Raw genomic sequence first — 225,682 nt, forward strand, 5'->3', positions numbered from 1 at the left:
GTGGTCGAGGTCCCGCACTTCGCCGAAATCGTCCTCTATGACGAGGCTGACGGTGCCAGTCGCCTCGTCGCGTTCGACGAGCCGGCTGTTGGCGCTCTTCCTCAGGATTTCGGTGCGCCATGGCGTCGCGGATTCAGGTTCCTCGAATGTCCATTCCGCGACATTGCCCGACGAATTGCGCAGCGGAAGAGAGAGTTCCCCGCCATGGACGGTCAATGTCACGGTTTCAGGCGAAGGCCAGACGAGCGGCCAGTAGGACGACGAGATTGCGACACGCAGGCGATGTCCGGGCGGTATGCGATAGGCGATGTCGTCTAGCTGGAGAGTGACGTCCATCTGTTCGCCAGGTACGATCGCCTTGGGATGTTCGTGCCCGTCCGGGTGGGTCAGGTTGAGGACGCCATAGGTGATGCGGGTGGACGCTCCATCCGGTCCTACGTCGCATAGCCTGACCGCGACCATGGCGGCCGGTCTGTCGGCTGCCATTTTGAGCGTGACAACCGGTGCGCCGACGATCTCCATCGCCGTGTCGACCTGCATGTCGAAGCATAGCGATTTTGCGTCATCGTCACGCTGGTTGCCGGGCATCTCGGGGCCGAGCCAGATGGCGCAGTATTCGCCGCTCGCCATACCGGTATCCTGGGGCGACGAGACAGTGGCGGGAAGCGCTTCCTGCGAGGTCAATGCATCGCCGAACGGCAAGCGCTGATGCGGGATCGCGGAAGGCCATTGCTTTTCGGCGATCCATCGGCCGGGGCGCTCGGCATACCAGTCGCGTGGAGGCACCGAATCCATCACATAAAGACGCATTGCCGGATCGTTCTCGACCCCTGTGTCTATGCCCTTGAGCCACCTGTCCCACCAGCGCAGCGCTTCCTGCAGGAAACCGATCGCGGGGTGAGGGACGGCAAAGTGCGGATATTTGTGGATCCAGGGACCGACGATGCCCTTGGCCGGAGCATTGGTGATGCCGGCGACGATGCGCGAGACGGTGTTCTTGTAGGCGTCGCCCCAACCGCCGACTGCCAGCGTCGCGGCTTCGATCGCCGAAAAATCCTCGCACACCGAGCCCCGCTTCCAGTAGGCGTCTCTCGTCTGATGCTCCAGCCACGTTGCCGGCAGGAAGGGCTCGTTCTCAAGCCTTTGAAGCCACATCTCGCGCCACTTGTCGCCGACCAGCGCCGGGTCTGGCGGGCGCGACGAATAGGACAGCATGGTGGCGCCCCAACCCATGTTCTCGTTGAGCAGCAGGCCACCCTTGTAGTGGATGTCGTCGGCATAGCGGTCGTCGGTCGAGCACAGCGTGATGATCGCCTTGAGCGCCGGCGGCCGCATCGCCGCCACCTGCAATGAATTGAAGCCGCCCCACGAGATGCCCATCATGCCGACATTGCCGTTGCACCAGGGCTGCGATGCCGCCCAGGCGATGACATCGCAAGCGTCCTGCCATTCCTGCTGGCTGTATTCGTCCTCCATCAGCCCTTCGGAATCGCCGTTGCCGCGCATGTCGACGCGGATGCAGGCATAGCCGTGCCCTGCGAAATATGGGTGCGTGAGGCTGTCGCGCGCCGTGGTGCCGTCGCGTTTCCTGTAAGGCAGATGCTCGAGGATCACCGGGACGGGGTCGTTCTCGGCATCAGTCGGCATCCACACGCGTGCAGACAGTCGGCAACCGTCCGGCATGACGATGCCGAAGTCGGGGATTTCGGTTATGGGGCGAGGGAAGTCGGTGATGGTTTTCATGCATGTCTCCAATCCTCACAGTGAGGCATGGAGCGCATGTCGGTTGCAAGTCGCGGCAGCCGGTGCCGTCGCTTCAATTCAGCGGGATGTCGTTTTCCGCCTTCGAGGCCTGGTAGGTTTCAGAGAGGCGATCATAGTGCGCAGCGATCACCTCGATTCTTGCTTCGAGAGTTTCACGCGCATCGGCGGGCTGTGCCCGCGCAAGGCGACGTAGCCCGTAGCTCTTCCAATACGCGTTTTCCGCGTTGTATCCGCCGGGTTCGAGCGTGAACACCTCTTTCAATATCTTGAGATCGTGCGGAATGGCGAAGCTGTCACGCGAATCCTCGTGGCTGAAGAGATAGTAGAAATTGTCGAATCCGGTCCATGTGATCGCCGACAGGCACAACGAGCACGGCTCGTGGGTGGACAGGAAGATGCACTCGGCCGTCTCGGGGCGATCCGCCTTCGGTAGTTCGTAGAATCGCTTCAGTGCATGCATTTCGCCGTGCCAGAGCGGGTTTTCCATCTCGTTGTTGGTCTCGGCGACGACGACCGAGAGATCGTCCTTCCGCAGGATCGCGGCGCCAAAGAGCTTGTTGCCCTTCGCCACTCCAGCGGCGGTCTTCGGCTCGATCTCGCGTTCGATGACATCGAACAGGCGGTGGAGGAATTGTTCGTCGTGCGTCGTCATTCCGGCAGCCTGATCTCCCATGGCGTTTCGAAGTGGTGCTCTTCGAGATTGTTGCCATCGCCGCCCCTGTCCACCACGAGAAAATCCTGTGGAGAGCCGATCGGTGTCAAGACGCCATGCCATAGGTTGCGGGGATAGCTGACGCCTTGCCCCGGCGCGGTGACGAAGACGTGCGGCTCAGCGGGTCCTTCCGGGCCGTCATGGCAGACGATGACCAGAAACGGCGCCGGCGACAATGGCATGAACGCCTGGCTTCCGAACGGGTGGCGCTCGACCATCGTCAGCTTCAGCGGAAATTCGTAAGGCGTCGCCTTGAAGAGTGAAAGCAGCACCCGGGCATTCGGCCCCTCCGCCTCGACCTTGGCCAGATCATGAAATCGCTCGCACTTGCCACCATTAATGGGGAAATGCGCGTCCATATCGGTGTCGAGCACATCGCCGAACTCGGCGAAGGCCTCACGGGTCAGCGGGCGGGCTGTGAGGATGCGGCTCATCGGAATGCCAGCTTCGCGTGGCGGTTGACGTCCTTGTAGAGCAGGTAGCGGAACTTGCCTGGGCCTCCGGCGTAGCAGGCCTGCGGGCAGAAGGCGCGCAGCCACATATAGTCTCCCGCTTCGACCTCGACCCAGTCCTGGTTGAGGCGATAGACGGCTTTTCCTTCGAGAACGTAGAGGCCGTGTTCCATGACATGCGTCTCCTCGAAAGGAATCACGCCGCCCGGCTCAAACGTCACGATGGTCACGTGCATGTCGTACCGCATGTCGGTCGGATCGACGAAACGCGTCGTCGCCCAGACGCCGTCGGTATCCGGCATCGGATGCGGCGCGACGTCGGCTTCATTGACGAAGAAGGCATCTGGCACGTCGATGCCGTCGACGAAGTCATAGGCCTTCCTGAACCAGTGAAAGCGTACCGGTGTGGCGCCGTCGTTTCTGGTAGTCCACCCGCTGGCCGGCGGCAGGAAGGCAAAGCCGCCCGGCTGCATCACCTGCGACTGCCCGTCGAGGGTGACCGTCAACGCACCCTCGAGTACGAACAGCACGGCTTCGACGTCGGCCTCCGGCTCCGGCCGGTCACTGCCGCCTCCGGGCGCCACTTCCAAGATGTATTGCGAGAATGTCTCGGCAAAACCCGACAAGGGACGCGACAGGATCCAGGCGCGTGCGCCTTCCCAGAATGGCAATGCGCTGGTGACGATGTCGCTCATCACGCCTTTTGGAATCACCGCGTAGGCGTCGGTAAAGACGGCGCGGCCAGTATGAAGCCTGGTCTGGGGCGGTAGTCCGCCCTGCGGCGCGAAATAGGTGCGGCCGGTCATCTGGCAATTCCTCAGGAGGGCAGGATGTCTTTGAGACGCAAGAGGGCAATCCGTTCGACCTGCGTGCAGGCGGTGCCGAATTCCGTTGCGCGGTCGTTGTTGAGACGGGTGCGGAAGGCGTCGAGTATTTCGGTCTTGGTGCGTCCCTTGACCGCGATGATGAAGGGGAAGCCGAAGGTCTGCACGTAGCTGGCATTCAGCCGAGTAAAGGTCTCGCGCTCTGCGTCGGTAAGCGCATCGAGACCCGCCGACGCCTGTTCCGCCGACGACTCGGCCGTCAGGCGCTTTGCCTGCGCGAGCTTGCCGGCAAGGTCTGGATGCGCGGTGAGCACGCCCAGTCGTTCGGTCTCGCTCGCAGAGCGGAAGATGCGCGCAAGGGCGTTGTGCAAGCCGCCGGCACTGTCGTGCGCGGGCCCGAGTTCGAGATCGAAGGCGCGCTCGGCGACCCAAGGCGAATGCTCGAAGATGCCGCCGAAACGGGCGACAAAGTCTTCACGGCTCATGCGGCTGGGCCGCAACGCCCGTGGAGCGTAGGGATGCTGCTCGCGCCAATGATCGGCGATCTGCTGGCGGGTCGCCAGCCAGACATTGTCATGGCTCCTCACGTAGTCGATGAAGCGCTGCAGCGAGGCGGCTCGGCCTGGCCGCCCTATCAGGCGGCAGTGCAGGCCGATATTCATCATTGCCGGCCGGCCAGCCTTGCCTTCGGCATAGAGCGTGTCGAACGCGTCCTTGAGATAGGCAAAGAACTGGTCGCCGGAATTGAAGCCCTGCGGCGTGGCAAAGCGCATGTCGTTGGCGTCGAGCGTATAGGGGATCACGAGCTGTGGATTGATCGGATTGCCGTGGCCGTCATGGTCGAGCCAATAAGGCAAGTCGTCGTCATAGGTGTCGGATATCCAGTCGAAACCGCCCTCGGCGGCTGTCAGCCGGACAGACCAGACCGACGTTCGTCCGAGATACATGCCTGTCGGGCGCTCACCGACGACTTCGGCGTGAAGTCGGATCGCTTCGAGCAGATCGGCCCGTTCCGTTTCCTCGTCGTGATCGCGGTAGTCGATCCAGCGCAGGCCGTGGCTGGCGATGTCCCATCCGGCCTCCTTCATCGCCGCGACCTGGTCAGGCGAGCGCGCAAGAGCGGTGGCCACGCCGTATACCGTCGCGGGAACGTTCGATGCGGTGAACATGCGGTGAAGCCGCCAGAAGCCGGCGCGGGCGCCATATTCGTAGATCGACTCCATGTTCCAGTGGCGCTTGCCGGGCCAGGCCGCGGCGCCGACGATCTCCGACAGAAAGGCCTCGGAGGCGGCATCACCGTGGAGGACGTTGTTTTCGCCACCCTCCTCGTAGTTGATCACGAATTGCACGGCCACATGCGCGCCGCCCGGCCATCTCGCATCCGGCGGGTTCGGCCCGTAGCCGCGCATGTCTCTGGGATATCGCATTTCGCCTCCACTATCGGTCTGCGACAGGATAGTTGAAAAGCCAAGCGGAATTCCCCCCTGAAAGTTTGAAAGAGTTTTTGGCGGGCTCCGGCTCTGCCTGTATGCTCGCATCCTCTAGGCTGCCCTATTTGAAGAACGACAATGGCCGGTGAACGGCACACAGGAGACGGAATGGCGCAGGCAGCGGGCGGCAAGCTCACCACCCACGTGCTCGACACGGCCCTGGGAAAGCCGGCGGCGGGAATGGATATCGCGGTCTATCGGCTGGACGGACAGGACCGGGTCGAGATCAGGCGCGTGACGACGAACACCGATGGCCGTTGCGATGCGCCGCTGCTTGAAGGCGCGGAATTCGAGACCGGGCAATACGAGATCGTCTTTTTCGCCGGCGATTATCTGCGAGCCGGCGAAGGAAAGTTGCCAGATCCGCTGTTTCTCGACCAGATTCCGATCCGCTTCGGAATGGCGGAACAGACGCACTACCATGTGCCGCTGCTGGTCTCGCCCTACGGCTATTCGACCTACAGGGGAAGCTGATGGTCGAAATCCGCGCTGAAATCCGCTTTCTTCTCAACGGCGAGCCCGTTGCGCTCGCCGACGTCCGTCCAGACGAGACGCTGCTCGACTATCTGCGGCTGCGACGATCGTTACGAGGCACCAAGGAAGGCTGCGCCGAAGGTGATTGCGGCGCCTGCACGGTCCTTGTCGGCCGCCTTTCGCAAGGGGGACTCGTCTACGAGGGCGTAAACGCGTGCATTCGCTTCCTCGGGTCACTCGACGGGTGCCACGTCGTCACCGTCGAGCATCTGAAAAGTGCCGACGGCACGTTGCATCCGGTGCAGCAGGCCATGGTCGACTTCCACGGCTCCCAATGCGGCTTCTGCACGCCGGGTTTCGTGATGTCGCTTTACGGGTTGTGGATGCGCTCGCCCGATCCGGGCGTTCCGGAAATCGAAAAGGCACTTCAGGGCAATCTTTGCCGTTGCACCGGCTACGAGGCGATCGTGCGGGCAGCCCAAGCTGTCTCGTCATACGGAGAGGCGGGAACGGACATTCTCGCCGCCGAGCGAGCCGATGTGACGGCGCGGCTTGTTGCCATGCGCGATGGCCGTCGCGTGGAAATCGGAACCGGCGCGCAACGCCTGGTGATTCCCGCGACAGTGGGAGACCTCGCCGCGGTGCTGGATGCCAATCCTGACGCCACGGTCGTGGCCGGGTCGACCGATGTTGGTCTTTGGGTGACGAAACACATGCGTGATATCGCGCCTGTCGTGTTCATCGGCGGGTTGGCCGAATTGCAGACGATCAGCGAGACCGGTGGCGTCATGAGCATCGGCGCGGGCGTCAACTACACCGAAGCACGCCGGGCGCTTGCAGGCCATATTCCGGCGCTTTCGGTGCTGATCGACCGGATCGGCGGCGACCAGGTGCGCAACATGGGGACGATCGGCGGCAATATCGCCAACGGATCGCCGATCGGCGACATGCCGCCGCCGCTCATCGCGCTCGGCGCCACGTTGACGCTGCACAAGGCCGGTGTGCGGCGCTCGATGCCGTTGGAGGATTTTTTCGTCGACTACGGCAAGCAGGACCGCGCCATCGGCGAGTTCGTCGAGTGCGTGCATGTGCCGGTGCCGAGGCGCGGTTCGCATTTCGCGGCCTACAAGATCTCCAAGCGACGCGACGAGGACATCACCGCCGTGCTTGGGGCGTTTCACATGACCATCGCGGATGGGTTGGTCTCGTCGGCACGTATCGCTTATGGCGGGATGGCGGCAACACCGAAGCGCGCAAAGGCGGTCGAAGCGGCCCTGGTGGGCAAGCCATGGACGATGGAGACCGTCGAAGAGGCGGTGGATGCCTATCCGGCCGACTTCAAGCCGCTGAGCGACATGCGTGCTTCGGCGGAATACCGGATGCTGGCGGCCCGCAATCTGCTGAAGCGGTTCTTCCTGGAAACGACCGAGGCGGGCAAGCCGTTCACGGTAGAGCGTTATGAGGAGGCGTGAACAATGAACAGGCACGCAGCTCCCGACATCAAGGCGCAGAAGATCTCCGGCGGCGTCGCTACCGATCGCAAGCATGATTCGGCGCACAAGCATGTCGCGGGCGAGGCGATCTATATCGACGACATGCCCGAACCGGCTGGCACGCTGCATGGCTGTCTCGGGCTCTCGACGGTCGCCCATGCGACGATCCGTTCTATGGACCTTTCGGCGGTCGCCGCTGCACCGGGCGTCGTCGCGGTGCTTACGGGCCATGATGTGCCCGGCGAGAACGACATCTCGCCAACCGGCAGGCATGACGAGCCCGTTCTCGCCACCGACAAGGTCCAGTTCCACGGCCAGCCCGTATTCGCCGTCATCGCGCGGACACGCGAAGAGGCGCGCCGCGCCTGCAAGCTGGCCCGGATCGACTATGAGGAACTGCCGGGCGTGTTCGACATCGGCGATGTCGATCCGCTGTCCGGCAAGACTGTCACGCCCGGCCTGACGCTGACACGTGGCGACGCGCCCGAAGCCATCGCGGCGGCACCGCGACGCATCAAGGGGCAGATGCGGGTTGGTGGACAGGACCACTTCTACCTCGAAGGCCATATCGCGATGGCGATACCCGGCGAGGACATGGACGTCACCGTCTACTCCTCGACACAGCACCCAAGCGAAGTCCAGCACATGGTTGCCCACGCGCTCGGCGTGCCGAGCCACGCGGTGGCGGTGGAAATCCGGCGCATGGGCGGCGGGTTCGGCGGCAAGGAAACGCAATCGAACCAGTTCGCCGCCATCGCCGCCGTCGCGGCCAAGAAACTTGGCCGCGCGGTGAAAATCCGGCCTGACCGCGACGATGACATGATCGCGACGGGAAAGCGCCACGACTTCATCGTCGACTATGAAGTCGGCTTCGACGACGACGGCAACATCCTTGCGGTCGACTATGTCTATGCCGCGCGCTGCGGGTTCTCCTCCGACCTGTCCGGCCCCGTGACCGACAGGGCGCTGTTTCATTGCGACAACGCCTACTTCTATCCGGCGGTGAAGGCAGTTTCGGCACCTCTGTACACCAACACCGTTTCCAACACGGCCTTTCGTGGTTTCGGCGGCCCTCAGGGCATGTTGGGCGCCGAGCGCGTGATCGACGAGGTGGCCTTCGCCACGGGCAAGGATCCGCTCGAAGTCCGCAAGCGCAACTTCTACGGTGATACCGAACGCAACGTGACGCCCTATCACCAGACGGTGGAGGACAACATCGTCCAACGGATCGTCGAGGAACTCGAGGCGACGGCGAACTATGCACGTCGCCGTCGTGAGATCGCGGCCTTCAATGCCAACAGCCGGATCGTCAAGCGTGGACTGGCGCTCACACCGGTCAAGTTCGGGATCTCATTCACCGCCACCCACTTCAACCAGGCCGGCGCGCTGGTGCATGTCTATACAGACGGCTCGGTTCACCTGAACCATGGCGGCACCGAAATGGGGCAGGGGCTCTACATCAAGGTCGCGCAGGTGGTGGCCGAGGAGTTCCAGATCGACATCGAACAGGTGAAGATCACAGCGACCACGACCGGCAAGGTGCCCAATACCTCAGCGACCGCGGCTTCGTCAGGCTCGGATCTCAACGGCATGGCGGCACAGAATGCCGCCCGGCAGATCAAGGAGCGGCTGATCGATTTCGCTGCCGAAAAATACGAGGTGCCGGTGGAGCAGGTTGTGTTCCTGCCCAATCGCGTGCGTGTGGGCAATCAGGAGATGCCGTTCGCCGACCTCGTCAACCAGGCCTATATCGGCCGCATTCAGCTTTCCGCTGCCGGCTACTACAAGACGCCAAAGATCCACTGGGACCGTGACAAGGGCGAGGGGCGGCCGTTCTACTACTTCGCCTACGGGGCGGCGTGCTCCGAAGTCGCGGTCGACACACTGACGGGAGAGTATATCGTCGAGCGCACCGACATCCTCCACGAGACAGGCCGGTCGCTGAACCGCGCCATCGATCTCGGACAGGTCGAAGGCGCCTTCATCCAGGGCATGGGCTGGTTGACCACCGAGGAACTCGTCTGGGACGACAAGGGCCGCCTGCGCACCCACGCGCCATCGACCTATAAGATCCCGCTGGCATCTGACCGCCCGAAGATTTTCAACGTCGCGCTTGCCGATTGGTCGGAGGCCTTCGAGCCGACCATCCATCGCTCGAAGGCAGTAGGCGAACCACCCTTCATGCTCGGGATGTCCGTGCTGCACGCGCTTTCAGATGCGGTGGCAAGTGTCGCGGACCACGCCGTCTGCCCGCGTCTCGACGCGCCGGCCACGCCCGAGCGCGTGTTGATGGCCATCGAGCGGCTCAAGGCAGTCGGATAGACGACGATTCTGCGGCTGAGGGTGATGGCGATGCAGGTTATGGTAGAGCTCGACGTTGCCCCCCTCTGTCCTCCCGGACATCTCCCCCAACAGGTGGGAGATCAGCGGTTTCGGCGGCGGCGCGTGTCTTGTAACGCCTACGATTGGCGAAATCCTGCGAAACAGCCAATCTCCCCCCTCGTGGGGCAGATGTCCGGCAGGACAGAGGGGGGCGTGCGGGAACGCCCGCGCTTCGAGATATGACATCTGCCACGCTTCGTCTCCGCTCTTTCCTCGACGTATCGCCATCCGTGGCAGTCGTGGACGTGCAGGAAGCGCTCGGCTCCACGCCGCGCGAGATCGGCGCCTGGATGTTGGTCTCGCCTGATGCCATTTTCGGGACCATCGGGGGTGGCCAGCTCGAATTCATGGCGATCGCGCGCGCCCGCGAGATGATGCGTGAAGCGGTGGGGAGTGATGTCCTTGATGTCCCGCTGGGCCCGGAGATCGGGCAGTGTTGCGGCGGCCGGGTGAAGATCGCCATCGCGGTCGTCGACCAGAACCTGCGCGCAACGCTACCCAAGCGGATCGACCGGGAAGAGGCTTCGCAACCCCATGTCTACCTCTTCGGTGCTGGCCATGTAGGCCACGCGCTTGCCGAAGCCTTCGCGCTCCTGCCGGTTTCGGTCACTGTCGTCGAGACACGCGCGGAAGCGCTGGACGGGATGCCGGACAGTGTCGACACCGTTCTGACGCCAGTGCCCGAGGAGACGGTGCGCGGCGCGCCTGCGGGCTCGGGCTTCATCGTGCTGACTCACGATCACGCACTGGATTTCCTCATCGTCGCCGAAGCGCTGAGGCGAAGCGACGCGCTCTATGTCGGGATGATTGGCTCGCGGACCAAAATGGCAACGTTCAAGAGCTGGTATCTCAGGGAGGCAGCAGGCAACGAGGCGGATGCCGCCCGCCTCGTCTGCCCGATCGGGGGTGCCGGTCTCAAGGACAAGCGGCCCGCGGTCATCGCCGCGCTGGCCGCGGCCGAAGTGCTCCGCGCGCTGCTGCCGGCAGGATAGGCGCTATTCCTTTTCCTGCACGTGCGCTTCCAGAAACCACAAATTCTTGTCGAGATCACGCGACAGTGCCGTGAATATGTCGGCCGTGTCCGCGTCGCCGGCCTCGTCCGCTTCGTCGATCGCCGCACGCGCCGCATTGGCTGCAGCCCCGTAGCGATCGATGAGCGCCGCGAGATGATCCTTGGTCTTCGAAATGTCGGTTGGATATGGCTTGAGCGTCGTCTTCTCGGCAACCACCTGGGAGGTGCCGGAGGCCATGCCGCCAAGCTGCACGGCGCGTTCGGCGATGGTATCGACATGGCCGTCCAGCGCTGTGCGGAAACCGTCGAGCATCTCGTGGATGGCGATGAACTGCGGGCCTTTAAGATTCCAGTGCGCCTGCTTGGTCAGCAATGCGAGATCTATCGCATCGGCGAGCCGCGCATTGAGCAGTTCGATGGAAACCTTCTTGGTATTGGATTTGAGATCGTTGAGGGTGGAATGCAAAGCCATGGCCGAACTCCTGAAAAGCGTTGTCGTGAAATATTGCGTCATTACAACGTAGGAAATGGTTGCCTGGTTTCCTCCCCCTTTGCGCTGTCTTGTCGCGTCAGCAAGGCGACGCTCGGAACCGATTCGGGACTCCGGAAGTTTCTACCCCGGATGAACAATAGGAGAGTTGCCATGAACAGCATTATCTACATCGTCGGTCTCGTCGTCATCGTTGTCGCGATTCTTTCGTTTCTCGGGCTGGGCTGAGCCGAGAGCGCCTAGCGCCCGGCCATGATGTCGCGGATCATCCGCTGGCATCGTTCGGCCATGAAGTCGAGCAGCAGACGCACCTTGGGGTCCTGAAACTTCCTGTGGGGATACACGGCAGCAAGTTTCACCGGAGCCGGGGGGTTGTCCGGCAAAATCACCTTCAAACGACCATCGCGCAGGAAGGGCTCTATGTCGAAGCGTGGCTTGTTGATTATGCCGCGCCCGGCGAGAGCCCATCCTGTCACGACGTCGCCATCGTCTGAATCATAGGGTCCGGAAACCTCGAATTTCTGCGGGCCCTCATCCGTCTTCAGCAGCCAACTGTGCTCCTTGTTTCCGGGAAAGCGCAGCATCAGGCAGTCATGCCTCTCGCTGATGAGTTCCTGTGGCGCTTTCGGCTCGCCGCGCCGCGCCAGATAGACGGGCGAAGCGGCCAGCACACGCTCGCAATCCATGATGCCACGCATCCGCAGGCTTGAATCCTCCAGCAGGCCAAGCCGGAAGGCGACGTCTATGCCTTCCTTCATGATATCGACGTTGTGGTCGGACAGGCGCAGCCGTACCTCGATGTCGGGGTAGCGATCCCGGAATTCGGGGATGCCGGAGGCGATCAGACGGCGTCCGAGGCCGAGTGGCGCCGTCACGCGGATCGTTCCGCGTGGCTGCCCGGACAAGGCGCTGACGGCGGCCTCGGCCTCGACAATCGATTCCAGGACCTTCTTGGCGCCGTCATAAAAGACGCGGCCATGTTCGGTCGGCATCAACTGGCGGGTGGTGCGATTGAACAACCGCACCCCCAGATGCTTTTCCAACTCCTTGATGCGGTTGGAGGTAACGGCCGGTGATATGCGCATGTCGCGCCCGGCCGCAGACAGGTTGCCGAGTTCCACGACGCGGACGAAGACAGCGATGTTATCGAGATAGGCCATGGCACCTCAGGGGCAATGTGGCATTATTTTCCAGTTTTTTTTGAAAGTCATCGTGCATCTACCCCCTTCCTGTTCGAAGCGGAAGCCGTAGACTTCGCGGAGAGCATACGAGGGGTCTGATGCACGACTTTGCGATCTTCTGGGAATGGCTTTCATTCGGCGTGCGTTGGCTTCACGTCGTCACCGCCATCGCTTGGATCGGATCTTCGTTCTATTTCATCACGCTCGACCTCGGCCTGGTGAAGCGCGAGGGGATGCCCGCCGGCGCGACGGGCGAGGAATGGCAGGTCCACGGCGGCGGCTTCTACCACATCCAGAAATACATGGTGGCGCCAGAGCGGATGCCGGAGCACCTGACGTGGTTCAAGTGGGAATCCTATGCCACGTGGATGTCGGGCTTTTTCCTGCTGGCGGTGGTCTATTATGCCGGGGCGGATCTCTACCTGATCGATCCGAACGTGCTCGACGTCTCGGCGCCGATCGCCATCTTCATCTCGATGGCATCGCTGGCGCTTGGCTGGCTGATCTACGACCAGCTCTGCAAGTCGCCGCTGGCCAACAATGACACGCTGCTGATGCTGGTTCTGTTTCCGATCCTGGTGGCGATCGCCTGGGGTTATACCCAGCTCTTCACTGGGCGCGCCGCTTTCCTGCACCTGGGGGCGTTCACCGCCACCATCATGTCTGCCAACGTGTTTCTGACGATCATCCCCAACCAGAAGATAGTCGTGGCCGACCTCATCGCGGGCCGTAGGCCCGACCCGAAATACGGCAAGATCGCCAAGACCCGCTCGCTTCACAACAACTACCTGACGCTGCCGGTCATCTTCCTGATGATCTCGAACCACTATCCGCTGGCATTCGCGACGGAGTTCAACTGGATCATCGCGTCGCTGATATTCCTGATCGGCGTGCTGATCCGGCACTATTTCAACAGCATGCATGCGCGAAAGGGCAAGCCGCACTGGACATGGGCGCTCGCCGCGGTGCTCTTCATTTTCATCATGTGGCTGTCGACCGTCCCCCGGGTACTCACCGGGGAGGAGCAGGTCTCCGCGACCGGCGAGATCTACATGGCGTCCGAACATTTTCCCGCTGTGCGAAACGCCGTGCTGGGTCGCTGCTCGATGTGCCACGCAGCCGCGCCGGCATGGGACGGCATCGCGTTTGCGCCTAAGGGCGTGGCGCTGGAAACCGAAGCGCAGATCGCCGAGCATGCACGCGAGATCTACCTGCAGGCGGGGCGCAGCCACGCGATGCCGCCCGGAAACGTGTCCGGCATTACGCCCGAGGAGCGCGCGCTGCTGGTTGCATGGTTCGAGGGAGCGCGCAGGTGACTACGCTTCTGCTGCGTGGACGTGTGCTGTCGTTTCGCACCCGGCCGGAAGGCCTCGACGATCGCGCGTCCTATATGTTCGAGGACGATGGGGGTGTCCTGATCCGTGACGACAAGATCTCTGCCATTGGCGATTTCGCGACTGTCGCACGGGACGCAGGCAATGACGTGAAAGTCGTCGATCACCGCCCGAACCTGATCCTCCCCGGCTTCATCGACGCCCACGTCCATATGCCCCAGATGCAGGTCATCGCCAGCTACGGGGCTGAACTGCTCGAATGGCTCAACAGCTACACTTTCCCCGAAGAAACGAAATTCGCCGACGCGCAGCACGGGCGGCGCATCGCGCGCCTTTTCTGCGACGAGATGGTACGCCATGGGACAACCACCGTCGCCGCCTACTGCTCGGTGCATCGCCAAAGCGTTGATGCGTTCTTCGAGGAAGCGCTGTCGCGAGACATGCTGGTGATCGCCGGCAAGGTGATGATGGACCGCAACGCACCGGAGGCGCTGCGCGACACGCCGCAGACCGGATATGACGACACCAGCGCGCTGATCGCCGAATGGCACGCCAAGGGCAGGCTGCATTATGCCGTCACGCCGCGCTTCGCGATTACCTCAAGCCCCGAGCAGATGGAGATGGCGGGCGCGCTGATGCGCGAGAATCCCGGCCTGCACATGCAGACGCATCTTTCGGAGAACCACGCCGAGATCGCGTTCACGCAGGAGCTCTACCCGTGGTCGAAGGACTATACCGACATCTACGAGCATTACGGGCTGCTTGGCCCGAAGGCGCTGTTCGGACACTGCATTCATCTGTCCGAGCGCGAGGCGGATGCGTTGTCGGATTCTGGTTCCGTTGCGGTATTCTGCCCGACCTCGAACCTGTTCCTTGGGTCAGGGCTCTTTGATTGGCAACGCTACTCGAAGCGCTCGAAACCTCTGCGGATCGCTGCCGCAACCGACGTGGGTGGGGGTACGAACTATTCCATGCTGCGCACGATGGACGAAGGCTACAAGGTGATCGCGCTGCAGGGAGAGAAGATCAATCCGTTCGCCTCCTTCTGGCAGATCACGCTGGGCAACGCCAAGGCGTTGTCGATCGACGAGCGGGTCGGCACGCTCGATCCAGGCACCGATGCAGACATTGTCGTCCTGGACGCCAGGGGGACGCCAGGCATGGCACTGCGTATGGAAAACGTGGAGACACTGGCGGAAGAACTGTTCCTGCTTCAGACGCTGGGCGACGACCGCGCCGTGCGCGAGGTCTATGTGGCGGGCAGGCCGGCGAAGTCCGTGCTAGTCTGACGCGATGATCGACACGCGCGCATTGTTCACCGCCCTGTTTGAAGCCGCCACGTCCGCCGCCGATCCCGCGCGCGTCATCGGTGAATTCCTGCCCGAGCGACCAAAGGGGCGCACGGTCGTGATCGGCGCCGGCAAGGGGTCGGCACAGATGGCTGCTGCCTTCGAGCAGGCATGGCACGAGCCGCTGCAAGGAGTTGCCGTGACGCGCTACGGCTATGGAGCGGCCTGCCGGCATATCGAGGTCGTGGAGGCGGCGCATCCGGTTCCCGACGAGGCCGGACTGAAGGCGCGCGAGAGACTTTTCGAGTCAGTTGCCGGACTGACTTCCGACGACCTCGTGGTCGCGTTGATTTCCGGCGGAGGCTCGGCCCTTTTGCCAGCGCCGCCCGATGGCATGAGCCTTGCCGACGAGATCGCCGTGAACGAAGCGCTGCTCGCCAGCGGTGCGCCGATCTCGGCCATGAACACGGTGCGCAAGCACCTTTCCACGATCAAGGGCGGGCGGCTTGCGCTGGCGGCGCATCCGGCGAAAGTCGTTTCGCTCGTCGTCTCGGACATTCCCGGCGACAATCCCGCCTTCGTTGCATCGGGGCCAACGGTGCCGGATCCGGCATCACGTCAGGATGCCCTTGCTATCATCGACGCCTATCGGCTTGACTTGCCCGAGGCCGCACTGCGGCATCTGGGTACGTCGGCAGCCGACGCGCCCCGGCCTGACGACTTGGCGTTTGCCGCCAACGAGGTGCACGTCATTGCATCCGCGGCGCGCTCGCTCGAGGCCGCCGCCGATGCAGCGGTCGCACGCGGCGTCGAGGCCGTCATCCTTTCGGATGCGATGGAGGGTGAAGCGCGCGAGGTTGCGGGAGTGCATGCAGCGATCGCGCGCGAGATCGCCTTTCGCGATCGGCCGTTCCGCAAGCCGATCCTGCTACTTTCGGGCGGAGAGACAACCGTGACCGTGCGCGCCAAAGGCGGCAAGGGGGGGCGCAACACCGAATTCCTGCTCGCGTTGGCGCTCGGCATCGATGGTGTCGAAGGAATCCACGCCTTCGCCGCGGATACGGACGGTATCGACGGATCGGAAGACAATGCTGGCGCCTTCGCGGATTTCACCACGGCACGCCGCATGCGAGCCGCCGGCGTCGATCCGAAGGCGGCGTTGAACCGCAACGATGCATGGAGCGCCTTCAATGCCGTTGGCGACCTGTTCGTGCCCGGACCGACGGGCACCAACGTGAACGACCTTAGAGCTATCTTTATTCGATAGAAAAATTCAGGAAATCAGCGTCTTCACCTTGCGCATGTCGTCGAGGAAACGGCTTCTTTCGGCTTGAGCGTCCGCCGCCTCGCGGATGCGCAGGATGAAGGACGGGTGGATGGTGATGAACACTGTCATGCCGTCCTCGCGTGTCACGGTTTCGCCGCGCATGCGCGTGATTGGAATCGCCTTTCCAAGCAGTGATTGCGCCGCTGTTGCACCCATGGCCACGACCAGATCGGGTTTGACGAACTGCAATTCCCGGTCGAGCCACCAGCGGCATGCGCTGACCTCGCCGGCATTGGGTTTCTGGTGGATGCGTCGCTTGCCGCGCGGCTCGAACTTGAAGTGCTTAACGGCATTGGTGACGTAGAGCTTCTCGCGCTCTATGCCGGCCTGTTCGATCACCTCGTCAAAGATGCGGCCTGCCGGGCCGACGAACGGCCTGCCGGCGATATCCTCCTGGTCGCCGGGCTGTTCACCGACAAAGACGGCGCGGGCATTTTCCGGACCCTCGCCGAACACGGTCTGCGTCGCGTCGCGCCAGAGCGGGCAGCGGCGGCAGCCTTCGGCCTGTCTGCGAAGTTCTACCAGCGATGCGGCTTCGTCCGGCAACTCCTTTTCAGGCGTGCTCCAGTGGCGCTCCTGTACCTTCGCGTGATGTGGCGCCGGCATGGTCGGCATCCTTTCCAGCATGTCCCGGGCAGCGGCATCCGCGCCCCTGATCATCTCAGGAATGAGCGAAGCCTCCGGCAGGTTCCGCCAGTACTTCTTCGGCATCTCCGCCTGCATCGCCTTCACCTTCAGCCGGGCTGGATTGAAGATGTTTGCGAAATAGGTGCGCCAAAGTTCGTCGGATGCGTCATCGCGCGGCGCATCAGATTTGACGGCACCTGGACCGATCACCAGCGATTCTCCGTCCCAGTCGGCCGACGCATGAGGTGTCAGGATCGTCCAGCGCATGCCTGCGAAACGCCGCACGAAGAAGGGCGCATTGCGCTCGACAATGTAATGGTCCGGCTCGAACCAGGCGACGAAATGCTCCCCGTCACCCTCGCCGACGCGCACGAAGCGAACGAACGCGCGCATCTTGTGTATGTCGCGCCGCACTGACTTCTCATAATCGCGAAGCCGGATGACGTCGGGATCGGAGGCAAGTTTCAGCAGGTGCGGCTCATTGCGAAGCCGGACAAGCAGACGATAGAGCAGGTCGAAGCGGGCCGGGTCGGAATGGCAGATGACTGCTTCCGCCTTGTCGATGAATTCGCGCGGCACGTTGAGCGATGCGGCCATTGGTGGCTCCGGAAGCGGGCGAGCTTCGGCGAAAAGGTCGTTGGCCGTGTCCGTCTGCCAGGTAATCGCGTGCGGAGCAATTCCGCTCAACGCCAGACGCCGCGCAGCGTCACGCCAACCGGGAAAATCGGTCTCGCCGGCAAGCCGCACGGAATACCGTGACATCAAAACAGGCTCAATTGTTTGGGTGGTGGAGCCAGTCGCGCGCGCAGGTCATGGCTGTCGATCAGGCCATGGGGCGACCAGCCGTCGGCGATGATGAAGGGGCGTACCTTGGCGACGGAAACGCAAAGCCGAGCAACATCCTCGATGCCGAGGCGCTTGTACCGGCGCACGCCGAGCATACGATCGACCACCTTGGCGCCGATGCCGGGAATGCGCAGCAGCATCTCGCGCGGCGCCCTGTTGACGTCGACGGGAAACGCGTAGCGATTGGTCAGCGCCCAGGCGAGCTTGGGGTCGATCTCCAGGTCGAGCATGCCATCGGGTCGACCTGCGGTTATCTCCTGCCGGTCGAAGCCGTAGAAGCGCATCAGCCAATCTGCTTGATAGAGCCGATGTTCGCGCATCAGTGGCGGCCGTGCCAAAGGCAGAGCGGAAGACGAATCTGGAATGGGGCTGAAGGCCGAGTAATAGACGCGGCGCAGGTGATATCCGGAATACAGCCGCGCGGAGGTCGAGAGAATGTCGTCGTCGGTTGTCGCGTCCGCGCCGACGATCATCTGGGTCGATTGGCCGCCGGGCGCGAAGCGGGGACGCTTCCTGGTGCGCATGGTCGGTTCCGACCGCTCCTCGATCTTCGAGCGCAGCCGTGCCATCGACACCCGTATCGTTTCCGGTTTCTTCTGAGGGGCAAGCTGCCTGACGCCGTCATCGGTCGGCAGCTCTACGTTGATCGAAAGACGATCCGCATAGAGGCCGGCCTGCTCGATAAGTTCATCCCGCGCCTCCGGTATTGTCTTGAGATGAATATAGCCCTGATAGGCATGATCGATCCGAAGCCTGCGCGCGCTCTCGACCATTTCCGCCATCGTCTCGTCAGGCGAACGGATCACGCCGGACGACAGGAACAATCCTTCGATGTAGTTGCGCTTGTAAAAATCGAGAGTCAGCGTCACCACCTCGTCGATCGTGAAGCGGGCGCGCCTGACGTTCGATGAGGATCGGTTGATGCAATAAGCGCAGTCGTAGATGCAGAAATTTGTCAGAAGGATTTTGAGCAGCGAGATGCATCGACCGTCAGGTGCATAGGAATGGCAGATGCCGCTGCCTTCCGTGGAGCCGATGCCCTTCGTTTTCAGCGAATTTCTGCCGGCAGCACCCGACGACGCACACGATGCGTCGTACTTGGCGGCGTCGGCGAGGATTGCCAGTTTCTGGCGCAGCGAGAGAGCGGACATACGTTCATGATATGTTCCGCAGTCGACCGCGTCCATTCACTTTGACATAGGTGACGAAATAGGGAGTGGAATGCGCCTTAGCCCGCAACGTCGATGACGCCGCAATCGCCGGCTTCCGTGCCGAACGCGATTCGGCGTCCTTCGTCGTCCCAGGCGAGAGCCGATATCGCGCTCTTTCCGGGGCGGCGCAGCAGAACTTCCTTCTGGTCGGCGATGCGGGCCACCATCACCATCCCGTCAGCATAGCCGATGGCAACGATGTCGTCGGTGGTATGGCAGGCAACACTTGTCACCATCGCGTCGCCACGCGTGCCGAGTTCGACCGGCGCCTTGCCGATCGGCCCGTCCTTGGTGAGGAAGGGCCAGACGATGGCGGCGGGCGCGCCGGAACTCGCCAGCCAGCGCCCCTTGGGGCTCCACGACAGCGATTTCACCTTTGCGGGGTAGCCGGCCATGCGCATGTGCTTGCCGTCCGCAAGCTTCCATCCGTGGAGGGCGTTTTCCTGCATCGCCGTGACGAGAAAATTGCCGTCCGGCGAGAAGGTTGCGGCGGTATGGGCGCCTGCCCACTCGAGTTCGACGGGCTTCCCGGACGCGGCTGGAAAATGCAGCGTCGCGCCGTTGTAGCGAGCGACGGCGATGCGCATCCCTTTTGGCGCGAAGGCCACGCCTTCGACAGACCGCGGATGCTGGAACTCCTTGGTGGTTCCGTCGGGCAGCAGCACATGGGCAACGCGGCCGCTGGCGTAGGCGACGGCACCACGCGGACCCGTCGCGACCGCGGTAATCCATTTGCGCCCGATGGAAGCCAGTTCCCGAGCGTTTCCGTCGGACGACATCGAACACACCCGTCCATCCTCGCCGCCGGTGACCAGCGAATGTCCGTCCAGCGATCGCGCCACCGCGAGCAGGCCGTCATTCACCTGCGTCGTCTTGTGCCCGCCGTCGAGCCGATGGACAACGCCATCGGCCATCGCGAACACGGGAATGCCGTCGAGCCAGGTCGTGGCTATGCAATGGCCGTCGAGATCGAGTGGCGCAACCGTCGGCATCAGGCCTGGCACGCCTCGAAGGTGCGCTTCAAGCGCTCGGCATCGAGTTCGCGGCCGATGAACACCAGGCGGCTCTCGTGGGCCTCACCGTCCTTCCATGCACGCTGATGGTCGCCTTCAAGGATCATGTGGACCCCCTGCACCACATAGCGCTCTGGGTCGTCCTTGAGCGCGATGATGCCCTTCAGCCGAAGAATGTTCGGGCCGTCCATCTGCGTGGTCTTTTCCAGCCACGGGAAGAAGCGCTTCGGATCCATCTCGCCGCCGCGCAGAGAAATCGACGTCACGCCGACATCGTGGATCGGCGAGACGCCGTGATGGTGGTGATGGCCGTGGTCGTGATGATGGTGGTGATCATGGTCGCAGTCTGGTCCGCATTCATGATCGTGATCATGAGCGTCGAGGAAATGCGGGTCGTTGTCGAGCGCACGGGACAGGTCGAACGCTCCGCGATCAAGCACTTCCGACAAGGCGACGCCGGAGCGTTCCGTCTTGTGGATCTTCGCGGCCGGGTTGATGGCGCGTATCGCGGCCTCGACGTCGCGCAGCTCGTCGGGCGTCACGAGATCGGTCTTGTTGAGCACGACGACATCCGCGAACGCGATCTGGTCTTCCGCCTCCTTCGAATCCTTGAGGCGCAGCGGCAGGTGCTTGGCATCGACGAGCGCCACGACTGCATCGAGCCGGGTCTTCGAGCGAACATCGTCGTCCATGAAGAAGGTCTGGGCAACGGGAGCGGGGTCAGCCAGACCCGTCGTCTCGACGAGAATCGCATCGAAACGGCCCGGGCGACGCATCAACCCCTCGACCGTGCGAATCAGATCGCCACGAACGGTGCAGCAGATGCAGCCATTGTTCATCTCGTAGATTTCCTCGTCGGACTCCACGATCAAGTCGTTGTCGATGCCGATTTCGCCGAACTCGTTGACGATGACCGCATAGCGCTTGCCATGATCTTCGGAAAGGATGCGGTTGAGAAGCGTGGTCTTGCCGGAGCCGAGATAGCCGGTGAGCACCGTCACCGGAATTTGGGTCTGCGCCTGTGCCATGGATGACCTCGTTGGCGATGGATGGATTGTCGTGGGGTCCATATAGGATGCCGCGGCCGAGATTGCACCGGGGATTATTACCACCATGAACCGCTTACCGCAGCACTGAGACGTCGAACCGTGCAACGTCGTCCAGCAGCGCCACGAATCCTTTAGTGGCATGCCCGAGAATTTCTTCGCCCGCCTCGGCGCTGGCGGCGGCGGCGTCTCCGGTCACGCCATCCGGCGACAGGTCACTCATCTTCCAACCGAATGCGTGTGGTCCGTAAGCGCGCAAATGCGTGAATTCGGTCTCGAAACGCTCCTGGGCGGAGGGAAAGTCCCTGGACTTCGCCATGTCCACGAGGTCGGGCCGCAGGGCGAGCATCACGGATGTCTCGATGAAGCCGCCATGGATGCCGAGCGCCTTTTCCTTTGGCGACACGAGGTGCGCGGGATAGCCGAACCGCGTCCAACTGGTGGCGACGGCGAGCATCCCGTGCCGTACGCGCAGCTCCGTCGCCACGATGGTCATCAGCGGTGCGTTGCCGCCATGGGCATTGAGCATGACGAAGCGGCGCATGCCTTGCGCCAGCGCGGCCTCGCCGATGTCGATCCAACGCGCGACAGCCTCATCGAAGGCCAGCGTCCTGGTGCCGCGAACATCCAGGTGCTCGATCGAATAGCCGACCGGCTCGACGGGCAGGAACTCGACGTCGAGACCGGGCGGCAGCAGCGCTGCCGCGCGCTTGGCCACTGCTTCGGCGATGATCGTGTCCGTCTCGAACGGCAGATGCGGCCCATGCTGCTCGGTGGCTCCCAGCGGCAGAACGGCAATCGTTTCCGTTGGGCTATTGGTTCTTTCGTTGGCTGTCATCTATCTGTTATGTGGCTCTGCCATGGGTTCGTCCGTACTCCCGGGCAAGCTATCTTGTCTTGCTGCCGGCAGGCAATCCACGTCGCAAGGGGACGCTTCGATGGCAAAGGTGGACAAGGCGACGACGATGAGCCGGCTGGGTTCGGCGGCGCGCCTTTCGCGGACGGCCCTGGCTGCGCGCTTGCTTGCACACGGCTTCTATGCGGGCCAGGACCAGATCATGATCGCGCTCGATCGCCTTGACGGGCAGACGCCCGGACAGCTCGCTGCCAAGCTGGGCGTTCGTCCGCCGACGGTGACCAAGACGATCAACAGGCTGCAGAGCCAGGGCTACGTCGACAAACGCGCATCGGAGACCGATGCCCGGCAGGCCAACATTTTCCTGACTGATGACGGTCGCGCCGCCATCAAGGCGATCGAAAAGGCGGTCAAGAAGACCGAGAAGCAGGCGTTGAAGGGCCTCGACAAGAAAGATCAGAAAGCTCTTGCCAAGCTTCTGTCGCGCATCGAGGGAAATCTCTCACTCAATGGCAGCCCGATTGCCGAAGACGAAGACGAGAGCCTCGTCGAGAGCGAAGAGTAGAGGGCTCCTGGCGGGCACTTTCTGCTTGCACCCCATCCACGCTTGGACGAAGAAGCGGGATACGCACTCTCCTTTCCCGGCCTCTTGACGTGAATTCCAGAAACAGCACCCCCGAAGCCGCGACGCCTAGCGCAGCCATTCTGCTCGTCGTCGTCGCCTGTTTCGGGTTCTCATTCCTGGACGCCAGCGCCAAATATCTGGTGCAGAGCGGCATGGCAGCGCCGTTCGTCGCCTGGATGCGGTTTGTCGTCCATCTCGCCGTGGTGCTCGTGCTTTTCCGGGGTTGGTCCAACCGGGCGATGTTCAGGACCGGCCGGCTGCCTGCGCAGATCGTGCGCGGGGTGTTCCTGTTCGGGTCCACCATGTTCAATTTCCTGGCGCTGCAGACGCTGCAACTGGCCGAGACCATTTCGATCTATTTCTTCGCCCCCATGGTGATCACGGCGCTGGCCGGTCCCATTCTCGGAGAGTGGGCGGGCTGGCGTCGCTGGCTGGCGGTACTGGTCGGATTCGTTGGCGTGCTTGTCATCACCCGACCTGGTTTCGGCACCTTCGGCGTCGGCCACCTCTTTGCGCTGGCCTCGATGCTGAGTTACTGCGGCTACGTCATCATGACGCGGCAGATGGGTGCGACCGAGAGTTCGGAGAGCCTGATCTTCTATTCGGCGCTGGCCCCGGCGATCCTCATGTTCCCGGTGGTGCCCATCTACGGTTCGATGCCGCAAGAGACTATCCAATGGGTACTTCTCGTCGCGCTCGGGCTGATCGGCGCGTTTGGGCACTACCTTCTCATCCGCGCCTACAAGCTGGCAACGACCTCGGCCTTGGCGCCGTATCCGTACTCACAGATGTTGTGGATGATAGCGCTCGGCTGGCTGATCTTTTCCGATCTGCCCGACCTCTGGACGCTCGCAGGGGCGTCCATCATCGTTGCCAGCGGGCTCTACATCGTTCACCGCGAACACAGGCTCAGGCTGCAGAACCGAACGGCTCCCAATACGGAAACTGGCGAGCTGGCAAAAAAGCTTTGAAAACCCTCTTCGCGATGGCATAAGGCTTTAAACAGTTTAAAGCCACGAGCCGGCGTATCCAGGAGGAGGGGTTCCCTGGCCCAGAAGATCAAGCTTTCAACCATCGCCGAGGCGCTCGGCGTATCGACCGCGACCGTGTCGCTGGCGTTGCGCGACAGTCCGCTGGTTGCCGACACCACGCGCGATCGTATCAAGGAGCACGCGCGCACGATCGGTTATATCTACAATCGCAGGGCGGCGAGCCTGCGCACGTCGCGTTCCGGGATCGTCGGCGTGGTCGTTCATGACATCATGAATCCGTTCTTCGCCGAAATACTGCGCTCGATCGAGAGCGAACTCGATCGCAGTCGGCAAACATTTCTCCTGTCCAACCACTACGATCAACTCGAGAAGCAGCGAACATTTATCGACACGCTGCTTCAACTGGGCGCCGACGGGGTAATCATGTCGCCGGCGATCGGAACGCCGTGTGAAGACATTGCGCTGGCTGAAGGCAACGGTTTGCCGGCGGTTCTTATCGCCCGGTCGGTCGAGGGCGCCGACGTGCCGGTGTTCCGTGGCGACGATGCTTATGGGATCGGGCTTGCGACCAACCACCTCATCTCACTTGGCCATAGCCGCATCGCGATGATCGGCGGCACCGATCAGACGTCAACCGGGCGCGACCGGTATCGGGGCTACGTGATGGCCATGGAACATGCGGGATTGGAGGTCGTGGACGGACTGCGCCTTCCCGGTCCACGGACGAAGCAGGCAGGCTTCGAGGCGGCGCAGAGCTTCCTGGCCATGAAGGAAAAGCCGACGGCGGCCGTGTGCTGGAACGATCTCGTCGCGATCGGCCTCATGAACGGCATTTTCCGGGCAGGGCTGACACCTGGTGTCGACATATCCGTGACGGGCTATGACGATCTCGAGGAAGCGGCAATCGCTACCCCGGCACTAACTACCGTCTGGAACGGTCAGCGCGAGGTCGGCAGGCGCGCGGCCCGGGCATTGCTCGACCGTCTCAACGGCATCGATGTCCACGGTGGGCAGGAATTGATAAAGCCGGAACTTCACGTTCGGCAATCGACCGGCAAAGCATCTGCCAGATAGAAAAGAGGCGGCGGGTATCACCCACCGCCTCGATCCGGTCCTACATCTCGCAAGATGCGAGTGTGGAGTGATTAGTCTGTCGACGCGTTAAACTGCTCGCAGAGTTCGGCCATGTTCTGGGGCATGCCTTCGGAATCCGTGGTCTCAGTGGACGTGGCGCCACCCGCGGCAGTCGTTACCGAGCACGTGTCACGGAGCTGCTGGCGCTCGCCAGCGGAAAGGCCATCCCAGCTAGCACGGATTTCGTCGGTCGAACGGAGTTCCGTCATGGTGTCGTCAGTATAGAATGCGCCCATCATCTCGGAAGGATTGCGAGCTTCTTCACCCGAGCTTGCCGTTGCGCTCACCTGAGCCAGGGCCGCACCCGTAAGTGCAAAAGTCAGGGCTGCTGCTGTCAAAATCTTTTTCATGATCGTTTCCTCTATTTTAGTTCTGGTCGGTAATTCCGTTATCCGCTGTCTCAGCGGGGACAGTGAAAGAACGAGGCGGCGGGCCAGGAGTTCCTTTGCCGATTGATTGGTCGGACGCACGATAAGTTGAGCGGTGGAGAGCGTCTTACCCCATTGTCATCATTGGGTTACGCTCTACGCGCGCCGCGCGCGCGGTCGTTAGAGAGGTGTCGTTTGCGATCGTGGTGTCCTAGTGTGCGGGCACGAGCAGCGGTTGAACAGGAGCGATCACGTGAGCAAGGCAGCAATTCTGATTCCCGGTCGTCTTCATCCGCATGCGGAAAGCCGAATCAGAGAAGCGTTTGAGGTCGTTTCCATCGCTCGTCCTGACGCAATGCTGCTCGACGAACCCGACAGGGAACGCATCCGGGGCATCGCAGTAGCAAGCGGCATCAGGGCACAATCGGTGGATGGCGAATTTCTCGGAGCATTTCCAAAGCTAGAGATCGTCGCAAGTTTCGGCGTTGGCTACGATCACCTCGACGCCGCCCGGGCTGCCAGTCTCGGCATTATGGTCAGCAACACGCCTGATGTGCTGAGCGAGGAGGTTGCCGACACCGCGGTGGCGCTGCTCATCAACACAGTGCGTGAACTGCCGATGGCGGAAGCCTGGCTCAGACAGGGCAAGTGGCACTCCGTCGGCTCCTATCCGCTTACGAAAGGGACGCTGCGCGGCCGATCCGTTGGCATATTCGGCATGGGGCGGATCGGTCTTGCGATCGCAAAAAGGCTGGAAGCGTTCGGATTGCCGATCAGCTACCACAATCGCCGCAAGGTCGATGGCGTGGACTATGGCTACCATGAGAGCCTGGTGGAACTCGCGCGCGCCGTCGATACGCTGATCTCGATCGCGCCCGGCGGCACCTCGACCGAAAAGGCGGTGAACGCGGAGGTGTTGCGTGCGCTTGGCCCGAGCGGGGTCTTGATCAATGTCGGGCGCGGAACGACGGTCGACGAGGATGCGCTCATCGCGGCGCTGGCCGATGGCACCATCATGTCGGCCGGCCTCGACGTTTTTGCCAACGAGCCGGATGTGCCGGAAGCCCTGATCGAAGCTCGCAATGCCAGCCTGCTGCCGCATGTCGCATCCGCGTCGATGCATACCCGCACGGCAATGGCGGATCTCGTCGCCGACAATCTGCTGGCATGGTTCCGTACCGGTCGCGCGCTCACGCCGGTCCGTGAGACCGCTCACATCACTGGCCCATGAGCATTGGCGTCTTCGCCACATCTCTGCCTTAGGGCAACGTTAACCATAGCAGCTGATTCTGGGGGACCAACCGCGAAGGGACAACATATGCGCGGCGCACTTCCGATGGCTGCAGTCGCACTTGCGCTGGCAGCGTACTGGGCTGGTGACTTCACCGACCCGCAGCCCGACACGATCAACGTCTCGTCGACGCACGGCGACAACGATCACTATCAACTGCGATCCAGCGAGCAGGACGGCGCGTGCACCCTATCGCTCGGGGTTATCAAGGGCGCGCGGCAAGCCCTGTCTCCCGATGCAGCGTGTACCGGCGTGAACGCGGATGTCTCGACCGCCCGTTGGTGGCAGGAACGGCCTGACGGTTCCGTCGCGTTGCTGCGCTCCGATGGTGGACTGGTCGCCGAATTCGCCGTCGCCGACGGAGCAGCGTTCGAATCCTATAATCCGGTGTCGCCGATCCTGGTTCTCCTTTCGGAGAAATGACGACGCCTATTCGGCGGCGAGACGCGCACCATGTGCCGAGGCGTGCTGGCGTGCCGCATCGCCGAAGGCTCTAAAGATGCGCGCCGACGCATCGTCGGTTCGCGACCAGTATTCCGGATGCCACTGCACGCCGACAGCGAACGCAGGCGCACCGATCACGGAAACCGCCTCCACCGTTCCATCCTCCGCCGCGCCTTCCACCATCAGTCGCTCACCCAGCCTGCCGACTGCCTGCCGGTGGACGGAATTGACCATGATCTCGCCGGCGCCGAACACGTCCGCCAGGCAGGATCCAGGCTTGATCGAAACTGGCTGGCGGATTGCGAAACGCTCATCCTGGTCGTCGGAGACCGGGGCACGGTGGTCCCAGATGCCTTCCTGCTCCTGGATCTCCGTCGCGAGCGTGCCGCCGAGTGCGACGTTCAGTTCCTGGATACCCCGGCAAATCGCAAGCAGCGGGACACCCTTCTCGATTGCAGCCCTGATGAGCGGCAGGGTGGTGGCGTCGCGCGCCGGATCGTACGGGCCGTTTGCCTCGGTCGCCTGTTCTCCATAGAGCGAGGGATGCACATTCGAGCGCGACCCGGTGACAAGCACGCCGTTCACGCCAGCGAGCAGGGAATCCAGGTCGAGACGATCGCCGAAGGACGGCACCAGCAGGGGCAGTACGCCGGCAGCGTCAAGGGCCGCTTCGAGATATTGCTGCGGGGCTGCGTGCCAGGTGTAGTTGTCGAACTGGCGAACGTCGGTCGACACGGCGACGAGGGGCTGGCGCATTGGTCGGTTCCATTTCCAGGGAGGCCATGACCTCCCTTCAATCAGCAGTCGCCAACATCTAATCCGGTTTCGGATCATTTCCAAGGGCAGCGGACGCGCTTGCAAGGCAAGGTCACCAATGCCTCGAAACATGCTGAAACCATGTCCGCACAAGGCCAAAGCAATCAACGCATATTGCCCGCCGCTGGCTGGACTTGGCATCTTTCGCGTGTATTTATACCCGCCGGCTTCGGGGGGAGTAGGTGCTGCTACAGCGCAGTTCATCCCGAGTTCTGTATCAAGAACTGTTGAAATTCCATATCTGGGAGGTTTACTCGATGGATCGTCGTTCATTTTTCAAGAAGGCTGGCGTCGCCGGCGCAGGCGCGGTTGCCGCATCGTCGCTCGCCGCACCCGCAATCGCGCAGGACAACCAGACCTGGCGCATGGTCACCACTTGGCCGAAGAATTTTCCTGGTCTCGGTGTCGGCGCTCAGCGTCTTGCTGACCGTATCACTGCTGCTTCGGGTGGCCGCCTGACCATCCAGGTCTATGCAGCCGGCGAAATGGTGCCAGGTCTTCAGGCGCTCGACGCCGTCATCGAAGGTTCGGCGGAGATGAGCCACGGTGCTGCCTATTACTGGCAGAACAAGAGCACCGCACTCTCCTTCTTCACCGGCGTGCCGTTCGGCATGACCTCGCGCGAACTCACCGGCTGGGTCCGCTATCTCGGCGGCCAGGAAATCTGGGACGAGATTTACGACCAGTTCGGCGTGCAGGGTTTCCTGTCGGGCGATACCGGTACGCAGGCAGGCGGTTGGTTCCGTAACGAACTTACCGGCGTTGCTGACGTTCAGGGCCTTCGCTTCCGCACGCCGGGCCTTGGCGGCCAGGTTTGGGAGAAGCTTGGTGCATCCGTGACGAATCTCGCGGCCGGTGAAATCTTCCAGGCTCTGCAGTCCGGTACGCTCGACGCGGCCGAGTTCGTCGGACCTTACAACGATCTCGCGCTCGGGTTCTACCAGATCGCGAAGAACTACTACTTCCCATCGTTCATCGAACCGGGCCTCGCAACCGAACTCGTCGTCGACAAGGCCAAGTATCAGGCGTTGCCGGCCGACCTTCAGGCGATCGTCAAGGATTGCTGCCAGGCGGAATACGACGCCGTTGCCGCCGACTTCGCGGCCAACGATCCGCGCGCGCTGCAGACGCTCATCAATGATCACGGCGTTCAGGTTCATCAGTTCCCCGACGAGATCCTGGAAGCCGGCGCTGCTGCTGCGAAGGAAATTCTCGAAGGGCTGCTGGAGTCGAGCGATGCGCTGACGAAGAAGACTGCGGAAAGCTTCGTATCGGCGCTGAATATCGTGCGCCAGAAGACCGAAGGCACCGACAGCCTCTTCATCCAGGCTCGCGAGAAGTACTTCCAGATCTGATCGATCGGCAGTCGCAAACAGAAAGGCCCGGGATCGCTCCCGGGCCTTTTTCGTTGCAACATGGATGGTGGCGCTAGCTGTAAATCCAGCGCGGAAGCCATGTTGCGATGCTCGGGAAGGCGAACATGATCGCAAGGGCCACCATTTGCAGGCCGACGAATGGAATGACGCCGCGGTAGATCATGCCCGTGCTGACATTGTTCGGCGCGACGCCGCGCAGATAGAAGAGCGCGAAGCCAAAGGGCGGCGTGAGGAAGCTGGTCTGCAGGTTCACGCCGACCATGACACCCAGCCATACCGGATCGATGCCGAGGTCGAGCAGGATCGGCGCGGTGATCGGGATGACGATGAAGATGATCTCGAAGGTGTCGAGAATGAAACCGAGCAGGAACATGATCGCCATGACGACGATCACGGCGCCGGTGACGCCGCCGGGCAGGCCCGACAGGAACTCGTGAACCAGATTGTCGCCGCCCATGAGGCGGAAGACGATCGAGAAAACAGATGCGCCAAACAGGATGATGAAGACCATCGAAGTGATGGCGGCGGTGGAGATCGCCGCTTCGCGCAGGATGGAGAATGACAGACGCCAGCGCAGCGCGGCGAGCACCATCGCGCCGATCGCCCCGACCGAAGCAGCTTCGGTGGGCGTCGCGATGCCGCCGAGGATCGATCCGAGCACGGCCGCAATCAGAAGCAGCGGCGGCACGAGCGCCACGAACACCTCCCGGGCAAGGTCCTTCTTCTCGTCTTCAGGAACCGGCGTCGCCGGGCACGACTTGGGATCGGTAATTGCCTTGAAGACCATCCACAGCAGATAGAGGCCGACGAGCAGCATGCCCGGCAGGATGGCGCCGGCAAACAGGTCTCCGACCGAGACCGGAACCGGTGCGAAGTTGCCCTTGGCCATCTGCACCTGTGCATTGATGCCCGACAGCATGTCGCCCATGAAGATCAGTACGGTGGATGGCGGGATGATCTGGCCGAGCGTGCCCGAGGCGCAGATAACGCCAGTGGCAAGCTTCGGATCGTAGCCGGCCCGCAACATCGCAGGCAGGGAGATCAGTCCCATGGTCACCACGGTCGCGCCAACCACGCCGGTAGATGCAGCAAGCAGTGCACCAACGATGATGACCGACATGCCGAGGCCGCCGCGCATGTTGCCGAAGAGCTTGCCCATCGTCAGAAGCAACTGCTCGGCGATCTTCGAGCGTTCGAGCATCACGCCCATGAAGATGAACAGGGGCACCGCCACCAGAACCTCATTGGTCATGAAGCCGATGTAGCGGTTTGCCAGTGCGCCGAAATTCGAAGGATCGAAAACGCCGAACCAGAGGCCGACGGCGCCAAACATGAGCGACACGCCGGCCAGCGTGAATGCGACCGGAAAGCCCAGCATGAGGAAGCCGATGATCCCGAAGAACATCAGGCCAGAGAATATCTCGCCGAGAAGAACGGGATCCATCAATGGGACTCCTGCTGGTATTCGTATCGATAGTCCACGGGAACAAGGTCTTCCCTGTCGGCCAGCACCAGGATGGAGCGCGCCAGCATCGAGATACCCTGTATGACGATGACGAAAACGAAGACCAGGATGAAACTCTTGAGAATGAACAGTCCAGGCATGCCGCCGATATTCGCCGACCCTTCGTAGAGCCGCCACGAACGCGCCACGAAGCTCCAGCCGTAGGTCGTGACCACCCAGGCGAACGGCATCAGGAAGGCGACCACGCCGATAAGGTCGATTACCGCCTTGGTCCTGATCGATGCCGGCCTGTAGAAGATGTCGACGCGCACGTGGTCGTTGCGCAGCAAGGCAAAGCCGGCGACGGCCGTGAACATCGCGCCGTTCAGCCAGACGTAGAGGTCCTGCATCCAGAGGCGGGTCGTGGACAAGGCATAGCGCTGCACCACCACGGCGAAGCAGACGATCACGATGGCGAGCGAAAGCCACGAGAAGACGTTGCCGACGAGTCGATTTATCGCGTTGATCACGCGAATGATTATGCCAAGAAAGCTCATAATGGTTGGTTCTCGGTTGCCTTTCCGATCGAGAAAGCAGTCAGCGAATGAAAGGCCCATTCGCCCGGCGGCAATCCCTACTCCTCCACAGTGGCACGAGTGGGCCACTTCCCTTATGCCCCGAGCCGGCGTCAGTTTGTTCTGACCTGTCACGACCGAGTCGCAAGGCCGATAGCAGCTTGCACGAGGATTGGAAAGAAAGACTACGGGGTTTTCCCCTTGCCGCACAGTCATGACGGCGTCTTTCCGGCAATAATGTTTCGGCTGTGCTCGCGATAGCGACATTTTTAGCCGCGCGATGCGTCGTTTAAATGCAGTGGGAGGATTTTGTTTGACGCGGCCCGCCGGCATCACAACACTGCACTCCCAGGCAAGCCACGGTGGGCATCCCCGTCATGGCTACCCGCGAGGAGAATGGCGATGACGCTGCACGAGGTCGCGCTCGGCGACAAGTTCGATCTTTCAAGGGAGCGCATCTTCGTTTCCGGTGCCCAGGCCGTCGTGCGCATGCTGATGATGCAGCGCGAACGCGACCGCCGGGCGGGGTTGTCCACTGCCGGCTTCATTTCAGGATATCGCGGCTCTCCCCTCGGCGGGCTTGACCAGCAACTCTGGAAGGCACGGCGAGAACTGGAGGACGCGAACATCGTCTTCCAGCCGGGCCTGAACGAGGAACTCGCAGCCACGGCATGCTGGGGCACACAGCAAGCTGAACTGATGGGCGAGGGGAAGCACGACGGCGTGTTCTCCGTCTGGTACGGCAAGGGGCCCGGTGTCGACCGCACCGGCGACGTCTTTCGCCACGCCAATCTCGCGGGTACGTCGAAGCATGGCGGCGTCCTCGCGCTGATGGGTGACGACCACACCGCGGAATCGTCGACCAACGCACATGCCACCGAGTTCGCCTTCGTCGACGCGATGGTGCCGATCTTCAACCCGGCCGGTGTACAGGAACTGATCGACCACGGCCTCTACGGTTTTGCATTGTCGCGTTTCGCGGGAACGTGGTCCGCGATCAAATGCGTGAAGGACAACATCGAATCGACGGCCTCGGTCGATGCGTCGCTCGAACGTCTCGACATCGTTCTTCCGGAATTCGACATGCCCCCCGGCGGGCTGAACATACGGCACGAACTCGACCAGTTCGGCCAGGAACAGCGGCTTCACGACTACAAGCGCGCCGCCGCCGCCGCGTTCATCCGCGCCAACGGGCTCAACCGTATCGTCTATTCCGGCGGTGCGCGCCCGAAGCTGGGGATCGTCACGATCGGCAAGAGCTACCTCGATGTCCGCCAGGCGCTGGAGGACATCGGGATAGGCGAGGCGGAGGCCGATCGCATCGGCATACGGCTTTTCAAGATCGCCTGTCCCTGGCCGCTGGACTATGAACATATCGCCGCGTTCGCTCAGGGCCTGGAGACGATCATCGTCGTGGAGGAGAAGCGCTCGCTGATCGAGACGCAGTTTCGCGAGCATCTCTATGGCCGGGCCAACCAGCCAGTCATCGTCGGCAAGAAGGACGAGAGGGGAGCGGCGCTTTTCCAGGCCGCCGGTGCTCTGGACCCGAACGAGATCGCCATCGCGCTCGGCGAGCGGATTCTCGCCACGATCGGCCATTCCGAAGAGATCGCAGCGCGGGTCTCGCGCCTGCGGCAGTTCCAGGCGATGCTGGCGGATACGCGGGATGTCGCATCGCGCACGCCCTATTTCTGTTCCGGATGCCCGCACAATTCTTCCACAAAAGTTCCGGAGGGGTCGATCGCGGCAGCCGGTATCGGCTGTCATTTCATGGCCCTCTGGATGGATCGCTCAACCGTCGGCTTCACCGCGATGGGCGGCGAAGGCGCCCAGTGGATCGGCCAGGCGCCGTTCACAAAGCGGGATCACATCTTCCAGAATCTCGGCGACGGCACCTACAATCATTCAGGGTCGCTTGCGATCCGCTTCGCGCTCGCGAGCAAGGCCAACATCACCTACAAGATCCTCTACAACGACGCCGTGGCGATGACCGGCGGCCAGCCGCACGAAGGCAGCCTCACCGTCGACATGATCGCCGCACAGGTGAGGGCCGAAGGTGTCGACAGGATCGCCATCGTCACCGACGAGCCGGAAAAGTATGCCGGCAAGGTTGCGTTTCCCGCGGGCGCCAGCATCGATCATCGCGACGACCTGGACGCCGTACAGCGCGAGTTGCGGCAGGTGAAGGGCGTTTCCGTCCTGCTCTATGACCAGACATGCGCCGCCGAAAAGCGCCGCCGGCGCAAGCGCGGCACGTTTCCTGATCCCGACCGACGGGTGATCATCAACGAACTGGTCTGCGAAGGCTGTGGCGATTGCGGCGTCGCCTCGAACTGCGTCTCCGTCCAGCCTGTCGAGACCGAATTCGGCCGCAAGCGACGGATCGACCAGTCTTCTTGCAACAAGGATTTCTCCTGCCTCAACGGCTTCTGCCCGTCCTTCGTCACCGTCCATGGCGCCAAGTTGCGCAAGGCGGAGGGCGCTGCCGGCGCCGTCGACCCCCTGGAGGGCGTGCCGCAACCTGAGCCATACTCGCTTGATGAGGCCGGATGGTCGGCGATCATCGACGGCATCGGTGGCACGGGCGTCGTGACGATCGGGGCTATTCTCGGCATGGCGGCCCATGTCGAAGGCAAGGGCTGCGGCATGATCGACATGGCCGGCCTGGCCCAGAAGGGCGGTGCGGTGTTCAGCCACGTGCGCATCGCGCCAGCGCCGGAAGATATCCATGCCATCCGCATTTCCGCCGGCAAGGCAGACCTTATCCTCGGCTGCGACCTCGTGGTCTCTGGCAACAAGAAAGTCCTGTCGGCCGTTCGCGAGGGAGAGACCGTGTTCGTCGTCAATACGGCAGAGGTCATGCCGGGCGACTTTGCGCGCTCGGCGGACTTCTCGCTGCCCACCGAGCGCCTCAAGAAGGCGATCCGGAGCGCTGCCGGTGAGGACAAGGCACATTTCGTCGATGCAACGCAGGCAGCGGCTACCTTGTTCGGCAATTCACTGGGCGCCAACATGTTCATGCTCGGCTTTGCCTATCAGCATGGCGGGCTGCCGCTTTCGGCGGACGCTGTGGAGAAGGCGATCGAATTGAACGGCCAGGCCGTGGCGATGAACATCGCCGCGCTCCGTTGGGGGCGCCGCGCGGCACATGATCCGCAGTTCGTTACCAGTCTGGTCGATAGCGCCCGCACGTTGCCGCCCGCTCCCTCGCAGACGTTGGACGATATCATCGAACGCCGGGCGGAGTTTCTCACCGCCTACCAGAATGAAGCTTACGCTGCGCGATACCTGAAGCGCGTCGCCTCGATCCGCGATGCGGAGCAAAGTGCGGTGCCTGGCTCGACGGCAGTGAGCGAGGCAGTGGCGCGCAACCTGTTCAAGCTGATGGCGATCAAGGACGAATACGAGGTGGCCCGTTTGTACACCGACGGGTCGTTCAGCAGGCAGCTCGCAGCCCAGTTCCAGGGCTGGGACAGCCTGGAATTCCACCTCGCGCCGCCGATCCTTGGGCGCAAGGGGCCGGATGGCAAGGCGCGCAAGTCGAAATTCGGACCGTGGATGCTGAAGGCGTTTTCGGTTCTGGCGGCGCTGCGAGGAGTTCGCGGCACGCCGTTCGACGTCTTCGGCTACACTGCCGAGCGCCGCATGGAGAGGCGGCTGCTCGACGTGTACGAGGCGGACCTCGACAGGATAGCAATCGCGCTGGCGCCCGGACGCATCGACGCGGCGGCCGCGCTTGCGTCGGTGCCGTCGCTGATCCGTGGTTTCGGGCACGTCAAGCACGCCAATGCGGCGAAGGCGGCGCAGGAGCGCGCCCGGCTGCTGGCGCGTCTCGACGAGCCTGTCGCCGACAACACGCTGAAGGCTGCGGAGTAGTATGTGAAGATGCCCCTAACAGGCTGTTTTGGCCTCCATAAGTGTTTCTTAATGGAGGTCTGGCATCCCTAGGGACCGCAAACGGTTCATCGGTATGCCGACCAGAAAGAACAACGAGCTCCCGCTCGACATCTACATACCGTTCGTCCAGACACTGTTCCGCGACAGCACCACGCTCGCGGTAGGCTTTGTCGCGCAAATTCTTCTGATCGTCCTCGTCTATCTGAACACGCGAGATTCAATCTATCTCGCTCTCGCACTCTCCATGGCCGTCGTTGCCCTGGTGCGCTTGCGCAGCGTGAGGAAGTGGGCGAGGGCGCCGTCGCCCGCAAATCGCCGGGAAGCCGAAGAGCGCGAACGGATCTACCTGACCTACGGGGCTCTTCACGGGTTTATGCTGGGCCTGTTCTGTTTCCTGACGATCTACTGGTCGCACGATTATTTCGGAGAGATCGCCGCCATTTGCGTGACGCTTGCATCGGCGACGTCCATTGCTGGGCGAAACTACGGTTCGCCGCGCATGGTGATGGTGTTCATCATGACGATGACCTGGCCGATCTCCGTGGGTCTCATCATGCGTGGAGACATGTTCCACGTCATCCTCGGCCTGCTGTCGATCCCGTTCTTCTTCGCCATCCGGAAGTTTGCCGACAATGTGCGCGAGGTCCTGTTCGCCGCGCTTTGGGAGGAGAAGAAGGCCAATCGCCTCGCCCAGCGCTTCGATCGCGCGCTCAACACGATGCGCTCGGGACTGATCATGCTGAGCCCGGAGGGCAAGGTCGTCGTGGCGAATGCGGAAGCGGCGGCGCTGATGCAGGTGCGCAAGCCGGAACGGCTGCTGGGTCGCACCCTGCGCGGTCTGCTGATGCGCGGTGTCGCTGGCGGGCTGCTCAGCCTCAAGGACTCGCGCTACGCCGAAGCGCAGCTTACGCGCGCACTGCGGGAAGGCCGGGATCGCAAGGTTCTGCTGCAACTTGGCAACGGGCGTTATTTCGAGTTTTCCGCGCGCGAAGGACACGACGAACTTGGCGTCATCACCTTCGACGAGGTGACGGCACGCATCGAGGCGGAAGAACGCATCCGCTTCATGGCGCGCTATGACAGCCTCACCGGCCTTCCCAACCGGGCCTATTTTCACGAGCTGGTTTCCGAGCATGTGTCGGGCGGCGACAAGACGCGTCATGTCGCGCTGGCGATCTTCGATCTCGACGACTTCAAGAGCGTCAACGACACGCTCGGCCATCCCGTCGGGGACGGCCTGATCTATGCGGTGGCCGAAAGGCTCAATCGTTTCGGCCATGAGGATGTCAAGATAAGCCGCTTCGGCGGCGATGAGTTCATGATATTCTTCAACGACGTGCGCGAGCCTGATTGCTTCGCTGGCGTGCTCGACGGCATTTTCCGGGAACTGAACGGCGACGTCGACGTCGCCGGACACGCGCTTCGTATCCAGGCAAGCGCTGGTGCGGTGCTGACTACCGCCGGCAGCGCGGATGTGGACGCGATGATCGTGCGGGCCGACCTCGCGCTCTACAAGGCCAAGGAAGACGGCAAGAACGGCTGGAAGCTGTTCGAGGCGGTGATGGACCAGGCCTTCCGCAACCGGCAGGTCATGAAAGCTGACCTGCGCCAGGCCGTCGAGTCACGTGCGCTTAGGGTCGTCTACCAGCCGATCGTCTCGATGGAGACGATGAGGATATCCAGTTGCGAGGCGCTGTGCCGTTGGGACCATCCGGAGATCGGTCCGATTTCGCCGGCGGTCTTCATTCCGCTGGCCGAAGAGATGGGGATCATCTCCGAGATCACCACGTTCATGCTCGATGCCGCGACGCTCGAATGCGCCAAGTGGCCGGAGCCGATCGGGGTCTCGGTCAACCTGTCGGCCAAGGATTTTCGCAATGACGACATCATGGGGAAAATCCGCACTGCGCTCGAGCGCTCCGAACTCGCACCCGGCCGGCTCGAGATCGAGGTGACCGAGACCGCGCTGCTCGACGACAAGTCGCAGACGCGCGAATATATCGAGAAGATCAAGTCACAGGGCGTGCGCATCGCGCTTGATGACTTCGGGACCGGCTATTCCAGCCTCAGCTATCTCCACACGCTGCCGCTCGACAAGGTCAAGATCGACCGTTCCTTCCTGAATGACGTGACCCGCAGCCCGCGCTCGCTCGAGCTGCTGCGCGGCATCGTCAACCTGTCGCGCCCGCTTGGCCTGGCGGTGACCATCGAAGGGGTCGAGACCTTCGAGCAACTCAAGATCCTGGCGCTCGACGTCAAGCCCGACCTCGTCCAGGGGTTCCTGTTCGGATCGGCCCTCACGGCCTCCGGCATAGAAACCATGTCCAACATGACATGGCCCTTCGCGCAGCAGATCAGCGCTTCCACGACCCGTTCAAACGCCTGATTTCGCACGGCTTCAGCGCCTTCCAGCGCCGCGTCGCGTACTTAACCATTTGTTAAGGTTAACTTTGGGTTAATGGGGGGCTTTGCATTTTCGCCTTTACTCCTTCGGTCTCTGCGTTAACCTGTTCTCGGCGGAGTAGTACAGGTACGAGGAGCGCGTTATGTCAGGCAAGGTATCCTCGCTGCTCGGGGCGGCGGGTTTGAGTCGCAGCGATTCCGAACAAGAAAATTCGACAACCACTCAATCTTCCTTCGTCAATAACATCTTCTCGATATTGGAGCGGACCGAGTATAGGCGCTGCGAGAGCGGTGAAGACATCGAGAATATCTATCGGCTTCGATACAAATCCTATCGGCGTACGGATATGGTGCCGGAAAATTTTTCCCGCACGGTGCACGACGATCTCGACGACCTGTCCAACTGCTACCGCTTCGGTGTCTATATCGATGGTGTTCTCGTCAGCACCTTGCGCATGCACCACGTGTCGGCTGATCTGCCGACTTCTCCATCGTTCAACGTCTATCCCGACGTTCTCATGCCGAGGCTGGCTGCTGGCGAATCCTTCATCGATCCAAGCAGGTTCGCCGCCGATCCCGAATGGTCGAAGGTTTATCCGCAGATCCCGTACATCACGCTGCGTCTGGCCGGCATGGCATGCTTCCACTTCGGTGCGCCGTATTGCCTGTCGACCATCAGGCCGGACCATGCGGGCTTCTACAAGCGCATCTACTACTCGGAGCAGATCGGCGAGTTGCGCGATTATCCCGGCCTCAACTATCAGGTCCAGCTCTATCAGGCCGATGTCCAGGCCATCAAACTGCGCTCCTTCGTTCGCTTTCCCTTCTTCCGGTCGACGCCGATGGAGCGGCGGATGATGTTCGGCCAGACAGGCAAGGGCGAACCGGCCCCGCTGACGATCCTGCCGACTGCGCGATACATGCTGCACGCCGCCTGACGCTGCCCCGCGGCGTTCTTGTCTTTCGCCCGAGGCGCGTTCATAAGCCTTACGAAGGCGGCGCCGGGGAAGGAGCGACCGCGACGAGGTTCGATGGTCACACGAGAAGACATTGCCCGCACAGCCATCTGGGCGGAGGAACTGACCGAAGACGAATTGGAGAGGGCCAGTCGTGGCCTTGTCGAGCGGCCATTCGCGAAGGGGGCTTATGTCTGCCACCGCGGCGACCGGCTCGATCATTGGACCGGGGTGGTTACCGGGCTCGTCAAGATCAGCGCTATCTCGCGTGACGGCAAGGCAATGACCTTTGCAGGTGCAACCGACGGTGGCTGGTTCGGTGAGGGGTCGGTCCTCAAGGACGAGCCGCGCCGCTACGATCTTGTGGCACTGCGCGATTCGCGGCTGGCGATGATGTCCCGCCCGACATTCATGTGGCTTTACGAGAACAGCCGCGGCTTCAATCGCTACCTGGTGCGCGCGCTCAACGAGCGCATGGGGCAATTCATCGCCACCATCGAATATGACCGTATTCTCGCGCCGCGGGCCCGCGTGGCACGAAACCTGTCTTGGTTCTTCAACAAGGTCCTGTATCCGAAGGCGGGACCATCGATCGAGATCACCCAGGAAGAACTGGCGCTCCTGGCTGGCGTGTCGCGGCAGGTGGTCAATCGTAGCCTTCAGGAACTCGAGGAAGAGGGACTGCTCAAGGTGGAGCACGCCCGCATCACGCCGCTCGATATTCCGGCGCTCGTGGCCTACGACGCCTGAGCCTGCATAACCTCATTCTCGCCAATGGCATGGGCGCGATCAATCGCGCGTCGCAAGTCGTGAAATATTGGGGAAATCAGTGCGTACACCGATGCCCATTGAAAAGACAATCTGGCGGCGTGTCTGTCAAGCGGCGTGTTGCTTGCCGCTGCGAATTGATGGAAACTTGCCCGACTTATAGGAATTCCGGCGGGGCAGGAGGTGCCTGGCCGGAAACAAGGGCGAAAAACGCCTGATGGGAGGAACGGGTTTTGGCGCAAGCTGCGACCTCGCTCGACACGTTTCCGAAATATCTGCTGCTCAATGCGCAGCGCTTTCGCGATCGCCCCGCCATGCGCCACAAGGACCATGGCATATGGCAAAGCTGGAGCTGGGCGGAACAGCTCGATGAAATCCGCGCATTCGCCGTCGGGCTCGAGGAGCTCGGCTTTGCGCGTGGCGACAAGGTTGCCGTGGTCGGCGCAAACCGGCCGCGCCTGTACTGGACCTTCGCGGCGGTACAGTCGCTGGGGGGCGTGCCGGTGCCCGTCTATGCGGATGCGGTTGCCGAGGAGATGGCCTATGTGCTCGACCACGCCGGCGTCCGCTTCGCAATCGTTCAGGACCAGGAGCAGGTCGACAAATTGCGTACCTTCAAGGATACAATTCCGGCGCTGACGGAGTTGATCTACGACGAGCCGCGTGGGCTTATCGACTATCCGAAAGAGGGGCTGCGGGCGTTCACCGAGGTGCAGGAAGCCGGTCGCGCCGCCATGTCGGCAGATCCGGACCGAACCACGCGCTGGGAAAACGCCATCGGCGAGGGCAGCGGCGACGACGTGTCGATCATGCTCTACACGTCCGGCACCACCGGCCGCTCCAAGGGTGTGATGATCACCGGTAAGGCTGCGGTCTCGGCGGCCGTCGACACAGTCCAGTTCGACAGTCTCACCGAAAAGGACAGCGTTCTCGCCTATCTGCCGCTCGCGTGGGTCGGCGACCATTACCTCAATTATGCGCAAGGCTACATTTCCGGCTTCTGCATGAACTGCCCGGAAAGCCAGCAGACGGTGCCGCAGGACCTGCGCGAGATCGGGCCGACTTTCTATTTCGCGCCGCCCCGCGTCTTCGAGGGTCTGCTGACCAGCGTCACGATTCGCATGGAGGATGCGGGCCGGCTCAAGAAGTGGATCTTCCGGCACTTCATTGAGGTCGCGCGCAAGCACGGCCAGGCGATCCTGGAAAAACGCCCCGTGCCGTTTACCGGGCGGCTTGCCTATGCCATCGGGGAAATTCTGCTCTATGGGCCTTTGAAGAACGTGCTCGGCATGTCGAACATACGCGTCGCCTATACCGCCGGTGAGGCCATCGGCTCCGACCTGTTCTCGTTCTTCCGGTCGCTCGGCATCAATCTCAAGCAGCTCTACGGCCAGACTGAGGCCTTTCTGTACGTGACGGTGCAAAAGGACGGCCACGTGCGGTCCGACACGGTCGGCCCCGCGGCGCCCAATGTCGACATCAGGATCGCCGACAATGGAGAGGTCCAGTTCCGATCGCCAGGCATGTTCACCGGCTACTACAAGGAAGAGGAGAAGACGGCTGAGGCGCTGACCGAGGACGGCTATGTGATGACCGGCGACGCCGGCTTCTTCGACAGCGACGGCCAGCTCAAGATCATCGATCGCGCCAAGGATGTCGGGAAACTCACCGACGGCTCGCTGTTCGCGCCGAAATACATCGAGAACATGCTGAAGTTCTTCCCGAACATAAAGGAGGCCGTGGCCTTCGGTCACGGAAGGGACTTCGCCGCCGCATTTCTCAACATCGACCTGACGGCAGTCGGCAATTGGGCGGAGCGCAACAACATCTCCTATGCCTCCTACCAAGAACTGGCGGGCCATCGGCAGGTCTACGAGATGATCGCCAGGAACGTCGACGAGACCAACCGCCGGCTCGCCAAGGAGCCGATGATGGCCGGTGCCCAGATCAAGCGGTTCCTGATCCTTCACAAGGAACTCGATGCCGACGATGGCGAACTGACCAGAACCCAGAAGGTGCGCCGGTCGTTCGTCGCAGAACGCTACGCGGACCTCATCGAGGCGCTTTACGACGGCTCCACCGAAAGGTTCGTTTCCACGGAGGTGACGTTCGAGGACGGCCGCAAGGGCAAGATCAGCGCCACGGTCAGGATCGTTGACGCCCAGGTGCACGGCGCGGGCGGTGGCTTGCTGCGAGAGGCGGCCGAATGACCCAGCATATGGCTCCCGACCGGTTTGCGACGGATGACGGTATCGCCAGTGGCGACGTGCTTCTCAAGGTCGACAACGTCTCGCTGGCCTTTGGCGGCGTCAAGGCGATCACCGACATCTCCTTCGATATCCGCAAGGGTGAGATTCGTGCGATCATCGGCCCCAACGGCGCCGGCAAGACGTCGATGCTGAACGTCATCAACGGCTTCTACACGCCGCAGCAGGGCATCATCACGTTCCGTGGCAAGCGACGCCGTGCGATGAAGCCGCACCATGCGGTCAAGCAGGGCATCGCCCGCACGTTCCAGAACGTCGCTCTCTTCAAGGGAATGACGACCCTGGAGAACATCATGGCGGGCCGCTCGGTGCACATGCACCGGAACATTCTCTGGCAGATGCTTTGGCACGGCCCGGCGCTGCGCGAGGAGATCGAGCATCGCGAGAAGGTGGAGGAAATCATCGATTTCCTGGAGATCGAGCACATCCGGCGCACGCCGGTGGGCAAGCTTCCCTACGGACTGCAGAAGCGCGTCGAACTCGGCCGGGCGTTGGCGATGGAGCCGTCCCTGCTGCTCCTCGATGAGCCGATGGCCGGCATGAACCTCGAAGAAAAAGAGGACATGAGCCGCTTCATCATCGACGTGAACCAGCAGCGGGGCACGACCATCGCACTCATCGAACATGACATGGGCGTGGTGATGGACCTTTCGGATCGCGTCGTCGTTCTCGACTACGGCAAAAAGATTGCCGACGGAGAGCCGGATCAGGTGAAGAGCGACAAAGCCGTTATCGATGCCTATCTTGGCGTGCCTCACTGATGGAAAGGAATCATCATGGAATTCGTACCGCTTACACCACTGATCTCGCTGATCGCCGGCGTGCTCATTCTCATCGTACCGCGCCTGCTCAACTACATCGTGGCGATCTACCTGATCATCATCGGTCTCGTCGGGCTGTTCCCGCAACTGGCCGGCTGATCGCCGGATCGGCTCAAGCATAGGGGGACGCCGGAGCATGGACTTTCTGCATTCGATCCTGATCAAGCCCTTCGTGGACATGGCCGCTGCGCCGGACTTCCTGCTTCAGGTGCTTTGGGAGGGAGCAGTGTCCGGCGTCCTCTATTCGCTGATCGCGCTCGGCTTCGTGCTTATCTTCAAATCCTCGCGCATCTTCAATTTCGCGCAAGGCATCATGGTGGTCTTCGCCGCCCTCACGCTGATCGGCTTTCACGCCAGTGGGGTACCTGCGCTGCTGGCCGTGCCGCTTACCCTCGTCGTGATGTATGTGCTGGCGATGAGTATCGAGAGGCTCGTGCTCCGGCCGTTGGTGAACCAGCCGGACATCATCCTGTTCATGGCGACGATCGGCATCACACTGTTCCTCGTGGGCCTTGGCGAGATCATCTTCGGCGGCGAGAACAAGCGGATGATCACCGAGGAACTCGGCATCCCCACCGGCAGCTTCGCCTTCGAGCCGTTCGGCGGGTTCCTGCTGCTTGAGCAGAAGGACGTCACGGCAGTGGTCGGTGCGGTCGTCCTGGTCGTCGCGCTGCTGGTCTTCCTCAACAAATCGAAGATGGGGCGTGCCATCCGCGCGCTCGGCGACGACCATCAGGCGGCCCTTTCGGTCGGCATTTCGCTGTCCACCATCTGGGTGCTGGTCTGGTTCATCGCCGGCGTGGTCGCGTTGATGACGGGCATCGCCTGGGGCGCGCGCGCCGGTGTGTCGTTCGCACTGGAAGTCATCGCCTACAAGGCCCTGCCGGTGTTGATGCTCGGCGGGCTGGAATCCGTGTCCGGGGCGATCATCGGCGGACTTGCGATCGGCATCCTGGAGAAGCTGTTCGAGATCTACTGGGGCCAGCCGCTGCTCGGTGGCAATACCGAGAGCTGGTTCGCCTACGTCTTCGCGCTGATGGTGCTGCTGTTCCGGCCGCAGGGCCTTTTCGGCGAAAAGATCATCGAGCGCGTGTGAGGAACGGTCCATGCTTTATCGTGTCGCCGGCCAGTTCAAGACCAGCTACCAAGCCGACTTCGCCCTCTTTCCCGTCAGGCAGGATGCGTGGCTGCTGGGCTTCATCCTGGTGCTCGCCTTCGTCGTGTTTCCGCTGACCGCGAACGAGTTCGTGTTCCGCGCCTTGCTGATCCCGGTGCTGATCTATTCGCTGGCGGCGCTCGGCCTCAACATATTGACCGGCTATGCGGGCCAGCTCTCGCTTGGCACCGGCGCGTTCATGGGCGTCGGCGCCTATGCGTGCTACAAGCTGATGACGATCTTTCCCGAACTCAACCTGTTCGTCGCGATCCTGATGTCCGGCTTCGTCTCGGCATCGGTGGGCGTGATGTTCGGACTGCCGTCGCTTCGGATCAAGGGGTTCTACCTCGCCATCGCGACGCTCGCGGCGCAGTTCTTCCTTGTCTGGCTCTTCCAGAAGTGGGGGTGGCTCTACAATTACTCTGCGTCCGGCGCGATCCAGGTGCCCAATATCAGCATTCTCGGCATCGATTTCGCCGGCCCGACCGCGCCGGCCATCAACCAGTATTTCTTCGTCCTCGTCATGGTGACGCTGATCACGATCGCGGCGATCAATCTGACGCGGGGGCGCATCGGCCGCCAGTGGAAGGCCGTTCGCGACATGGACATCGCGGCCGAACTGGTCGGGATCAACCTCATGAAGGCGAAGCTGCTGGCGTTCTTCGTCTCGTCCTACATCGTCGGCGTGGCCGGCGCGCTGTTCGTCTTCCTCTGGCGCGGTGCGGCGGAAGCGAATCTTTTCGACATTCCGCTGTCCTTCCGCGTGCTTTTCATCGCCATCATCGGCGGCCTCGGGTCGATCCTCGGCAACTATCTTGGCGCGATCCTGATCGTGGCGCTGCCGGTGATCATCAGCGGCGTTCCGGCGGCACTCGGGCTGCCGCTGACGCCGGCGACCGTCGATCACCTCAACATCATGAGCATCGGTGCTCTCATCATACTGTTCCTGATCCTCGAGCCGCATGGCCTGGCACGGTTCTGGGCGGTGGCGCGGGAGAAGCTGATCATCTGGCCATTCCCGCACTGAACGGGATGCAATGGAGGAAGGTCTGGGCAACCAGGCCCAATGGAGGAGAGAATGAAAAAACTGATTGCCAATGCACTGCTTTCGGCGACCATCCTGGCAGGGCTGTGCCTGCCCGCCGCAGCGCAGGACACGCTCAACCTGCCGAACATGTCCTATCGCACGGGGCCGTTCGCCGCGACGGGCACGCCGCACCAGAACGGGCAGCTCGACTACATGACGATGCTTAACGAGCGCGACGGCGGCATCAACGGTGTCCGCATCGCGTTCGACGAATGCGAAACCGCCTACAATACCGAGAAGGGCGTCGAGTGTTACGAACGGCTCAAAGCGGACGGAGCGCTCGTCACCCAACCATGGTCGACCGGCATCACACTGCAGGTTCTGCCACGCACAAACGTCGATGAAATTCCGCTCTACGGCCCGAGCTACGGCTTCTCGGCCATGCAGGACGGCAAGACGTTCAAATGGGCCTTCAATGCGCCGACCTCCTACTGGGATGGCGCCTCGATGATCATGAACGCGCTTTCCGAAGGCGATCTCGACAGCATGAACGGCAAGAAGATCGCGTTCCTGCATCTCGATCACCCCTATGGCAAGGAGCCGATTCCGCTCTTCGAAAAGCTCTCGGAACAGCACGGCTTCGCCTTCCTGCCGATCCCGGTCGGCCTGACGGAGATGCAGAACCAGTCCGCACAGTGGCTGCAGATCCGCCGCGAGCGTCCCGACTATGTCATCATGTGGGGCTGGGGTGCGATGAATGCCGGCGCGATCACAGAGGCGGTCAAGACGCGCTATCCCATGGAGCAGTTCGTCAGCGTCTGGTGGGGCGCGCACAATCCCGACCTGAAGCTCGTGGGAGCTGACGGCAAGGGCTACCGCGCGCTGAGCTGGAACTTCACCGATTCGAACGCGCCAGTCATGCAGGACATCAAGAAGCATGTCGTTGACGCCGGAAAATCGCAAATCGACCAGGCAAGTGGCGAATTCGACAGCATGGCCTACCAGCGCGGCGTGCTCATGTCGGTGATCCTGGCGGAGGCCGTTCGCGCGGCACAGGACCATGCCGGCACGCCGACCATCGACCAGGAACAGCTTCGCTGGGGTCTGGAAAACGTCAACATGGATGAGGCGCGTCTCAAGGAGCTCGGCGTCGAAGGCATGATGGGGCCGCTCAAGACCACTTGCGCCAACCATACCGGCAATGCCGGCGCGTGGATGGTGGAGTGGAACGGTGAGGAGTTCGTCAAGGTCTCCGACCTGCTGAGCGCCGACCGTGAGCTGATCGATCCGCTGGTCGAGGAAGAGGCGGCGAAATACGCCGCGGCCAATGCTCCCTGGCCGATGAACGACGAATGCAGCATGTGAAGCTGGGCGTCTATTACCCCTTCCCGGAAACGGGGAGGGGCCTTGCCCCGCCGGAGATATGATGAGCGATCCAGCCCCCAAGCCTGACGCCGCCGACAACATCCTTTCGGTCAACAGCATCGAAGTGATCTACGATCACGTCATACTGGTGCTCAAGGGCGTGTCGCTGTCTGTGCCGCGCGGCGGAATCACTGCGCTGCTGGGTGCCAATGGTGCCGGCAAGACGACGACGCTCAAGGCGATCTCCAACCTGCTGCACGCCGAGCGCGGAGAGGTGACGAAGGGCACGATCGTCTTCGAGGGCGACCAGGTCCAGTCCCTGTCGCCCAACGAGCTGGTGCGTCGCGGCTGCATCCAGGTGATGGAAGGGCGGCATTGCTTCGGCCATCTCTCGGTCGAGGACAATCTGATGACCGGCGCCTATACGCGTCGCGACGGCAATGCCGCGATCCGCGCAGACCTCGACCTGGTCTACGAGTACTTCCCCCGCCTCAAGGTGCGGCGGAGCAGTCAGGCCGGCTACACGTCGGGCGGCGAACAGCAGATGACGGCCATCGGTCGGGCACTGATGAGCCGTCCTAAGATGATCCTGCTCGACGAGCCTTCCATGGGACTTGCGCCGCAACTGGTGGAGGAAATCTTTGAGATAGTGAGGAAGCTCAACGAGGAGCAGGGCGTCTCTTTCCTGCTTGCGGAGCAGAACACCAATATCGCCCTGCGTTATGCCAAGTATGGCTATATCCTGGAATCCGGGCGCATCGTGCTCGACGGTGAAGCGAGCGCATTGCGCGAGAACGAAGACGTCAAGGAATTTTACCTCGGCGTTGGCGGCGAAGGGCGACGCTCCTTCAAGGAGGTCAAGCACTACAAGCGTCGCAAGCGCTGGCTGGCCTGAGCATTACCAATTGTAGCTGTAGGTCGCGCGAAGATATCCCTTGCGCGCTTTTGAACGCGGCTTCTCCAGCGTCGCCGAAAGCTCGATGCCGTCGAGTAGCGGTTGTTTGACGGCGATTGTCGTCACCCATTTCTGCCGGTCCCTGCGCGTGGCGGTGGCATGGAACTCGGTACGCGCGCGCGGCAGGGCAAAGTGAATGCTTTGCAGTTCCTGCACATGCGGCTGCCGGTCGCCCTGGGGCTGATAGTCGATCGCCAGTTCCTGGCGCAGCTCTGCGTCGAATGATGACAGGCTGAACGTGAAGCTGTTGGTCAATGCAAGACGGCGATTGCCTTCGGCTCCTTCGACAGATGCATCCAGGCTCGTCGTGCGAATGTCACCGGGCTTGCTTCGCTCGGCCAGTTGGAGCGACCCCCACAGCGCTATGGGATCGTCGAAACTGCGTGGATCGGGGCCACGAAGATGGAACTCCGCCCCAATGCGTGATTCGATCGGTGTGGGAAGCCTGCTGCCGAGCCGCGCCGCGTAGGACGAATCGGACACCTTCGCCAATTCCCAGATCAGCGGGCGCTCGTCGGCGCGCGCTGCGGACAGGCAAATAGCCGTCAACGCGGCTGTGGCGGCAAGGAGCCGTTGAATACGCATCGGTCGCTTCCGGACGACATGGACGGTGGTCACCGATCATCTCAATCGGTTGCATTGCGTTATCAGCCAGCGCGCGCGCTGCCCAATCACGTTTTTTGACGGAAGCGATGGCCCGTTTTGTGATCGGCTTCCATATGCCGCGACAATACTGCCATTGCCCTCGCGGCTCGATTTCGCTATCAGCGCAGCAGAGTTTTCCGGAGGGGATTCCGACGATGGCTGACAATACTCCGACCGGTCCGGTCGAACTGGGCGCCGAAATGGACTATCAGGAGCACGAGAAGACGTATTCGCTCTTCATCGGGCTCAGCAAATACGTCACGCTCTCGACAGTCGCGCTACTGATCGCGATGGCTTTCGGCTTTTTCACAAGCGCCGGCTTTTTCTCCGCGTTCATCCTCTTCGTGCTGATCAACCTGGTCGGCGCTTACCTGCTTCGCTGACGTTTCACGTTCGCGTCGAGCACTGATCATCCAGGGCCCGCATTGCGGGCTTTCGGTGTGTCGGGAGTGAGGTTCCATACGAAAGGATTTTGCCGTTGGGACAGACGATATTCGTGCCGAAGGAGATTGACGCAGCGGAACCGCGCGTCGCGGCTTCTCCTGATACGGTGAAACGGCTCGCGGGTCTGGGTTTCACGGTAGTGGTCGAAAAGGATGCGGGCGCTGCCTCGCGGATTCTCGATGCCGACTTCGCAGCCGCCGGCGCCACCATCGGCAAGGCGGCGGATGCCGCCAAGGCCGACGTGATCCTGAAGGTGCGTCGTCCCAGCGATGCGGAACTGAAGGGCTACAAAACCGGCGCCCTGGTGCTGGCTACCATGGACCCCTACGGCAACGATGCCGCGGTGGCCGCAATGGCCAAGGCCGGCGTCTCCGCCTTCGCCATGGAATTCATGCCACGCATCACGCGCGCGCAGTCGATGGACATCCTGTCCTCTCAAGCCAACCTTGCCGGATACCAGGCAGTCATCGACGCCGCGGCCGAATATGACCGCGCGCTGCCAATGATGATGACGGCGGCCGGCACCGTGCCGGCGGCAAAGGTGTTCGTCATGGGGGCGGGCGTTGCCGGTCTCCAGGCCATCGCGACGGCGCGTCGTCTCGGTGCGGTTGTGACCGCGACCGACGTCCGTCCCGCCGCCAAGGAACAGGTCGCTTCGCTAGGTGCCAAGTTCGTTGCCGTGGAAGACGAGGAGTTCAAGGCAGCCGAAACCGCCGGCGGTTACGCCAAGGAGATGTCGAAGGAATATCAGGCGAAGCAGGCGGCGTTGACGGCTGATCATATCGCCAAGCAGGACATCGTCATCACCACGGCGCTGATCCCGGGCAGGCCGGCGCCAAAGCTGATCTCGGCCGCCATGGTCGCAGCGATGAAGGCGGGTTCGGTGATAATCGACCTTGCCGTCGAACGCGGCGGCAATGTCGAGGGCGCCGTCCCCGGCAGCGTGATCACGACCGCCAACGGCGTCAAGATCGTCGGTCACCTCAATGTGCAGGGGCGGGTGGCTGCCTCCGCGTCCCTGCTCTACGCCAGGAACCTGTTCGCATTCCTCGAGACGATGGTCGACAAGGAGACCAAGACGGTTTCCGTCAATCCGGACGAGGAACTGGTCAAGGCGACGCTGCTCACCCATGGCGGCAAGGTCATTCACCCTGCCTTCGCCAATGCACAGCAAGATGCCGCCGTGCAGCAGGAGCCGGCGGTGGCCCAGAAACCCGCAGCGCCTGCAAAGGCGAAGCAGCCAAGAAAGCCGGCTGCCCGGAAATCTACGGCTGCAAAGCCCAAGGGAGGGGCATGATGGAAGAGAAAACCGCGCTCGCGCAAGCGATCGAGCAACTCGAGCAGGCAGCCGCGGCCGTACGTCTCGCCTTCCAGGAAGAGCAGGTCGAAGCGGTCGCCGACGCGGTTGCCGCCGGCGCCGGTGCTGCAAGCGGCGTCGACCCCTTCGTTTTCCGGTTTGCGATCTTCGTGCTGGCGATCTTCGTCGGCTATTACGTGGTCTGGTCGGTGACGCCTGCGTTGCATACGCCGCTCATGGCCGTGACCAACGCGATCTCGTCGGTGATCGTCGTCGGCGCGCTGCTGGCGGTCGGCATCTCGGCATCGGGAGCCGCCACGGGTTTCGGCTTCGTCGCTCTGGTGCTGGCTTCGGTCAACATCTTCGGCGGCTTTCTGGTCACCCAGCGCATGCTGGCGATGTACAAGAAAAAAGAGAAGTGAGGCCTGACTTATGAGCGAGAACTTCGCCTCCTTCCTCTATCTGGTATCCGGCGTGCTGTTCATCATGGCGCTGCGTGGCCTGTCGCATCCCACGACGAGCCGGCAGGGCAATGTCTACGGCATGATCGGCATGACGATCGCCATCGTCACGACGCTGGCGCTGGCGGTGCCGTCGTTCGGTGGGCTGGTGCTCATCATCGCCGGTCTCGCAGTTGGCGGCGGTGCCGGTGCGGTTATCGCGCGGCGCATTGCCATGACGTCGATGCCGCAGCTTGTTGCAGCCTTCCACTCTCTGGTCGGTCTTGCAGCAGTCCTCGTGGCCGCCGCCGCCGTCTACGCGCCTGAAAGCTTCGGCATCGGCATGGTCGGCCATATTCACACCCAGGCGATCATCGAGATGAGCCTTGGCGTTGCCATCGGCGCGGTGACCTTCACCGGTTCGATCATCGCCTTCCTCAAGCTCGACGGCCGCATGTCTGGCAAGCCGATCCTGCTGCCCGCGCGCCACATCCTCAATGCCGGCGTCGCGATCGCGCTCGTCGTGCTCGTCGTCATGATGGTGTCGACCCAGTCGACCACCATCTTCTGGCTGATCGTGGCGCTATCGCTCCTGCTCGGCGTGCTGCTGATCATTCCGATCGGCGGCGCCGACATGCCGGTCGTGGTATCGATGCTCAACTCTTATTCGGGTTGGGCGGCTGCGGCACTCGGCTTCACGCTCGGCAATCTGGCGCTGATCATCACCGGCGCGCTGGTGGGCTCGTCGGGTGCAATCCTCAGCTACATCATGTGCAAGGGCATGAACCGCTCCTTCATCTCGGTGATCCTCGGCGGGTTCGGCGGCGAGACCGCCGCCGTGGCCGATGACGGCATCGAGCGTACCGTCAAGCAGGGTTCTGCGGACGATGCGGCCTACCTGATGATGAATGCCCAGAAGGTCATCATCGTGCCCGGCTACGGGATGGCGGTGGCGCAGGCGCAGCATGCGCTTCGCGAAATGGCCGACAAGCTCAAGGCGGCGGGCGTCGAGGTGAAATACGCGATCCATCCTGTCGCTGGCCGCATGCCCGGCCACATGAACGTGCTGCTGGCCGAGGCCAACGTGCCATATGACGAGGTCTTCGAGCTCGAGGACATCAACTCCGAGTTCGCACAAGCCGATGTGGCCTATGTCATCGGCGCAAATGACGTGACCAATCCGTCGGCGCGCGACGACAAATCATCGCCGATCTACGGGATGCCGATCCTCGACGTCGACAAGGCGCGCACCTGCCTGTTCGTCAAGCGTTCGCTCGGTTCCGGCTATGCCGGCATCGACAACACGTTGTTCTACAAGGACGGGACGATGATGCTTCTGGGCGACGCCAAGAAGATGACCGAGGAGATCGTCAAGGCGATGGACCACTAAAGTCACGTCTTGCCGAAGACCAAGGCCCCGAAATTCGATCGCGGCGTTGAGCGACCGACTTTCGGGGCCTCTTTTTTTCGGGATGGTCCAATTCGGCCCAGCCTCTTCGCCGCAACCAGCAGAGTTGCAAGAAATCCAGTTCTGTTATTTCCGGTTCTGGCTTCTGGCCGCATCCGCGGCGGCGAAGTGCGCCATCTGATCGGCGTGGGCCTTCTTGAAGGCGGGGCGTTGTGTGACCCGCGCCACATAGGCTTCCGCCGCCTTGCGATCACCGAACGACCGAACTTTCGCCACGCGGAGAACGTCGGCCATCAGCAGGTCTGCGACTGTAAACCTGTCAGCGGCAAGCCATTGCCGTTCGCTCAAGACGCGCTCCATGTGGTCGAGGCGGCTTTCCAGCCAGCCGGTCAGATTGTTCTTCTCGGCGCCGGTCACTTCCAAAAGCCACCAGGGTACTGAAACCATCTCAATCGAATTGAGCGCAGCGATCGTCCACTGCAGCGTCTCGGCTTCTCCGACAGGATCGCGTGGCATCAGCTTTTCGCTTTTTCGGGCGAGATGCAGCAGCCCCGCTCCGCTCTCAAACATCTCGAGCTCGCCATCGCTCAGGAACGGGACCTGGCCGAATGGCTGGCGCGCAAGATGGTCGGGGCCCCGATCGTCGAAAGGCACAGTGCGGACGGAGTATTCGAATCCGGCTTCCTCGCACGCCCATCTCAGTCGCATGTCGCGCACGAAACCCCGGGGCCCCTCCGGCACCCAGTCGTAGGTCCAGATCGTCACCTGTTCGGGCATCTCGGCATCTCCACTCAGGGTCGTTCCGCCAAATCAGAAATGAATCGCTTCTGCAGTGACCTGAACGGCGTATTGTCATCCAGATGTATCACAGCGAAAATAAACGCGGGTCATAGGCAATCAACCGGGAGACGTTCAAATGACGATACAAAGACGCACGCTGCTCAAAGGCGCCGCCGCTACGGCCGGCATGTCGCTTGCCGCACCCTTCATATCGCGCGGCTACGCGCAGGGCTCCTCAGGCGAAGTCAACATCTTTGCCTGGGCCGGCTACATCAATGACGACATCCTCGCCGCCTTCGAAGCCGCGACCGGGATCAAGCCGAACTACACTCCCTACGGCACCAATGACGAACTCCTGAACCAGCTTCGCGCCAACAACGGTGCCGGTTTCGACATCATCTGGCCGAGCGTCGACCGCGTGCCGAACTATGTCGAGTTCGGCCTCGTGCAGGAGATCGACGAATCGAAGGTCGAAGTCGCCAAGTGCCTGCCAAGCGCATGGGAAAACTCCGCCAAGTTCGGCGCGGTCGTTGACGGCAAGCGCTACCAGGTGCCGACCGACTGGGGCACGGAAGCGATCGCCTACGACAAGGACCAGGCGCCGCTTGAATACGGCACCGCGTCTTATGGCGACATCTGGAAGGAAGACATGGCGGGCAAGGGTACTGTTCGCGCCCATTCCAGCCTTGTCGGCCTTGGCCTCTGGCTCGAGGCGGAGGGCAAGCTGCCCCGCCCGTTGCTCGACGCCTTCACCAGCCCCGAGGCACAGATCGAAATCTTCGACGTGATCGTCGCCGAGGCGGTCGCTCGCAAGGGCAACATCATCCAGTTCTGGAACAACGAGAACGAAGCGCAGGGCGCATTCCGCGTCAACGGCGCCGCAATCGGCCAGACATGGGACTCGACCGCCGCCGCACTTGGCAAGGAAGGCCTGCCGGTAGGCTTCATTGCGCCGAAGGAAGGCGCGCTGGCGTGGATGGAAGGCGTGTCGATCCCTACTGGCGCTGCCAATGTCGACCAGGCCTACGCCTTCATCAACTGGTTCCTGACGCCGGAAGCCGGTGCGATGTATTCCAACGCGACGTCGATCAACTCGACGGCGGTTGGCGCGGCGGATCTCCTGTCGGACGAAGCCAAGGCATTCTTCGCCGCTGCCTATCCCGGCGACGCGCTCGAAAAGCTGTGGTGGTGGCCGATCCAGGAGAGCTGGTACGTCACCAAGCGCAACGAGTACCAGGATCGCTTCCTGTCGGCCTGATGGCTTTCCGGGAAGAGGGGATAGTTGCCCCTCTTCCCGGGCTACACAATGAATGACGCACGGCCGCGAAGCGGACGGCGAGGGGACCCATGTCGCATTCCGTCGAACTCAATGAAGTCGGCATGACCTTTGGCAGGACGCGCGCCGTGGGCGACGTATCGTTCAATGTCGAGGGTGGCGAGTTCTTCTCGATCCTGGGCCCTTCCGGCTGCGGCAAGACGACGATCCTGCGCATGATCGCGGGCTTTCTGCAGCCCACCGAAGGCCGCATCAGTATCGGCGGCAGGGACATGGCGGGCCTGGGACCGAACCAGCGGCCCACCGCCATGATCTTCCAGTCGCTCGCACTGTTTCCGCTGATGCCCGTGTGGGAGAACATCGCCTTCGGGCTAGAGGCGCGCGGTGCATCCAAGGCCGAGCGGCGAAGGCGTGCCGACGAACTTCTCAAGCTGATCGCGCTCGAAGGCTATGGCGACCGAATGCCTGGCGAACTCTCTGGCGGCCAGAGGCAGCGTGTCGCCATCGCCCGCGCGCTCGCCGTCGAGCCGCAGGTGCTGCTGCTCGACGAGCCGCTGTCCGCGCTGGACCTCAAGCTTCGTCAGCATATGCGCGCGGAACTGCGTGCATTGCAGAAACGGACGGGTGTCACCTTCATCTATATCACCCACGACCAGTCGGAGGCTTTAGCCATGTCCGACCGTATCGCGGTGATGAGCGCGGGTGTCCTTCAACAGGTCGGGACGCCGAGGGACCTGTACGACAATCCGGCGACGCCATTCGTCGCCACCTTCGTGGGCGAGACCAATGTCATTGCCGGCAAGGTGACGGCGATCGATATGTCGGTCGCCACCGTCGAAACCGGCCTCGGCGTCATGCGGGGTAGGGCAGGAGATGGCTTGGCCGTGGGGCAGGCGGCGCGGCTCTATGTACGGCCCGAAGCGCTGGTGTCGGGAACGGACGTGCCCAACGCAATCACCGCCTCGGTCCAGCGTATCGACTTCGAGGGAGCCTTCGCGCTGGCACATGGAACGCTCGACGACGGCTCCGCGCTTGTCGCGTCGATCCCGTCCACTGCGCTTCACGCCGCGCCGGCGATTGGCAGCCGCGCCACGTTCGGTTTCGATCCCGCTCATGCCGTGGTGCTACCCCATGGCTGATCTTTACAAGCGGTTCGGTGGCGGGCTGTCGACCATCTTCGTCGCGTTGGTGCTCCTGTGGATGGCGGGGATGATCCTCGCGCCGAACATCATGATGATCGACTACGCGTTGCGGCCGAACCTGCCGCCGGCGCAGATCGGCGGGCCGAACGACGTCTATTCGCTCGACAACATGCTGTACCTCGCCAATGAGGGCGTGCACCGGACGATCTTCTTCAAGACGATATGGGCCAGCGCCTTCGTCGCTTTCGCAACCTTCGTCGTGTGCTACCCGCTGGCTTTCTGGCTGGCACAGCATGCAACGCCGAACCAGGCGGCAATCGCGATCCTTGCGCTCACGATTCCGTTCTGGATCAACGAGGTGCTGCGCACGCTTTCCTGGTACATCCTGCTCGCGTTTCGCGGGCCGCTCAACGCGCTGCTTCTGAATCTCGGGATCATCGACGAGCCGGCGCGCTGGTACGGCAATGGCGGGGTCATGGCGGGGATGATCTACGCCTATATCCTGTTCATGCTTTTTCCGATCTACAACGCCATCGAAAGCCTCGAAAAGGCGCAGATCGAGGCTGCGCGGGACCTCGGGGCGTCGACATGGCGCATTCACTGGCGGGTGGTGATGCCACATGCCAAGGCGGGTATCGCCACCGGTTGCGTGTTCACCTTCATGCTGGCGGCGGGCTCCTATGTCGCGCCGGCGCTTCTCGGGGCGCCCGGCAGCCGCTGGTTCACCGAGATCATCTACAACTGGTTCTTCGAGGGTGGCGATTGGAACCGCGGGGCTGCCTACGCCCTCGTACTGCTCGTGCTCTGCCTCGTGGTGGTTCTGGCGACGCTGAAGCTGACCCGGGTCAACCTGACGGACGTTGCGAAATGAGCGGCGCCGACCGCATCCCGCGTCTTCTCTTCGCCTTCTACATGGTGGCGTTCTTTGTCTATCTGTTCGCTCCGCTGGCGATCATGGGCGCGGCGACATTCAATACGAGCCGCTTCCCGACCGTGACGCCATGGCAGGGAACGACGCTGCAGTGGTTCGTCGAATTGTGGAACGATGGCGCGATGTGGCAGGCGCTTGGGACGTCGATTCTGGTCGCCGTCTTCGTGGTTGCGATATCTCTGCCGATCGGAACGGCGGCTGCCTTGATCCTGACCAGCCTACACGCTCGGGCCCGTGGCTTCGTCTATGCGGTGATGGTCTCGCCACTGCTGACGCCGGGAGTGGTCATCGGCATCTCGACCCTGGTGCTGTGGCGTCAACTGGGCGTCGGCGGGGGCGTGTTCCTCATCGTCGTCGCGCAGGCGAGCTTCATCATCTGCTACGTGATGCTGATGGTAGCCGCGCGCCTGCAACGTTTCGACCGCACGCAGGAAGAAGCGGCGCTGGGGCTCGGCGCGTCGAAGGTCATGGTGTTCCGGCGCATCCTGTTGCCGTTCCTGAAACCGGCGCTGATCGCGGCCGCGTTCCTGGCCGTGCTGCAGTCGATCGAGAACTACAACACCACGCTGTTCGTGCGCGGCTTCGACACGCCGCTGACGGTCTTCATTGCCACTAAGGTGCGCACCGGGCTGACGCCGGCGGTAAACGCGCTGGCGCTGATCATGATCGCAGTGACCATTTTCGGGGCCGTTGCCTACGAAATCTCGCGTCGGCAGCAGGCAAGGCGCGCCCAAGAAGCTTGAGGATCAGTCCACTCGGGCCGTCGCCTCGTTGAGGCCAATGCGCACCTTGTCGAGGCGGCCTCGAAGTTCCTGAAGTTCTTCAAGAGCCTCGCCCGACGCCGCGTTCATGGCCATTGCCGCCTCGCATCCCGTCACGCGTAGGGCCAGCCCTGCATCTGTTGGCACGACATCGAGCAATCGCTCGTCCTCGCGATTGCGCGAGCGCGCGACGAGGCCCTGCGTCTCCAACTTCTTGATCAACGGGGTCAGCGTGCTTGAATCGAGCAGAAGGCGCTCGCTTATGGCCCGCATCGTGGTGCCGCCGGTTTCCCAAAGCACCATCATGACGAGGTATTGTGGATAGGTCAGCCCTGTCTCGGCGAGGATGCGGCGATAGAAGCGCGTGACGGCGTTGGCGGCTGAATAAATTGCAAAGCAAGGCATCACGTCGAGGGTGACCTGCTCCATCAGTTCGGGATTGTCACGGAAGTCAATTTTCATGGCGTCTCCTTGCGGAACTGTGCCCGCTTCCAGAGCAGGAAATAGATCGCACGCGATCAGATCGCAAGGCAATAAACCTTTTGTGATATCGTTGTCGATTAAATCGTGTACGATTAAATAGGGCGTACGAAGTCAACCCGCCGCCATGGAGTTCCGCAATGGACCACACTGATCCGACCACAGATACGCAAACGTCTCGCCTGACCAGGACTGCCGTTCTCATCCACGGAGCATGGATGACACCTGCCTCCTGGGACAATTTTCGCATCCGGCTGGAATCCGCCGGCTACGCGGTGCACGCACCGACCTGGCCACTCCTGGACAGGGGCACGCCCGCGCAACTGCGTGCCAACCCTCCCGAGGCGCTCGGGCGCCTGACGGCTGGAGCGATCACGGATCACTATGCCCGCTTCATCGACACGCTGCCCGAAAAGCCGCTGATCATCGGCCATTCGATGGGGGGTCTTGTGACGCAGTTGCTGCTCGATCGCGGATATGGCGTCGCTGGTGTCGCGCTCGATCCCGGCCCCATCGCCGGCATCATTCCCGATACATTGTCCTTGGGCGCGGCCTTCCCCATTCTTGCACGCTGGAACGCGTGGAACCGTACCTACACTTTGAGCAAGGCACAGTTCGACACACGATTTGCCAACACCGCACCAGCCAGAATGCGTGATGAGGCCTATGAGAAGTACATGGTGCCGACGTCTGGCCGTCTGTTCGCTCAGGCCGCCACGGGCATCGGCCTCGCAGTGAGCCCCGGCAAGCGCACCCAGCCCCTGCTGATCACGGCCGCCGAGAAGGACAGGACCGTGGCGCCGGCGCTGTCACGCGCCATCTATCGCAAGCAGAAGAAATCGCCCGCGCGTACCGATTTCGTGGAATTTCCGGGGCTGTCCCATTTCCTGGCGAGCGAGCCAGGCTATGAGAAGGTCGCCGACTATGTCATCGACTGGGCGAAGAGCCTCTGAGCAGCCGAGGTCTGGCCGCGGCCGGCGAGGCGGTCATGCGCCGCCGGTGCGTGCGACTCCATCCTTGGCAGCCTGAAGGTTAGGATTGAGCCGCAGCGCTTCGCCGAAAGATTTGGACGCGCGGCTTCTGTCGCCACGGCGCTCGAGTATCAGCGCCTGATAGGCCCATGCCTCGGCATTGTTGCGGTCGAGCTGGATCGCCGTATTGAAATCGGCCAGCGCGTTGTCTTCGTCATTGCGCGCCAGATAGGAAAGGCCGCGACCGTTGTAGGGTTCGGCTGAATTGGGCGCGAGCGAGATCGCCGTGGCGAAATCCTCGATGGCGAAATCGTGCTGGCCGCGCGCCTGATAGAGCAGCCCGCGATTATGGTAGGCGCGCGGGTCGGTTGTATCGAGCTGGATCGCGCGCTCGAAATCCTGGAATGCCTCCGTGCCGCGGCCGGCAAGGCGATAGAGATTGCCCCGTCCGATATAGGCGACGTCGTAGTTGGGATTGATCTGAAGCGCGCGGCTGTAGTCCTGCACTGCCTGCTGCTGATTTCCGGTCAGCCGGTGGATCAACGCGCGGTTGGCGTAGGCCTGATAGAAGTTCGGGTTGAGTTGGAGGGCGGTGTCGAAGTCCCTTAGCGCCTCATCGTAGCGTCCGCCGCGACCATAGGCCGTGCCGCGCACATTGTATCCTTCGGGATCGTTGGGAGTACGCTCGATGACCGCTGTCAGCGAGGCGATATTCTCGCTCGACCCCTGCGCGACATCCATCGGCTTCACACCGCTCAAGGCGCTGTCGGAGGTTTGGCACCCGGCGACAAACAGAGCGCCTGCAAGCGTCAGCGCGCTCGCACAGCGGGTGAACCTGGAGCCGTTAGCGGCAATCGCGAATGTGTTCATCGATGTCCCCTTCTGTGCGCGCGGCTGAACCGGCTTTGACCGCGGTGCGTCGTTGGCGCGTGAGAATTCGGCAAAAACGAAAAGGTGGCCGCGATTCGCATCGCGCCACCTTAGCCGGTATCGCCGGAAAAGGACGAAAAGGAGGCGTCAGCGAGCAGCCGCGGCGGGTGCGACGCGACCGCCAGCCACAAGACCTTCGCGCTGGGCGCGCTTGCGCGCCAGCTTGCGGGCGCGGCGCACGGCCTCTGCCTTTTCGCGCGCACGCTTCTCGGAGGGCTTCTCGTAATGTCCGCGCATCTTCATTTCGCGGAAAATGCCTTCGCGCTGCATCTTCTTCTTGAGAGCGCGGAGAGCCTGGTCAACATTATTGTCGCGGACGAGTACCTGCACGTGCGTTCCTGTCTTAGGGTTGATGTGCGTTTCAACAATCAAGGGCACGACAAGCGCCCCCGCGGCGGACTAACGCCACGAATTGCGGCGGCTCATAGCAGAAGCAGCAGAGCTTGTCCACAACGCAAGCGCAGCATTCGTACGGTGTTGCGCGCTTTTTGGCGTTTGGCCCAATACGCCATTCACCGTCGCAAACAGTGCAAGAGTGACAGCCGGTTTTGGCTAGTGGTACACGTCGAGTGTCGCGACCAAGCCGACGAGACAAAGATTCAGCCCGGAGCCTGAAGAATGCGCAAGTTTTCCGCCTTCGCCATCGCCCGCGAAGCGCTTCGCGGACACAAGGGCTGGGAGGAGCAGTGGTCCTCGCCGGAGCCGAAGGCCGAGTACGACGCCGTCATCGTGGGAGCGGGCGGCCACGGCCTTGCGACGGCCTATTACCTGGCCAAGGAACACGGCATCACCAATGTCGCCGTCGTCGAGAAGGGCTGGCTGGGCGGCGGCAATACGGGGCGCAATACCACCATCATCCGCTCCAATTATCTGTACGACGAGAGCGCGGGCATCTACGACCATGCGGTCAAACTGTGGGACGGGCTCTCGCTCGACCTCAACTACAACGTCATGTACTCGCCGCGCGGCGTGATGATGCTTGCCCACAATGTCCACGACGTGCAGGTCTTCAAGCGTCACATTCACGCCAACCGGCTGAACGGCGTCGACAACGAATGGCTGACGCCGGAAGAGGCGAAGGCATTCTGCCCGCCGCTGAACATTTCGAAGAATGCGCGTTATCCCGTCATGGGCGCGGCGTTGCAGCGCCGCGGCGGTACCGCCCGGCACGACGCGGTCGCCTGGGGGTATGCACGCGCCGCATCGGCGCGCGGCGTCGACATCATCCAGAACTGCGAGGTCACCGGCATACGGCGTGCGCCGCAGGGGCATGTGCTCGGCGTCGAGACGTCGAAAGGCTTCATCGGGGCAAAGAAGGTCGGCGTGGTGGCCGCCGGTCATTCGTCGGTTCTGATGCAGATGGCCGACGTTCGCATGCCGCTGGAAAGCTATCCGCTGCAGGCGCTGGTGTCCGAGCCGGTGAAGCCGGTCTTCCCCTGCGTCGTCATGTCGAACACCGTGCACGCCTACATCTCCCAGTCGGACAAGGGCGAACTGGTCATCGGGGCGGGCACCGACCAATATACTTCCTATTCGCAGACCGGCGGGCTGCACATCATCAATCATACGCTCGACGCCATCTGCGAGATGTTCCCGATGTTCACGCGCATGAAGATGCTGCGCTCGTGGGGCGGCATCGTCGACGTGACGCCGGACCGATCCCCGATCCTCGCGAAGACCCCGGTGAAAGGGCTCTACGTAAATTGCGGCTGGGGAACCGGCGGCTTCAAGGCGACGCCTGGCTCCGGCCACGTCTTCGCCCACACGATCGCCCGCGACGAGCCGCATCCGATCAATGCGCCGTTCACGCTGGAGCGTTTCCGTACCGGACGGCTGATCGACGAGGCGGCTGCGGCCGCCGTGGCGCACTGATGAGCGGACTGGCCGCCGCCCTGGCAGTCTCGGCGCCGATGATGTTGGCGAATGAGCAGGGCATGTTTCATTTTCCAACGACCGAGGATGCCTGGCGCCTCCAGCGCATCCAGCGCACCGACAATGAACGGGAATGGCCGTTCGCCGCCGGTGCCGGCTACCTTATGTGCGTGTGGATATTGGGGGAACGCGTGGTCTATTTCGCCGAGCCGCCACAGGACGCGGACGCAAAGGAATTCAACCGCGTCGTGGTGGTGTCCACCAATCCACTCGACCTCATGATGGTCAATCTCGGCAAGAACGACGTGTTCGCGCCTTTCGAAGGCGTCGAACAATTGGTGCTGCGCCTCGGGCCTTTCGTAGACCTCGGCCGGCGACTTTGCAGCCAGCCGCGCGGCTCCGAGATCGGCCCCGGCGAATTGTAGATACAGGAAGAACCATGCTTCTCATCCGCTGTCCCTATTGCGAAGAGGAAAGGCCGGAACTCGAATTCCGCCACGCCGGCGAAGCGCATCTCGTACGGCCGTCGTCCATCACGAAGATGAGCGACGAGGATTTCGAGGGCTACTTCTTCATCCGTCAGAACCCGAAAGGGCTGGTCTATGAGCGCTGGCGGCATCTCCATGGCTGTGCCCGCTTCTTCAATGCGGTGCGAGACACGGTGACCGACAAGTTCGTGATGACGTACAAGGCCGGCGAAAAGAAGCCCAGGCTCAAGGGAGCGGCACAATGACAGCGCCATTCCGCATCGAGGGCAAGGGCAGGCTGACGCCCGCCAGGATCGCCCGGTTTACCTTCGACGGCGAGTCTTATACCGGGCTCGAGGGTGACACGCTCGCGTCGGCGCTGCTGGCGAACGGCGTGCATCTGGTGGGCCGCTCGTTCAAGTATCATCGCCCGCGCGGCTTTCTTTCGGCCGGTGCCGAAGAACCGAATGCGCTCGTCGGCATCCATCGCGACGCCTCGCGCAAGACGCCCAACGTGCGGGCCACGGTCCAGGAAATCTATGACGGCCTGCAGGCGGTGTCGCAGAACCGCTGGCCGTCGCTGAAGATGGACATCGGCGCGGTCAACGATCTTGCCTCGCCGTTCTTCTCGGCCGGCTTCTACTACAAGACCTTCATGTGGCCCAAGGCCGCGTGGAAGCATGTCTACGAGCCCAAGATCCGTGAAGCGGCCGGTCTTGGCGTAGCACCCGACCAGCCGGATCCGGATCATTATTCGGCCCGCTACGCGCATTGCGACGTGCTGGTGCTTGGTGGCGGCGCGGCAGGACTTGCGGCCGCCCTCGCGGCTGCCGAAACGGGCGCCAACGTCATCATCGCGGACGAGCAGCCGGATCTGGGCGGAAGCCTGCGCTTCGAAAGCGGCGCCGTCATCGAGGATCAGGATGGCTGGTCGTGGGCAATGGCGACGGCCGCACGTCTACGCGAGATGGAAAACGTGCGCGTGCTGACCCGTACGACGGCGTTCGGCTACTACGCGCAGAATTTCGTCGGGCTGGCGGAGCGCGTGAGCGAACATCTCGCTGCTCCCCTGCCGGAGATGCCGCGCGAACGGATGTGGCAGGTCCGTGCGAAACGCGTGATCCTGGCAACCGGCACGATCGAGCGGCACATGGTGTTTGCCGACAATGATCGGCCCGGCATCATGCTCGCCTCGGCGGCGCGGACATATCTCAACCACTATGGCGTGGCGGTCGGGCGCAACGTTGGCATCTACACGGCCAACGATTCTGCCTACTACGCGGCCATGGACCTCAAGAATGCCGGCATCGACATCGCCGCGATCGTCGACCTGCGCGATAATCCACAAGGGCCTGCCGTGGAAGCGGCGCGGGCCATGGGCATCGAGATCAATCCCGGCCGCGCGGTGATCGGGGTAGGCGGTAAGCTGCGCGTCAGTTCGATGACGGTGCAGTCGAAGAATGGCGGCCCGTCGCGCACCATCGCCATCGATGCGCTGCTGACTTCTGCCGGCTGGACGCCCTCCGTGCATCTGTTCTCGCAGTCGCGCGGCAAGGTGACCTATGACGAGGAGACCAAGCGCTTCCTGCCGGGAACATACGCGCAGGACTGCGTGTCGGTCGGCGCCTGCAACGGCACGGAAAGTGTCTCCGACGTGCTTGCCGAAGCCGCAAGCGCCGGCCACGCCGCCGCGAAGGAGATCGGCATCAAGGCGGGCCGTGCCATCCGGATCAAGGCGACCGGCTCGGAAAACTGGAGCCGGGGCATGGCAGGCGCAGCGCCGGGCGCGGGACCGGATGCGAAGGTCAAGGCGTTCGTGGACTTCCAGAACGACGTGACCGCCAAGGACATCCGCCAGGCCGTTCGGGAAGGCATGCGTTCGATCGAACACGTCAAGCGCTTCACCACAAACGGCATGGCGACCGATCAGGGCAAGACGTCCAATCTTCATGGCCTGGCGATCGCAGCCGAGGTCCTCGACAAGCCGATACCGGAGGTGGGACTCACCACCTTCCGCGCGCCCTATACGCCGGTGACGTTCGGAACCATCGTGAACCATGCGCGCGGGGCGCTTTTCGACCCGACGCGCCGCACCCCGATGCATGGCTGGGCGGAAACGCATGGCGCTGTGTTCGAGGATGTCGGGCAATGGAAGCGCGCCTGGTATTTTCCGCAGCAGGGCGAGGACATGCACGCGGCGGTAGACCGCGAGTGCCGCACGGTGCGCGAAACCGGTGGAATCTTCGACGCCTCTACACTCGGAAAGATCGAGGTGGTTGGGCCCGACGCCGCCGCCTTCATGGAACTTCTCTACACCAATCCCTGGCAGAAGCTCGAGCCGGGGCGATGCCGCTACGGGGTCATGCTGCGCGAGGATGGTTTCATCTACGATGACGGTGTTGTCGGCAGGCTGGCCGAAGATCGCTTCCACGTGACGACGACGACCGGCGGCGCGGCACGCGTGATGAACCACATGGAGGATTATCTCCAGACGGAGTTCCCGAACCTGAATGTCTATCTCACCTCGATCTCCGAGCAGTGGGCGGTCATCGCGGTGCAGGGACCCAATTCGCGCGCCATCATCGAGCCGCTGGTGGAGGGGATCGACCTTTCTGATGCGGCGTTGCCGCATATGTCGGTGCGCGAAGGCCGTATCTGCGGCGTGCCGACGCGGTTGTTCCGCATGTCGTTCACGGGCGAACGCGGCTTCGAGATCAATGTGCCGGCCGATTATGGCCACGCAGTGTGGGAGGCCGTGTGGGCCGAGGCTGAGAAGCATGGCGCCTGCGCCTACGGCACCGAGGCAATGCACGTGCTGCGCGCCGAAAAGGGCTACATCATCGTCGGCCAGGAGACCGACGGAACGGTGACGCCCGGCGATGCCGGGCTGGACTGGGCCGTGGGCAAGAAGAAGACCGACTTCGTCGGCATCCGCGGTTTGATGCGGCCCGATCTCGCGGGCGCGGGACGCAAGCAGCTCGTCGGCCTGCGCACCAAGGACCCGAAGCTGGTTCTGGAAGAGGGCGCGCAGATCGTCGCCGATCCAAACCAGCCTGTGCCGATGACGATGATCGGTCATGTCACGTCGAGCTACTGGTCCGGCAATTGCGGTCATTCGATCGCGCTGGCGCTGGTGCTCGATGGACGCGAGCGCATGGGACAGACGTTGTACGTGCCGATGCCGGATCGAACGATAGAGGTCGAAGTGACGGGCACCGTCTTCTTCGACGAGAAGGGAGAACGCCTCCATGGCTAACCCAACCGAGATGGTACGCCGGCCCCCACTCGAAGACCGTTCGGTCGTTCATCCATGGGTCAGCGTCACCGCTGCCGAGCCTGCATCCCGGCTCTCGCTGCGTGCACCGGAAGACAGTGTCGCGGCCGTGTCCAAGGCGCTCGGCCTAGCCTTGCCGCAGCAGCCGAAGACGTCGGCGCGAAAGGGCAAGCGGGTGGCGCTCTGGCTCGGCCCTGACGAATGGATGATCATCGATCCGACCGGGGCAGGGCTGACCGCTCCGCTGGCAAAGGTGACGGCGTTTCATTCTGGCGTCGACATATCTCACCGCAACACGGCGATCCTCGTCTCGGGAGAGGGAGCGCAGGCGACGCTTTCGTCCGGCTGCCCGCAGGATCTCTCGCTGGCCGCCTTTCCTGTGGGCGCCTGCTCGCGCACCGTCCTGGCGAAGATCGAAATCGTGCTGCTTCGGACGGGTGAGAACGAGTTCAGGGTTGAATGCTGGCGCTCCTTTTCGGACTACGCCTTTGCTTTCCTCGAAGATGCCGCGCGAGATTCGGCGTTCTGAGGCCTGTTCAGGACGCCTTGCGCCAACGCCTTGACTGGACGAACTCGACAAGATCGCTGGAACTGAGCGGACGCGCGAACGCATAGCCCTGTAGCGCGTTGCAGCCGAGCTGGCGGAGCAGGCGCGCATGCTCCATGGTCTCGACGCCTTCCGCGAGCACCTCGATCCCGAGCGATTTCCCGATCTCGATGATCGAGCCGACGAGCTGGCGCTGGCCGGGCGAGTTGACGATCGGCTGGATGAACTGGCGATCGATCTTCAGCCGGCGGGGCTTCAGCTTCATCAGGCTGACGATCGAGGCGTAGCCGGTTCCGAAATCGTCGATCTCGATGTCGATGCCGAGTTCCTTGATCTGGTCGACGTTCCAGGTCAGCAATTCGTCGTTCTCGTCGAGGAAAATGGATTCCACCAGTTCGAAGGCTATGCTGCCTGGCCGGATGTTCATCTGGCGCAGATGCCCGATCAGTTCCTCGTCGTGGAGCCGGCGTGCGGACACATTGACCGAGACCTTGGGTATGTGCAGGCCGCTTGATTCCCAGATGTTGAAATCGAGCAGCGCCTGCTCGAGGATCATGCGGTCGATGGTCGCGACGACGTTCAGCTCCTCGGCGATCTTCATGAAGGCGGCCGGCGCCAGCAGCCCTTCGGTCGGGTGCCGCCAGCGCGCCAGTGCCTCCACGCCGATGACTTCCAGCGTCTCCGCATCGAACTGGGGTTGGTAGTGGGCAACGAACTGGTTCTGTTCCAATCCGCTCAGAATGTCGTCGGCGACCCGTTTGGTGTTGATGATCTCCGCCTGCAGCGCGTCGTTGAAGAACTGATGGCGGTTGCGGCCGCGCGACTTGGCGCGATAAAGCGCGATATCGGCGTTGACCAGCAAGCGGCGGGGGTCCGCCACCGAATCCATGTCGGTCGCGATGCCGATCGAGACACCGACCCGGCATTCGTGGCCCTGGTAGTTCATCGGTGACTGCATCCGGTCAATGATGTTCTCGGCGAGGCAGGTCAGGCTCGACAGCGACGAGCCGGGCTTTTCCGTCGGCCAACGCCGCACGACCACGAACTCGTCACCGCCGATTCGCGCGACGAAATCGTCCGGGTTGACGGTCGTCTTGAGTATCGCGGCCGCATGAACCAGCATCGCATCGCCGGCGATATGGCCCAGCGTATCGTTGATCTGCTTGAAGCGGTCGAGGTCGATCTGCAACAATGCCGCCGCTTCCTCGCCGCGCTCGAAACGGGAGGCGTGGTTCGCTAGCACTTCGTCGAGATGCCTGCGGTTGGGCAGTCCGGTTAACGAGTCGTGCAACGCATTGTGCTCGATGCGGGCCTTGGCGCTTTCCAGTTCGATGTTGCGGGCCTCGGTGAGCGCGTTGACGCGCTTGAGCTCCTCGTTGAGGCTAACATCCGCCGTGACGTCCCAGTTGACACCCACCATCTTTGGTTGCGCGCCCGGCACGTCGTAGATCGTTCCGATCGCGCGGACATGGCGAATGCGGCCATTATCCAGCACGATCCGGTAGCGGGAGGTGTAGCTGCCTCGGTTTTCGAGTGCTTCACCGAACTCCCGCTGCGCGCGGGCAAGGTCGTCCGGGTGGACGCGCTTTTCCCAATAGGTGTGGTCGCGTGGTGCCCCGTCGGCCGGATAGCCGTAGAGCTCGTTCATGCGATCGTCCCAATATTCGTGAGCATCGCCGAGAGTCATTTCCCAGACCGCCACCTTCGAGGTGTCGAGGGCCAGCCGCAGCCTGTGCGAGAGCCTTTCGAGCTGTCTCTCGCGACGGCGCAATTCGCCGATGTTGCGCTGCCGTTCATGCATCAGGCGACCGGTAAGGACGGTGGGAACCATGATCAGCGCCCCGGCGAACAGCATCAGTGCACGAATGTACCAGATGCCCGGCGGATTTGCCGACCAGCCGCCCCGTGGACGGGCCGCGATCTGCCAGGAGCCGGAGGGCAATACCACCTCCGTGACAACCGGCCGGTCTTCGAGGATGTCGGCAGGTCCGAGGAAACGTGCGCCGCGTCCTCCCGTCGCGTTGCGGCCCGTCAGCGTGATCTCGATGGGCAGGTTGGCATCGAGAAGGCCGCTATCGACGTAGAGCTGGTCGACGTCGATGATCGCAGAGACGATGCCCCAGAAACTGTCGATACCTCCTTCCGGATCAGAAAAGACAGGAAAGCGGGCGATGAAGCCTCGGCCTCCCTGGACGAGGTCCATTGGCCCTGCAAGGATCATCTCGCCGGTGTCGCGCGCGCGCAGGGCAGCTCCGCGCTGGGCTTCGCTGCGCCGGTAGTTCAGCCCCAGCGCGTTCTCGTTGCCCACAAGAGGATAGATCAGTGACACGATCAGGTCCGGCGCGGCCGCGACGTGGCGTATCTGCGATTTCTGTCGCAAGAGGTTCGAGGCCAACTGCCCGAAACGTTCCTGGCTCATCTGCGGTTCTGTGGCCAGCGTCGCCACCAGACCCCGCACGAGCTGGATGTTGCTGTTGATGTTGCCCTCCAGCTTGGCGCGGAGGACGCTGACGTGACCAAGCACCTCAGCCCGCTGGTTCTGCTCGAAGGTTTGGTGCTGTTGCCGGTCGGCAAGCAAGCCCGCGGTCAGGATGACCACAAGCGCCAGGATCGCCGGAATGTTGGTCTTCCGGAAGAGCCTGCCGAACGCCCGACGACGCCTGAGGAGCGAAAGGTTCACCTGTCCTGCCTGTCGTGTGGTTGACTGTGTCGACCGTCTTTTGTCAGTGACCATTGCATGAACTGCTTAAATTTGGCTTTAGCAGTACACGCAATGTCATCAATTACAGCAGCAGCGAGATGCGGTGATGAGCAACGGGCTGACGACAATCGGATTCGATGCAGACGACACACTCTGGCAGAACGAGCAGTTCTTCCGTCTTACCGAGGCGCGCTTTACCGAACTCCTTGCGGATCACGCTGAGGCGGATCATCTGAGCGGGAGATTGCTGGAGGCCGAGAAACGGAATCTTGGCCATTACGGGTTCGGTATCAAGGGATTTACGCTCTCGATGATCGAGACGGCGATCGAGGTGACCGACGGAAATGTGCCGGCGAGCGTCATCGGCGAAATCCTGGCGGCTGGGCGGGAGATGTTGCGGCATCCGGTCGAGACGCTGCCGCATGTGCACGACACGCTGGAGCAACTTTCAAGAAATTACCGGCTTGTGCTGATCACCAAGGGCGATCTGTTCGACCAGGAGCGCAAGCTGGCTCAGTCGGGTCTGGGCGATTTCTTCGATGCGGTCGAGATCGTCAGCGACAAGACGAGCGGCACCTATGCGCGAATCTTCGAGCGCCATGGCGACGGAGCCCAACGGTCGATGATGGTCGGAAACTCGCTGAAATCGGATGTCGCGCCGGCGATCGAGGCAGGGAGCTGGGGCGTCTACGTGCCGCACCACCTTACCTGGGTGCTGGAGCGCATCGACCCGCCGACGGATCATCCGCGCTATCGGCAGATCGACCATCTTGGCGAACTGCAGCCGCTGATCAAGATGCTGGGATAGAAGCGTTCAGACCGCCGTGATGCCGCCATCGGCGGCGAGCGTCTGTCCGGTCATGAAGGAATTGCCCGGCTCGGCGGCAAACAGGATCACGGTAACGACCTCGTCGACTTCGGCAAGCCGCTTCATCGGAACGCCACGGGTCAGTTCTGTCTCAGCCACGCCATCTTCAGCCATCGACATGCCGAGCGTGTCGGTAACCATCGGCGTGCGCGCAAATGACGGGCAGACGGCGTTCACACGCACGCCCTTGGTGGCGTATTCGGCGGCTGCGGATCGCGTCAGCCCGACGACACCGTGCTTGGCGGCCGAATAGACTGAAAGCCGCGGCGCCCCGGCGATGCCGGCGACGGAGGCGACATTGACGATTGCGCTGCGTACTCCCTTTTCGCGGTGCTGCTTCTCCATCACCGGAAGCTGGTGCTTCATGGCGTAGAATACGCCCATCAGGTCGATGTCGATGATCCGGCGGGCTTCGTCGGAGGGCAGCAGGGGGAAGCGTACGAAGCTCTGGGCGATGCCGGCATTGTTCAATGCGACGTGGAGGCTGCCGAAGCGCGATAGCGCCAGAGCCACGAGATCTTCCGAGAGCTTTTCATCGGAGATGTCCCCGGCAAGAACCGCCGTTTCTGTGTCCAGCGTCCCTGCAATCTGCTCCAGCTTGCCGACGTCGATGTCCGATAGGACGAGACGAGCCCCTTCCGCGGCGAAACGCTCCGCTGACCGGCGGCCAAATCCGCCGGCCGCTCCCGTGATCAGGACCGTCAGCCCCTGAAAGCGACCCATCGCCTATTTCTCCTTGTTGATGGCCTGTCTTGCAAGCCCGGCAAGCAGATGCACCGCCTGGCCGTAAGTCTTGGCCTTCTCGGGGTTGGAGGCGTTCCCGTCAAGTGCCCGCTTGTAGACACCTTGGCAAATCGCTGCGAGGCGGAAGAAAGAAAAGGCGAGGTAGAAGACCCAGTTGTCGATGCCCGATATGCCTCGCCTTTCGCAATAGTTCGCCACGTAGTCTTTCTCGCTCGGGAGGCCCAGCGCTGCGCGGTCGACACCGCCCAGCCCACGAAAGCCTGATTCGTACGGCAGACGCCATTGCATGCACTGATAGGCGATGTCGGCATAAGGATGGCCGAGCGTCGACAGTTCCCAGTCGAGGACGGCGATCACGTCGGGTCGTTCGGGCGCGAAGATCATGTTGTCGAGGCGGTAGTCGCCATGAACCAGCGAGATGACGCCGTCGTCTGGCATCAGGTTCTTTTCGAGCCAGTCGATGAGGAACTCCATGTCCTCAACCTTCTCTGTCTCCGAGGCGCGATACTGGCTGCCCCAGCGCGAGAGCTGGCGTTCGAAATAGTTGCCCGGCTTGCCATAGTCCGACAGTCCGACCGCGGCGGGGTCAACGTCGTGCAGGGCCGCGAGGACACGGTTCATCGCATCGCTCGCAGCCGCGCGCTCGTCGTTCGAGCCGAGCTCGGGCAACGCCGGGTCCCAGAATATTCGGCCGTCGACATGGTCCATGACATAGAACATGCGGCCGATCGGCGAGTCTTCCGGCGAAAGGTGCAACACGTCAGGCACGGGAACGGCCGTGCCCTTCAGAGCCTTCATCACTCTATATTCGCGGTCGACCTGGTGGGCCGATTTAAGGAGTTCGCCCTGCGGCTTGGCCCGCAGCACATAGCGGCCGCTGGCGGCTTCCAGGAGATAGGTGGGATTGGACTGGCCGGCATTGAACTTCCGGACCGCGCGAAGGTCGCGGAAGCCGTCGACGTTCTGCTCGAGATATGGTGCGAGCGCCTGTTCATCGAGCGCGTGGGGGTCGTTCATTTGGCTTCCCCGTCCGGCTCCATTACGGCGAGCGTCAGCCAGCGTGCCGTCAGCGCAGGCTTGGGCGAACCCTCGATTTCGACCGTGACGTCATAGTTGACATGCACCCAGCCCGAAGGCCGTGCCGTCATCTCGGCCAGGGTGAATCGCGTCCGGATGCGCGCTCCGGATTTGACCGGAGCGACAAACCGCACCTTGTCGAAGCCGTAATTGACGCCCATGCCCGCGCCCGCCAGCGGCCGGACGGTGTCGTAGGCCATCGTTGAAAGCAGCGACAGCGACAGGAATCCATGCGCGATCGTGCCGCCAAAGGGGGTCTCGGCTGCGGCCCGGACGGGATCGACGTGAATGAACTGATGATCGTCGGTGGCGTCGGCAAACTTGTCGATCATTTCCTGGGTGACGACCCGCCAGGGCGAGACGCCGATCTCCTGCCCGACTGAGTGCAGTGCCTCCTCGAGAGGAAGCGGTTCCAAATGCCCATTGCTCATGTCAGGTCCGCATCATTCCTTGAAAAGCGTCATGCCGTGCTGGACCGATTGACCACCGTCCAGCGGCAGGATCGCACCGGTTACATAGCTTCCTGCCCTCGAGCACAGATACAGAGTAGCGCCGGCAATGTCATCCGGCGCGCCGATCCGGCCGATCGGGACACGGCTGCCAACCTTGTCGGCCTGCTCGTCGGTCGCCGTCGCGAATGCGGTCATGCGGCTCTGGAAGGGGCCGGGGGCGAAGGCGTTCACGGTGATGCGCCTGGCCGCCAGCTCGTTTGCAAGGGTGCGCGTGAGATGGTGAACGGCTGCCTTGGAGGCGGTGTAGGAATAGGCGCCATCGGCCATCGGCTGGGTACCCATCACCGAGCCAAGATTGATTATGCGGGCCGGATCCTCGTGGCTCGCAGCTTTCTCGAGCAACGGCGTCAACTCGCGCGTCAGGTGAAAGAGCCCCGTGACATTGACATTCAACACCTTGGCCCAGGCGCTGTAAGGGAACTTCTCGTATTCTGCACCCCAGGTGAGGCCGGCATTGTTGATCAGGATGTTCAGCGTGTCGGTGCGGTTCTTCACCTCCGCGACGAGGGCGGCCACACCTTCCTCGGTCGAGACGTCGCCCGAAAAGCCTTCGGCCCTGCCACCGCCGAGCGCGTTCAGTTCTTCGGCCACCTGAGCGCACTGCTCTCCCTTGCGCGAGGCAATGAGCACGTTGGCGCCACCCATCACGAGGCCGGTCGCCGCCATTCGGCCGATTCCTGTTGCAGCCCCGGTAACGAGCGCCGTCTTGCCGGCAACCGAGAACAATTCGTCGAGATAGGCCATGCATTCCTCCCCTTGCCGCGGAACATCCTTCGAAAACTTGCGTGCCGCGTTGACAACATACCGGGTAGTATGTTCATCATTTCCAGACCCGTAAAGGCCTGATCGCGCCGCATGAAGGTGACGATCGAAAAAAGGCGGCGGTGAGGGAGGAATGGGTTCGATGGCGCTGGGCGTCCGTGAACAGGTTCTGGATCATGCGCGCGCCGACATCCTGGAGGCCGCCGCCACCTGTTTCATGGAACGCGGCTATACCGAGACATCGATCGACGACGTGGCGCGCAGTCTAGGCGCCACCAAAGGCCGCATCTACCATCATTTCCGCTCCAAGGCCGATCTCTTCGCTGAGGTCTTCCGCATGGGCATGGAAATGAACTACGCCGCCCTCGAACCGCTTCGCCTGACGCGCGGCCGGGCATCGGCGCGGTGGCGGCGGATGGCGCAGGCGCATGTAATGCAGATGATCACCACCAAGGCGTTTCAGCGCGCCGTATGGATGGGTGTCGACATGCATCTTCGCGGCGCGACGACGCCGGAGCAGCGCACCACGTTCGGGGCGCTCCTGCAGCATCGCAGCGAGTACGGCAACATGTTTCGGGAAGTCATCGTCCAGGCCCGCGACGAAGGCGACTTCGACTTCACCAATCTCAGCATCACCAACCAGCTCATGTTCATGACGTTGAACTCGCCGATATTCTGGTATTCGCCACGCACCGGCGAAACACGGGCGGACATCGAGGAACTTGCACAGCAGGTGGTCACATGTGCGTGGCGCGGGCTGGGCGGCAAAGAGGAACAGGCCAAGCGATGACGATCAATCCCGACATGAATCTCGGCATGACGGAGCGGCTGAAGCCGATCCACGAAAAAGTCGCCAAGATGGTCCGTGAAGAGATCATGCCGCTCGACGAGGAATATCTCGCCGAGGTGGGCAAGGATGGCGACCGCTGGCGGCATACCGCCCGTCAGCTCGAGATTATAGACGGGCTGAAGGCCAAGGCGCGCGAACGCGGGCTGTGGAATTTCTGGCTGACGGATTCCACGCGCGGCTACGGCCTGACGACGGTGGAATATGCCTATCTCGCCGAGGAGATGGGCAAGGCGCATCTGGGTGCCGAGACGTTCAACTGCTCCGCGCCGGATACCGGGAACATGGAGGTTCTCGAACGCTATTGCGCCGAAGAGCACAAGCAAAGGTGGCTGGCGCCGTTGCTGGAAGGCAAGATCCGCTCGGCCTATCTGATGACGGAGCCGGACGTCGCGTCCTCCGATGCAACCAACATCGCCATGCGATGCGAGCGCGACGGCGACCATTATGTACTGAACGGCGAGAAATGGTGGTCGTCGGGAGCCGGCGACCCGCGCTGCGGCCTCTACATCACCATGGTTCACACGCCGGACGAAAACCGGGGCAAGCACGAGCAGCACTCGATGATCCTGGTATCGCCGGACACGCCCGGCATCACCAAACTGCGGGCGATGGAAATCTATGGCCATGACGATGCGCCGCATGGGCATTTGCATCTGAGATTCGAAGACGTGCGGGTTCCCGCCGAAAATCTCATCCTCGGGGAAGGCAGGGGGTTCGAGATCGCGCAGGGCCGTCTCGGGCCGGGTCGCATCCATCACTGCATGCGCGCCATCGGCCAGGCCGAGATGGCGCTCGAGATGATGTGCCAGCGCTCGTTGCGTCGCGAGGCGTTTGGCAAGCCGCTGGCGCAGCTCGGGGCCAATTTCGACATCATCGCGGAATGCCGGATGGAGATCGAGATGGCGCGGCTCTTGTGCCTGAAGGCGGCCTGGATGATGGACCAGGGCGACAAGAAGGCTGCTGCCCCCTGGATCAGCCAGATCAAGGTGGTGGCGCCGCGCGTCGCGCTCAAGGTGACCGACGAGGCGGTGCAGATGTTCGGCGCGCAGGGCATAAGCCAGGATACGCCGCTGGCGCGATCCTGGACGAACCTGCGCACGCTGCGTTTCGCCGATGGGCCCGACGCGGTGCACCGCCGGCAGGTGGCGCGCGACGAACTCAAGAAATACACGCAGCAGAAGGTTTGAGATGAAAGCGATCGTCGCAAGAGATTTCGGGCCGATCGACCAGCTCGACTATGCCGACTGGCCCGAGCCAGTAGCGCAGGGGCGCACTGTCGTCATTGAGGCCGATGCCATCGGGGTGAATTTTCCTGATGGCCTGCTCGTGCAGGGGCTTTACCAGATGAAGCCGCCGACCCCTTTCGTGCCCGGCATGGAGGTTGCAGGAAAGGTCGTCGCGGTGGGCGATGCCGTCACCGGCTTCAAGGTGGGCGACCGCCTTGCCTCCGTTTCCTCGCTGGGCGCCTATGCGGAGAAGGTCGGAGCCGACCAGTCCTCGGTGATGAAGCTTCCCGACGAAATCTCCAGCGAAGATGCATGCGCGCTGATGTGCGCCTACGGCACCTCCCATTATGCGCTCAAGCAACGGGGGCAGTTGCAGACCGGCGAGACGCTGTGCGTGCTGGGAGCATCGGGTGCGACCGGTGTCGCCGCAGTGCAGATCGGCAAGGCGATGGGCGCAACTGTCATCGGCGTGGCCTCGACCGAGGAGAAACGCGCCATCGCGAAATCGGCCGGTGCAGATGTCGTGCTCGGCTATGAGGGCCTCAAGGATGCGCTGAAGGAGGCTACCGGCGGCAAGGGCGTGGATGTGGCGTTCGATCCCGTCGGCGGCGACGGATTCGACGTCCTGTCTCGCTCGATGGGCTGGGGCGGGCGCCTTTTGGTCATCGGCTTTGCGTCGGGTACAATCCCGAAACTGCCGGTCAACCTGACCCTGGTGAAGAGCTACAGCGTGGTCGGTGTCTTCTGGGGTGCTTTCACGCAGAAGGAGCCGTCCGCCTACGCCGAGAACATGAAGGAGTTGATCGGCTGGTATCTTGCAGGCAAGGTCAAGCCGGTGATCGAAGGCGTCTATCCGCTCAAGGATGCCGCCTCGGTGCTGCAGCGTGTGCTTGGCCGCGGCGCGAGCGGCAAGATCATCCTGAAACCGCAGGGAGGCGTGACATGACTCTGCCTGTGACCATGAATGCGCTCCTGCTGAAGCATGACGGTTATGCGGAGCGTCCCTCCGGCACCGTGCTGGAGGCGTTGGAACCCTATGTCGAAGCCGGCACGATCGACGTCCCGCGCCCGCAGGCGAGCCAGGTCCTGGTCAAGGTCAGGCTCGCATCCATCAACCCCTCCGACGTCATGTTCATCAAGGGCATGTACGGCCAGCCACGCAAGCAGGGCCAGCCGGCCGGTTTCGAGGGCGTTGGAGAGGTGGTCGCTGCAGGCAGCGACACCGAAGCGCAGGCCCTGATCGGCAAGCGCATCGCCTTTGCCACCGGCCTGAGCACCTGGGGAAGCTGGGCCAATTATGCAGTCGCGGAAGCGGGCGCGTGCATACCGCTGCTCGATACGGTGCGCGATGAGGACGCAGCGGCGATGATCGTCAACCCGCTGACAGCGCTGGCAATGTTCGGCATCGTGCGTGACGAGGGCGAAAAGGCGTTCGTCGTAACGGCTGGCGCGAGTCAGCTCTGCAAGCTTATGATCGGCGTGGCGAAGGAAGAGGGTTTTCGTCCCATCGCCATCGTGCGGCGGGACGACCAGATACCCCTGCTCGAAGGGATCGGTGCGGCGCATGTGCTCAATGCGGAGGCGCCCGATTTCGCCGCCAGGCTCGCAGCCGTCCTACGCGAGGAAAAACCACGCATATTTCTCGATGCCGTGACCGGACCGCTGGCCGGCCAGATATTCGCCGCCATGGGCAAGAGATCACGCTGGATCATCTATGGGCGCATGGATGGAGAAACGACAATCATCCCGGAGCCGGGCCAGATGATCTTCATGCACAAGAAGATCGAGGGCTTCTGGCTGACCGAATGGATGCGCAGCGCCGGACCGGAGCGCCGGATGAAGGCTGTCATCGAGGCGCAGAAGCGTTTCTCGGACGGGCGCTGGTCGACCGATGTCACCGCCGTCGTGCCGCTTGAGGAAGCGGTCGAGCGGGTGGCGGACGAACTTTCGAAGCCTAACGGAAAGGTATTCATCGCGCCCTGAGCGCGATTGGACGGCGAGGCCAGGGAGGAGACCGGCCTCGAAGAAAGGAACATCACGTCGGGCGCGGCAGCACAGATTGCCGGTCCGCGAGGAGGAGAACCACTTTGGACGTCTTGCAACTGATCGTCAGCGGGCTCGCGAATGGCTGCGTCTACGGACTGGTCGCGATGGGCTTCGTGCTGATCTACAAGGCTACCGAGGCCGTGAATTTCGCCCAGGGCGATTTCATGATGCTTGGCGCCTTCATTTGCCTCGGTCTCACCAATCCGCAATTCATGGGCCTGCCGTTCTGGATCTCGGTGCCCGTGGCGATCGCCATCATGGGCGCATTCGGCTATGCGCTCGATCTGGTGATCCTGCGGCGCATGTTCGGGCAGAGCCAGGTCGCCGTCATCATTCTCACCATCGCGCTGGGCTTCGTGCTTCGCTTCATCGCTGGCCTGATCTGGGGGCACGAGCCGATCTCGCTCGACTCGCCCATCGCCGGGCGTGATGTGCGCTTCGGTGGGATCGTGCTCGGCCTCGACGAGATCATGGTGATAGGCGTCACGGTGCTGCTGACAATCGTGCTCTATTTCTACTTCAATCGCACGAAGCTGGGTGTCGCGATGCAGGCATCGTCGCAGAACCAGCTCGCGGCCTACTATATGGGCATACCCGTCAAGCGCATCCAATCGCTGATCTGGGCGCTTGCGGGAATGGTCGCCGCGGTGGCGGGCATCCTCTTCGCCTCCAAGGGTTCGATCGACCCGTCGATCGGCCTGCTGGGCATCAAGGCGTTCGCCGCTGCCGTCATCGGCGGCTTCGGATCGCTGCCAGGCGCGCTTCTCGGCGGGGTGATCGTTGGCCTGATCGAGCCGTTCGCCTCACGCTACATCGCTGCCGGCTACTCGCAGATCATGCCGTACCTGCTCTTGTTCGTGATCCTCGTGTTCAGGCCCCACGGCATTCTCGCCCAGGTCCATCGGAAGAAGGTTTGAGCGGCCATGAGAACGGTATTCAAGACGTCCTACGACGCCGACATCAATCTCTTCCGGCACGCTGCGCAGCGCAACTGGTACATCGTTCTTCTCGCCGCCGTGCTGATCCTGCCGTTCGTGCTGAGCGATTATGCCATCGGCGAGATGACTAACCTGCTGATCTGGTCGATCGCCTGCATGGGGCTGATGATCCTCGTCGGGCAAACCGGCCAGGCAAGCCTGGGCCATGCGGCCTTTCTCGCTGTCGGCTGCTACGCCAACGTGCTGCTGCAGGAGCGGCTGGGCCTGCCTTTCATCCTGTCGTTCCCGCTGGGCGGCCTGATCGCCGGGATCGCCGGAGCGCTGATAGCCATGCCGATGACCAAGCTTCACGGCGTCTATCTCGCCATCGGCACCATCGCGATGGCGATCCTGACCGATGACCTGATCGTTCTCGCGACGCCGCTCACCAACGGCGTGACGGGCCTGTTCGCGCCCGACATCGAGATTTTCGGATACAACTTCAACCGCTACGGCAACCCGAACGGGCTGTATTTTCTGATCCTCGGAATTACGCTGCTCGTCGTGCTTCTCTATCGCAACCTCCAGCGTTCGCCCCTGGGGCGATCCTTCGCCGCAATTCGCGACTCGGAGATATCGGCGCAGGCGATGGGGGTGAACGTGGCGCGCACCAAGGCCGTCGCGTTCGGCATCTCGGCCGGCGTTACCGGGCTTGCCGGGGCGCTGATCGGACATTTCGCCGGTATCTTCAACAATGAGACGTTCAACATCATCCTGTCGATCCAGCTCCTGCTGGCGATCGTCATCGGCGGGCTGGGCACCATCCACGGCGCCTTCTTTGGAGCAGCGGTGATCGCGCTCCTGCCGCAGACGATCGCGATGGGACGTGATGCGCTCAATCAGATGATCGGCAGTGGCTCTATCGCCATTCCGGGCCTCGAAGCAGCGATCTTCGGAGGGATCCTCATCGCCTTTATCCTCTTTGAACCTCAGGGCATCTACGGTCGCTGGTTCAAGATCAGGACATGGTTCGAACTGTTTCCGTTCTATCGCCGCGACATGTTCCGCCGCCAGAAATCCTATCTGAAGACGGAGAGAATGCGATGAGCCTTCTCGAGATCGATAATGTCACCCTGCGTTTTGGCGGTGTCACCGCCGTCAACCAGGTTTCCTTCAATGTCGAGGAGGGCGAGGTGTTCGCCCTGGTCGGCCCCAACGGCGCCGGCAAATCGACAATCTTCAACCTGATCTCGCGCATTTACGATCCGGCCGAGGGAGACATCCGTTTTGACGGGAAGTCGATCCTCAACAAGGCGCCGCACGAGATCGCACGGCTTGGTATCGCGCGCACCTTCCAGAACATCGAGCTGTTCGAGCAGGCGACGGTGCTGCAGAACCTGCTGGTCGGCCGGCATCGCCACCGGAAAAGCAACATGTTGACCGAGCTCGGTTTCACGCCGTTCGTGCGGCGCGAGGAGCGTCGTCATCGCGAGGCGATCGAGAAGGTTATCGATTTCCTCGACCTGCAGCCCTACCGCGAAAAATATATCGCCGGGCTCCCCTACGGCGTGCGCAAGGTGGTTGAAATGGGCCGCGCTCTCGCTATCGAGCCGCGGCTGCTGTTGCTGGACGAGCCGGCTTCCGGGCTATCGGTGGAGGAGACGCAGGACGTCGCCTTTTGGGTAGAGGACATCAAGAAGCAGATGGGCGTCACCGTGCTGATGGTCGAGCACGACATGCATCTCGTTTCATCGGTGTCCGACCGCGTCCTGGCGCTTGCCGACGGCAAGATGCTGTCGCTGGGCAAGCCGCATGAGGTCCAGAACGATCCAAAGGTAATCGAAGCCTATATCGGCGTCGCCGACGAGACCGAGGAGGCGGCGGCATGAGCATGGTTGAGGCGACAAAGGCTCCCGTGGAGGCGACCGATCCCGAAGTCGTGCTCTCGATCCGCAATATCGAGAGCTATTACGGGCCGATCATGGCCATCCGCGGCGTCAGCCTGGAAGTGCCTCAGGGGCGGATCGTCACGGTGCTCGGCGCCAACGGCGCTGGAAAGACGACGTTGATGAAGACCATCTCCGGCGTCATGGATCCCGAGAAGGGACAGATCGTCTATGAGGGCCGGAACATTGCCGGCTACAGTCCGGACCGGGTCGTGCGCGCGGGCATCGTGCACGTGCCGGAAGGACGCGAAGTGTTCCCGCTTCTCACGGTCGAGGAAAACCTCAGGATGGGCGCTTACACGCGCTCGGACACTGACGGCATCCGCCGCGACCAGGAGATGGTGTTCTCCTATTTTCCCATTCTTGCCGAGCGGCGGTCCCAGGTAGCGGGCACGCTTTCAGGCGGCCAGCAGCAGATGCTCGCGATCGGCCGGGGCCTGATGGCAAAACCGAAGCTGATGCTCCTCGACGAGCCCTCGCTCGGCCTGTCGCCGCTGCTTGTGAAGGAGATCTTCCAGATCATCCGCCGGCTCAATCGCGAGCAGGGCGTGACCATGATGCTGGTCGAGCAGAATGCCAAGGTTGCTCTGGAACTGGCTGACTACGGCTATGTGATGGAACTCGGCCGCATAGTGATGGCCGACACCGCACAACGGCTGCTTCAGTCCAAGGACGTCCAGGAATTCTACCTCGGCGTGCAGACGGAAGAGACCCAGCGCGGCCAGAAGCGCTGGAAGCAGAAAAAGACATGGCGCTGAAGCGTGCTTTCGGGAGGAAAGTGACATGACGATCGCCAAGAACTTGCCGCCGCAGCAGACGCTGGGTGGCCACAGCTTCAACAAGGACCTGACGAAGGGGCCGTACTTCTTCGACGGCTGCGATACGCTGGCCAAGCTGTTCTTGCAAAGATGCCGGGAACTCGGGCCGAAGGTGGCGCATCGCGAGAAGGACTACGGCATATGGCTGTCCTACACGTGGACTGATTTCCACGAGCACGCGCGTCTCATCGGCCTGGGGCTCCTGGCGATGGGGCTCAAGCGCGGCGAGGTCGTTTCCATCCTGTCCGAGGACAACAAGGAGTGGATATACACCGACCTCGGAGTCCAATGCGTCGGGGGCATCGCTTCGGGTGTCTACACCACCGATTCCGCCGCGCAGCTCAAATACCTCGTCAACGATTCAGACAGCCGGTTCCTGTTTCTCGAAAACGACGAGCAGCTCGACAAGTACCTGTCTGTGAAAGACGAGATGCCGGGTCTCGCCAAGGCCATCGTCTACGATCGCGAGGGCCTGCACGACTTTTCCGACGACAAGGTCATCTTCCTTGACGATCTCTATGCGGCGGGACGCGCCTTCCTCAAGGAGAACCCCGATCGCTTCGAGGAGGAGGTGGCGCGTTCGAAGCCCGACGAGACGGCACTGCTCGTCTACACGTCCGGCACGACCGGCCCGCCGAAGGGCGCGATGATCTCGCACCAGAACATCATTGCTTCGATCATCGGCTCGGTGCTCACGCTGCCGGTGAAGCCCAGCGATGAGCAGGTGTGCTTCCTGCCGCTGTGTCATATTCTCGAAAGGCTGATCACGGTGTTTACGCCGATCGGGCTGAAATCGACCGTGAATTTTGCCGAGAGCCCGGAGACGGTGTTCGACAATGTCCGCGAGGTCTCGCCGCACGTCTTCACTGCGGTGCCGCGCGTCTGGGAGAAGATCTACAGCCGCGTGACGATCATGGCGAGCGAGTCCGGCATGGTCGGCAAGTGGTCGTTTGCACAGGCGGTCAAGGCAGGCAAGGCCCGCGCCGAGGCGCTCGACGAAGGCGTGCCGATCCCGTTCGTCACCCGGCTGTCATATGCGTTCTGGGACTTCGTGCTCTTGGGCAACGTGCGCAGGATGCTCGGGTTCGACCGGCTTCGGCGCGGCACGACGGGTGCGGCGCCCATCTCGCCGGATCTGCTGCGCTGGTTCCGCGCCATCGGCGTGACGGTCCTGGAAGGCTACGGCATGACGGAGAGTTCCGGGGTCATCTCGGTCAACCTGATCGAGCGCCAGAAGACCGGCAGCGTCGGGCCCGCCGTGCCCGGCGGCGAAGTTCGCATCGCCGATGACGGCGAGATCCAGTACCGTGGCCCCAACGTCTTCAAGGGCTACTGGAACAAGCCAGAGAAGACGGCGGAGACCATCTCGCAGGATGGCTGGCTCAAGACCGGCGATGTCGGACGGCTCGACAATCAGGGCTTCGTCACCATCACCGGCCGGGTCAAGGACATCATTATCACCGCAGGCGGCAAGAACATCACGCCTGCCGAGATCGAGAACCGGCTGAAGTTCTCGCCCTACATCTCAGACGCCGTGGTGATCGGCGACCAGCGCAAATATCTGACGTGCCTCGTGATGATCGATCAGGAAAATGTCGAGAAGTTCGCGCAGGACCGCAAGGTTCCGTTCAACAATTTCAAATCGCTCTGCGCAGCGCAGGAGGTCCGGGACCTGATTGCAGGAATTATCGAAGACACCAACAGGGAGTTTGCCCGCGTAGAACAGATCAAGGATTTTCGCTTGATAGACGTGCTTCTCACGGCCGAAGATGAGGAGTTGACGGCGACAATGAAGCTGAAGCGCAGCTTCGTCGAAAAGAAGCACGCAAATCTGATCAATGAAATGTACGGCCGGGAGTGAGCGATGGCCGTGCGGGAAGATACGCAAAAGCAACCAGGAGGAGTGAAATGAAGAGCTTTATCGCCAGTTCGATACTCGCCACCGGCCTCGCGCTCGGCATGGCTTCGGCCGCGTCGGCCACGCAGGGCGTCACCGATACGGAGATCGTCATCGGTTCCAACGGCGACCTGTCCGGCGTTTTCGCCGCGTTCAACGTCGGTGCCATCAAGGCGGCACAGCAGATGTTCGACGAGGTCAATGCCAGTGGCGGCATCCATGGCCGGACGATCCGCTTCGTGGTGGAGGACCACGGATACCAGGTGCCGCGCGCGGTGCAGAACTTCAACAAGCTGATCAACTCGGATCAGGTCTTCGCCATGATCCTCAATCTGGGGACGCCGCACAACATTGCCGGCTTTCCTCTGATGGAATCCAAGCAGGTGGCCAACATCTCGCCGCTGACAGCGGCGCGTCAGATGCTCGAAGGCGACATCGCGCTGAAATATGCGGGCTTTTCCTCCTACTACGACCAGGTTCGGGCGGGCATTAAGCATCTCGTCGAGGAGCGCGACGCGACAAAGCTGTGCTCGATGTACATTCCTTCCGATTTCGGCCTCGAAGTGTTCGAGGCGACGCGTGACGAGGCAGAAGCGTTGGGCATTGAATATGTCGACGAGACAACCCATCGCCCCGACGAGCAGGAATTCGTGGGCTCGATCCAGAAACTGAGGGACTCGGGTTGTGAGATCGTCTCGCTCGGCATCGCCGTGCGCCCGATCATCATTGCCGTCGGCACCGCGAAGCGCCTCGGGTGGGACGATGTTGCCTTCATCGGCTCGTCGGCGGGCTTCAATACTGCGATTGCCAAGGTGCCCGAAGGCGTGACCGAGGGTTACTATGCGGCGGCGGGCTGGGTCGACTTCGAGGATCGTCTCGACGTGCCCGAAGTCGCCGAATGGGCCAAGGCATATCAGGATGCTCACGGGGAGCCAGCCGGCACCGCGGCGCAGCTAGGCTATGGCGCAGCGAAAACCCTTGTCATGGCGCTGGAGGCGGCAGGTCCCGAACTGACCGCGGAAAGCTTCCGCGCCGCGATGGAGAGCGTCAAGTACAACGATGTCATCAATGACGCCGAGGTCGACTACGGTGAAGACCATCTCGGCTCAAGCCTCGTTGTGATCTCGAAGATCGAGGGCGGAAAGTGGGTCGAGGTCGGCCGGCTGGATGCCGCCGCGCCGCAGGAGTAGCCTCTACTGCCAATTCGAAGGAAAGCGCCGCGCGGATGTCCGCGCGGCGCTTTTCATTCGTGGTTGAAGCGGGCCTTCGCCTTTATTCCGCCGGCTGGACCTTGGGGGTGCTCGCCTGTTCGAGCTCACGGCTGAGGCGCTGTTCCTCTTCCATCTTCGGCGTGATGAACCGTCCCAGAAGCAGGTAGGCAACCGGTGTCAGGAACAGCGTCGCGATCGTCGACAGGCCGAGGCCGCCCACAATCACCCAGCCAAGCGCAATGCGCGCTTCTGCGCCGGCGCCGCTGGCAAGAACCAGCGGAAGCCCGCCCACGATGGTGCAGATCATCGTCATCACCACCGGGCGCAGGCGAATGTTGGAGGCTTGCTCGATCGCCTCTCGGACGCCAAGTCCCTTGTCGCGAAGCTGGTTTGCGAACTCCACGATCAGAATGCCGTTCTTGGCCATGATGCCGACAAGCATGACCAACCCGATCTGGCTGTAGACGTTGAGACTTGTACCCGTAAGGATGAGCGCAAAGATGGCGCAGGCGAGACCCAACGGAACGGTCGCCATGATGATGATGGCGCTGACGAAGCTCTCGAACTGGGCGGCGAGCACAAGCAGGATGATCACGATGGCAAAGCCGAATATCGTTGCCATGCCACCGGACGTTTCGTCGAGGGTTGCGGCTTCCGCCAGCGGGATGACGTAACTGCCAGGCGTGAGGTGGTCGTCGGCAATGTCGAGCACCGTCTCATATGCGTCGCCGAGCGTGAAGTCGTCCGCCAGCGCCGTCGTGATTGCGACTGAGCGCATCTGTTGCTCGCGATCGAGTGACGGCGCGACGGCCTGCTCCGTCAAGGTCGCGATGGTGGACATGGGGACGAAGCGGCCGTCGTCGGCCTTCATGAAGATGTTCTCGAGATCGGTTGGGTCGTTGATGGGGTTGGTCGTGGAAACGAGCTTCACCGGGAACGACCTGTCCTCGATGAACACCGAGGCGATCTCGCGACCGTCGAGCATTGCCTGCATGGCCTGTGCCAGGCCCGTGATATCCACCCCGAGATCCGCGGCACGCCGCCGGTCGATTTCCACCGAGAGCTGCGGCTGGGTGGTTTCGGCGGACAGGCGCGGCTGCCGGAAGCGTGGATCCTGCTCCAGTTCGCCGACGATCGCTGCGGCAGAAGCGTTGAGATCGGCATAGCTGTTGCCGAGCAGCGCGACCTGCAGGCCGCTGCCTGCACCGCGGATGCCAAGGCTGTTGGGCTGGAAGGCGAATGCGCGCACACCCGGGACGGCGGTCAACCTGCCAGTCATGTCGTTCAGTATTTCCTGCTGCGACCGTTCGCGCTGGTCCCAGGGGGCGAGCGACATGACCATGAAACCGCTGTTGGATTCGCCCCCCGATCCCGCGATCGCAAAGATGCTCTCGACTTCACCGCTGTCGCGCAAAGGCTGGATCAGCATCTCGATCTCGCGCATGCGCTGCGCCAGGTAGTCGAGGCTGACGCCCTGGGGGGCGGAGATTCGCACGAACGCGGAAGAGCGGTCCTCGGATGGCGTCAGTTCAGAACGGATCGAGCCGAACATCGAAAGCGCGAGACCCCCAAACAGCAGCGCAACGATGACCACGACCATCGGCGCGTTGAGCGCCATACCCAGAAGCCGGCGGTACAAGCCCGCGAGCGCCCCACCGACGCTGCGACGCCCTTGATGCTCCCCTTCATCTGCATGAAGGCCCGCACGCAGCATGCGCGAAGCCAGCATCGGACACAGCACCAGCGCGACGATCGACGACAGAAACACTGCCAGCGCCAGCACGAAACCGAATTCGCGGAACAGCCCGCCAGTCTGTCCAGGCAGGAACGACAGTGGCACGAACACGGCAACGAGCGTCGCCGTCGTGGCGATGACGGCGAAGAACACTTCCTGGGTGCCGAGTACGGCTGCGGCGCGCGGGCCCATGCCTTCGTTGCGCCGTCGAACAATGTTCTCGAGCACGACGATTGCGTCGTCGACGACAAGGCCAGTGGCAAGCACCAGAGCGAGGAGCGTCAGAATATTGAGCGAGAAACCCGCGAGATAGATCGCCGCCAGTGTACCGATCAGTGCGACCGGCATCGCCAGCCCCGGGATGATGGTGGCGCGAACGTCGCGCAGGAACAGGTAGATGATGAGGAGGACGACGGACACCGAGATCGCCAGCGCAATCTCCACCTCGTGGATGGCGCCGTTGATGAATACGGCGTCGTCGCTGGTGATGAATATGTTCATCCCATCCGGCAAAGTGGGGCCAATTTCCTCGACCGCCGCCCGCACGCCTTCGGAAATCTCGAGCGTGTTCGACTGTGCCTGGCGCACGATCCCGAGCCCGATGCCAGTTTCGCCATTGGCACGCAGTTGCGACGTTCCGATGTCGGGTCCGAGCGTAACCGTTGCCACGTCGCCGAGACGGACGTTTTCCGCGAGCGAGATCGCCTCGAACTGTTCGGGCGTGTTGACGGGTGCAGTCGCGCGGACAATCAGGCTTTGCGTGTTGCTCGTGAGCGCGCCAGCAGGGGTGTTGTAGGCCACGGATGCGAGGGCGTTGCCGATATCGCCCAGTGTCAGGCCCATGCTCGCGACGCGCGCCTGATCGATGTCGATGCGGAATATCTTCTCGCGATCGCCATAGATCTGGACGTCAGCCACGCCGGGGATCGAAGCGAGCGAATCGACAATCTGGTCCTCGACAAGGACCGACATGTCCTCGACGCTCATCGTCGACGACGTGACGGCGAGACGCAGCACGGCCTGGGCGTTTGCGTCGGCCTTGATGATCTGCGGCGCGTCGATATCGTCTGGCAGGTTGCGCTGTACACGGCCGACCGCGTCACGCATGTCGGAGGCAGCGGTATCCAGGTCGACATCGTCGCCGAACTCGACGGTGACGCGGCTGTCGCCGAACTCCGAACTCGATGACATCGACTTGACGCCAGGCACCCGCGCAACCGCGCCTTCGATGATCGCGGTGACCTCCCTGTCGATCGACTCCGCGGAAGCGCCGGAGTAATCCGTACGCACGGTGATGACCGGCCGGTCAACGTCTGGAAGCTCGCGGATCTCGATGCCGAATAGAGCTGCCAGCCCGGCGACTGTGATCAACGTGTTGAGGACGAAGGCGAGGACGGGTCTGCGCACGAACAGCGCGGTGATGCCGGTGTCGGTCGAGGAAGTGGGGGACTGGCTCACGATCGTTCTCCCTCGAGAATGGCTTGTGGACGCATCAGGAGCCGGCGGCCGGCGTCGGCGTCGCCTCTGGCCCGGCACTGCCGAGCAGGCGCACATCGGCGCCCTCGCGTACGGAATGAACACCTTCTGTGACGACGGTGAGCGACACGTCCAGTTCGCCGGAAACCAGCACGCTGTCGGTGTTCCGCTGGACGATCGTCACGGGAACCTGACGGCTCTTGCCGTCATCGACCACCCAGACGAATGCTCCGCCGGAGCCCCACTGGATGGCGAGGGGGTCGACCGCCGGAAAGGTATCGCCCGGAAACGCCATCTCGACCTGGAAGGACATGCCGGCGCGCAGGCGATCGCCTTCGTTTTCGATGCTGGCTTGCACCCGAAGCGTGCGGCTTGCCGCGTCGACACGATTGTCGATCGCCGTAACCCTCCCGTCAAAGGTCTCGTCGGGGCGTGCGACCGAGGCCGCGCGCACCGGCTGGTCGATTTCGATCATGGTGGCGAACCGCTCCGGCACCCAGAAGTCGACCACGATGCGCGAGCGGTCGTCTATCGTGGCGATCTCGCTTTGCGTCGTGACATAGTTGCCGGCCGAGACGGGCAGGATACCGACAACGCCGTTGATCGGCGCGAGGATCGAGCGGCGCTCCAGCGTCAGTTCGGCATCGCGCACGGCAAGCCTGGCATTGCTGACGGCCAGTTCGGCCTCCGTGAGCTGGACCGTGGTCGCCGTGTTCGAGGTGGTCAGGGCGCGGATGCGTTCCATTCTTGCCTCTGCGTCCTCCAGCGCGATCCGGGCACGGTCGAGTTCGATCTCCTCGGCGTCGGAATCCAGCATTGCGATGCGGTCCCCGGCCGAGACGCGCGAACCGGACTCCACCAGCACCTCCGTCAGGCGTCCGGAGGCAAACGGCGTCACCTGCACGGAACTGAGTGCCCGGCCGGTGCCGATGGCCGAAAGCCGATCATTGATCGTCTCGGTGCGTATGGGCGAGGTGACCACCATGGCGCTCTGCTGCGCGGCTGGGTTGCCGGGCCCGCGCGCATCCGCGTCGCCTGTTTCCGGAACCGCCGCCGCCGCCCAGTCGATGCCCCAGCGCTCAAGGGTCTGCGGCGCGCCCGGGACCAGGAAGAGCCAGGCCGCCGCCGCCGCGACGAGCACGACCAGAGAAAGTGTCAGTTGCTTCCAGAACGACATGCACGGTTTCCGATCTTAGGCGGGGTACCCTGGAACGGGCCTGGCAACCACCGGACAACAAAAACAGGAACGCTGCCGCAACCGTCATGACGCTGCGGCACATCCCTCCTGCAGCATTTATGCCAACTCTGCGCAGGCAATGCACCAGCTAGATCATTAAATATCGGTAATTTGACCAAGCGGAATCAAGGTTCCCGCAGGCTCTCCAGGGCGCTGATGCGCCGTGCGGCGTCGCTATCGGGCTTTCGGGTCAACTCGCTCATCAGCGCCTCGGCGACGACCAGCAGCGATACCACGGAATCCCACGCAGACGGCACTGCAGTGCGCCCCGCGACGACATGACGGGCGTAGCGGGCGATCGGCGATAGCCACTGATCGGTGAACAGAATGATCTGCGCGCCGCGCTTGTGCGCCGCCTCGGCAAGGTGAAGCAGACTGTCCTGGTAGCGCCTGATGTCGAAGATCACGATGACGTCATTGCGGCCCATGTCGATCAATCGGTCGCGCCTGTTGCTGTCCTGCCCCGACAGATGCAGCACCCCGGGCCGTATGATCGCCAGATGCGCGGCCATGTAGGCGGCCACGGGATCGGTGAAGCGCCCGCCGGCGAGATAGACATGACCGCGCCTGTTCGACAGGGTTGCAACGATTGCCGAGAGTTGCCGGTCGGTCAGATGGCGAAAGGTCTCGCGGACATTGTCGACCGCAGCGGCCACGAAAGGCGTGGCGTCCGTTTCGGCGCCATCGGTCGCTCGCGACAGCGGCGACTGGAGTTGCGCGGCGAGTTCATTTTGCAGCCTGGCCTGAAAATCGGCGTAGTTCTGGAAGCCGAGCCGCGACACGAAGCGCAGGATTGTGGGCGGCGACACGCCGGCCTGGGCGGAGAACTCGGCGACGGTACGCAGGCCGGTAATCGGATAGTTCGCCATCAGCGCCTGCGCCGCGCGCCGTTCCCCGGCGGGCATCGCATCTGTCTTCTCCGCAATCAGTTCCGCAACGCTGCTGGCCATGCCGTGATCAGGTTTGACAAAGGGATGCGAACTGTATGAAATCATCCACAAGCGCGCAATCCAATCAATCCCGTATCATTCATTACAGCAACGGGCACCCGGCAGCGGAGCAGGCGATGGCAGGCATGATTTCCTTCGATCAGTTGAAGAAGCTCGTATCGGCGAACGATATCGACACCGTCCTCGCATGCGCTGTCGATATGCAGGGGCGACTGATCGGGAAGCGCTTCCTGGCGAGGTTCTTCGTCGAATCCGCCTACGACGAGACTCACGGATGCAACTATCTGCTGGCCAACGACATCGATATGGAGCCGGTGCCGGGCTACAAGGCGGCAAGCTGGACCAAAGGTTACGGCGATTTCGTCATGAAGCCGGACCTGTCCACCATCCGGATCGTTCCATGGCTGGAAAAGACCGCGCTGCTGTTGTGCGACCTGCAGGATCATCACACGCATGAGGACCTCCCGCATTCGCCGCGCGGCATCCTCAAGAAGCAGGTGGCGAGACTGAAGGAGCGCGGCTACCTCGCCTATTTTGCATCCGAGCTGGAATTCTACCTTTTCGACGAGACCTATGACGGCGCACGCGCCAAGCACTGGAAGAATCTCGGCACTGCCTCGCCGTATATCGAGGACTACCTGATCGGCCTCACCTCCAAGGAAGAGGGCGTGATGCGCAGGCTGCGCAACGAGATGGAGGCGGCGGGAATCCCTATAGAGAACTCCAAGGGAGAATGGGGTCCGGGTCAGGAGGAGATCAATGTGCGTTATGCCGAGGTGCTCGACATGGCGGACCGGCACGTGATCCTCAAGAACGGCGCCAAGGAGATCGCGCATTCGGAGGGCAAAGCCATCAGTTTCATGGCCAAGTACAATTATGAACTGGCGGGCAATTCGAGCCATATCCACAATTCGCTGTGGAGCGCGGATGGCAAATCGCCGCTGTTCTTCGACAAGAACGCCGAGTTCTCGATGACGCCGCTGATGCGCTCATGGGTGGCGGGCCAGCTCAGATATGCACCGGACTACACCTGGTTCCTGTGCCCCTACATCAATTCCTACAAGCGCTTCCAGGCGGGGACGTTCGCGCCGACCAAGTCGGTCTGGAGCCGCGACAACCGCACCGCCGGCTTCCGGCTCTGCGGCGAAGGCTCCAAGGGCATTCGCATCGAGTGCCGCGTGGGCGGCGCCGACCTCAATCCCTATCTCGCTTTCGCGGCGCTGATTGCGGCGGGTCTCAAGGGCATCGACGAGAAGCTTGATCTGCCGGCGCCCTTCGAAGGCGACGCGTATGGCGGCGAGGAACTGCCGGAGATCCCGAAGACGCTTCGCGAGGCCATTGCCACGATGGAGGGGTCCGCCATGCTCAAGGAAGCCTTCGGCGAAGAAGTCGTCGAGCACTACCTTCACACGGCGCGGTGGGAGCAGATGGAATACGATCGCCGCGTCACCGACTGGGAACTGCATCGCGGCTTCGAGCGGTACTGACGCACGATGTTGAAAACACCGGAGAGTTCCAAGTGGAAACAGTAAAGCTGACATCCCCCATCGACGGCTCGGTCTATGCCGAGCGTGCCACAGCTACCGACGCCGAGATCGACGCGACGGTGGCGCGCGCCCGCGCCGCGCAGGCCGAATGGGCGGGAACCTCCATCGAGGAGCGGGCGACGTATCTCCTGGCTTTCCTCGAAGCCCTGCTTGCGATGAACGACGACATCGTGCCGGAGATCGCATGGCAGATGGGGCGGCCGGTACGCTATGGCGGAGAAAAGGGCGGCGTCGAAGAGCGCACCCGTTATATGGTCGCTCTCGCGGAAAAGGCGCTCGCGCCTTTCATCCCGGAGGACAGGCCCGGCTTTCGCCGCTACCTGAAACGCGCGCCGCTGGGCGTTGTCATGACGATCGCGCCTTGGAACTATCCCTACCTCACGACGGTCAATTCGGTTGTGCCTGCTCTCATGGCAGGCAATGCCATGATCCTCAAACATGCCGCGCAGACGCTGCTGGTCGGCGAGCGTTTCCAGGCCGCGTTCGACAAGGCCGGCCTCCCCAAGGGCGTTTTCCAGAACATCGTTCTCGGCCATGCGCAGACCGAGAAGCTGCTCGGCTCCGGCAAGATCGACCACTGCAATTTCACCGGCTCCGTCGCTGGCGGGCGTGCCATCGAGAAGGCGGCGGCCGGTACGTTCATGACGCTCGGCCTCGAACTCGGCGGCAAGGACCCGGCCTATGTCCTGCCCGATGCGAAGCTCGACCACGCCATCGCCAACCTGGTCGACGGGGCATTCTACAACAGCGGCCAGTGCTGCTGCGGCATCGAGCGCGTCTATGTGCACGAAAAGGTCTATGACGACTTCGTCGAAGGCTTCATCGCCGAAACGAGGAACTACGTCGTCGGCAACCCGCTCGACCAGGCGACGACAATGGGTCCGATGGCTCAGGCGCGCTTCGCCGATTTCATCCGCGAGCAGAAGGCCGAGGCGCTGCGCAAGGGCGCCGTGGCGCATATCGGCATGACGGTCGAAGGCGACCGGGAAGGTTCGCCTTACCTGGCTCCGGAGGTGCTTACCGGCGTCAACCACCAGATGAGCGTCATGCGCGAGGAGAGCTTTGGTCCGATCGTCGGCATCATGAAGGTGCGCGACGACGAGGAAGCGATCCAGTTGATGAACGACAGCCCCTATGGGCTCACCGCCTCGGTCTGGACGACCGACACCGACCATGCCGCCACGCTGGGCGACCGCATCGAGACCGGCACCGTTTTCATGAACCGCTGCGACTATGTCGATCCGGGTCTCGTGTGGACCGGTGTCAAGGATACCGGCAAGGGCGGCGCGATGGGCCTCGTCGGCTACGACAATCTGACCCGGCCGAAAAGCTATCACCTGCGCGAAGCGATCTGATCTCCGAAAGACAGACAATGACCAATCTCGTGTCGAAATGGAACTACCCCACCACCATCCGGTTCGGCGCCGGGCGGATCGCGGAACTGCCGGAGGTGCTGAAGGATACCGGCATCGCCAACCCGCTTTTCGTCACCGACCCCGGCCTTGCGAAGCTTCCCGTCGTCGCGTCGACGCTGAAGCTGCTCGAGGACGCAGGCGTCGCCCACGGGGTGTTTTCGGATGTGAAGCCCAACCCCGTCGAATCGAACCTTTACGCCGGGGTCGAGGTGTTCAAGGCCGGTCGCCATGACGGCGTCATCGCCTTTGGCGGCGGTTCGGCGCTCGACCTGGGCAAGCTGATCGCGTTCCAGGCCCACCAGACGCGGCCGGTGTGGGATTTCGAGGACATCGGTGACTGGTGGACGCGCGCCGACGGATCGAGGATTGCGCCGATCATCGCCGTGCCGACGACGGCGGGAACCGGCTCCGAGGTCGGGCGCGCCGGCGTGCTGACCCATGAGGCCAGCCACACCAAGAAGGTGATCTTCCATCCCAAGATGATGCCGGCGCTGGTCATCGCTGACCCTGAGCTGACCGTCGGCATGCCGCCCTTCATCACGGCTGGCACCGGCATGGACGCGCTTGCCCATTGCCTCGAGGCCTATTGCGCGCCGGGCTACCATCCCATGGCCGACGGGGTCGCGCTGGAGGGCATGCGGCTGGTGTTCGAGAACCTGTCGACCGCCTTTGCCGACGGGTCCAACCTGACCGCACGCGCCCACATGATGTCCGCCGCTGCGATGGGCGCCACGGCCTTCCAGAAGGGGCTCGGGGCGATCCACTCGCTCTCGCATCCGATCGGCGCCCTTTACGACACCCATCACGGCATGACCAATGCGGTCTTCATGCCCTATGTGCTGGCCTTCAACCGTTCTGCGGTCGAGGAGCGGCTGGCGCGGGCGGCTGCATATTGCGGCATTTCAGGTGGATTCGAGGGCTTTGCCCAAGCTGTGCTGGACCTGCGCATGGAATTGAAAGTGCCGAGCACGCTGCCGGAATTCATCAAGGATTTCGCACCCGACGACGCCCGCAAGAGCCTCATCGCCGACATGGCAATCGTCGACCCGACAGCGGGCGGCAATCCCATCGAGCTCACCAAGCAAGCCGCGCTGAAACTGCTGGACGACGCCATCACCGGCAGCCTCTGAGCGCAAAGGCAAACAGGGGTTTCCAGGGGGCCGGGAAACCGGCCCTTTTCGCGTGCAGCGGCGTTGTGCGCATATGCCGTCTGCAAGCAGCCGCGTCGCTCATGTTCTTGTCATCAAAGGGAAATTCGGATGGTGGGCGTGACAGGGATTGAACCTGTGACCCCTACGATGTCAACGTAGTGCTCTCCCGCTGAGCTACACGCCCATCCGATGCCCGCGCATACACCACAGGCCGGCGCTGGCGTCAATAGCCGAAAAACGATCTCGCGTTCCGGTTCTCGACGGGCACGCCATGCCGGCGGCGAAGCCGCCTCAGGCGGCCTGAAGCATCTTCTCGACCTCGTTGACGAGGTCGCGCAGATGAAACGGCTTTGAGAGGACCTTGGCGTCCTTGGGAGCCTTGGAATCCGGGTTGAGGGCGACGGCCGCGAAGCCGGTGATGAACATCACCTTGAGGTCCGGGTCTATCTCCGTGGCGCGGCGCGCCAGTTCGATCCCATCCATCTCGGGCATCACGATGTCGGTCAGAAGCAGCGAGAAGGGTTCCTCGCGCAATCTTTCATAGGCGCTTGCGCCATTGTCGAAATCGCTAACGTCGTAGCCCGCCCGCTCAAGCGCCTTCACCAGAAAGCGCCGCATGTCGTGGTCGTCTTCCGCCAGAAGTATTCGTGCCATGTTTTCCCGTCCGAATCAGTCGTCGACGCAACCGCGCGCGGCGATGCATCGCCCACCCCGCGTATATGCGTGCACTCGAGTAAAGATCAAGTGAATGCTGGGGTCCAGCAGGCCGGCCGGCGCCGTTGCGACGTTGCGGAAGCTGGACAGCGCAGCTTGCAGATGGCAATTTCGGGAAGGTGGGCGCGCCGCTTCCACCACCGCAAGTGTCAGGCAGCCGGAAGTACCATGACCGCATCGGGAGACTTTGCGTCGACGCCGCCTTTCGTTGTGCGCAGCCCCGCGCAGCAGCGCGTGCCTTTCGTATTCAACTCTCCCCATAGTGGCCGCTTCTATCCAGCGCGCTTCCTCGGCATGAGCAAGCTCGACGCGATGGCCATCCGCCGATCCGAAGACTGCTACGTCGACGAACTTTTCGCGGGAGCCATCGCACTCGGCGCTCCTCTTCTGGCGGCGAATTTTCCGCGCGCCTATCTCGACGTGAATCGCGAGCCTTGGGAACTCGATTCGCGCATGTTCATCGAAGCGCTGCCCGCGCATGCCAACACCCGGTCGGCGCGCGTCGCGGGTGGACTGGGGACCGTGCCGCGGCTGGTCGGGGAAGGGCAGGAGATCTACCCGACCCGGCTGCCGTTGGCGGAGGCCGTCGCGCGTATCGAGACGGTCTACAAACCCTATCATGCGCAGCTCAAGCGCCTGTTGACGCATACGCATGCGCAATTCGGCTTCGCCGCCCTGATCGACTGCCACTCGATGCCCGCGAGCATCCGGCTGGGCGATGGCGGCATGCGACCGGATTTCATCATCGGCGACCGTTTTGGCGTTGCCTGCGCGCCCGAGCTGTCGGAGACGGCACAAACGATCCTATCCGGGCTCGGCTACAAGGTGGTGCTCAACAAGCCATATGCGGGGGGCTTCATCACCGAACATTACGGCCGGCCGGCGAGGGGCCTCCACGCATTGCAGATCGAGGTCAATCGCGGCCTCTACCTCAATGAGAGGACATTCGAGCGCACCGCCGGCTTTTCGGCGCTCGCGAATGACATGACGCGGTTCGCAGCGGATATGATGGCCATTCCCGACCATTGGCTCACCGGCCTGCCGCTTGCTGCCGAATAGAAAGCTGCCCGGCACGCGCCAATCTCCCGATTTCGCACAAAAAAAGACCGCACCGTTTGCACGACGCGGTCGAAGTCTAGGGAGGAAACGCCCAAGGAGGGCATAGACAGGTCGCCCTGTCCGACTAAGAGTTTATTGTGCGATGCACAAATGTCAAGCGGTGTATTGATGTGCCGCAATTTTCAGCAAAGGCCGGAGAAGGGGCTCTTTCCAATGATTGTGAACGGCGATTTCATGATGCGGTTGGCTGACGCGGCGGCAGAACAGACGCTGCCGCGATTCCGACAGGCCGGGCTCGTCGACAACAAGCTGACGACCGGGTTCGATCCCGTCACCGAAGCCGATCGGGAAGCCGAGTTGGCCATTCGTGCGCTGATCCGCGAAGCGTTTCCCGACCACGGCATTCTGGGCGAGGAGTTCGGCAGCGAGAATTCCGATGCGCGCCATGTCTGGGTGATCGATCCGATCGACGGGACACGCGCCTTCATCTCGGGGATGCCGTTGTGGGGCACGCTGGTGGGGCTAACGGACAATGGCGACGCGGTCGAAGGGATGATGTCGCAGCCCTTCATCGGTGAGCTGTTCTGGACGGAAGGCGATCGTTCCCTTTACCAAGGGCCAAGGGGAAATCGGACGCTGTCGACCAAGACGACCACGGACCTTGCCGATGCCTTGATGTGCACGACCACGCCGACGCTGTTCGTCGATGCCAAGCGCGTTTCTTACGACAATCTGGAAAGCAAGGTCCGGCTCGCCCGCTACGGCACGGACTGCTACGCCTACGCCATGCTCGCAGCCGGGCATATCGACCTCGTCGTGGAAACGGGCCTTCAACCCTACGACATCGTCGCGCTGGTCCCGATTATCGAGAAGGCTGGCGGGGTGGTCACCACGTGGGACGGGGGGCCGGCGGAGAAGGCCGGCGATATCGTCGCGGCAGCCACGCCCGAACTCCACGAAGCCGCGCTGGCGATGCTGCGCGGCTAGGTATCGCTGCCGGGAATGAAGGCGTCGAACGCCGCCAGCACCTGTTCGCGGAAGATGTTGCGCTCCTGCAGCAGTTCATGGCGCGCGCCGTCGATGGTCAACAATGAGGCTGTGCGTGCATTTCGCGCGTAGGCCTCGATCGCCCTGGTATCGACGACCTTGTCGAGACCTGCCGCCACCAACAGCATGGGCACTTTCAGACGCCGCATGAACTCGGGGTCGCACACGGCTTCGATCGCGAGGCCCGCGCCGCGCACCCAGGATGCCGTCGCGCCGCCCGAGCCGAGTTCGGGGTGGTGGCGATAGATGGATTCGTTGCGCATGAAGCGTTCGGCATCCTGGGTCAGCACGTTGCCCGCGAAGGGTACGGGCTCGTCACTGCCGCTCATCACCATATGCCCGAGCCCGACGGCATGCAGGAGGCCGGCGATGCGGCTGATGCTGCGCATCGACAGGGTCGGATGAGCCATCCCCAGCAGCGGCGCGATCAGCATCATGCGCGCTACCCGGTTGGTCAGGTGTTCCGCCGCCATGAGGGCGATGAGCGATCCGGTCGAGTGGGCCAGCACGAAATACGGGCCACGACAGTCCGGCAGCACGACCTGCTGGAAAAGCGGCTCGATGTCGGCGGCGTAGTCAGCGAAGTCGCCGACATAGCCACGGCGTGGGTTCTGCAGCAGGCGGTCGGATCCGCCCTGGCCGCGCAGGTCCAGCACGACACTGCCGAAGCCGCGCTTCGACAGGTCCTCGACCGTCTCGAAATATTTCTCGATGCACTCGTTGCGGCCGGGGATGATGACCACCGTTCCCTGCAGCGGCCTTCCGTCAGCGGAAAAGCGCGCATAGCGCAGCCGTCTTCCGTCCGTCGTCGTCAGATAGCCTGCGACGGCGTGATCCGGCATCGGATTGCCCGGTGTTTCGAAAAGCTGCGCTTTCATGGCTGGCAGGTCCGTGGTCGGGCGGCGGGGAAGTCGAGCGACCCCTGATAGGAAGCGTGCCCGGCAATTGCAAAGGATTTTGCGAAGTCTCGTCAAGACAAGCAAAGGCCGGGAGAGCCCATCAGGACCACTCCCGGCCTTCTGTCGATCCGGGAGGAAGGGACGTTACACCCGGCTCAACAACGATGACGGCGCAGGCCGTCTGTTCGCATTTGTTGTCCGGAGAATAGAATCGCCCGGCTGAACGGCGCCCGAAGGCGTGGTTCATCTTGCGTTCATCAAACTGCCCCGTGCCGCCTCTTGAAACGGCCATCCAGCGCACCCAAATCGTGGTTGCGGTCGCCGATAACGGGGCCGCTGGCTGCAGGGAAACGCCTTAACGGGTTTCACAATGCCGCCATACGCAAACACATGTTGCTCAACTGGAGAACAGACCCATGCGTCACGTTGATTTTTCGCCGCTCTACCGTTCGACCGTCGGTTTCGACCGTCTCTTCACGATGCTCGATTCGCTCGCGCAGCCCGAAAACGGCCAGACCTATCCGCCCTACAACATCGAACGCACTGCCGAAGATGCGTATCGCATCTCGATGGCGGTCGCCGGCTTCTCCGAGACCGAAATCTCGATCGAAGCCCACCGCAACGTTCTGACGGTGAAGGGAGAGAAGGCCGAAGAGCAGTCCGATGACCGGCAGTTCCTGCATCGGGGCATTGCGTCGCGCGCCTTCGAGCGCCGCTTCCAGCTCGCCGATCATGTCGAGGTCGTCGGCGCGGAGCTTAAGAATGGCCTGCTGCATATCGACCTGAAGCGCAACATCCCCGAGGAGATGAAGCCACGCCGGATCGAGATCAGTGCGTCGCCGTCATCGGCAAAGCAGATCGAAGCCCAGTCGGTCAACTGAGACTGGCAACTCAGGTAGAACGGGCGGCGCCTTCCGGCGCCGCCTTTTTCATGTCGCGACGGCGAGCCACCGAGTCAGGCGAGGAGTTCGCCGAACCTGTCCACCTCCGCCCCGGTCGTGGCGAAGCTGGTCACGAAGCGGGTCATCGTTTCGTCACTGCCGATCTCGGCGGCGGACCCGTGGGGCGGATGCCAGGGATAGAAGGCCGCACCCGCGCCCTTCAACTCATCCACCTTCGACAGTTTGATGATCGGAAATACCTCGTTGGCCTGCGGTGCCCAGGCAAGACGCGCGTTGGCGGAGGCCTCGACGTGGCGCGCAAGCCGTGCGGCCATCGCGTTCGAGTGCCGCGCGGTCTCAAGCCACAGGCCATCCTTAAGATAGGCGTCGAATTGTGCTGCGATGAAGCGCGACTTGGAGAAGAGCTGCGCGGCCCGCTTGCGGATGAAGGGAAAGTCCCGAGCCTTGTCCGGATCCATGAACACGACCGCCTCGGCACACCAGCAGCCGTTCTTCGTGCCGCCGAAGGAGACGATGTCCACGCCGCTTTTCCATGTCATTTCAGCCGCCGAAACGTCGAGCGACGCCAGGCCATTGGCGAAGCGTGCACCATCCATGTGTAGCGGCAGGCCATGCCGCCGCGCGATTTCCGAAATGGCCCTGATGCTGTCCAGGTCGTAGACGGTGCCGATCTCGGTCGTCTGGGTGATCGAAACGGCGGCGGGCTGGCCGGAGTGGATGAACTGGGGCGGATAATGGCTGATCGCGGCTTCCAGCGCCTCCGGCTCCAACTTTCCCAGCGGCCCGTCCACGGGGCAGAGCCTGCCGTGGGTGAAATATTCGGGTGCGCCGGCCTCGTCGGCGATCATGTGTGCTTCGCGATGGCAGAAGGCGACGCCGGCGGGTCTGGCGACGGCGCTCATCGACAGCGAGTTGGCGGCCGTGCCGGTGCCGACGAAGAAGACCGCGACCTCACGCTCGAAGATTTCGTTGAATGCGCGCTCGACCTGCTTGTCGAGGTCGCTCGATCCGTAGGCGGAGGCGAAGCCGGCAGCATGTCGGGTAAGGCTTTCGGCAATCTTGGGATGGGCGCCTGCCCAGTTGTCGGAGGCAAAGATCATGAAAAAATATCCAGAATTGTTGTCGGCGCGCACTTTGGACGAGGCTTCCGGTAGCAGGCAAGGCCAAACCGCGAAACATGAAGCCGAACAACGCTGGCGAACGGAACAGGTAGATATAGGCCTGTTTCGTGAAATAAAATTACGCAGCCTGCCGGATTTTTTTGCACATCCGTCTTGTGTGCGTGTAACCTTTGTGGCATATCGAATATAGGACAGCATTGCTGTCTTATTTAGCGTGCCTTGATGGCCGGATTGGGCGTATGATATTCGCCAATCCGGTTTTCGATGCGCGCGGACTCGGGCGGGTTGGTGGTAGGTGCAAGCACCGGCGATCTCGTCCGCGAAGGAACCCGGAGCCCGGCGGCACGACGTTCCCCGCGCGGCCTTTCGAAAGATATGCCGACAGAATGCCGGAAGTGCGCTCTCGACGTGCCTGCCGGTTTGAAGCGACCGCCCACGATGGGCCATTTGGAGGATAAGGCGATGACGGACCTGACGCCATCTGAAACGACCGGACATTTCCCGGCCGCCCAGACCAAAGCGGCCGCCGTCAAAACCAATGCCGTGACATTCGGCCTGCCGGCTGCGCAGGGTCTGTATGACCCGCGCAACGAACACGATGCGTGCGGCGTCGGTTTCATCGCGCACATGAAGGGTGAGAAGTCGCACCAGATCGTCAAGGACGGGCTGTTCATGCTCGAGAACCTGACGCATCGCGGCGCGGTGGGCGCAGATCCGCTGATGGGCGACGGCGCGGGCGTGCTGGTGCAGATACCAGACCGGTTCTTCCGCGAGGAAATGGCCGCGCAGGGCGTGGAATTGCCCGAGCCGGGCCACTACGCCATCGGCCACATCTTCATGCCAAGCGACGACGCCTTGCGCGCGCGCGCGGAGGAGATCATCGCCGAGGTGGTTCAGCAGGAAGGCCAGACGCTGCTCGGCTTCCGCGACGTTCCGGTCGACAATTCCTCGTTGTCGAAGGCGCCCGAGATCGCCGCGTCCGAACCCGTGCACCGCCAGGTGTTCATCGGCCGCAGCGCGGCGATCGACAGCGAAGAAGAATTCGAGAGGCGCCTGTTCATTCTGCGCAAGGTCATATCCGGACGCATCTACGCGGAGACCGGCGGCCGCTCGACCAGCGCCTACACGGTGTCGCTGTCGTCGCGCACCATCGTCTACAAGGGCATGTTCCTCGCCTATCAGGTAGGCGTCTACTACAAGGACCTGTCGGACCCGCGCTTTGAATCGGCGCTGATCCTCGTGCACCAGCGCTTCTCCACCAATACGTTCCCGTCCTGGCAGCTCGCGCATCCGTATCGCATGGTGGCACACAATGGCGAGATCAACACGCTGCGCGGCAACGTCAACTGGATGGCGGCGCGGCAGGCGTCGATCGATTCGGAACTGTTCGGCAACGACATCGCCAAGCTCTGGCCAATTTCCTACGAGGGCCAGTCGGACACGGCGTGTTTCGACAACGCGCTCGAGTTCCTGTTCCAGGGCGGCTATTCGCTCGCTCACGCGATGATGATGCTTATCCCGGAAGCGTGGGCCGGCAACAAGCTGATGGATGGCGAGCGCAAGGCATTCTACGAATACCATGCGGCGCTGATGGAGCCATGGGACGGTCCAGCCGCGGTGGCCTTCACTGACGGCCGCCAGATCGGCGCGACGCTCGACCGCAACGGCCTGCGGCCGGCGCGCTACGTCGTCACCAATGACGACCGTGTCATCATGGCGTCCGAAGCAGGTGCGCTGCCGGTGCCGGAAGAAATCGTGGTGCGCAAGTGGCGGCTGCAGCCGGGCCGCATGCTGCTGATCGACCTCGAGGAAGGGCGCATCGTCTCCGACGAGGAGATCAAGTCGCAGATCGCGACCAAGCACCCGTACCGCAAGTGGCTCGACAACACCCAGCTCATCCTTGAAGAGTTGAAGCCGGTCGAACCGCGAGCGCTTCGCAAGGATGTGTCGCTGCTCGATCGCCAGCAGGCCTTCGGCTACACGCAGGAAGACACCAAGATCCTGATGTCGCCGATGGCGACTACCGGCCAGGAGGCAGTCGGCTCGATGGGCACCGACACGCCGATCTCGGCGATGTCCGACAAGTCCAAGCTGCTCTACACCTATTTCAAGCAGAACTTCGCCCAGGTCACCAACCCGCCGATCGATCCGATCCGCGAAGAACTGGTGATGAGCCTCGTCTCCTTCATCGGTCCGCGGCCCAATATCTTCGATCTCGTGGGCTCGTCGCGCAAGAAGCGGCTCGAGGTGCGCCAGCCGATCCTCACCAATGGCGACCTGGAAAAAATCCGCTCGATCGGCCACACCGAGGATCGCTTCGACACCAAGACGCTCGACGTCACCTATTCGGTGATGGAGGGCGCGGCTGGCATGCTGGGCGCCGTAGAGCGCCTGTGCGAGCGTGCCGAGGCGGCCGTTGCCGGCGGCTATAACATCATCATCCTCTCGGATCGCCAGCTCGGGCCAGATCGCATCGCGATCCCGGCACTGTTGGCGACGGCATCCGTGCATCATCATCTGATCCGCAAAGGGCTGCGTACCTCAGTAGGACTGGTGGTCGAGTCGGGGGAACCGCGCGAGGTGCATCATTTCTGCTGCCTCGCGGGCTTCGGCGCCGAAGCGATCAACCCGTATCTCGCCTTCGACACGCTGCTCGACATGCATCGCAAGGGCGAGTTTCCGCCTGAGGTCGATGCCTACGAGGTGGTGTCCCGCTACATCAAGTCGATCGGCAAGGGCATCCTCAAGGTGATGTCGAAGATGGGCATATCGACGTACCAGTCCTATTGCGGCGCGCAGATTTTCGACGCGATCGGGCTGTCGAGCGAATTTGTCGAGAAGTACTTCACCGGCACCGCCACCACCATCGAGGGCGTCGGCCTGCCGGAAGTCGCTGAGGAGACGGTGCAGCGTCACGAACTGGCGTTCAGCGACGACCCCGTCCTGCGCAATGCGCTCGAAGTGGGCGGCGAGTACATGTTCCGCATGCGCGGCGAGGCGCATATGTGGTCTCCGGACGCCGTGGCGACGCTGCAGCACGCGGTGCGCAAGGGCTCCTGGGAAACCTACAAGGACTTTTCCGCGCAGGTGGACAGCGCCTCGGCGCGGGCCAAGAACATACGTGGCCTGTTCCGCATCAAGGACGCCGAGAATACCGGCCGCACGCCCGTGCCGCTGGAAGAGGTCGAACCCGCCGCCGACATCGTGAAGCGGTTCTCGACCGGTGCGATGTCGTTCGGGTCGATCTCGCGCGAGGCGCACACCACGCTTGCCATCGCCATGAACCGCATCGGCGGCAAGTCGAATACGGGGGAGGGCGGCGAAGAACCCGACCGCTACATGAAGATGCCGGACGGCTCGCAGAATCCCGAGCGCTCGGCCATCAAGCAGGTGGCTTCCGGACGTTTCGGCGTGACGACGGAATATCTGGTCAACTCCGACATGATGCAGATCAAGGTCGCGCAGGGCGCCAAGCCCGGTGAGGGCGGCCAGTTGCCCGGCCACAAGGTCGACGCGACAATCGCAAAGACGCGGCATTCGACGCCGGGCGTCGGGCTGATCTCGCCACCGCCGCATCACGACATCTATTCGATCGAGGATCTGGCGCAGCTCATCTACGACCTCAAGAACGTCAACCCGACGGCGGACGTTTCGGTCAAGCTGGTCTCGGAGGTGGGTGTCGGCACCGTGGCCGCCGGCGTCGCCAAGGCGCGCGCCGACCACATCACGATTTCCGGCTACGATGGCGGCACCGGCGCGTCGCCGCTGACCTCGCTCAAGCATGCCGGCAGCCCATGGGAAATGGGTCTTGCCGAAACGCACCAGACGCTGGTCCTCAATGGCCTGCGGAGCCGCGTGGCGCTGCAGGTCGATGGCGGGTTGAAGACCGGCCGCGATGTCATCATCGGCGCGCTGCTGGGCGCAGACGAGTTCGGTTTCTCGACCGCGCCGCTGATCGCGGCGGGCTGCATCATGATGCGCAAGTGCCATCTCAACACCTGCCCCGTGGGCGTGGCGACACAGGACCCCGTCCTGCGCAAGCGTTTCAAGGGCGCGCCAGAGCACGTCATCAACTACTTCTTCTACGTTGCAGAGGAAGTGCGGGAGATCCTCGCGCGGATGGGCTATCGCACGCTGAACAAGATCATCGGCGACACCGACCTGATCGAAAAGCAGCCGGTGGTGGAACACTGGAAGGCCAAGGGACTGGACTTCACCCGCATCTTCCACAAGCCGGACGCGCCGAAGGAAGAAAGCTACTGGACGCGTCGCCAGGAGCACCCGATCGACGATGTGCTCGACCGCAGGCTCATCGAGCAGGCGATGCCGGCCCTTGAAACGAAGCAGCCTGTGAAGATCGAGATGCCGATCCGCAATGTCGACCGCTCGGCCGGCGCGATGCTGTCGGGCGAAGTCGCCAAGCGCTTCGGCCACAAGGGGCTCAAGGAAGACACCATCGCGGTGCGGCTCACCGGCACCGCGGGGCAGTCGTTCGGCGCCTTCCTGGCGCGCGGCGTCTCGTTCGAACTCATCGGCGACGGCAACGACTATGTCGGCAAGGGCCTGTCTGGCGGACGCATCGTGATCCGCCCCGACGACAAGGCGCAGATCATTCCCGAAGAGTCGATCATCGTCGGCAACACGGTGCTCTACGGTGCGGTCGAGGGCGAATGCTACTTCCGTGGCGTCGCCGGCGAACGCTTCGCCGTGCGGAATTCGGGCGCGGTGACCGTCGTCGAGGGCGTCGGCGACCATGGCTGCGAATACATGACCGGCGGTGTCGTCGTCGTCATCGGCCAGACGGGTCGCAACTTTGCTGCCGGCATGTCGGGTGGCGTCGCCTATGTTCTTGACGAGGCGGGCGATTTCGCTGAACGCTGCAACATGGCAATGGTCGAACTCGAGCCGGTGCCCGAGGAAGACGACATGCTTGAGAAGTTGCATCACCATGGTGGCGATATCGCCCACAAGGGCCGAGTCGACGTTTCAGGCGACATGACGAGGCATGACGAGGAGCGGCTAGTCCAGCTGATCTCCAACCACATGCACTATACGGGCTCCACCCGTGCCAAGGCGATCCTCGACAACTGGGCGGACTTCCGGCCGAAATTCCGGAAAGTCATGCCGGTCGAGTATCGACGCGCGCTCCAGGAAATGGAACGCCTGCGCATGAATGTTGCCGCAGAATAGTCGTGAACGTCATTGCTGTGCCCGGAGGCCGGCCGCGCAGGCCGCCTCCCGAGGCTGGAGGTTAGAATGGGTAAGGTAACAGGTTTTCTCGAGATCGACCGGCAGGTCCAAAAGTACCAGCCTGCATCCGATCGTATCCGGCATTTCAGGGAATTCACCCTGCCGATGTCGGATCACGAAGTGCAGAAGCAGGCGGCACGCTGCATGGATTGCGGCATCCCCTACTGCCATGGGCCGACGGGCTGCCCGGTGCATAACCAGATTCCGGACTGGAACGACCTCGTCTACAATGGCGATTGGGACAACGCGATCCGCAATCTCCATTCAACCAACAACTTCCCTGAATGGACCGGCCGCATCTGCCCCGCCCCTTGCGAGGAAGCATGCACGCTGAACCTCGAGGACATTCCCGTCGCGATCAAGACGGTGGAGCAGGCAATCGCCGACAAGGCGTACGAGACCGGCTATGTCCGGCCGATGCCCGCGGCCGTCACCACCGACAAGAAGATCGCCGTGATCGGTTCCGGCCCTGCCGGCATGGCTGCCGCACAGCAGCTCGGCCGCGCCGGCCACCAGGTCCATGTCTACGAGCGCGAATCCAAGCCTGGCGGGCTGATGCGCTACGGCATACCCGACTTCAAGATCGAGAAGCACTACATCGACGCGCGCGTGAAGCAGATGGAAGGCGAGGGCGTCACTTTCTTCTGCGGCGTCAATGTCGGTGTCGACAAGCCCGTCGCCGAGTTGCTTGGGGAGTATGACGCGGTTCTTTATTGCGGCGGCTCCGAGACGCCGCGCCCGGCGGGTATTCCGGGCGTCGAGTTTGCGGGCGTGCACGACGCCATGCCCTATCTGGTCCAGCAGAACCGCCGCGTCGGTGGCGAGGACATCCAGTCCGTCGCATGGGCTTCCGAAGCGATCCTGGCCGGTGGCAAGCATGTCGTGGTCGTCGGCGGCGGCGACACGGCGTCTGACTGCGTGGGAACGGCATTCAGGCAGGGCGCGGTGCGCGTGACGCAGCTCGACATCCGCCCGCAGCCGCCGGAAAAGGAAGACAAGCTGACGGTATGGCCCTATTGGGCAACGAAGATGCGTACCTCGTCGTCGCAGGCGGAAGGCGCGGAGCGCGAATTCCAGGTCGCCACGCTGGAATTCATCGGTGAGGATGGAGTCCTGACCGGCGTCAAGTGTTGCGAGGTCGACGATAGGCGCAAGCCCATCGCCGGCACCGAATTCATCATCCGCGCGGATCTCGCCTTCATCGCCATTGGCTTTGCCGGGCCGATCTCCGATGGCGTCACCAAGGAGCTCGACGGCAAGCTGCAGCTCAACGTGGATTCCCGCCGTTCGACCAACGTCGTCGCCGACGATCGCGACTACAAGACGAACATGGACAAGCTGTTCGCCGCCGGCGACGTGCGGCGCGGCCAGTCGCTGGTCGTCTGGGCGATCCGCGAAGGCCGCCAGGCCGCTCATGCGATCGACAAGTTCCTGATGGGATCGACGGTACTGCCGCGCTGAACGAACCGGTTGGACTTTGGCCGTGCGCTACGGCGTCACGGCCGTCGTCGTTTCTGGGCTCGGCTGCGGTGGACGTCCGACCACGAAGTCGTCGGCCCGACCTGGCCGGGCTTCGGGTGCGATGCCGTCATGTGTAAGCCGTTCCGCGGCGGTCTTCGCCTTGCCGCTCGTCGGCGTGGTGACCGCACCGAGCAGCCCGGATGATCCGCCGCCGAGGTCCTCTATGGCGATCGGGAGCGTACGGTCGATCTCGACCGGCTCGCCGTCCAATGGGACAATGCCGTTGAGCATGTCAGGCCCGATGCCAATCGCGCCGGGTTCCTGCGGGTCGATGTCGAGCAGGCGATCGAGCGGCTTTTCGACATAGAATGCGATCTTTCGCCGGCCCTGCCGCGTGACATTGATGCCGTCGCTGGCGCGTAATTGTGCCGGCTGACCGTTCATGTCCGGTCCATTGGCCACGAAGGCCCCGGTCTCGTCGACGAAGCCTTCCCAGACGTCGACATATTCACCCCCCGCATCGGTCACGATACGGCGGTACACATCGTTGAAGGCGATCATGTCCGAGGACATGGCGCCGGGACGGAAGGGCAGGTTTCCGACCCAGATCAGCGGCAGGGACTTGTCGCGGATGACCTTTGCAAGTGCGGTCGCGCGGCGCTCGTATTCCTTGAGCCACGCTTCGGAAAGCGGCTGTTCGCGATTGCCGTCAACCAGCATCTGCTGGCGATCGTTGGAGCCGATCATCACGACGACGATGTCGGGGCTCTCGGATTCGAGCACGGACCCGATGTTGCCGGGCCAGTCATAGTGGTCGTCACGCACGAGCCCCGACGATCCGTTGGCGCTGTCCACCACGATCACGTCCTGCTCCTCGGCAAAGGCTTCGGCCAGTCCATCTGCCAATCCGCTGGCCATGAAGTCGCCCACAACGAGCACGCGCTTGGCGTCTTCCGCCTTTTCCACCTTGGGTGCCGGGGGTGGGCTCGGCGTCGTCGATTGCGACCGTCGCACGGGTGCGGGTTCACGGCGCGGCGTTGCCTGCGGCGCGACGCGGTCCTGCCGGTCCCGGCGCTGGAACAGGAAGCGCAAAATCCCGCCTCCAGAGCGCTCGCCGGCCTGCTGAGCATGGGCAATGCCGACAAAGCCGCCGCCAGCGGGCGCCGCCATCGCCAGGGCAAGGGCGATGAACAGGAACCGCAGAATGCGGCTGGATGCGGGAATAAATGCGCTCATGCGACGTCCAGTTCGTGCCATGACGCCGCGGCGAGGGCGACGTCTACCGGTCTCTCAGGCGCGACAGCAACTCCTTGCTCGGATGCCCGTCCTGAGACATTCCCATCTGGCTTTGTATCGCCTTGATGGCGTCGCGTGAAGCGGGGCCGATGCGACCGTCGATCTCGCCGCTGTAGTAACCATTGGCGCTCAGATGCTTCTGGAGCTCCTGGGTTTCCGAGAAGGAAAGCCGGGTGAACGGCCGGTTCCAGTCACGGCTAAGCGGTCCATAGCCCGCGATCTGGTCGGCAAGAAGGCCGACGGCGAGCGCGTAGCGGTCCGAGTTGTTGTAGCGCTTCAGGACATTGTAGTTGTGCAGGACCAGGAAAGCTGGCCCCTCACGGCCTTCGAGCACTTTCAGCTCGGCCTGGTCGCCGGGACGCGGATAGGCCTGTCCATTCGCCCGCACGACGCCGATTGCCTGCCATTGCGCGAGAGACAGGCGTCCGGCAGGGAATTTCCGCCCCTGAGGCAGCACCACTTCGTAGCCCCATGCATGGCCCGGCCTCCAGCCATTGTCGCGCAGCAGGTTTGCCGCCGAGCCGAGCGCGTCGGGAATCGAGTTCCAGACATCGCGCTTGCCGTTGCCGTCGAGGTCGACCGCCCAGGCCTGGTAGCTGGTCGGAATGAACTGAGTGTGGCCCATGGCGCCGGCCCACGAACCGGTGAGATGACTGGCGTCTATGTCGCCGGTCTGCAGGATCTTGAGCGCGGCGATCAGTTGCTGGCGCCCAAACTTCTGGCGGCGCCTGTCCGCATAGGCGAGCGTCGACAAGGAGCGCACGATGCTGCGCATTATCCGGTCGTTCTTCAGAGCTTCGCCATAACGCGATTCGACGGACCAGATCGCCAGCACGATATTCCGATCGACGCCGAAGCGTTGCTCGACCGCGTCGAGCGTGCGTCCATGCTGCCGCGCCATCGCGCGGCCATTGGACACGGATTCGTCGGTGATCTGATTGTCGAAATACTGCCAGACGGGCGCATTGAATTCCGGCTGGTTGCTCGCCAGCTTCAACACTTCCGGATCGGGTGCGGTTATCCCCGCGAAGGCGGTGTCGAATGTCGATCGGCTGATGCCGCTATTTGCCGCCACACCCCTGAATTCACTGATCCAACGCTGGAACTGCGCGTCGGCGAAAGCCGGGCCAGCGGGCGTGGCGAGCGCGGCGGCAACCAGGGTGGCCTTCAGATACGCGGTCAAACGTCTTGATGATGCCCGAGCGGTCATGGATGCCTCCTTTTTGCTATCGCTTGAGGGAACCAATCATCGGCCACGGAAGTTAGGAAATGGTTTACCATATCACCCCTGACGATGCCTTCGGCTTGCTTGCAAAACTCCGAAATGTAACTGATTTGATATGATGTTCATCAAAGGCGGCATACATATGTCGCGTACGCCATTTCACGCCTTCGAGAAACGGGACCATAGCACACGATGAGAAAAGTGAGAAAGGCGGTGTTTCCTGTCGCTGGACTTGGAACACGCTTCCTGCCGGCAACCAAGGCCATTCCCAAGGAAATGCTGACCGTCGTCGACCGACCCGTCATCCAGTATGTGGTGGACGAGGCGCGCGAGGCAGGCATCGAGCACTTCATCTTCGTCACCGGGCGCAACAAGGCCGTGATCGAGGACCATTTCGACATCCAGTTCGAGCTCTACGACACGCTGGAGCAGCGCGGAAAGACCGACCAGCTAGAGATGCTGCGCACCATGCAGCCAGCGCCCGGCCAGACCAGCTTCACCCGCCAGCAGGAGCCGCTCGGGCTCGGACATGCGGTGTGGTGCGCGCGCGACCTCGTCGGCAACGAGCCGTTCGCGCTTCTCCTGCCGGACATGATCATGCAGTCGGAAGAGAGCTGCATGAAAGGCATGGTGGAACTGTATCGCCGCACCGGCAACAATGTCATCGGCGTACAGGAATGCGACCCCGATGAGGCCCACAAATACGGCATCGTCGCCAAGGGTGCGGAACTGCATACCGGCTTCGAGATCACCGGAATGGTCGAGAAGCCCGCCAAGGGTACGGCACCGACGAACCTCTACATCAATGGCCGATACATCCTGCAGCCGGAGATTTTCCAGCTTCTGGAGAACCAGGAACGGGGGGCGGGCGGCGAAATCCAGCTCACCGACGCGATGCTGCGGCTGGGCAAGGAGCAGACCCTTTTCGGCTATCACTACCGTGGCAACACCTACGACTGCGGGTCACCGGAAGGGTTCATCGAAGCCAACCTTGCCTTCGCGCTGCAGAAGCCCGAACTGCGCGAAGTGGTGGAGGGATTGATCGGGAAGGCGCTGGGCAGGCCGCGCGACTAGGCCGCGGCCGGAGATCATCGCTGTAGCGTCATGCCGAGATAGATGCTGGTCGCGTCGTAGTCGCGATCAGCGAGTGAACTGCGCTGGATTTCGTGTCTTGCACGCGCGGTGACGCCGGCATAACGGTTCAGCCACCACGTCAGGCTGGCCTCGCCGCGCAGGATCATCTCGTTCTCGCTGGAGCCCGCATAGTCGCGCCAGTCGAGGCCGATCAGCGCGCGCCCCGTCAGGTTGGCGCGCATCTCCCGTGTCACTGCCAGGCTTCCCGCGTAGAGCAGCGATCCGCTGGAGTCGGACTGCGAGGTGCTTTCGACCGTCGTCGTGCCGTTCAGTTCGACGACCGTGCCGCGCAGCGGCGACCACGTCACGTTGGCAGCGATCGTCGGCGCGGAAATGGCATCGAGCCGCTCGTCGTCCGGCCGCTCGGTGAGCCAGCCGGCGGAAAACTCGCCGGTCAGTTTTTCTCCCAGGTCGAGTTCCAATCCGGCGCGCAACGCATAGCGATCCGCCGAGCGGGCATAGCCCAGCGCGTCCACCTCCTCGTCGTAGAGGCGCCGGCCGATCTCGCCTTCGACGAAGGGACGCAGCGCCGGCGATATCTCGTAGCCGGCACGCAATGCAACCGTGGCCAAGGTGGTGTTGCGACCGTCCTGAGACAGGATGCTGCCATCGGAAAGTTCGGCGTCGCCGTAAAGGTCGCGCTCGACGTCTCCCGTCACGCCAAGGCGCAGCCGACCGATATCGCGTGCGATGCCGGCGGAGCCGGTCAATGTCTGGCGCAGCGGGCGTGACGCCACGCCTTCGATCGTAACTGGCGAGGAGGCCGACTCCGGACGGGCGCGATACCCAAGTCCGGCCTGTGCCTCGAACCCGGCGCCGAGATCGAGCAGCAGATCGGCGTTTGCGCCGCCCTCCAGTTCCTCGATTTCCTCGCCGGAGATCGTCTTGCGGAAGGTGCCATCCGCCTGGATCGAAAGACTGTGCCGCGACCAGTCCGAAATCGCGTTGAGCCGCAATCCGGTCTCCGAAAGCAGCGCCTCGCTGCCGCCGGGCGCCGCCGACGCGTTGGACGTCCAGGTCATGCCTTGCTCGAGCGTCGGCGTCAGCAGGAAACTGCCGGCGCGGATGCCGAGCGGAGCATAGGGATTCTCCTCCCGCTGGCGGCCGAGTCCCTCGATGGCGCCGGTGCGCACATTGTCGCGCCGGGCGCGGGTGTTGCGATCCTCGTCAAGGGAATCAAGCGTCGAAGCGGGTTCGTTGGCAGCCTCGGTGACGTCCACCTCTTCTGCGTCTTCGATGGAGGGGGAGGCCGGCTCTTCCGTATCGCTTTCGACGGTTGAGCCTATCGGCTCGTCCGGTTCATCCAGTTCGGAGACCGGCTCGGCTTGCACCGTGGGCTCCGGGCGATAGCGGACACGTTCGCCGGAACGATCATCAATGTCATCTTCTTCCGCGACCGGGCCACGCAGTTCGCCAATCTGCTGGGCGCCGGCGATACCGCCGACCAGCAGCAGGCATGCCGCCGAGCAGGCGAGCAGCCTTGCGCGTCGTGTGGACAGTCGGTGATGCGGCAGGATTGATGCCATCGTGGCCCGGAATGGTGAGGCGCGGAATGCGCGAAACTTTACCGAACCGTAAATCGCCTTGGTTAATGGAAGGTTGATCGCTATCCGCTATTCGGCAAAGCTGAAACAGCGTTGGACAGTGCGCATGGGAAGCGCTATCGGCATGCCATGCTGAGAAAGACCCTTACAGGCCCCGTCGACAGGGGTACGGCCACCGCCTCCGCGCTGCGAACGGTCGCCACCGAGTTGAACGGGCTGGCCGCGCTTTCCGCGGTACTCGAGAACGGGCTGGCGGAGCCGTTCGCCAAGGCGGTGGACCTGATCGGTGCGATATCCGGCCGGGTGATCGTCACGGGCGTCGGCAAGAGCGGCCATATCGGCTCGAAGATCGCGGCCACCCTGGCATCGACGGGTACGCCTGCGTTTTTCGTCCATCCGGCTGAGGCCAATCACGGCGACCTGGGCATGATCGCGCAGGACGATGCCATCATCGCGCTGTCATGGTCGGGCGAGACGGCGGAGTTGAAAGGCATCGTCGCCTATGCGCGCCGGTTCGCCATTCCGCTTATCGCGGTCACCGCCGGTCTGGATTCGGCGCTTGCGCGCGAGGCAAGCGTCGTGATCGCCCTGCCCAGGGTCGCTGAAGCGTGCCCGCACGGCCTCGCGCCGACAACGTCTGCATTGCTCCAGCTCGTCGTCGGCGATGCGCTGGCGGTGGCGCTGCTGGAGGCGCGGGGCTTTACGCCGGACCATTTTCGCACCTTCCATCCCGGTGGCAAGCTCGGCGCGAGCTTGGTCAAGGTGGGCGAGATCATGCACACCGGCGACGAGATGCCTGTCGTGGGCAGTGGCACCCGGATGCGCGACGCGATCCTGGAGATTTCACGCAAGGGGTTCGGTTGCGTGGCGGTGCTGTCCGCCGACGGTCTGCTCGAGGGCATCATCACCGATGGTGATCTGCGTCGCCACATGGATGGCGATCTCATGTCGCTGAGCGTCGACGACGTCATGACGCGGCAGCCGAAATGCGTTGAGCCGGATGAACTCGCCGGCGCCGTTCTGCAGATGGTCAACGCGTCGTCCATCACCACCGTGATGGTGGTCGAAGAGGGGCGTCCGGTCGGGCTCGTCCATCTGCACGACCTTCTGCGCATCGGCACGGCCTGACTATTCGGCAGCCACCTTCAGGTCGCCGCCCGCCGCATCGATGACGCGGACTCGCGCGCCTGCGGGAAGGTCAGGACCCGTCACCCGCCACAAGGTGTCGCCCAGCCGGATGCGGCCCTGGCCCTCCAGGATCGGCTCCTCCAGGACCGCCGTACGCCCCACCAATTGACGGGTGCGCTGGTTCAAAAGCGGCGTGTCGGTATCGTCCGAGGTGTTGTTCGGGAAAAAGCGCCGCCCGACAAGTGCCGAGCCGACCGACAGCACCAGGAAGACCACGACCTGCGTCTGCCAGATCCAGAAACTCGTCTCCCAAAGCTGGAACGATAGCGTGCCGGTGAGAATCGCGGCGACGCCGAACCACAGGAAGAAGACGCCGGGCGCCAGTATCTCCAGTACCAAGAGCACCGCGCCGAGAACCATCCAGCTCCACGGGCCAAGGTCTGACAGCCATTGCGAAAACATGGTGGCCTCCCTCTCGGCTCGAGCCCTATCGTGCCTGATCGTCCGGCCCGACAACCGGAGGACGAGACGCCGGACGCGGGGATGCGGCGCGGTTCCTGGTGGCCTCTTCGCCGAAAACTTCCTTGACGATCGCGCCGATGCCGCCGAGCGAACCGATCAGCGACGACGCCTCGAGCGGCATCAGCACGATCTTGCTGTTGGGTGCAGAACCGATCGCGGCCATCGCCTCGGTGTATTTCTGCGCGACGAAATAGTTCAGCGCCTGCAGGTCTCCCTGCGAGATCGCTTCCGACACCATCTGGGTGGCGCGTGCTTCCGCTTCCGCCGCGCGTTCGCGTGCCTCTGCGTCCCGGAACGCCGCCTCCTTGCGGCCTTCAGCTTCAAGGATCTGGGCCTGCTTGCGGCCTTCGGCCTCAAGAATTTCGGCACGCCGGTTGCGCTCGGCCATCATCTGCCGGGCCATCGAATCGACCAGGTTCGTCGGCGGGTTGATATCCTTGATCTCGACGCGCGTCATCTTGATGCCCCACGGCTGCGCCGCCTGGTCGACGATCCGCATGAGTCGGTCGTTGATGGCGTCGCGATTCGACAGCAGTTCGTCGAGGTCCATCGAGCCCATGACGGAGCGGATGTTGGTCATCGTCAGGTTGAGGATGGCGTTTTCGAGCCCCGATACCTGATAGGCCGCCTCTGAGGCGCTCAGAACCTGGTAGAACGCGACACCGTCCACGGACACGAGGGCATTGTCCTTGGTGATGACTTCTTGGGTCGGGACGTCCAGCACCTGCTCCATCATGTTCATCTTCGCGCCGATCCGGTCGATGAATGGCACGATGATGTTGAGGCCGGGGGACAAGGTGCGCGTGTATCGCCCGAAACGTTCCACGGTGTAGTTGTGGCCCTGGGGGACGGTCTTGATACCTGCGAAGACGAGAAGCAGGACGAGTATGACGAGAACGGGTAGGAAAATGTCGAAGCCGGTAAACGGCATCATGCCCTCCAATGCGTTTGTGATCCGAAGGCAAGATGGCCTGCCCGCTGGTCGCGACGCGCGCCCCACCCAGACTTAAGCGGGTTTGTGCCGCGTTACAATCACCGCGCTGCGGTTCCGCCCGGCTGTTGCCACGATCGTGGGCGATTGAACCATGCGAATCAAGCATGGGGCACCAATGTGAAACGAACCGGAACCTTCGCGGCGGCAATCGTCGTTGCTTTCGCCGCGCTGTCTCTTGTCGCCTGCCAAACCGGAGGAGGGTCCGGCGGCGCTGGCGCGTCCGGATCCGGTTACGCTTATCTCAGCCAGATCCGCGCTTCGGCGGATCTCGGGCCGCTTTCGCCGGACCCCAAGCTGGAGAACGCGGCGATACGCCAGGCGGAGTACATGGCGAGCGCCGGCAAGATGGACCATACGACTGGATGGCGGCGCGATTTCGCCACGCGCATGAAGGCGGAAGGGGTTGCCGCGCCTGCCGCCGAAAACCTCGCGCACGGTCATATGAGCACGGAGCGCGTCTTCGAAATGTGGATGGCCTCGACCGGGCATCGCCGGAACATGCTCGACACCCGCTTCGCCCATTACGGGCTTGCCTACGCGCCCGCGGCCGACGGTCGCCGCTATTGGGCGCTGGTGCTGGGGAAGTAGCCTAGGAGAGGCGGTCGCGAACGTAATCCCGCAAGGTCGCGGTGAAGCTGGACAGGTTCTCCTTAAGGGTCGCGAAGCCTCCGGTGCGGTCGAGCGTCCCGTGGTCCATGTACAGGCCCCGGTTGATCTCGATCTGGATGACATGACGCTGCTCGGCCGGCCGGCCGTAGCGCTCGACGATGTAGGCACCCTTGTAGGGATCATTGACGGCGACCGTGTAACCAAGGTCCCGCAGGGTCTTTGCCACATAACTCGTAAAGGCGGGATCGCAGGCCGCTCCATCGAGATCGCCCAGGACGAAATCCGCGCGCTTCTTGCCGGGGTCGGGCGCAAGCGCGTTGCCGACGGCTTGCATGGAATGCCAATCGACATGGAAAACCGCGCCGAATCGGTCATGAAGCCGCGCGGTCTCCTGTTCGAGAGCGTCGTGATATGGACGCCAGTAGTAGTCGATCCGCCGGCGAATCTCTTGCGAGGTCAGGGTGCGATCGTAGATCGGGACGGCATCGCCGATCATGCGGAAGATCAATCCCACCCCGCGTTCCGAATTGATCGAGGGCGCGATCTCGTCGGTCCAGTCTTCCGGCAGTAGATGCGGATCGAGATCGACCGCTTCCCTGTTCACGTCGACATAGGTGCGGGCGAAGAGCGCGGTTACCAGCGTGGCACCGTAACTTGGCGCATCGACCACCAGATCGTCGACGAACCTATCCTCGCCACCGACCAGCAGTCTTTCCTGGACAGCCGCGCCGAAATCTTCGGGATAGATGCGTCCGCTGTGTGGCGAATCATAAAGCAGGGGCAGGGCTTCTCCACGCGGCCTCCTGACCGACACGGCCTCGGGCAAGCTCTTGTCGTCATCCTCAGACATCGGCATCCTCGAACACGCCTGCCGGATTGGTGCGGGTCGCCATGCGCCTGATGTGCGGCAGCAGCCGGCTGCCAAACACCCCTTGCAGCCGTTTGAGTTCGCCGACTGGATCATCGTGGTCGTCGACGCGGATGTCCCAAAGCGGATATTCCTCCGCAGCCACGATGAACACGGTTGCCGAGCGCTCCTCCTTGCGGTCGCCTCCCAGCGACATGCCGGTTGCGAGCGCCTTGACCAACCGATCGACCAGCGGCAGGTCTGCCGTCTCCAGGAACGCCTTGACCGAGGCCTCGATCACCTGCGGACCGACAAGGCGATTGCCGAGCACACACAAATCCTGGCGGGTTTCGCCTCCGGCCCACCCCTTGCAGTTCTCGCCGGTCCAGATCGAGGCCCCGCCGTTGCGGTCGACGACACCAAGTTGGCGCCGGTCCATGCGCGGGTCCGTCTGCTTCAGCGCCTCTATGGTGTCGTGGGCAGACATGCCGTTCTGCAGCAAGCGGACGCCGTCGATGCCGAGATAGGGATTGAGACGTGCCTGGGTCGCGACCGCACCTGCGCCTGGGGCGGCGTGAGTGAGGAACGTGCCGACAGCTGGCAGTGCGGTGATGGCGGATATGCCGAACTCGCCGCTTCGCGGGCATCGGGCCACGATGGAAAAGGTCATTCTGCTCCTCGAGATGCGTTCATCGTGGTCGGAAACGAGGCGTCCGGCGCATGGTTCCTGTTGCGCGCCCGGAGATGGACTGTTTACCGGATTCCACTTTGTGCATCCGCAGGGACCGCCTATCTGTGTCGGAACCCCAAGGAGCCAGAACATGGAACTCGGTCTCTATACTTTCGCCGATGTCGGCATCGATCCCGCGAGCGGTGTGCGTGTCAGCCCTGCCGAACGGTTGCGCAACCTCGTCGAAGAGATCGAACTGGCCGATCAGCTCGGGCTCGAATTCTTCGGTCTTGGCGAGCATCACCGGCCCGACTATGCGGTCTCGTCTCCGGCCGTCGCGCTTGCGGCGGCTGCCACGCGCACAAAGAACATCAGGCTCTCGAGCGCCGTCTCGGTGCTGTCGTCGGACGATCCGATCCGTGTTTTCCAGCAGTTCTCGACGCTCGACAACCTGACGGGCGGGCGTGCGGAGATCATGGCTGGTCGCGGCTCGTTCATCGAATCCTATCCGCTCTTCGGCTATGCGCTGGAAGACTACGACACCCTGTTTGCCGAAAAGCTCGAACTGCTGATCAAGCTTACCGAGGGCGAGAAGATCGATTGGCCCGGCGGCCAGCACACGCCCAAGATCGAGGGGCGCGGCGTCTATCCACGACCGGTACAGGAGAAGCTGCCGATATGGATCGCCGTTGGCGGCACACCGCAGTCGGTGGCGCGTGCGGCAATGCTCGGCCTGCCGCTGGCGCTTGCCATCATCGGCGGCGAGCCCCATCGCTTCGCACCCCTGTTCAACCTCTATCGCGACGCCGCCCGCAAGTTCGATCGGGACCCCTCCACGCTGAAGACGTCGATCAACGTCCACGGCTTCGTCGGGGAGACGACACAGGAGGCGATCGACACGGCGTTTCCGGCGCACACCGACGTGATGAACCGCATAGGTCGCGAGCGCGGCTGGGGGCCGACGAGCAAGGAGCAGTTTGCCGCTTCGGCAGGCCCGCGCGGCGCCAACTTTGCTGGCAGTCCAGCGGAAGTGACCGACAAGATCCTCGCCAACCATGAAATTTTCGGCTTTGACCGCTTCGTCCTGCAGATGGCGATCGGCGTGATGGACCACAAGAAACTCATGAAGGCGATCGAGCTCTACGGCACCAAGGTTGCACCCGAGGTCAGAAAAGCCGTCGCTTCGAAGCAGCCTGCGCTGGCGCAGGCCTGACTTGGTGAAAGGCGAGCGGTATCCTATATCCGTGGGATGATACCGCTCTCCGTTCTCGACCTTTCTCCGGTGCCAGAAGGCAGCGACGTTTCACGGTCGCTCGCCAACACGCTCGATCTCGCCCGCCACGCCGAAAGGCTCGGCTACCGGCGCTTCTGGCTCGCCGAGCACCACAACATGCCTGGAATTGCAAGCGCCGCCACCGCTGTCGTCATCGGCCACGTCGCTGCCGGCACCTCCACTATTCGTGTAGGAGCCGGCGGCATAATGCTTCCCAATCACGCGCCGCTTATGGTGGCCGAAGCCTTTGGCACGCTTGCGGCATTGCATCCGGGACGCATCGATCTCGGGCTCGGCCGAGCTCCAGGCACGGACCAGATCACCGCCCACGCGCTGCGCCGCAATCTGAGCGGAGGCGCGGACACGTTCCCCAACGACGTCGTCGAATTGCTGCACTACTTCAAGCCGGAAGAGCCGGGACAGCGCGTGCGCGCGGTGCCGGGGGCGGGCCTGGAGGTGCCAGTCTGGATTCTAGGCTCCAGCCTATACGGCGCGCAGCTCGCGGCGATGCTTGGACTGCCTTACGCCTTCGCGTCGCATTTCGCGCCGGCGCAGATGGACGAGGCGCTGGATGTCTATCGGTCGCGGTTCGAGCCGTCAGAATATCTCGACAGGCCTTACGTCATGCTGGGGCTGAACGTCTCGGCGGCGGAGACCGACGAGGAAGCGCAATTTCACTTCACGTCTCTGCAACAGGCATTCGTCAACCTGCGCACCGGCAGGCCGGGCAAGCTGCCGCCGCCGCGAGCGGGGTTCGCGAAAGAAATCGAGCCCGCCGCCAAGGCGATGCTCGACCATGCCCTGTCGTGCGCGGTCGTCGGATCACCAGACACTGTCAGGCGGGAACTAGACGCGTTCCTGGCGCGCACGGAAGCCGACGAACTCATGGTCACGGCACAGATTCACGATCACGCCGCGCGCGTCCGGTCGTACGAGATCCTGTCCGAGGTTGCGAAGCAGCCGGTCGAAGCCGGCGCCTGACGCTATTTGCCTTTGCGGGCCTTGCGGGCCGCGTATTTGGCGTCACGCTTTGCCTTGCGATCGGCTTCGTCTGCCAGCAAGCGCGAAACCATGCTGCGTTCGGCTTCTTCCTTCGCATTGGCTTCGGCCTCGGCTGCAGCCTTGGCGGCAGCTTCGCGTTCCTCGCGCTCGCGTATTTCGGCTTCAGCCTTCTCACGCTTCTGACGCTCGCGTTCGGCCTGTCGTTGCGCCTTGGCCTCTGCAGCCGCCTTGCGTTCTTCCTGCTTTGCGATGACTTCGGGATCATTGGGGTCAGGCAGCTTCGCCATTGCCCTCTCCAGAAGCGCCTTCCTCGCTTCAACCGCGGACTGCCGGCGTTCGGCAAAGCCCTTTTCCTTGAATATCGCCAATTTGTACCTTCTGCGTCGCTTGAACTTCGTTGAGCGGTCTTAATGATGGCTCGCCCCGCGCAATTCAAGACGAAAAGGCGGATTTATACGATCAAGACGCAAAAGATTGAACGCGCGCACAGGCGAGCACGCGTTCATCGGGTGCAGTCTGGTCGCCTCAGGGTCGGGTATTGGCCCCGCATTCGCCGGGACGAATCATGCGATAGCCTTCGGCCGCCGCCGAGCATTCGTTGCCGAATGTCCGTACGTCGCTGTCGCGCTGCGCGCAGACAGGGCGGTAATCCTGAGTGCACGCCACTTGCGGGCGGGGCCTTTCTCTTTCAACCGGCGGACGCGGGCGCTCGCCCCGGATCGGAGGACGCGGCCTATCATTGCCGAACTCGGGGCGAGGGCGCGGGCGCTCATTGCCGCGTGGCGGACGGGGGCGCTCGCCACGGCACTCGCCACGGCTGACGATGCTGTAGCCCTCGGACCGGGCAACGCAGGCATTGCCGAAGGTCTGGAAGCGTCCGCGATACTCGCCGCAGACCGGGGCGTATTCGCGCGTGCAGATGCCGCCGCCGCGTCCTGGCGGTGGAGGCGGCCGCATTCCAGGGCTTTCCTCGACGACCACGCACGCCGCCAGAATTGTCCCGGTGATCGCAAGACCGGCGGCAATCTTCGCCACTGAAAGGAACTGCATGTGTTTCTCCTCCTGAGCCGTCCGCCTTGGACCAAACCGTCTGATGTCCAAACGATCCAGAAAACGTGACACTTTGCAAGCGATCCTTCACAGTAACGGGAACGGACGGCTAGATCGCGCATTCATGAAGATCGCGATTGGGGGAAAATCAGCATGAAGAGGAGAGCCGCGGACGATGCCGAGCCGAGCCTTCCCGAATCCATCGTCGTTCAGCCACCGCCGGCGCGCGGTGGGTTTGCCGTGACTGGCATCTTCATCATCCTGACCATCTACGCGCTCTTTTTTGGGCGCGAGTTTTTCATGCCCGTCATCCTGGCCTTTCTGTTCGCGCTGACGCTGACGCCCATCGTGCGTTTCGGTCGGCGTCGTGGAATTCCTGCACCGCTTTCGGCGACGGCGCTGGTGATCGGCTCCGCCGGCATCATCGGTCTTGGTGGCTATCTCCTGAGCGGGCCCCTGATGAACCTGATCGATGACGCGCCTCAGATCGGCTATACGCTGACGGAGCGGATTCAGCGCCTGCGAGGTCCATATGACCTGCTGATGGAGTTCACCGGTCAAATCGACGAGGTCACCGAAACCGTCGACGATCCCGGCGTCATGCGGGTCTCCGTGCAGCAGCCAGGGATACTGTCTCAGGCGGCCGGCAACATGCTCAGCATCGGAACCAACATCGCGATCGTCTTCGTGCTCTCGCTATTCCTGCTTGGCTCCGGGACGCTCTTCTACGAAAAGATCGTCCAGTCGTTCACGACGATGAGCGACAAGAAGCGCGCGCTGCGGGTCGTCTACGACGTCGAGCGCGAAGTTTCCCGCTATCTCTTCACCGTCGCTCTTATCAACGCCGCGCTCGGCACGGTCATCGGGCTTGGGCTCTGGGTGTTGGGTATGCCGACGCCGATGCTTTGGGGCGTGATGGCGGCCCTCCTGAATTTCCTGCCCTATATTGGTGCGCTGGCAACGATCGCGATCGTTGCCGTCATTTCGATCATATCGTTCGACAATATCGGCTACGCGATGCTCGTTCCGACCTTCGTGCTATTCTGCAACATCATCGAGGGACAGATCGTCACGCCCGTGATCGTGGGCCGTCGGCTCGAACTCAACGCCGTGGCCATCTTCATCGCCGTCGCCTTCTGGTCTTGGTTGTGGGGCTTTATCGGCGCGCTGATCGCCGTTCCGATCCTCGTCGTCATCAAGGTTTTCTGCGACCATTTCGAACGGCTTCAGCCGGTCGGCAATTTCCTGGCCGCGCACCAGACTTTCGACGACAGCGAGCGGCAGGCGGTCGCGACCGGGACAGGACCCGTGGCAACCAAAAGCATCGCCCAGAACGGGAAATAGAGCTCTATCTCAGCGCGCCGATCAACGACGCATCGGGAAAGCACGACGGCGGCAGGCCGTTCTTCGCCTGCCATTCGCCGATCGAACGCCGGGTCCGGAAACCGGGCAGTCCGTCGGCGCCGCCAACATCGTAGCCGAGTTGCTCGAGGCCGCGCTGCATGGCAGCGATGTCGGAGCGCAGCATCCTGGGCATGCGCTGCCATGAGCCGACGAAGGCCCGGTCGCCATACATGATCCTGTCGCCGGCGTGTCCCACGAACAGGGCGTAAAGGTCGCTCTCGTTGTAGTCCTTCAGCACGTAGAAGTTCGGCGTCACGATGAAGGCCGGGCCGGAGCGCCCGGCAGGCATGAGCAGATAGCCTTCCTGGCGTGCCTCGTGCTCGGGAAATGCGCGTCCACCAACGCGGCTCACGCCCATGGCGGCCCAGTCGGAGATGCGACGGCCCCGGTCCGGGCCCTCCAGCGCGCATGAGACGTTTTGGGGCACCGTCACCTCGAAACCCCAATCGCGGCCTTTCACCCAGCCATGGTTGGCCAGGTAGTTGGCGATCGACGCCAGCGTATCGGTCTGCGAGTTCCAGATGTCGGCGCGGCCGTCGCCGTCGGCATCGTAGGCGTGCTTCAGATAGGAGGTCGGCAGGAATTGCGGCTGGCCGAGTGCGCCCGCCCATGAGGATTTCATCATCGCTGGCGTTGCAAGGCCGCGCTGCACCATTTCGAGCGCGGCCAGCACTTCGTCGCGGAACATGTCCTTGCGGCGCGCCATGAACGCCTTGGTGCCCAACACCTCGAAGGCATTGTGCGGGATGTTGGCATTGCCGAAGCCGGATTCGCGTCCCCATACGGCGAGCAGGATGCCGCGCGGCACGCCGAAACGCTGCTCGATGGCATCGAGGGCAGATTTCAGCCGGGCCGCACGGCTGCGTCCGCCTGCAGTGACACCACCGACGATGTTCTCGGCGAAATAGTTGGCCGGCGCACCGAACTCCGCCTGATGCTGAACACGCGGCGTATCGGCCGTCTGGCCCGGCATTACCAGATCGGGAAGGTCGAGGTTGGGTCTGACCCCGCCAAGCGCTTCATTAAACGTTTCGGCAGAGATGCCGCGAGCGCGCGCAGAAGGCCACAGATCGTCCTGTAGCCATGACCGGAACTGTGCCGTTATATCCTGCGCCGCTGCTGGCAGGGGAGTGAGCGCCGCGGCGATGGCGATGCAGAGGGCATGGGCGAAACGTCGCATATCCGTCCTCTTCTAGTGGCGTTCAGTGTCAGAAGGCGGTTCGCGACCTTAGCGCGGCGGCGAGCGTGCCTTCATCGAGGTAGTCCAGTTCACCGCCAACCGGAACGCCGTGGGCAAGCCGGGTGACCTTCACGTCCATTCCCTCGAGCTGGTCGGTGATGTAGTGCGCCGTCGTCTGGCCCTCCACGGTTGCGTTCACCGCGAGGATGATCTCGCTGACGCCGCCCTCCGCGACGCGGGATACCAGCGACGCGATGTTGAGGTCTTCGGGCCGGATGCCGTCCAACGGCGAAAGCGTTCCGCCAAGCACATGGTACTTCGCATTGATCGCCGAGGCGCGCTCCAGCGCCCACAGGTCGGCGACGTCCTCCACCACGATGATCGTCGCGCCGTCGCGTCGCGGATCGGTGCATATGGTGCAGGGGTCGGACGTGTCGACATTGCCGCAGGTTGAGCAGACCCTCACCTTGTCGACTGCCTCGCCCATCGCGGCAGCCAGTGGCACAAGAAGCTGCTCCTTCTTCTTGATCATGTGCAGCGCGGCGCGGCGCGCCGAGCGGGGCCCGAGCCCCGGCACCTTGGCAAGGAGCTGCACCAGACGTTCGATTTCGGGACCGGCGATTCGCTTGGACATGGCCCGGTTTACCCGGGAACGGCAAAATTGGGTAGCGGCGGCGTCGTGGTGCGCTATCGTCTCGGTAGAGAATTGGTGATGCGGGCTCGACGCACGAAACCATGGAGCCACCGAATGCCCAGGACCGATGTGATGATCCGTGTTGCCACACCTGGTGATCTCGATCCGCTGGAGCGGCTGATCGCGGCGTCCTATGCCATGTTGGACGATGGTTCCTACGATCCTCAGGTGCTCGGCAAGGCCATGCCGGCGATCGCCCGGGCCAATCCGGCGCTGCTTGCCAGCGGCAGCTATTTCGTCGCGGAGATCGACGGCGAGGCGGCCGGGTGCGGCGGTTGGACGAGACAGAAGCCCGGCTCGGGCGACATCATCGACGGCGTCGCCCATATCCGCCACTTTGCCACGCATCCCGCGCATCTGCGCAAAGGCGTAGCGCGGGCGCTGCTCGACCATTGCCTCAACGAGGCAGCAGCGGCGGGCATCATGTTGATGAAAAGCCAGTCCACGCTTCCCGCCGAACCATTCTACGCGTCGGCGGGTTTCCGCCGCATTCGCCCCATCGAGGTCGAGACAGCGAAGGGCGTCTTCATTCCCGCGGTCGAAATGGAGCGGGTGCTTGCCTAGTCCGTGATCTTCGGCCGTTCCTGGCTCGCCAGCAGGGCGCCGATCGCATCGGCGGCATTGGGATCGATCTCGTCATAGGCCAAAGCCGGCGTCTTCGGCTGCTGGCTTTGCGTCGCCGGTGGCGTGGCCTTCGCGGTCTGCACGGCGCGTCGGCTGCGTTTCTCGTAGAAGGCGTTGCCGCCAGCTTCGAGCACGTAGTGCATGTTCTTGTACGGGAATGTCAGGCCTGCCTGGTGGAAGAACTTGGCGTTCTTCACTTCAGGGTGGCGCTCGCCCTTGAGGACTGAATCCGCAGCCGCCATGACGTCGGGCAGGGCCTTGGAGTTCATTGGGCGGCTCAGCACGCCTGGCGCGAACTGGTTCTTCTGACCGACGACGCCGCAGATCGTTTCCGGATATTGTCCGGATTCAACGCGGTTCATCACCACGCTTCCCACAGCCACCAGCCCGTCGCGGCTGGAACGGTTCGATTCGAAGAACATCGCCCGGGCCAGGCACTCGCGCTCTTTGGGCGTATGGCTATGGCTCGTCGTCGCACTTGTCGAGGATGTGGTGATGCCGTCGAGCAAATCCGCACTCTGGGTGCAAGCGGTCAAGGCAAACGAGACAGCGATGACGCACAGCGGCGCACGCCGCAGCATCCGGGAATTCTGGTACACTAGACTAAACCCTCTCCGAAAGGTCCCCGCCACATCGGATGCCTAACAGGAAAGGGATTTTTGAGGCAAAAGCATGGCCGTCAGACGGCCAGACCACGGCAAGGTCGATTTCCGCTGCTCAGAACGGCAGTTTCATGCCGGGCGGGATTGGCAGACCGGCGGTCAGTTCGCGCGACTTTTCCTGCATCGCGGCCTCGACCTTGGCCTTGGCGTCGTTGTGGGCGGCGAGGATGAGATCTTCCAGCACCTCAACGTCGTCTTCCTTGAAGAGCGACGGATCGATCTTCAGCGAACGCATTTCCGACTTGCCGGAAAGGGTCACCTTCACTAGGCCGCCACCCGACTGGCCGGTCTCTTCCAGCAAGGCGATCTCTTCCTGAAGGGCCTGCAGCTTCGACTGCATTTCCTTCGCCTTGCTCATCATGCCGAGGAGGTCTTTCATGGTCGTCTCCGAAACTGGTTAGATGTCTTCTTCATCGTCATTATCGATGCCGGGGTCAGGGAGCTGGTTGGCCGGCTCATCCAGTTCGTCCACCTCAGGCGCGTCGGGAATGCGGACGTCGATGATCTTCGCGCCCGGAAAACGCGACAGGATGGCCGCCACCGCCGGATCGCTGCGCGCGTCGAGAAATGCGGTTTCGCGCTTCGCCGCTTCGACCTCGGCCAGGGTCGATCCGCCTTGTTCGCGTGACAGGGAGACTACCCAGCGCCGGCCGGTCCAGTCCTGGAGCCTGTTCGAAAGGTCGTTGAGCAGCGTCTTGGGCGCGTCGCCGGTCAGCGCCACTTCGAGCTTGCCGTCCTCGATGCGCACCGGCCGCACATATTGCTTGAGCATCACCTTCAGCCGCATGTCGCGGTTGGCATCAGCCAGCGCGATGATATCGGCAATCGCATTGATGCGCGCCTTTGCCTCGGGCTCCGGCATGGAGGGCGCGGGCTCGATTTCAGGCCGTGCTTCCGCTGCAGGCTGCGAGGCTACCAGCCGCATCGTCTGCCCGCCTCCTCCATTGGACGAGGGCATGAAGGCGCTGCCAACGGCGGACGCGGCAGGACCCGGAGCCGTGCCTCCGCCATTGCCGCGCGGCGCAACGCCGCCCGAGGCCGGCGCGCCGCTGTCCAGCATCTTCAATGCTTCGTCGAGGGTCGGCAAGGAAGCGGCGTGGGCCAGCCTGATCAGTACCATCTCGGCGGCGTTGACCGGGCGGTTGGCGGTCTGGACCTCCGAGATGCCTTTCAGGAGCATCTGCCAGGTGCGCGACAGAACGCGGACCGACAGTGCGCCGGACATCTCCAGCCCGCGCGTGCGTTCGTCCTGCGACAACGCCGCGTCGTCGGCGGCGGAAGGCACGAACCGCATGCGGGTAACGAGGTGGTTGAATTCGGCCAGTTCGGTCAGCACCGTTGCCGGGTCGGCGCCTGCGTCGTACTGGGCACGGAATTCACCGAGTGCGGCGGCAATATCGCCTTTCATCAGTGTTTCGAACAGGTCGATAATGCGGGCTCGGTCGGCCAGGCCCAGCATGTCGCGTACGGTCTGGGCAGTCACCTTGCCAGAGGAATGCGAGATCGCCTGGTCGAAGATCGACTGCGCGTCACGCATCGAGCCCTCGGCGGCGCGCGCGATCATCGCCAGCGACTCGTCTTCGGCCTCGACGCCCTCCAGGTCGCCGATGTGCGCCAGATGCTGCTTGATGAGGGCGGCGTCGATGCGGCGCAGGTCGAAACGCTGGCAGCGCGACAGGATGGTGATCGGCACCTTGCGGATTTCGGTGGTCGCGAAGATGAACTTCACATGCGGCGGCGGCTCCTCCAGCGTCTTCAGCAGGCCGTTGAAGGCCTGATTGGAGAGCATGTGAACCTCGTCGATGATGTAAACCTTGTAGCGCGCGGAGACCGGCGCATAGCGCACCTGCTCGATGATGTCGCGGATGTCGTCGATGCCGGTATGGGAGGCCGCGTCCATCTCCAGCACGTCGACGTGTCGGCCTTCCATGATCGCGTCGCAATGGACGCCGGCGACGCTCAGGTCGACGGACGGCTGGTCGATCGCATCGGTCTTGTAGTTGAGCGCGCGCGCCAGGATGCGGGCAGTGGTGGTCTTGCCCACGCCGCGCACGCCCGTCAGCATCCATGCCTGCGCGATGCGGCCAGTGGAAAACGCATTTGTGAGAGTGCGCACCATCGGCTCCTGGCCGATGAGCCCCGTGAAGTCACGCGGGCGATATTTGCGGGCGAGCACGCGGTAGGCGGCTGGTTTGCCGGTCTCGTCTCGTCCGCTCGTTTCCATCGCGCGTGAACCAGCTCCCTGCGGTGGCGCCATTGCCTAGCAGCGCCGAGTTTCGCCCTCTCGGACCGGCGGCGTCAACCGGCGCTCGATGGCCCGGCCGATGGTGCCAGTGGAAAGGGAAGGGTGGGAGGCTGGCACGATGACCCGTGCCGTGGCTCGTTAGGGCTGCTTCCTTCCGGATCTGACCCGGTTGGCGAGTGGCTCGTCCACCACCAACCTCCCACGTCCCATATCGGCAATTCAGGATGCGATTGCAAGGCCGGATCTCGTCCGATCAACGATTCGCTTGCAGGCATTCCGCCCTGCCTCTAGCTTCGTCGCAACGATAGGGGGAAATGCCTTATGCCCGCCGTTACGGCAGGATTCGAGCTCGATCCGCGCATCGAGCGTGATACTGAGCCCTTGATGTGGCTCGGCTTGTGCGAGTTGCGCGTCATGAACGACCGTCGCTGGCCGTGGCTCATGCTCGTCCCGCAGAGGGTGCGGGCGGTCGAACTCCACGACCTGACGCCGCTCGACCAGACCATGCTGACATTCGAGGCAGACATGGTGAGCAAGGCACTCAAGGAAACGACGTCGTGCCGCAAGATCAACATCGCGGCGCTCGGCAACGTCGTGCCGCAACTGCACGTCCACCTCGTCGCGCGAAACGAGGGCGACCCCGGCTGGCCCGGCCCGGTCTGGGGATACGGCCAGCGCGAGCCCTACCGGCGCGAAGACCTGCACCAGTTCATCGCCGCCATCAAGGCTTCCCTGTCCCGCTAGGATTACAGTCTCCATGCCATTCTCACTCTTCGATGCTCCGGAGCGCGAGCCGAGCCAATTCGTCGGCTTCGCCGGCAATTGCATTGATCGACAATCGGAGAACCGCACCGAAGAGGCGCTGCCACTGGCGCTTGCCGATCCGCGTGTGCGGATACTTCAGACGCGTGGCGGACGCCTGTATCTGAAGCTGAACGGTGATGGCCGCTTCGATGGATATTTCACGCATGACGAGGCGCGCCGGATGGGAGCGAAGCTCGACCACGCCGTGTTGCTGGGGATGTCGAGCCTCGGGCCCGTCGTCATTGCACCGGGCGCGATCGAGCCTGATGATCTGCCTGAAACCATCAAGGCGATCGATCACCGTTCGGTCTATGTGCAAGGGCTTGTCGGCGAAGAGACGCTCGGCGAACTGGCACAGGGCGCGGCACTTTTGTCGTGGAACCACAGCCATCGCTTCTGCGGCCGCTGTGGGGGCGAAACCCAGATGCGCATTGGCGGCTACAAGCGCTCCTGCGCGTCGTGCGGTGCCGACCATTTCCCGCGCAGCGACCCTGTCGCGATCATGCTGACCGTCCGTGGCGAAAAATGCCTCCTCGGCCGCAGCCCGCATTTCGGCGCCGGCATGTATTCCTGCCTTGCCGGGTTCATCGAGCCGGGCGAAACCATCGAGGCGGCGGTGCGGCGCGAGACGCTCGAGGAATCCGGCATCCGGCTTGGGCGCGTCGCCTACCATGCCAGCCAGCCGTGGCCTTTTCCCTACTCCCTGATGATTGGGTGTTTCGGAGAAGCATTGAACGACGACATCGTCTTCGACGGCAAGGAACTCGAAGACTGCCGCTGGTTCAGCCGAACCGACGTTCAGGCGATGATCGCAGGCACGCACGCGGAAGGTCTCGCAATCCCGCCGCCTGGCGCAATCGCAAGCCACCTGATCCGGCATTGGGCGAACGGGTAGTTTCTCTCGAGCCGGCGTTCGATGACTGCGCTTTCTGCAAGCGCGACGTTTCAACGAATCCCAGGCCAGCAGGCATTTTGAGAAAATAGCTTTTCAGAAAGATAAATATCTTGACGGCAAGCTAATCTGCGCTCATATATCTTTTCGACAAGATAAATGGTCAGCCTAGGAGTCCACCAATGCTCAGTGTCCTTCGTCATGCCGAACCTGCCGCCGGTGAAGGCCGGACCGTACGCTTCGAGGGTCGCAGTCTGGGCGGACCGGTCTCGTTCTTTCTCGTCGATGCCGCGCCCGGACACGGCTCGTCTAGGCACATGCATCCCTATACCGAAACCTGGGTCGTGAGGCACGGCGAAGCCGCCTTCCGGGTCGGCGAGGAGACCACCTACGCCCAGGCCGGCGACATCGTCGTTGCCGCCGCGCACATCCCGCATGAATTCGTCAATGTCGGGTCGGGGCGCCTCGAACTCGTCTGCATTCACCCCAGCGACACGATCCAGCAGCAACCTGCCTGATCGTGCATTTCGTCGAAACCGAAAGGAGTTACCCATGCAAAAGCTGATATTCGTCAACCTGCCCGTGACTGACCTCTCCCGTGCCGTCCGCTTTTATGAAGCGATCGGCTGCACCAGGAACGAGGAGTTCAGCAATGACCAGTCGGCCCAGATGGTCTGGTCGGACACGATCTTCTTCCAGCTTCTCACACGCGATTATTTCGCGACCTTTACATCGCGGCCACTGGCCAATCCGGCCGACGCCGTCGGCGTGCTGATCGCGCTTTCGCACGCCAGCAGGGATGACGTGGACGCCACCACAAATGCTGCCGCGTCGGCGGGTGGCCAGGCCGACGTCCGCGAGCCGCAGGACTACGGCTTCATGTATTCGCGCGCCTTCGCTGACCCCGACGGGCACACATTCGAGCCGATGTGGATGGACATGAGCGCGATGCAGGCCAGCGAGCAGTAGCCGTGGACTAATCTGTTGCGTGACCGAATCCAGCGTGACGTCGAAGATTGATGCGTTGTTCACGCGCCGATCCGGTTGCAGTCATCTGACCGATGCCTGATCTCCAGCCAACGGCGACCTTGCAAACGCCCAACAGCCAAGTGATCAGGCATTGGTCAAAATTATTGCAGGGGACAGACATTGAGGGTAATAAACAACCTGCAATTGTAGCGGCATGAACAGTCCGGCCCGCCCTTGCCATTGGGATCGGACCCCAACGAGGCAGACATGTTCAACAAGACAAAGCGCGGTACCCAGTTCGTCGTGACCAAGGACGAAGACTTGATGAATGCAATCATCAAGGGGTCCGGCAGCACCAAGGAACTTTCCTCGAGCGCGCGGGCGACCGTGTCGAAGAAGCTGGCAAGTTTCAAGCTGTTCCGAAGCAGCATTTCCACAATCGGTCCACGCACGGCCTATCTGATCGTGCGCAACCCTTCCACGCGGTTTATCGGGGTGGTCTATAGCGAAGACGGTATCAACAACCATGACAGCGACCTCGCCGTGATGGCTGCCGTGCGCAAGAATCAAACATACTCTGTCTTCGAGCGATTCTGGAGCGACGGGATCTTCTGGAGGAAGTATGTCGATTATGCCTTCCGCAAACGCATTTTCGGCGGACCTCAACTCGACGCCGTAGAGGACGAGCAGCAACGCTCCCAGATCACGACGAATCGCGACGGCTGGATCAATGGCCGGACGTGGTACGATCAGGCCAATGACGGGGCTGATTCACCTCTGCCAAGCACTCTGGCGGGCGGCCATCGGGGTGAACAGGAAGAACTGCGCACGCTGCGTGGCGCGGTGAACTTCTAAAGGACGCTCAAATCCATCCTGGGACCCGACTCGCAGCCGATCAGTCGCTCTGAATCTGGCTGAGCCTGAAGGCGTTCGCCTCATAGACGCCAAGTATCCGTACTTCCTTCGAGAAGAAGGCCAGTTCCTTGAGCGCCTGGGCAACGTTCTTGTCTTCCGGGTGGCCTTCGATGTCGGCATAGAACTGGGTGGCGAAAAACGTGCCGCCGAGCTGGTAGCTCTCCAGCTTCGTCATGTTGACGCCATTGGTGGCGAAGCCGCCCATGGCCTTGTAGAGCGCGGCCGGGATGTTGTGTACGCGATAGACGAAGGTCGTCATCATGAGCTGGTCGGCGCTGGTGCGCTTTGCCCAGCTCTTTTCCTTCGAAAGCACGACGAAACGGGTGACGTTGTTTTCCGAATCCTCGACGTTCTCCTCGATGATGTCGAGCCCGTAGAGCGTCGAGGCAAGCCTCGGCGCCAGCGCCGCCATCGAGCGGTCGCCTTCCTCGGAGACGATTCGCGCTGCACCGGCCGTGTCGCCTGCAACGACAGGTTTCCAGCGATTCTTGCGGATCACCTTGCGGCACTGTCCGAGCGCGTGAATGTGGCTGTGGACCGACCTGATCTCGTCCTTCTTCACCCCGGGCAGTACCATGAGTTGGAAATGGATCGGCAGGAAATACTCGGCCACGATGTGTAGCCTGGATTCCGGCAGAAGGTGATGGATGTCGGCCACGCGCCCGGCCAGCGTATTCTCAATCGGGATCATCGCGAGGTCGGCCTTGCCGCTTTCGACGGCGTTGAAGGCGTCTTCAAAAGACGGACAGGGAAGGGGCTCCATGTCGGGAAACATGTCGCGGCACGCAGTATCGGAGTTTGCGCCGGGTTCGCCCTGGAAGGAGATCCTGTTGGTCTTCGTCATGTCGTCCTGCCTTCAATGATTTCGCGCGCGCGCTCAAGGTCGTCCGGCGTATCCACGCCCAGCGGCACCGTGGCGACGATCTGGGCATCGATGCGCATGCCGGCCTCCAGCGCGCGTAGCTGCTCCAGCCTTTCTCTTTTCTCCAGCGTCGAGGGCTGGAGTGCCACGAAGCGGGCCAGCGCTTCACGCCGGTAAGCGTAAAGGCCAACGTGATGATAGAGTGGGCCGTCACCCCAAGGTGCGGTGGCCCGCGTGAAGTACAGCGCCCGCAGACGATCCTCCGACAGCGGCGCGCCGACGATCTTGACCACGTTCGGGTTGGTCTTTTCGTCCGCGCGACCGATCTCGACGCCCAGCGTCGAGATATCGACGGCCGGATCGTCAAGCGGATTGAGCGCTGCGGCAACCAGCGCCGGATCGAGCGTCGGCAGGTCGCCCTGGACATTGACGACGATGTCGACGGCGCCGTCCGGATCGAGTGCCTGCAGCGCTTCGAAGATGCGGTCAGAGCCCGACTGGTGGCCGGAGCCCGTCATCGCAGCCTCGTGGCCATGAGCAGATACCGCTGCCGCGATTTGCGGCGAATCAGTCGCCACCACGACCCTTCCGATGCCGGCGGCCGCCGCGCGTTCGGCAACATGGACGATCATCGGACGTCCGCAGATGTCGGCCAGAGGCTTGCCGGGCAGGCGGGTGGCGGCCATTCGCGCCGGTATCAGGACAAGGATCGACATGGTTCCGGCTGGTTCGGCGCGAGCGCTAAAGTGGCAAAAGGTCTCACTTGGAATGGCCCTTATAGGTGTTGCAAGGATCGAGCAAAAGACCTAGTTTCCGCGCGATTTCACCGGCATCTACCGCACGGGGGATTTGGCGCGCGCACGAGGGGTGGGCAGCTTGCTACGGTGCGGTCGGACAAGGGAGCCTTTAGGTAGATGATGGACTCGTTTGAACTCAACAAGCTGATCGGCGCGTTTCTTGCGGTCGTATTCGTGGTCTTTTCGGTCAGCATCGTGTCCGATTCCATTTTCTCGAGCCATGCACCCGAGACACCCGGCTATGCGATTGTGGTTCCCGAAGAACCCGAGGGCGGGGAAGCTGCCGTCGAGGAAGAAGGGCCGTCGATCGCCGAACTCCTGCAGAACGCGGACGCCGAGGCTGGCCAGGCGGCATTCCGTCCGTGCGCAGCCTGCCACAATGTCGAGCAGGGTGGCCCCAACATGGCGGGCCCGAACCTCTGGGGTGTCGTCAATCGCCCGGTAGCGAGCCACGAGGGCTTCAACTACTCGGCAGCGATGCGCGAGTTCTCCGAAGGCGGCTCGGTCGTCTGGGATTTCGACCATCTGAGCGAGTTCCTCAGGGCGCCCCGCTCCTACATCCAGGGCACGGCGATGGCCTTTGCGGGTATCCGCAATCCGGAGCAGGAAGCCGACGTTATCGCCTACCTGCGTTCGCTGTCTGATGATCCGGCACCGCTTCCCGAGCCGGCTGCCGCAGAAGAGGCCGCACCCGCCGAGGGTGAGGACGGCGCTGCCGCCGCGCCCGAGGAAGGCGCCAGCGAAGATGGAGCCGCACCGGCGGCTGCTGAAGACGAGGCCGCCGAGCCGGCCACGGATGCTGCGCCGGCCACCGAAGAGGCTGCTCCAGAGTCGGGCGATAACGCTGCTCCTGCGGCAAGCGAGGATGGGGCCGCAGAGCCTGGCACCGAGGCCGAGAGCCCGGCGGAGCCCATCGAACCCACGCCGGAAGGGGATGGCACGTCTGCCTCGCCCGAGCCGGAAGCCGGTGTGACCACCAGCGAGCCGCCCGAAGCGGAGCGCCCTGTCCAAGAATGACGAAGATGTAATCTTCAGATCACGAAAAAGCCGGGTTTCGCCCGGCTTTTTTGTTAGCCTGAGAAGGACGCAAAAGTTTTCGGGGCAAAGCGGTTTCCATCCGCGCCGTGAGAGCTACTCTAAAAGACACGAGATTTAGCCAGACGAGGACGATATGGGATTTTCGCGCATCCGCAGACTGACCCTCACGGCGATGGCCACGGCGAGCCTGCTGGTCGCAGCCGGGACCGCGGGCGCGGTGGATTGGCGCAGTACCTCTTCGCTGATAAACGCGGATGCAGAGACTGCACCCTTCGAGCGCTATGATCACGTCAATCCGGACGCGCCAAAAGGTGGCCGGCTCAACTCGGTCGTTCCCGGCACCTTCGACAGCTTCAACCCGTTTATCGTGCGTGGCACCGCGGCGGCGGGCCTCAACTATTTCGGCGGCATTCTCTGGGATACGCTGATGCAGCAGTCGCTGGCCGATCCCGGCACCAGTCACGGCCTGATCGCCGACGCGTTCAAATATCCCGAGGACTATTCTTCCGCCACCTATCGCATCAACGAACGCGCGCGCTGGCACGACGGCCAACCGATCACCGCGGAAGATGTCGTCTGGTCGTTCAACGTGCTCAAGGAGCACAGCCAGATGCACAACCGCTATTATGCAAACGTGACAGAGGCGGTGGCGGTTTCGGACCGTGAGGTGGAATTCAAGTTCGACCAGACCGGCAACCGCGAATTGCCGCATATCATGGGTGACCTGCCGGTTCTCCCCAAACATTGGTGGGAAGGCACGGATGCCGAAGGGCGCCAGCGCGACGTGACGCAGCCAACCCTTGAGCCGCCGCTTGGCTCGGGAGCCTATCGGATCGAGAGCTTCCGTCCCGGCGCAGACATCACCTGGGAACGCGTCGAAGACTATTGGGCAGCCGACCTGCCAGTGAATATCGGACGCAACAATTTCGACCGTCGTCGCTACACCTATATCCAGGACGACAACGCCGCATGGCAGGCCTTCACCAAGGGCGGGCTTCAGGACATCCGCGTCGAGAACCGCGCAGGCCGCTGGGCAACGGAGTACAATTTTCCGGCTTTCGAGCGTGGCGACGTTGTCAAGGAGACGTTCCAGAGCAATTCCGGCGAACCGATGCAGGGCTTCGTGCTCAACACGCGCCGCCCGCAATTCCAGGATCGCCGCGTTCGCCAGGCGCTGACGCTTGCCTATGATTTCGAAAGTCTCAACCGGCTTCAGTTTCACGATCTCTACCAGCGCACGGACAGTTTCTTCGAGGGAGGCGAATTGGCTTCCAGCGGCCTTCCCGAGGGGCTGGAGCTGGAGATTCTCGAGACGGTTCGCGACGAGGTGCCGCCGGAGGTGTTCACCGAGCCGTTCACGCTGCCGGTCCACGACACCCCGCAGACGTCGCGGGATCATCTGCGCAGGGCATCGCAGCTCTTGGCCGAGGCCGGTTGGACGCCGCAGGGGCGGCAACTCGTCAACGAGAACGGTGAACCGTTCAGGATCGAGTTCCTATCGTCAAACCCCGACTCCGAGCGCACGACCGGCCCCTACATCAACACGCTCAGGCGGCTGGGCATCGACGCCTCGCTTCGGATCATCGATTCCAGCCAGTATGTGAACCGTGTTCGGGACTACGATTACGACGTGATCACCGGCATCGTCATGCAGTCGCAGTCGCCCGGCAACGAGCAGCGCGAGTTCTGGAGTTCCGAGGCTGCGGACCTTCCCGACACGCGCAACTATGCTGGCATCAAGAACCCGGCGGTGGACAAGCTGGTCGACCGCATCATCTTCGCCAAGGACCGTGAAGAACTGGTCGCCGCCACCCATGCGCTCGATCGCGTGCTGCTGTGGGGCTACTACTACGTGCCGCAATACCACAATTCCGAGATCTGGGTCGCGCACTGGAACAAGTTCGGCATACCGGAAGAACAGCCGGCCTATGTCGGCGTCGACATCGATTCATGGTGGGTTCTCCAGGATCGGGAAGCCGTCATCGACGAGGAATATGCCGATGAGGACGCCGAATGACCGACCGGCAGGACCTGTCGCGGCGCCGTTTCCTGTTTCTGGCAGGCGCAACGGCGGGTGTCCCGCTGCTGATGCGCGACGCGCTCGCGCAGTCGCCGACGGACACGCCGCTGCACGGGCTTTCGGCGTTCGGAAACCTCAAGCGTGCGGCTGGCTTCCCGCATTTCGATTACGTCGACCCGGATGCGCCCAAGGGCGGGCGCATCATCACCATGTCGCCTTCGCGCGCCTACAACCAGAGCTTCAACACCTTCGACACGCTCAACATGTATGTGCTGCGTGGCAATGGCGCGTTTGGAATGCCGCTTACCTTCGCGTCGCTGATGCAGAGCGCGTCGGACGAGATCGGAGCAGCATATGCCTATGCAGCCGAGTCCGTGACGCTGAGCGCCGACAGGCTGGCCCTCACATTCCCGATCAACCCGAGCGCGAAATTCCATGATGGCAGCCCTATCACGGCAAAGGACGTTGTGTTCTCGCTGACGACGCTGCGCGATTCGGGCCACGAGAATCTTGCAAGCGATCTGCGGCAGATCGAATCCGTCGAGGCCCTCGACGAGGCGACGGTGTCGATCCGTCTCGCACCCGATACCGGGATGTCGACCGTGCTGACGATCGTCGCGGGATGTCCGATTTTTTCCGCAGCATGGTGGGAGGGGCGCGAGTTCACCGCGTCGCTGTCGGAGGGCCCCCTCGGCTCGGGGCCCTACCGTGTCGACAACTTCGCCTTCGGCTCCTACATCGAATTCGACCGCGTCGAGGATTTCTGGGGCGCCGATCATCCGACGATGCGTGGCCGGTACAATTTCGACCGCATACGCTACGATTACTACCGCGACCGCAACGCCGCTTTCGAGGCATTCAAGGGCGGCAAGGTGCTGTTTCGCGAGGAGTTCACGTCGCGCAACTGGGCGGTCGACTACAATTTCCCGGCCATCCAGGACGGACGCGTCAAACGCGAGGAACTGCCCGACGAGGTTCCGTCGGGTGGTCAGGCATGGTTCTTCAACACGAGGCGGGAGAAATTTTCCGATCCGCTCATTCGACAGGCGATCGGCTTGCTGTTCGATTTCGAGTGGATCAACGCCAACATTATGTACGACTCCTTCGAGCGATCGTCGTCCTTCTACGAAAAGACGGACTACGAGGCCTCTGGACTGCCGGGCGAGGCTGAATTGGCGATCCTCGAACCGCTTCGCGAGAGCATTCCGGCCGCAGCCTTCGTAGAGCCGTATGTCGCGCCGGTCAGCGACGGATCCGGCCGCGATCGCGCCAAGGCGCGGCAGGCGCTGGAACTCTTCACGCGGGCCGGTTGCAAGCTGGAGGGCAGGCGGCTGCTGCTGCCATCCGGCGAGCAACTGTCGATCGAGTTCCTCGACGACGACAATTCCTTCGAGCCGCACCACAACGCGTTCATCCGCAATCTGAGGCAACTGGGAATCGACGCGACCTATCGGGTCGTCGATGCCTCGCAATACTCGCTGCGCGTGCGCGACTTCGATTTCGACATGACCGTGGCGCGCTACACCATGCCGCTCTATCCGGATCGGTTCATCAGGCAGATTTTCGGTTCGAGCAGTGCCGCATCGCCTGGTTCCTACAATCTTGCCGGCGTCGCCAATCCGGCAATCGACGCCATCCTGGATGCAATCATCGAAGCGGAGACGCAAGACGAGTTCACCGCGGCCAATCGCGCGATGGATCGTGTGCTGCGGGCGGAGCACTATTTCATATTCCAGTGGCACAAGGCGACGCGCTGGATCGCTTACTGGGATCACTACGACCGTCCTGCAACCAAGCCGCGCTACGACACCGGCGTCCTCGACACGTGGTGGACGCGGCCGGATCAGGTCGAGGCCACGGGCATGTCCGGTTGACGCAAGCTTGCGATGCGATAGGGAAGGTCGACGACGACATGTTCAACATGCGATCCAGTAGGACTTGAATGGGCGCCTATATCCTTCGACGCCTGCTTTTGATGATCCCGACGCTGTTCGGCATCATGGCAATCTCCTTCATCGTGATACAGTTCGCACCGGGCGGCCCCGTGGAACAGGTGATCGCACGGATGACCGGCGACGGCGGTTCGCTGGACCGGATATCCGGGGGCGGCTCGGACCTCAGCCAGAACTTCGACAGCCAGGGGCAGTCGCAATATCGCGGCGCACAGGGACTCGACCCCGCTTTCATTGCTCAGCTCGAGGAGCAGTTCGGCTTCGACAAGCCGCCGCTCGAGCGTTTTTTCTCGATGATCTGGGACTATGCGCGTTTCGATTTCGGCGAGAGTTATTTCCGTGACATCTCGGTCATCGACCTGATCATCGAGAAGATGCCGGTATCGGTCTCGCTGGGCCTGTGGATCACGCTCATCTCCTATGCGATCTCGATCCCGCTCGGCATCCGCAAGGCGGTCAAGGACGGCTCGGCATTCGACGTTTGGACGAGCGGCATCGTCATCATCGGCTATGCGATCCCCGGCTTCCTGTTCGCCATCCTGCTGATGGTGCTGTTTGCCGGCGGTTCGTTCTTCGACTGGTTCCCACTGCGAGGGCTGGTGTCGGAGAACTGGCAGGAACTTTCCTGGCCTGAGCGCATCCTCGACTATTTCTGGCATCTCGCGCTACCGCTCACCGCCATGGTGTTGTCGGCCTTTGCGACGACGACCCTGCTCACAAAGAACTCGTTCCTCGATGAAATCCGCAAACAATATGTCGTCACGGCGCGGGCGAAGGGCCTGTCCGAGCGCCAGGTGCTGTATGGCCACGTGTTCCGCAACGCCATGCTGATCATCATCGCGGGTTTCCCCGGGGCGTTCATCTCCGCCTTCTTCACCGGCTCGCTTCTCATCGAGAACATCTTCTCGCTCGACGGGCTGGGGCTGCTGGGGTTCCGCTCGGTCCTCGACCGCGACTATGCCGTGGTCTTCGCCACCCTCTACATCTTCTCTCTCATCGGTCTCGTGGTCAGCCTTCTCTCAGATCTCACCTATACGATGATCGACCCGCGCATCGATTTCGAGCGGAGGGAGGTCTGATGTCAGACATCATTGCAAAGGGCGAGGTGGAGAAAACCCGCGAGACCGTGCAGCGGCCCTGGCTATCGCCGCTCAACAAGCGGCGCTGGCAGAACTTCAAGGCCAACCGGCGCGGCTACTGGTCGCTATGGATTTTCCTTGTCCTGTTCATCCTGTCGCTGTTTGCCGAGTTCATCGCCAACGACAAGCCTGTCATCGCGTCCTACAATGGCGAGATCCTGTTCCCGGTGCTGGTCGACTATCCCGAAGAGAAGTTCGGCGGCTTCCTCGCGGTCACGGACTACCGCGATCCGGTCATCAGCGAGGAGATCGAAGCCAATGGCTGGATCGTCTGGCCGCCAATCCGCTATTCCTATCGCACGGTCAACAACGACATACCGGAAGCCGCTCCAGCGAAGCCGTCATGGCTCTATGACGAGGAGACACGATGCAGCCGCTATTTCGAGGGCGTCGATGATGCCGCCTGCACGGTTGGCAACTGGAACTGGCTCGGCACCGACGATCAGGCGCGCGACGTGCTGGCCCGCATCATCTACGGCTTTCGCATTTCGGTGCTCTTCGGCCTGATCCTGACGCTTGCATCGGCGGTGATCGGCGTCTCCGCAGGTGCGGTACAGGGCTATTTCGGCGGCTGGACCGACCTGATCTTCCAGCGGGTGATCGAGATCTGGTCCTCGATCCCGGTCCTCTACCTGATCCTCATCATCGCGGCCGTGTTGCCGCCCGGCTTCTTCATCCTGCTGGGCATCATGCTGCTGTTCTCGTGGGTCGCGTTCGTGGGCGTGGTCCGCGCGGAGTTCCTGCGGGCGCGCAATTTCGAATACGTCAACGCCGCACGGGCGCTCGGCGTCTCCAACCGCACGATCATGTTCCGGCACCTGCTGCCCAACGCGATGGTCGCGACGCTGACCTTCCTGCCCTTCATCCTCAACGGCTCGATCACGACGCTGACGTCGCTCGACTTCCTCGGTTTCGGCCTGCCTCCGGGCTCGGCTTCGCTGGGCGAACTGCTGCGGCAGGGCCAGCGCAACCTCAATGCGCCCTGGCTCGGCATCACCGGCTTCCTGACCTTGTCGATCATGCTGTCGCTGCTGATCTTCGTCGGTGAGGCCACCCGGGATGCCTTCGATCCGAGGAAGACGTTCAGATGAGGCGGAGGGTGTGGTATAAAGAGCCGATCTTTCTACCATGGAGGCCTTGATGGGCCTGAATATCAAGAACCCGGAAGTGCAGAAACTTGCAAAACAGGTGGCGGCCGAAACGGGAGAAACGATGACATCCGCTATCCAGCATGCTCTCGAAGAGAAGCTTGCGAGGCTTCAACGAGACCGCGATGTTGTGGAAAAGAAGCGCAGAATACGCGAGATCATCGATTCCCTTCCTCCGCCCCCGCCTGGCATCACCAGCGATCACTCCGACCTTTATGACGAATGGGGATTGCCCAAGTGATTGTTGATGCCTCGGTGATACTTTCGATGTTGCTGAAGGAGCCGGACGAAGCGCTCTTTTCCGATTTCATTGGTGAAACACCGGACGAACTTGTCATGTCCCCGGTAAACTATCTCGAAGTTTCACTGCGAATCGACCGCGGGGACATGCCGCAACTATCCGAGGCTCTCGATCCTCTGCTTGGACGCCTCGGCGTCTCGATTGCGACCGTCAACGAGCGGCAGGCCAAGCTTGCCCGTCAAGCGTTCCAGCGTTACGGCAAAGGCAATCACGCTGCCCAGCTCAACCTTGGTGACTGTTTCGCCTATGCGCTCGCCAAAGCCCGGAGCGAACCGCTGCTCTTCAAGGGCGACGATTTCCGCCAGACCGATGTCGAGGCAGCACTTTGACCGAAACTCTCCTCTCTGTCCGCGATCTCTCGGTGGCCTTCGCCCAGGGTGGCAAGGAAACGCTTGCTGTCGACCGCGTGTCGTTCGACATCGCACGCGGCGAGACGGTTGCCCTGGTGGGCGAGTCCGGGTCCGGAAAGTCGGTCACGGCGCTCTCGGTGCTCAAGCTTCTGCCCTACCCATCGGCCAGCCATCCGTCGGGTGAAATCCTGTTTCATGACGAGAACCTGCTGGGCAAGAACGAGCGGGCGCTGCGCAAGGTGCGCGGCAACAAGATCACCATGATCTTCCAGGAGCCGATGACCTCGCTGAACCCGCTTCACACCATCGAGAAGCAGATCGGCGAAGTTCTCAAGATCCATCAGGGCATGGGCGAAGCCGATGCGCGCAAACGCACGCTCGAGCTTCTGCACGAGGTCGGCATTCAGGAGCCGGAGCGGCGGCTCGGGGCCTATCCGCATCAGCTCTCCGGCGGTCAGCGTCAGCGCATGATGATCGCCATGTCGCTTGCCAACGAGCCGGAACTGTTGATCGCGGACGAGCCGACAACCGCGCTCGACGTCACCGTTCAGGCACAGATCCTCGAATTGCTGGGCAAGCTCAAGCACAGGAACGGCATGTCGATGCTGTTCATCACCCATGATCTTGGCATCGTGCGCCGCATCGCCGATCGTGTCTGCGTCATGACAGCCGGCAAGATCGTCGAGACCGGGCCGACAAAGGAAATCTTCGAGAACCCGCAGCATGAATACACCCGGCATTTGCTTGCCGCCGAGCCGAAGGGGCAACCGCCAAGGGCCGATGCCTCGGCTGCCACGGTCATGAAGGGAGAACAGATCAAGGTCTGGTTTCCGATCAAGCAGGGCTTCTTCCGCCGCACCGTCGATCACGTGAAGGCGGTCGATGGTGTCGACGTGGAGGTCAAGGCGGGGCAGACACTCGGTGTTGTGGGCGAGTCCGGATCCGGCAAGACCACCCTTGGGCTCGCCTTGTCGCGCATGATTTCCTCGCAGGGCAAGATCAGGCTCGGCCAGACCGACATCGATGCGTATTCGTTCCGCGACATGCGGCCGCTGCGCCGCGAGATGCAGATCGTTTTCCAGGACCCGTTCGGTTCCCTGAGCCCGCGCATGTCGGTCTCCGAAATCATCGAGGAAGGCCTGCGTATCCACGAGCCGAAGCTTTCCGCCGAGGAGCGTGACGCGATGGTCGTGGATGTGCTGAACGAGGTCGGTCTCGACCCGGGGACGCGCTTTCGCTATCCGCACGAGTTTTCCGGGGGGCAGCGGCAGCGCATCGCCATCGCGCGGGCGATGGTGCTGAAGCCGCGCTTCGTGATGCTCGACGAACCGACGTCGGCGCTCGACATGAGCGTGCAGGCGCAGGTCGTCGACCTGCTGCGCGACCTCCAGCGCAAGCATGAACTCGCCTATCTCTTCATCAGCCATGATCTGAAAGTGGTGCGCGCGCTCTCGAACGACGTCGTCGTCATGCGCGGCGGCAAGGTGGTCGAGCACGGGCCGGTCGAGCAAATCTTCGAGAATCCGCAAACCGATTACACCAAGGCGCTCATCGCCGCCGCCTTCGACATTGCCACCGCGCCGGTCGGCGTCGTGAGCCAATAGACCAGCCAGGCCGGAGCCTTCCATGTCCAGCACCTTGCGCAGGCGTATCCTGCTTTCCGTCACTGGTTACAATCCCCAGCACTGGGTGGATCTGTTGTCTGCCGAGCATGACGTCGTGCTGGAATCCGCCGGCGCACAGGATGCATCCATCGACTATGCCGTGGTCTGGAAGCACCCGCACGGCGTGCTCTCCGGCCTGCCGAACCTGAAGGCCATCCTCTCGCTAGGCGCCGGGGTCGACCATATCCTCAACGACCCGCAATTGCCCGAGGTGCCGATCGTGCGGATTGTTGCAAACAACCTCACGCAGCACATGGTCGAATACGTCACCTGGCGCGTCCTGGACCATCACCGGCAAGGGCTTACATATCGTGACCTCCAGGCACAGAAATTGTGGGACGAGCCACCGCAGCCCGCTGCCGACGAGGTCGCCGTCGGCATCATGGGGCTGGGCCAGCTTGGCCGGGCTGCGGCGAAGGCTCTGATGGCCGTCGGCTTTCGGGTCAATGGCTGGACGCGGACGCCAGGCGCAATGGACAGGGTCACCGGTTTTCACGGCCAGGGACAGCTTGCCGCCTTTCTGGCCGCGACCGACATCCTCGTCGTGCTGCTGCCACATACCGCGTCGACGGAAGGGATCATCGACCACGCATTGCTGAGCGGACTGCGGCGCGACAATCGTCTGGGAGGCGCGGTGCTGATCAATGCCGGTCGCGGCAAGCTTCAGAAGGAAGCCGACATTCTGCGCGCGCTCGATGACGGCACGCTGAAGGAGGCCAGCCTCGACGTGTTCGAGACGGAGCCGCTGCCCGAGGCGAGCCCGCTATGGTCGCATCCGCGTGTCTTCGTGACTCCCCATGCGGCGGCAACCTCCGATCCCGTCCATCTCGCGCCGCTGATGCTGGAGCAGATTGCCCGCCATGAGCGCGGTGAAGAGTTGGAGAACGTGGTGGACCGCAGCGCCGGATATTGAGGCCGCGCTCGCTACGGCCGCCGAAACCCGGTCGGCAGGCCATAGAGGTACCCGATCCTGTCTACCGCTTCCCGTAGCGGTTCGCTCGACACCATCATCGTATGGCCGTTGGCGTGGATGACGTTTTCGCTGTCGAGCATGATCGCGACGTGCCCCTTCCAGAAGACAAGGTCGCCACGGGCGAGGCCTGTAAGCTCGTCGCCGATGTCCAGAACCTCTCCGACGGAGCGTGCCTGCATGTCGGTGTCGCGCAGGACGTCGCGTCCGGCGATGCGCATCGTAAGCTGCACGAGGCCGGAACAGTCGATCCCGAAGGCACTCGTGCCGCCCCACAGATAGGGCGTGTATTCCAACATCTCGGTGACGGACACAAAGTCGGACGCAGCCTCGCCGACCGGCTGCAGGTGGGTCGCCACGATCGCCTCGCCGGTATCGAGCAGGCAATAGTCGGTGCCGCGTGTTGTAGCAGAGCCGGTTATATCGACGAGGCTGCCGATCGACAGGCACGCCGTCGACGGCTTCTTCATATCCGGTTCGCGATAGACGAAGGTGCGGGGCGCGACGACGACATGAGTCGCGCTGGACGCATGATGGTCGAGCCCGGCAGACGAGATATAGCCAACATAGGAGTCGCGCTCTGCCTGCACCCAGGCGAAGCCTTCAGCCTCCTCAAAGACCGTGACGGCGTCGCCCATCAAGAGCTGGGTGTCGATGCCGGCATCGGGCCGTGGCGCGGATTTCACGTCGAGCACCGGCACGCAGACACGTCCGCCACGGCCGGTCTCATAACGCCGCGCGTCCGTTTTCCCCTTAAGGCGTGCGTCGGCGAGGTCGGGCCTGAAGGCGTGCAGCCGCCGGTCGAGTTCGTTCACAGTGGCAACTCCGATGCCTTGCCGATCACTACGTCGCCGAAACGCTCGACGAACAGGGAGCCCTCGACCGTGCGCTTGACGAGCACGTTGCGCTTGTCGGTCTCGTCGCGATGGCGCGAGACCAGTTTGAGCGCGCCCATCGTATCGAGGGCGCGAGTGATCACCGGCTTGGTGACGTTCAGCTTTGCCGCCAAGCCGCGCACAGTGTGCGGCGGTGAATCCAGATAGACCGTCAGGAGGATTGCCATCTGGCGCATGGTCAGGTCGTGCATTCCCCCATGCACTTCGGCCAGGTTCACCTGCTGCCAGAGCCGCAGCGACTGGCTGGGACGCATCGCGATCGCCATACTCATCCACACGAAAGGAAATCGTTTCGGTTCCGTTTCATTCAAGCGCGAAACGGACCCGTGCGCAAGCGTCAGCCGCCATAGCGCTGCAAAAGGACTTCCTCGATCGCGCGAATGCCCTGGGCTTCGCCGCCGACCGGGCAGTGTGGCCGCTCCATCGGGCTCCACCCGAAGACATCGAAGTGGACCCAGCTTGCCGTCCGGTCCACGAACCGCTTGAGGAACAGGGCCGCCGTTACCGCACCGGCGAAACCGTCCGACGTCACATTGTTGAAGTCGGCGATCTTGGACGAAAGCTTCTTGTCGTAGGGCGCCCACAGCGGGAGGCGCCACAACGGATCGGCGACCTTCTGCGAGGCAGCCGCCAAGGCGGCGGCAAGTGCGTCGTCGTCGGTGAAGAATGGGGGCAGGTCAGGCCCGAGTGCAACGCGTGCAGCACCCGTCAACGTCGCCATGTCGACGAGAAGGGCCGGTTCATCCTCGTCGGCGAGGGCCAGCGCATCTGCAAGGACGAGGCGGCCTTCCGCATCCGTGTTGCCAATCTCGACGGTCATGCCCTTGCGGCTGGTCAGCACGTCGCCGGGACGAAATGCATCGCCGGAAATGGCGTTCTCGACCGCCGGTATCAGAACCCGCAATCGTACGTTCAGCTTGCCCGCCATGATCATCGAGGCGAGCCCGAGCACGTTGGCGGCGCCGCCCATGTCCTTCTTCATCAGCAGCATGCCGGACGCAGGCTTGATGTCGAGACCGCCGGTGTCGAAGCAGACGCCCTTGCCCACAAGCGTCACCCTGGGGGCGCTTCGAGGGCCCCATGTCAGGTCGATCAGGCGGGGTGCCTGTGCTGCGGCGCGGCCGACGGCGTGGATCATGGGAAAGTTCTTCTTGAGAAGCTCGTCTCCCGAAATCACCTTCACGGTGGCCTTGTGGCGCTTCGCCAGGGTGCGCACGGCTTCTTCGAGGGCATCCGGCCCCATGTCGCTGGCCGGAGTGTTGATCAGGTCGCGCGTGAGGAAGACGCCGTCGGCGCGGCGGTTGACCGCGTCGATGCCGGCTCCCTTCGGCGCCGCGAACGAGATGTCGCTGCCATCCTGCTTGCGATAGCGCGAGAACGCGTAGGAGCCGAGCATCAGCCCGAGCATCGCAAGATCGGCGTCATCCGGGGCGTTGGCGAAATGCCAGTCGCCGGCCGGCAACTGCCTTGCCAGCGTGCCGGTGGCAAGGCCAGAGAACCCGCTGTGGTCCGCAGGTGCGCCGAACAGTGCGCCGGCTATGCCGCCGTCTTCCCCGGGCAGCATCAAAACGCGGCCTTCCTGTCCATGAAAGCCGTTCGCTTCCGCCCATGCCCTGGAGCGTTCGCCGATGTCGACGTTCGCGAAGGCTTCCTTGGTGACGATGTACACGGGCAAAGAAGCGGCGGTGGGCTTTGCTGTCAGTTGAAGCGGCATTCGATGTTCCCCAAGACGCGCGCACGGACGAGAATGCGCTTCAGCTTTCACGTGATATCAGGGGTTTAAAGCGAGATCGTGTTCGACGCCAGATGCGCGTGAAACGTTTGCCGAATACGCGCACGGCCTGTGAGGCGGGGCGACTGCGGGCCGGGCGGGACAGGTGCTCGTCTGCCGTTTCGTTGGCCAAGGGGAGAAACCGGGAAAATCCCTTTGTTCGCCGTACCGCCATGCCCGGTTGACGCGGCCCGCAGCATTATCCCAATGCGTTTCGGCCCATTTCGGTTGCGTCCGCTGGCAACCCGGCATGCCCGGCGTTAACGCTCCATTAGGGTTAACGGAATACTTCTGCCCTGCGATATGCAGCCCGAAGGGGCACGAATTAGCAGGGAGAGCCGGGGTCAAATGCCGTCCATCCGCGACACGAATGGGAAACAACGACGCCTCGCAGCGATTGCGGCTTCGGCGATCCTGGCCGCTGCGCTGGCGGGCTGTGCCAACACCGACCGCATCAAGACGGGCTCCATCAATCGCGGCGGCTCAGAACCGATCGCATCGATGTCTTCCGAGCAACTCGCCTCGACCGCCGAATCGCTCGGCAAGGCCTATGCCAGCGACCCGAAGGACATCAACGTGGCCATGCGCTATGCGGCGGTGCTGCAGATGAACGGCCGCACGGACCAGTCTCTGGCGGTGATGCGCAAACTTGCGATCGACTATCCCCGCGAGCGTCAGGTGCTTGCCGCCTATGGTAAGGCACTGGCCTCCGCCGGCGAACTGGAACCGGCACTGGACGCCGTGCGCCGCGCGCAGACGCCTGAATATCCCGACTGGAAGCTCTTGTCTGCGGAAGGCGCCATTCTCGATCAACTGGGAAACTACGCCGAGGCGCGTGAGCTCTACCGGCGGGCGCTAGACCTGCAGCCGGGGGAGCCCTCCGTGCTGTCGAACCTTGGCATGTCGCATCTCCTGGAAGGCGATCTCAAGACCGCCGAGACCTACATGCGGCAGGCAATCGACTCGCCTGCCGCAGACAGCCGCGTACGCCAGAACCTTGCCCTCGTCGTGGGCCTCCAGGGCCGGTTCGATGAAGCCGAGACGATTGCGAGCCAGGAACTGTCGCCTGAAGAGGCGACCGCCAACGTGGCCTACCTGCGCTCGATGCTTTCCCAGCAGAATTCCTGGAATGAGCTGCGAAGCGAGGAAAACAACACCGACTGACGTATCGCCCTGCTGATGCTGCGGTGCACAAAAACGCATGGCGGCCATGCGAAATCGCGTCTGGCTAAAGCCACGCCCGCCACCTACCTATGTTGCATCGCACAATCAACGAAGCAACGGTCATGGCAACAAGACATCTGACGAGGGGAATCTCCGAGTTCCTCGACATAGTGGGAAGCGCACTCGCCGTCTCGGCGGCCACGCGTGAACACCGTCGCGCCAGGGATGCAGATCTCCTGCGTCTCGGCATCGACCCGGTCCAGTTCCGCGCCATCAAGCGCTTCTAAGCAGGCAGCCAGCCTGCGCGGCTGACTGGCCTACTGGCGCACGAACGTCAGGTAGGCTGGTCGCCGGCCTTCCCTTAAGGCCTTCGCTTCATAGCGGGTGCCCGGCCAGCCCTCATAGGGCTCGTGCCAGTCGCGGGACGTCACCGCCCGCCATCCGAACGCGTCATGAGCGCGACAGGCAAGAAGCGTCCAGTCGACATAGGTGTCGATGTCGGACGCAAAGCGGAACACGCCGCCGCTCTTGAGTACTCTCGCAAATCGATCCAGATTGGCCGCGTTGACGAAACGTCGCTTCCAGTGGCGCTTCTTCGGCCATGGGTCGGGATAGAACAGGTCGATCCCGTCGAGCGATGCAGTTGGCAGCCAGTCTAGCAGCCGCGTCGCGTCGTCGTCGTAGAGCCGAAGGTTTGGCCTCGGCTCCTGCTGCAGGCGAGAGGCAAGCTTCGCCATTCCGTTGACGAAGGGCTCGACACCGATGAAACCGACACGCGGATAGCGTCCGGTCTCATGGTGCAGGTGCTCGCCGCCGCCAAATCCGATTTCCAGCCGCACCCCTTCGACATCGGTACCGAACAGCGCTTGCAGATCGGTGGGCGAAGGCTGGGAAAGGTCGAGCTTCAACTCCGGCAAAAGCCGGGCAACGGCGTCCTCCTGAGCGGGGCTCAAAGACTTGCCGTGACGACGGCCGAAGAATGCTTCCGTCGCTCGCGTGCGTCTCATCGGCTGGTCCCGGTCGAAAGGTAGCGACGCTCAGGCCGCCACCGCCTCCTTGAGCGCCTTGACAAGATCGGTCTTCTCCCAGGAGAAGGAACCGTCGCGGCCCGGCTTGCGGCCGAAATGGCCGTAGGCCGCCGTTCTGGCATAGATCGGCTTGTTGAGGTCGAGATGCTTGCGGATGCCGGTTGGCGAGAGATCCATCACCTTGCGAACGGCGCGTTCAACCTGTTCCTCGGTGGTGTTCTTGCCGGTGCCATGCAGGTCGACATAGACGGAGAGCGGCTGCGCGACGCCGATAGCGTAGGAAAGCTGGATCGTGCAGCGGTCGGCGAGCTTCGCGGCCACGACGTTCTTGGCGAGGTAGCGGGCCGCGTAGGCCGCAGAGCGGTCCACCTTGGTGGTGTCCTTGCCCGAAAACGCGCCGCCACCGTGCGGCGCCGCGCCGCCATAGGTGTCGACGATGATCTTGCGGCCGGTCAGGCCTGCATCACCATCCGGGCCGCCGATCACGAACTTGCCCGTCGGGTTGATGTACCAGTTGCAGTCGTCCGCGATCTTGAGGTCGCCCAGCGCCTCGCGGATGTAAGGCTCGACGACCTGGCGCACCTTCTTTGAGTCCCAGCTTCCGTCCAGATGCTGGGTCGAGAGCACGATCGAGACCGCTTCCGCGGGCTTTCCGTCGGCGTAGCGCACCGTTACCTGGCTCTTGGCGTCCGGTCCGAGCTTGCCGGCATCGCCTTCACCCTTGTGACGGGCGGCTGCCAGCAATTCGAGGATCTTGTGGCTGTAATAGATCGGCGCCGGCATCAGGTCCGGCGTCTCGTTGCAGGCGTAGCCGAACATGATGCCCTGGTCGCCGGCACCCTCCGCGCCCTGCTGGTCGGATGCGTTGTCGACACCCTGCGCGATGTCGGCGGATTGCGAATGCAGCAGAACGTCGATCTTGGCCGTCTTCCAGTGGAAGCCGTCCTGCTCGTAGCCGATGTTTCTGATCGCCTTGCGCGCCGCAGACTTGAAGCGCGACGGGTTGATGACCTTGTTGCCGTTCTTGTCGAGCTTGAACAGCGTGTCGGGGATACGGACCTCGCCCGCGATCACCACGCGATTGGTGGTGGTCAGCGTCTCGCATGCGACACGCACGGTCCAAGGGTCGACGCCAGTCTTCTTCGCTTCACGGTAAACCAGATCGACGATCTCGTCCGAGATGCGATCGCAGACCTTGTCCGGGTGACCTTCGGATACGGACTCACTCGTAAAAAGATAGTTCTGGCGCGACACGGGTATCCCCTCTGGAAAGAAAAAGCCGGAGACTCGTCCGGCGAAGACAGCACGTGTTACCCGTGGCGGCGCCGCCGCGTCAAGCAAGCAGCCTGCGCGGAACGGCTATGACAGGAACTGAATTTCCCTGGCAGGCGTCGCCAGCGGCGTGCGGCAGGGGAACTGACGGACGGTTACTCGTCGTCGGCCAGCGCCCGCACGAGATCGATGATCTTGCTGCGCACCTTGGGGTCGGAAATCCGCACGAAGGCGCGGTTGAGCCGAAGGCCCTCCGTGCTGGAGAGGAAGTCGACGACATAGGTCGTGGAGCTTTCCTCGGCGAGGCCCTGAGGATTGCCGCCGGGCGCGTCCTCGAAAAAGAAGGAGACCGGCACTTCGAGAATGGAAGCGATCGCCTGCAGCCGGCTGGCACCGACGCGGTTGGTTCCCTTCTCGTATTTCTGGATCTGCTGGAACGTGATGCCGAGGCTTTCGCCGAGCTTTTCCTGGCTCATGCCCAGCATGTTTCGACGCAAACGTATCCGCCCACCGACATGAATGTCGATCGGGTTCGGCTTTTTCTTGTTGTCCGGCATCTGTCCCTCACCGTTGCCAGTCCAAGGTATGCTCGTATGACCCACATTCCTCGGCCGATGCGGTGCGGCTGGAGCCCCATCGATCCAGCTTCCGAATCCCGGCAAACGACCGCTGCAATATGAATCTCTAATATACCTGATGTCAATCGAAGCGGCGCCGGTCGCGGATCGACGCCAGTATCGTCCACAGACCAAGAATGACAAGAACTCCCATTCCGGCAAGGCGCGGATCGAACGCAGACGTCAATCGCTGCCGTGGAACCGCGATATCCAGCACGCCAATCGCATCCATCCCAAAGGCGTCGATGGTGCGGCCATAGGCATCGACCACGCCTGAAATGCCGTTGTTGGCGGACCGCACGAGTGGCCTTCCCGCCTCTACTGCGCGGATCTGAGCCTGACGAAAATGCTGGTAGGGGCCAGGCGTGTCGCCAAACCACGCATCGTTGGTGATGTTGAGGATCAGGTCGGCATCTTCGCCGCCATGTCCGGCGATGCCGGGAAAGATGATCTCGTAGCAGATGAAGGGCAGGGCCGTGACGCCGCCGGCTGTCGTGATCGGGCGGCGCTGGGACCCGGCGGAGAAATCGGCCACCGATTCCACCAGGCGCGACATGCCGAGGCGCGACAGCAGCCCGGACAGCGGCAGATATTCGCCGAAGGGAACCAGCCTGATCTTGTCGATCGCATCATAGGTTTCGCCGCCGTCGTTGATGGCGGTGACGGAATTGTAGTAGCGGGCGGACCGATCTGCGCTTCCGCGCTCCATGCGCACCGCGCCGACCATGAGCGTCTGGCCGTCCTCGACCAGTTCCCCCAGTGCCACGAGCGCGTCCGGCCGCTCGGAAAGGATAAAGGGCACCGCGGTCTCGGGCCACACGATCAGGTCTGGCGGTGGAGAGCCTGCAGGCTGCGGACGCCGCGACATGTCGAGATAGGTGGAAAAGATGCTGTCGCGCATCTGTGCGTCCCACTTGCTGGACTGCACGATCGATGGCTGCACGAGGCGGACGTGCAGGAGTGGCTCCTCGCTTGCCGTCTGAGCGGTCGACAGGCGATAATAGCCAAAGCCGGCGTGCAGCATCATCAGGAGCGCGGCAAGCGACAGTCCGAAGATCCTCCCCCTGCGCGCGGCAAGCACGGCCGGCATCGCAAAGACCAGGACGACGAGCGCATTCATGCCAACCATGCCGATGACGGTAACCGTCTGCATCAGCAGGGGCACCGGCATCGCGGCCTGACCGATCGCGTTCCAGGGGAAGCCGGTCAGCACGAACGTGCGCAGCCATTCGGCGACGCCGAAACCCAAGGCGATCGCGGCGATGCGTCCGGCGCCGTCGCTCCACGCCAGGCGGGCGAGGGCGGTGGCGACACCGTAAAAGACCGCGAGCAGCGCCGGCAGGCCGAAGATCGCGAGCGGCAGGGCCCAGGCGAAGGCGTCCGCCTCGACGAGCAGTGCATTGCCGACCCACCAGAGGCCGGCGACGAAATAGCCGAAGCCGAACCACCAGCCGATCAGGAAAGGGCGCAGCAGGCGCTGGACGAACCGTTCGCCTGGCCGTCCCGCCGCGCCATCAAGCAGCCACACCAGTACGGGGAAAGAAATGAACCCAACGGCAAAGAAATCGAATGGCGGTTGCGAAAGTGCGGCGACCGCGCCGGCGAGGAATGCCGCCAGCGCCCGCCGCCACCCCCACAACAGTATCACCTTGCCGGCAAGGCGCTCCATCAGGTCCCCGGATCCGTGCGAATCAGCCTGCCCGAACTTCTATCAGCGGCAGGCATTCGCTCCAACTCGAATGCGGTCAGAGCCAGCCGCCGAGTTGCCGGCGCACGAGATGTTCGATCATGGCGATGCTGTCGTCGCCGTCGTTGAGGCAGGGTATGTGGGAGAAGCGCTCGCCACCGGCATGCATGAAGATTTCGCGGACCTCGCCGTCGATCTCCTCGAGGGTCTCGATGCAATCGGCCGAGAATCCGGGATTGATGATGGCAATCTTGCGCACGCCCTCGGTGGCAAGCCGCTGCACGGTCGCATCCGTATAGGGCTTTATCCATTCCTCGCGCCCGAACAGTGACTGGAATGTCGTGATCAGTCGCTTGTCATCCCAGCCAAGGCGCTCGCGCAGCAGCCGCGTCGTCTTCTGGCAATGGCAATGATAGGGGTCGCCCTTCTCGAAATAGGAGATCGGGATGCCGTGGTAGGAAGCCAGCACGACCTCCGGCTCGAAATCGAGCCCCGCGAGATGCGTCTCGACCGAACGTGCGAGCGCCTCGATATAGGCCGGTTCATCATGATAGGGCGGCAGGGTGCGGACCGCCGGCATGAAGCGCATCTTCATCAGTGCGCGGTAGAACTGGTCGTTGGCCGTTGCCGTCGTGGTCGCGGAATATTGCGGATAGAGCGGCACGCACAGGACGCGGTCGCATCCCTGTGCCGTCAGCCGTTCGAGCGCGCTCTCGATCGACGGGTTGCCATAGCGCATTCCCCATTCGACAACGATGGACGGCTCATCGCCAAATGCCGCAGCAAGTTTGTCGGCCTGGCCGCGCGTGATGGTGCGCAACGGCGATTCATCCTTCTCGCGGTTCCAGATCTTCTCATAGTTGGCGCCGGTCTTCTGCGGCCGCGTGTTGAGGATGATGCCGAACAGGATCGGGTACCATTTCCACTTCGGTATCTCGATGACCCTTGCGTCCGAAAGGAATTCGCTGAGATAACGTCTGACGGAGCGATAGTCGGTAGCGTCCGGCGTTCCGAGATTCGTCAGGAGCACGCCGATGCGGCCCTTGCGTACCGTGGGATGTCCGGCGGGCAGTGGTCCCACTGCCGTCGCCTTCTGCCTTTCGATCGTCGTCTCGATGCCCATCCGACCACTCCTTGCAACCCGTGCGGAAACTAGGGATCGGCCATGGCTTTGCAATAGGCCTGCTTGCCGCACCTTGGTTGCGGTCAGCCGGCGTAGTCGCGCTCGTCCGCGATGATCTTGCCGTCGTTGGGCAGAGAACCGGCGGGGACGAGCCGAACCGAACCGCCGAGCTTGGTGATCTCCCGCAGGGAAGACTCGATGGCGCCGACGTCCGGCGTCGCGCCCTCGGTGAGTTCGGCGTGGAGCGCCATGGCGTCGCGTGCGCCGTCACGCGTGACGATCAGCCGGGCCTTGGCGATACCGCCGTGCCGCGCGACGATCTCGGCGACCTGCCGGGGATCGACGAACATGCCTTTGACCTTGGTACGCTGGTCGGCCCGGCCCATCCAGCCCTTGATGCGCATGCCGGTCCTGCCACACGGTGATTGTCCCGGCAGCACTGCCGAGAGGTCGCCCGTGCCAAGCCGAACCATGGGATAGGCGGGATTGAGGCTGGTGACGACGACCTCGCCCACTTCCCCTTCCGCCACCGGGTCTCCGGTCCCTGGACGTACGATCTCGACGATCAGGTCTTCATTGACAATCATGCCCGGATTGGGTGCGCCGTGCTCGTCTGCGCTTTCATAGGCAATGACGCCGAATTCGGCCGTCGCATAGCACTGGAAGACGCGCACTCCGCGTGCCCGATACTCGTCGCGAAGCGATGGAAAGAGCGCCCCGCCGGAGACCAGTCCGAGGCGGATCGAGGAGAGATCCTTTCCGGTCTCCGCCGCCCGGTCGAGCATCACCTTGAGGAAATCGGGCGTCCCCGCGAATGCGCTGGGCCGAAGCGCTGCCGCAGCCTCAACCTGCATGTCGGTGTTGCCGGTCCCGGCTGGAAAAACGGTGCAGCCGAGCGCGCGCGCGCCATGGTCCATCATGAAGCCGCCGGGCGTCATGTGATAGGAAAAAGCGTTGTGGACAATGTCACCGGTCCGCATGCCGGCGGCGAAAAAGGCGCGCGCCGCCTGTGCCGGATCAGCGCTCAGCCCCTGCGGCTCCCAGATTGGGCCAGGCGACAGAAACACCCTGCCGCCGCGCAGGTGAGCAGGATTGGCAAAGCCGCCGAAAGGCGGCTGCTTCGCCTGCATCTCCATGAGATCGGACTTGTGAAGCACGGGCAGTCGTGCAAGCGCTTCACGCGATACGAGCGAGGCGAAGTCGACCGCGCCCAGCCAGGCGCTCAGTCCGGGGACATCGTCGACGACGGAGGCGAGAAACCGGGGCAGCCGTGCGAACGAATCCGCTTCGCGTGCGTCTGGCGCACGGCGTTCGAGGTCGTCGAAACTGGCTGCCATGGTTCCTCCCTCAACCGCAGGCCCGCCGATCGTTATGGCGTCAGCCGATACCCTGCGCGCGTCGCATGAGCGAGAACTGCTGGCCAGCGGAACTGGTGCAGTTGAGCTGTGTCGGCGAGACCAGCGCACAATTGACCTGCGTTGTGGTCTGGCGGATCAGTGACGTCACAGAGATGGACACCGTCGAGGGATCGACCTGCGTATAGTTGCCTTCGGCCAGCTTGTTGCCGGTGTCGGTTGCAAGCGTCTCGAAGAATCCATTCGTGAACCGGGAGATCGCGACCCCGTCAGTGCTCACCCAGTCACCCTCGAAGCCCGTCCGCACAGGTGCCGGCATCGTCGGTCCGCCGCGCATTGGCGGTGGTCCGGCCATATTCTGGCAGCCAGCCAAGCCAATCATGGCAAGCATCACCGCCGCCGTTCCAATCTTGCCCGCATTCATCATCCCGATAGTCCTCTCGTCGGTACGACTGACTTTTCAATCGCTGTTTTTCCGGGCGAAAGCAAGATTGCCAACCGCCATCACCCCGCGCCTAACGCTCAACGAACAAGAATGTTGCGGAATTGCCAGGGATCGGTCTCGTCAATGTCTTCCGGGAACAGTCCGGGCCTCAGGTCGAGCGGCGTCCAGTCGGTGTAGTATCCCTTGACCGGGCCGAGATAGGGCGACTGAATTTCAAGGCAGCGGCGAAAGTCCATCTCGTCGGTTTCGACGATGCCGGCATTGGGGTTTTCAAGCGCCCAGACCATGCCAGCGAGCACTGCGGACGTCACCTGAAGGCCCGTCGCATTCTGGTATGGCGCGAGTTCACGGGCCTCATCCAGCGAGAGCTGGGAGCCATACCAATATGCGTTCTTGCCGTGGCCGTAGAGCAGGACACCGAGTTCGTCGACGCCGTCGATCAGTTCGTTCTCATCAAGCACATGCTGGACCGGCTGGGCCTTGCCGGCTGCACCGAACATCTCGTGCAGCGAAAGCACGGCGTCGTTGCAGGGGTGATAGGCGTAGTGACAGGTTGGGCGGTAGACGACCGCGCCGTCGCCGTCGCGTACGGTGAAGAAGTCGGCGACCGAAATCGCCTCGTTATGGGTTACCAGAAATCCGTAGTGCGGTCCCGGCGTCGGGCACCAGGAGCGTACACGCGTGTTTGCGCCCGGCTGGTCGAGGTAGATCGCCGCCTTGCAGCCGGATTTGTGCTGGACCGCATTGGCGGGCATCCAGCGCTCATGGGTTCCCCAGCCCAGTTCCGCCGGCTGAAGGCCTTCGGCGATGAAGCCTTCGACAGACCATGTGTTCCAGAAAACGTTAAGCGGTTTCGGCTCGCGGGCACGTTGGGTGTCGCGCTCGGCGACATGGATGCCCTTGACGCCCGCCTTCTGCATCAGCGCAGCCCAGCCTTCGCGGTCGGCCGTGGCCGGTTCCACGAAGTCGAGACCCAGCTCAGTCGCCAGATCCAGCAGCGCCTGCTTTACGAACCACGACACCATGCCCGGGTTGGCTCCGCAGCAGGAGACAGCCGTCGTTCCGCCTGGATTGGCGCGTGTCTCCGCCTTCACCCGTTCGCGAAGTGCGTAATTGGTCCTGGACGCGTTGTCGGCGTCCTCGTCGAAGTAGAAGCCGAGCCAGGGTTCGACCACGGTATCGATGTAAAGAACACCGAGCTTGCGGCAGAGCTTCATCAGGTCGAGCGACCCGGTGTCGACCGACAGGTTGACGCAGAAGCCCTGGCCCGAACCCTCCGTGAGAAGCGGGGTGAGGAACGCCTCGTAATTGTCCCGCGTCACATGCTCCTGCACGAAATGGATGCCGTGCTGGTCGAGCAGCGCCTTGTCCTCGTCGAGAGGGTCGATCACCACCATGCGCGACTTGTCGAACCTGAAGTGCCGCTCGATAAGCGGCAGCGTGCCCCTCCCGATGGAGCCAAAACCGATCATCACGATCGGGCCGGTGATCTCACCATGGACGGGTGGGGCGGGGTCGGCCATTGCGGGAGCTCCATGGCAATTGCGGATCAGGCGCTAAACCATAGAAACACGTCACAATCAACAAAAGGCAAGGTGGTCAACCGGCAGCGATGGCGCGCAGCGACGCGACCAGCCGGTCGCGGTCGGCGGTCAGCCCCTTGTAGTCGAGCTGGGCGGCATCGAGTTCGCCGAGCTGCTCGGCGAAGGAGGCGGCGACGGTTGCACGGTCCGGGTGGCTTGCCAGACGCCGCATCGGATCAAGGTGGATGCGGATGGTGAAGAGAATGTCGCCGGAGCGGGGCAGCTTGCGCAGTGTCTGTCGCTCGACGCGAATAAACGCAGCGGCGCCAGGGTCTTCTCCGAAGCGGGACGGCTTTGATGTCGCCCGTTCGTCGCGCTGGAAGCCTGAGAGCGGGTGGTAGAGATCGGGGTTCGTCTGCAGCGACCAGTTCCATCGCATCACGAACTGGCCCTGGAGATTGTCGAACATGCGCTCGATCAGGCCGGCATTGCGTGTTCCCGCGCCGAACTGAGGCACCGGCGCGTGGATGTCGGCGAGCGGCCGGCCGAACTTTTCGGCAAGCGACCACGACGAGGGGAAGCATAGCGATGCGGCCGCCAGGCGCCAGCCATTGGCGCTCCGACGCATGAGGACGAGATCTTCCTGCACCATGAGCGCCGCCGCCTTGAGAGGCGGGAGTTCGGGGTCGGCAGATGCAACCGAGAGTTCGGGAAATCGTGTCGCGAGGTGATCCCGCAGTAAGGTGAAGACCTCATGCTGGGCGTCCACGGTGTCGGCTTCCGCCGCGAAGACGTCGCCGGAACGCTCGGCATAGAGGCGGCGCTTCTCGGCAATGTATGCTTCGTGATGCGCATCGATTTCGATCCACTCGGCCGGGTCAAGTGGCTTCAGCCCGATCGTGAAGGGCTTGGAGGAGCCGTCAAAGGGGGTGTGGGGCGGCGTCATGTGCTCTCCTCACGCCAGCGTTGCCGGTATCAGGCCGCGCAGTGAATTGCCGACGAATATGCCGCTGGCGGCTTCGATGCCCTCAAGCCGAACCACGGCTTCGACGGCATCGCCGTCTGCGAGCAGCTGTTCGCGCAGAACGCCTGCGAGAAGGCCACATGAGAGCGGAGGCGTCACGAACGGACCTTCCGCCCATTTGACGAAAAGGGTTGTGATCGTTCCTTCGCAAACTTCGTCCTTCTCGTTCAGGAGCAGGACCTCGTCGGCTTCGGTGGCGGGAAACTCGGCCCGCGCTGCCTCGTATGCCGCACGACGGGACGTCTTGTGGCGCAGAAACGGATCGGCGGAATCCAGTCGCCGGGACGCAACTTTCAGCTTCCAGATAGCGCCTTTGTCCAATGGCAGGAACGGCCAGGTCTCGACTGTGGCGCCATCGCGATCAAGGGCGATGCGCACCCGCAAAGGCGCATCGGCTTCGAGTGCCGCCAGATGGCTTCGGATCGCCGCCGGATCGAAACTGATTTCAAACGCGGCGGCAGATGCTGCGAGGCGCGCCATGTGCAGGTCGGCGCGCTTGATGCCGGCTCCCGGTTCCCACCGCATCGTCTCGATCAGGTGGAAGCCGGTCTCTCGCCCGTCGCGAAGCGCCCCTTGAGCAGGCATTCGTCATATTCTCCTTCGGCGGTGGAATCGAAGACTACGCCACCGCCGACATTGAACACGGCCTGTCCGTCGGGGAAAAGCGAGATCGTCCGGATGGCGACGTTGAAGCGCATCGCGCCGTCCGGCGCCATCCAGCCGATTGCCCCGCAATAGACGTCGCGCGGCGTCTCCTCCAATTGGCGCAGGATTTTCATCGCGCTGATCTTCGGCGCCCCGGTGATCGAGCCGCAGGGAAACAGCGCCGCCAGTATATCGCGGAACGTCAGGCCTTGCAGCAGGCGGGCGCGGACCAGGCTGACCATCTGATGGACGGTCGGATAGGTCTCGACCCTGAACAATTCGGGCACATGCAGTGTGCCGACCTCGCTGATGCGTGAAATGTCGTTGCGCAGGAGATCCACGATCATGCGGTTCTCCGCCTGATTCTTGGGATCGCTGCGCAGGAAGGTCCGCAACGCCTCGTCTTCCTCCGGCGTCCTGCCGCGCGGTGCGGTCCCCTTCATCGGCAATGTCTCGATCCAGCGATCGCGCGTGACGCCGAAGAAGAGCTCGGGAGAGCGCGACAGCACGATAGGACCATCAAGGTCGATGAAAGCGCCGTAGCGCACCGGTTGCCGTTCGCTCAGCGCGGCGAAAAGCGATAGTGGGTCTCCGCCCCAATCGGCGTCCACCGGAAATGTCAGATTGGCCTGATAGCAGTCCCCCTCACGCAGGTGACGATGGACGCGTTCGAAGGCGGATGCGTAGCGTTCTCGCGACCAGGTGGCGCGGGGATGCGCCAGAAACGCGTTGGTTTTTTCGTCATCCAACCGCCCCGCGCGCAGGCTTTCGTTGTCGAGGCCGTCGAAAACGCCGAAACACAGAAGCGGCGCCCTGCGGTCCGAAGGCAGCGCCCCGATCAGGGCCGGATCCAGCAGATAACCAGCCTCGTAGGAAATATATCCGGCCAGCCACTTGCCGGCGCGGCGCGCAGCCTCGACTGCGTGGAGCGCAGCCTCGAACTCGTTAGGTTCCCAGGCGACTATGAAGTTGGCAGGGCGGGAGAATACCATCTCCTGCCCTTCCAGATCGTTCCGGAAGCACGCAACCTGGCGTCTTTGATGCATTCTGTCCCGCGCGTGTCAGATGCGGCGCTTCAACCGTCCATGGCCTCGAGTTCGTCGATCAACCCTTCGATGACCGACAATCCCTTGTCCCAGAACGCCGGGTCGGAGGCGTCGAGCCCGAACGGCGCGAGCAATTCCGAGTGGTGCTTGGTGCCGCCAGCCCTCAGCATCTCGAAATATTTCTCCTGAAAGCCGCTCTCGGCATTCTGATAGACCGCGTAGAGCGAATTCACCAGACAGTCGCCGAACGCGTAGGCATAGACGTAGAACGGCGAGTGGATGAAGTGGGGGATGTAGGTCCAGAACGTGTCGTACCCCTCGCGCAGCCGGATCGCGGGACCGAGACTCTCGGCCTGAACCTCCAGCCACAATTCGCCGATGCGATCGGCGGTCAGTTCGCCCTTGCGGCGCTCGACATGGACCTTGCGTTCGAACTCGTAGAACGCGATCTGGCGCACGACCGTGTTGATCATGTCCTCGACCTTCTGGGCGAGCATGGCCTTGCGCTCGCGCCGGTCCGTGGTGCGCTCGAGCAGCGAACGGAAGGTCAGCATCTCACCGAACACGGAAGCGGTCTCCGCGAGCGTAAGCGGGGTCGGCGCCATCAAGGGGCCCTGTGCGCCAGCCAGCACCTGGTGGACACCGTGACCGAGCTCATGCGCCAACGTCATCACGTCGCGCGGCTTGCCCATGTAGTTCAGCAGCACATAGGGGTGGGCCGACGGCACTGTCGGATGGGCGAATGCACCGGGCGCCTTGCCGGGCCGCACGGGAGCATCGATCCAGCCCTTGTCGAAGAAGTCGCGGGCGATCTCCGCCATCTGCGGATCGAAGGACTGGTATGCGGACAGAACGGTATTGCGCGCCTCGTCCCAGCCGATCGTCGCCTTCGGCGTATCGGGCAAAGGCGCGTTGCGATCCCAGTGGCTCATCTGCTCCATGCCAAGCCATCTGGCCTTCATCGCATAGTAGCGGTGCGACAGTCGCGGATAGGCGGCCCGGACGGCGGCGGCCAGCGCGTCGACGACCTCGCGCTCGACGCGGTTGGCCAGGTGGCGCGAATCCGCGATGTCCTTGAAGCCGCGCCAGCGATCGGAAATCTCCTTGTCCTTGGCGAGCGTATTGGTGACGAGCGTGAAGGTACGCAAGTTGTCGCGGAACGTCCTGGCGAGCGCTTCGGCCGCGGTCTGGCGGACCTCGCCATCGGAATCCTGCAGCCGGTTGAGTGCCTGCTCGAGACCGAGCTTCTCCCCGTCGACGTCGAACTGCAGGCTGGTCATCGTCTCGTCGAACAAGCGGTTCCAGGCGCCGCGCCCGGTGATCGACTTCTCATGGAAGAGCTGCTCGATGCGGTCTTCGAGCTGGTAAGGCTTGTCTTTCCTGAGGTCCAGCACCCATGGGCGGTAATGGCCGAGTACGGGGTCCGCCGCCAGCGCCTTCTCGATCAACTTGTCGTCGATGAGGTTCAGTTCGAGCCCGAAGAACAGCAGGTGAGCGCTGGCATCTGTGAGTTTTTCCTGCACATCGCCATAAAGCTTCGCACGGCGGGGGTCCGACGTGTCGCCGGCATAGATCAGCCCGGCATAGGAGCCGATGCGGCCCATGAGGTCGTCCAGTCCTTCATATTCCTTGACCGCCGCGCCCAGCCCGGCGTCGCCGGTTCTTGCAGCCGCATCGGCGAGCGTGCCTTTCCAGCGGCTCTCGAAGGCGGTCGCCTCTTCGGCGGCGCGTGCAAGGTCACGCTGAAGCTCGGGCGCATCGATGCCCGAATACAGGTCAGACAGGTTCCACTCGGGAAGATTGTCGAGCAGGGACGCGCCCTCGCTCGACCCGTGGAGCGACGGCACGCGCATGAATTGCTCAGAAAGGGATGGCATTCGACTCCGCTCGCATCATTCGTTCAAAATTTAGGGAAGGCCGCAACCGCACGTTGACCGGATTTCTTGAGCCCCTGTTTAGGCGGTTGTGCCATGTTGATCCAACTTCCAATTACCCCCAAACCTAGCGATATTCTGCGAAAGTTCCATGGCCCGATCCGTACTCATTGTCGATGACGATCCCGTTCAACGCCGCATTGTCGAGGCCGCGATCTCGAAATTCGGCTACGACGCCGTGCCTGTCGATGGCGGCGAAGCCGCGCTCGAGGCGATGGAGGCGCGGGCCGGGCTGGGCGTGGTGATCCTCGACTTGGTCATGCCGGGTGTGGATGGTCTGGAGGTTCTGCGCCGCATGCGCGAGCGGGAAATCCACGTCCCGGTGATCGTGCAGACGGCAAAGGGAAGCATCGATACGGCGGTCTCGGCAATGCGGGCCGGCGCATTCGACTTCGTGGTCAAGCCGGCCTCGCCGGAGCGGCTCGAAGTGGCGGTGGCCAACGCGATGAAGGTCGAGGCCTTCGAGGACGAGTCTCGGCGCGCCAAGAAGGGAGCGGCGGGAACGCTTACGTTCAAGGACCTCGTCACCGGCAGCGCGGCAATGGAGCGGGTCATCGGCTTGGCCCGTAAGGCGGCGGGCTCCAATATTCCGATCCTGATCGAAGGCGAATCAGGGGTCGGCAAGGAACTCGTGGCGCGGGCGATCCGCTCAGCCAGCGACAGGCGCGGCAAGCCGTTCGTCACGGTCAATTGCGGTGCCATACCGGAAAACCTCGTCGAGAGCATCCTGTTCGGGCACGAGAAAGGCTCGTTCACCGGCGCGACCGAAAAGCATGTCGGCAAATTCGTCGAAGCCAATGGCGGAACGTTGTTCCTTGATGAAATTGGCGATCTGCCGGCTGAAGCCCAGGTCAAGCTCCTGCGGGCAGTCCAGGAGGGGGAGGTCGATCCCGTTGGCGCGCGCTCCACGGTCAAAGTCGACATCAGGCTGATTTCGGCGACCCATCGCGATCTTCTCCAGCACGTCAGCGACGGCCGGTTCCGCGAAGACCTGTTCTACCGGCTCAACGTATTCCCGATCCATGTTCCACCTCTGCGCGACCGGCGCGAGGACATCCCGATGCTGGTGCAGCATTTTCTGTCACGTGTAGGCCCCGCCGAAGCACGTGGGCGGATCAGCGGCATCGCGGCCAGCGCGCTGGCGATGCTCAAGGCCTATGACTGGCCCGGCAACATCCGCCAGCTCGAAAACGCGGTGTTCCGCGCCGTTGTGCTGGCAGAGGGCCCGGTGCTGACGGCGGACGAGTTTCCCCAGATCAAGGCTCAGGTCGAGGGTATCCGCGACGACGAGCCGGCACATATCGTTGTCGAGGCGCGGACCCGGGTCCCGCCGTTGATCGACGCTGATGCCGTCGAACCATTTGCGGAAGCCGATGCGGTCGTGAGCGAAGATGAAGCGCTGCCGGGACGACTCAGCGCGCTCGACGAACGCGGCGAAGTGCGTCCGCTCGCCGACCTCGAGGCAGATATGATCCGCTTCGCGATCGAACACTACAAGGGACAGATGAGCGAGGTCGCGCGCCGCCTTGGAATTGGCAGGTCGACGCTCTACCGGAAACTCAAGGAAATCGGCATCGAGCCAGATGATGGGCGCGCGGAACGGCTTGCATCCTGACGGCAAAAGAGGTTGTTACCTTGCGTTAACCCTGTTTGCGTTCGCGTGGCCGCGTCACGATCTTGCCACGGTCTTAGCGCATTCGTGCTTCAATAAGCGGGGATTAACCATTAGGAATGATAGTCGGGTCTTAACCAAACCCGGGATTTCGTTTCGGGGACCAATCAACAGCCGACAAGGCGACGCGTTTTGAGCAATATGAACCGAACTGAAAAGTTGCGGCGATCCGAGGGGACCTCCGGCCTGAAGTGGCTGGGCGCATTCCTCGTCGCCATCACCGTCTCGTTCTGCTTCTCCGCTCCCGCGAGTGCGCAGACCCGCAGCCTGAAGCTCTACTTCATTCACACGAAGGAGCGGGCCGAGATCACCTACATGCGCAATGGCCGCTTCGACAAGCGCGGCCTTGACGAGATCAATCGCTTCTTGCGCGACTGGCGCCGCAACGAGCCCGCCAAGATGGATCCCAAGGTCGTAGACCTGTTGTGGCAGGTCTATAATTCGGTTGGCGCCCGCGACTACATCCACGTCGTTTCTGCCTATCGCTCGCCGGCGACCAACAAGATGTTGCGCAGTCGCAGCTCGGGCGTGGCGGAAAACAGCCAGCATACGCTCGGCAAGGCGATCGATTTCTACATTCCCGGCGTTCCTCTTTCCAAGTTGCGCGCGGCCGGCTTCAAGGCCGAAGGCGGCGGCGTCGGATATTATCCGAAATCCGGTTCGCCCTTCGTGCATCTGGACGTCGGCAACGTCCGGTCCTGGCCGCGCATGAGCCGTCGTGAACTCAGCTCTCTGTTCCCGGACGGCAAGACGATCCACCTGCCTGCGGACGGCAAGCCACTCCCCGGCTACCAGCAGGCAATGGCAGCCTACAAGTCGCGCCAGCGTTCAGGTGCAGCGTCGATACAGATCGCAAGCGCGTCGTCCGATTCGGGCTCCGGTGGCGGTCTTCTCTCCGCACTCTTCGGCAGCAGGAACAGCAACGACGAACCTGCGCCGCAACCGACACGTGCCGCCGCCGCTCCTGCGGCATCGGCGCCCCAGCCCGTGGCGCCTGTTCGCGAGACACCTGAGACGATTATCGCCGCCTTGCCGGAACGCAGCATACCGCTTCCCGGCGTCGCGCCACGACCCATGGTCCATGTCGGCGCACCGGCGGCCGCGCCATTGATCGCCGGCCTGCCCGAACAAGAGGCACCCGCGCCCGCACCCGAGATGACCCCGGTCGAAATTGCGCTCGAAGTGCCGCTGCCTACCCGTCGCCCCGACTATTCGCCAGAACCCGCCACAGAGCCTGCAGTGGCAGTTGCTTCCGCTACAGCCTCCCCGGCCGTCAACGACATTCCGCTTTCGGCGATTGCCGGCGCGCGGCGTCCCGACAGCGGAAGCGACGCGATTTCCGACATGCTGGCCACAACTGCTGCAGAAGCGCGCGCCGACGTCGTCATCAATCCGCCAGTGCCAAGCCTGCGTCCGAAGCTTGCCGGGGCCGCCGACATGCCGCAACTCGCAGCTCTGAGGAGCGAGGAGAGCAATGCGGGCGAGATTTTCGTACTGGCATCGCTGCCGAAGACGGGAGCGACCCAGAACGACGAGCAGCTTGCCGAAGCGGTGGCACGCCGCGACCTGACCGACAGCGTTGCGGCCAAGCAGCAGACCGTAGCGGCTCTATCTGCCACGCCGAGGACCGCGGTTCTCAAGCGTGCGGCTGGGTCCGATCCGGCATCTGCCTTGGAGTCCGGGGTTCGCACCACCGCAAAATCCTCCAAGCCACAGGCCGGGATGGCGCGTGCCGAACCGAAGCCGGTGGCCATTCCCATCGAGCGCGGCCTTACCCGCTGGGCCTTCGTGCGTGACGTCACCGTTGCCACCGCAGGCGGCAGCAAGGAACGTGAAAAGGCTTACGATACTGTGTGGTCGGCCCCGCAGACCGTCTACACCGAAGGGTTCAAGCAGGGTTCGCAGGCGACCGACGCCCATCGGTTCACCGGCAAGGCCGTGACCTTCATGTCGGTGGCGCGCTTCGGCACCAACTGAGCAGGCTAGCTTCGCCTGCCCAGTCGCGACGCGGCGCGTGCCAGTTCCTCGATCTCGTCCCAACGGCCGTTCGCGACCGCATCATCCGGGGCAACCCATGAGCCGCCAACACAGATGACGTTGGGCAGGCTGAGATAGTCAGCGGCATTCTTGGCGCTGACACCACCCGTCGGGCAGAAGCGGATCTCGGCCAGCGGCGACGACAATGCCTTGAGATAGGCTGCGCCGCCCGCCTGTTCCGCCGGGAAGAATTTCAGAAGCGAATAGCCGAACTCGGCCGCAGCCATGATCTCGCTGGCGGTCACCGCACCGGGCAGCAGTGGAACGTCGCCGGATGCCGCGGCGGCGGCCAGTTGCGCCGTCATGCCGGGGCTGACGATGAACCGGGCGCCCGCAGCCTCAGCCTGCGCGAACTGCGCTGCATTGAGGATCGTGCCCGCGCCGACGATCGCTTCCGGCACCTCGGCGCTGGCGGCGCGAATGGCATCCAGTGCGGCTGGTGTGCGCAAGGTGATCTCGATCGCCGGAAGGCCGCCGCGCGCCAGCGCCCGTGCCAGCGGAACCGCATCTTCGGCACGGTCGATCTTCAGCACGGGAATCACGGGTTGGCCCTGCATCACCTCAAGCAGAGGGCCGGTCTTTTGTCCGCTCGCGGGCATGGCAACGCTCCGTTTCAACATCAGGATTTTCAATCGATTTAGCGTTGACGGCTTTAGCAGACGCCCGAAAACCTGTCCACGGGCTGCCTTACTCTCGACGGTTAGTAAAGAGACGAAGCAGCCATGCGAGCAGGAGCGGCCGAGGCTTGCCGGTTCGCAGCGCGTCCAGTGTTGCGGGACCCGCAATGCCATCGGCAGCCAGGCCTTGCGCCACCTGGAAGTGACGCAAGGCTTGCTGGGTGGCAGGGCCGAATATCCCATCCTCTGCAAGGGCATGACCGTGGCGCGAAAGCGCAGCCTGCAGTTCGAGCACGCGTTCACCTCGATCGCCTGCGCGGAGCGCATAGTGGCCAGCATCATCGTCCATTCTCGCGGCGTAGCGCTGATAGGCCCGCGCGAGCCTTGCGTCATACTTGTTCCGTGCAAATGCAGGACCGTTATATCCTCGCGCAAAGCCCGCCCAATCGCGGGCGTGTAGCGCGCCGACAAGGCCAGCCCTCTCGATATAGCGTGCCATCAGGCGAAGCTGCCCCGATACGCCGTCGCGCGCTTCCGACACCAGCGCATCGACGTCGGCATATCCCAGCCACGCCCAGTGAGCGCCCATGACCTGGCCGATGCCCCACGACACCGACTCGCGCGCCGCCTTGCGATCGATCGCTTCCGCGCGGCGCAGCATTGCCCAGCGCGATGCTTGGGATGCGGGGTTTGCAACGGCTCCGGCATTGGGCCAAGCGAGACCCTGCTGACGGGCGCGTTCCTGGCGCTCGCCGGAAAGGCGGCGGTCGAAATAATGCCCCTCGAACCGGATCAGCGGCTCTCGCCGACCATTGACCACCGCATGGGTGCGAAGTCCGCTCTCGATATGGGCGACGGCGGCCAATGCCGCCGGCTCCACCCGCATTGCTCGTGCCACGACGCTGATTTCCCTCATTACGGTCTTGTCGAACATCGGTCGCCTCCGTTGCAGGACACTGATTGTCGGCCTTGCCGAAGGGGAGGTGGACAAGCGTGCCTTGAATCTGGCGCAAGCTGGCGCTACGAGCCGCTCATGGACAGTCGAGACGACGACATCGGAGCGCATGCATTTCGCGTTGCCGCGCTCTATCGCTTCGCAGCATTGCCCGGCTGGCGCGAGATGCGCGCGCCGCTTGCCGAGTTCTGCGCGTCGCACGGCATCAAGGGAACGCTGCTCCTTGCCCATGAGGGTATCAACGGCACCGTGGCGGGCAGCGCGGACGCGATCACGACGCTGATCGCGCATCTCGAGACGTTCCCCGAATTCAGGGGGTTGGACGTCAAGTACAGCACCGCTGCCGCAATGCCGTTCAACCGCATGAAGGTCCGGCTGAAGCGCGAGATCGTCACCATGGGCGTCGAAGACCTCGATCCGCTGCGCGATGCCGGGACTTATGTCGAACCCGTGCAGTGGAATGCGCTGATCGCGGACCCAGAAACGGTGATAATCGACACCCGCAACGACTACGAGGTCGCGCTTGGCACGTTCCAACGCGCGGTGGATCCGAAGACGGAGAGCTTTCGCGAGTTTCCGCAATGGGCCACCGCCCGTCGCGACGAATTGCAGGGGCGCAAGGTGGCGATGTTCTGCACCGGCGGGATTCGCTGCGAAAAGGCCACGGCCTACATGCGTTCGCTTGGCGTGGCGGACGTGTTCCACCTCAAGGGCGGCATTCTGAAATATCTCGAACAGGTGCCGGAGGCCGAGAGCCTCTGGGAAGGCGAATGCTTCGTGTTCGACGAGCGTGTCTCCGTGGTCCATGGGCTCCGCGAAGGCGAGGCCGAGTTATGCCGGGCCTGCCGCAATCCGCTGTCGCTGGAGGACAGGCAGTCTCCACACTATGTCCCGGGCATTTCGTGTCATCATTGCCATGACAGCCGGACCGAGGAGGATCGCGCACGCTATGCCGAGCGGCAGAGGCAGGTAGAGCTGGCGGCCCGCAGGGGCAGAGGCCAGCATATCGGCAATCCCAGCGACGATTGATCGCCGTGTCATTGTAATGCCGCCGTCGGCTGCCTAAGTCTGCCCCAGACCTCAATGGACAGGAGTAATGGCCCGATGTTCGATCCCAAGAAGTTGCTGGACGATCTGCTTGGCTCGAAAGTGCCAGGAAGCGGATCCACCGTACGCGACAAGGCTGGACAGGCCGCGCAGCTTGCGCGCGACAATCCGCTCGCGACGGGCGCGCTTGCCGCGGTGCTTCTGGGGACAGGGACAGGCCGAAACATTGCAGGCTCTGCACTGAAGGTCGGCGGTATGGCTGCCGTGGCCGGGCTCGCCTACAAAGCCTACCAGAGCTATTCGTCCGGCAAGCAGCCCGACACCGCTCAAAAGGCGGAACCGGAGCTCCTGCCGCCGCCAACCGACACGCCGTTCCACCCGACCCAGGCGCCTCAGGGAGAGGCTGAATTCGCAACGGTCATCGCCCGCGCGATGATCGCGGCCGCGCGTGCCGACGGACATATCGACGAGGCCGAGCGCGCGCGCATTGCCGACAAGCTGCGGCTGTCGGGCCTGGACAAGGACGCCGAGGCGTTCCTTATGGGCGAACTCGAAAAGCCCGTCGATCTGGACGCCATCCTCGGTGCTGCCCAGACCGATGCGCAGAAGGTCGAGCTTTACACCGCCTCGCGTCTGGCCATCGAGCCGCAGACGCGTGCGGAACGCGGCTACCTCGACATGCTGGCCGGCAGGCTCAAGCTGCCTGACGCGCTGGTCGACCACATCGAGGCGACCGTCGCGCAGGCAAAGGCAGAGGACGCCTCACCGGCCTGACCATCAGCGAACCAGCGCGACGGCGGAGATGATGGCTGCGATATCGGCCTGCAGTTCCGTTTCGTCGCGTTCGTTCAGAAAGCGCATCCGGCGCGCCAGGATCAGGTGCGACAGGCCGTGAACCATCGACCACATCGTCGCCACGCGCAACTGGCCGTCGTGGGAGGCAAGCGGATCGGTGCCGGTCGCGTCGCCCACGGCCGCGGCCAGTTGACTGAACGATGCTTCGGCAGCGCTCCTGAGCTCCTTGTCATCGAAGTCCGGTATGTCGGATGCAAACATCAACTTGAAGAGGGCCGGGTTGGCCCGCGCGAAGTCGACGTAACCGACCCCCAAGACGTTGAGACGCTTTGGCGGGGAGGCGTCGGCGCACGCCTGCAGCCGCTCGGAGGCCATCTCGGCGAACCGCCGGAAGCCGTCCGCCGCCAGCGCCGAAAGCAATCCCTCGACATCGCCGAAATGATGGGCCGGGGCGGCATGCGACACGCCGGCGCGCTTGGCGCAGGCGCGCAGCGTGAAGCGCTCCGTTCCCTTTTCCGCAAGTTCCGCCTCGGCGGCGACCAGAAGGGCGCGGCGCAGGTCGCCGTGATGGTAGGTATTTGACATCCAAACAGCTCCTGCCCACGAATTGCACGAGCACAGCGCAGAGCGCAATCTTTCCAGTGTAAAAATCAGATCCTGACGTACTGTCCAGTCCGCACGCGGGCGAAGAACTGAGTTAACCATCCATTAACGAATCAGGTTCATTCTGAAACAAGTCGGATCGGCTTTTCCTCCTCCCAAGCCTGATTCAGATTAAGGGCGGTCGCCAAGACCGCCCTTTCTTTCGGCGGACACCCCGCTATCGCTTGCCATTCCCGTCTCCATTTGCAAAGCCTTCCATCGAAATCGTGGAGGGTCGAAATGGCTGATGCAGGATTTGCGCTGGTAACCGGCGCGGGAAGTGGAATCGGAAAAAGCGTCGCCACCGCCCTGGTGCGGGCCGGTTGGACCACCGTGTTCACGGGCCGCACGATCGGACGGCTGGAGGAAGCCGCGCATGCCGCGCAGTCGACCGGAAGCGGCCGCGCGCTTGCCATCGCCTGCGACGTTTCGCGCGCCGAGCAGGTGGAGAAGCTGTTCGACACGATACGGGCGGAATATGGCCGGCTCGACCTGCTCTTCAACAATGCCGGGATGGGCTACAAGTCGACGCTGATCGACGAGATTCCACTCGAAGTCTGGCACGACGTGGTGGACGTCAACCTGACGGGCTCGTTTCTGTGCGCCCGCGCGGCTTTCGGGCAGATGCGCCGGCAACAGCCGATGGGCGGCCGGATCATCAACAATGGATCGATCTCGGCGCACGCGCCCCGTCCGGGCTCGGTTCCCTATACGACGACCAAGCATGCGATCACCGGCCTCACCAAGACGCTTGCCCTCGACGGCCGGCCCTTCGACATTGCCTGCGGGCAGATCGACATCGGCAATGCGATGACCGACATGGCGACGCCGATGATGAAGGGGGTGCCGCAGGCTGATGGCACCATCAAGCCGGAAGCGGTGATGGATGTGGAGAGGGTGGCCGACGCCGTGCTGCACATGGCCAGCCTTCCGCTTGACACCAACGTGCTGTTCATGACCGTGATGGCGACCAAGATGCCGTTCGTGGGTCGCGGGTAACGAGCCTCAAGCCCGCCAAGTACGCAGACAGGTTTCGTCAGAGTTTCGTGGGCACCCGAGATGCATAGCCTGATCGCCGGTTACGAGCCCTACATCGCCTTGGCGATCGTGCTGGCCACGTTCGCCGCCTTCCTCACCGAAAAGTATCCTCCGGACGTCACGGCCGCTGGCGGCGCTGCGCTCTTTGTCCTTTCTGGACTTCTGGAACCGGCCGATGCGATGGCGGTCTTCGCGAATTCCGCGCCGCTGACGATCGCGGCGATGTTCGTGCTCACCGGAGCCCTGGTTCGAACGGGCGTCCTGGAACGCTTCTCGGGAACCATTCTCGCCTGGTCCTCCGACCGCCCGGCTTTCGCCATCGCGATGATATTGTGCGCGGCGGTCGTATTTTCCGCCTTTGTCAACAACACGCCCGTGGTGCTGATCCTCATTCCCGTGGTCATCAAGCTTGCCCACAGGCTGAACATCGCGCCGACGCGCCTGCTCATCCCGATCTCCTACGCCGCGATCCTCGGCGGGACCTGCACGCTTATCGGCACTTCGACGAACCTGCTGGTGGATGGTGTGGCGCGCAGCGCGGGCCTCGAGCCGTTCTCCATTTTCGAGATCACGCCGGTGGGCCTTGCAGCGGCGGCGACCGGCATCGTGCTCATGGTGTTCTTCGGCCGCTGGTTGCTCCCGGACCGCGAGGAAACGTCCACCGGGGCGGCGGACACCGAATTCCTCACCGAGATCGCGGTGCTAGAGGAGGGCGACTTTACCGCTGGGCCGGTCGGCGACATTGCTGCGTTAAAACTTCCCGGGCTTCGCATCCTCGGTCTGAAGCGCGGCAGCGAGGTGCTGCGTGACGACATCAAGGCGCAGGTCCTCAAGAAGGGCGAGAGGCTCATCGTTGCCGCTACATCCTCGGAAATCCTGACGCTCAACGAGAACAAGTCGGTGCGGGTGGGCCGCGCGCGGTTCGGCGGCAGACCGTCCGAAACGGCGATCGTCGAGGCGATCGTGGCACCCAATCGTGCCGCCATGGGTCAGAGAATCATCGACCTGGGCCTGGGCAGCCGCTTTGCCGTGCGCGTCCTGGGCGCCCATCGCCATCAGCACGTGCCCGGCAAAGACCTCGACAGCGTGCTGCTGCGTCCGGCGGACAAGCTCCTGCTCGAGGGGCCCCCAGAGGGCATCGATCGGATGACACAGCAAGGCTTCATCGTGTCGGTCACCCAGACAAGCGGTCGTGCCTTCCGCCGCGCCAAGGCGCCGATCGCGCTGATCGCAATGATGGCCGTCGTGCTGCTCGCGGCGCTCAATGTCGCCAGCATCGACATCCTTTCGATGATTGCGGTCGCCGGCATCCTTATCCTTCGCTGCATCGATAGCGACGAGGCATGGGGCTCCATCGACGGGGCGATCCTCGTGCTTATCTTCTCGATGCTGATCATCGGCGCGGGGATGCAGCAGGCAGGCGCGATCGATCTGGTGGTCATGGCCGTCGCGCCGTACCTTGCGACGCTGTCGCCGTTCATGGCGCTCGTCATTGTCTATGCGCTAACGTCCTTGCTTACCGAGATGATCACCAACAATGCCGTCGCGGTGGTGATGACGCCAGTCGTCATCGGCCTCGCGGCCCAGCTCGGCATCGATCCGCGTCCGATGGTCGTCGCGGTCATGTTCGCCGCGAGCGCGAGCTTCGCGACGCCGATCGGATACCAGACGAACACGCTCGTCTATGGTGCCGGCAACTACCAGTTCAACGATTTCATGAAGATCGGTATCCCGATGAACCTTGTCGTCGGGATCGCGTCGTGCGTTGCGATCTACTTTTATTACGGCATGTAGTCAGCGCGAGAGGAAGCTGGAAATCCGTTCGAGCGCGCGCAGGATGTTCTCCTCCGAATTGGCATAGGAAAGGCGGAGATAGCCCTCGCCGAGGATGCCGAAATCGGGCCCTGCGATCAGCGCGACGCCGGCTTGTTCCAGTAGCGTCGATGCAAGCTTCTTCGCCGGCCAGCCGGTCGCGGATATGTTGGGGAAGGCATAGAACGCGCCCTTCGGCGTGACGCAGGAGAAGCCCTCGATGCCGTTGAGCCCTTCGACGACGATCTTTCGACGGCGGTCGAAGGCGCGCATCATCCGGTCGACTTCGTCCTGCGGGCCGTCTATCGCGGCGATGCCGGCGAACTGGCTTGGTGCGTTGACGCACGACCAGCAGTTGACAGCCAACTTCCTCACCTTGTCGTAGAGATGTCCGCTCTCTGGCGCGTTTGGCCAGATCGACCAACCCATGCGCCAGCCGGTCATCGCCCACGTCTTTGACCAGCCATTGAGCACGATCAGCCGTTCGCGGATTTCCGGAAACTGCAGAAGCGACGTGTGTGCCTCGCCGTCGTAGGTCATGACGTCGTAAATCTCGTCGGAAAGGATCGCGACGTGGGGGTGGGCCTCAAGGCCGCGTACCAGCGTTTCGATCTCGGTCCGGGGCGTCACCCCGCCGGTCGGGTTGGCGGGCGAATTGAGGATCAGCAGACGTGTATTCGGTGTGATCAGCCCAAGGGTCTCCTCGGCCGAGAATGCGAAGCCGTTCTCCTCGCGCATGGGAACCGGCACGGGCGTTGCGCCGGTGAACTCGATCATCGACCGGTAGATCGGAAAGCCCGGATCGGGATAGAGTATCTCGACGCCACGCGCGCCAAACATTAGGATCGCCGCGAACAGCGTGGGCTTGCCGCCGGGCATGATCATCACGTTCTCGGGCGACACTTCTACGCCGGTGGTCGTCATCGTCCGACGCACGACAGCCTCACGCGCGGCGAGAAGGCCGTTTGCCGGCGTGTAGCCATGGTGGCCATCGCGAAGCGCCTTGATTGCCGCCTCGACGATGTGCTCGGGCGTCTGGAAGTCGGGCTGGCCGATGCCGAGGTTGATGATGTCCTTGCCGCCCTGCGCCAAGGCAGTCGCGCGGGCGAGCACGGCGAATGCGTTTTCCTCGCCGATCCGGTCGAAAGCGTCGATCGTTTGGAGCATGCGGGCTGTCCTCCCTGGTTCTAGTGCCGGTGCTTCGTTCTTGAGAGCTTCTGTCCGAATTTGTCAATTGCAGGTACCCCATGGACGATCTTAGCAACTGGATCCCGCGTGAGCGGCCCTCAAAGAGCACGATGGAAGGTCGCTATGTCCGGCTGGAGCCGCTCGACACCGCCCGTCATGGTGACGGGCTGTTCGCGGCGTCAGCCAGCCAGGATCGGGAGGATCGGTTCCGTTGGCTCTACGATCCGGTTCCCAGCAGCCGGGAAGCGTTCCAGCCCTGGCTCGAGAAGTCGGCGGCCAGCGAAGATCCGCTGTTTTTCACCGTCATCGACCAGGAAAGCGGCAAGATCGCCGGTCGCCAGACGTTCATGCGCATCGACCAGGCCAACGGGGTGGTGGAAATCGGAAACATCCTCTGGAACGATCCCGTTGCCCGCAAACCGGCGGCCACCGAGGCCCTGTTCCTGTTTGCGCGCCACGCATTCGATGATCTCGGCTACCGTCGGTTCGAGTGGAAATGCAACGCCGAAAACATGCCGTCGCGCCAGGCCGCGCTCCGTTTCGGCTTCGAATTCGAGGGCATTTTCCGCCAGCACCTGATCGTCAAGGGGCTCAATCGCGACACGGCCTGGTTCTCGATGATCGACAAGGAGTGGCCGCCGATCCGCGCCGCCTTCGAGGCGTGGCTCGATCCCCGGAATTTCGACAGCCAGGGCGTCCAGAAGCGGCGTCTGGTGGAACTCAGGAACGAATTCCAGTCCGCATGATCCGCCGCGCAGGCTGAGGTGGGACGATCTGCTGCACCCTGACGGCGTGGCGCCGCTTGCGAATTGACGCTTGATCGCGCAAGGCTCCCACGGCCAGCTCCGGGATCGTCCGGGACACTGAAAGCGAGACTGATGGATAAAAGCACCCGCAGCGCCGCGATCGCGGCAGCCGTGATCCTCGTGGGCTTCGGCCTGTTCGCCTTCTATCTGCCGACGATGATGCTGGCGGTGGGATCGATGTCACCCTTCGCGGGCGGCCTTCTTGCGATCGTCTTCGTGCTGGCATTCTTCGGTATTTTCTGGCTGCGCGGGCGCAGCCAGGCGAAGAAGGACTGATCTTCTGCAGATCGTCAGGCCGACAGGCTGGCGATCAACAGCGTGAGGCCAAGCAGGAAGACGAAAGCGGCGCCGCCGATCTCAATCGTGTTGTGAACGACGTTGCCGGTGCGGCCGTCGCTGGAAATTGCAACGGCCCAGTTCTTTGCGGTGACCGCGATGACGGCGAGCGCCGATACCGTGATCGCGGTACCCAGCGCCATCGCGAACACGGAGACGACGCCGACGAACCACAAGCCGTTGAGGAAGGCGAAGGAAAGCACGATCAGCGCGCCCGTGCATGGGCGCAGCCCGACGGCGACGATCGCCGCCCATGCCGTACGCCAGTCGAAGCGCTCGCCCGATATCAGCGCCGGATCGGGCGCATGGGAATGGCCGCAGGTCGAGCAAACCTCGCCGGGAGCGTGGTGATGATCGTGATCGTGATCATGCGCGTGATGGTGATGACCATGGTCGTGATGGGCATGGGCAGCCGAAAGACTGTGCGCCGGCGCATCTCCCGCCAGACGACGGATCATCGGCCCGGCCTTGCGCCAGAGAAGCAACGCGCCGAAACCGGTCACCAGCGCATAGCTGGCGATTTCAAGGAACCGTGTGGCGTCGGTCATCGACACGGATGTGCCGCGAAGCAACAGGAAGACGACCGTCATGATCGCGATCGCCGTCAGGGCCTGCAGCATCGAGGAGACGAAGGAAAGCATCACGCCGCGACGCAGCGCCACCTCGTTCGCCAGCATGTAGGACGAGATGACCGCCTTGCCGTGACCTGGACCGGCTGCGTGGAAAACGCCATAGGCAAAGGAAATGCCGATCATCACCCACATGCCGTCGCCACCGTCGCGAATGCTGCGCAATGCGCCGGTGAGTGCCCGGTAGAATGACTGCTGCTGGGCGTTGACCCAGTTCATCAAGAACCCAAGCATGCCGGAGGAGGGCAGGGCCGTCTCGGCGGCGCCGATCCCAAGGGAGCTCTGCGCATGGACGGCCGGAATGAAATGCGTCAGCAGAAAGACGAGCGCGAACAGCGCGAAGACGAAGCGGACCAAGGTCTTCTTCACGGGGATCATCCTCTGGCGGTGCAGTCGATTTCGAGTCGGGTGGCGAACAGCTTCGATACGTCGTTGCCGGTGGGGTCGTTGAAGAAGTCGTCGGTGAGCGACTGCTGGTTCATCGCCAGCGCTTCGTCGGGATCGGGCCGCACGACCGCGCGGTTGCATCCGTCCGGCAGGTTCGTCACCGTTACGCTGTCGTCGTTGTAGAAGTCGATGGCTGTGTAGAAGGTCGGGTCATAGACGCCGAAATCGACCGTACCATCCAGCTCCAACGGTTCTGCCGGTTTCGATTCGAACAGGATGACCAACTGGCTGTCCTGGTACATGGCAACGATCTTGTCCGGCGCGGTCATGGAAACGTCCTTTCCCTGCGCCGTCACGAACTGGAAATAGCCGAACTCGGCGAGCGATTCGTGGATCACCCCGCCGACGGTTTCCAGTTCGGCATGGTCCAGTTCGAGATCGGCGTTCTTGTCGAATTCGAGAAGCACCGTACTGGAAAAGAGATCGTCGAAGCGCCAGACGTGGCGCAGCGCATCGACCGCACCTTCGGCGGTGACCACGACTTCGAGGCTGGCTTCCGCGAAGATATGCGGATGCGAGGCGGCGGGTACGGCACCTGCGAACATTGCCGCACCACCGGCAAAGGCCATCACACACGCGCTTCTCGCGAATCGCTTCACGTCCATCATCCCCCGGATATCGAGATTGCAGAGCATTGCCAGAAAGCCGGCGAAAATGGGACCGCCCCTGTTATCTGGCGGCTTCCTCGCGTTGCTTGAACCACTGCGCAAGGAAATCGACGAAGACCCTGATCTTGGCGGGAAGATAGCGCCGGTGGGGATAAACGGCAAATATGCCGCCGCCACGGGGCACCCATTCCTGCAACACCGCGACGAGTTCGCCGCTTTCAAGCGCCGGCTGGGCGATGAAGTCGGGTAGTGGGGCAAAGCCGAGCCCCGCTACTGCCGCAGCCCGTGCGGTCAACGGACTGTTGGCCTCCAGCGGCCCGGTGACCGCCACGGAAAACATTTCGCCGTTCTCGCGCATGAATGGCCAGTTGGAGAGCCATCGACCATTGGTGTCGATGATGCACGGCAATTTTGCCAGATCCTGCGGCTTCTTGGGCGTGCCCAGTCTTGCAAGCGTATCTGGCGAGGCGCAGATGTTGAGCGCGAACGGCGCCAGCCGGCGGGCGATCATCGACGAATCCTCCAGCCGCGTGATGCGGATCGCGAGGTCGAAACCTTCTTCGACGAGGTCGACGAAGCGATCGTCGAGATGAACGTCGAGCACAATGTCCGGGTGCGACTTGACGAAATCGATAAGTGAATGACCGATCGGCGCATCGGAAAATGTGCGCGGCGCGCTGAGTTTGATGCGGCCGCGTACGTCTCCGGCCGAATCACGAACCGCATCCGACAGACTGTCGATCTCGCGGACGATCTCCGAGGCGCGCTTGAAATAGGTGTGCCCCGCTTCCGTCAGCGAGAACTGCCGCGTGGTGCGGTTGAGCAGCAGCGCGCCAAGCTCGTCTTCGAGCTCGCGCACATATTTCGACAGCAGCGCCTTCGAGCGGCCGATCTTGCGCGCAGCGGCCGAAAATCCTTCGGCTTCGACCACGTCGATGAAGGCGCGCATGCGGGTCAGGGTGTCCATGTGGTTAGTGGCCTTCGTTGGTCTCGATGATCATGCGGGCGAGGCTGATCAATGCCATGTCCGACCCTGCCGGGCCCATCAGCGAAATGCCGAACGGCGCGCCGTCGACGGTGCCGATGGGTATGGTGATCTGCGGAAGTCCCGCCAGCCCCGCGATGCAGAGCAGGCGAAGGGCGCGTTCGCGATAGGCCTGCAGATCATCGAAGCCGGCATCGCGCATCGGTGCCGCGCCGGGAACCGTCGGCAGGACGACGAAACCATCCTCTGCGAGCAGTTCAGCCAGTTCCGCCCTGAAGGCGTCGCGGCGGGCAGAAGCCTTTGCAAGATCGTCCTTCGTCACGCTTGCGCCGAAGTCGAAACGCTCGCGGACGCCGGGCCCGAGCCCGCGATCGGCCGCTGACAGCCATTTGCCGTGGCTTCCCCAGGCCTCATGAGCCTGGATGATGCGGAACGACCAGTAGAGGTCGTCGATGGCGTGCGAGAATGCAGGCGCGGCGCCGAGGTCGCCGAGACAGCCGGCCACTCGCATCGCCATGCGGCTGTATTCCTCGGCTTCCCTTGGGCCGAGGAGCAGCGTTTCGAGAACCTCGATGCGCATCGGACGTGCGAGTGTCGGCGTGGCGGTCCCCAACAGCACCGTCGCGACCTTCTCATACAGGTCAATGTCGCGGGCAAACCAGCCGAACGTGTCGAGGGAGGGTGCGAGCGGCATGGCGCCTTCGAGCGATATGCGCCCATGGGTGGGACGAAGCCCTATCAGCCCGCAGAAACTTGCCGGCGCGCGGATCGAGCCTCCCGTATCCGAGCCGATGGCGATGTCGGCAAGGCCGCCGGCGACGGCGGCTGCGGAGCCGGATGACGAACCGCCCGTGACGCGGTCGGGTGCGGCCGGGTTCACCGGCTGCGGATAGTGCGCGTTGTGACCGGTGAGCGAGAATGCCAGCTCTTCCGTCTGGGTCCGGCCGGTGATCTGCGCCCCTTCGTCCATCAGGGCCTGAATCGCCAGGGAGGTGACGGATGCCGGAGCGGCTTCGGCAAGGCGCTGCGGATTTCCCCAGCCGGATCGGTGGCCGGCGACGTCGAAGATGTCCTTGACCGCCAGTTTCTTGCCGGACAGCGTGCCGGTCCCGGCGGATTTTACCGGGGCATCGGAATGGTCGAGGAAGGCATTGAGAGGATCGCTGGTGCGCAACATTGTTCAAGCTCATTAAACGATGGCGGCAGCTTCGTTCAGCGCACGCGATTTTTCAACCCGACACGAAATTTTCGTTGATTGTGACAGAGCTTATCCTTATATCCGCGCTTGCCCAAAGTCGCACGTGCCTGTGGGTGTCCGCCGGTCCCTCGTTTGGTGAGGGACACGGTAAGGTACCTGGAACTAACCCCTCCAGTCGGTCAGACGGCCAACCGCCTGAACCGAGGACATCTTGAAGCAACGACGGTGCGGGCCTTTCTGGTGTTCTGCCGGTCGTCCATAGACCGGGGTTACTGAAGAGGCACACCTTCATTGCCGACAGTGCGGTTGGTTCTCCCCATCCAAAGCTGAGGCAGACAAAGCGAACTTCCGCCGCAAGGCGAGAGTTCACCGCCGCGTGATGCGCGTTCATGGTTTCGGTATCTCCACCGCCCGAACCTTGCACCGTCGACTCATGCCCTTTGTCCACCACGAGAGTTTGTGCCGGCGTGCCGGCTCTCGCAACCTTCAGACATGCGGAGATTACCGATGGCCACCCAGCGTATCCTCGACTTCCTCGCCACCCGACGTCCCAGCGGCCCGTGCCTCGTGCTCGACCTTGATGTGGTCCGCGACAATTTCAAGGCTTTCGAACGCGCACTGCCCGAATCGAAGATCTATTACGCGGTGAAGGCCAATCCCGCGCCGGAAATCCTGCGCCTGCTGGCGTCGCTCGGGTCGTCCTTCGACACCGCGTCGGTCGCAGAGATCGAAATGGCGCTGGATGCCGGCGCATCCGCCGACCGCATCTCGTTCGGCAACACCATCAAGAAGGAGCGTGACATCGCGCGTGCCTTCGAGCTCGGCATCAATCTCTACGCGGTGGATTGCGTCGAGGAAGTGGAGAAGGTCGCGCGTGCCGCTCCCGGCGCCCGCGTGTTCTGCCGCGTGCTGACCGATGGCGAAGGCGCCGAGTGGCCGCTGTCGCGCAAGTTCGGCTGCGTGCCGGCCATGGCCGTCGACGTGCTGCGCCGTGCGCATGAGCTTGGCCTCGAAGCCCACGGCGTGTCGTTCCACGTCGGCTCGCAGCAGACCGACCTTGCCGCCTGGGACAAGGCGCTCGGCGATGCCAAGGCGGTGTTTTCGGCGCTTGCCGCGGAAGGCATCGTGCTGAAGCTCGTCAACATGGGCGGCGGCTTCCCGACCCGCTACCTCAAGGACGTGCCGACCGCACAGGCCTATGGCGAGGCGATCTTCGCGGCACTCTCGCGCCATTTCGGCAACCGCCTGCCCGAGACGATCATCGAGCCGGGCCGCGGCATGGTGGGCAATGCCGGCGTCATCAAGTCGGAAGTCGTGCTCATCTCGAAGAAGGCCGACAACGACAACGTCCGCTGGGTGTTCCTCGACATCGGCAAGTTCGGCGGCCTCGCCGAGACGATGGACGAAGCTATACGCTACCCGATCTCGACGCCGCATGATGGCGACGTGACGGCACCTTGCGTGCTTGCTGGTCCGACCTGCGATTCGGCCGACGTGATGTATGAGAAGAACCCCTATCCGCTGCCGCTGTCGCTGACCATCGGCGACGAGGTGCTGATCGAGGGCACCGGGGCCTACACCACCACCTATTCGGCGGTGGCGTTCAACGGCTTCGAACCGCTTCGCGCCTACGTCATCTGACGAGCCCCGCCGCTCGTCCGACATTCCGCCGCCGGGACATTGGCCCGGCGCCGGGCTCGCTCGTGGACAATGCTCTGCCTGTGAAGGTCTGCACCGATGAACGCACTCGCTTCCTTTTCCGACGTCTTCTCCTCCTCCGGCCAGCCCGCCAGGGAGACCACACTCGCTATCACGGCCGAGCAGCCCGCCGACATGGCGGCGCGCGAGGCGCTGCTTGACCGCGCCATGGGCCCGGGCCGAAAGCGCAAGTCGTCGGAGAAGCTGCGGCGCGGCCGCCGGCCTTCCGAGGGCCTGGCCTTCGTAGCGAAAGACGCCAACGGAACGCTGGTCGGGACGGTGCGCCTGTGGGACGTGCGGCTCGGGACCGGCGGCACGGCGCTTCTGCTTGGCCCCCTCGCGGTCGATCCGGCCGTCAAATGCGCTGGCATCGGCTCGAAGCTGATGCGGCTGGCAATCGAGGAAGCGCGACGCCTCGGCCACGCCGCGATCCTGCTGGTGGGCGATGCCCCCTACTACGCACGCTTCGGCTTCACGGCGGCGCGGACCGCAAAGCTCGCAATGCCCGGGCCCTACGAGCGCGAGCGCTTCCTGGCGCTGGAACTGGTGGAGGGTGCCCTCGATGGCGCGGCTGGAACGCTGAAGCCCTCCGGCAGAAAGACGAAGCCCGCGCGGGTGGCGCGGGCTGCATAGTCGGGTTTGACGCTTTCGCCGTTCAGTCGTGAACGGTGTAACTGTCGGTGTCGCAGAGATCGGTGGTGTCCTCTATGACGTCACCATCCTCGAAAACGATCCGCAGGTCGTATTCGCAGGCGCGGCGGCCATCGGCGATCGTCACGCGACCCATGTCCCCGGAAGCGAGAATGTCGAGGCCGAGAATGTCTTCTTCCCAGTTGTCGACGTCGCTCGGCGAGGCATAGAGCTCGACCACATTATAGCTGCTGTCGTTGTGAAACTCGAAAACGAGGTCGTCCGCAGCCGCGGCGGAAGACACGAAAGATACCGCTATCGCAAGCGATAGGCGTTTGAAGGAACGCATTGCAGGAAGCTCCAAGGGGTTGCGCCGGCGATTTATGCTCGCCTTGCACATGCCTGCAATAGGGCATGAAAGTTACGCTGCGGAATATTTGATCGAAACAAAAAAAAGGCGGCTCGAAAGCCGCCTTTTTCACCGCGCCCGGTCGCGCCGATCAGAGGATCTGGCTCAACTGCATCGCGACCGACATGTCACCGTCGACCTTGAGCTTGCCGGACATGAACGCCATGGTCGGGTTCAACTCGCCGGCTGCGAGCGACTCGAAGTCGTCCTTCGACATCGTGATGGTGCAGTCCGTACCTGCATCCTGTGTCGTCACCGTCTGGCCGTCGACGACGATGATGCCATCTGAGCCCAGGTCGAACTTGACCGACTTGTCGAAGCCGCTACCGGCGACACGTTCGCGAATCTTGTCTGCAATATCGTCGATGGTCATGGCTGCTCTCCTCATCGCGCCAGGGTGTGGCGGCAGTTGCATTCTGGTCGTGGAAATAGCAGGCAATTGACGTTTACGTCAACGTGATTTAGCGTCGCTTCCATGGCAAGGGAGGAGTGCCAAGGTGAATTTAGGGACCATTCTGCGCGACAATTGCGTTGCGGACCATAGGCATTTTGCCACTGGCGGGGCGGCTTGCTGATGCCGGTGCTCGCAAGTGCAATCAATACGCATTCCGATGCGTTTCGTGCCAACGCGGATGCCATGGTCCAGAAGCTTGCGAAAGTGCGCCAACTCGAGCAGGCAGTGCGCGACAATTCCGCGTCCAGAAAAGCGCGGTTCGACGAGCGTGGGCAGTTGCTGCCGCGAGATCGGGTCGAACGCCTTCTCGACCGGGGCCAGCCCTTCCTCGAATTGTCGACGCTCGCCGGCTATAAAATGCACGATGACGATGGCGGCAAGAACATCATGGGCGGCGGCACGATCGCAGGCATAGGCGTCGTTGCCGGCCGCCGGGTGATAGTCTCGGCGTCCGACAGCGGCATCAAGGGTGGCACAATCCCGCCGATCGGACTGAAAAAGTCGCTGCGTCTGCACGAAATCGCGTTCGAGAACCGGCTTCCCTTGGTCTATCTTGTCGAGAGCGGTGGGGCCAACCTGCTCTACCAGGCGGAGATGTTCGTCGAGGGCGGGCGATCCTTCGCCAATCAGGCTCGACTGTCGGCGGCCGGCATCCCCCAGATAGCCATCGTCCATGGTTCCTCGACGGCTGGGGGCGCCTACCTGCCCGGGCTCTCGGATTATGTCGTACTCGTCAGGGAGCGTTCGAAGATCTTTCTCGCCGGGCCGCCACTGGTGAAGGCGGCGATCGGCGAGGATGCCGACGACGAGGCACTCGGCGGCGCCGACATGCACGCCCGCGTCACCGGGCTGGGAGAGTACATCGCGGAAGACGATGAGCAGGCGATCGCCTATGGCCGTGCGATCATGGAGAACATCGCCTGGGATGCTGTGCCGGAAATCCATCCCGCCGAGCCGCCACTGTTCGACCCCGATGACGTGATGGGTATCGTGCCCGCGGACGAGAAGACACCCTTCGACATGAAGGAGATCGTGGCACGCTTGGTCGACGGCTCGCGCTTCCTCGAATTCAAGGCGGACTATTCGCCGGACACGATGTGCGGTCACGCGATGATTGAGGGGCACCGGGTCGGCATTCTCGCCAATAACGGGCCGATCATGCCGAGTGGCTCGTTGAAGGCGGCGCAATTCATCCAGCTCTGCGACCAGGCCGGTACGCCGCTCCTGTTCCTGCAGAACACCACCGGCTACATGGTCGGCACCGCCGCCGAGCGCGACGGTGCGATCAAGCATGGGTCGAAGATGATCCAGGCGGTCGCCAACGCTCGTGTACCGAAATTCACGATCCTCATCGGAGGCTCTTACGGCGCCGGCAATTACGGCATGTGCGGGCGCGGGTTCTCGCCGCGCTTCATTTTCGCGTGGCCATCGGCGAGGACGGCGGTCATGGGCGGCGAGCAGGCAGCCAAGGTGATGGAGATCGTCGCACGCGGCAAGGCAACGCGGGAGGGCAGCTCCGTCGACGAAGAGGCGCTGGCCAAACAGGGCGCGATGATCCGCGCCGGCGTCGAGGCGCAATCGTCGGCGCTTTTTTCCACTGCGCGCCTTTGGGATGACGGCATCATCGATCCACGGGACACCCGCCGCGTCCTCGGCCTGTGCCTGTCAATCGCGGCGGAGGGAGACAGGCGGGACTTGCGGCCAAATGCATACGGGGTGGCGCGTGGGTAGTCTTGCTGTGGTGCTGGCGCTCTACGTTGCCCCCGCTCTGGCCTGCCGGCCATCTCCCCCACGAGGGGGGAGATCAAACTTGGGAAAAGCATTCGCCAATCTTGAACGTTGCAGGACATGCGGCGCGGTGGAACTGCCAATCTCCCCCCTCGTGGGGGAGATGGCCGGCAAGACAGGGGGGCGCGAAGGAACGCAGCTTCCTCCGATCGTCGAGGGAGGGACGTAGATGCACTTCACGCCTGAACATGAATCCCTGCGCCGCACGGTGGCGAAGTTTGTCGATGTGGAGATCAATCCCCACGTCGATGCATGGGAGGCGGCTGAGGAATTTCCATCGCACGAGTTGTTCAAGAAGATGGGTGATCTCGGGCTTCTCGGGATCAAGTACGACCCGGCCTATGGTGGGCTCGGGCTCGACTTCTCCTATTCGATGGTGATGGCGGAGGAACTGGGGCTTATCCACTGCGGTGGCGTGCCGATGGCGATCGGTGTCCAGACCGACATGTGCACGCCGGCGCTCAACCGCTTCGGCTCCGAGCATGTGAAGCGCAATTTCCTCGCGCCTGCGGTTGCAGGCGACGTCGTCGGCTGTATCGGCGTCTCGGAACCCGGCGGCGGTTCTGACGTCGCCGCGGTCATGACCAGCGCGCGCGTCGACGGTGGCGACTATGTCATCTCCGGCACCAAGATGTGGATCACCAACGGCATGAAGGCGGATTGGTGCTGCCTGCTGGCCAATACCTCGGACGCAGCGCCCCACAAGAACAAGTCGCTGATTTGCGTGCCGCTGGACGCCCCAGGGATCACGCGGCAGAAGATCCACAAGATCGGCATGAATTCCTCCGACACCGCGCAGCTCTTCTTCGACGAGGTGCGCGTGCCCCGCGTCAATCTCATCGGCCAGGAAGGCGCGGGCTTCATGATGCAGATGCTGCAGTTCCAGGAAGAGCGGCTTTATGCGTCTGCCAGTTCGCTCAAGAGCTTCGATCGGCTGATCGACCTGACCATCGACTATGCGCGCGAGCGCCAGACGTTCGGGCGGCCCGTGCTCGACAATCAGGTGGTGCATTTCCGGCTGGCGGAGTTGCGCACCGAGGTCGAGGCGTTGCGTGCGCTGACCTGGAGCGCCATCGAGCAATATGTCGGCGGCGCCGACGTGACGAAGCTCGCCTCAATGGCAAAGCTCAAGGCTGGCCGCCTGGCGCGTGAGCTGACAGATGCGTGCCTGCAATATTGGGGCGGCATGGGCTATACCGCCGACAATCCGGTGAGCCGCGCCTATCGCGACACGCGGCTGATTTCGATCGGCGCCGGCGCGGACGAGATCATGCTCGGCATCATCGCAAAGCTGGAGGGGACGCTGCCCGGGACCAGCAACAGGGAACGAAGATGATCCGCAAGCTCCTCATCGCCAATCGCGGCGAGATCGCCTGCCGGATCATCCGCACCGCCCGTCGCATGGGGATTGCGACGGTGGCGGTCTACAGCGACGCGGACGCCCAGGCGCTGCATGTACGCATGGCCGACGAGACGGTGCGGCTCGGGCCGCCGCCCGCCGTCGAGTCCTATCTGAATGTCGACGCGATCATCGAGGCGGCGCTCGCCGCGAAGGCCGATGCGATTCACCCCGGCTACGGGTTCCTTTCGGAGAACGCCGGCTTCGTAGAAGCGTGTGGCGCAGCGGGGCTGATCTTCGTCGGGCCGCCCGCCGATGCCATCCGGGCGATGGGTGACAAGGCAAACGCCAAGGCGTTGATGCGCGCGGCAGGCGTCGCGGTCGTTCCTGGCTATGATGGCGGCGACCAGTCGCCTGAACGCCTGGCGCAGGAGGCGGAACGGATAGGCTTCCCCCTGCTGGTCAAGGCGGCAGCCGGTGGCGGCGGGCGAGGCATGCGGCGGGTCGACGCTGTCGACGACCTCCTGGCCGCGCTCGAGAGTGCTCGCCGCGAAGCCGAGAATGCCTTTGGCGACGGCAAGCTGCTGCTCGAAAAGCTCGTGGAGGATGCACGTCACATCGAAATCCAGGTGTTTGGCGATCGCCACGGCACGATAATCCACCTCGGCGAGCGAGACTGTTCCACCCAGCGCCGGCATCAGAAGATCATTGAGGAGGCGCCGTCGCCCTTCGTCGACGAGAGCCTGCGGACGGCGATGGGCGAAGCCGCCGTCGCGGCCGCGCGCGCGGTCGGGTATGTCGGCGCAGGTACCGTCGAATTCATCGTCGGTCAGGATCGCCGCTTCTTCTTCCTCGAGATGAACACGCGGTTGCAGGTGGAGCATCCTGTGACGGAGATGATCTCCGGCCTCGACCTGGTCGAATGGCAGTTGCGGGTCGCCCGCGGTGAGGCACTGCCGTATTCGCAAGAAGAGGTGCGGCTGAGCGGCCATGCGATCGAGGCGAGGCTGTGCGCGGAAGATCCGGCCAACGGCTTCATGCCGCAGACCGGGAAGGTGCTGCACTGGCGGCCAGACACCAAAGGCGGCAACGGCATCCGCGTCGACCACGGCCTTGCCGAAGGCGACGAGGTGACGCCGTATTACGACCCGATGATCGCGAAGGTCATTGTCCATGGCGAAACGCGCGCGGATGCAGTGGCCAAACTGGAACGCGCGCTGGTTTCTGCCCCGTTGCTCGGTGTGGTCACCAATCGTGCCTTTCTGCTCGATCTTCTGCGCGGAGAAACATTTCGTTCAGGCGGAATGACCACCGGACTGGTCGACCAATGCGGGTACCAGGCCGACGAGCCGGACGGAACGAACGTTGCGATCGCCGCGGCATCAATGGTGGGTGCGGCGAAAGGCGACTGGTTCTCTTCCGCCGGTCTAAGGCGATGTCCGTTGACGTTGCTCGACAAAGGCACGTCGGTGCGATGCGCCGTATTGTTCGAGCGCAATGCACTGGTGGGTGTGGATGTCGAAGGCGTATTCCATCCGCTGGGTCCCAACGACCTGGGCAACGCTGTGATCGCCCGCGACGGCGACGCTCTCTGGATTGACAGGGATGGCCGCGTCTTCCGATTTGGCGAACCGGACCCGCTGGCACGCGGCATCGGCAAAGGTGACGATCGCGTTGTGCGTACACCCGTATCCGGCCTGCTCCGAAATCTGTCCGTCACGGTGGGACAACAGGTAAAGCAAGGCCAGGTCGTCGCCGTAATCGAGGCGATGAAGATGGAAACCCAGCTCAGCGCGGGCAGGGACGGCAGGATCGCCGAAGCCGGTGTGCGGGCAGGCGATCAGGTCAGGGCAGGTGACATCGTGCTGCGGATCGAGGACGAGGTCACGTCTCCTTGAGATCGAGGATCCTGTCGAGCAACGCCAACAATGTGTCCCGCGCCTCCGGTCCGCCGAGGCGATCGACCAGCCGCTGCTCGTGCGCGGCCCATACGGCCGACATCTTCTGGGCGAAGCGGACGCCTTCGGGCGTCAGGTGCAGCGAGTGAGAGCGCTTGTCACCGACCGCCTTGCGACGCTCCGCAAGACCGCGCCGCTCGAGCCCGTCCATGAGCGCGACAAAGTTCGCGCGCTTGATGCCGAGCTGGCCGGCGATTTCCGTCTGCTTCTGACCGGGCGTTCGGGCAATCAGCGCCAGAACCGAGAACTCGGCCGGCCGAAGCTTCATCTTGCTGAAAGACTCAATGAAGTCCTGGAAGACGAAGAGTTGAGCGCGGCGCAGCTTGTAGCCGATGATCTCGTTCATCGTCGGTATGCCCTGGGCGACGACGCTGACGGCGTCCTGTCCGGGTCTTGCCACCCCGGTCTCTGCGATATTCTTGGTCATGCGCCCTCGGCGTCCTGTTCCTCCCGACGGCGGCGCGATCCTCGAATCGCAGCCACCTTGCGGCCATTCTAGTGCGTGATCCCGGCCATTTCACCTTCTCAGGCGCAATGAAACCGTTGTCGCTTGTCGGCTGCTTGATTGTTATGTTACAGAACAATCAACAACACAAGCGACCGGGAGACGTTCAAGGATGAGTGGCGAGGCAGCGCCCATGCAGGCGCCTGATTCCGAGGTGCTGGTTACGGTGGAAGGGCCGATCGCCAGGGTAGTCCTGAACAGACCCCACAAGCGCAACGCCGTCAATGACGCGATGCTCGCGGGGCTGGCCTCATTCTTCGAGGCGATCCCGGAAGGTGTGAAGGTCATCCTGCTCCACGGCGCGGGCGGGCACTTCTCTTCCGGCCTCGATCTTTCCGAGCAGGTGGAGCGTGAGCCCGAACAGGTCATGCGGCATTCCCGCGGCTGGCACCGCCTCATGGACCAGATCCAGTTCTCGGGTGTGCCCGTCGTTGCGATGCTCAACGGCGCCGTCATGGGCGGCGGGCTCGAAATCGCCACGACCGCGCATGTGCGGGTGGCCGAGTCATCGGCGACATTCCGTTTGCCGGAGGGCAAGCGCGGCATCTTCGTCGGCGGCGGCGCGACGGTGCGGGTCGGGCGCATCCTCGGTCCCGACCGGATGACCGAGATGATGCTCACCGGGCGATCCTATTCCGGCGAGGAAGGCTGCCGCCTGGGATTGGCGCATCATCTGGCTGGAGACGGCGAAGGACTTGCCATGGCCGAGGAACTCGCCCGCGATGTCGCCGGCAACGCGTCCCTCGTCAACTATCTCATCATCCAGAGCATTGCGCGCATCAATGACATGTCGCACGCAGACGGGCTCTATACAGAGAGCCTCAGCGCTGCGCTGTCTCAGACGGGAGCGGATGCCCGCGAGGGATTGAAGGCATTTCTCGAGAAGCGCAAGCCGCGCTTTGCCTGATCTTCGCCGCGCGGCCGCCTATTGGCTCGCGGCAGCGACCTGATCCTTGGGGAGATAGTCAACCTGCTCGATGAGGATCTCGTGGATCAGGTCCTCTCCCAGACGCTCGTTCACGCCATCGCGTATTCCTGCGCGAAATGTGTCGACGTCCAGGCTTTGCCGATTGGTGAAGTCGATCTGAGGGTTCGCATAGAGGTGGCTGTAGACCTGGTCGGCCAACAGAGCCTGGGGCGGAAGCTTCAATTGTGCCAGGCGCGCGGCCTCGGCGGTGAAGACGAGCCGCGCAAGAAAGTAGCCGTGCACGCGGCCATCCTTGAACACCGGCACCGAGATGATGTCGGTGCTGACATAGTCGAGGCCGTGGAAGGCGGGGGACTCCTCGGCATTCGCCGATTCATCCGGCGCCTGTGCCCATTGGAACGAGAACAGCATCGCGCCCGTCGTCGCGATGCTGATCCAAAGGGCTGCGACCATCAACTTGATCATGCCTGGGCGGCCGTCCTGCCGAATTCGTTCGCCGTATAGGTGCCGTCGGCTTCTGCGCGCTGGATCGCCTCTTGCATCAACGCGGCGACTTCGCTGACGGCATTGAGATGCGCCAGCACGGCTGCCTCGTTGGCGGCGAGCTTCTCGCGCAACCTGACGATGCTGTCACGGTGCTCGTGGCCCAGCGATTGCTCTCCAAGGTTCGATACCGCCTTGTTGAGTTCGTAGAGATAGCGGCTTTTGCGCGCGTTCGAGGCCTTGATGTCGAAGCGGATGTCGGTGCGTATGGACGCCGTCTCCGCCTCGACCGTCTCCTCGATGCGTCCGATGATCGCGGAAAGATTCATGAGTGCCGTCCCGTCGTTGCTGCCGTCGCGGCTTGGTGGCTGCATGAAATTCGCGACTTCTGCCATGGAGTTTTTCTCATTTTCACTCTGACTGGTTCTAGCGGCTGGTTACTTGCGAGGCTGCGGCGCGATCTTCTTGAAGCGATTGCGTGACCTTGCGTTGCAATTCCTGGACCAGCGCTACGGACAGCATTTCCTGGCTGTCCCGTTCGGCCTTGTCCGGATCATTCGATACGCCCTGGAGCGGCACCTTCTCGTCGCCCTCCATGTAGTAGCTGCGCAGGATGCGGTCGGCGATGCCGATGCCGCCACGCTCCGCCATGGCGTCGCCCAGCTTCTCGGCAAGCAGCGACTGCCACATCTCTCCGGCAAGGCCCTCGCCGTAGACGGAACTCGTTTCCTTTGGCAGCATGTTCTGCAGAAATGTCTGGAGCACCATCGCCTCGAACTTGGCGAAGGCCTCGGGCGTCTCCGCCGAGGCGTCTCCGCCCTTGGCGGCGGGTGTGCCAGCCACGGAGAAGCCGAGCGATTCGCCCGCACGGCCGGCCATCGTCGCAAGTCGAGTGCGCGCCGTCTGGACCGCCGTCGGGTCTGCCGCCTTCACGACATCCATGATGATGTCGCCGGGGGGTGAAATCGCCAATTGAGGGACCTCCCAAGTGTTCGTATTCGCGACTACGAATATGACCGGCTAAGCTTGTGGCAGGCTTACTTGCGCTCAGTAATGCGCCTCTCGACACTTTCAAGCTGGTCTTTTTCTGCCGCCTCACGTTCCTCCAGCCGGAATGCGTCGCGATAGGCTTTCTCGACGATTGTGGTTCGCGCGGTCGCCGTGGCCACGCGCGTGGCTTCCTGATCCGCGCGCCTTGTCTCCTTTTCCTCGCGGTCGACGGCAGCGGTGATGCGCTTGTTGTAGAGATCCGGAAACAGTCCCGGCAATGGTGAGGCCGTATTCAGAGCGTCGAGCAGCTCCGTGGCATCCTTGCGCGCCGCGGCGGCCTGAGCGAGATAGGTCGCATGCTTGGTCTCGTGCAATGCCTTGATCTGGCTTTGCAGGCGGACGAGACGTTTGAGGCGTTGCGCGCGCGTGGTCATCATCGGCCTATGGTCGTTGGAATGAAGCCGTCAATGAACAGGGACAGCATGATGCTGATGCCAAAATAGATCAGGATCAACGTGCCCAGCACCACGAACGGCAGGGAGATGAAATAGACCGGAATCTGCGGCGCCAGCTTGTTGACGAAACCGATCGCGAGATTGACGAGGATGGCGTAGGCAAGGAATGGGCTTGCCAAGCGCAGCACGACATAGAAGGCCTGCGACAGCGTATCGACCACATCGATCAGCGCGCCTTGCGAATTGTAGAGCCGGTTAAGCGGCGCGATCTCGTAGGAGATGATCAGCGCCTTGAAGATTTCGTGGTGAAAGTCGAAAACGAACAGCAGCAGCAGCGCGCTTATCGTAATGATGGCGGCGAGCGGCGCCTGAGGATCGGCATCTTCGATGGCGGTTCCGGCCATGCCGCCATATCCGCCGGCCATCGCAATGGCGGCGCCCGCGAACTGCAGCGCCAGCGTGTAGAACCGCGTAACCAGGCCTATCGTGCCGCCGATCAGCACTTCCGAGACAATCATCAGGAGCATCGCGTCGGGGGTCCTGTCGACGAAAGGCAGGATCGAATCCCAAAGGTGCGCCAGCAGGGCCCAGGTGACGGCGAGGGCCGCGAACAGCCGTATATGCGCCGGTACGCGCATGCTTGAAAGGCCCGGCATGAGCATGAAGCACGCGCCGATGCGACAGAACGCGAGAAACGCCGCGAGGGCGATCGAGTCCAATGGCACGTCGGGCAGCATCCCGGTCTGGAGCCTTTCCTGGCTATGCGGTGGCGTTCGGTATTCGGTGCGCCTGGACCATGCGCGACTTCCCTAGGAAATCGATCCGAGGACGCGGACCTCGACGCCGCGCGCGATCTCGACATGCGACAGGACCGGCAGCGTGGCGAACAGGCGCTCGACGATCATGCGCACATAGGGGCGTGCGTCCGGCGCCGTGACGAGCACGAAACGCTCGCCAGCGTCGAGGTGCTGGCGCACCGCCTTCGTCGCCTCGTTGCCGAACTCCTCGAGCAGCCGCGGGTCGATATCGAATTCGCGAATGTCGCCCTTGGCATCACGCTTCAGCGCCTGGTGGAAGGCGAGGTCCCAGCGATTGCCGAGACGTAGCACCTTGAGCATGCCGCCTTCCGACAGGTCGCCGCATATCTGCTGGGCCATGCGGATGCGCACATGCTCGACGATCTGCTCGGTGCGGCGCACGTGTGGCGCGATCTCTGCGATGGCCTCGATGATGAGGTGCAGGTTGCGGATTGAAATGCGTTCGGCAAGCAGCAGCTTCAGAACGGCCTGAAGGCCCGGGTAGGAGATGTGTGACGTACAGACCTCGTCGATCAGCTTGCGGTATTCCTGGTCCTGACGCTCGATGAGCGACTTCATGTCCTTGTAGGACAGGAGCTGCGGCAGGTTGTTGCGGATCACCTCCGAAAGGTGCGTCAGCAGCACCGACATGTTGTCGGCGAAGGTGAAGCGTTCGCGCTTCAGATCCTCGGAGAACATTTCCGACGCGGAGAAGGCGCGCATGCCGAAGGCAGGCTCACGGACTTCCTCGCCGGGCACGACGGGCAGCGGCCCGTTGCCCAGAAGCACCATGACTTCGCCAACCCGCATCTGGTATTCGGCGACGACCGTCCCGTGGATCTTGATCTGGTAGCTCTTCGGCGGGATCGAGAAATCGTCTGTGAGCTTCACTTCGGGCACGACGAAGCCGTACTGGGTGGCGAACTTCTTGCGCATCTTACCCATTCGGAAGGCGAGTTCCTGATGGGCGGTGAGCAGCCGCGTCGAGAGCTGCTTGCCGATCAGGAGTTCGACCTCCGCCGTCTTCAGCGACGACTTGATCGACTGCTTCTCTTCCTCCTGCTTGGCCGCTTCGACCTGCTGCACGGCTTCCTGCTCGGCAGCCTTCTGCTTGTTGCGCTGGCGCGGGATGACATAGGCAATCACGCCCAGCGCGGCACCCAGAGAAAAGAATGGCAGCATCGGAAGGCCCGGCATCAGGCCGATACCGAAGAGCAGCAACGCGGAGACCGACAGCGCGCGAGGATAGGCACCGAGCTGACCGAAGACGGCTTCGTCGGTGGAACCCCGCGTTCCGCCCTTGGAGACGACGAGGCCAGCCGAGAGCGAAACGATCAGCGCCGGAATCTGGGTCGCGAGGCCGTCACCGACCGACAGCTTTACGAAGATGTCGGCTGAGGTCGCCATGTCCATGTCGTGGCGCGAATAGCCGATCGCGATACCGCCGATGATATTGATCGCGGTGATCATCAGACCGGCGATTGCGTCGCCGCGAACGAATTTCGACGCACCGTCCATGGCACCGAAGAAGGAGCTTTCCTCTTCGAGCTCGCGGCGGCGGCGTTGCGCTTCCTTGTCGTCGATGACACCGGCGGACAGGTCGGCATCGATCGACATCTGCTTGCCGGGGATCGCATCGAGGGTGAAGCGGGCGCCCACCTCCGCGATACGTGTCGCACCCTTGGTGATGACGATGAAATTGACCACGACGAGGATGAGGAAGACGATGAGGCCAATGACAAAGTCGCCGGCCATGACAAGACTGGAGAAGCCGCCGATGACATAGCCGGCAGCGTCGGTTCCCTGGTCGCCGTGCGAGAGGATGGCGCGCGTCGTCGCGATCGACAGCGACAGCCGCAGCATCGTCACGATAAGCAGGATTGTCGGAAACGACGTGAAATCCAGCGGCCGCTGCATCCAAAGCGCCACCATCAGGATCAGGACGGACACGGCGATCGACAGTGCAAGGCCGAAGTCGATCAGGAACGGCGGCAGCGGCAGAAACAGGATCGACAGGATGACGATAACGCCAACGGCGAGCGCCACGTCACGACCATAGCTTCTAACGACTGGGAGTGCTGCGGTTTCGCTGAGTGCCATGCCTGATCAACCATCTGCCTTGTTGGGCGACGCGCTGCCACGTGCCGCCAGAGTGCAGACTAGGCGGCCAAGCTTGCGCGAGGGTGAGGTTGAATGGTCAGGGGGAGAGAAACGACCGTCAGAAGCCGGTCTCGATGCGCTGGAACATCACCGTGGTGAAGCCGGCGATCTGGGCGCCCATGAACGGCGCTGAGACTGCGACCGTCAGCAGGATCGCGACGATCTTGGGAACGAAGGTGAGGGTGATTTCCTGCACTTGGGTAAGCGCCTGTACAAAGGCGATGCCGACGCCGACGAACATCGCAACAGCGACGGCCGGTCCCGAGGCGGTCAGAACCGTCCAGATGGCGAATTGCGCCAGATCGAGGGCGTCGGCCTCGTTCACGCAGCCTGCTCGTCTTCGGTGCCCGACCCGTCATCGACGGTCTCGTCGCCCGGCGTCTCGTCCACGATCGGCGTGGCATCCGCATCCCGCACCACGAAGCTGCTGCCCATCGGCACCTTTGTGCCGTCATCGAGCACGAGCACCGTGCCATCGGAATAGAGTTCGACTTCCTTGACGATGCCGCCGGCCTTGCCGTCAAGCGTCTCGATCTGCTTGCCAATCAGGGTCGTCGCCTGCGCCAGTGCGTTGCCCTGGATCATCGCTTCGAGTTTGTTGTTCATCTGCACCGACTGCTCGACCTGCGAGAAGGTCGCGAGCTGGGCGACGTAATCGGTCGATTCCATCGGAGCCGTCGGATCCTGGTTCTTCATCTGAGCCACGAGCAGCTTGAGGAAGGACTCGTAGTCGACCGCTTGCGGAGAGCCGGCGCTTGCGGTGTTCGTTGTGGTGTTGTTCGTCGTGCTACCGACGCCGGATACGTCCATGGGTTCACTCCGCTGCGGTCATGATGAGAGGGGAGGTGGAGTCGTCTGCATCCGCCAGAATGCGGGCCTCGCGAGGGTAGAGGCCGCGAAGCGCCTTCAGGGCCTCGTAGACGTGTCCTTCGGAGACCAGCCTGTCGATATGCTTCAGCGATGACAGGATCTGCTCGTCGGAGAAGCAGGAAAGCATCAACGGCAGCGACCGGCGCAGCATCTCGCGCGCGTCGGCTGCTCCGTCCGGGTTCATCAGGATAACCTGGACGATGAAGTAGAGCTGGCGAAGCGGCGTTGTGGCATCCTCGGGCTGCAGGACATGGCCCTCCAGCAGGAACTGCACGTCGTTGAGAAACTCAAGCGCGACCTTCCTGTCGGTCTTGATGACCGCGCCATTGACGTAAATCTTCTCGTTGGCTTTCAGGGTGATCTTCAGTGTGTTCTTCATTGTATGCCGTCGCGGATGATCTGCGACACCTCGATGAGTCCCTCGAAGTTCTCCGACCGCCCTTGGCGGATTTCTTCCGCCTCCCGAAGCAGCCATAGACCGATGGAGATGAGATTGGCGCGAAGCTCCTGCGGCAGCTCGTTCTCTTCACTGCCGAGGTCCTCCACGAACGTGGTCCAGACGCGGTTCATGAAATAGATTGCCTGGGTCGCCTCTATCGACCGTGGACCCTTGTCCCGCGCGGCAGCCAGCAGGTCGATGGACCTCGTGAGCAACTGCCTTTCGCGATCCTTCGCGTCGGCCACGGAATCGGTCTGAACTTCGGCGTAGGAAAATTGGTACATTCGGCTTTCCGTGTGTTTGACAGAATAGGCGTCAGGACGCGGCTACTAGAGGAATTTCAGCAGGCTCATCTGCTGCATGCGGGACGTCAGGGTATAAGACAGCTCGATCTGCGCGATGAGGCCGTTGACCTTCACCGCAGCCTCGCTCTCGTCGACACCCTCGATATCGATCAGGCTCTTGCTGATGATGTCGACCTGCATGGACATGCGTTCATTGGCACGGTCGATGCGCTGCTCGGTGATACCGGTGTAACCCGTTTGGTTGGCGATGCCGGATATTCCCGCGCCAAGATCGGAGATGGCCTTTTCGAGCAGGGCCGACTTCGTGGTGCTTTGCAGGTCTCGGCCGACAAGGACAGAAATGGTCGCCGCCGCCATCGCCAGCTTGCGGAACGGGTCGATATTCGCGGATACGGACGTCTCGGCAGTTTCCGTCAGGGTGATGCGCGAAACGATCTGCTGGTCGGTGGCCGAAGACCAGTGATCTGTCCAGCCAGTGCCCATGAAATACGGTTCGACGACGTTATCGAGGAAGTCTTCCATCTCCGCCGCGGTGATGTCGCTGACATCGGTGTCGTCGGGATAGAAACCGAAATGGCCTTCGAACAGCTCGTTGAATTCCGTGGCGCTGGTCGACGCCGGATCGAGGAAATCGTCCAGCGGCTTCACATCGGTGTTGATGCCGGCGAAGAGATGTTCGCCGTTGAGATGAGCGTTCAGCGAGCTCGTCATCGAGGCGATGAAGACCTCGGCCTGGTCCTTGGCGATATTGGGATCTGATGCGCTCGACAGGGCCGTCGTGAAGGCGGACAGCAGGCTGTCGGCGTCATCCTTCATCTGGTTGAGGATGACCTGTGTCGACGCGAGACGGGATGCTGCCAGTTCGTTCGAATCGGTCAGCCCCTTCAGGCGGTCGATGTCACGGTGGAAAGACACCGACATGCCCGTTCGTGCGCCAAGCGCCAGCCCGCGATCGGCGACCCGGAAGGTCACCGCTTCCTTGTTTGCCGACACCAGGTCCGTCTGCATGCGCGCCATCTGGTAGCGCATCGCCTGCGTGATCGCCTGGGTGGAGACGAAGGAGACTTTCATCGAATTACCTCACCACCGACAGGAGCGTCTGGAGCATCTCGTCGATCATCTGCATCATCTTTGCGGACGCCGCATAAGACTGCTCCAACTGCAGCATCAGCGCCATCTCTTCATCGACGTTCACGTTTGTCAGGTTGGACAGCACTTCCGAGGTACGGAACATCGTCGCGCTCTTGGTCTCGGCGGCGCTGGAAGCCGTCTTGCGCGCATCTTCCAGCCAACTGATCGACCCGGCCGAGAACGTCATCAGGCTCTGGCTCGCCGTGACTCCGCCATTCGTGACGAATGTCATCGGCTCGTCGAGGCTGTTGACCTTGTCGATCAGATATTCGCTGAAACTCGCATTGCCGTCGGGATTGAAATCGAAGGCGACGCCATCCCGAAGCCGCTCGACGTCACCGCCCTTGGAAGGATCGACGGTGGCGTTCAACGATATGCCGCTTGCTAGCCCGGTCTCTACCGTGCCGGCCGCCGGAACATTTGGCGCACCGGGCCAAGTGAACAGGCCGGCCACGACGTCGTTGGGCGGATTCGGGTCCGTCTCCGAGAATGTCTGGATCAGGCCTCGCGCCACCTCGTCGAGTTGGCTCTGCATCTCGACGGCAAATGAATCGCGTAGCTGCACCATTGCCGCCAGCGATCCGCCGCCCGTGGTGTTTGCGCCCGTCGACTTGGCTAACGGCACGCCGTCGACGAGGATGCGGTTTCCGACTGTGGCCGAACCGTAGACCACGGTCGGCTCGAAGCTGACGGGGCGGGGGTCGGTCTCGAAGAGCGTCGTGCCATCGGCCGTGACGATCATCAGATCGTTATCGTCGCGGGAGATCGTGGAGATCGGCACGAATTCCGAGACTCTTTTCAGGATCGCGTCGCGCGTGTCGTGTGCATCGAGGGCATCGCGGCCGGAGCGGCTTGCCCTGATGATTTCGTCATTGACCTTCTTGAAGTCGGCGAGGAGCGAGTTCAGTTCCTCGACGCCCTGGGCGATCTCGCCATCCATCTGTGAACGAAACGACTGAATGGAGGCGGAGCCGTCATTCAGGGAACGCACGACCTCGCGCGCCATCTCGATCGAATTTTCCGCCAGCGTGCGGTTCGATGGCGTTGACGAATAGAGCTGCAACGCTTCCTGGAACTGGCCGATGAGCATTGCCGGCGACGTCGCGTGATCGACGCCGTTGACGTCGAGGCTAAGCCGGTCGAGTTCGTAGACGATCTTGCTCTGGGCGGACCATCCCGACAATGCGGTCAGGTTCTGCTTGAACAGAGCTGCGTCAGTGGAGCGCTGAATGTCGACGACGCGGGCACCCGGATGGAGACTCGACAGCACCGCGGTGCGGCGATTGTAGTCCGGGTTGTCCGCGTTCGCCATATTGCGCGACAAGACGCTGGTTTGGCGCTGGGTATTCAGGAGCGAGTTCTGAGCGGTGTTCAGTGCTGTAGAAAGTGACATTTTTCCCCTATCCCATACCCTACGCCAGACATTACCTCGCGAGGTTCACGAGCACGTCCATGAGGTCTGAGCCGGTCTGGAAGACCTTGGAGTTGGCGGTGTAGTTGCGCTGGGACTCGATCATGTTGGTGAGCTCTTCAGCGATGTCGACGTTGGAGGCTTCAAGCGCGCCGGACTTGATCGCGCCCAGGGCGATCTCGTTGGGACGGCCGAAATTGACCTGGCCGGACTCAAGACCTTCCTTGAACACGTTGCCCGGCAGGACGTTCAACTGGTCCGGGCTCTGCACAAAGGCGAGATCGAGACGATACAGGTCTTCCTTGGCACCGTTCGCGTACTGGGCGATGACGAGGCCGTCGTCATTGATGATGATGCTGTCGATCGCCGAAGTGGCGGAACCGTTCATGTCCGATTCGAGCGGCGTATAGGGCCCTTCGAGTTGGCGCATGTTGGAGAAATCAAGTTGAACGTCATCAAGGCCGTTGAGCGTAGTCAGATCAAGGGTGATGCCGGTCGCTGAAGGGATCGTCTCATCGAGATTGCCCGTTGCGGGATCGAACACCAATGTTTCCACCACAGGCACGACAGGCGTCACGCCATCATCCTGGAGGTAGGGGAAACCAGACCCCGCGGTAGCGCCAGGCTGTGGAAAGACGGAGACTTCCCAGGTGTCCGGTGCCGTCTTGGTGAAATACATGTCCAGCTTGATCGGCTGTCCAGCATTGCCGATAGCCGTAGTGGACGTCTTGTAGATCGAACCCGCTTCCATGCCGGCCGCGATCTCATCCACGCCCGCGCCCGCGGCAGGATTGGTGGAGGGCAAGGTGTCCGCGTAGACTGGAGCATTGTAAGGAAGGTTCGAGGCGAACGAGCCGCCGGTTGTCGGCACGCGCTCGAGGCCGCTGGTGGGAATGCTGACGCGTTCGAAATCTCCATAAGCGGTCGAAGCGCCTGGCTCGCCGAGCTCGAAGCTGCGACCCATCAGGTAGAATCCGGCCGCGTTGACGAGATTGCCGTTGCCGTCCGGAATGAAGGAGCCTGCACGTGTCAGGAATGGCTGGCCGGCTGCATCCTCGACGACGAAGAAGCCGTTGCCGTCTACAGCAAGGTCGGTGACGGAGGTGGTGTATTGAAGGTTGCCCTTGCCCATGTCGTAGCGGACCTGGGTGGAAACGCCGCCGGACACGTAGGTGGTGCCGGTGTTGGGGACCACGAGCGAGGAGAACTCCACGCTGGCCTTCTTGTAGCCGTTGGTGCCGGAGTTGGCGATGTTGTCAGCCACTGTACCCAAGCGCGTGGACTGCGCGTTCATGCCGGAAACGCCGGTGCGCATCATTCCATACAAGCTCATTTCGACTTCTCCTCAAGATTTCGGACCGCTTGCCGGGAGGTTAGCTGCCTTGTCTTGCGTGAGGCTGGCTTGATGATGAGACGTGGGGCAGTCGATGGGATCGGCGCCTGAGTTTTGGCAAGGCGCCGGAAGAATCGATCAGCTTACGAGCCGGTACCCGAGGAAGCGCTTGGAATCGATCGGGTCATGGCCCAGATGCTGGCGCAGCTTCTTGCGCAGCTTACTGATGTGGCTCTCGACCACGTTCTCTTCGACCTCGTCGTCGAAGATGCCATAGATCGCGTTGAAGACCTGGGTCTTCGTCACACGGCGACCGGCATTGCTCGCCAGGAACTCCAGGATGCGGCGCTCGCGACGTGGCAGGGGCAGAGGCTCGCCATCGACCTCGGGGTCGCGCCCGTCCATGAAGATGCGAAGTCCGCCGAATTCCGAGTAGGGCTTTTCTTCCTGGTTGCGCCGGCTGATCGCCGCGATGCGCGCCAGGATTTCGCGAACATGAACCGGCTTGCGCACGACATCGTCGACGCCCGATTCGAACATTCGCAGCGTGTGTTCCAGCGAATGCTGGTCCGACAACGCGATCACGGGTGCCGTGGTGCGGTCCCTGATCTTGCGCGGTGAAACCAGATTGCTGCAGCATTCGCCGATCAGAAAGGCGCTTACCGCCTTCAGATCGTCTTCCGCGACGCTGGATACCCATTCCCCGAAATCGCTCGAGCCGAACCCGGCACATGCGACACCTTCGCGGCTGAGGAGGGAGTGATACCCTTCCTTAACCAGTTCTCGTTCATCTACCAGTACGATCATCGGCCGCCCTCCGAATCAGTTGCCCAAAGCTGTGGATAAAGGGGTAGCCGGACGGGTGAATCCCCGGCAACCACAATTTCTTGTAGCTGCTTTCTTGGGAGTCTCGGGAGCAGGGCCGCTTGAGTCGTTACTCAATCAGGAATTGCAGAATGTGCGCGCTTGGGGCGTCCATCGACCGAAGCCCGTCGCGACCATGTTGGTGATCACCCGGCAGACATAGCGCTTCTGCGCCGGGTCGTTGTCGGGACCGGCGTGATAGCGGGCCACAGCCATCGCCCACGTCCCGTGCCGACGTTTTAGTTGGGTCAGGAATCGCGCCGCATAGTCGACGTTCTTGCGAGGATTGAGCATGTCCCGCAGTCCCGCAAATTCGGCGGCGTGATAGTGGTGATTGATCTGCATGCAGCCGAGGTCGATGAGTTTGACGCCGGCGCGCTGCGCCTGCTCGAACGCTCGCACCGCGTCTTCGGTGCTGCGTGCGAACACCGCCCGCCCCTCGATGTTGAGCGCGTTCGGGTGCAGGCTGCCCTTGTTCCCCGTCTCTGTAAGCCCTACGGCATATAGGATGCCCGCTGGCACCCCGTATCGGTCGGCCGCGCGAAGGATCTCCGCCTCGCATGCGTTCGCTCCGGCGGCGGCGGTCGGAAAGGCAAGCAGGCTAGATATAGAGGCTACTGCCAGCGCGGTCCGCAGCCACTTCGCCAGAGCCGGGGCCAGCCCGTTCACCATCGCGTGCATTTGAGCTCCGATCACCGCCCTGTCCCCTACCACTCGCTTCTCCATGTCCCTGCTGCTGCGGTGCGAATTGCTCGCGCCCCGTGCTAGCTTGCTGTGGGGTCGAAGTCGTCTGTGGCGACGTCTGCGGAGCCTGTTGGATCGTGACCTTGTCGATCTCGAACCCGAGCCCGCGCAGCGCCTTTACAATCGCGTCGCTGTCGTTGGAAAGCTTTTGCCGAGCGTCGTTGGACTCAACTTGAATCTCAACGGAGAGTTGTGTTCCACTGGCGCTCAGCCGCGCCGTGACCATGCCCAGCTCGACGGGCTGGAGCTGAATCTTGAGGGTATTGACTCCTGTGGAAAGCGATTGGGCTCTTTGTCCCGACAAAGCGCCCGATTCTGCAGCCGCTGCACGCCATGTGTGATCGCCCTCGATCGCGGCCACGACGCTTGCCGAAGTGTTGCCCAGAAGCGGATTCGATGTCGCCGAAGGGGCCAAAGCGGCGCTGTAGCCAACGACCTTGAGCTGTCCATTGAGCGCATCGAGCGAGTTCGCCTGCGGCAGCGCGTTGGCCTGGCTGTTGCCCTGCGACAGTTGTTCGCGGGCAGGTATGAAACGGGCGATTTCCCTGTCGCCCATCTTGGCAATCTGACGCTCCGTCGCCTCTGCCTGAAGTGGTGCAGGTTGTTCGCCTTCCACGGCCGGCGTCGCGGATGCTTGCGGTGCCGCCAATGGGACCTGTTTGCCGCGCTGCTCTCCCTGGCGCTCTCCGGTCTGTGAAGGAGGGTTCGGCAGTGCGGCCGCAGCCATCGTCGCGACGGCTGGGGCAGCCTTCGCGTCGGCGGTCGACTGAGCTGGCACCTGGGATGCAGCATGTTGTTTCTGGGCGGCGGCGAGCGCGTCCTCCGCGCTCATCTCGCCCGTCGCCTTGGGGTCAGTGGCAGTTGTCTTCTCCACCGGTGCGCCGACAACAGCAGATGCGATCGGTGTGGTTGGCAGTGGTGCGGCGTCGTTCGATGGCGCGCCATCGGGTAGGGCCGCCTCAATCGTTTCCTGTTGCTCCTCGGAAGGAACAGGTTCGGGCGCGACCACGAGGCCATCGCCGATGTCGATCACATGTTCTTCGGCAAGAAGCGGTTGCTCCGTCTTGCCATCCGCCGCAGTCGCGGGTGGCTTTCCGAGCTGGCCCGCGCCGTAGCCGATTGGCGAGCCGTAGCTCTGTGGCTTCCACGCGTCGCTGTCCGGCGCGGCGTTGGATCCGGTTCCGCTTTGCTTCGCCGGCTTCGGCGCCAGCGCGTCCTCGAAACCAGTGTCGCCTGGGTCGGCTGACGGCGAGAAGCGGTCACCGCTCCTCGAGTAGGCGGGCTGGCCGATACCGGCTACTGCCACGTTGAGGGTCATTGTTCCGTCTCCTCAAGCAATTTGTCGATCGCCTCGAGCTTCGAGCGCGCGGCTGTGACCAGGGCCTCTGTTTCCGTCGGTTCGGCGGGCTCCGCGGTCGGTTCATCGACCGCCACCTCTTCCGACGCCGGTTCAAGCGTGGCAGGGCGAGGCGCTGGGGCGACCACCTCGTTGGCAACCGTCTTCGCCGCTTCGAGCAGCGCGCGATCTTTCGACGAAAGCCTCGATGAATCGAGATCGCGCAACTTTGCAAGAACCTGGTCCACCGTCTCGGACGTCACGGACGAGATGCTGGAGTAGAGCGCGCCGCGAGGGTCTTCGTCGTCCGGCAGATCGTCGCCTGGATCGGTCCTTCTCGACGCGAAATCCAGCAGTTCTGCGTCTCCGTCAATGGCAGCGCGGCGGGCGAGGCGAAGATAGACGGTTTTCGCCTGTTCGTTCGTCATCCACCCGATGGTGCTTTCGACCGCTGCAAGATCGAGGTCGAGATGCCGCAAGGCGATGACGCCCGAAACGAAAGATTCGGCGTATTGGCTGGCATAGGGCGAGCGCAGAAATCGGCGGGCATACTGCTCGGAGGCGGAGAGAAACTTCTGCGTGTCCTGGGCTGTTACCGACAGTGCTATCGTGCGGCGCAACGCGGCTTCTTCCACCAGCGTGCCGGGGCTTTCCAGCCGCGCCCGATCGAGGATGGCGATACCGGCGTTCGCATTCTCGACGCCAAGGATCGAACCCTTGACGAGCGACAGGAAGGCGGCGACCTCCGCATGGTATCGACCGGGCTCGATCGTGGCCATGGCTTTGCGGGCCTGCGCGACGTCTCCTAGAAGATAGCCCAGAATGCCGGCAGTGGCCTGCCGGTCGTCTTCGTCGAGCTCGACGCGCGCGATCGTATCGGCGATGGTAGCGGGATTGCCGCCGCTCATTGCATAGACCATCAGCGCATCAACGTTGCGCGCATCCTCGAAGATGGTGGATTCGGCGCTGCGAAAACGGCCGTCGATCATTTCGAGCAGTTTCCTCTGCATCGGCAAAGCAGCATGGTCGCCGTCGGCGATGCGATCCTGCACGAGCTGCAGCGAGCGCACCATCTGGTAGGGCTGCAGCGTCTCCTCGGTCGCATGCGCGGCGGTCGCAACAATGCTCCAGCCGGCAATGGCGAGCGCATGCAACAACCGTGGTTGCTTTGGGATCACTCCCCGGCCTCCAGGAATATCTCGATACGTCGATTGGCATCGGCGAGGGGGTCTTCGGGGACCTTGAGTTCGCGATCGGCGAACCCGGCGACTTCGCGGACCCGCTGCTCCTCGACTCCGCCGCGCACCAGCATGTAGTAAGCCGCGTGGGCCCGCGCCGTTGAAAGGCGCCAATTGTCGTAGTTCTCGCCGCGAAACGGGCGACCGTCGGTATGGCCGTTGATGCTGATCCTGCCCGATACTTCGTCAAGCGCGCGCCCGATCGTTTCCATCGCAAGCACGAGTTCGCCCTGCGGAACGGCCGAACCGACCTCGAACATCCCGTAATTGAGTTCGTCGGTGAGCGAAATCAGCACGCCTTCGGCGCGTGGTGTGACGGAGATCGTCTGGTTAAGCTCGGAGTTTTCTCCGAACGCCTGCGCTATGTCCTCGCGGATACGCTCCGCAAGGACCTCAGTCGCCGACGGCGCATCTTCCTCGAGCACCTCTATCTCAGGGGTTGGCAGCGGTTCCAGGGCGGCCATCTCCTGCTCCGGTTCCTCGGATACCTCGACTGCTTCGGGTGCGATCGGCTCTGGTTGCGGCTCGCGGAAGACGTCGAGTTCGGCATCGTCCTCTGCCGGTGCCACTTCCTGGGACCAGAAGTCCGGTGCGAACGGGTCGCGATAGGACTCGCCGCCGTCGGCGCCCGTGGCGGGCCCAGACGTCTGAGCACCGCCGTCACCCTTTGCAGACACGTTCTGCAGGGTTGCCGTCTGGGCGGCGATTTCGGCAAGGACGGCGTAGGGATCTGCAAAAAGGTGCTCGTCGGAAGTCTTTTCCGTATCGGCCTGGTCGGTGGAGTTCGCGAATTGGCCTGGCCCGGCCTGCGCGTGACTGGCGTCCGATTCCTGGTCGGCGCTCGGGGGCGCCGAGGAGGATTGCTCGGCTGACTCTTCCTCGGGGTCGTCGAGCCCCTTCGTCGTCGGCGCTGAATCTGCCAGCGTCATCGGGTTGAAATAGCTCGCGATCGCGGCTTTCGATTCCTCGTTCGCTGCGTTGACGAGCCACATGACGAGGAAAAAGCACATCAGAGCGGTCATGAAGTCCGCGAATGCGATCTTCCAAACGCCGCCATGGTGGCCTTCCTCGTGATCGTCGCCGCCACGTCTGACGATGATGATTTCCTGGCGCTTCTCGTCAGAATCGAATGCACTCATGAAAGCGTCTCCGCGAGGAGGGTGGACCATTCGGCGAGCCGTGTCTCGAAGACGCTGTCGTCAATCGTCACCGAAAGATCGAAATTGGCGCTCTCGACGAAGTCGAACTGCTCCGCATACCGGGGCAGCTTGACCTTCAGGGCGTCGAACAACGGCAGGCTGCCGGTGACGTGGATGCGCACCGCCTCGTCGTCGGTAAGCGCCTTGCGAATGATCTCCGCCAGCCGCTCGATCGAGCGCTCGCGGATATCGTCTGTCAGCACAACACCGAGTATGCGGGCGGTCACCGCGCCTGTGAGTTCGATGAGGCGATTTTCCATCGCCTCCATGCCGGCTTCGATCTTCGCGCTTGCTTCCTCGGCGAACTGACCTTGAAGTTCGGTGAGTTCTTCGGTGTGGCGATCGCGCTCCATCTGCAGCGCGTCGGCGTGTTCCTGGGTCAGCCGTTCGGTAAGCGCGGCCTCCGCCTCGGCGACTGCCTCGGCGATCAGCGCTTCGGTGTCGACCGCGTCAGACACGATCAACTCGTCGAATTCCGGAAGTTCCATGTCCGGCAACCCCGGAAAGCCCATGGGCTCAACGAGGGAGTCGGCGCCGCTGGAAGGCGGCGCGCCGAAATCCTTGAGTGCATTGGCCAGGGCGAACGGAGGCATCAGGCGGCCATCTCCTGGCTAGCCCACTTGCGAAGGATCTGCGCCGAACGTTCCTCGTTGAGATCGACCATCTGCGCGAGGCGATCCTGCGGCGCCGGCTTGATCTTGAACCGGATGTCGTCCGCCATGTGGTCGGGGAACTCCATTCCGTCGCCACCCAGTGGATCGGGCAGTTGCATCGCGTCGAGCGGGTTGGGCAGCGAGAGCTGGATGTCGTCGAAGTTCATGTCTCCGGCCTCTGCGTCCTTCTTGCCGGTGACGGCAGCGACCATCGGGCGCAGGCCGAACCACGACACGAGGAAGACGACGACGATGAAGGCGAGGGCGTTGATCATGGTGCCGGTATGACGGGCGGCGGACTCGAGCCATGTAGGCGCCGCGACTTCGACGCCGGCCATGTCTTCGATGAACTCGACCGAGGACACGTTGATGATGTCGCCACGCTGTTCGTCGAGACCTGTCGCGGATGCGACGACGGCTCTGATCTCGGCGATACGCTCGGCGATCTGTTCGGCAGTCGCGTTCTCGCCAATGACGGCCGCGAGCCTCTCCTGGTTGACCACGACGGCGATCGACAGGCGCTCGATGGAATAGCCATTGCTCACCGTGGCAATGCGCTTGGAATTGAGTTCGTAGTTGGTGGTTTCCTCGCGACGTTCGCGTTCCTCGGAGGAAGACGCGCCTTCTCCGGCGTCGACATCTTCTTCGGGAAGATTCTGCTGCACGGTCGTGGGTGGAGCCGCCTGGCGCTCGGTCGCCTGGTCGTTCGAACGAACGATCTGGACGGAGCGCTCGACGCGGGATTCCGGATCGAAGATCGTCTCTTCGGTCTGCCTGGTGTCGGTGTTGACGTCGGCCTTGACGCTGGCACGAAAGTTTTCAGGCCCCAGATAGGGGGCCAGTGCCTGCCTGATATTGTCGACGATCTGGCTTTCGACCGTCCGCTCGATGGTCACGGAGCGGGTAAAGGTGTTGTTTGACGGATCATCACCGGAAGCCAGCAGGTCGCCGGCCGAGTCGAGAATGGTGACCTTGTCCGCCGACAGGCGCGGCACTGCTGCGGCGACCATGTGGCGGATCGCCGTTGCGGCCTTCTGGCCGTCGGCGGCGTCCGCGCGGATGACCACGGACGCGGTGGGCGCCTGCTCTTCACGACGGAAGGAGGCCCGTTCGGGCATGACGATGTGAACCCGCGCGGACTTGATCCCGGCGATCGACTGGATGGTGCGGGCGATCTCTCCTTCGAGAGCGCGAACACGCGTCACCTCCTGCATGAAGGATGTGAGACCGAAGGAGCCGACCGTGTCGAACAGTTCGTAGCCGGCGTTGCTGCTCGTGGGCAGGCCGCGTTCGGCGAGCAGCATACGTGCCTGGCCGGTGCTGCCGACGGCAACCATCACAGACGTGCCGTCGCTGGAAACGTCATAGCGTATTCCGGCTTCAGACAGGACGGAGCCGATCTGGCCGACATCATTGCGGTCGAGACCGACGTAGAGCGTCTCGTAGGTTGGCCGGTTCAAATACAGAGACCCCGTCAGGATCACCGCGATGATGATGGCGGCTGCGCCACCCATCATCGCGAGGCGCTTGGCGCCCAGGCCGCGGAGATTGTCGATTATGGACTGGATCTGTTCTGGCAAAGCTTCATGCTCCGGAAATACGCAGGATCTCAGGATAGGCGTTGAAGCTTGCGCGAAGATGGTATCGGGCCGCCGCGAGGCGACCCGATGTGATCAGGCGTTCTGTTGGCTTAATTCTGGAACAGGGCCAGGATGTTCTGTGCGTTGCCGTTGGCGATGGACAGTGCCTGGATACCCAACTGCTGTTGCACCTGGAGCGCCTGCAGTTTGGTGGACTCCTCTTCCATGTCCGCATCGACGAGCTGGCCGACGCCGCGGTCGACCGCATCCATGATCTTGCTGACGAAGTCCTGCTGCGAGGCGATGCGGGTCTTGATCGCGCCGAGATCCGATGCCGCCGTGGTCACCGCACTGACGGTTCCGTCGATGGCGTTGAGCAGTCCGGCGAGCTGGTCCTCCGATGCGGTTCTGATGTCGATGCTAAGGATGTCGAGATTGTCGACTTCGGCGCGCAGATTGGCAACGCCAAGCTCGAGCCCGGTGTCGGCGGCAGATGCCGGCGCTGGTCCTTCGAGGGATACGAGCCCGTCACCATCCACCGTGACGTTGAAACCGGCGGCCGCGCCGAAGGTATCAACGTTGTTGATGGCTGCTTCTAGCGCTGTCACCAGATCGCCCCCTGCGGTCAGATCGAGACCGCCGTCCGTCCCATCGAGCGTAATGGTGTGTGTCGCCCCAGCATACGTCATTTCGAAGGAGATCGAGCTTCCCTCGTTGAGCGTGACGCCCTCCCATGTTCCGAGCTGGAGCGATGCTGAGGTCGGGCCGGCGAAATCCGCCGGCGTGCTCTCTCCGACCGCAAGACCTGCAAGCGAAAAGTTCGCGTCCTCGAAGTTCACCCCGCCGAGGATGCCGCCTTCGCTGTCAGGATCGGCGTTGAACAGCGCCACCTTGGAGGTGTCGATGTCGATCGTCCCGAGGGCTATCGAGCCGCTTGCGGTGCGAATGAACGAAGCGACGACCTTTTCGATGCCGGCTTCCGGCACGTCGAGCCAGTTGCCGCCCGAGAAGGTGGCCGACTTGGCGTAAGTCTTGAGGTCGTTCTGGAGCTGGGTAATCTCTTCCTGGATCTTCGTCTTGTCGACATCCGGCTGGGACGCCGCGACGATCTTGCTCTTGATGGTGTCGAGGGTCTGCCTCGCGACGTCCATTGCGGTGTAGGCGATGTCGACCTGGGCCGCGCCGAGACCGAGTGCGTCGCGAACCGTCGACATGGCGCTGTTGTCGGAGCGCATGGTCGTGGCGATCGACCAATAGGCGGCGTTGTGGGCGGCCTCGGCGACGCGGAAGCCCGTCGAGATTCTGCCCTGCGTCAGGTCAAGCTTGGCGTTGGTGCTCTTCAGGGTTTGCAGCGCCGTCATTGCTGCGGCGTTGGTCATGATGCTCGACATGGGAGTGAATGCCTCTCGTCGCGATATGCGGGAAACATGCCGGACCGGGACCGGAATGACGGGACGGCTTCATGCCCTCTGACCCCGGGGAGGGGTTCGACCCGTCAGCGTTGTTCGCATTAATCATTTGGTAAGGTTACTAAATGGTTAACGAGAACGCCCGACGTTAACACAATCCTCACGCGCGATGCCAGCGGAGAAACATTTCCTCGTGCAGAACGAAAACGGGCCGCCCGGTGAGGGGCGGCCCGTCAATTCGATGCTTCCCTAGGGCTGTTAGCCGCGGAAGAGCGACAGGATCATCTGCGAGTTACCATTGGCGATCGACAGCGCCTGGATGCCGAGCTGCTGCTGGACCTGCAGGGCCTGGAGCTTGGTGGATTCCTGCTCCATGTCAGCGTCGACGAGCTGGCCGACACCACGATCGACGGCATCCATGATCTTGCTCACGAAGTCCTGCTGCGAGGAAATCCGGGTCTTGATCGCGCCGAGATCCGAAGCGGCAGTGGTTACCGTGCTCAGCATCGAGTCGATGCCTTGCATGTACTCCTGCAGATCGAGGGCGTCGGCGTTGGCGATGTCGAAGCTGGTGGCGTCGAAGAAGTTGCCATTGGACGTAGTGCGGACATTGGAAACGGTCAGCTCGAAGTCGGCGGCGTCGTGGTCGTCTTCCTCGAAGACCAGTATGTCGCCCGGGTTGGCCGGATCGTTGAAGCCGAGCACGATGCCATCGCTCGCTGTGGCGCCAGCATCTGCGACAAGCACATCGCCCAGATCAGCTTCCGAGATGGCTGCGTTAATTGCGGCCGTCAGTTCGGTCTGATCCGAAATCGTACCCTCAGTCGTCAGAGTGAGGGTATCCAGAAGAGCACGATCGACCGTGATCCGCGACTTTTCGCCGTTGATCTCGACATCGAAGCTGACAGCGCCTGCCTCTCCGAACTCGATCACGCCTTCGCCGGCACCGGTGCCGTCGAAATCATGCGCGAACAGGTCGACAGACAAGTCCGAGCCGTCGGTCGCAGTCAGTTCGACGTCAGCGCCGAGTGCCTCGAATGCAGCGCCTTCGATTGCTTCGCCCTGCTCCAAGAGGCCGAATTCGTCGGCAGCACCGTTGAAAAGTGCCGTCTTGGCGGTGTCGACTTCGATCGTGCCGAGGCTGATCGAGCCTGTGGAATCACGCAAGAAGGATGCAACGACTTTCTGAAGGTCGCTCTGCTCCACATCGAGCCAGTTGCCGCCGGAGAAAGTGGCAGAGCTGGCATAGGTCTTCAGGTCGTTCTGAAGCTGCTTGATTTCTTCCTGGATCTTCGACTTGTCGATGTCCGGCGTCGTCGCAGCGACGATCTTCGCCTTCATCGTGTCAAGTGTGTCCTTGACGACATCCATGGTAGTGTAGGCGATGTCGACCTGAGCGGCACCGAGGCCGAGCGCATCGCGCACGGTGGACATGGCGTTGTTGTCCGAGCGCATCGTGGTCGCGATCGACCAGTAGGCAGCGTTGTGCGCAGCTTCAGAGACGCGGAAGCCGGTGGAGATACGGTTCTGTGTCGTGTCCAGCGACATGTTCGTGGAACGCAGGGTCTGGAGCGCCGTCATTGCTGCGGCGTTGGTATTGATGCTCGACATTGAAAAATGCCCCTTGATGAAATGACTTTGGGACATACCGGATCGGCCGGCGTGACGAAGCGGCATCATGCCTTTGGCCGCCCCCGGCGGCACAACTCGTCAACCCGTTAACCATGAACGGGAAGGGCTTACCGATTGGTTAACCATAACAAATTCTTGCAAAAATTCTGCCGACCGCCAGGCCCCCGCGGCCTGCACCAAAAAGGAAGGGGCCGCGTACGAGACGCGGCCCCTTGTGTTCTTGTGTGTTCCCCGCGCTGCGGGGAGGCTTCCGATTAACGGAAGAGCGACAGGATCATCTGCGAGTTGCCGTTTGCGATCGACAGCGCCTGGATGCCGAGCTGCTGCTGGACCTGCAGGGCCTGCAGCTTGGTGGACTCTTGTTCCATGTCGGCGTCGACGAGCTGGCCGACACCACGATCGACAGCATCCATGATCTTGCCGACGAAGTCCTGCTGCGAGCCGATGCGGGTCTTGATTGCACCGAGGTCGGAAGCCGCGGTCGTCACCGCCCCGAGCATCGAGTCGATGCCCTTCATGTACTCCTCGAGGTCAACGGATTCGGCACTCGAGATGTCGAAGCTGGTGGCGTCGAAGAAGTTGCCATTGGACGTCGTGCGGACGTTGGAAACGGTCAGCTCGAAGTCGGCGGCGTCGTGGTCGTCTTCCTCGAAGACCAGTATGTCGCCTGGGGTGTCCGGATCGTTGAAGCCGATTACGATGCCATCGCTTGCACCGGTGCCATTTTCGGCCACGAGTGTTTCGGCGAGGCCCTCAGCTTCCAGCGCGGCATTGACTGCAGCAGTCAGTTCGTCCTGATCGGAAATCTTGCCTTCTTCGGCCAGCGTGAGCGTGTCGAGGAGGGCGCGATCGATCGTCAGACGCGACTTCTCACCGTTGATTTCAACGTCGAAGCTGACGGCGCCTGATTCACCGAAATCGATAGCGCCTTGACCATCTGCAGTGCCGTCAAAGTCGTGAGCGAAAAGCTCAACGGAAAGGTCCGAACCGTCGGTGGCGGTCAATTCGACGTCGGCACCGAGTGCTTCGAAAGCGTCGCCTTCGACGGCTTCACCCTGCTCGAGCAGGCCGAACTCGTCGGACTTGCCGTTGAACAGAGCCGTCTTGGCAGTGTCCACGTCAATGGTGCCGAGCGAAATGCCGCTCGAATCACGCAGGAAGGACGCAACGACCTTCTGCGTGTCGCTCTCTGCAACATCAAGCCAGTTGCCGCCCGAGAAGGTCGCCGAGCTGGCGTAGGTCTTCAGGTCGTTCTGGAGCTGCTTGATTTCTTCCTGGATCTTGGACTTGTCGATGTCGGGCGTCTGAGCCGCGACGATCTTCGCCTTCATCGTGTCCAGCGTATCCTTGACGGTGTCCATCGCGGTGTAGGCGATGTCGACCTGCGCGGCGCCGAGACCGAGAGCGTCATTGACGGTGGACATGGCCTTGGTGTCCGAACGCATCGTCGTGGCGATCGACCAGTACGCGGCGTTGTCCGAAGCGGTGTTGACGGCGTAGCCGGTGGCGATGCGGCTCTGCGTAGTGTCCAGGCCCTTGTTCGTGGAACGCAGGGTCTGGAGCGCCGTCATTGCCGACGCATTGGTGTTGATGCTTGCCATGGGAAAAATGCCCCTCACTTGAGACTCAATACTGGGACATACCGGGCTTATCCGGTTTGACGGGACGGCATCATGCCTCTGGGATAACTCGTCCTGAGTTCCTGCCCGCCATGCACGGACAGGTATAGGCGCCCGGTCCTACGAAAGGGCTAAGCAGCGTGGTTAACGAAGGGGAAATCGCGGGAAATGTGCCGGATCAGGCGAAAGATCTCACCAGGCTGCCCACGAGCAGGTTCCAGCCGTCGATCAGCACGAAGAAGAGGATCTTGAACGGCAGCGAGACCACGACGGGTGGCAGCATCATCATGCCCATCGACATGGTGATGGTCGCGACGATCAGGTCGATCACCAGGAATGGCAGCACGATCAGGAAGCCGATCTCGAACCCGCGCCGTATCTCCGAAATCATGAAGGCGGGGATGAGGATGCGGAAGTCGGCATCCTGGACCGAGACGTCTTCCTGTCCGCGTTCGCGCGCCAGGTCGGCGAAGAGGTCGAAGTCCCGGTCGCGCACGTTTGCGACCATGAATTCGCGGAACGGCTCCGAGATGAGGCCGAACGCCTCCTCCTCGTCGATCTCGTTGGCGACGAGCGGTTGCACACCGTCGTTCCAGGCGCGGTCGAATGTCGGCGTCATGACATAGAAGGTCATGAACAGCGATAGGCTGATCAGGATCAGGTTGGCGGGGGTGCTGGGAAGGCCGAGCCCCGACCGCAGGATCGAGAACACGATGATGAAGCGCGTGAAGCTGGTCACCATGATCATGATGCCAGGCGCCAGCGACAGAACCGTCAGCAGGCCGAAAAGCTGGATGATCGAGCCGACCGTCTGCCCTTCCAGGTCGCCGGCGATGTTGCCGAGATCGAGCTGCTGGGCTGCGGCGGGACCAGCCGCAGCCAGGATCAGCAGTACGGCGGGGAGGAGGCTGCGTCTCATTCGAACAGCAATGTCCTGATCAGAACTTCCTTGACCCGTCCCTGGCTGCGTATGTCGGCGCGCTCCTGGATATCGGAACGCAGATGCTGGAAGCCGCTTGCGCCGTCCACCTGGCGCATCTTCACCGTGCGCAGGTAGGCGAGAATGTCCTGATGGATGTTCTGGGCAAGCTGAAGGTCGGTTGGTCCATCGAAAACCAGCGCCAGTTCGAGCCTTATCCAGCTACTGCCCGCGCCGGCCATGTTGGTGGTGATCGGCTCCAGGTAGACGACGCCCAGCCCCTCGCGGGCTTCGGCATTTGCAAGGTCCACCTCCGGCGCGGCGTGGGACTCGGCCGCTTCCGCCTCTTCGGGTGCAGGCTGGCTGCTGCTGAGATACATCCCCGAGCCCCAGCCAATGCCGATCGCAACGACCGTGAGACCGAGCAGAAGCGCGATCTGCAGGAGTAGCGATGGACCGGCCTTGGGCGGAGGGGCTGTGTCGTCGACGATGGTCATGGCGTGGCGAGTTCCCGATGATCAGAACGGAAGAACGTTGTCGACGATCTGGTGTCCCCAGGCAGGCTGCTGCACTTCCGTGAGCCTGCCGCGGCCGCCGTAGGAAATGCGGGCTTCGGCAATGCGCTCGTACGACACGGTGTTCATCGCGCCGATGTCGGAGGGCCGCACGATGCCCGTGATTGTCAGGACGCGCAGTTCGGCGTTGACCAGAACTTCCTGCGAACCGCTGATGACGAGGTTTCCGTTGGGCAATAGATCGGTGACGACCGCCGCCACGGAAAGCTGGATGTCTTCAGAGCGGGCGGTCGCGCCTGCGCCCTTGGAACTGGTCTCGGAGTCGATGTCCGCGTTCGCCGCTCCGCCCGTTCCTATGCCGAGCCACGACAGATCGGCGGCGAGGCCCAGCCCGCGGCTGCCCGTGCGGCTGCGCTCGGATTCGTTGCGGAAACGCGCCCGGTCGTTGATCTGGATGTCGACGGTCAGGATGTCGCCGGCACGCAGGGCGCGCGCATCGGTGAAGAACTTCGACTGCCTGTCGTCCCAGAGCGAATAACGCTTCGTCGCCTGAGCAGGCGGCGTAGGATAGCTGTAGGCGGATTTCGGATCGTGGCCGACCCCATAGCCGACCGGCGAGAGAAATGGCGGACGGCCGATCTCTTCCTTCGGAGTGGTGCAGCCGGCGAGCGCGAGCGCCGCCAGAAGTAGGAGCGACCTGCGCATCATGATGGGTCCTGCTTGCGTGCGGCGCTCGCCATGATCCCGGTCAGGGTGGCGGCCGCCTCGCTTTCCATTTCATTGAGGATGACGCCCGCCTGGCGAGCCTTGAGCTTCATGAGGATGCCCGCGGCCAGTTCCATGTCGACTTCGGCGAGGCGTTCGGCTGCCGCATCCGGGCGCATGACCGAATAAATCTCGACGAGATTGTCCTCTGCCTTGGCGAGGAAATCGTTCCGACGTGCCAGCCACTCCTCGTATTCGAGGCGCTTCTCCTCAAGGGTCACGATGCGTGCATCGATATCCTTCTGCAGGGTCTGCAACTCCGCCTGCTGGAGGGCATAGCGGCGATCGCGCGCAGCGTCGGCAATGTTGGAACAGAAACGGCGAATATCGTCGTCCAGCGCGTCGCCTTCGGTCGGAGCACCGGGGATGACCGGGATGCTCTGCGTGGCGGCCGGTGAACCGCCGAAGACCAGGGCTCCCAGGACGATGCCGGCACCGAGCGTCAGCGCGGTGCGGCCCCTCGAACCCAACGTCAGAATTCTTTTCATTGCCGTCTTACCTATTGCAGTACGAGTTCGGCCTGGAGCGCGCCGGCCGACTTGATGCCTTGCAGGATCGCGATGATGCCATCGGGCTTCACCCCGAGCCGGTTCAATCCGGACACCAGGGTCTCGAGATTGGGACCGTCGAGCATCGCGACGCTCGCGTCGGGCTGGTCGGCTTCGATCGCCGTGAACGGCTCCACTGCGGTTTCGCCGCGCGAAAAGGGTTCCGGCTGCACCACGCGCGGCATCTCGGAGATGCGCACCGTGAGTGTGCCGTGGCTGATGGCCACGCGTGATATGCGTACCTGCTGGCCGATGACGATCGTTCCCGTCCGCTCGTCGACGACGACGCGAGCCGGCGCGTCGGATTCGACCACGATGTTCTCTAGTTCGGCGAAGAAGCGGGCCGAGGATATGTCGTTGGGACGCTGGATGATCACCGTCCGGGCGTCCTGTTCCATCGCGACCTTCTTGCCGAAACGACTGGCCGAATAGTCATTGATGGCATCGGTCACGCGGATCGCGGTGGAGAAATCCGGGTTGCGCAACTGCAGCGTCAAGGTCGCGTCACTATTGAACGATGCGGGCACCTGGCGTTCCACGATGCCGCCATTGGGAACGCGACCGCTCGTCGGTACGCCTTGTGTCAAGGTCTCGGCCTGGCCTTGCGCAGAGAAGCCCGACACGATCACGGGTCCTTGCGCGACGGCGTAGATCTCGCCGTCGGGGGCCCGCAGCGGCGTCATGACCAGAGTGCCGCCGGCCAGCGACGTTGCGTCGCCCATCGAAGCCACGTTTACGTCTATGCGTGCGCCGGAGCGCACGAAAGGCGGCAGGTTCGCAGTCACGATGACCGCTGCCACGTTCTTGGCGCGCGAGGCGCCACCTTGCGTGGAAATGCCAAGATTCTCAAGCATGGCGCGCATCGATTGCTCGGTGAATGGCGAGTTTCGCAGCCCGTCGCCTGAGCCCTGAAGGCCGATGACGAGACCGTAGCCGACGAGCTGGTTGTCGCGTGCGCTCTGCAGCGTCGCGACGTCCTTGATGCGTGCAGGCGTCAGGTTGCTCATCATCTGGTCCGAAAACGCGGAACCGACAGACGACAGTGCAAACGCGAATGCGAGGAGAAGGACGCGGATCATGTTGACGAAACCCTGATGCTTCCGTCGGCCATCACGATGCCGGAGAACACCGCACCGCTATCGGCATTGCGCACCCGAACCATGTCTCCGGCTGCGCCGACCTGCAATGGCACGCCAGAGATGCTGATCTCGAGACCACCGTGGACGAACAGCACCTGCACCGGCTTTCCGGGCTCGACCAGCCAGGCATCCCGGAGCGAGGAGACCGCGATCAGCCGTCCGGGAAGCAAGGTGCGACGCGCAACCTTGCCTTCCACCTGGCTCCAGTCGAGCGCGACCTGGGTGATGTCGCGCAACTGCCGTTGAAGCGGCACTTCCTGAAGCGCGCTCGCGTCCACCACCTCGCCTGGGTAGACGACGCGGGTGGTGATGATGACCGTCTCCTGGGCAAGAGCGGGTATGGTCGCGCATGCCATGAATGACATGACGGCGGCCAGCTTTAGCGGGCGCAGGAGGCGGAACATCATCGACCCTATCGGATTCCCTGAGTGATGGTAGCGGCCATCTCGTCGGCCGCCTTGATGACCTTCGAATTCATCTCGTAGGCGCGCTGTGCCGAAATCAACTCGGTGATTTCCTTCACCGGATCGACGTTGGAAGCTTCGAGATAGCCCTGTTCGGTGGTTGCGAAACCGATGTCGCCCGGCAGGCCGACATTGGCGCCGCCCGATGCCTCGGTCTCGCGGAACAGATTGTCGCCCTGCGGGTCGAGACCGGCCTCGTTGACGAAGGTCGCGATCGCGAGCTGGCCAAGCGGCACGAGTTCGTCTTCACCGGTGCTTGCGAAGAACTCACCCGACTTGTTGATGATGATCTCTGCATTCTCCGGGACGACGATGCCGCCCGCCAACAGATAGCCATCCACCGTGACGAGCTGCCCCTCGGCGTTGGTGTTGAAGGCGCCCGCGCGGCTATAGAGCATCTCGCCATTGGCGCCTTCGACCTGGAACCAGCCATTGCCGGAAAGCGCGACGTCGAGATTGTTGCCGGTCTTTGTCAGCGCGCCCTGGATGTGCACGTTGCGGATGGCGCTCGTCTTCACGCCGAGACCGATGTGCGAACCTTCCGGAACGATATTCTGGTTGGCGCGGTTGGGCACGCCCTGGGCCCGATCGACCTGGTATAGAAGATCCGAGAATTCGGCGCGTGCACGCTTGTAGCCAGTGGTGTTGATGTTCGCGATGTTGTTCGCGATGACCTCGAGATTGGTCTGCTGCGCGTTCATGCCGGTTGCGGCGATGGCGAGTGCTTTCATGATCCTGTTCCTTAGATCTGCATACGGCTGACTTCGAGGTACGAATTTATGATCTTGTCACGGATCGCGATTGCAGCCTGGAGGGTTTGCTCGGCACTCATCACCGCGTCGACGACTTCGCGCGTATCGGCCTCGCCCTGGAGTGCCTTGAGGGAGACACCCTCGGCGCCGTGCAGAGTGTCGACCGCATTGCCTGCGGCAGTGGCGAGCGCTGCCTGGAAAGTGTTTTCCACGCCGACGTTCGGGCGCATCGCCGACGGACCGGCCATGTTGGAAAGTCCGTCAAGCGTCGCCAGAGACGACCCTTGACCCTGAATGGCTGTGAGCGCCTGGATCATCACTGGTTCCTCATGAGTTCGATGGTCATAGAGATCAGGTCACGCGCCTGCTTGATGCTCTGCAGGTTGGCCTCGTAGCTGCGATTGGCCTCGCGCATGTCGGCCATCTCGATCAGCACGTTGACGTTCGGCATCTTAACGTAGCCCGCTTCGTCAGCGGCATCGTGGCCCGGCATGAACTCGACTGGATAAGCGGTCTTATCGCCGGATATTGCAGACACTTCCACCACGCGGGCGCCCGACACACGGTCGAGTTCGGCGGTGAAGGTGATCGTCTTGCGCTGATAGGGATCGGCGCCGGGAAAGTTGCCGGTCGATTGCGCGTTGGCGAGGTTCTCGGAGACGACACGCAGGCGCTCCGACTGGGCGCCGAGTCCGGAAGACGACACCTTGAGGGACGAAATCAGAGGATCCATGGCATCAGGCTCGGGTTGTCAGCATCAGCATACGGTGGAAGGCTTTCACCACGGCGGTGTTGAGCTCGAAGGACCGGCGAACCTCGCCCGACTTCATCAGCTCGTTCTCCAGCACCACGGTGTTGCCCGAAGGCGATGTCGGTTCGCTCTCGCTGTCCTGCCGGATCATCAGCGCGTCGGAACCGACGCCGACGGAGATGTGGCGCGGGTTGGTCGCCTCCATCGCCACGCGCGTATTGTCGAGGACCGCCTCGAAAGGCTCGACCTCCATCGTGCCGTAGCCAGGTGTGTTGGCGTTCGCGATATTGCTCGAAACAGCCGTGTGGCGCACAGACAGCCATTGGGCCTGTTGTGATGCCAGCTGGAACAGGTTGACGGGTTGCATCGCTACTCCTTGCAAAGCGTAGCGATACTGTAGGGAGTCAGTCTTGCGTGGACCTTGCGCGAGGCCCGGCGTCGGCTGCAATCAGCGTTGCAGCTCGATGACCGTGTCGCGGCTCGTCACCAGCACCCAGCCACCGTCGCGTTGCTCGATCGAGACGACTTCGCTTGCGTCGGGAAGGCGTGAGCCGGGCTGCACGACCCAAAGCCCGTCGGCGTCCTCAATCATGGCACGGCCATTGGCGACATGGACAAGGCGGAAACTGACCAGATCGAGCGGGAAGGGCTGTTCAGATACCGGAATAGCATCCGCCTCTTCGCCTTCCTGCGGCAGAGTCGCCGTCGGGAAGAAGTCGAGGTTCATGCTCGGTAGGGAGTCGTTGGCGAAAGGCTTCGCCACGAGCTTCGGTTGATATGCAAGATGTGCAGGGGGAGCACCTGCCCGGCCTCCGTCGAAGACGAATTCCTTCACCCCGAACTTCTCCTGATTAAAGAAGATGTACCAGGGAAACGCCGCGCAGATTAAGCCCAGCGTAATTCCCAGGGCCGCGATGGTGACGTCGCCACGATCGAACCGCTTCTTGGGCACGGAAAAAGGCTCGAAGGACTGCTTGGGCGTTGGCGGCGGTGCAGGAAGCAGCGGCGATTTCGCTCTGCGCGGCGCGGGCGTCGATGCCGGCTTTGCGGAAGGCTTTTGCGCCGGCGTTGGCATCTCCGCTCCATCACCGAAGAGCCGCATCAGGATCTGGTCTTCGTCAGCCGATGCGATCAAGTCCTCGAGGCCGGCCGGGACCGTCCCGCCTTCGAGCCCGCCCGACGGCGCTAGGGTGTCGCCAGCGAGGGCGGGGCGCTTTTCCCACACGGAACCGGATCTATTCAGCAGGCTCATCGACTGGCTTCTCCCTGCTCTTCAGATGGCGCGCCAGATCACTGAACGGATCGGGCGAAGGCTTGTCCTGCGGCGACTGCGTCAACGCTTCGTAGATGACGGGCACCTGGCGCACCGCCAGGTCGAGTTCGGCATCGGCGCCGGGCTGGTATGCGCCGAGCAACCGGATGTCTCTTGTATCCTCGAACCGGGCGATCATGCTGCGCAGGCGAGTGACGAGGGCCTGCTGCTCCTTGGTCCATGCCTTGGGCGCCAGGCGGGAGATCGATGCCAGCGGATCGACCGGGGGATAGCGGCCCTGCTCGGCGATCGAGCGGTCGAGCACGACGTGGCCATCGAGAATGCCGCGAATGGAATCGGCGACCGGATCGTTGTGGTCGTCGCCGTCGACGAGCACCGAAAGGATCGCGGTGATCGAACCCGTCCCGTCCATCCCCGGACCGGCGCGCTCGAGAAGCCGCGGCAGATCGGTGAACACGGAGGCGGGATAGCCGCGCGCCACGGGAGGCTCGCCGACGCCGATCGCGACTTCGCGCAATGCATGGGCAAGGCGCGTGATCGAATCGAGCACGAGGAGAACCCTGTCGCCCTTTTCACGGAAATGCTCGGCGACCCGCATTGCCATGTCGGGCGCGCGCTTGCGCATCATGGCGCTCTCGTCGCTCGTCGCCACCACGGCCACGGTCTTGGCCAGATTCTTGGGACCGATCGTGTCTTCGAGAAACTCGCGTACTTCGCGACCGCGCTCGCCGATCAGCGCAATGACGACGGTGTCGAATGCCTCGGCGCTGGCGAGCATCGCGAGCAACGTCGATTTTCCGACGCCCGAGCCGGCGAAGACGCCCAGGCGCTGGCCGAAGCAGATGGGGGTGAATATGTCGATGACACGGACACCGGTCATGAAGCCGGTGGCAACGCGCTGACGCGTCATCGCCAGCGGTGCGGCGGACAGGTTCTCACCCTTGCCGGAGATCATGGGCCCCTTGGCGTCGACCGGGCGCCCAAGCGCGTCGATCACCCGGCCGCGCCACGAGCCGTGGGGTGACGCGCCACGCTGCGTCTGGATGAAGACGGAGTCGCCAATGCCGGCATCCGGGTTGTTCTCGTAGGGCGAGACGAGGACGTCGTCCGGTCCGATGCGGACGATCTCGCCCGACCGCACGCCTGACGAGGAGCGATGCTCCACGACGTCACCCAGACGTGCCGCACCGGAAACCCCGCGTACGCGGTAATGGCTCGGCGAGACCTCGTCGATGTGGCCGCCATTGCGCAGCAGCGTCCGTTCGCTCGCAAAGAGCGACTGGACGCGCTCCAGCGCATGCAGCGACGTCTCGGCTGCTGCCGGGGGCGGCAGACCTGCTTCCGGCGGGGGCGTCGCGATGATGTCGGTGTCCGCAGGGGCGTCCATTGAAAATTATCGCGGACCGAGGGCAGTGATAGCCTGGTCGAGTGCGCTCTCGCTGTCGCGGATGAGCCCGGACACGTGTTCGAATGCGCGCTGCACCTGGATGAGGCGGGTAATCTCCAGCACCGGATTGACGTTGGAATCCTCCAGGAAGCCCTGCGCGACGCCGACATCAATACGATCCACAATCGGCTCCGGCGCGCCGAAGGGCACCACACCGGAGTTGCCGTATCGCTGGAAATTTGGGCCAGGCTGGAAATCGAACAGGCCGATGGCGCCCATCGGCTGCCCGTCCTGGTGGAGCATGCCGTCTGCGCCGGCTTCCGGCGCTCCACCGTTGGGATTGAGCTGGATCGGGGCACCACCGGCGTCGAGGACGGGATAGCCTTCCAGCGTGACCAGATCGCCATTGTTCAGCATCTTGAAGCGGCCGTCCCGCGTCATGACCGGCCCGGCCGGGGTCTCGATGCCGAACCAGGCATCGCCCTGAACCGCGAAGTCGAGCGGGTTGCCGGTCTGGCGTACCGGGCCGAGCTTGGTCGACAGGTAGGTGTCTCCGGCCGATGCGAACGAAACCGATGTCTCTCCAAGGCCGCTGACGAGATCCTCGAACTTCACCTCGGTGGCGCGAAAGCCGATCGTGCCGACATTGGCGACATTGTCCGCGATCGTGTTCATTCGCTTGTCGAGCGCCCTCTGCGACGAGATCGCGACGTAAATTCCAGATTGCAATGTAGCGCTCCTAGCTCTTCAGGCGGGCGATCGCCATCATCGTGTCGACCGAGATGCCGAGTTGGGCCGGCTGGGAAATCAGCGACACGGCAGGCGACGAACTCGCTGCCGGCGCGTTGGTGACGTCCCACATCACGGTGAAACGGGCGAGAAACTTGGTCAGCTTCGCCGGGTCGGTAAAATCTTCCAACGAAAGGCGCTTTTCGAAGGCCTGCACCTGCTTGTCGAGGTCGGCCTGGGCGGACGAGGCAGGCAGGCCCAGCGCTGTTCGCACGACTTCGCCAAGCGCCGCATCAGCGAGAACGTCATAGAATGACTTGATGTCGGGTGCCTTACGCTCGAAATAGAGCGCAAGACGCACGCCTTCATTCTCGAGGCCAGCGTCCTCCTCGAGCGTCTGCCTCAAATATTGTGCTGTGACCTTATTCTGGGAGGCCACGTAGCTGGTGGTCTCTTCGCCCAGCTCGGCAAAATTGAATGCGGTGACAAACTTCGCGACGTTGGCATCGCTGTGCTTGTTGGCCAGACTGTCGGGCTCCGAAACGCCGCCTAGAAGGATATTGCTGAGCTCGGTTTTGGTGAGCTCCAGGTCTTCAATGCTGAACGCGCGCAGCGCGTATTCCAGCAGGCGTTCGTCGGCCAGCAGGTCTTCGATGGATTCCACGGCGCCGATGTTTTCCTGGTAGTAGGCGGTTTCCTTCTTGACGGTTTCCGTCTGCGGAAGGACGCCACTGCCAGTGGCGCGGTTTATGTAGTTGTCCACCGTCGCGTCGCGGGCAAGGTTGTATGTCGTTGTCTTTTCGCCATTGGCGACGAAGTTGAAGTCGGCGACGAACTGGGCATAGCGCTTATCTGACAGTTTGTTGGCGAAGCTGTCGGGATCGCTCACGCCCCCTTCCAGGGCCTTCAGCATGAAGGCTTTCGCATACGCCATGTCCTGCAAGCCGTGGGCCTTCATGGCATAATTGAAAAGTCGGTAGTCGTTGACGAGTTCTTCGGCCGAAGTGATCTTGCCGATATTGGCCAGGAAATACTCGGTGTCGCGCTTGACGAGCGGCTGGTTCTCCACGCGGTCCATGGAGCGTTCCATGTCGCGGGTGATTAGCTTGTAATTCATATGCGTACTGATCACTTGCGCCCCCGCTCGCCGGATTCCACCACACATCAATAAGGCAGAATACTTGCGTGAAACTGAACAGGCTCGGACAGTTTGCGCGCGTCTGCCCATTCAAGCCTCGCGCAAGCCCAGCGCGCTAGGAAAAGTGCAATTGGGGCAGGTAGAGGTGGTGCCGTGAGCATTGTGATAGGTTTTGTCGTCATCTTCGGCTGCGTGCTTGGCGGCTTCATGGCCATGGGCGGGCATCTCGACGTGCTTATGCAGCCCTGGGAGCTTGTCATCATCGGCGGCGCCGGCGTTGGCGCATTCCTGATCGCCAATCCGATGTCCACCGTGAAGGACGCCGGCAAGGCGATGATGGAGGCGTTCAGGCAGGATGTGCCGAAAGAGCAGGACTATCTCGAGACGCTCGGCGTTCTGCACAGCCTGATGCGCGAATTGCGCACCAAGTCGCGCAACGAGGTCGAGGCCCACATCGACAATCCGGACGAATCCGCGATCTTCCTGGCCTATCCGAAGGTGCTCAAGAACCGAGACCTTATCAACTTCATCTGTGATTATTGCCGGATCATCATCATCGGCAATGCCCGGCCGTTCGAGATCGAGGCGTTGATGGACGAAGAAATCCACACCATCAAGCACGACAAGCTCAAGTCCTACCATGCCCTGGTGGTGCTGGCGGACGCGTTCCCCGCGCTCGGCATCTGCGCTGCCGTTCTGGGCGTGATCAAGGCGATGGGTGCCATCGACCAGTCGCCCGAGATTCTTGGCGGCCTGGTCGGCGCGGCGCTTGTCGGTACGTTCCTCGGCATCTTCCTGAACTATGCGGTGGTCGCTCCGGTGGCGCAGAAGATCAAGATCGTGCGCGACAAGAAGAATCGGCTATACATCATCGTGAAGCAGACGCTGCTGGCGTATATGAACGGTTCGTTGCCGCAGGTTGCGCTGGAGTTCGGGCGCAAGACGATCTCGTCCTACGACCGTCCTTCGATCGATGCGGTCGAGCGCAGCACGTTGCATGGCAGCGAAGCGGCTCGAGCTGCCTGATAGTATGGATGCGGAGACAGTTGTGCAGAGCAAGGTTTCGACTGGCGATACTGCGACGCAGGGCCGGAACTTCATCGTCGAGCGTCTCATCGGCGATACGGGTGAGCCAGAGCATATTCTCAAGGCCGCGCGCTCGCTCGGCATGCGCGCCCTGCCGGCGATCCGCGACAGCCTGAACGAACAGGTTTCCTACCCAATCGAGATCGAGATGGAATCGGTGACGCTGGCGCGGATGTCCGAAGCCCGCCGTCCCGACGTCCACAACGATGCGCTCGTGGTTGCAGCATCCGCCACGTCGCCTGACGCCTTGATGCTGATCGCCGACTCCGATGCGATCTCGCTTCTGGTCAGTGCACTGTTCGGCGGCGATCCCGACATGCCCGCCTCGCGCATCACGCGCGATCTCACTGCGATCGAGCTGGAGCTAGCGTCAGTCGTGTTCGAAGCGACGGCGAAGGCGCTGAACGGGTCGGGCGTGCGCGCGCTGTCGATCAAGTTCCCAATGCCATCCGCGCTCTCCGGCAAGGATTTGAAGAAGCTCGTCATTCGGGACGGGCCGGCGGTTCGCGTGTCGTTTTCGCTGATTGCGCCGACGGGAGAAGGGCGCTTTACGGTGATGATGCCGCAGCGCGTCCTGCTTTTGCATCGCGGCGAAAGCACGGCGGAGTCCTCGCGCGAGGAGCAGGCCACGTGGAATGCGCGCTTCAGCGAGGAGGTCATGCGCTCCAGCGTCCGGCTGGATGCGACGATCCCGCTGTCGCGGATGACGCTGGGAGAACTTTCGGAGCTTTTCGTCGGCCAGGTCATCGAGATGCCCGAAGGTGCGCCGACCAATGCGCGGCTTTCAGCGCGCCGCAAGACGCTCTTCACCTGCGAGTTCGGCAAGCTCGGCCAGAACTTCACGGTGCAAGTAATCGAGCCCTATGATGCGGGCAAAGAATTCATTGACGGGCTGATGCCGCGCTGAGCCGTGCATGAACGGCCATTGCTGCGAGCTTCAAGGAGAACATGATGAGCTCATCCATTCCTGATTTCGACAAACTCGGTGATCTCGGTAGTTTTGGTGACGAAGCCACCCCCACTCTTGGCGATGATCCCCAGGAAGAGGATTTGAACAAGGCCATCGAGGAGTTGCGCGGGGTCCTGCAGGATGAAGAATCTGTGGAAACGTCGGGCTCGGATTCCTTTGCAAGCGCCTATTCCAAGCCGGTGAAGGCCAGCGGCGTCGCCAACAACGACATAATCATGAACATTCCTGTGGACGTTCAGATTGTGCTTGGAAGCGCGGAAATGCCGGTTTCCGAGCTGATGGCGCTTCAAAAGGGCTCCACCGTCGCCCTCAATCGCCGGATCGGCGAGCCCGTGGACGTCGTCGTCAACGGCCGCAAGATTGCCACCGGCGAAATTACCGTGCTCGAAAGTGATCCGTCGCGCTTTGGCATCAAGCTAACCAAGATCATTGATGCTGCCAAAACCGGCTAGTCTGTATAGTCTGTTTGTAGCGAATCGGGGACGGATTTGGGAATGAGCCTGGACGGCAAGCTGACGAAGGCTCAGAAGGCTGCTGCTATTCTGGTTGCGATGGGTAAGCCATCCGCCGGGCGCCTTCTGCGTTTCTTCAAGCAGCGAGAGCTGAAGGCGCTCATTGAAGCCGCGCGCATGCTGCGCACCATTCCTCAGAGTGAACTCGAGAATATCGTCGCCGAATTCGAGGCGGAATTCACCGAAGGTGCCGGCCTCCTGGATTCCGGCGATCAGATGGACACGTTGCTCAACGAGTCCCTCTCTCCGGAAGAGATCAGCCAGTTGATGGGCTGGGGCAAGCCGTCCCTGATGAACGACGAGGCGCCGCCGATCTGGCCCGAATTGTCGGAACTCGAACCCGACAAGCTCGGCGCACTGTTGAGTGGAGAACACCCCCAGACGATCGCGATGGTGTTCTCGAACCTCGATTCGCAACCGGCGGCAAACGCGCTTCTGACCTTCGACAAGCCCATGCGCAACGAAGTGCTCAAGCGCATGCTGTCGATGACGACCGTTCAGCCGGCCGCCAAGCAGCTTGTCGACAACCAGTTGCGTGCCAGGCTTTCATCGGATTCGAATGGCAAGGACGTTTCCGCCAGCCAGACCAGGGTCGCCAGCCTGCTCAACGAGCTCGACAAGGACGTGCTGGACGAACTGGTGTCTGATCTGGAAGAGAGCGGCGTCAGCGGCATCGAAGAGGTCAAGGCGCGGCTGTTCACCTTCGAGGACATCGTCAAGCTGGACCAGCGGGCGCGGGTTACACTGTTCGACGGACTTTCGACCGAAGTCGTCACGATGGCATTGCGCGGCGCCTCGGCGGATCTCACCGAATCGATCCTGTCGGCCATCGGCGCCCGCTCCCGCCGCATGATCGAAGCGGAACTCTCGATGGACTCGGATGCGGCCACGGCTGTGGAAGTCGACAAGGCACGCAAGCGTATCGCCGGCACAGCCCTTGGCCTCGCATCCAGTGGGACGATCGACCTGCCCTCAATGCAAAGCGCCGCATAGCGGCGTCCTGAACGGATGGCTTGATGGCCGACGGCGAGGACAAAGAAAGTAAAACAGAAGACGCCACGGAAAAGAAAATCCGTGATGCGGTGGAGAAGGGCCAGCTGCCCTTCGCCAAGGAAGTTCCCGTGTTCGGCTCGTTGCTGGCGATCATGGTGTTCCTGGTTTTCCTCGCCCAGCCGGGCGCCGTGGAACTTGGCGGCTTCCTGTCGATGTTCATCGAGCGTGCCGACGAATGGTCGCTGGCGACCGAGCACGATGCCGTCCTGCTTTATCGCCAGGTGTTCCTGGAGATCGCCAAGCTGCTGGCCGGGCTGATGGCCTTGCTGATCGCAGCCGGCATTGCCGCTTCGGTGCTGCAGAACGTGCCGAGCTTCGTTTTGGACCGGATCCAGCCGAAACTCTCCCGGGTTTCGCTCAAGCAGGGCTGGGGGCGGCTCTTCGGGCAACAGGGCCTGGCCGAGTTCGCAAAGTCGCTCGGAAAACTGATCCTGGCCGGCTTCGTTCTGTGGTTCGCCATGCGCGGCGTGGAGACCGAGCTGCTCGCCGGGATGATAACGCAGCCTGAAGCATTCGGTGCTGTGATCCGCGACCTGGCCATCGACATCATCGTGGCAATCGTCTCGATCATGGCGCTCATCGCGGTGATCGACCTTCTGTGGTCGCGCTTCCACTGGAAGCAGGACCTGCGCATGACGAAGCAGGAGATCAAGGACGAGATCAAGCAGGCGGAAGGCGACCCGATCATGAAGTCGCGGCTGCGTTCGCTGCAGCGCGACCGTGCTCGTCGGCGCATGATGGACGAGGTGCCGAAGGCGACGCTGGTGATCGCCAACCCGACCCACTTCTCCATCGCGCTGCGCTACGTCCGCGAGGAGACGCCTGCACCTGTCGTCATCGCCAAGGGCCAGGATCTGATCGCGCTCAAGATCAGGGAGATTGCGGAAGCGCACGAAATTCCGGTTTTTGAAGACGTCGCGCTCGCCCGCTCCATGTACGATCAAGTTTCAGTGGATAGTGTGATTCCGCCTCAGTTCTATCAGGCGGTCGCCGAACTCGTTCGGGTCCTCTACACTAACAAGGCAGCGCCAGCTGCGGGTAAGGTGACGTCATGAACCGTCAGCCGCATTCGTCCACACGAGAAATCATCGTGGCCAACGCGATCCAGGAAGTCGTGAGCGAATTACGCATGGTCGATGTCGGCGACTACATCGCCTATATCCGGCTCGAGCGCTTCGCGAGCGTCGCCGATCTCGTCGACTCGGCAGCGGAACTGTACTTCATACCCGGCACGTTGCGTCTCGGTCATGGTGGTGAAGCGCATGTCGGCTGGAGCAAGCTTCCCCGCATCGTGCTCGACCTCGAACTACGGCCGGTGGGCGCCACGGTGTATTTCACCCTCACCATGTCAGCGCGGCATGCAGCCGTCGAAGTCAACTATGTCGCGTTCGAAAACGCTTCGTCCGATCCGCTCGAGAACAACACGTTCCTGGAAAATGCGATCGAGCACGCGCGCATTCGCAAGAGCGAGCCAGTCGCTGCCGAACGGTAGGCGCGGCATCGATCTCGTGCCGGCCACTTGAAAGTCGAAATAGCCTCAGTCGATCAGGCCGCAACGCAGCGCCTTAGCCACCGCATGGATACGATTGACCGCATTCAGCTTGTGGGTTGAATTGGTCAGGTACTGGTTGGCCGTATGCACAGAAAGTCCAAGCGAGGCGGCGATGTCGTCACTGGTCAGGCCATCTGCGGTGAGCCGCAGGCACTCCAGCTCGCGCCGCGAGACAACCGGAGACTTGGCGCAATCGGCTACTCGCTGCCTCGAGACGTCTTCGAATAGCGAAAAGCAACGCGCGTGCACGTCGCAGAGCAGATTCTCGTCTAGCATCATGTCCTCACCGGAGAACACGATCAGGCCATGGCGACCGCGCTCCTGTGCAACGGGAAAAGCGATGCCGAGCGTCTCGCGAGCAGGACTCTCGACTTCATGCGCCCAACATGCGGCGGCTTCCGACAGGAAGGGCCTGCTGTCGCAACGCTGCCACCACAGCGGCACGGAGCTTTCCGCCGCAAGGCGCGCGAAGCTCTCGACGCCGCGATGTGACAGCGCTTTCGACAGAAGCGAGATGCCTGGGAAATTGTCATCGAGCACCGGTGCCAGGCGCCTGGCCTCGCCCTGTGCGCCGCAAAAGAACAGGCTGAAGCCCGACGCGTTGATGCGTTCGGCCAGCTTGCGCATGAGGCGGACGGCCTCGCTGGTGGTCGTTGCAGACTGGTTCGGCCATTCGTCCTTCACCGGCCATACGGCCAGGTCCGGATCGTCAAAGAGATCGGCCCTGTCGGCCTGTCCTGACTGGAGCAACATGATCAGATGATTCCGCTTCGGATGGCAGTGGCGATGGCCATTGCACGGTTGTTGGCGCTGAATTTCTGGATTGCATGGGCAATGTAGCTGCTGACGGTGTTGGGGGAGACGCCCAAAATCAGCGCCACTTCGTCGGTGGTCTTGCCCTCCGACACCCACAAGAGACACTCACGCTCGCGATCGGAAAGCGGGTTCGATGCCTCCTGTCCGCCGCAGGAGCGAAAGAACTGGACGATGGCGTAGCTGCATTTCATGTGCGCGCGCATCAGCGCTGCCGCATCGATGCGGCGTGGAGTCTCGGCCGAGAAAAGCGCGAAGATCGCGACACCGTCGGCATTCAGCTTCTGGCAGTAGAGTTCCGCATGGCCATGTTCGCGCATCGCGCACCGCTCTTCCTCGGACAGGAAAAGCGCGGTTGCGGGCAGCAGCGGACGCGGCACAGCGCCGGGACCCGACGCATTGCCGCTCTCGATGATCTTGCCGATGCCGTCGGAGCCGAAATCCTCGAGAGCATCGAAGATCCAGTTCGACGTGATGATGCGCATCGATTTCGGGCCGCGGTCGAAGGACGGCTGGACGATCATGTAGCGCTCTGCGCCGATGTCGGCGCAAAGACGGCGCATCAGCCTCGCAAGCCCGGCGCGAGAGGCGACCGGAGCGGTCGCCTCGATTGGCTGGGTCGTGGATGCGAGATGGATCATGTGTCCGAGGTCTGTCGATGCCTTGTGGCAGCCCAACGATTGATGTCGCCGATCCGTCATGGCTCGACCTTGAAACGCGACACGCGAATCCGACTGCACGCCACGGACAACCGCGACGCAGCCAAGACAAACTCGATTACGGACAAACGCTCAAACAGGGCCGGGAAACCATGTTCCGGCGCCGGGAAGGACGGGACAGAGAAAGGGAATCACAATCCAGCTACAGCCACGCCTACCGGCGCGTGTGTCGCAAGGGCCCCGTCTACTCAGATCCGCCTACATCCAAAGTGATATGTATCCAATTGATTCGCGTCAAGATTCCACGAACGGGTCGGAACGCTGATCGGAGTCGCGAATGCGCCTCCGTCGTCAGGTGTGGTAATTTTGCGACGCGTCACCGGGTCCGGGTGAGCAGCAGGAAGAGGCTGTGAGGGTTGGTGGTGAGATAGCGCCAGAGCAGTCGCCGTGGCTCGAGAATGGTCCGATAAAGCCACTCCAAGCCGAGGCGCTGCATCCATGCAGGGGCACGCCTGTTTGTGCCGGAAATGAAATTGAACAGGCCGCCCGAGGTCTTGATGACCTTCACCGATGCAAGTCGCCCCATGTTGCGCGAGACGAAATCCTGCTCCCGCGGCACGCCGAGGCCGATCCAGAGGATGTCGGGACGCAATTCTTCGAGGCGACGCAGCAGGGCCTCCTCGCTATCGGCGTCCATGTAGCCGTGCGCGTAGCCGACGAGCCTGATGCGGGGATATTTGCGGCGCACCACAGCGGCGGCGCGTTCGATCTCGTCGGGTGTCGAGCCGAGCATGAAGTAGGTCGTCCCTTCAGGAAGCAGCCGGCTCGCATCGTCGAAGAGATCGGTCGTGGCGACGCGCTCGGGCAGGGGACGCGAGGAAAGATAGCGGGATATCGTCACCATCGGCTGGCCGTCGGCGCTCAGTACGTCGACCTGTTCGAAGAGCGTACGGATGCGGCGGTTGCGTGCGAACATCGACAGCACCTGCCCATTGGTGGACGACATGTAGAGCGGCTGTTGAAGCCCGGCCAGCCGGCCCGCAATCGCGTCCTCCATGACCTTCACCGTCTCATCGCGGCTAAGGCAGGCATTCGCCATGCCGCCGAGCCGGCTCATCGGTATCACGGCGCGAACTTTTTCGTTGCGGACGACGCGGGGCTTCTTGCGCCGCTCACGTCCGCGTGGGGCGGCCGTGCGGTCCTGATACAGCTTGCTAGGCGCGCTGCGACGCTCCTGGTGCGGTGTGTCTTTAAGGGACAATTCTGTATCCTCTCGCTCAAGCGTTTGCCCGGTGGGGCCTTCCTGTCCAAGGCAAAGCAAGCGGCAGGCCAGACGATCGCGCCGGGCGCGTGACGATGATTGGCGCCCGCGATCATGGTTCTCAAAGTGTTAACGGGCTGGAATTCCCGTCGAATTGCACGCTTGAATCAACTTGGCAGTTGGGCTTGAGTGCCGCCAACGACAGGAGGCCGCCGTGGCGATTGCAGCAAGAGACGACAGGACCGCCGGGCCGATCCGGCTTGGCATGGTGGGTGGCGGCCAGGGGGCGTTCATCGGCGGGGTGCATCGGATTGCGGCGCGGCTCGACGGCGAATTCCAGCTCGTTGCCGGCGCGCTGTCGTCCGATCCCGAGCGTGCTAGGGCGTCGGCGGCCGAACTGGGGCTGGACCCAGCGCGCAGCTATGGATCTTTCGAGGAGATGGCCCGGGCGGAGGCGGCGCGAAGCGACGGCATCGAGGCGGTCTCGATCGTCACGCCGAACCACATGCACTGGCCGGCCGCCGAAGCCTTCCTTAATGCAGGCATCCACGTCATCTGCGACAAGCCGCTGACCTCCAGCCTTGCCGATGCCAGGAAGCTTGCCGCGCTTGTCGAAAAGAGCGGTCGGCTGTTCGTGCTGACCCACAACTATACCGGCTATCCGATGGTGCGGCAGGCACGCGAGATGATCCGCGCCGGCGAAATCGGCGACATTCGCGTCGTGCAGGCGGAATATCCGCAGGACTGGCTGACGGAGAAGGTCGAGGAAACCGGTTCCAAGCAGGCCGGCTGGCGCACCGATCCGTCGAAATCGGGTGCTGGCGGCGCGACCGGCGACATCGGCACCCACGCCTACAATCTCGCCCGCTTCGTCAGCGGGCTGGAACTGGATACGCTGGCTGCCGACCTGAGCGCCTTCGTCGACGGCCGGCGGGTCGATGACAACGCCCACGTGATGCTGCGTTTCAAGGCCATGGGCGGTGCGCCGGCCGCGAAAGGCATGCTGTGGGCGAGCCAGGTGGCGCCGGGCAACGAGAACGCGCTGCGGCTGAGGGTCTACGGCACC

The 225,682-nt window shown here is 62.7% G+C and carries 214 protein-coding genes, 1 tRNA gene, 1 other RNA gene and 2 pseudogenes (2 of these 218 running past the window's edge); 102 read left to right on the forward strand and 116 right to left on the reverse strand.

Annotation, left to right across the window (positions count from 1 at the left end):
- The 5 genes from AAFN84_RS00290 to puuE form a co-directional block, all read right to left on the reverse strand.
- A protein-coding gene (locus AAFN84_RS00290; protein WP_347512328.1) for a CocE/NonD family hydrolase crosses the window boundary here: on the reverse strand, positions 1–1,743 show its 5' portion. It extends 252 nt beyond the left edge of the window; the window shows 1,743 of its 1,995 coding nt (coding positions 1–1,743); its start codon is at positions 1,741–1,743; the stop codon falls past the left edge of the window.
- Positions 1,744–1,816: 73 nt separating this feature from the next.
- Positions 1,817–2,416, reverse strand: a complete 600-nt coding sequence (locus AAFN84_RS00295; protein WP_347512329.1) for a nucleoside deaminase — start codon at positions 2,414–2,416, stop codon at positions 1,817–1,819.
- Entirely contained in the window at positions 2,413–2,910 is a 498-nt protein-coding gene (locus AAFN84_RS00300; protein ID WP_347512330.1) for an ureidoglycolate lyase, read from the reverse strand. The genes AAFN84_RS00295 and AAFN84_RS00300 overlap by 4 nt, the downstream gene beginning before the upstream one ends.
- Positions 2,907–3,734, reverse strand: a complete 828-nt coding sequence (locus AAFN84_RS00305) for a bifunctional allantoicase/(S)-ureidoglycine aminohydrolase (protein WP_347512331.1) — start codon at positions 3,732–3,734, stop codon at positions 2,907–2,909. The genes AAFN84_RS00300 and AAFN84_RS00305 overlap by 4 nt, the downstream gene beginning before the upstream one ends.
- Positions 3,735–3,745: 11 nt before the next feature.
- Positions 3,746–5,179 carry an allantoinase PuuE gene (puuE, locus tag AAFN84_RS00310; RefSeq protein WP_347512332.1) on the reverse strand — a complete coding sequence of 478 codons (1,434 nt, stop codon included), beginning with the start codon at positions 5,177–5,179 and terminating at the stop codon, positions 3,746–3,748.
- 171 nt (positions 5,180–5,350) lie between these two features.
- On the opposite strand from puuE, the gene uraH reads away from it, so the two are divergent.
- The 4 genes from uraH (at position 5,351) to xdhC (ending at position 10,583) form a co-directional block, all read left to right on the forward strand.
- The gene (uraH, locus tag AAFN84_RS00315; protein WP_347512333.1) at positions 5,351–5,716 is read left to right on the forward strand and encodes a hydroxyisourate hydrolase; all 366 of its coding nucleotides are present in this window, start codon (positions 5,351–5,353) and stop codon (positions 5,714–5,716) included.
- Entirely contained in the window at positions 5,716–7,188 is a 1,473-nt protein-coding gene (gene xdhA, locus AAFN84_RS00320) for a xanthine dehydrogenase small subunit (protein WP_347512334.1), read from the forward strand. The genes uraH and xdhA overlap by 1 nt, the downstream gene beginning before the upstream one ends.
- A gap of 3 nt (positions 7,189–7,191) precedes the next feature.
- Positions 7,192–9,531 carry a xanthine dehydrogenase molybdopterin binding subunit gene (xdhB, locus tag AAFN84_RS00325; protein WP_347512335.1) on the forward strand — a complete coding sequence of 780 codons (2,340 nt, stop codon included), beginning with the start codon at positions 7,192–7,194 and terminating at the stop codon, positions 9,529–9,531.
- 239 nt (positions 9,532–9,770) lie between these two features.
- Positions 9,771–10,583, forward strand: coding sequence for a xanthine dehydrogenase accessory protein XdhC (xdhC, locus tag AAFN84_RS00330; RefSeq protein WP_347512336.1), 813 nt, complete (start codon positions 9,771–9,773; stop codon positions 10,581–10,583).
- A gap of 3 nt (positions 10,584–10,586) precedes the next feature.
- Here the strand turns inward: xdhC and dps are convergent, their stop codons facing one another.
- Complete coding sequence (gene dps / locus AAFN84_RS00335) at positions 10,587–11,075, reverse strand: DNA starvation/stationary phase protection protein Dps (RefSeq protein ID WP_347512337.1); 489 nt, start codon at positions 11,073–11,075, stop codon at positions 10,587–10,589.
- Positions 11,076–11,332: 257 nt separating this feature from the next.
- On the reverse strand, positions 11,333–12,253 hold the full coding sequence (locus AAFN84_RS00340) for a LysR family transcriptional regulator (protein ID WP_347512338.1): 921 nt from the start codon (positions 12,251–12,253) through the stop codon (positions 11,333–11,335).
- 119 nt (positions 12,254–12,372) lie between these two features.
- Here AAFN84_RS00340 and AAFN84_RS00345 point away from each other — a divergent pair, with 119 nt between their 5' ends.
- Genes AAFN84_RS00345 through AAFN84_RS00355 form a run of 3 tightly spaced genes read left to right on the forward strand, consistent with a single transcriptional unit; the run spans position 12,373 to position 16,164 of the window.
- Entirely contained in the window at positions 12,373–13,590 is a 1,218-nt protein-coding gene (locus tag AAFN84_RS00345; protein ID WP_347512339.1) for a urate hydroxylase PuuD, read from the forward strand.
- Entirely contained in the window at positions 13,587–14,897 is a 1,311-nt protein-coding gene (gene guaD, locus AAFN84_RS00350; RefSeq protein WP_347512340.1) for a guanine deaminase, read from the forward strand. The genes AAFN84_RS00345 and guaD overlap by 4 nt, the downstream gene beginning before the upstream one ends.
- Before the next feature lie 4 nt (positions 14,898–14,901).
- Positions 14,902–16,164 (forward strand): glycerate kinase, encoded by a 1,263-nt coding sequence (locus AAFN84_RS00355; RefSeq protein ID WP_347512341.1) that lies wholly within the window; start codon positions 14,902–14,904, stop codon positions 16,162–16,164.
- A gap of 6 nt (positions 16,165–16,170) precedes the next feature.
- Here AAFN84_RS00355 and AAFN84_RS00360 read toward each other — a convergent pair whose 3' ends face one another.
- The 5 genes from AAFN84_RS00360 to AAFN84_RS00380 form a co-directional block, all read right to left on the reverse strand.
- A complete protein-coding gene (locus AAFN84_RS00360) occupies positions 16,171–17,613 on the reverse strand; it encodes a UdgX family uracil-DNA binding protein (protein WP_347512342.1) in 1,443 nt (480 codons plus the stop codon).
- Positions 17,613–18,848, reverse strand: a complete 1,236-nt coding sequence (locus AAFN84_RS00365) for a putative DNA modification/repair radical SAM protein (protein WP_347512343.1) — start codon at positions 18,846–18,848, stop codon at positions 17,613–17,615. The genes AAFN84_RS00360 and AAFN84_RS00365 overlap by 1 nt, the downstream gene beginning before the upstream one ends.
- A gap of 77 nt (positions 18,849–18,925) precedes the next feature.
- On the reverse strand, positions 18,926–19,900 hold the full coding sequence (locus tag AAFN84_RS00370; RefSeq protein ID WP_347512344.1) for a WD40 repeat domain-containing protein: 975 nt from the start codon (positions 19,898–19,900) through the stop codon (positions 18,926–18,928).
- Positions 19,900–20,949 carry a GTP-binding protein gene (locus AAFN84_RS00375; RefSeq protein WP_347512345.1) on the reverse strand — a complete coding sequence of 350 codons (1,050 nt, stop codon included), beginning with the start codon at positions 20,947–20,949 and terminating at the stop codon, positions 19,900–19,902. The genes AAFN84_RS00370 and AAFN84_RS00375 overlap by 1 nt, the downstream gene beginning before the upstream one ends.
- A gap of 94 nt (positions 20,950–21,043) precedes the next feature.
- The gene (locus AAFN84_RS00380) at positions 21,044–21,805 is read right to left on the reverse strand and encodes a creatininase family protein (RefSeq protein WP_347512346.1); all 762 of its coding nucleotides are present in this window, start codon (positions 21,803–21,805) and stop codon (positions 21,044–21,046) included.
- 100 nt (positions 21,806–21,905) lie between these two features.
- Here AAFN84_RS00380 and AAFN84_RS00385 point away from each other — a divergent pair, with 100 nt between their 5' ends.
- The 3 genes from AAFN84_RS00385 to AAFN84_RS00395 all read left to right on the forward strand — a co-directional run bounded on the left by AAFN84_RS00385 (position 21,906) and on the right by AAFN84_RS00395 (position 24,514).
- Positions 21,906–22,388 carry a MarR family transcriptional regulator gene (locus AAFN84_RS00385; protein ID WP_347512347.1) on the forward strand — a complete coding sequence of 161 codons (483 nt, stop codon included), beginning with the start codon at positions 21,906–21,908 and terminating at the stop codon, positions 22,386–22,388.
- An 89-nt stretch (positions 22,389–22,477) separates the two neighbouring features.
- Positions 22,478–23,419 (forward strand): DMT family transporter, encoded by a 942-nt coding sequence (locus AAFN84_RS00390; protein ID WP_347512348.1) that lies wholly within the window; start codon positions 22,478–22,480, stop codon positions 23,417–23,419.
- Positions 23,420–23,494: 75 nt separating this feature from the next.
- On the forward strand, positions 23,495–24,514 hold the full coding sequence (locus tag AAFN84_RS00395) for a LacI family DNA-binding transcriptional regulator (RefSeq protein ID WP_347513754.1): 1,020 nt from the start codon (positions 23,495–23,497) through the stop codon (positions 24,512–24,514).
- A 71-nt stretch (positions 24,515–24,585) separates the two neighbouring features.
- Here the strand turns inward: AAFN84_RS00395 and AAFN84_RS00400 are convergent, their stop codons facing one another.
- Positions 24,586–24,924: a hypothetical protein gene (locus AAFN84_RS00400; RefSeq protein WP_347512349.1), complete on the reverse strand. Its 339-nt coding sequence runs from the start codon at positions 24,922–24,924 to the stop codon at positions 24,586–24,588.
- A gap of 271 nt (positions 24,925–25,195) precedes the next feature.
- Between AAFN84_RS00400 and AAFN84_RS00405 the strand changes: the two genes are divergently transcribed.
- Together AAFN84_RS00405 and AAFN84_RS00410 are read left to right on the forward strand one after the other, a co-directional pair.
- Positions 25,196–26,173, forward strand: coding sequence for a 2-hydroxyacid dehydrogenase (locus AAFN84_RS00405; protein ID WP_347512350.1), 978 nt, complete (start codon positions 25,196–25,198; stop codon positions 26,171–26,173).
- 105 nt (positions 26,174–26,278) lie between these two features.
- Positions 26,279–26,656 (forward strand): hypothetical protein, encoded by a 378-nt coding sequence (locus AAFN84_RS00410; RefSeq protein WP_347512351.1) that lies wholly within the window; start codon positions 26,279–26,281, stop codon positions 26,654–26,656.
- Between the two features lie 6 nt (positions 26,657–26,662).
- Here AAFN84_RS00410 and AAFN84_RS00415 read toward each other — a convergent pair whose 3' ends face one another.
- Positions 26,663–27,433 carry a gamma-glutamyl-gamma-aminobutyrate hydrolase family protein gene (locus AAFN84_RS00415; RefSeq protein WP_347512352.1) on the reverse strand — a complete coding sequence of 257 codons (771 nt, stop codon included), beginning with the start codon at positions 27,431–27,433 and terminating at the stop codon, positions 26,663–26,665.
- A 317-nt stretch (positions 27,434–27,750) separates the two neighbouring features.
- Between AAFN84_RS00415 and AAFN84_RS00420 the strand changes: the two genes are divergently transcribed.
- Entirely contained in the window at positions 27,751–28,848 is a 1,098-nt protein-coding gene (locus AAFN84_RS00420; protein WP_347512353.1) for a TRAP transporter substrate-binding protein, read from the forward strand.
- A gap of 73 nt (positions 28,849–28,921) precedes the next feature.
- Here the strand turns inward: AAFN84_RS00420 and AAFN84_RS00425 are convergent, their stop codons facing one another.
- Together AAFN84_RS00425 and AAFN84_RS00430 are read right to left on the reverse strand one after the other, a co-directional pair.
- Complete coding sequence (locus AAFN84_RS00425) at positions 28,922–30,313, reverse strand: TRAP transporter large permease subunit (RefSeq protein WP_347512354.1); 1,392 nt, start codon at positions 30,311–30,313, stop codon at positions 28,922–28,924.
- Complete coding sequence (locus tag AAFN84_RS00430) at positions 30,313–30,870, reverse strand: TRAP transporter small permease subunit (protein WP_347512355.1); 558 nt, start codon at positions 30,868–30,870, stop codon at positions 30,313–30,315. The genes AAFN84_RS00425 and AAFN84_RS00430 overlap by 1 nt, the downstream gene beginning before the upstream one ends.
- A gap of 420 nt (positions 30,871–31,290) precedes the next feature.
- Here AAFN84_RS00430 and AAFN84_RS00435 point away from each other — a divergent pair, with 420 nt between their 5' ends.
- The 11 genes from AAFN84_RS00435 to AAFN84_RS00485 all read left to right on the forward strand — a co-directional run bounded on the left by AAFN84_RS00435 (position 31,291) and on the right by AAFN84_RS00485 (position 46,443).
- Positions 31,291–34,764 (forward strand): indolepyruvate ferredoxin oxidoreductase family protein, encoded by a 3,474-nt coding sequence (locus AAFN84_RS00435; RefSeq protein ID WP_347512356.1) that lies wholly within the window; start codon positions 31,291–31,293, stop codon positions 34,762–34,764.
- 94 nt (positions 34,765–34,858) lie between these two features.
- Positions 34,859–37,171: an EAL domain-containing protein gene (locus AAFN84_RS00440; protein ID WP_347512357.1), complete on the forward strand. Its 2,313-nt coding sequence runs from the start codon at positions 34,859–34,861 to the stop codon at positions 37,169–37,171.
- A gap of 364 nt (positions 37,172–37,535) precedes the next feature.
- Complete coding sequence (locus AAFN84_RS00445) at positions 37,536–38,126, forward strand: hypothetical protein (protein ID WP_347512358.1); 591 nt, start codon at positions 37,536–37,538, stop codon at positions 38,124–38,126.
- A gap of 93 nt (positions 38,127–38,219) precedes the next feature.
- Entirely contained in the window at positions 38,220–38,894 is a 675-nt protein-coding gene (locus AAFN84_RS00450) for a Crp/Fnr family transcriptional regulator (protein WP_347512359.1), read from the forward strand.
- Positions 38,895–39,145: 251 nt separating this feature from the next.
- Positions 39,146–41,122 carry an AMP-binding protein gene (locus AAFN84_RS00455; RefSeq protein ID WP_347512360.1) on the forward strand — a complete coding sequence of 659 codons (1,977 nt, stop codon included), beginning with the start codon at positions 39,146–39,148 and terminating at the stop codon, positions 41,120–41,122.
- Positions 41,119–41,940, forward strand: coding sequence for an ABC transporter ATP-binding protein (locus tag AAFN84_RS00460; RefSeq protein ID WP_347512361.1), 822 nt, complete (start codon positions 41,119–41,121; stop codon positions 41,938–41,940). The genes AAFN84_RS00455 and AAFN84_RS00460 overlap by 4 nt, the downstream gene beginning before the upstream one ends.
- 9 nt (positions 41,941–41,949) lie before the next feature.
- Complete coding sequence (locus AAFN84_RS00465; protein ID WP_347513755.1) at positions 41,950–42,099, forward strand: DUF3096 domain-containing protein; 150 nt, start codon at positions 41,950–41,952, stop codon at positions 42,097–42,099.
- A gap of 37 nt (positions 42,100–42,136) precedes the next feature.
- Complete coding sequence (locus tag AAFN84_RS00470) at positions 42,137–43,096, forward strand: branched-chain amino acid ABC transporter permease (RefSeq protein WP_347512362.1); 960 nt, start codon at positions 42,137–42,139, stop codon at positions 43,094–43,096.
- A 10-nt stretch (positions 43,097–43,106) separates the two neighbouring features.
- On the forward strand, positions 43,107–44,183 hold the full coding sequence (locus AAFN84_RS00475) for a branched-chain amino acid ABC transporter permease (protein ID WP_347512363.1): 1,077 nt from the start codon (positions 43,107–43,109) through the stop codon (positions 44,181–44,183).
- 51 nt (positions 44,184–44,234) lie between these two features.
- Positions 44,235–45,548, forward strand: a complete 1,314-nt coding sequence (locus AAFN84_RS00480) for an ABC transporter substrate-binding protein (RefSeq protein ID WP_347512364.1) — start codon at positions 44,235–44,237, stop codon at positions 45,546–45,548.
- Between the two features lie 61 nt (positions 45,549–45,609).
- A complete protein-coding gene (locus tag AAFN84_RS00485; protein WP_347512365.1) occupies positions 45,610–46,443 on the forward strand; it encodes an ABC transporter ATP-binding protein in 834 nt (277 codons plus the stop codon).
- Positions 46,444–46,446: 3 nt separating this feature from the next.
- Here AAFN84_RS00485 and AAFN84_RS00490 read toward each other — a convergent pair whose 3' ends face one another.
- Positions 46,447–47,088, reverse strand: a complete 642-nt coding sequence (locus AAFN84_RS00490; protein ID WP_347512366.1) for a hypothetical protein — start codon at positions 47,086–47,088, stop codon at positions 46,447–46,449.
- 215 nt (positions 47,089–47,303) lie between these two features.
- Here AAFN84_RS00490 and AAFN84_RS00495 point away from each other — a divergent pair, with 215 nt between their 5' ends.
- From AAFN84_RS00495 to AAFN84_RS00510, 4 genes are all read left to right on the forward strand, one after another.
- Positions 47,304–47,531, forward strand: a complete 228-nt coding sequence (locus AAFN84_RS00495) for an aa3-type cytochrome c oxidase subunit IV (RefSeq protein ID WP_347512367.1) — start codon at positions 47,304–47,306, stop codon at positions 47,529–47,531.
- Positions 47,532–47,626: 95 nt separating this feature from the next.
- Entirely contained in the window at positions 47,627–48,889 is a 1,263-nt protein-coding gene (locus AAFN84_RS00500) for a Re/Si-specific NAD(P)(+) transhydrogenase subunit alpha (protein ID WP_347512368.1), read from the forward strand.
- The gene (locus AAFN84_RS00505; RefSeq protein WP_347512369.1) at positions 48,889–49,311 is read left to right on the forward strand and encodes an NAD(P) transhydrogenase subunit alpha; all 423 of its coding nucleotides are present in this window, start codon (positions 48,889–48,891) and stop codon (positions 49,309–49,311) included. The genes AAFN84_RS00500 and AAFN84_RS00505 overlap by 1 nt, the downstream gene beginning before the upstream one ends.
- A 10-nt stretch (positions 49,312–49,321) precedes the next feature.
- Positions 49,322–50,719, forward strand: a complete 1,398-nt coding sequence (locus AAFN84_RS00510; RefSeq protein WP_347512370.1) for an NAD(P)(+) transhydrogenase (Re/Si-specific) subunit beta — start codon at positions 49,322–49,324, stop codon at positions 50,717–50,719.
- Positions 50,720–50,863: 144 nt separating this feature from the next.
- Here AAFN84_RS00510 and AAFN84_RS00515 read toward each other — a convergent pair whose 3' ends face one another.
- Positions 50,864–51,514, reverse strand: a complete 651-nt coding sequence (locus AAFN84_RS00515; RefSeq protein ID WP_347512371.1) for a glutathione S-transferase family protein — start codon at positions 51,512–51,514, stop codon at positions 50,864–50,866.
- 139 nt (positions 51,515–51,653) lie between these two features.
- Here AAFN84_RS00515 and AAFN84_RS00520 point away from each other — a divergent pair, with 139 nt between their 5' ends.
- The 4 genes from AAFN84_RS00520 to AAFN84_RS00535 all read left to right on the forward strand — a co-directional run bounded on the left by AAFN84_RS00520 (position 51,654) and on the right by AAFN84_RS00535 (position 55,609).
- The gene (locus tag AAFN84_RS00520; RefSeq protein WP_347512372.1) at positions 51,654–52,775 is read left to right on the forward strand and encodes an extracellular solute-binding protein; all 1,122 of its coding nucleotides are present in this window, start codon (positions 51,654–51,656) and stop codon (positions 52,773–52,775) included.
- Between the two features lie 89 nt (positions 52,776–52,864).
- Complete coding sequence (locus AAFN84_RS00525) at positions 52,865–53,932, forward strand: ABC transporter ATP-binding protein (RefSeq protein WP_347512373.1); 1,068 nt, start codon at positions 52,865–52,867, stop codon at positions 53,930–53,932.
- Positions 53,925–54,806 carry an ABC transporter permease gene (locus tag AAFN84_RS00530; RefSeq protein WP_347512374.1) on the forward strand — a complete coding sequence of 294 codons (882 nt, stop codon included), beginning with the start codon at positions 53,925–53,927 and terminating at the stop codon, positions 54,804–54,806. Before AAFN84_RS00525 ends, AAFN84_RS00530 begins: the two co-directional genes overlap by 8 nt.
- On the forward strand, positions 54,803–55,609 hold the full coding sequence (locus tag AAFN84_RS00535; RefSeq protein WP_347512375.1) for an ABC transporter permease: 807 nt from the start codon (positions 54,803–54,805) through the stop codon (positions 55,607–55,609). Before AAFN84_RS00530 ends, AAFN84_RS00535 begins: the two co-directional genes overlap by 4 nt.
- Positions 55,610–55,612: 3 nt before the next feature.
- Here AAFN84_RS00535 and AAFN84_RS00540 read toward each other — a convergent pair whose 3' ends face one another.
- Positions 55,613–56,089, reverse strand: a complete 477-nt coding sequence (locus AAFN84_RS00540; RefSeq protein ID WP_347512376.1) for a MarR family transcriptional regulator — start codon at positions 56,087–56,089, stop codon at positions 55,613–55,615.
- A 158-nt stretch (positions 56,090–56,247) separates the two neighbouring features.
- Here AAFN84_RS00540 and AAFN84_RS00545 point away from each other — a divergent pair, with 158 nt between their 5' ends.
- Positions 56,248–57,060, forward strand: coding sequence for an alpha/beta hydrolase (locus AAFN84_RS00545; protein ID WP_347512377.1), 813 nt, complete (start codon positions 56,248–56,250; stop codon positions 57,058–57,060).
- A 33-nt stretch (positions 57,061–57,093) separates the two neighbouring features.
- Here AAFN84_RS00545 and AAFN84_RS00550 read toward each other — a convergent pair whose 3' ends face one another.
- Both AAFN84_RS00550 and rpsU read right to left on the reverse strand, forming a co-directional pair.
- The gene (locus tag AAFN84_RS00550; RefSeq protein ID WP_347512378.1) at positions 57,094–57,948 is read right to left on the reverse strand and encodes a tetratricopeptide repeat protein; all 855 of its coding nucleotides are present in this window, start codon (positions 57,946–57,948) and stop codon (positions 57,094–57,096) included.
- Positions 57,949–58,095: 147 nt separating this feature from the next.
- Positions 58,096–58,338 carry a 30S ribosomal protein S21 gene (gene rpsU, locus AAFN84_RS00555; protein ID WP_347512379.1) on the reverse strand — a complete coding sequence of 81 codons (243 nt, stop codon included), beginning with the start codon at positions 58,336–58,338 and terminating at the stop codon, positions 58,096–58,098.
- 288 nt (positions 58,339–58,626) lie between these two features.
- On the opposite strand from rpsU, the gene AAFN84_RS00560 reads away from it, so the two are divergent.
- Genes AAFN84_RS00560 through AAFN84_RS00580 form a run of 5 tightly spaced genes read left to right on the forward strand, consistent with a single transcriptional unit; the run spans position 58,627 to position 64,150 of the window.
- Positions 58,627–59,880 carry a sarcosine oxidase subunit beta gene (locus AAFN84_RS00560; protein ID WP_347512380.1) on the forward strand — a complete coding sequence of 418 codons (1,254 nt, stop codon included), beginning with the start codon at positions 58,627–58,629 and terminating at the stop codon, positions 59,878–59,880.
- Positions 59,880–60,305: a hypothetical protein gene (locus AAFN84_RS00565; protein ID WP_347512381.1), complete on the forward strand. Its 426-nt coding sequence runs from the start codon at positions 59,880–59,882 to the stop codon at positions 60,303–60,305. Before AAFN84_RS00560 ends, AAFN84_RS00565 begins: the two co-directional genes overlap by 1 nt.
- 14 nt (positions 60,306–60,319) lie before the next feature.
- Positions 60,320–60,613: a sarcosine oxidase subunit delta gene (locus tag AAFN84_RS00570; protein ID WP_347512382.1), complete on the forward strand. Its 294-nt coding sequence runs from the start codon at positions 60,320–60,322 to the stop codon at positions 60,611–60,613.
- Positions 60,610–63,603: a sarcosine oxidase subunit alpha gene (locus AAFN84_RS00575; protein ID WP_347512383.1), complete on the forward strand. Its 2,994-nt coding sequence runs from the start codon at positions 60,610–60,612 to the stop codon at positions 63,601–63,603. Before AAFN84_RS00570 ends, AAFN84_RS00575 begins: the two co-directional genes overlap by 4 nt.
- Positions 63,604–63,613: 10 nt before the next feature.
- Positions 63,614–64,150: a sarcosine oxidase subunit gamma gene (locus AAFN84_RS00580; RefSeq protein WP_347513756.1), complete on the forward strand. Its 537-nt coding sequence runs from the start codon at positions 63,614–63,616 to the stop codon at positions 64,148–64,150.
- Positions 64,151–64,157: 7 nt separating this feature from the next.
- Here the strand turns inward: AAFN84_RS00580 and AAFN84_RS00585 are convergent, their stop codons facing one another.
- Positions 64,158–66,848 carry an EAL domain-containing protein gene (locus tag AAFN84_RS00585; protein WP_347512384.1) on the reverse strand — a complete coding sequence of 897 codons (2,691 nt, stop codon included), beginning with the start codon at positions 66,846–66,848 and terminating at the stop codon, positions 64,158–64,160.
- Between the two features lie 124 nt (positions 66,849–66,972).
- On the opposite strand from AAFN84_RS00585, the gene AAFN84_RS00590 reads away from it, so the two are divergent.
- Positions 66,973–67,677 carry an HAD family hydrolase gene (locus tag AAFN84_RS00590; protein ID WP_347512385.1) on the forward strand — a complete coding sequence of 235 codons (705 nt, stop codon included), beginning with the start codon at positions 66,973–66,975 and terminating at the stop codon, positions 67,675–67,677.
- Positions 67,678–67,683: 6 nt separating this feature from the next.
- On the opposite strand, the gene AAFN84_RS00595 is transcribed toward AAFN84_RS00590, so the two are convergent.
- Genes AAFN84_RS00595 through AAFN84_RS00610 form a run of 4 tightly spaced genes read right to left on the reverse strand, consistent with a single transcriptional unit; the run spans position 67,684 to position 70,814 of the window.
- Complete coding sequence (locus AAFN84_RS00595) at positions 67,684–68,460, reverse strand: SDR family NAD(P)-dependent oxidoreductase (protein WP_347512386.1); 777 nt, start codon at positions 68,458–68,460, stop codon at positions 67,684–67,686.
- A gap of 3 nt (positions 68,461–68,463) precedes the next feature.
- Positions 68,464–69,498, reverse strand: coding sequence for a phosphotransferase family protein (locus AAFN84_RS00600; protein ID WP_347512387.1), 1,035 nt, complete (start codon positions 69,496–69,498; stop codon positions 68,464–68,466).
- Positions 69,495–69,989, reverse strand: coding sequence for a MaoC family dehydratase (locus AAFN84_RS00605; protein WP_347512388.1), 495 nt, complete (start codon positions 69,987–69,989; stop codon positions 69,495–69,497). The genes AAFN84_RS00600 and AAFN84_RS00605 overlap by 4 nt, the downstream gene beginning before the upstream one ends.
- A 12-nt stretch (positions 69,990–70,001) precedes the next feature.
- Positions 70,002–70,814, reverse strand: a complete 813-nt coding sequence (locus AAFN84_RS00610) for an SDR family oxidoreductase (RefSeq protein WP_347512389.1) — start codon at positions 70,812–70,814, stop codon at positions 70,002–70,004.
- Positions 70,815–70,974: 160 nt separating this feature from the next.
- Between AAFN84_RS00610 and AAFN84_RS00615 the strand changes: the two genes are divergently transcribed.
- The 10 genes from AAFN84_RS00615 to AAFN84_RS00660 all read left to right on the forward strand — a co-directional run bounded on the left by AAFN84_RS00615 (position 70,975) and on the right by AAFN84_RS00660 (position 81,722).
- On the forward strand, positions 70,975–71,622 hold the full coding sequence (locus AAFN84_RS00615; protein WP_347512390.1) for a TetR/AcrR family transcriptional regulator: 648 nt from the start codon (positions 70,975–70,977) through the stop codon (positions 71,620–71,622).
- A gap of 14 nt (positions 71,623–71,636) precedes the next feature.
- Positions 71,637–72,869 (forward strand): acyl-CoA dehydrogenase family protein, encoded by a 1,233-nt coding sequence (locus AAFN84_RS00620; protein WP_347513757.1) that lies wholly within the window; start codon positions 71,637–71,639, stop codon positions 72,867–72,869.
- Position 72,870: 1 nt separating this feature from the next.
- Complete coding sequence (locus AAFN84_RS00625; protein WP_347512391.1) at positions 72,871–73,854, forward strand: NADPH:quinone oxidoreductase family protein; 984 nt, start codon at positions 72,871–72,873, stop codon at positions 73,852–73,854.
- Complete coding sequence (locus AAFN84_RS00630; RefSeq protein ID WP_347512392.1) at positions 73,851–74,891, forward strand: zinc-binding dehydrogenase; 1,041 nt, start codon at positions 73,851–73,853, stop codon at positions 74,889–74,891. Before AAFN84_RS00625 ends, AAFN84_RS00630 begins: the two co-directional genes overlap by 4 nt.
- Positions 74,892–74,995: 104 nt before the next feature.
- Positions 74,996–75,871, forward strand: a complete 876-nt coding sequence (locus AAFN84_RS00635) for a branched-chain amino acid ABC transporter permease (RefSeq protein WP_347512393.1) — start codon at positions 74,996–74,998, stop codon at positions 75,869–75,871.
- Positions 75,872–75,877: 6 nt separating this feature from the next.
- Positions 75,878–76,978 carry a branched-chain amino acid ABC transporter permease gene (locus AAFN84_RS00640; protein WP_347512394.1) on the forward strand — a complete coding sequence of 367 codons (1,101 nt, stop codon included), beginning with the start codon at positions 75,878–75,880 and terminating at the stop codon, positions 76,976–76,978.
- On the forward strand, positions 76,975–77,760 hold the full coding sequence (locus tag AAFN84_RS00645; protein WP_347512395.1) for an ABC transporter ATP-binding protein: 786 nt from the start codon (positions 76,975–76,977) through the stop codon (positions 77,758–77,760). Before AAFN84_RS00640 ends, AAFN84_RS00645 begins: the two co-directional genes overlap by 4 nt.
- The gene (locus AAFN84_RS00650; RefSeq protein ID WP_347512396.1) at positions 77,757–78,575 is read left to right on the forward strand and encodes an ABC transporter ATP-binding protein; all 819 of its coding nucleotides are present in this window, start codon (positions 77,757–77,759) and stop codon (positions 78,573–78,575) included. The genes AAFN84_RS00645 and AAFN84_RS00650 overlap by 4 nt, the downstream gene beginning before the upstream one ends.
- Before the next feature lie 25 nt (positions 78,576–78,600).
- Positions 78,601–80,496: a long-chain fatty acid--CoA ligase gene (locus AAFN84_RS00655; protein WP_347512397.1), complete on the forward strand. Its 1,896-nt coding sequence runs from the start codon at positions 78,601–78,603 to the stop codon at positions 80,494–80,496.
- A gap of 47 nt (positions 80,497–80,543) precedes the next feature.
- Positions 80,544–81,722, forward strand: coding sequence for an ABC transporter substrate-binding protein (locus tag AAFN84_RS00660; RefSeq protein WP_347512398.1), 1,179 nt, complete (start codon positions 80,544–80,546; stop codon positions 81,720–81,722).
- 82 nt (positions 81,723–81,804) lie between these two features.
- Here AAFN84_RS00660 and AAFN84_RS00665 read toward each other — a convergent pair whose 3' ends face one another.
- The 3 genes from AAFN84_RS00665 to AAFN84_RS00675 all read right to left on the reverse strand — a co-directional run bounded on the left by AAFN84_RS00665 (position 81,805) and on the right by AAFN84_RS00675 (position 87,141).
- Complete coding sequence (locus AAFN84_RS00665) at positions 81,805–84,936, reverse strand: efflux RND transporter permease subunit (protein ID WP_347512399.1); 3,132 nt, start codon at positions 84,934–84,936, stop codon at positions 81,805–81,807.
- A gap of 34 nt (positions 84,937–84,970) precedes the next feature.
- On the reverse strand, positions 84,971–86,131 hold the full coding sequence (locus tag AAFN84_RS00670) for an efflux RND transporter periplasmic adaptor subunit (RefSeq protein ID WP_347512400.1): 1,161 nt from the start codon (positions 86,129–86,131) through the stop codon (positions 84,971–84,973).
- 185 nt (positions 86,132–86,316) lie between these two features.
- A complete protein-coding gene (locus AAFN84_RS00675; RefSeq protein ID WP_347512401.1) occupies positions 86,317–87,141 on the reverse strand; it encodes a MurR/RpiR family transcriptional regulator in 825 nt (274 codons plus the stop codon).
- Between the two features lie 116 nt (positions 87,142–87,257).
- Here AAFN84_RS00675 and AAFN84_RS00680 point away from each other — a divergent pair, with 116 nt between their 5' ends.
- Genes AAFN84_RS00680 through AAFN84_RS00690 form a run of 3 tightly spaced genes read left to right on the forward strand, consistent with a single transcriptional unit; the run spans position 87,258 to position 91,233 of the window.
- Entirely contained in the window at positions 87,258–88,628 is a 1,371-nt protein-coding gene (locus AAFN84_RS00680) for a glutamine synthetase family protein (protein WP_347512402.1), read from the forward strand.
- Positions 88,629–88,660: 32 nt separating this feature from the next.
- Positions 88,661–90,043: an aldehyde dehydrogenase family protein gene (locus AAFN84_RS00685; protein WP_347512403.1), complete on the forward strand. Its 1,383-nt coding sequence runs from the start codon at positions 88,661–88,663 to the stop codon at positions 90,041–90,043.
- A 17-nt stretch (positions 90,044–90,060) separates the two neighbouring features.
- Positions 90,061–91,233 (forward strand): iron-containing alcohol dehydrogenase, encoded by a 1,173-nt coding sequence (locus AAFN84_RS00690; protein ID WP_347512404.1) that lies wholly within the window; start codon positions 90,061–90,063, stop codon positions 91,231–91,233.
- 130 nt (positions 91,234–91,363) lie between these two features.
- Here AAFN84_RS00690 and AAFN84_RS00695 read toward each other — a convergent pair.
- A tRNA-Val gene (locus tag AAFN84_RS00695) sits at positions 91,364–91,438 on the reverse strand.
- Between the two features lie 107 nt (positions 91,439–91,545).
- Entirely contained in the window at positions 91,546–91,908 is a 363-nt protein-coding gene (locus AAFN84_RS00700) for a response regulator (RefSeq protein WP_347512405.1), read from the reverse strand.
- Between the two features lie 228 nt (positions 91,909–92,136).
- On the opposite strand from AAFN84_RS00700, the gene AAFN84_RS00705 reads away from it, so the two are divergent.
- Together AAFN84_RS00705 and hisN are read left to right on the forward strand one after the other, a co-directional pair.
- A complete protein-coding gene (locus AAFN84_RS00705) occupies positions 92,137–93,027 on the forward strand; it encodes an N-formylglutamate amidohydrolase (protein ID WP_347512406.1) in 891 nt (296 codons plus the stop codon).
- A 213-nt stretch (positions 93,028–93,240) separates the two neighbouring features.
- Positions 93,241–94,014, forward strand: coding sequence for a histidinol-phosphatase (gene hisN, locus AAFN84_RS00710; protein ID WP_347512408.1), 774 nt, complete (start codon positions 93,241–93,243; stop codon positions 94,012–94,014).
- Here the strand turns inward: hisN and AAFN84_RS00715 are convergent.
- Positions 94,011–94,952, reverse strand: coding sequence for an alpha/beta hydrolase (locus AAFN84_RS00715; RefSeq protein WP_347512409.1), 942 nt, complete (start codon positions 94,950–94,952; stop codon positions 94,011–94,013). The genes hisN and AAFN84_RS00715 overlap by 4 nt on opposite strands.
- Before the next feature lie 437 nt (positions 94,953–95,389).
- On the opposite strand from AAFN84_RS00715, the gene AAFN84_RS00720 reads away from it, so the two are divergent.
- Positions 95,390–95,854 carry an Hsp20 family protein gene (locus AAFN84_RS00720; RefSeq protein WP_347512411.1) on the forward strand — a complete coding sequence of 155 codons (465 nt, stop codon included), beginning with the start codon at positions 95,390–95,392 and terminating at the stop codon, positions 95,852–95,854.
- A gap of 74 nt (positions 95,855–95,928) precedes the next feature.
- Here AAFN84_RS00720 and AAFN84_RS00725 read toward each other — a convergent pair whose 3' ends face one another.
- Positions 95,929–96,975, reverse strand: coding sequence for a low specificity L-threonine aldolase (locus AAFN84_RS00725; RefSeq protein WP_347512413.1), 1,047 nt, complete (start codon positions 96,973–96,975; stop codon positions 95,929–95,931).
- On the opposite strand from AAFN84_RS00725, the gene AAFN84_RS00730 reads away from it, so the two are divergent.
- The 3 genes from AAFN84_RS00730 to AAFN84_RS00740 all read left to right on the forward strand — a co-directional run bounded on the left by AAFN84_RS00730 (position 96,974) and on the right by AAFN84_RS00740 (position 103,707).
- Positions 96,974–97,186, forward strand: a complete 213-nt coding sequence (locus tag AAFN84_RS00730; RefSeq protein ID WP_347512414.1) for a hypothetical protein — start codon at positions 96,974–96,976, stop codon at positions 97,184–97,186. The genes AAFN84_RS00725 and AAFN84_RS00730 overlap by 2 nt on opposite strands.
- Before the next feature lie 272 nt (positions 97,187–97,458).
- Complete coding sequence (gene gltB, locus AAFN84_RS00735) at positions 97,459–102,186, forward strand: glutamate synthase large subunit (protein ID WP_347512416.1); 4,728 nt, start codon at positions 97,459–97,461, stop codon at positions 102,184–102,186.
- A gap of 66 nt (positions 102,187–102,252) precedes the next feature.
- A complete protein-coding gene (locus AAFN84_RS00740) occupies positions 102,253–103,707 on the forward strand; it encodes a glutamate synthase subunit beta (protein WP_347512418.1) in 1,455 nt (484 codons plus the stop codon).
- A gap of 27 nt (positions 103,708–103,734) precedes the next feature.
- On the opposite strand, the gene AAFN84_RS00745 is transcribed toward AAFN84_RS00740, so the two are convergent.
- Together AAFN84_RS00745 and AAFN84_RS00750 are read right to left on the reverse strand one after the other, a co-directional pair.
- Positions 103,735–104,943, reverse strand: coding sequence for a DUF459 domain-containing protein (locus tag AAFN84_RS00745; RefSeq protein ID WP_347512419.1), 1,209 nt, complete (start codon positions 104,941–104,943; stop codon positions 103,735–103,737).
- 43 nt (positions 104,944–104,986) lie between these two features.
- On the reverse strand, positions 104,987–106,213 hold the full coding sequence (locus tag AAFN84_RS00750; RefSeq protein WP_347512420.1) for a lytic murein transglycosylase: 1,227 nt from the start codon (positions 106,211–106,213) through the stop codon (positions 104,987–104,989).
- A gap of 207 nt (positions 106,214–106,420) precedes the next feature.
- Between AAFN84_RS00750 and galU the strand changes: the two genes are divergently transcribed.
- Positions 106,421–107,302 carry a UTP--glucose-1-phosphate uridylyltransferase GalU gene (gene galU / locus AAFN84_RS00755; protein ID WP_347512422.1) on the forward strand — a complete coding sequence of 294 codons (882 nt, stop codon included), beginning with the start codon at positions 106,421–106,423 and terminating at the stop codon, positions 107,300–107,302.
- A 14-nt stretch (positions 107,303–107,316) separates the two neighbouring features.
- On the opposite strand, the gene AAFN84_RS00760 is transcribed toward galU, so the two are convergent.
- The gene (locus tag AAFN84_RS00760) at positions 107,317–108,888 is read right to left on the reverse strand and encodes an outer membrane beta-barrel protein (RefSeq protein ID WP_347512423.1); all 1,572 of its coding nucleotides are present in this window, start codon (positions 108,886–108,888) and stop codon (positions 107,317–107,319) included.
- A gap of 147 nt (positions 108,889–109,035) precedes the next feature.
- On the opposite strand from AAFN84_RS00760, the gene AAFN84_RS00765 reads away from it, so the two are divergent.
- Positions 109,036–110,034 (forward strand): KpsF/GutQ family sugar-phosphate isomerase, encoded by a 999-nt coding sequence (locus AAFN84_RS00765; protein WP_347512424.1) that lies wholly within the window; start codon positions 109,036–109,038, stop codon positions 110,032–110,034.
- On the opposite strand, the gene AAFN84_RS00770 is transcribed toward AAFN84_RS00765, so the two are convergent.
- Both AAFN84_RS00770 and AAFN84_RS00775 read right to left on the reverse strand, forming a co-directional pair.
- Positions 110,035–110,496, reverse strand: a complete 462-nt coding sequence (locus tag AAFN84_RS00770) for an NfeD family protein (protein WP_347512425.1) — start codon at positions 110,494–110,496, stop codon at positions 110,035–110,037.
- Positions 110,497–110,521: 25 nt separating this feature from the next.
- Positions 110,522–111,487: an SPFH domain-containing protein gene (locus tag AAFN84_RS00775; protein WP_347512427.1), complete on the reverse strand. Its 966-nt coding sequence runs from the start codon at positions 111,485–111,487 to the stop codon at positions 110,522–110,524.
- Positions 111,488–111,667: 180 nt separating this feature from the next.
- On the opposite strand from AAFN84_RS00775, the gene AAFN84_RS00780 reads away from it, so the two are divergent.
- A complete protein-coding gene (locus tag AAFN84_RS00780; RefSeq protein ID WP_347512429.1) occupies positions 111,668–112,138 on the forward strand; it encodes a CAP domain-containing protein in 471 nt (156 codons plus the stop codon).
- 1 nt (position 112,139) lies between these two features.
- Here the strand turns inward: AAFN84_RS00780 and AAFN84_RS00785 are convergent, their stop codons facing one another.
- Together AAFN84_RS00785 and AAFN84_RS00790 are read right to left on the reverse strand one after the other, a co-directional pair.
- Positions 112,140–113,009: an N-formylglutamate amidohydrolase gene (locus tag AAFN84_RS00785; RefSeq protein ID WP_347512431.1), complete on the reverse strand. Its 870-nt coding sequence runs from the start codon at positions 113,007–113,009 to the stop codon at positions 112,140–112,142.
- Positions 113,002–113,676: a DUF1028 domain-containing protein gene (locus AAFN84_RS00790; RefSeq protein ID WP_347512432.1), complete on the reverse strand. Its 675-nt coding sequence runs from the start codon at positions 113,674–113,676 to the stop codon at positions 113,002–113,004. Before AAFN84_RS00790 ends, AAFN84_RS00785 begins: the two co-directional genes overlap by 8 nt.
- Before the next feature lie 151 nt (positions 113,677–113,827).
- Between AAFN84_RS00790 and AAFN84_RS00795 the strand changes: the two genes are divergently transcribed.
- Positions 113,828–114,889: an Atu2307/SP_0267 family LLM class monooxygenase gene (locus AAFN84_RS00795; protein ID WP_347512434.1), complete on the forward strand. Its 1,062-nt coding sequence runs from the start codon at positions 113,828–113,830 to the stop codon at positions 114,887–114,889.
- 36 nt (positions 114,890–114,925) lie between these two features.
- Positions 114,926–115,930, forward strand: a complete 1,005-nt coding sequence (locus AAFN84_RS00800; RefSeq protein WP_347512435.1) for an LLM class flavin-dependent oxidoreductase — start codon at positions 114,926–114,928, stop codon at positions 115,928–115,930.
- Positions 115,931–115,932: 2 nt separating this feature from the next.
- Here AAFN84_RS00800 and AAFN84_RS00805 read toward each other — a convergent pair whose 3' ends face one another.
- Positions 115,933–116,319, reverse strand: a complete 387-nt coding sequence (locus AAFN84_RS00805; protein ID WP_347512437.1) for a DUF6481 family protein — start codon at positions 116,317–116,319, stop codon at positions 115,933–115,935.
- A gap of 157 nt (positions 116,320–116,476) precedes the next feature.
- On the reverse strand, positions 116,477–117,001 hold the full coding sequence (locus AAFN84_RS00810; RefSeq protein WP_347512438.1) for a protease inhibitor: 525 nt from the start codon (positions 116,999–117,001) through the stop codon (positions 116,477–116,479).
- 153 nt (positions 117,002–117,154) lie between these two features.
- Between AAFN84_RS00810 and AAFN84_RS00815 the strand changes: the two genes are divergently transcribed.
- Positions 117,155–118,345, forward strand: a complete 1,191-nt coding sequence (locus AAFN84_RS00815) for an AI-2E family transporter (RefSeq protein WP_347512440.1) — start codon at positions 117,155–117,157, stop codon at positions 118,343–118,345.
- Positions 118,346–118,349: 4 nt separating this feature from the next.
- On the opposite strand, the gene AAFN84_RS00820 is transcribed toward AAFN84_RS00815, so the two are convergent.
- Together AAFN84_RS00820 and recR are read right to left on the reverse strand one after the other, a co-directional pair.
- The gene (locus AAFN84_RS00820) at positions 118,350–119,585 is read right to left on the reverse strand and encodes a lytic murein transglycosylase (protein ID WP_347512442.1); all 1,236 of its coding nucleotides are present in this window, start codon (positions 119,583–119,585) and stop codon (positions 118,350–118,352) included.
- A 28-nt stretch (positions 119,586–119,613) separates the two neighbouring features.
- Entirely contained in the window at positions 119,614–120,219 is a 606-nt protein-coding gene (recR, locus tag AAFN84_RS00825; protein WP_347512444.1) for a recombination mediator RecR, read from the reverse strand.
- Between the two features lie 114 nt (positions 120,220–120,333).
- Between recR and AAFN84_RS00830 the strand changes: the two genes are divergently transcribed.
- Entirely contained in the window at positions 120,334–120,843 is a 510-nt protein-coding gene (locus AAFN84_RS00830) for a GNAT family N-acetyltransferase (RefSeq protein ID WP_347512446.1), read from the forward strand.
- 149 nt (positions 120,844–120,992) lie between these two features.
- On the opposite strand, the pseudogene AAFN84_RS00835 reads toward AAFN84_RS00830, so the two are convergent.
- From AAFN84_RS00835 to ffs, 4 genes and pseudogenes are all read right to left on the reverse strand, one after another.
- Positions 120,993–121,484, reverse strand: a pseudogene (locus tag AAFN84_RS00835) (cell wall hydrolase); the annotation flags it as partial.
- 136 nt (positions 121,485–121,620) lie between these two features.
- The gene (locus tag AAFN84_RS00840) at positions 121,621–121,944 is read right to left on the reverse strand and encodes a YbaB/EbfC family nucleoid-associated protein (protein ID WP_347512447.1); all 324 of its coding nucleotides are present in this window, start codon (positions 121,942–121,944) and stop codon (positions 121,621–121,623) included.
- An 18-nt stretch (positions 121,945–121,962) separates the two neighbouring features.
- Positions 121,963–123,789 carry a DNA polymerase III subunit gamma/tau gene (locus tag AAFN84_RS00845; protein WP_347512448.1) on the reverse strand — a complete coding sequence of 609 codons (1,827 nt, stop codon included), beginning with the start codon at positions 123,787–123,789 and terminating at the stop codon, positions 121,963–121,965.
- Positions 123,790–123,912: 123 nt separating this feature from the next.
- Positions 123,913–124,010: signal recognition particle sRNA small type (gene ffs / locus AAFN84_RS00850), an RNA gene on the reverse strand.
- A 121-nt stretch (positions 124,011–124,131) separates the two neighbouring features.
- Between ffs and AAFN84_RS00855 the strand changes: the two genes are divergently transcribed.
- From AAFN84_RS00855 to AAFN84_RS00875, 5 genes are all read left to right on the forward strand, one after another.
- On the forward strand, positions 124,132–124,554 hold the full coding sequence (locus AAFN84_RS00855; protein ID WP_347512450.1) for an HIT family protein: 423 nt from the start codon (positions 124,132–124,134) through the stop codon (positions 124,552–124,554).
- Positions 124,555–124,567: 13 nt separating this feature from the next.
- Positions 124,568–125,509, forward strand: coding sequence for an NAD(+) diphosphatase (nudC, locus tag AAFN84_RS00860; protein ID WP_347512451.1), 942 nt, complete (start codon positions 124,568–124,570; stop codon positions 125,507–125,509).
- Positions 125,510–125,688: 179 nt separating this feature from the next.
- Complete coding sequence (locus AAFN84_RS00865; protein ID WP_347512452.1) at positions 125,689–126,024, forward strand: cupin domain-containing protein; 336 nt, start codon at positions 125,689–125,691, stop codon at positions 126,022–126,024.
- Positions 126,025–126,058: 34 nt separating this feature from the next.
- A complete protein-coding gene (locus AAFN84_RS00870; RefSeq protein ID WP_347512454.1) occupies positions 126,059–126,475 on the forward strand; it encodes a VOC family protein in 417 nt (138 codons plus the stop codon).
- 303 nt (positions 126,476–126,778) lie between these two features.
- Positions 126,779–127,330: a hypothetical protein gene (locus AAFN84_RS00875; RefSeq protein WP_347512455.1), complete on the forward strand. Its 552-nt coding sequence runs from the start codon at positions 126,779–126,781 to the stop codon at positions 127,328–127,330.
- A gap of 40 nt (positions 127,331–127,370) precedes the next feature.
- On the opposite strand, the gene AAFN84_RS00880 is transcribed toward AAFN84_RS00875, so the two are convergent.
- Complete coding sequence (locus AAFN84_RS00880) at positions 127,371–128,234, reverse strand: prephenate dehydratase (protein ID WP_347512457.1); 864 nt, start codon at positions 128,232–128,234, stop codon at positions 127,371–127,373.
- Positions 128,231–128,968, reverse strand: coding sequence for a 3-deoxy-manno-octulosonate cytidylyltransferase (locus AAFN84_RS00885; RefSeq protein WP_347512458.1), 738 nt, complete (start codon positions 128,966–128,968; stop codon positions 128,231–128,233). Before AAFN84_RS00885 ends, AAFN84_RS00880 begins: the two co-directional genes overlap by 4 nt.
- A 198-nt stretch (positions 128,969–129,166) precedes the next feature.
- Here AAFN84_RS00885 and AAFN84_RS00890 point away from each other — a divergent pair, with 198 nt between their 5' ends.
- From AAFN84_RS00890 to AAFN84_RS00930, 9 genes are all read left to right on the forward strand, one after another.
- On the forward strand, positions 129,167–130,066 hold the full coding sequence (locus AAFN84_RS00890; protein WP_347512459.1) for a cytochrome c family protein: 900 nt from the start codon (positions 129,167–129,169) through the stop codon (positions 130,064–130,066).
- 193 nt (positions 130,067–130,259) lie between these two features.
- On the forward strand, positions 130,260–132,104 hold the full coding sequence (locus AAFN84_RS00895; RefSeq protein ID WP_347513758.1) for an extracellular solute-binding protein: 1,845 nt from the start codon (positions 130,260–130,262) through the stop codon (positions 132,102–132,104).
- The gene (locus AAFN84_RS00900; RefSeq protein ID WP_347512460.1) at positions 132,101–133,981 is read left to right on the forward strand and encodes an extracellular solute-binding protein; all 1,881 of its coding nucleotides are present in this window, start codon (positions 132,101–132,103) and stop codon (positions 133,979–133,981) included. Before AAFN84_RS00895 ends, AAFN84_RS00900 begins: the two co-directional genes overlap by 4 nt.
- Positions 133,982–134,049: 68 nt before the next feature.
- Positions 134,050–135,138, forward strand: a complete 1,089-nt coding sequence (locus tag AAFN84_RS00905) for a microcin C ABC transporter permease YejB (protein WP_347512461.1) — start codon at positions 134,050–134,052, stop codon at positions 135,136–135,138.
- On the forward strand, positions 135,138–136,289 hold the full coding sequence (locus AAFN84_RS00910) for an ABC transporter permease (RefSeq protein WP_347512462.1): 1,152 nt from the start codon (positions 135,138–135,140) through the stop codon (positions 136,287–136,289). Before AAFN84_RS00905 ends, AAFN84_RS00910 begins: the two co-directional genes overlap by 1 nt.
- A gap of 49 nt (positions 136,290–136,338) precedes the next feature.
- Positions 136,339–136,587, forward strand: a complete 249-nt coding sequence (locus tag AAFN84_RS00915) for a type II toxin-antitoxin system VapB family antitoxin (RefSeq protein WP_347512463.1) — start codon at positions 136,339–136,341, stop codon at positions 136,585–136,587.
- Positions 136,584–136,976, forward strand: coding sequence for a type II toxin-antitoxin system VapC family toxin (locus AAFN84_RS00920; RefSeq protein ID WP_347512465.1), 393 nt, complete (start codon positions 136,584–136,586; stop codon positions 136,974–136,976). The genes AAFN84_RS00915 and AAFN84_RS00920 overlap by 4 nt, the downstream gene beginning before the upstream one ends.
- Positions 136,973–138,601 carry an ABC transporter ATP-binding protein gene (locus tag AAFN84_RS00925; RefSeq protein ID WP_347512466.1) on the forward strand — a complete coding sequence of 543 codons (1,629 nt, stop codon included), beginning with the start codon at positions 136,973–136,975 and terminating at the stop codon, positions 138,599–138,601. The genes AAFN84_RS00920 and AAFN84_RS00925 overlap by 4 nt, the downstream gene beginning before the upstream one ends.
- A gap of 22 nt (positions 138,602–138,623) precedes the next feature.
- Positions 138,624–139,574 (forward strand): glyoxylate/hydroxypyruvate reductase A, encoded by a 951-nt coding sequence (locus AAFN84_RS00930; protein WP_347512467.1) that lies wholly within the window; start codon positions 138,624–138,626, stop codon positions 139,572–139,574.
- An 11-nt stretch (positions 139,575–139,585) separates the two neighbouring features.
- On the opposite strand, the gene AAFN84_RS00935 is transcribed toward AAFN84_RS00930, so the two are convergent.
- From AAFN84_RS00935 to AAFN84_RS00945, 3 genes are all read right to left on the reverse strand, one after another.
- Entirely contained in the window at positions 139,586–140,446 is an 861-nt protein-coding gene (locus tag AAFN84_RS00935) for an NlpC/P60 family protein (RefSeq protein ID WP_347512468.1), read from the reverse strand.
- Entirely contained in the window at positions 140,443–140,793 is a 351-nt protein-coding gene (locus AAFN84_RS00940; protein ID WP_347512469.1) for a MarR family winged helix-turn-helix transcriptional regulator, read from the reverse strand. Before AAFN84_RS00940 ends, AAFN84_RS00935 begins: the two co-directional genes overlap by 4 nt.
- 71 nt (positions 140,794–140,864) lie before the next feature.
- The gene (locus tag AAFN84_RS00945) at positions 140,865–142,241 is read right to left on the reverse strand and encodes a leucyl aminopeptidase family protein (protein WP_347512471.1); all 1,377 of its coding nucleotides are present in this window, start codon (positions 142,239–142,241) and stop codon (positions 140,865–140,867) included.
- Positions 142,242–142,646: 405 nt separating this feature from the next.
- On the opposite strand from AAFN84_RS00945, the gene AAFN84_RS00950 reads away from it, so the two are divergent.
- Positions 142,647–143,462 carry a tetratricopeptide repeat protein gene (locus AAFN84_RS00950; RefSeq protein WP_347512472.1) on the forward strand — a complete coding sequence of 272 codons (816 nt, stop codon included), beginning with the start codon at positions 142,647–142,649 and terminating at the stop codon, positions 143,460–143,462.
- A 122-nt stretch (positions 143,463–143,584) separates the two neighbouring features.
- Complete coding sequence (locus AAFN84_RS00955; protein WP_347512474.1) at positions 143,585–143,749, forward strand: hypothetical protein; 165 nt, start codon at positions 143,585–143,587, stop codon at positions 143,747–143,749.
- A gap of 30 nt (positions 143,750–143,779) precedes the next feature.
- Here the strand turns inward: AAFN84_RS00955 and AAFN84_RS00960 are convergent, their stop codons facing one another.
- The 12 genes from AAFN84_RS00960 to AAFN84_RS01015 form a co-directional block, all read right to left on the reverse strand.
- Positions 143,780–144,469 (reverse strand): tRNA (guanosine(46)-N(7))-methyltransferase TrmB, encoded by a 690-nt coding sequence (locus AAFN84_RS00960; protein ID WP_347512476.1) that lies wholly within the window; start codon positions 144,467–144,469, stop codon positions 143,780–143,782.
- Positions 144,470–144,499: 30 nt separating this feature from the next.
- Complete coding sequence (metK, locus tag AAFN84_RS00965; RefSeq protein ID WP_347512478.1) at positions 144,500–145,744, reverse strand: methionine adenosyltransferase; 1,245 nt, start codon at positions 145,742–145,744, stop codon at positions 144,500–144,502.
- Positions 145,745–145,917: 173 nt separating this feature from the next.
- On the reverse strand, positions 145,918–146,319 hold the full coding sequence (locus tag AAFN84_RS00970; protein WP_347512479.1) for a helix-turn-helix transcriptional regulator: 402 nt from the start codon (positions 146,317–146,319) through the stop codon (positions 145,918–145,920).
- Between the two features lie 142 nt (positions 146,320–146,461).
- Complete coding sequence (gene lnt / locus AAFN84_RS00975) at positions 146,462–148,048, reverse strand: apolipoprotein N-acyltransferase (RefSeq protein WP_347512480.1); 1,587 nt, start codon at positions 148,046–148,048, stop codon at positions 146,462–146,464.
- Between the two features lie 76 nt (positions 148,049–148,124).
- Entirely contained in the window at positions 148,125–149,189 is a 1,065-nt protein-coding gene (gene hemH / locus AAFN84_RS00980) for a ferrochelatase (RefSeq protein WP_347512482.1), read from the reverse strand.
- An 83-nt stretch (positions 149,190–149,272) separates the two neighbouring features.
- On the reverse strand, positions 149,273–150,526 hold the full coding sequence (locus tag AAFN84_RS00985) for an AMP-binding protein (protein ID WP_347512484.1): 1,254 nt from the start codon (positions 150,524–150,526) through the stop codon (positions 149,273–149,275).
- A gap of 40 nt (positions 150,527–150,566) precedes the next feature.
- Positions 150,567–150,899: a hypothetical protein gene (locus tag AAFN84_RS00990; protein WP_347513759.1), complete on the reverse strand. Its 333-nt coding sequence runs from the start codon at positions 150,897–150,899 to the stop codon at positions 150,567–150,569.
- Between the two features lie 167 nt (positions 150,900–151,066).
- Positions 151,067–152,512 carry a homospermidine synthase gene (locus tag AAFN84_RS00995; RefSeq protein ID WP_347512485.1) on the reverse strand — a complete coding sequence of 482 codons (1,446 nt, stop codon included), beginning with the start codon at positions 152,510–152,512 and terminating at the stop codon, positions 151,067–151,069.
- A gap of 76 nt (positions 152,513–152,588) precedes the next feature.
- Positions 152,589–153,458, reverse strand: a complete 870-nt coding sequence (locus AAFN84_RS01000) for a DUF3445 domain-containing protein (RefSeq protein ID WP_347512487.1) — start codon at positions 153,456–153,458, stop codon at positions 152,589–152,591.
- A gap of 9 nt (positions 153,459–153,467) precedes the next feature.
- Positions 153,468–154,121, reverse strand: coding sequence for an aminotransferase class IV family protein (locus AAFN84_RS01005; RefSeq protein WP_347512488.1), 654 nt, complete (start codon positions 154,119–154,121; stop codon positions 153,468–153,470).
- Complete coding sequence (locus tag AAFN84_RS01010; RefSeq protein WP_347512489.1) at positions 154,070–155,227, reverse strand: aminodeoxychorismate synthase component I; 1,158 nt, start codon at positions 155,225–155,227, stop codon at positions 154,070–154,072. The genes AAFN84_RS01005 and AAFN84_RS01010 overlap by 52 nt, the downstream gene beginning before the upstream one ends.
- 29 nt (positions 155,228–155,256) lie before the next feature.
- Entirely contained in the window at positions 155,257–157,080 is a 1,824-nt protein-coding gene (locus tag AAFN84_RS01015; RefSeq protein WP_347513760.1) for a M3 family oligoendopeptidase, read from the reverse strand.
- Positions 157,081–157,252: 172 nt separating this feature from the next.
- On the opposite strand from AAFN84_RS01015, the gene AAFN84_RS01020 reads away from it, so the two are divergent.
- Positions 157,253–158,776: a sigma-54 dependent transcriptional regulator gene (locus tag AAFN84_RS01020; protein WP_347512490.1), complete on the forward strand. Its 1,524-nt coding sequence runs from the start codon at positions 157,253–157,255 to the stop codon at positions 158,774–158,776.
- 198 nt (positions 158,777–158,974) lie between these two features.
- Positions 158,975–160,810, forward strand: a complete 1,836-nt coding sequence (locus AAFN84_RS01025; RefSeq protein ID WP_347512492.1) for a DUF882 domain-containing protein — start codon at positions 158,975–158,977, stop codon at positions 160,808–160,810.
- A 5-nt stretch (positions 160,811–160,815) separates the two neighbouring features.
- Here AAFN84_RS01025 and AAFN84_RS01030 read toward each other — a convergent pair whose 3' ends face one another.
- Together AAFN84_RS01030 and AAFN84_RS01035 are read right to left on the reverse strand one after the other, a co-directional pair.
- Entirely contained in the window at positions 160,816–161,469 is a 654-nt protein-coding gene (locus tag AAFN84_RS01030; RefSeq protein ID WP_347512493.1) for a 2-dehydro-3-deoxy-phosphogluconate aldolase, read from the reverse strand.
- 88 nt (positions 161,470–161,557) lie between these two features.
- The gene (locus AAFN84_RS01035; protein ID WP_347512495.1) at positions 161,558–162,421 is read right to left on the reverse strand and encodes an N-acetylmuramidase domain-containing protein; all 864 of its coding nucleotides are present in this window, start codon (positions 162,419–162,421) and stop codon (positions 161,558–161,560) included.
- Between the two features lie 99 nt (positions 162,422–162,520).
- Between AAFN84_RS01035 and AAFN84_RS01040 the strand changes: the two genes are divergently transcribed.
- Together AAFN84_RS01040 and AAFN84_RS01045 are read left to right on the forward strand one after the other, a co-directional pair.
- Positions 162,521–163,471 (forward strand): rhodanese-related sulfurtransferase, encoded by a 951-nt coding sequence (locus AAFN84_RS01040; protein WP_347512497.1) that lies wholly within the window; start codon positions 162,521–162,523, stop codon positions 163,469–163,471.
- A gap of 75 nt (positions 163,472–163,546) precedes the next feature.
- Entirely contained in the window at positions 163,547–164,263 is a 717-nt protein-coding gene (locus AAFN84_RS01045) for a tellurite resistance TerB family protein (RefSeq protein ID WP_347512498.1), read from the forward strand.
- Between the two features lie 3 nt (positions 164,264–164,266).
- Here AAFN84_RS01045 and AAFN84_RS01050 read toward each other — a convergent pair whose 3' ends face one another.
- Positions 164,267–164,869, reverse strand: coding sequence for a TetR/AcrR family transcriptional regulator (locus tag AAFN84_RS01050; protein WP_347512499.1), 603 nt, complete (start codon positions 164,867–164,869; stop codon positions 164,267–164,269).
- Between the two features lie 297 nt (positions 164,870–165,166).
- Here AAFN84_RS01050 and AAFN84_RS01055 point away from each other — a divergent pair, with 297 nt between their 5' ends.
- Together AAFN84_RS01055 and AAFN84_RS01060 are read left to right on the forward strand one after the other, a co-directional pair.
- Positions 165,167–165,925, forward strand: coding sequence for an SDR family oxidoreductase (locus AAFN84_RS01055; RefSeq protein WP_347512501.1), 759 nt, complete (start codon positions 165,167–165,169; stop codon positions 165,923–165,925).
- 60 nt (positions 165,926–165,985) lie between these two features.
- Positions 165,986–167,758, forward strand: a complete 1,773-nt coding sequence (locus AAFN84_RS01060) for an SLC13 family permease (RefSeq protein WP_347512502.1) — start codon at positions 165,986–165,988, stop codon at positions 167,756–167,758.
- Here the strand turns inward: AAFN84_RS01060 and AAFN84_RS01065 are convergent, their stop codons facing one another.
- Entirely contained in the window at positions 167,759–168,943 is a 1,185-nt protein-coding gene (locus AAFN84_RS01065) for a pyridoxal phosphate-dependent aminotransferase (protein WP_347512504.1), read from the reverse strand.
- 80 nt (positions 168,944–169,023) lie between these two features.
- Between AAFN84_RS01065 and AAFN84_RS01070 the strand changes: the two genes are divergently transcribed.
- A complete protein-coding gene (locus AAFN84_RS01070; RefSeq protein WP_347512505.1) occupies positions 169,024–169,710 on the forward strand; it encodes a GNAT family protein in 687 nt (228 codons plus the stop codon).
- Between the two features lie 132 nt (positions 169,711–169,842).
- Entirely contained in the window at positions 169,843–170,046 is a 204-nt protein-coding gene (locus tag AAFN84_RS01075) for a hypothetical protein (RefSeq protein ID WP_347512507.1), read from the forward strand.
- 14 nt (positions 170,047–170,060) lie between these two features.
- Here AAFN84_RS01075 and AAFN84_RS01080 read toward each other — a convergent pair whose 3' ends face one another.
- The 4 genes from AAFN84_RS01080 to AAFN84_RS01095 form a co-directional block, all read right to left on the reverse strand.
- Positions 170,061–171,113, reverse strand: a complete 1,053-nt coding sequence (locus AAFN84_RS01080) for a nickel/cobalt transporter (RefSeq protein WP_347512508.1) — start codon at positions 171,111–171,113, stop codon at positions 170,061–170,063.
- Positions 171,110–171,751 (reverse strand): DUF1007 family protein, encoded by a 642-nt coding sequence (locus AAFN84_RS01085; protein ID WP_347513761.1) that lies wholly within the window; start codon positions 171,749–171,751, stop codon positions 171,110–171,112. The genes AAFN84_RS01080 and AAFN84_RS01085 overlap by 4 nt, the downstream gene beginning before the upstream one ends.
- A 100-nt stretch (positions 171,752–171,851) precedes the next feature.
- Complete coding sequence (locus tag AAFN84_RS01090) at positions 171,852–172,757, reverse strand: LysR family transcriptional regulator (protein ID WP_347512509.1); 906 nt, start codon at positions 172,755–172,757, stop codon at positions 171,852–171,854.
- Between the two features lie 4 nt (positions 172,758–172,761).
- Positions 172,762–173,952, reverse strand: a complete 1,191-nt coding sequence (locus tag AAFN84_RS01095) for an amidase (protein ID WP_347512510.1) — start codon at positions 173,950–173,952, stop codon at positions 172,762–172,764.
- Between the two features lie 528 nt (positions 173,953–174,480).
- Between AAFN84_RS01095 and odc2 the strand changes: the two genes are divergently transcribed.
- Positions 174,481–175,614: an ornithine/lysine decarboxylase gene (odc2, locus tag AAFN84_RS01100; RefSeq protein WP_347512511.1), complete on the forward strand. Its 1,134-nt coding sequence runs from the start codon at positions 174,481–174,483 to the stop codon at positions 175,612–175,614.
- 192 nt (positions 175,615–175,806) lie between these two features.
- The gene (locus AAFN84_RS01105) at positions 175,807–176,304 is read left to right on the forward strand and encodes an N-acetyltransferase (protein WP_347513762.1); all 498 of its coding nucleotides are present in this window, start codon (positions 175,807–175,809) and stop codon (positions 176,302–176,304) included.
- Positions 176,305–176,326: 22 nt separating this feature from the next.
- Here the strand turns inward: AAFN84_RS01105 and AAFN84_RS01110 are convergent, their stop codons facing one another.
- Together AAFN84_RS01110 and AAFN84_RS01115 are read right to left on the reverse strand one after the other, a co-directional pair.
- Positions 176,327–176,650 (reverse strand): hypothetical protein, encoded by a 324-nt coding sequence (locus tag AAFN84_RS01110; RefSeq protein ID WP_347512512.1) that lies wholly within the window; start codon positions 176,648–176,650, stop codon positions 176,327–176,329.
- A gap of 151 nt (positions 176,651–176,801) precedes the next feature.
- Positions 176,802–177,083, reverse strand: a complete 282-nt coding sequence (locus AAFN84_RS01115; protein ID WP_347512513.1) for an SCP2 sterol-binding domain-containing protein — start codon at positions 177,081–177,083, stop codon at positions 176,802–176,804.
- Positions 177,084–177,284: 201 nt separating this feature from the next.
- On the opposite strand from AAFN84_RS01115, the gene AAFN84_RS01120 reads away from it, so the two are divergent.
- From AAFN84_RS01120 to AAFN84_RS01130, 3 genes are all read left to right on the forward strand, one after another.
- A complete protein-coding gene (locus tag AAFN84_RS01120; protein ID WP_347512514.1) occupies positions 177,285–178,895 on the forward strand; it encodes a carboxyl transferase domain-containing protein in 1,611 nt (536 codons plus the stop codon).
- A 226-nt stretch (positions 178,896–179,121) separates the two neighbouring features.
- Positions 179,122–180,288 (forward strand): acyl-CoA dehydrogenase family protein, encoded by a 1,167-nt coding sequence (locus AAFN84_RS01125; protein ID WP_347512515.1) that lies wholly within the window; start codon positions 179,122–179,124, stop codon positions 180,286–180,288.
- Positions 180,285–182,189: an acetyl-CoA carboxylase biotin carboxylase subunit gene (locus AAFN84_RS01130; protein ID WP_347512517.1), complete on the forward strand. Its 1,905-nt coding sequence runs from the start codon at positions 180,285–180,287 to the stop codon at positions 182,187–182,189. The genes AAFN84_RS01125 and AAFN84_RS01130 overlap by 4 nt, the downstream gene beginning before the upstream one ends.
- Here AAFN84_RS01130 and AAFN84_RS01135 read toward each other — a convergent pair.
- Positions 182,176–182,676, reverse strand: a complete 501-nt coding sequence (locus tag AAFN84_RS01135) for a MarR family winged helix-turn-helix transcriptional regulator (protein WP_347512518.1) — start codon at positions 182,674–182,676, stop codon at positions 182,176–182,178. The two genes, AAFN84_RS01130 and AAFN84_RS01135, sit on opposite strands and share 14 nt — an antisense overlap.
- 190 nt (positions 182,677–182,866) lie before the next feature.
- Between AAFN84_RS01135 and AAFN84_RS01140 the strand changes: the two genes are divergently transcribed.
- A complete protein-coding gene (locus AAFN84_RS01140) occupies positions 182,867–183,661 on the forward strand; it encodes a crotonase/enoyl-CoA hydratase family protein (RefSeq protein WP_347512519.1) in 795 nt (264 codons plus the stop codon).
- A gap of 18 nt (positions 183,662–183,679) precedes the next feature.
- Here AAFN84_RS01140 and AAFN84_RS01145 read toward each other — a convergent pair whose 3' ends face one another.
- The 37 genes and pseudogenes from AAFN84_RS01145 to AAFN84_RS01325 all read right to left on the reverse strand — a co-directional run bounded on the left by AAFN84_RS01145 (position 183,680) and on the right by AAFN84_RS01325 (position 216,800).
- On the reverse strand, positions 183,680–184,147 hold the full coding sequence (locus AAFN84_RS01145; protein WP_347512520.1) for a hypothetical protein: 468 nt from the start codon (positions 184,145–184,147) through the stop codon (positions 183,680–183,682).
- Positions 184,144–184,539 carry a hypothetical protein gene (locus AAFN84_RS01150; protein ID WP_347513763.1) on the reverse strand — a complete coding sequence of 132 codons (396 nt, stop codon included), beginning with the start codon at positions 184,537–184,539 and terminating at the stop codon, positions 184,144–184,146. The genes AAFN84_RS01145 and AAFN84_RS01150 overlap by 4 nt, the downstream gene beginning before the upstream one ends.
- A gap of 52 nt (positions 184,540–184,591) precedes the next feature.
- Entirely contained in the window at positions 184,592–185,137 is a 546-nt protein-coding gene (locus tag AAFN84_RS01155) for a rod-binding protein (protein WP_347512521.1), read from the reverse strand.
- A gap of 65 nt (positions 185,138–185,202) precedes the next feature.
- Positions 185,203–185,592, reverse strand: a complete 390-nt coding sequence (locus AAFN84_RS01160) for a hypothetical protein (RefSeq protein WP_347512522.1) — start codon at positions 185,590–185,592, stop codon at positions 185,203–185,205.
- Positions 185,589–186,347, reverse strand: coding sequence for a flagellar biosynthetic protein FliR (fliR, locus tag AAFN84_RS01165; RefSeq protein ID WP_347512523.1), 759 nt, complete (start codon positions 186,345–186,347; stop codon positions 185,589–185,591). The genes AAFN84_RS01160 and fliR overlap by 4 nt, the downstream gene beginning before the upstream one ends.
- A 72-nt stretch (positions 186,348–186,419) precedes the next feature.
- On the reverse strand, positions 186,420–188,507 hold the full coding sequence (gene flhA, locus AAFN84_RS01170) for a flagellar biosynthesis protein FlhA (protein WP_347512524.1): 2,088 nt from the start codon (positions 188,505–188,507) through the stop codon (positions 186,420–186,422).
- Positions 188,508–188,625: 118 nt separating this feature from the next.
- The gene (gene fliQ / locus AAFN84_RS01175) at positions 188,626–188,892 is read right to left on the reverse strand and encodes a flagellar biosynthesis protein FliQ (protein WP_347512526.1); all 267 of its coding nucleotides are present in this window, start codon (positions 188,890–188,892) and stop codon (positions 188,626–188,628) included.
- A 101-nt stretch (positions 188,893–188,993) separates the two neighbouring features.
- A pseudogene (gene flgD, locus AAFN84_RS01180) lies at positions 188,994–189,377 on the reverse strand (flagellar hook assembly protein FlgD); the annotation flags it as partial.
- Between the two features lie 4 nt (positions 189,378–189,381).
- On the reverse strand, positions 189,382–189,816 hold the full coding sequence (gene flbT, locus AAFN84_RS01185) for a flagellar biosynthesis repressor FlbT (RefSeq protein ID WP_347512527.1): 435 nt from the start codon (positions 189,814–189,816) through the stop codon (positions 189,382–189,384).
- Positions 189,813–190,160 carry a flagellar biosynthesis regulator FlaF gene (gene flaF / locus AAFN84_RS01190; protein ID WP_347512529.1) on the reverse strand — a complete coding sequence of 116 codons (348 nt, stop codon included), beginning with the start codon at positions 190,158–190,160 and terminating at the stop codon, positions 189,813–189,815. The genes flbT and flaF overlap by 4 nt, the downstream gene beginning before the upstream one ends.
- Before the next feature lie 45 nt (positions 190,161–190,205).
- Complete coding sequence (locus AAFN84_RS01195) at positions 190,206–191,252, reverse strand: flagellar hook-associated family protein (protein WP_347512530.1); 1,047 nt, start codon at positions 191,250–191,252, stop codon at positions 190,206–190,208.
- 4 nt (positions 191,253–191,256) lie between these two features.
- A complete protein-coding gene (gene flgK, locus AAFN84_RS01200; protein ID WP_347512531.1) occupies positions 191,257–192,705 on the reverse strand; it encodes a flagellar hook-associated protein FlgK in 1,449 nt (482 codons plus the stop codon).
- A gap of 31 nt (positions 192,706–192,736) precedes the next feature.
- A complete protein-coding gene (locus AAFN84_RS01205; RefSeq protein ID WP_347512533.1) occupies positions 192,737–194,056 on the reverse strand; it encodes a flagellar hook protein FlgE in 1,320 nt (439 codons plus the stop codon).
- A 138-nt stretch (positions 194,057–194,194) separates the two neighbouring features.
- Positions 194,195–194,863: a response regulator transcription factor gene (locus AAFN84_RS01210; RefSeq protein WP_347512535.1), complete on the reverse strand. Its 669-nt coding sequence runs from the start codon at positions 194,861–194,863 to the stop codon at positions 194,195–194,197.
- Positions 194,864–194,998: 135 nt separating this feature from the next.
- Positions 194,999–195,592: a transglycosylase SLT domain-containing protein gene (locus tag AAFN84_RS01215; RefSeq protein WP_347513764.1), complete on the reverse strand. Its 594-nt coding sequence runs from the start codon at positions 195,590–195,592 to the stop codon at positions 194,999–195,001.
- Positions 195,522–196,982 carry a flagellar hook-length control protein FliK gene (locus AAFN84_RS01220; RefSeq protein ID WP_347512536.1) on the reverse strand — a complete coding sequence of 487 codons (1,461 nt, stop codon included), beginning with the start codon at positions 196,980–196,982 and terminating at the stop codon, positions 195,522–195,524. The genes AAFN84_RS01215 and AAFN84_RS01220 overlap by 71 nt, the downstream gene beginning before the upstream one ends.
- Positions 196,979–198,178 carry a chemotaxis protein MotC gene (locus AAFN84_RS01225; RefSeq protein ID WP_347512538.1) on the reverse strand — a complete coding sequence of 400 codons (1,200 nt, stop codon included), beginning with the start codon at positions 198,176–198,178 and terminating at the stop codon, positions 196,979–196,981. Before AAFN84_RS01225 ends, AAFN84_RS01220 begins: the two co-directional genes overlap by 4 nt.
- Positions 198,175–199,377 (reverse strand): MotB family protein, encoded by a 1,203-nt coding sequence (locus tag AAFN84_RS01230; RefSeq protein ID WP_347512539.1) that lies wholly within the window; start codon positions 199,375–199,377, stop codon positions 198,175–198,177. The genes AAFN84_RS01225 and AAFN84_RS01230 overlap by 4 nt, the downstream gene beginning before the upstream one ends.
- Complete coding sequence (locus AAFN84_RS01235; protein ID WP_347512540.1) at positions 199,374–200,030, reverse strand: hypothetical protein; 657 nt, start codon at positions 200,028–200,030, stop codon at positions 199,374–199,376. The genes AAFN84_RS01230 and AAFN84_RS01235 overlap by 4 nt, the downstream gene beginning before the upstream one ends.
- On the reverse strand, positions 200,030–201,670 hold the full coding sequence (fliF, locus tag AAFN84_RS01240) for a flagellar basal-body MS-ring/collar protein FliF (protein WP_347512541.1): 1,641 nt from the start codon (positions 201,668–201,670) through the stop codon (positions 200,030–200,032). Before fliF ends, AAFN84_RS01235 begins: the two co-directional genes overlap by 1 nt.
- 110 nt (positions 201,671–201,780) lie before the next feature.
- Complete coding sequence (locus AAFN84_RS01245) at positions 201,781–203,061, reverse strand: flagellin (protein ID WP_347512542.1); 1,281 nt, start codon at positions 203,059–203,061, stop codon at positions 201,781–201,783.
- A gap of 276 nt (positions 203,062–203,337) precedes the next feature.
- Positions 203,338–204,690 carry a flagellin gene (locus AAFN84_RS01250; RefSeq protein WP_347512543.1) on the reverse strand — a complete coding sequence of 451 codons (1,353 nt, stop codon included), beginning with the start codon at positions 204,688–204,690 and terminating at the stop codon, positions 203,338–203,340.
- Between the two features lie 275 nt (positions 204,691–204,965).
- A complete protein-coding gene (locus tag AAFN84_RS01255; RefSeq protein ID WP_347512545.1) occupies positions 204,966–206,312 on the reverse strand; it encodes a flagellin in 1,347 nt (448 codons plus the stop codon).
- 196 nt (positions 206,313–206,508) lie between these two features.
- Positions 206,509–207,249: a flagellar type III secretion system pore protein FliP gene (gene fliP / locus AAFN84_RS01260; RefSeq protein WP_347512546.1), complete on the reverse strand. Its 741-nt coding sequence runs from the start codon at positions 207,247–207,249 to the stop codon at positions 206,509–206,511.
- Positions 207,246–207,746 carry a flagellar basal body-associated FliL family protein gene (locus AAFN84_RS01265; RefSeq protein ID WP_347512548.1) on the reverse strand — a complete coding sequence of 167 codons (501 nt, stop codon included), beginning with the start codon at positions 207,744–207,746 and terminating at the stop codon, positions 207,246–207,248. The genes fliP and AAFN84_RS01265 overlap by 4 nt, the downstream gene beginning before the upstream one ends.
- Before the next feature lie 21 nt (positions 207,747–207,767).
- Positions 207,768–208,472 carry a flagellar basal body L-ring protein FlgH gene (gene flgH / locus AAFN84_RS01270; RefSeq protein ID WP_347512550.1) on the reverse strand — a complete coding sequence of 235 codons (705 nt, stop codon included), beginning with the start codon at positions 208,470–208,472 and terminating at the stop codon, positions 207,768–207,770.
- Complete coding sequence (locus AAFN84_RS01275) at positions 208,469–209,017, reverse strand: MotE family protein (RefSeq protein ID WP_347512551.1); 549 nt, start codon at positions 209,015–209,017, stop codon at positions 208,469–208,471. Before AAFN84_RS01275 ends, flgH begins: the two co-directional genes overlap by 4 nt.
- Positions 209,018–209,028: 11 nt before the next feature.
- Entirely contained in the window at positions 209,029–210,087 is a 1,059-nt protein-coding gene (locus tag AAFN84_RS01280; RefSeq protein ID WP_347513765.1) for a flagellar basal body P-ring protein FlgI, read from the reverse strand.
- Positions 210,088–210,152: 65 nt separating this feature from the next.
- The gene (flgA, locus tag AAFN84_RS01285; protein ID WP_347512552.1) at positions 210,153–210,623 is read right to left on the reverse strand and encodes a flagellar basal body P-ring formation chaperone FlgA; all 471 of its coding nucleotides are present in this window, start codon (positions 210,621–210,623) and stop codon (positions 210,153–210,155) included.
- A gap of 5 nt (positions 210,624–210,628) precedes the next feature.
- On the reverse strand, positions 210,629–211,411 hold the full coding sequence (gene flgG, locus AAFN84_RS01290; protein ID WP_347512553.1) for a flagellar basal-body rod protein FlgG: 783 nt from the start codon (positions 211,409–211,411) through the stop codon (positions 210,629–210,631).
- 11 nt (positions 211,412–211,422) lie between these two features.
- Positions 211,423–211,749, reverse strand: coding sequence for a flagellar hook-basal body complex protein FliE (locus AAFN84_RS01295; protein WP_347512555.1), 327 nt, complete (start codon positions 211,747–211,749; stop codon positions 211,423–211,425).
- Entirely contained in the window at positions 211,749–212,165 is a 417-nt protein-coding gene (gene flgC, locus AAFN84_RS01300) for a flagellar basal body rod protein FlgC (RefSeq protein WP_347512556.1), read from the reverse strand. Before flgC ends, AAFN84_RS01295 begins: the two co-directional genes overlap by 1 nt.
- A 4-nt stretch (positions 212,166–212,169) precedes the next feature.
- Complete coding sequence (gene flgB, locus AAFN84_RS01305; protein WP_347512558.1) at positions 212,170–212,550, reverse strand: flagellar basal body rod protein FlgB; 381 nt, start codon at positions 212,548–212,550, stop codon at positions 212,170–212,172.
- 81 nt (positions 212,551–212,631) lie between these two features.
- Positions 212,632–213,435 carry a hypothetical protein gene (locus AAFN84_RS01310; RefSeq protein ID WP_347512560.1) on the reverse strand — a complete coding sequence of 268 codons (804 nt, stop codon included), beginning with the start codon at positions 213,433–213,435 and terminating at the stop codon, positions 212,632–212,634.
- The gene (gene fliI, locus AAFN84_RS01315) at positions 213,419–214,843 is read right to left on the reverse strand and encodes a flagellar protein export ATPase FliI (RefSeq protein WP_347512561.1); all 1,425 of its coding nucleotides are present in this window, start codon (positions 214,841–214,843) and stop codon (positions 213,419–213,421) included. Before fliI ends, AAFN84_RS01310 begins: the two co-directional genes overlap by 17 nt.
- A 6-nt stretch (positions 214,844–214,849) precedes the next feature.
- On the reverse strand, positions 214,850–215,572 hold the full coding sequence (gene flgF / locus AAFN84_RS01320) for a flagellar basal-body rod protein FlgF (RefSeq protein WP_347512562.1): 723 nt from the start codon (positions 215,570–215,572) through the stop codon (positions 214,850–214,852).
- A 10-nt stretch (positions 215,573–215,582) separates the two neighbouring features.
- Positions 215,583–216,800, reverse strand: a complete 1,218-nt coding sequence (locus AAFN84_RS01325; protein ID WP_347512563.1) for a DUF1217 domain-containing protein — start codon at positions 216,798–216,800, stop codon at positions 215,583–215,585.
- A gap of 63 nt (positions 216,801–216,863) precedes the next feature.
- On the opposite strand from AAFN84_RS01325, the gene motA reads away from it, so the two are divergent.
- The 6 genes from motA to AAFN84_RS01355 are packed head-to-tail and all read left to right on the forward strand — an operon-like array spanning position 216,864 to position 221,823.
- Positions 216,864–217,736, forward strand: coding sequence for a flagellar motor stator protein MotA (gene motA, locus AAFN84_RS01330; RefSeq protein WP_347512564.1), 873 nt, complete (start codon positions 216,864–216,866; stop codon positions 217,734–217,736).
- A 22-nt stretch (positions 217,737–217,758) separates the two neighbouring features.
- Positions 217,759–218,703: a FliM/FliN family flagellar motor switch protein gene (locus tag AAFN84_RS01335; RefSeq protein WP_347512565.1), complete on the forward strand. Its 945-nt coding sequence runs from the start codon at positions 217,759–217,761 to the stop codon at positions 218,701–218,703.
- 44 nt (positions 218,704–218,747) lie between these two features.
- A complete protein-coding gene (fliN, locus tag AAFN84_RS01340) occupies positions 218,748–219,218 on the forward strand; it encodes a flagellar motor switch protein FliN (RefSeq protein ID WP_347512567.1) in 471 nt (156 codons plus the stop codon).
- A 42-nt stretch (positions 219,219–219,260) separates the two neighbouring features.
- Positions 219,261–220,271 (forward strand): flagellar motor switch protein FliG, encoded by a 1,011-nt coding sequence (locus tag AAFN84_RS01345; protein ID WP_347512568.1) that lies wholly within the window; start codon positions 219,261–219,263, stop codon positions 220,269–220,271.
- Between the two features lie 23 nt (positions 220,272–220,294).
- Positions 220,295–221,386 (forward strand): flagellar biosynthesis protein FlhB, encoded by a 1,092-nt coding sequence (flhB, locus tag AAFN84_RS01350; RefSeq protein WP_347512570.1) that lies wholly within the window; start codon positions 220,295–220,297, stop codon positions 221,384–221,386.
- On the forward strand, positions 221,383–221,823 hold the full coding sequence (locus AAFN84_RS01355) for a hypothetical protein (RefSeq protein ID WP_347512571.1): 441 nt from the start codon (positions 221,383–221,385) through the stop codon (positions 221,821–221,823). Before flhB ends, AAFN84_RS01355 begins: the two co-directional genes overlap by 4 nt.
- Positions 221,824–221,868: 45 nt before the next feature.
- Here the strand turns inward: AAFN84_RS01355 and AAFN84_RS01360 are convergent, their stop codons facing one another.
- From AAFN84_RS01360 to AAFN84_RS01370, 3 genes are all read right to left on the reverse strand, one after another.
- On the reverse strand, positions 221,869–222,636 hold the full coding sequence (locus AAFN84_RS01360; RefSeq protein WP_347512572.1) for a helix-turn-helix transcriptional regulator: 768 nt from the start codon (positions 222,634–222,636) through the stop codon (positions 221,869–221,871).
- Positions 222,637–222,638: 2 nt separating this feature from the next.
- A complete protein-coding gene (locus tag AAFN84_RS01365; RefSeq protein WP_347512573.1) occupies positions 222,639–223,337 on the reverse strand; it encodes a helix-turn-helix transcriptional regulator in 699 nt (232 codons plus the stop codon).
- Between the two features lie 394 nt (positions 223,338–223,731).
- A complete protein-coding gene (locus AAFN84_RS01370) occupies positions 223,732–224,616 on the reverse strand; it encodes a WecB/TagA/CpsF family glycosyltransferase (RefSeq protein ID WP_347512574.1) in 885 nt (294 codons plus the stop codon).
- A 214-nt stretch (positions 224,617–224,830) separates the two neighbouring features.
- Between AAFN84_RS01370 and AAFN84_RS01375 the strand changes: the two genes are divergently transcribed.
- A protein-coding gene (locus AAFN84_RS01375; protein WP_347512575.1) for a Gfo/Idh/MocA family oxidoreductase crosses the window boundary here: on the forward strand, positions 224,831–225,682 show its 5' portion. 339 nt of this gene lie beyond the right edge of the window; 852 of the gene's 1,191 nt are visible here — the first part of the coding sequence; it begins with the start codon at positions 224,831–224,833; the stop codon falls past the right edge of the window.

Source organism: Mesorhizobium sp. CAU 1741, from assembly GCF_039839275.1.
In the GTDB taxonomy this organism is placed as follows: domain Bacteria; phylum Pseudomonadota; class Alphaproteobacteria; order Rhizobiales; family Rhizobiaceae; genus Aerobium.

Excerpts from the sequence above, each read along its gene's own strand:
- AAFN84_RS01265 (WP_347512548.1), bottom strand. The coding sequence starts at position 207,746 with ATGACCATCGTCGACGACACAGCCCCTCCGCCCAAGGCCGGTCCATCG.
- AAFN84_RS00365 (WP_347512343.1), bottom strand. The coding sequence starts at position 18,848 with ATGTCCGCTCTCTCGCTGCGCCAGAAACTGGCAATCCTCGCCGACGCC.
- AAFN84_RS01250 (WP_347512543.1), bottom strand. The coding sequence starts at position 204,690 with ATGTCGAGCATCAATACCAACGCCGCAGCAATGACGGCGCTCCAGACC.
- AAFN84_RS01355 (WP_347512571.1), top strand. The coding sequence starts at position 221,383 with ATGAACCGTCAGCCGCATTCGTCCACACGAGAAATCATCGTGGCCAAC.
- AAFN84_RS00680 (WP_347512402.1), top strand. The coding sequence starts at position 87,258 with ATGGCAGGCATGATTTCCTTCGATCAGTTGAAGAAGCTCGTATCGGCG.
- flbT (WP_347512527.1), bottom strand. The coding sequence starts at position 189,816 with ATGAAGAACACACTGAAGATCACCCTGAAAGCCAACGAGAAGATTTAC.
- AAFN84_RS01275 (WP_347512551.1), bottom strand. The coding sequence starts at position 209,017 with ATGAAAAGAATTCTGACGTTGGGTTCGAGGGGCCGCACCGCGCTGACG.
- AAFN84_RS00900 (WP_347512460.1), top strand. The coding sequence starts at position 132,101 with ATGACCGACCGGCAGGACCTGTCGCGGCGCCGTTTCCTGTTTCTGGCA.
- AAFN84_RS00855 (WP_347512450.1), top strand. The coding sequence starts at position 124,132 with ATGCCCGCCGTTACGGCAGGATTCGAGCTCGATCCGCGCATCGAGCGT.
- flaF (WP_347512529.1), bottom strand. The coding sequence starts at position 190,160 with ATGTACCAATTTTCCTACGCCGAAGTTCAGACCGATTCCGTGGCCGAC.
- flgH (WP_347512550.1), bottom strand. The coding sequence starts at position 208,472 with ATGATGCGCAGGTCGCTCCTACTTCTGGCGGCGCTCGCGCTCGCCGGC.
- fliI (WP_347512561.1), bottom strand. The coding sequence starts at position 214,843 with ATGGACGCCCCTGCGGACACCGACATCATCGCGACGCCCCCGCCGGAA.
- dps (WP_347512337.1), bottom strand. The coding sequence starts at position 11,075 with ATGGCTTTGCATTCCACCCTCAACGATCTCAAATCCAATACCAAGAAG.
- AAFN84_RS00515 (WP_347512371.1), bottom strand. The coding sequence starts at position 51,514 with ATGCCCGAACAGGTGACGATCTGGACCTACGACTGGGTGCCGGAGGGG.
- AAFN84_RS00295 (WP_347512329.1), bottom strand. The coding sequence starts at position 2,416 with ATGACGACGCACGACGAACAATTCCTCCACCGCCTGTTCGATGTCATC.
- AAFN84_RS00420 (WP_347512353.1), top strand. The coding sequence starts at position 27,751 with ATGGATCGTCGTTCATTTTTCAAGAAGGCTGGCGTCGCCGGCGCAGGC.
- AAFN84_RS01070 (WP_347512505.1), top strand. The coding sequence starts at position 169,024 with ATGGACGATCTTAGCAACTGGATCCCGCGTGAGCGGCCCTCAAAGAGC.
- AAFN84_RS00950 (WP_347512472.1), top strand. The coding sequence starts at position 142,647 with ATGCCGTCCATCCGCGACACGAATGGGAAACAACGACGCCTCGCAGCG.
- flhB (WP_347512570.1), top strand. The coding sequence starts at position 220,295 with ATGGCCGACGGCGAGGACAAAGAAAGTAAAACAGAAGACGCCACGGAA.
- flhA (WP_347512524.1), bottom strand. The coding sequence starts at position 188,507 with ATGGCACTCAGCGAAACCGCAGCACTCCCAGTCGTTAGAAGCTATGGT.
- AAFN84_RS00625 (WP_347512391.1), top strand. The coding sequence starts at position 72,871 with ATGAAAGCGATCGTCGCAAGAGATTTCGGGCCGATCGACCAGCTCGAC.
- AAFN84_RS01050 (WP_347512499.1), bottom strand. The coding sequence starts at position 164,869 with ATGTCAAATACCTACCATCACGGCGACCTGCGCCGCGCCCTTCTGGTC.
- fliP (WP_347512546.1), bottom strand. The coding sequence starts at position 207,249 with ATGAGACGCAGCCTCCTCCCCGCCGTACTGCTGATCCTGGCTGCGGCT.
- AAFN84_RS00865 (WP_347512452.1), top strand. The coding sequence starts at position 125,689 with ATGCTCAGTGTCCTTCGTCATGCCGAACCTGCCGCCGGTGAAGGCCGG.
- xdhB (WP_347512335.1), top strand. The coding sequence starts at position 7,192 with ATGAACAGGCACGCAGCTCCCGACATCAAGGCGCAGAAGATCTCCGGC.
- AAFN84_RS01345 (WP_347512568.1), top strand. The coding sequence starts at position 219,261 with ATGAGCCTGGACGGCAAGCTGACGAAGGCTCAGAAGGCTGCTGCTATT.
- AAFN84_RS00425 (WP_347512354.1), bottom strand. The coding sequence starts at position 30,313 with ATGGATCCCGTTCTTCTCGGCGAGATATTCTCTGGCCTGATGTTCTTC.
- AAFN84_RS00765 (WP_347512424.1), top strand. The coding sequence starts at position 109,036 with ATGCTGAGAAAGACCCTTACAGGCCCCGTCGACAGGGGTACGGCCACC.
- AAFN84_RS01005 (WP_347512488.1), bottom strand. The coding sequence starts at position 154,121 with ATGCCTGCTCAAGGGGCGCTTCGCGACGGGCGAGAGACCGGCTTCCAC.
- AAFN84_RS00640 (WP_347512394.1), top strand. The coding sequence starts at position 75,878 with ATGAGAACGGTATTCAAGACGTCCTACGACGCCGACATCAATCTCTTC.
- AAFN84_RS01215 (WP_347513764.1), bottom strand. The coding sequence starts at position 195,592 with ATGGTGAACGGGCTGGCCCCGGCTCTGGCGAAGTGGCTGCGGACCGCG.
- AAFN84_RS00530 (WP_347512374.1), top strand. The coding sequence starts at position 53,925 with ATGGCTGATCTTTACAAGCGGTTCGGTGGCGGGCTGTCGACCATCTTC.
- AAFN84_RS00655 (WP_347512397.1), top strand. The coding sequence starts at position 78,601 with ATGACGATCGCCAAGAACTTGCCGCCGCAGCAGACGCTGGGTGGCCAC.
- odc2 (WP_347512511.1), top strand. The coding sequence starts at position 174,481 with ATGGCCACCCAGCGTATCCTCGACTTCCTCGCCACCCGACGTCCCAGC.
- recR (WP_347512444.1), bottom strand. The coding sequence starts at position 120,219 with ATGTCCAAGCGAATCGCCGGTCCCGAAATCGAACGTCTGGTGCAGCTC.
- AAFN84_RS00880 (WP_347512457.1), bottom strand. The coding sequence starts at position 128,234 with ATGACGAAGACCAACAGGATCTCCTTCCAGGGCGAACCCGGCGCAAAC.
- AAFN84_RS00570 (WP_347512382.1), top strand. The coding sequence starts at position 60,320 with ATGCTTCTCATCCGCTGTCCCTATTGCGAAGAGGAAAGGCCGGAACTC.
- AAFN84_RS00525 (WP_347512373.1), top strand. The coding sequence starts at position 52,865 with ATGTCGCATTCCGTCGAACTCAATGAAGTCGGCATGACCTTTGGCAGG.
- AAFN84_RS00820 (WP_347512442.1), bottom strand. The coding sequence starts at position 119,585 with ATGCGACGTTTCGCCCATGCCCTCTGCATCGCCATCGCCGCGGCGCTC.
- AAFN84_RS00770 (WP_347512425.1), bottom strand. The coding sequence starts at position 110,496 with ATGTTTTCGCAATGGCTGTCAGACCTTGGCCCGTGGAGCTGGATGGTT.
- AAFN84_RS00340 (WP_347512338.1), bottom strand. The coding sequence starts at position 12,253 with ATGGCCTATCTCGATAACATCGCTGTCTTCGTCCGCGTCGTGGAACTC.
- AAFN84_RS01205 (WP_347512533.1), bottom strand. The coding sequence starts at position 194,056 with ATGAGCTTGTATGGAATGATGCGCACCGGCGTTTCCGGCATGAACGCG.
- AAFN84_RS01095 (WP_347512510.1), bottom strand. The coding sequence starts at position 173,952 with ATGTTGCGCACCAGCGATCCTCTCAATGCCTTCCTCGACCATTCCGAT.
- AAFN84_RS01085 (WP_347513761.1), bottom strand. The coding sequence starts at position 171,751 with ATGGCCTTTGCCGGTGGTGCGGCAATGTTCGCAGGTGCCGTACCCGCC.
- AAFN84_RS00445 (WP_347512358.1), top strand. The coding sequence starts at position 37,536 with ATGGTGCCGGAAAATTTTTCCCGCACGGTGCACGACGATCTCGACGAC.
- flgG (WP_347512553.1), bottom strand. The coding sequence starts at position 211,411 with ATGAAAGCACTCGCCATCGCCGCAACCGGCATGAACGCGCAGCAGACC.
- AAFN84_RS01210 (WP_347512535.1), bottom strand. The coding sequence starts at position 194,863 with ATGATCGTACTGGTAGATGAACGAGAACTGGTTAAGGAAGGGTATCAC.
- AAFN84_RS01145 (WP_347512520.1), bottom strand. The coding sequence starts at position 184,147 with ATGATCAAGTTGATGGTCGCAGCCCTTTGGATCAGCATCGCGACGACG.
- AAFN84_RS00970 (WP_347512479.1), bottom strand. The coding sequence starts at position 146,319 with ATGCCGGACAACAAGAAAAAGCCGAACCCGATCGACATTCATGTCGGT.
- AAFN84_RS00480 (WP_347512364.1), top strand. The coding sequence starts at position 44,235 with ATGAAAAAACTGATTGCCAATGCACTGCTTTCGGCGACCATCCTGGCA.
- flgA (WP_347512552.1), bottom strand. The coding sequence starts at position 210,623 with ATGATGTTCCGCCTCCTGCGCCCGCTAAAGCTGGCCGCCGTCATGTCA.
- AAFN84_RS00355 (WP_347512341.1), top strand. The coding sequence starts at position 14,902 with ATGATCGACACGCGCGCATTGTTCACCGCCCTGTTTGAAGCCGCCACG.
- xdhC (WP_347512336.1), top strand. The coding sequence starts at position 9,771 with ATGACATCTGCCACGCTTCGTCTCCGCTCTTTCCTCGACGTATCGCCA.
- AAFN84_RS01040 (WP_347512497.1), top strand. The coding sequence starts at position 162,521 with ATGGACAGTCGAGACGACGACATCGGAGCGCATGCATTTCGCGTTGCC.
- AAFN84_RS01110 (WP_347512512.1), bottom strand. The coding sequence starts at position 176,650 with ATGCGTTCCTTCAAACGCCTATCGCTTGCGATAGCGGTATCTTTCGTG.
- AAFN84_RS00600 (WP_347512387.1), bottom strand. The coding sequence starts at position 69,498 with ATGAACGACCCCCACGCGCTCGATGAACAGGCGCTCGCACCATATCTC.
- AAFN84_RS00720 (WP_347512411.1), top strand. The coding sequence starts at position 95,390 with ATGCGTCACGTTGATTTTTCGCCGCTCTACCGTTCGACCGTCGGTTTC.
- lnt (WP_347512480.1), bottom strand. The coding sequence starts at position 148,048 with ATGGAGCGCCTTGCCGGCAAGGTGATACTGTTGTGGGGGTGGCGGCGG.
- AAFN84_RS00550 (WP_347512378.1), bottom strand. The coding sequence starts at position 57,948 with ATGAACACATTCGCGATTGCCGCTAACGGCTCCAGGTTCACCCGCTGT.
- AAFN84_RS00605 (WP_347512388.1), bottom strand. The coding sequence starts at position 69,989 with ATGAGCAATGGGCATTTGGAACCGCTTCCTCTCGAGGAGGCACTGCAC.
- AAFN84_RS00700 (WP_347512405.1), bottom strand. The coding sequence starts at position 91,908 with ATGGCACGAATACTTCTGGCGGAAGACGACCACGACATGCGGCGCTTT.
- AAFN84_RS00785 (WP_347512431.1), bottom strand. The coding sequence starts at position 113,009 with ATGTCTGAGGATGACGACAAGAGCTTGCCCGAGGCCGTGTCGGTCAGG.
- AAFN84_RS00595 (WP_347512386.1), bottom strand. The coding sequence starts at position 68,460 with ATGGGTCGCTTTCAGGGGCTGACGGTCCTGATCACGGGAGCGGCCGGC.
- AAFN84_RS00535 (WP_347512375.1), top strand. The coding sequence starts at position 54,803 with ATGAGCGGCGCCGACCGCATCCCGCGTCTTCTCTTCGCCTTCTACATG.
- AAFN84_RS00540 (WP_347512376.1), bottom strand. The coding sequence starts at position 56,089 with ATGAAAATTGACTTCCGTGACAATCCCGAACTGATGGAGCAGGTCACC.
- AAFN84_RS00760 (WP_347512423.1), bottom strand. The coding sequence starts at position 108,888 with ATGGCATCAATCCTGCCGCATCACCGACTGTCCACACGACGCGCAAGG.
- AAFN84_RS01130 (WP_347512517.1), top strand. The coding sequence starts at position 180,285 with ATGATCCGCAAGCTCCTCATCGCCAATCGCGGCGAGATCGCCTGCCGG.
- AAFN84_RS01080 (WP_347512508.1), bottom strand. The coding sequence starts at position 171,113 with ATGATCCCCGTGAAGAAGACCTTGGTCCGCTTCGTCTTCGCGCTGTTC.
- AAFN84_RS00490 (WP_347512366.1), bottom strand. The coding sequence starts at position 47,088 with ATGCGTATTCAACGGCTCCTTGCCGCCACAGCCGCGTTGACGGCTATT.
- AAFN84_RS00705 (WP_347512406.1), top strand. The coding sequence starts at position 92,137 with ATGACCGCATCGGGAGACTTTGCGTCGACGCCGCCTTTCGTTGTGCGC.
- AAFN84_RS00815 (WP_347512440.1), top strand. The coding sequence starts at position 117,155 with ATGAAGAGGAGAGCCGCGGACGATGCCGAGCCGAGCCTTCCCGAATCC.
- xdhA (WP_347512334.1), top strand. The coding sequence starts at position 5,716 with ATGGTCGAAATCCGCGCTGAAATCCGCTTTCTTCTCAACGGCGAGCCC.
- AAFN84_RS01025 (WP_347512492.1), top strand. The coding sequence starts at position 158,975 with ATGAACCGAACTGAAAAGTTGCGGCGATCCGAGGGGACCTCCGGCCTG.
- flgC (WP_347512556.1), bottom strand. The coding sequence starts at position 212,165 with ATGGATCCTCTGATTTCGTCCCTCAAGGTGTCGTCTTCCGGACTCGGC.
- AAFN84_RS00305 (WP_347512331.1), bottom strand. The coding sequence starts at position 3,734 with ATGACCGGCCGCACCTATTTCGCGCCGCAGGGCGGACTACCGCCCCAG.
- AAFN84_RS00690 (WP_347512404.1), top strand. The coding sequence starts at position 90,061 with ATGACCAATCTCGTGTCGAAATGGAACTACCCCACCACCATCCGGTTC.
- hemH (WP_347512482.1), bottom strand. The coding sequence starts at position 149,189 with ATGGGCATCGAGACGACGATCGAAAGGCAGAAGGCGACGGCAGTGGGA.
- nudC (WP_347512451.1), top strand. The coding sequence starts at position 124,568 with ATGCCATTCTCACTCTTCGATGCTCCGGAGCGCGAGCCGAGCCAATTC.
- AAFN84_RS00460 (WP_347512361.1), top strand. The coding sequence starts at position 41,119 with ATGACCCAGCATATGGCTCCCGACCGGTTTGCGACGGATGACGGTATC.
- AAFN84_RS01245 (WP_347512542.1), bottom strand. The coding sequence starts at position 203,061 with ATGTCGAGCATCATGACCAACGCCGCAGCAATGACGGCGCTGCAAACC.
- AAFN84_RS00470 (WP_347512362.1), top strand. The coding sequence starts at position 42,137 with ATGGACTTTCTGCATTCGATCCTGATCAAGCCCTTCGTGGACATGGCC.
- AAFN84_RS00545 (WP_347512377.1), top strand. The coding sequence starts at position 56,248 with ATGGACCACACTGATCCGACCACAGATACGCAAACGTCTCGCCTGACC.
- AAFN84_RS00800 (WP_347512435.1), top strand. The coding sequence starts at position 114,926 with ATGATACCGCTCTCCGTTCTCGACCTTTCTCCGGTGCCAGAAGGCAGC.
- AAFN84_RS00645 (WP_347512395.1), top strand. The coding sequence starts at position 76,975 with ATGAGCCTTCTCGAGATCGATAATGTCACCCTGCGTTTTGGCGGTGTC.
- AAFN84_RS00505 (WP_347512369.1), top strand. The coding sequence starts at position 48,889 with ATGGAAGAGAAAACCGCGCTCGCGCAAGCGATCGAGCAACTCGAGCAG.
- AAFN84_RS00810 (WP_347512438.1), bottom strand. The coding sequence starts at position 117,001 with ATGCAGTTCCTTTCAGTGGCGAAGATTGCCGCCGGTCTTGCGATCACC.
- AAFN84_RS00615 (WP_347512390.1), top strand. The coding sequence starts at position 70,975 with ATGGCGCTGGGCGTCCGTGAACAGGTTCTGGATCATGCGCGCGCCGAC.
- AAFN84_RS01125 (WP_347512515.1), top strand. The coding sequence starts at position 179,122 with ATGCACTTCACGCCTGAACATGAATCCCTGCGCCGCACGGTGGCGAAG.
- AAFN84_RS01280 (WP_347513765.1), bottom strand. The coding sequence starts at position 210,087 with ATGATGAGCAACCTGACGCCTGCACGCATCAAGGACGTCGCGACGCTG.
- AAFN84_RS01075 (WP_347512507.1), top strand. The coding sequence starts at position 169,843 with ATGGATAAAAGCACCCGCAGCGCCGCGATCGCGGCAGCCGTGATCCTC.
- AAFN84_RS01255 (WP_347512545.1), bottom strand. The coding sequence starts at position 206,312 with ATGGCAAGCATCAACACCAATGCGTCGGCAATGACGGCGCTCCAGACC.
- AAFN84_RS01020 (WP_347512490.1), top strand. The coding sequence starts at position 157,253 with ATGGCCCGATCCGTACTCATTGTCGATGACGATCCCGTTCAACGCCGC.
- AAFN84_RS00370 (WP_347512344.1), bottom strand. The coding sequence starts at position 19,900 with ATGCCGACGGTTGCGCCACTCGATCTCGACGGCCATTGCATAGCCACG.
- AAFN84_RS01295 (WP_347512555.1), bottom strand. The coding sequence starts at position 211,749 with ATGATCCAGGCGCTCACAGCCATTCAGGGTCAAGGGTCGTCTCTGGCG.
- AAFN84_RS00795 (WP_347512434.1), top strand. The coding sequence starts at position 113,828 with ATGGAACTCGGTCTCTATACTTTCGCCGATGTCGGCATCGATCCCGCG.
- AAFN84_RS00375 (WP_347512345.1), bottom strand. The coding sequence starts at position 20,949 with ATGGCACAGGCGCAGACCCAAATTCCGGTGACGGTGCTCACCGGCTAT.
- AAFN84_RS00360 (WP_347512342.1), bottom strand. The coding sequence starts at position 17,613 with ATGTCACGGTATTCCGTGCGGCTTGCCGGCGAGACCGATTTTCCCGGT.
- AAFN84_RS01325 (WP_347512563.1), bottom strand. The coding sequence starts at position 216,800 with ATGGGCAGACGCGCGCAAACTGTCCGAGCCTGTTCAGTTTCACGCAAG.
- uraH (WP_347512333.1), top strand. The coding sequence starts at position 5,351 with ATGGCGCAGGCAGCGGGCGGCAAGCTCACCACCCACGTGCTCGACACG.
- AAFN84_RS00415 (WP_347512352.1), bottom strand. The coding sequence starts at position 27,433 with ATGCGCCAGCCCCTCGTCGCCGTGTCGACCGACGTTCGCCAGTTCGAC.
- AAFN84_RS00890 (WP_347512459.1), top strand. The coding sequence starts at position 129,167 with ATGATGGACTCGTTTGAACTCAACAAGCTGATCGGCGCGTTTCTTGCG.
- AAFN84_RS00575 (WP_347512383.1), top strand. The coding sequence starts at position 60,610 with ATGACAGCGCCATTCCGCATCGAGGGCAAGGGCAGGCTGACGCCCGCC.
- AAFN84_RS00630 (WP_347512392.1), top strand. The coding sequence starts at position 73,851 with ATGACTCTGCCTGTGACCATGAATGCGCTCCTGCTGAAGCATGACGGT.
- AAFN84_RS00915 (WP_347512463.1), top strand. The coding sequence starts at position 136,339 with ATGGGCCTGAATATCAAGAACCCGGAAGTGCAGAAACTTGCAAAACAG.
- AAFN84_RS00910 (WP_347512462.1), top strand. The coding sequence starts at position 135,138 with ATGTCAGACATCATTGCAAAGGGCGAGGTGGAGAAAACCCGCGAGACC.
- AAFN84_RS01140 (WP_347512519.1), top strand. The coding sequence starts at position 182,867 with ATGAGTGGCGAGGCAGCGCCCATGCAGGCGCCTGATTCCGAGGTGCTG.
- AAFN84_RS00885 (WP_347512458.1), bottom strand. The coding sequence starts at position 128,968 with ATGTCGATCCTTGTCCTGATACCGGCGCGAATGGCCGCCACCCGCCTG.
- AAFN84_RS01365 (WP_347512573.1), bottom strand. The coding sequence starts at position 223,337 with ATGATCCATCTCGCATCCACGACCCAGCCAATCGAGGCGACCGCTCCG.
- fliR (WP_347512523.1), bottom strand. The coding sequence starts at position 186,347 with ATGCTGCCCGACGTGCCATTGGACTCGATCGCCCTCGCGGCGTTTCTC.
- AAFN84_RS01115 (WP_347512513.1), bottom strand. The coding sequence starts at position 177,083 with ATGACCATCGACGATATTGCAGACAAGATTCGCGAACGTGTCGCCGGT.
- AAFN84_RS01150 (WP_347513763.1), bottom strand. The coding sequence starts at position 184,539 with ATGCAGCCACCAAGCCGCGACGGCAGCAACGACGGGACGGCACTCATG.
- AAFN84_RS00475 (WP_347512363.1), top strand. The coding sequence starts at position 43,107 with ATGCTTTATCGTGTCGCCGGCCAGTTCAAGACCAGCTACCAAGCCGAC.
- AAFN84_RS01360 (WP_347512572.1), bottom strand. The coding sequence starts at position 222,636 with ATGTTGCTCCAGTCAGGACAGGCCGACAGGGCCGATCTCTTTGACGAT.
- AAFN84_RS00380 (WP_347512346.1), bottom strand. The coding sequence starts at position 21,805 with ATGACAGCCAACGAAAGAACCAATAGCCCAACGGAAACGATTGCCGTT.
- AAFN84_RS01055 (WP_347512501.1), top strand. The coding sequence starts at position 165,167 with ATGGCTGATGCAGGATTTGCGCTGGTAACCGGCGCGGGAAGTGGAATC.
- AAFN84_RS00510 (WP_347512370.1), top strand. The coding sequence starts at position 49,322 with ATGAGCGAGAACTTCGCCTCCTTCCTCTATCTGGTATCCGGCGTGCTG.
- AAFN84_RS00495 (WP_347512367.1), top strand. The coding sequence starts at position 47,304 with ATGGCTGACAATACTCCGACCGGTCCGGTCGAACTGGGCGCCGAAATG.
- AAFN84_RS00520 (WP_347512372.1), top strand. The coding sequence starts at position 51,654 with ATGACGATACAAAGACGCACGCTGCTCAAAGGCGCCGCCGCTACGGCC.
- AAFN84_RS00430 (WP_347512355.1), bottom strand. The coding sequence starts at position 30,870 with ATGAGCTTTCTTGGCATAATCATTCGCGTGATCAACGCGATAAATCGA.
- AAFN84_RS00580 (WP_347513756.1), top strand. The coding sequence starts at position 63,614 with ATGGTACGCCGGCCCCCACTCGAAGACCGTTCGGTCGTTCATCCATGG.
- AAFN84_RS01000 (WP_347512487.1), bottom strand. The coding sequence starts at position 153,458 with ATGACGCCGCCCCACACCCCCTTTGACGGCTCCTCCAAGCCCTTCACG.
- AAFN84_RS00740 (WP_347512418.1), top strand. The coding sequence starts at position 102,253 with ATGGGTAAGGTAACAGGTTTTCTCGAGATCGACCGGCAGGTCCAAAAG.
- AAFN84_RS00300 (WP_347512330.1), bottom strand. The coding sequence starts at position 2,910 with ATGAGCCGCATCCTCACAGCCCGCCCGCTGACCCGTGAGGCCTTCGCC.
- AAFN84_RS00930 (WP_347512467.1), top strand. The coding sequence starts at position 138,624 with ATGTCCAGCACCTTGCGCAGGCGTATCCTGCTTTCCGTCACTGGTTAC.
- AAFN84_RS00840 (WP_347512447.1), bottom strand. The coding sequence starts at position 121,944 with ATGAAAGACCTCCTCGGCATGATGAGCAAGGCGAAGGAAATGCAGTCG.
- AAFN84_RS00440 (WP_347512357.1), top strand. The coding sequence starts at position 34,859 with ATGCCGACCAGAAAGAACAACGAGCTCCCGCTCGACATCTACATACCG.
- AAFN84_RS00945 (WP_347512471.1), bottom strand. The coding sequence starts at position 142,241 with ATGCCGCTTCAACTGACAGCAAAGCCCACCGCCGCTTCTTTGCCCGTG.
- AAFN84_RS00450 (WP_347512359.1), top strand. The coding sequence starts at position 38,220 with ATGGTCACACGAGAAGACATTGCCCGCACAGCCATCTGGGCGGAGGAA.
- AAFN84_RS00715 (WP_347512409.1), bottom strand. The coding sequence starts at position 94,952 with ATGAAAGCGCAGCTTTTCGAAACACCGGGCAATCCGATGCCGGATCAC.
- flgB (WP_347512558.1), bottom strand. The coding sequence starts at position 212,550 with ATGCAACCCGTCAACCTGTTCCAGCTGGCATCACAACAGGCCCAATGG.
- gltB (WP_347512416.1), top strand. The coding sequence starts at position 97,459 with ATGACGGACCTGACGCCATCTGAAACGACCGGACATTTCCCGGCCGCC.
- AAFN84_RS00435 (WP_347512356.1), top strand. The coding sequence starts at position 31,291 with ATGACGCTGCACGAGGTCGCGCTCGGCGACAAGTTCGATCTTTCAAGG.
- AAFN84_RS01030 (WP_347512493.1), bottom strand. The coding sequence starts at position 161,469 with ATGCCCGCGAGCGGACAAAAGACCGGCCCTCTGCTTGAGGTGATGCAG.
- AAFN84_RS00905 (WP_347512461.1), top strand. The coding sequence starts at position 134,050 with ATGGGCGCCTATATCCTTCGACGCCTGCTTTTGATGATCCCGACGCTG.
- AAFN84_RS01090 (WP_347512509.1), bottom strand. The coding sequence starts at position 172,757 with ATGGACACCCTGACCCGCATGCGCGCCTTCATCGACGTGGTCGAAGCC.
- AAFN84_RS01195 (WP_347512530.1), bottom strand. The coding sequence starts at position 191,252 with ATGAAAGTCTCCTTCGTCTCCACCCAGGCGATCACGCAGGCGATGCGC.
- AAFN84_RS01135 (WP_347512518.1), bottom strand. The coding sequence starts at position 182,676 with ATGACCAAGAATATCGCAGAGACCGGGGTGGCAAGACCCGGACAGGAC.
- AAFN84_RS01235 (WP_347512540.1), bottom strand. The coding sequence starts at position 200,030 with ATGCCTCCGTTCGCCCTGGCCAATGCACTCAAGGATTTCGGCGCGCCG.
- AAFN84_RS00345 (WP_347512339.1), top strand. The coding sequence starts at position 12,373 with ATGCACGACTTTGCGATCTTCTGGGAATGGCTTTCATTCGGCGTGCGT.
- AAFN84_RS00485 (WP_347512365.1), top strand. The coding sequence starts at position 45,610 with ATGAGCGATCCAGCCCCCAAGCCTGACGCCGCCGACAACATCCTTTCG.
- AAFN84_RS01035 (WP_347512495.1), bottom strand. The coding sequence starts at position 162,421 with ATGTTCGACAAGACCGTAATGAGGGAAATCAGCGTCGTGGCACGAGCA.
- AAFN84_RS00955 (WP_347512474.1), top strand. The coding sequence starts at position 143,585 with ATGGCAACAAGACATCTGACGAGGGGAATCTCCGAGTTCCTCGACATA.
- AAFN84_RS01120 (WP_347512514.1), top strand. The coding sequence starts at position 177,285 with ATGCCGGTGCTCGCAAGTGCAATCAATACGCATTCCGATGCGTTTCGT.
- AAFN84_RS00385 (WP_347512347.1), top strand. The coding sequence starts at position 21,906 with ATGGCAAAGGTGGACAAGGCGACGACGATGAGCCGGCTGGGTTCGGCG.
- AAFN84_RS00940 (WP_347512469.1), bottom strand. The coding sequence starts at position 140,793 with ATGGCGATCGCGATGCGTCCCAGCCAGTCGCTGCGGCTCTGGCAGCAG.
- AAFN84_RS01220 (WP_347512536.1), bottom strand. The coding sequence starts at position 196,982 with ATGACCCTCAACGTGGCAGTAGCCGGTATCGGCCAGCCCGCCTACTCG.
- AAFN84_RS00790 (WP_347512432.1), bottom strand. The coding sequence starts at position 113,676 with ATGACCTTTTCCATCGTGGCCCGATGCCCGCGAAGCGGCGAGTTCGGC.
- AAFN84_RS01105 (WP_347513762.1), top strand. The coding sequence starts at position 175,807 with ATGGCGGCGCGCGAGGCGCTGCTTGACCGCGCCATGGGCCCGGGCCGA.
- AAFN84_RS00775 (WP_347512427.1), bottom strand. The coding sequence starts at position 111,487 with ATGCCGTTTACCGGCTTCGACATTTTCCTACCCGTTCTCGTCATACTC.
- AAFN84_RS01160 (WP_347512522.1), bottom strand. The coding sequence starts at position 185,592 with ATGATGACCACGCGCGCGCAACGCCTCAAACGTCTCGTCCGCCTGCAA.
- AAFN84_RS01015 (WP_347513760.1), bottom strand. The coding sequence starts at position 157,080 with ATGCGCGTGCCGTCGCTCCACGGGTCGAGCGAGGGCGCGTCCCTGCTC.
- AAFN84_RS00675 (WP_347512401.1), bottom strand. The coding sequence starts at position 87,141 with ATGGCCAGCAGCGTTGCGGAACTGATTGCGGAGAAGACAGATGCGATG.
- AAFN84_RS00725 (WP_347512413.1), bottom strand. The coding sequence starts at position 96,975 with ATGATCTTTGCCTCCGACAACTGGGCAGGCGCCCATCCCAAGATTGCC.
- AAFN84_RS01065 (WP_347512504.1), bottom strand. The coding sequence starts at position 168,943 with ATGCTCCAAACGATCGACGCTTTCGACCGGATCGGCGAGGAAAACGCA.
- AAFN84_RS00985 (WP_347512484.1), bottom strand. The coding sequence starts at position 150,526 with ATGGCAGCCAGTTTCGACGACCTCGAACGCCGTGCGCCAGACGCACGC.
- AAFN84_RS01230 (WP_347512539.1), bottom strand. The coding sequence starts at position 199,377 with ATGAGTGCATTCGATTCTGACGAGAAGCGCCAGGAAATCATCATCGTC.
- flgK (WP_347512531.1), bottom strand. The coding sequence starts at position 192,705 with ATGTCACTTTCTACAGCACTGAACACCGCTCAGAACTCGCTCCTGAAT.
- AAFN84_RS00990 (WP_347513759.1), bottom strand. The coding sequence starts at position 150,899 with ATGGCCGGACCACCGCCAATGCGCGGCGGACCGACGATGCCGGCACCT.
- AAFN84_RS00650 (WP_347512396.1), top strand. The coding sequence starts at position 77,757 with ATGAGCATGGTTGAGGCGACAAAGGCTCCCGTGGAGGCGACCGATCCC.
- puuE (WP_347512332.1), bottom strand. The coding sequence starts at position 5,179 with ATGCGATATCCCAGAGACATGCGCGGCTACGGGCCGAACCCGCCGGAT.
- galU (WP_347512422.1), top strand. The coding sequence starts at position 106,421 with ATGAGAAAAGTGAGAAAGGCGGTGTTTCCTGTCGCTGGACTTGGAACA.
- AAFN84_RS00895 (WP_347513758.1), top strand. The coding sequence starts at position 130,260 with ATGGCCACGGCGAGCCTGCTGGTCGCAGCCGGGACCGCGGGCGCGGTG.
- AAFN84_RS00960 (WP_347512476.1), bottom strand. The coding sequence starts at position 144,469 with ATGAGACGCACGCGAGCGACGGAAGCATTCTTCGGCCGTCGTCACGGC.
- AAFN84_RS01045 (WP_347512498.1), top strand. The coding sequence starts at position 163,547 with ATGTTCGATCCCAAGAAGTTGCTGGACGATCTGCTTGGCTCGAAAGTG.
- AAFN84_RS00670 (WP_347512400.1), bottom strand. The coding sequence starts at position 86,131 with ATGTCGTTCTGGAAGCAACTGACACTTTCTCTGGTCGTGCTCGTCGCG.
- AAFN84_RS01010 (WP_347512489.1), bottom strand. The coding sequence starts at position 155,227 with ATGCATCAAAGACGCCAGGTTGCGTGCTTCCGGAACGATCTGGAAGGG.
- AAFN84_RS00830 (WP_347512446.1), top strand. The coding sequence starts at position 120,334 with ATGCCCAGGACCGATGTGATGATCCGTGTTGCCACACCTGGTGATCTC.
- AAFN84_RS00750 (WP_347512420.1), bottom strand. The coding sequence starts at position 106,213 with ATGACCGCTCGGGCATCATCAAGACGTTTGACCGCGTATCTGAAGGCC.
- AAFN84_RS00620 (WP_347513757.1), top strand. The coding sequence starts at position 71,637 with ATGAATCTCGGCATGACGGAGCGGCTGAAGCCGATCCACGAAAAAGTC.
- AAFN84_RS00995 (WP_347512485.1), bottom strand. The coding sequence starts at position 152,512 with ATGGCCGACCCCGCCCCACCCGTCCATGGTGAGATCACCGGCCCGATC.
- AAFN84_RS00565 (WP_347512381.1), top strand. The coding sequence starts at position 59,880 with ATGAGCGGACTGGCCGCCGCCCTGGCAGTCTCGGCGCCGATGATGTTG.
- AAFN84_RS00560 (WP_347512380.1), top strand. The coding sequence starts at position 58,627 with ATGCGCAAGTTTTCCGCCTTCGCCATCGCCCGCGAAGCGCTTCGCGGA.
- AAFN84_RS01060 (WP_347512502.1), top strand. The coding sequence starts at position 165,986 with ATGCATAGCCTGATCGCCGGTTACGAGCCCTACATCGCCTTGGCGATC.
- AAFN84_RS00845 (WP_347512448.1), bottom strand. The coding sequence starts at position 123,789 with ATGGAAACGAGCGGACGAGACGAGACCGGCAAACCAGCCGCCTACCGC.
- AAFN84_RS00730 (WP_347512414.1), top strand. The coding sequence starts at position 96,974 with ATGAAAAAATATCCAGAATTGTTGTCGGCGCGCACTTTGGACGAGGCT.
- AAFN84_RS00870 (WP_347512454.1), top strand. The coding sequence starts at position 126,059 with ATGCAAAAGCTGATATTCGTCAACCTGCCCGTGACTGACCTCTCCCGT.
- AAFN84_RS00610 (WP_347512389.1), bottom strand. The coding sequence starts at position 70,814 with ATGGCCTATCTCGACGAATTGTTCTCGGTTGCCGGCAAGACGGCGCTC.
- AAFN84_RS00400 (WP_347512349.1), bottom strand. The coding sequence starts at position 24,924 with ATGAAAAAGATTTTGACAGCAGCAGCCCTGACTTTTGCACTTACGGGT.
- fliN (WP_347512567.1), top strand. The coding sequence starts at position 218,748 with ATGAGCTCATCCATTCCTGATTTCGACAAACTCGGTGATCTCGGTAGT.
- AAFN84_RS01310 (WP_347512560.1), bottom strand. The coding sequence starts at position 213,435 with ATGAGCCTGCTGAATAGATCCGGTTCCGTGTGGGAAAAGCGCCCCGCC.
- AAFN84_RS00410 (WP_347512351.1), top strand. The coding sequence starts at position 26,279 with ATGGCTGCAGTCGCACTTGCGCTGGCAGCGTACTGGGCTGGTGACTTC.
- AAFN84_RS00745 (WP_347512419.1), bottom strand. The coding sequence starts at position 104,943 with ATGAGCGCATTTATTCCCGCATCCAGCCGCATTCTGCGGTTCCTGTTC.
- AAFN84_RS00660 (WP_347512398.1), top strand. The coding sequence starts at position 80,544 with ATGAAGAGCTTTATCGCCAGTTCGATACTCGCCACCGGCCTCGCGCTC.
- hisN (WP_347512408.1), top strand. The coding sequence starts at position 93,241 with ATGATTGTGAACGGCGATTTCATGATGCGGTTGGCTGACGCGGCGGCA.